Origin of the sequence: Chromobacterium sp. S0633 (genome assembly GCF_024158805.1) — a bacterium.
Classification (GTDB): Bacteria; Pseudomonadota; Gammaproteobacteria; order Burkholderiales; family Chromobacteriaceae; genus Chromobacterium.
This window is the reverse complement of record NZ_JAMZGH010000006.1, coordinates 1-195,349: the sequence shown is the minus strand read 5'-3', so window position 1 is coordinate 195,349 and position 195,349 is coordinate 1. Positions and strand designations below refer to the sequence as shown.

The 195,349-nt window shown below is 62.9% G+C and carries 220 protein-coding genes, 1 tRNA gene and 3 pseudogenes; 107 read left to right on the top strand and 117 right to left on the bottom strand.

What is annotated here, in order from left to right; all coding sequences use genetic code 11:
* The first annotated feature begins 92 nt into the window (after positions 1 to 92).
* Positions 93 to 2,519, top strand: coding sequence for an ATP-binding protein (locus NK214_RS06900; RefSeq protein WP_253314085.1), 2,427 nt, complete (start codon positions 93 to 95; stop codon positions 2,517 to 2,519).
* A gap of 5 nt (positions 2,520 to 2,524) precedes the next feature.
* Here the strand turns inward: NK214_RS06900 and NK214_RS06895 are convergent, their stop codons facing one another.
* From NK214_RS06895 to NK214_RS06875, 5 genes are all read right to left on the bottom strand, one after another.
* On the bottom strand, positions 2,525 to 3,529 hold the full coding sequence (locus tag NK214_RS06895) for a GlxA family transcriptional regulator (RefSeq protein WP_253314084.1): 1,005 nt from the start codon (positions 3,527 to 3,529) through the stop codon (positions 2,525 to 2,527).
* Positions 3,530 to 3,619: 90 nt separating this feature from the next.
* Entirely contained in the window at positions 3,620 to 4,408 is a 789-nt protein-coding gene (locus tag NK214_RS06890; protein ID WP_107798588.1) for an ABC transporter ATP-binding protein, read from the bottom strand.
* 27 nt (positions 4,409 to 4,435) lie between these two features.
* Positions 4,436 to 5,167, bottom strand: a complete 732-nt coding sequence (locus NK214_RS06885; RefSeq protein ID WP_107798589.1) for an ABC transporter permease — start codon at positions 5,165 to 5,167, stop codon at positions 4,436 to 4,438.
* Positions 5,164 to 5,853, bottom strand: a complete 690-nt coding sequence (locus NK214_RS06880; protein WP_107798590.1) for an ABC transporter permease — start codon at positions 5,851 to 5,853, stop codon at positions 5,164 to 5,166. Before NK214_RS06880 ends, NK214_RS06885 begins: the two co-directional genes overlap by 4 nt.
* A gap of 165 nt (positions 5,854 to 6,018) precedes the next feature.
* Entirely contained in the window at positions 6,019 to 6,783 is a 765-nt protein-coding gene (locus NK214_RS06875) for an ABC transporter substrate-binding protein (RefSeq protein WP_048407703.1), read from the bottom strand.
* Positions 6,784 to 7,298: 515 nt separating this feature from the next.
* Here NK214_RS06875 and NK214_RS06870 point away from each other — a divergent pair.
* Positions 7,299 to 12,110 carry an NAD-glutamate dehydrogenase gene (locus NK214_RS06870; RefSeq protein WP_253314083.1) on the top strand — a complete coding sequence of 1,604 codons (4,812 nt, stop codon included), beginning with the start codon at positions 7,299 to 7,301 and terminating at the stop codon, positions 12,108 to 12,110.
* Positions 12,111 to 12,324: 214 nt separating this feature from the next.
* Here the strand turns inward: NK214_RS06870 and NK214_RS06865 are convergent, their stop codons facing one another.
* The 3 genes from NK214_RS06865 to coaBC form a co-directional block, all read right to left on the bottom strand.
* A complete protein-coding gene (locus tag NK214_RS06865) occupies positions 12,325 to 13,338 on the bottom strand; it encodes a GGDEF domain-containing protein (RefSeq protein WP_227104347.1) in 1,014 nt (337 codons plus the stop codon).
* Positions 13,339 to 13,453: 115 nt separating this feature from the next.
* Positions 13,454 to 13,909 (bottom strand): dUTP diphosphatase, encoded by a 456-nt coding sequence (gene dut / locus NK214_RS06860; RefSeq protein ID WP_107798593.1) that lies wholly within the window; start codon positions 13,907 to 13,909, stop codon positions 13,454 to 13,456.
* A 47-nt stretch (positions 13,910 to 13,956) separates the two neighbouring features.
* The gene (gene coaBC, locus NK214_RS06855; protein WP_227104345.1) at positions 13,957 to 15,141 is read right to left on the bottom strand and encodes a bifunctional phosphopantothenoylcysteine decarboxylase/phosphopantothenate--cysteine ligase CoaBC; all 1,185 of its coding nucleotides are present in this window, start codon (positions 15,139 to 15,141) and stop codon (positions 13,957 to 13,959) included.
* Positions 15,142 to 15,298: 157 nt separating this feature from the next.
* Here coaBC and radC point away from each other — a divergent pair, with 157 nt between their 5' ends.
* The 6 genes from radC (at position 15,299) to NK214_RS06825 (ending at position 19,547) form a co-directional block, all read left to right on the top strand.
* The gene (gene radC / locus NK214_RS06850) at positions 15,299 to 15,973 is read left to right on the top strand and encodes a DNA repair protein RadC (RefSeq protein ID WP_107798595.1); all 675 of its coding nucleotides are present in this window, start codon (positions 15,299 to 15,301) and stop codon (positions 15,971 to 15,973) included.
* Positions 15,974 to 16,073: 100 nt separating this feature from the next.
* Positions 16,074 to 16,325 (top strand): hypothetical protein, encoded by a 252-nt coding sequence (locus NK214_RS06845; RefSeq protein ID WP_019101157.1) that lies wholly within the window; start codon positions 16,074 to 16,076, stop codon positions 16,323 to 16,325.
* A gap of 156 nt (positions 16,326 to 16,481) precedes the next feature.
* On the top strand, positions 16,482 to 16,859 hold the full coding sequence (locus NK214_RS06840; protein WP_019101158.1) for an oxidoreductase: 378 nt from the start codon (positions 16,482 to 16,484) through the stop codon (positions 16,857 to 16,859).
* Between the two features lie 226 nt (positions 16,860 to 17,085).
* Positions 17,086 to 17,550, top strand: coding sequence for a DUF2844 domain-containing protein (locus NK214_RS06835; RefSeq protein WP_253314082.1), 465 nt, complete (start codon positions 17,086 to 17,088; stop codon positions 17,548 to 17,550).
* Positions 17,551 to 17,566: 16 nt separating this feature from the next.
* The gene (locus NK214_RS06830) at positions 17,567 to 18,793 is read left to right on the top strand and encodes a DUF3443 domain-containing protein (RefSeq protein ID WP_253314081.1); all 1,227 of its coding nucleotides are present in this window, start codon (positions 17,567 to 17,569) and stop codon (positions 18,791 to 18,793) included.
* A 190-nt stretch (positions 18,794 to 18,983) separates the two neighbouring features.
* Positions 18,984 to 19,547: a flavin reductase family protein gene (locus tag NK214_RS06825; protein ID WP_253314080.1), complete on the top strand. Its 564-nt coding sequence runs from the start codon at positions 18,984 to 18,986 to the stop codon at positions 19,545 to 19,547.
* Between the two features lie 58 nt (positions 19,548 to 19,605).
* Here the strand turns inward: NK214_RS06825 and tyrS are convergent, their stop codons facing one another.
* Positions 19,606 to 20,880 carry a tyrosine--tRNA ligase gene (gene tyrS, locus NK214_RS06820; RefSeq protein ID WP_107798599.1) on the bottom strand — a complete coding sequence of 425 codons (1,275 nt, stop codon included), beginning with the start codon at positions 20,878 to 20,880 and terminating at the stop codon, positions 19,606 to 19,608.
* A 289-nt stretch (positions 20,881 to 21,169) separates the two neighbouring features.
* Between tyrS and NK214_RS06815 the strand changes: the two genes are divergently transcribed.
* Positions 21,170 to 21,829, top strand: coding sequence for a cytochrome b/b6 domain-containing protein (locus NK214_RS06815; protein ID WP_235087392.1), 660 nt, complete (start codon positions 21,170 to 21,172; stop codon positions 21,827 to 21,829).
* A 65-nt stretch (positions 21,830 to 21,894) separates the two neighbouring features.
* Here NK214_RS06815 and NK214_RS06810 read toward each other — a convergent pair whose 3' ends face one another.
* Together NK214_RS06810 and NK214_RS06805 are read right to left on the bottom strand one after the other, a co-directional pair.
* Positions 21,895 to 22,332, bottom strand: coding sequence for a cytochrome c (locus NK214_RS06810; protein ID WP_235087393.1), 438 nt, complete (start codon positions 22,330 to 22,332; stop codon positions 21,895 to 21,897).
* Positions 22,333 to 22,423: 91 nt separating this feature from the next.
* On the bottom strand, positions 22,424 to 22,852 hold the full coding sequence (locus NK214_RS06805; protein WP_107798602.1) for a cytochrome c: 429 nt from the start codon (positions 22,850 to 22,852) through the stop codon (positions 22,424 to 22,426).
* Positions 22,853 to 23,024: 172 nt separating this feature from the next.
* Between NK214_RS06805 and NK214_RS06800 the strand changes: the two genes are divergently transcribed.
* Genes NK214_RS06800 through NK214_RS06775 form a run of 6 tightly spaced genes read left to right on the top strand, consistent with a single transcriptional unit; the run spans position 23,025 to position 27,107 of the window.
* On the top strand, positions 23,025 to 23,459 hold the full coding sequence (locus NK214_RS06800; RefSeq protein ID WP_235087396.1) for a Fur family transcriptional regulator: 435 nt from the start codon (positions 23,025 to 23,027) through the stop codon (positions 23,457 to 23,459).
* Positions 23,460 to 23,479: 20 nt separating this feature from the next.
* Positions 23,480 to 24,397: a GTP-binding protein gene (locus NK214_RS06795; RefSeq protein WP_235087398.1), complete on the top strand. Its 918-nt coding sequence runs from the start codon at positions 23,480 to 23,482 to the stop codon at positions 24,395 to 24,397.
* A complete protein-coding gene (locus NK214_RS06790; protein ID WP_227104334.1) occupies positions 24,394 to 24,564 on the top strand; it encodes a hypothetical protein in 171 nt (56 codons plus the stop codon). Before NK214_RS06795 ends, NK214_RS06790 begins: the two co-directional genes overlap by 4 nt.
* On the top strand, positions 24,561 to 25,304 hold the full coding sequence (locus NK214_RS06785; protein WP_227104332.1) for a metal ABC transporter ATP-binding protein: 744 nt from the start codon (positions 24,561 to 24,563) through the stop codon (positions 25,302 to 25,304). Before NK214_RS06790 ends, NK214_RS06785 begins: the two co-directional genes overlap by 4 nt.
* A gap of 2 nt (positions 25,305 to 25,306) precedes the next feature.
* Positions 25,307 to 26,179: a metal ABC transporter permease gene (locus NK214_RS06780; protein ID WP_199225997.1), complete on the top strand. Its 873-nt coding sequence runs from the start codon at positions 25,307 to 25,309 to the stop codon at positions 26,177 to 26,179.
* A 22-nt stretch (positions 26,180 to 26,201) separates the two neighbouring features.
* Positions 26,202 to 27,107, top strand: a complete 906-nt coding sequence (locus tag NK214_RS06775) for a metal ABC transporter solute-binding protein, Zn/Mn family (protein WP_107798606.1) — start codon at positions 26,202 to 26,204, stop codon at positions 27,105 to 27,107.
* Here the strand turns inward: NK214_RS06775 and NK214_RS06770 are convergent.
* Positions 27,100 to 27,765, bottom strand: a complete 666-nt coding sequence (locus tag NK214_RS06770) for a sulfite exporter TauE/SafE family protein (RefSeq protein WP_107798607.1) — start codon at positions 27,763 to 27,765, stop codon at positions 27,100 to 27,102. The genes NK214_RS06775 and NK214_RS06770 overlap by 8 nt on opposite strands.
* Positions 27,766 to 28,073: 308 nt before the next feature.
* Between NK214_RS06770 and NK214_RS06765 the strand changes: the two genes are divergently transcribed.
* Positions 28,074 to 28,859: an enoyl-CoA hydratase gene (locus NK214_RS06765; protein WP_107798608.1), complete on the top strand. Its 786-nt coding sequence runs from the start codon at positions 28,074 to 28,076 to the stop codon at positions 28,857 to 28,859.
* Between the two features lie 86 nt (positions 28,860 to 28,945).
* Here the strand turns inward: NK214_RS06765 and NK214_RS06760 are convergent, their stop codons facing one another.
* The 4 genes from NK214_RS06760 to NK214_RS06745 form a co-directional block, all read right to left on the bottom strand.
* Entirely contained in the window at positions 28,946 to 31,021 is a 2,076-nt protein-coding gene (locus NK214_RS06760) for a prolyl oligopeptidase family protein (protein ID WP_227104328.1), read from the bottom strand.
* 327 nt (positions 31,022 to 31,348) lie between these two features.
* Positions 31,349 to 32,047 (bottom strand): DsbA family protein, encoded by a 699-nt coding sequence (locus NK214_RS06755; protein WP_253314079.1) that lies wholly within the window; start codon positions 32,045 to 32,047, stop codon positions 31,349 to 31,351.
* Positions 32,041 to 32,904, bottom strand: a complete 864-nt coding sequence (locus NK214_RS06750; protein WP_253314078.1) for an MBL fold metallo-hydrolase — start codon at positions 32,902 to 32,904, stop codon at positions 32,041 to 32,043. The genes NK214_RS06755 and NK214_RS06750 overlap by 7 nt, the downstream gene beginning before the upstream one ends.
* Positions 32,905 to 33,203: 299 nt before the next feature.
* Complete coding sequence (locus NK214_RS06745; protein ID WP_253314077.1) at positions 33,204 to 33,527, bottom strand: hypothetical protein; 324 nt, start codon at positions 33,525 to 33,527, stop codon at positions 33,204 to 33,206.
* A 222-nt stretch (positions 33,528 to 33,749) separates the two neighbouring features.
* Between NK214_RS06745 and NK214_RS06740 the strand changes: the two genes are divergently transcribed.
* Genes NK214_RS06740 through NK214_RS06725 form a run of 4 tightly spaced genes read left to right on the top strand, consistent with a single transcriptional unit; the run spans position 33,750 to position 37,273 of the window.
* Positions 33,750 to 34,673, top strand: coding sequence for a branched-chain amino acid ABC transporter permease (locus tag NK214_RS06740; protein ID WP_107798612.1), 924 nt, complete (start codon positions 33,750 to 33,752; stop codon positions 34,671 to 34,673).
* An 18-nt stretch (positions 34,674 to 34,691) separates the two neighbouring features.
* Entirely contained in the window at positions 34,692 to 35,792 is a 1,101-nt protein-coding gene (locus NK214_RS06735; protein ID WP_107798613.1) for an ABC transporter ATP-binding protein, read from the top strand.
* A 3-nt stretch (positions 35,793 to 35,795) separates the two neighbouring features.
* Complete coding sequence (locus tag NK214_RS06730; RefSeq protein ID WP_227104323.1) at positions 35,796 to 36,566, top strand: ABC transporter ATP-binding protein; 771 nt, start codon at positions 35,796 to 35,798, stop codon at positions 36,564 to 36,566.
* On the top strand, positions 36,563 to 37,273 hold the full coding sequence (locus NK214_RS06725; RefSeq protein ID WP_107798615.1) for an ABC transporter ATP-binding protein: 711 nt from the start codon (positions 36,563 to 36,565) through the stop codon (positions 37,271 to 37,273). The genes NK214_RS06730 and NK214_RS06725 overlap by 4 nt, the downstream gene beginning before the upstream one ends.
* A gap of 48 nt (positions 37,274 to 37,321) precedes the next feature.
* Here NK214_RS06725 and NK214_RS06720 read toward each other — a convergent pair whose 3' ends face one another.
* Positions 37,322 to 38,212, bottom strand: coding sequence for a LysR family transcriptional regulator (locus NK214_RS06720; RefSeq protein ID WP_107798616.1), 891 nt, complete (start codon positions 38,210 to 38,212; stop codon positions 37,322 to 37,324).
* A 127-nt stretch (positions 38,213 to 38,339) separates the two neighbouring features.
* On the opposite strand from NK214_RS06720, the gene htpX reads away from it, so the two are divergent.
* The 5 genes from htpX (at position 38,340) to NK214_RS06695 (ending at position 44,360) form a co-directional block, all read left to right on the top strand.
* Entirely contained in the window at positions 38,340 to 39,221 is an 882-nt protein-coding gene (gene htpX, locus NK214_RS06715; protein WP_227104316.1) for a protease HtpX, read from the top strand.
* A gap of 101 nt (positions 39,222 to 39,322) precedes the next feature.
* A complete protein-coding gene (locus NK214_RS06710) occupies positions 39,323 to 40,309 on the top strand; it encodes a TerC family protein (RefSeq protein WP_107732454.1) in 987 nt (328 codons plus the stop codon).
* Between the two features lie 301 nt (positions 40,310 to 40,610).
* On the top strand, positions 40,611 to 41,330 hold the full coding sequence (locus NK214_RS06705) for a response regulator (protein WP_107798618.1): 720 nt from the start codon (positions 40,611 to 40,613) through the stop codon (positions 41,328 to 41,330).
* Positions 41,327 to 42,778 (top strand): ATP-binding protein, encoded by a 1,452-nt coding sequence (locus NK214_RS06700; protein WP_107798619.1) that lies wholly within the window; start codon positions 41,327 to 41,329, stop codon positions 42,776 to 42,778. The genes NK214_RS06705 and NK214_RS06700 overlap by 4 nt, the downstream gene beginning before the upstream one ends.
* 490 nt (positions 42,779 to 43,268) lie before the next feature.
* The gene (locus tag NK214_RS06695) at positions 43,269 to 44,360 is read left to right on the top strand and encodes a porin (protein ID WP_235087415.1); all 1,092 of its coding nucleotides are present in this window, start codon (positions 43,269 to 43,271) and stop codon (positions 44,358 to 44,360) included.
* Positions 44,361 to 44,429: 69 nt separating this feature from the next.
* Here NK214_RS06695 and NK214_RS06690 read toward each other — a convergent pair whose 3' ends face one another.
* Complete coding sequence (locus tag NK214_RS06690) at positions 44,430 to 45,350, bottom strand: LysR family transcriptional regulator (protein ID WP_253314076.1); 921 nt, start codon at positions 45,348 to 45,350, stop codon at positions 44,430 to 44,432.
* Positions 45,351 to 45,498: 148 nt separating this feature from the next.
* Between NK214_RS06690 and speB the strand changes: the two genes are divergently transcribed.
* The gene (gene speB / locus NK214_RS06685; RefSeq protein WP_235087422.1) at positions 45,499 to 46,449 is read left to right on the top strand and encodes an agmatinase; all 951 of its coding nucleotides are present in this window, start codon (positions 45,499 to 45,501) and stop codon (positions 46,447 to 46,449) included.
* Between the two features lie 69 nt (positions 46,450 to 46,518).
* Positions 46,519 to 47,886: a sodium:solute symporter gene (locus tag NK214_RS06680; RefSeq protein WP_253314075.1), complete on the top strand. Its 1,368-nt coding sequence runs from the start codon at positions 46,519 to 46,521 to the stop codon at positions 47,884 to 47,886.
* Positions 47,887 to 47,904: 18 nt separating this feature from the next.
* On the opposite strand, the gene NK214_RS06675 is transcribed toward NK214_RS06680, so the two are convergent.
* From NK214_RS06675 to NK214_RS06650, 6 genes are all read right to left on the bottom strand, one after another.
* Entirely contained in the window at positions 47,905 to 48,210 is a 306-nt protein-coding gene (locus tag NK214_RS06675; protein ID WP_227104308.1) for a hypothetical protein, read from the bottom strand.
* 12 nt (positions 48,211 to 48,222) lie between these two features.
* Positions 48,223 to 49,089 carry a hypothetical protein gene (locus tag NK214_RS06670; RefSeq protein WP_253314074.1) on the bottom strand — a complete coding sequence of 289 codons (867 nt, stop codon included), beginning with the start codon at positions 49,087 to 49,089 and terminating at the stop codon, positions 48,223 to 48,225.
* A 186-nt stretch (positions 49,090 to 49,275) separates the two neighbouring features.
* Complete coding sequence (gene lipA / locus NK214_RS06665) at positions 49,276 to 50,223, bottom strand: lipoyl synthase (protein ID WP_253314073.1); 948 nt, start codon at positions 50,221 to 50,223, stop codon at positions 49,276 to 49,278.
* Positions 50,220 to 50,843 (bottom strand): lipoyl(octanoyl) transferase LipB, encoded by a 624-nt coding sequence (gene lipB / locus NK214_RS06660; RefSeq protein WP_107798627.1) that lies wholly within the window; start codon positions 50,841 to 50,843, stop codon positions 50,220 to 50,222. The genes lipA and lipB overlap by 4 nt, the downstream gene beginning before the upstream one ends.
* A gap of 16 nt (positions 50,844 to 50,859) precedes the next feature.
* Positions 50,860 to 51,105: a YbeD family protein gene (locus NK214_RS06655; protein WP_370445189.1), complete on the bottom strand. Its 246-nt coding sequence runs from the start codon at positions 51,103 to 51,105 to the stop codon at positions 50,860 to 50,862.
* Positions 51,106 to 51,454: 349 nt separating this feature from the next.
* Positions 51,455 to 52,600, bottom strand: a complete 1,146-nt coding sequence (locus NK214_RS06650) for a D-alanyl-D-alanine carboxypeptidase family protein (RefSeq protein ID WP_107798629.1) — start codon at positions 52,598 to 52,600, stop codon at positions 51,455 to 51,457.
* A 228-nt stretch (positions 52,601 to 52,828) separates the two neighbouring features.
* On the opposite strand from NK214_RS06650, the gene ilvA reads away from it, so the two are divergent.
* Together ilvA and NK214_RS06640 are read left to right on the top strand one after the other, a co-directional pair.
* A complete protein-coding gene (gene ilvA, locus NK214_RS06645) occupies positions 52,829 to 54,358 on the top strand; it encodes a threonine ammonia-lyase, biosynthetic (protein WP_227104302.1) in 1,530 nt (509 codons plus the stop codon).
* A gap of 63 nt (positions 54,359 to 54,421) precedes the next feature.
* Positions 54,422 to 55,069, top strand: coding sequence for an HAD family hydrolase (locus tag NK214_RS06640; protein ID WP_107798630.1), 648 nt, complete (start codon positions 54,422 to 54,424; stop codon positions 55,067 to 55,069).
* Between the two features lie 64 nt (positions 55,070 to 55,133).
* Here NK214_RS06640 and NK214_RS06635 read toward each other — a convergent pair whose 3' ends face one another.
* A complete protein-coding gene (locus NK214_RS06635) occupies positions 55,134 to 56,264 on the bottom strand; it encodes a M14-type cytosolic carboxypeptidase (RefSeq protein WP_107798631.1) in 1,131 nt (376 codons plus the stop codon).
* 139 nt (positions 56,265 to 56,403) lie between these two features.
* Positions 56,404 to 56,958 (bottom strand): phasin family protein, encoded by a 555-nt coding sequence (locus NK214_RS06630; protein WP_019101299.1) that lies wholly within the window; start codon positions 56,956 to 56,958, stop codon positions 56,404 to 56,406.
* A 200-nt stretch (positions 56,959 to 57,158) separates the two neighbouring features.
* On the opposite strand from NK214_RS06630, the gene phaR reads away from it, so the two are divergent.
* Positions 57,159 to 57,722 (top strand): polyhydroxyalkanoate synthesis repressor PhaR, encoded by a 564-nt coding sequence (gene phaR, locus NK214_RS06625; protein WP_107798632.1) that lies wholly within the window; start codon positions 57,159 to 57,161, stop codon positions 57,720 to 57,722.
* Between the two features lie 289 nt (positions 57,723 to 58,011).
* The gene (locus NK214_RS06620) at positions 58,012 to 59,313 is read left to right on the top strand and encodes a tetratricopeptide repeat protein (protein ID WP_253314072.1); all 1,302 of its coding nucleotides are present in this window, start codon (positions 58,012 to 58,014) and stop codon (positions 59,311 to 59,313) included.
* A gap of 24 nt (positions 59,314 to 59,337) precedes the next feature.
* On the opposite strand, the gene NK214_RS06615 is transcribed toward NK214_RS06620, so the two are convergent.
* From NK214_RS06615 to NK214_RS06515, 21 genes are all read right to left on the bottom strand, one after another.
* Positions 59,338 to 59,865 carry a TIGR00645 family protein gene (locus tag NK214_RS06615; protein WP_107798634.1) on the bottom strand — a complete coding sequence of 176 codons (528 nt, stop codon included), beginning with the start codon at positions 59,863 to 59,865 and terminating at the stop codon, positions 59,338 to 59,340.
* Positions 59,866 to 60,368: 503 nt separating this feature from the next.
* Positions 60,369 to 60,644, bottom strand: a complete 276-nt coding sequence (locus tag NK214_RS06610) for a hypothetical protein (RefSeq protein WP_253314071.1) — start codon at positions 60,642 to 60,644, stop codon at positions 60,369 to 60,371.
* A 21-nt stretch (positions 60,645 to 60,665) separates the two neighbouring features.
* Entirely contained in the window at positions 60,666 to 61,577 is a 912-nt protein-coding gene (locus NK214_RS06605; RefSeq protein WP_253314070.1) for a phage Gp37/Gp68 family protein, read from the bottom strand.
* On the bottom strand, positions 61,570 to 61,875 hold the full coding sequence (locus tag NK214_RS06600) for an H-NS histone family protein (protein WP_253314069.1): 306 nt from the start codon (positions 61,873 to 61,875) through the stop codon (positions 61,570 to 61,572). Before NK214_RS06600 ends, NK214_RS06605 begins: the two co-directional genes overlap by 8 nt.
* Entirely contained in the window at positions 61,872 to 62,090 is a 219-nt protein-coding gene (locus tag NK214_RS06595) for a hypothetical protein (protein ID WP_253314068.1), read from the bottom strand. The genes NK214_RS06600 and NK214_RS06595 overlap by 4 nt, the downstream gene beginning before the upstream one ends.
* Entirely contained in the window at positions 62,080 to 62,487 is a 408-nt protein-coding gene (locus tag NK214_RS06590) for a hypothetical protein (protein WP_253314067.1), read from the bottom strand. Before NK214_RS06590 ends, NK214_RS06595 begins: the two co-directional genes overlap by 11 nt.
* Before the next feature lie 44 nt (positions 62,488 to 62,531).
* On the bottom strand, positions 62,532 to 63,227 hold the full coding sequence (locus tag NK214_RS06585; RefSeq protein WP_253314066.1) for a DUF2786 domain-containing protein: 696 nt from the start codon (positions 63,225 to 63,227) through the stop codon (positions 62,532 to 62,534).
* A 48-nt stretch (positions 63,228 to 63,275) separates the two neighbouring features.
* The gene (locus NK214_RS06580) at positions 63,276 to 63,998 is read right to left on the bottom strand and encodes a hypothetical protein (protein ID WP_253314065.1); all 723 of its coding nucleotides are present in this window, start codon (positions 63,996 to 63,998) and stop codon (positions 63,276 to 63,278) included.
* A gap of 18 nt (positions 63,999 to 64,016) precedes the next feature.
* A complete protein-coding gene (locus tag NK214_RS06575) occupies positions 64,017 to 64,247 on the bottom strand; it encodes a phosphoribosylglycinamide formyltransferase (RefSeq protein WP_253314064.1) in 231 nt (76 codons plus the stop codon).
* Entirely contained in the window at positions 64,190 to 64,399 is a 210-nt protein-coding gene (locus tag NK214_RS06570; RefSeq protein ID WP_253314063.1) for a hypothetical protein, read from the bottom strand. The genes NK214_RS06575 and NK214_RS06570 overlap by 58 nt, the downstream gene beginning before the upstream one ends.
* Positions 64,399 to 64,890 carry a hypothetical protein gene (locus NK214_RS06565; RefSeq protein ID WP_253314062.1) on the bottom strand — a complete coding sequence of 164 codons (492 nt, stop codon included), beginning with the start codon at positions 64,888 to 64,890 and terminating at the stop codon, positions 64,399 to 64,401. Before NK214_RS06565 ends, NK214_RS06570 begins: the two co-directional genes overlap by 1 nt.
* Positions 64,887 to 65,231 carry a hypothetical protein gene (locus NK214_RS06560; RefSeq protein ID WP_253314061.1) on the bottom strand — a complete coding sequence of 115 codons (345 nt, stop codon included), beginning with the start codon at positions 65,229 to 65,231 and terminating at the stop codon, positions 64,887 to 64,889. Before NK214_RS06560 ends, NK214_RS06565 begins: the two co-directional genes overlap by 4 nt.
* Positions 65,228 to 65,821, bottom strand: a complete 594-nt coding sequence (locus NK214_RS06555) for a 3'-5' exonuclease (protein ID WP_253314060.1) — start codon at positions 65,819 to 65,821, stop codon at positions 65,228 to 65,230. Before NK214_RS06555 ends, NK214_RS06560 begins: the two co-directional genes overlap by 4 nt.
* On the bottom strand, positions 65,818 to 66,189 hold the full coding sequence (locus NK214_RS06550; protein ID WP_253314059.1) for a hypothetical protein: 372 nt from the start codon (positions 66,187 to 66,189) through the stop codon (positions 65,818 to 65,820). Before NK214_RS06550 ends, NK214_RS06555 begins: the two co-directional genes overlap by 4 nt.
* Positions 66,186 to 66,353, bottom strand: coding sequence for a hypothetical protein (locus NK214_RS06545; protein WP_253314058.1), 168 nt, complete (start codon positions 66,351 to 66,353; stop codon positions 66,186 to 66,188). Before NK214_RS06545 ends, NK214_RS06550 begins: the two co-directional genes overlap by 4 nt.
* On the bottom strand, positions 66,350 to 67,102 hold the full coding sequence (locus NK214_RS06540) for a conjugal transfer protein TraL (protein WP_253314057.1): 753 nt from the start codon (positions 67,100 to 67,102) through the stop codon (positions 66,350 to 66,352). Before NK214_RS06540 ends, NK214_RS06545 begins: the two co-directional genes overlap by 4 nt.
* Positions 67,103 to 67,115: 13 nt before the next feature.
* The gene (locus NK214_RS06535) at positions 67,116 to 67,472 is read right to left on the bottom strand and encodes a hypothetical protein (protein WP_253314056.1); all 357 of its coding nucleotides are present in this window, start codon (positions 67,470 to 67,472) and stop codon (positions 67,116 to 67,118) included.
* A gap of 1,095 nt (positions 67,473 to 68,567) precedes the next feature.
* Positions 68,568 to 69,113: a hypothetical protein gene (locus NK214_RS06530; RefSeq protein ID WP_253314055.1), complete on the bottom strand. Its 546-nt coding sequence runs from the start codon at positions 69,111 to 69,113 to the stop codon at positions 68,568 to 68,570.
* Positions 69,110 to 69,880 (bottom strand): hypothetical protein, encoded by a 771-nt coding sequence (locus NK214_RS06525; RefSeq protein WP_253314054.1) that lies wholly within the window; start codon positions 69,878 to 69,880, stop codon positions 69,110 to 69,112. The genes NK214_RS06530 and NK214_RS06525 overlap by 4 nt, the downstream gene beginning before the upstream one ends.
* A 2-nt stretch (positions 69,881 to 69,882) precedes the next feature.
* Positions 69,883 to 70,221 (bottom strand): hypothetical protein, encoded by a 339-nt coding sequence (locus tag NK214_RS06520; RefSeq protein WP_253314053.1) that lies wholly within the window; start codon positions 70,219 to 70,221, stop codon positions 69,883 to 69,885.
* A 113-nt stretch (positions 70,222 to 70,334) separates the two neighbouring features.
* Complete coding sequence (locus NK214_RS06515; protein WP_253314052.1) at positions 70,335 to 70,889, bottom strand: helix-turn-helix transcriptional regulator; 555 nt, start codon at positions 70,887 to 70,889, stop codon at positions 70,335 to 70,337.
* A gap of 1 nt (position 70,890) precedes the next feature.
* Between NK214_RS06515 and NK214_RS06510 the strand changes: the two genes are divergently transcribed.
* The 7 genes from NK214_RS06510 (at position 70,891) to NK214_RS06480 (ending at position 74,374) form a co-directional block, all read left to right on the top strand.
* Entirely contained in the window at positions 70,891 to 71,151 is a 261-nt protein-coding gene (locus tag NK214_RS06510; protein WP_253314051.1) for a helix-turn-helix transcriptional regulator, read from the top strand.
* 105 nt (positions 71,152 to 71,256) lie between these two features.
* Positions 71,257 to 71,718: a phage regulatory CII family protein gene (locus tag NK214_RS06505; protein WP_253314050.1), complete on the top strand. Its 462-nt coding sequence runs from the start codon at positions 71,257 to 71,259 to the stop codon at positions 71,716 to 71,718.
* A gap of 137 nt (positions 71,719 to 71,855) precedes the next feature.
* Positions 71,856 to 72,080: a hypothetical protein gene (locus NK214_RS06500; protein ID WP_253314049.1), complete on the top strand. Its 225-nt coding sequence runs from the start codon at positions 71,856 to 71,858 to the stop codon at positions 72,078 to 72,080.
* Positions 72,080 to 72,271 (top strand): hypothetical protein, encoded by a 192-nt coding sequence (locus NK214_RS06495; protein WP_253314048.1) that lies wholly within the window; start codon positions 72,080 to 72,082, stop codon positions 72,269 to 72,271. The genes NK214_RS06500 and NK214_RS06495 overlap by 1 nt, the downstream gene beginning before the upstream one ends.
* A complete protein-coding gene (locus NK214_RS06490; protein ID WP_253314047.1) occupies positions 72,258 to 73,172 on the top strand; it encodes a hypothetical protein in 915 nt (304 codons plus the stop codon). Before NK214_RS06495 ends, NK214_RS06490 begins: the two co-directional genes overlap by 14 nt.
* Positions 73,165 to 73,776 (top strand): hypothetical protein, encoded by a 612-nt coding sequence (locus tag NK214_RS06485; RefSeq protein WP_253314046.1) that lies wholly within the window; start codon positions 73,165 to 73,167, stop codon positions 73,774 to 73,776. Before NK214_RS06490 ends, NK214_RS06485 begins: the two co-directional genes overlap by 8 nt.
* A gap of 88 nt (positions 73,777 to 73,864) precedes the next feature.
* On the top strand, positions 73,865 to 74,374 hold the full coding sequence (locus NK214_RS06480; protein WP_253314045.1) for a hypothetical protein: 510 nt from the start codon (positions 73,865 to 73,867) through the stop codon (positions 74,372 to 74,374).
* Positions 74,375 to 74,441: 67 nt separating this feature from the next.
* On the opposite strand, the pseudogene NK214_RS25155 reads toward NK214_RS06480, so the two are convergent.
* Positions 74,442 to 74,696: pseudogene (locus NK214_RS25155) on the bottom strand (hypothetical protein); the annotation flags it as partial.
* Here NK214_RS25155 and NK214_RS06475 point away from each other — a divergent pair.
* From NK214_RS06475 to NK214_RS06460, 4 genes are all read left to right on the top strand, one after another.
* Positions 74,619 to 74,963 (top strand): HNH endonuclease, encoded by a 345-nt coding sequence (locus NK214_RS06475; RefSeq protein WP_371926189.1) that lies wholly within the window; start codon positions 74,619 to 74,621, stop codon positions 74,961 to 74,963. The pseudogene NK214_RS25155 and the gene NK214_RS06475 overlap by 78 nt on opposite strands.
* A 158-nt stretch (positions 74,964 to 75,121) precedes the next feature.
* Positions 75,122 to 75,637: a P27 family phage terminase small subunit gene (locus NK214_RS06470; protein ID WP_253314043.1), complete on the top strand. Its 516-nt coding sequence runs from the start codon at positions 75,122 to 75,124 to the stop codon at positions 75,635 to 75,637.
* 50 nt (positions 75,638 to 75,687) lie between these two features.
* Positions 75,688 to 77,355 carry a terminase TerL endonuclease subunit gene (locus NK214_RS06465; protein WP_253314042.1) on the top strand — a complete coding sequence of 556 codons (1,668 nt, stop codon included), beginning with the start codon at positions 75,688 to 75,690 and terminating at the stop codon, positions 77,353 to 77,355.
* A complete protein-coding gene (locus NK214_RS06460) occupies positions 77,355 to 78,596 on the top strand; it encodes a phage portal protein (RefSeq protein WP_253314041.1) in 1,242 nt (413 codons plus the stop codon). Before NK214_RS06465 ends, NK214_RS06460 begins: the two co-directional genes overlap by 1 nt.
* A gap of 5 nt (positions 78,597 to 78,601) precedes the next feature.
* On the opposite strand, the gene NK214_RS06455 is transcribed toward NK214_RS06460, so the two are convergent.
* Positions 78,602 to 78,910, bottom strand: coding sequence for a hypothetical protein (locus tag NK214_RS06455; protein ID WP_253314040.1), 309 nt, complete (start codon positions 78,908 to 78,910; stop codon positions 78,602 to 78,604).
* A 78-nt stretch (positions 78,911 to 78,988) separates the two neighbouring features.
* On the opposite strand from NK214_RS06455, the gene NK214_RS06450 reads away from it, so the two are divergent.
* The 25 genes from NK214_RS06450 (at position 78,989) to NK214_RS06330 (ending at position 96,774) form a co-directional block, all read left to right on the top strand.
* The gene (locus NK214_RS06450; RefSeq protein WP_253314039.1) at positions 78,989 to 79,528 is read left to right on the top strand and encodes an HK97 family phage prohead protease; all 540 of its coding nucleotides are present in this window, start codon (positions 78,989 to 78,991) and stop codon (positions 79,526 to 79,528) included.
* Complete coding sequence (locus NK214_RS06445) at positions 79,525 to 80,772, top strand: phage major capsid protein (RefSeq protein ID WP_253314038.1); 1,248 nt, start codon at positions 79,525 to 79,527, stop codon at positions 80,770 to 80,772. The genes NK214_RS06450 and NK214_RS06445 overlap by 4 nt, the downstream gene beginning before the upstream one ends.
* Positions 80,773 to 80,816: 44 nt before the next feature.
* Positions 80,817 to 81,059 (top strand): hypothetical protein, encoded by a 243-nt coding sequence (locus NK214_RS06440; protein ID WP_253314037.1) that lies wholly within the window; start codon positions 80,817 to 80,819, stop codon positions 81,057 to 81,059.
* Positions 81,060 to 81,110: 51 nt separating this feature from the next.
* Positions 81,111 to 81,662: a head-tail connector protein gene (locus NK214_RS06435; RefSeq protein ID WP_253314036.1), complete on the top strand. Its 552-nt coding sequence runs from the start codon at positions 81,111 to 81,113 to the stop codon at positions 81,660 to 81,662.
* Positions 81,659 to 81,994 carry a head-tail adaptor protein gene (locus NK214_RS06430; protein ID WP_253314035.1) on the top strand — a complete coding sequence of 112 codons (336 nt, stop codon included), beginning with the start codon at positions 81,659 to 81,661 and terminating at the stop codon, positions 81,992 to 81,994. The genes NK214_RS06435 and NK214_RS06430 overlap by 4 nt, the downstream gene beginning before the upstream one ends.
* Positions 81,987 to 82,502, top strand: a complete 516-nt coding sequence (locus tag NK214_RS06425) for a hypothetical protein (protein WP_253314034.1) — start codon at positions 81,987 to 81,989, stop codon at positions 82,500 to 82,502. The genes NK214_RS06430 and NK214_RS06425 overlap by 8 nt, the downstream gene beginning before the upstream one ends.
* Positions 82,503 to 82,569: 67 nt before the next feature.
* The gene (locus tag NK214_RS06420; protein ID WP_253314033.1) at positions 82,570 to 82,890 is read left to right on the top strand and encodes a DUF4429 domain-containing protein; all 321 of its coding nucleotides are present in this window, start codon (positions 82,570 to 82,572) and stop codon (positions 82,888 to 82,890) included.
* 63 nt (positions 82,891 to 82,953) lie between these two features.
* Positions 82,954 to 83,532 (top strand): hypothetical protein, encoded by a 579-nt coding sequence (locus NK214_RS06415; RefSeq protein WP_253314032.1) that lies wholly within the window; start codon positions 82,954 to 82,956, stop codon positions 83,530 to 83,532.
* A gap of 11 nt (positions 83,533 to 83,543) precedes the next feature.
* A complete protein-coding gene (locus NK214_RS06410; protein ID WP_253314031.1) occupies positions 83,544 to 83,711 on the top strand; it encodes a DUF2635 domain-containing protein in 168 nt (55 codons plus the stop codon).
* A complete protein-coding gene (locus NK214_RS25090) occupies positions 83,711 to 85,195 on the top strand; it encodes a phage tail sheath subtilisin-like domain-containing protein (RefSeq protein ID WP_305883543.1) in 1,485 nt (494 codons plus the stop codon). Before NK214_RS06410 ends, NK214_RS25090 begins: the two co-directional genes overlap by 1 nt.
* A 57-nt stretch (positions 85,196 to 85,252) precedes the next feature.
* The gene (locus NK214_RS06400; protein WP_253314030.1) at positions 85,253 to 85,612 is read left to right on the top strand and encodes a phage tail tube protein; all 360 of its coding nucleotides are present in this window, start codon (positions 85,253 to 85,255) and stop codon (positions 85,610 to 85,612) included.
* The gene (locus NK214_RS06395; RefSeq protein ID WP_253314029.1) at positions 85,609 to 85,908 is read left to right on the top strand and encodes a phage tail assembly protein; all 300 of its coding nucleotides are present in this window, start codon (positions 85,609 to 85,611) and stop codon (positions 85,906 to 85,908) included. The genes NK214_RS06400 and NK214_RS06395 overlap by 4 nt, the downstream gene beginning before the upstream one ends.
* Positions 85,851 to 86,048, top strand: coding sequence for a hypothetical protein (locus NK214_RS06390; RefSeq protein ID WP_253314088.1), 198 nt, complete (start codon positions 85,851 to 85,853; stop codon positions 86,046 to 86,048). Before NK214_RS06395 ends, NK214_RS06390 begins: the two co-directional genes overlap by 58 nt.
* On the top strand, positions 86,041 to 87,906 hold the full coding sequence (locus NK214_RS06385; protein ID WP_253314028.1) for a phage tail tape measure protein: 1,866 nt from the start codon (positions 86,041 to 86,043) through the stop codon (positions 87,904 to 87,906). The genes NK214_RS06390 and NK214_RS06385 overlap by 8 nt, the downstream gene beginning before the upstream one ends.
* 42 nt (positions 87,907 to 87,948) lie before the next feature.
* Positions 87,949 to 89,142 carry a DNA circularization protein gene (locus tag NK214_RS06380; protein ID WP_253314027.1) on the top strand — a complete coding sequence of 398 codons (1,194 nt, stop codon included), beginning with the start codon at positions 87,949 to 87,951 and terminating at the stop codon, positions 89,140 to 89,142.
* On the top strand, positions 89,135 to 90,268 hold the full coding sequence (locus NK214_RS06375) for a phage baseplate assembly protein (RefSeq protein WP_253314026.1): 1,134 nt from the start codon (positions 89,135 to 89,137) through the stop codon (positions 90,266 to 90,268). Before NK214_RS06380 ends, NK214_RS06375 begins: the two co-directional genes overlap by 8 nt.
* Positions 90,269 to 90,276: 8 nt before the next feature.
* Positions 90,277 to 90,819 carry a phage baseplate assembly protein V gene (locus NK214_RS06370; protein ID WP_253314025.1) on the top strand — a complete coding sequence of 181 codons (543 nt, stop codon included), beginning with the start codon at positions 90,277 to 90,279 and terminating at the stop codon, positions 90,817 to 90,819.
* A 2-nt stretch (positions 90,820 to 90,821) separates the two neighbouring features.
* Entirely contained in the window at positions 90,822 to 91,238 is a 417-nt protein-coding gene (locus NK214_RS06365; RefSeq protein WP_253314024.1) for a phage GP46 family protein, read from the top strand.
* Positions 91,228 to 92,325: a baseplate J/gp47 family protein gene (locus tag NK214_RS06360; RefSeq protein ID WP_253314023.1), complete on the top strand. Its 1,098-nt coding sequence runs from the start codon at positions 91,228 to 91,230 to the stop codon at positions 92,323 to 92,325. The genes NK214_RS06365 and NK214_RS06360 overlap by 11 nt, the downstream gene beginning before the upstream one ends.
* Complete coding sequence (locus tag NK214_RS06355) at positions 92,316 to 92,900, top strand: YmfQ family protein (protein WP_253314022.1); 585 nt, start codon at positions 92,316 to 92,318, stop codon at positions 92,898 to 92,900. The genes NK214_RS06360 and NK214_RS06355 overlap by 10 nt, the downstream gene beginning before the upstream one ends.
* Positions 92,855 to 94,222, top strand: coding sequence for a hypothetical protein (locus NK214_RS06350; protein ID WP_253314021.1), 1,368 nt, complete (start codon positions 92,855 to 92,857; stop codon positions 94,220 to 94,222). The genes NK214_RS06355 and NK214_RS06350 overlap by 46 nt, the downstream gene beginning before the upstream one ends.
* Position 94,223: 1 nt before the next feature.
* Positions 94,224 to 94,838, top strand: coding sequence for a hypothetical protein (locus tag NK214_RS06345; RefSeq protein ID WP_253314020.1), 615 nt, complete (start codon positions 94,224 to 94,226; stop codon positions 94,836 to 94,838).
* Positions 94,826 to 95,737 (top strand): hypothetical protein, encoded by a 912-nt coding sequence (locus NK214_RS06340; protein ID WP_253314019.1) that lies wholly within the window; start codon positions 94,826 to 94,828, stop codon positions 95,735 to 95,737. The genes NK214_RS06345 and NK214_RS06340 overlap by 13 nt, the downstream gene beginning before the upstream one ends.
* Before the next feature lie 81 nt (positions 95,738 to 95,818).
* Positions 95,819 to 96,271: a CHAP domain-containing protein gene (locus tag NK214_RS06335; RefSeq protein WP_253314018.1), complete on the top strand. Its 453-nt coding sequence runs from the start codon at positions 95,819 to 95,821 to the stop codon at positions 96,269 to 96,271.
* A gap of 2 nt (positions 96,272 to 96,273) precedes the next feature.
* Entirely contained in the window at positions 96,274 to 96,774 is a 501-nt protein-coding gene (locus tag NK214_RS06330; protein ID WP_253314017.1) for a lysis system i-spanin subunit Rz, read from the top strand.
* Positions 96,775 to 96,873: 99 nt separating this feature from the next.
* Here NK214_RS06330 and NK214_RS06325 read toward each other — a convergent pair whose 3' ends face one another.
* Positions 96,874 to 97,533, bottom strand: a complete 660-nt coding sequence (locus tag NK214_RS06325; protein ID WP_253314016.1) for a hypothetical protein — start codon at positions 97,531 to 97,533, stop codon at positions 96,874 to 96,876.
* Between the two features lie 76 nt (positions 97,534 to 97,609).
* Positions 97,610 to 99,262 (bottom strand): recombinase family protein, encoded by a 1,653-nt coding sequence (locus NK214_RS06320; protein ID WP_253314015.1) that lies wholly within the window; start codon positions 99,260 to 99,262, stop codon positions 97,610 to 97,612.
* 17 nt (positions 99,263 to 99,279) lie between these two features.
* Here NK214_RS06320 and rimO point away from each other — a divergent pair, with 17 nt between their 5' ends.
* The gene (rimO, locus tag NK214_RS06315) at positions 99,280 to 100,602 is read left to right on the top strand and encodes a 30S ribosomal protein S12 methylthiotransferase RimO (RefSeq protein WP_253314014.1); all 1,323 of its coding nucleotides are present in this window, start codon (positions 99,280 to 99,282) and stop codon (positions 100,600 to 100,602) included.
* A 60-nt stretch (positions 100,603 to 100,662) separates the two neighbouring features.
* On the opposite strand, the gene hypF is transcribed toward rimO, so the two are convergent.
* Positions 100,663 to 102,960 (bottom strand): carbamoyltransferase HypF, encoded by a 2,298-nt coding sequence (gene hypF / locus NK214_RS06310; RefSeq protein ID WP_253314013.1) that lies wholly within the window; start codon positions 102,958 to 102,960, stop codon positions 100,663 to 100,665.
* Positions 102,961 to 103,454: 494 nt separating this feature from the next.
* Here hypF and NK214_RS06305 point away from each other — a divergent pair, with 494 nt between their 5' ends.
* Positions 103,455 to 105,950 (top strand): EAL domain-containing protein, encoded by a 2,496-nt coding sequence (locus NK214_RS06305; RefSeq protein ID WP_253314012.1) that lies wholly within the window; start codon positions 103,455 to 103,457, stop codon positions 105,948 to 105,950.
* Positions 105,951 to 106,007: 57 nt separating this feature from the next.
* Here the strand turns inward: NK214_RS06305 and serS are convergent, their stop codons facing one another.
* Positions 106,008 to 107,294: a serine--tRNA ligase gene (serS, locus tag NK214_RS06300; RefSeq protein ID WP_107798636.1), complete on the bottom strand. Its 1,287-nt coding sequence runs from the start codon at positions 107,292 to 107,294 to the stop codon at positions 106,008 to 106,010.
* Positions 107,295 to 107,320: 26 nt separating this feature from the next.
* Positions 107,321 to 108,637, bottom strand: a complete 1,317-nt coding sequence (locus tag NK214_RS06295; RefSeq protein ID WP_253314011.1) for a replication-associated recombination protein A — start codon at positions 108,635 to 108,637, stop codon at positions 107,321 to 107,323.
* A 164-nt stretch (positions 108,638 to 108,801) separates the two neighbouring features.
* Here NK214_RS06295 and NK214_RS06290 point away from each other — a divergent pair, with 164 nt between their 5' ends.
* The gene (locus NK214_RS06290) at positions 108,802 to 109,311 is read left to right on the top strand and encodes a GNAT family N-acetyltransferase (protein WP_253314010.1); all 510 of its coding nucleotides are present in this window, start codon (positions 108,802 to 108,804) and stop codon (positions 109,309 to 109,311) included.
* Between the two features lie 111 nt (positions 109,312 to 109,422).
* On the opposite strand, the gene NK214_RS06285 is transcribed toward NK214_RS06290, so the two are convergent.
* From NK214_RS06285 to NK214_RS06225, 13 genes are all read right to left on the bottom strand, one after another.
* Positions 109,423 to 110,199 (bottom strand): DNA adenine methylase, encoded by a 777-nt coding sequence (locus NK214_RS06285; protein WP_253314086.1) that lies wholly within the window; start codon positions 110,197 to 110,199, stop codon positions 109,423 to 109,425.
* A 157-nt stretch (positions 110,200 to 110,356) separates the two neighbouring features.
* On the bottom strand, positions 110,357 to 110,617 hold the full coding sequence (locus tag NK214_RS06280) for a hypothetical protein (protein WP_253314009.1): 261 nt from the start codon (positions 110,615 to 110,617) through the stop codon (positions 110,357 to 110,359).
* Positions 110,618 to 110,626: 9 nt separating this feature from the next.
* The gene (locus NK214_RS06275) at positions 110,627 to 111,391 is read right to left on the bottom strand and encodes a hypothetical protein (RefSeq protein ID WP_253314008.1); all 765 of its coding nucleotides are present in this window, start codon (positions 111,389 to 111,391) and stop codon (positions 110,627 to 110,629) included.
* A complete protein-coding gene (locus NK214_RS06270; protein WP_253314007.1) occupies positions 111,388 to 112,104 on the bottom strand; it encodes a phage tail protein in 717 nt (238 codons plus the stop codon). Before NK214_RS06270 ends, NK214_RS06275 begins: the two co-directional genes overlap by 4 nt.
* 2 nt (positions 112,105 to 112,106) lie before the next feature.
* A complete protein-coding gene (locus tag NK214_RS06265) occupies positions 112,107 to 112,766 on the bottom strand; it encodes a phage tail protein I (protein ID WP_253314006.1) in 660 nt (219 codons plus the stop codon).
* The gene (locus NK214_RS06260) at positions 112,759 to 113,865 is read right to left on the bottom strand and encodes a baseplate J/gp47 family protein (RefSeq protein WP_253314005.1); all 1,107 of its coding nucleotides are present in this window, start codon (positions 113,863 to 113,865) and stop codon (positions 112,759 to 112,761) included. Before NK214_RS06260 ends, NK214_RS06265 begins: the two co-directional genes overlap by 8 nt.
* On the bottom strand, positions 113,862 to 114,209 hold the full coding sequence (locus NK214_RS06255) for a GPW/gp25 family protein (RefSeq protein ID WP_253314004.1): 348 nt from the start codon (positions 114,207 to 114,209) through the stop codon (positions 113,862 to 113,864). The genes NK214_RS06260 and NK214_RS06255 overlap by 4 nt, the downstream gene beginning before the upstream one ends.
* Positions 114,210 to 114,274: 65 nt before the next feature.
* Entirely contained in the window at positions 114,275 to 114,985 is a 711-nt protein-coding gene (locus NK214_RS06250; RefSeq protein ID WP_253314003.1) for a serine protease, read from the bottom strand.
* A 33-nt stretch (positions 114,986 to 115,018) separates the two neighbouring features.
* Positions 115,019 to 115,627 carry a phage baseplate assembly protein V gene (locus NK214_RS06245; protein WP_253314002.1) on the bottom strand — a complete coding sequence of 203 codons (609 nt, stop codon included), beginning with the start codon at positions 115,625 to 115,627 and terminating at the stop codon, positions 115,019 to 115,021.
* On the bottom strand, positions 115,624 to 116,829 hold the full coding sequence (locus NK214_RS06240; protein ID WP_253314001.1) for a phage late control D family protein: 1,206 nt from the start codon (positions 116,827 to 116,829) through the stop codon (positions 115,624 to 115,626). The genes NK214_RS06245 and NK214_RS06240 overlap by 4 nt, the downstream gene beginning before the upstream one ends.
* A complete protein-coding gene (locus tag NK214_RS06235; RefSeq protein ID WP_081575218.1) occupies positions 116,817 to 117,029 on the bottom strand; it encodes a tail protein X in 213 nt (70 codons plus the stop codon). Before NK214_RS06235 ends, NK214_RS06240 begins: the two co-directional genes overlap by 13 nt.
* A 3-nt stretch (positions 117,030 to 117,032) precedes the next feature.
* Positions 117,033 to 117,959: a phage tail protein gene (locus tag NK214_RS06230; RefSeq protein ID WP_253314000.1), complete on the bottom strand. Its 927-nt coding sequence runs from the start codon at positions 117,957 to 117,959 to the stop codon at positions 117,033 to 117,035.
* Entirely contained in the window at positions 117,959 to 120,499 is a 2,541-nt protein-coding gene (locus NK214_RS06225) for a phage tail tape measure protein (RefSeq protein WP_253313999.1), read from the bottom strand. The genes NK214_RS06230 and NK214_RS06225 overlap by 1 nt, the downstream gene beginning before the upstream one ends.
* Positions 120,500 to 120,528: 29 nt before the next feature.
* Here NK214_RS06225 and NK214_RS06220 point away from each other — a divergent pair, with 29 nt between their 5' ends.
* Positions 120,529 to 120,789 (top strand): hypothetical protein, encoded by a 261-nt coding sequence (locus NK214_RS06220; protein WP_081555575.1) that lies wholly within the window; start codon positions 120,529 to 120,531, stop codon positions 120,787 to 120,789.
* Between the two features lie 98 nt (positions 120,790 to 120,887).
* On the opposite strand, the gene NK214_RS06215 is transcribed toward NK214_RS06220, so the two are convergent.
* From NK214_RS06215 to NK214_RS06085, 27 genes are all read right to left on the bottom strand, one after another.
* Positions 120,888 to 121,154 carry a phage tail assembly protein gene (locus tag NK214_RS06215; protein WP_048410729.1) on the bottom strand — a complete coding sequence of 89 codons (267 nt, stop codon included), beginning with the start codon at positions 121,152 to 121,154 and terminating at the stop codon, positions 120,888 to 120,890.
* Between the two features lie 207 nt (positions 121,155 to 121,361).
* The gene (locus tag NK214_RS06210) at positions 121,362 to 121,823 is read right to left on the bottom strand and encodes a hypothetical protein (RefSeq protein ID WP_253313998.1); all 462 of its coding nucleotides are present in this window, start codon (positions 121,821 to 121,823) and stop codon (positions 121,362 to 121,364) included.
* A gap of 216 nt (positions 121,824 to 122,039) precedes the next feature.
* The gene (locus NK214_RS06205) at positions 122,040 to 122,564 is read right to left on the bottom strand and encodes a phage major tail tube protein (RefSeq protein ID WP_253313997.1); all 525 of its coding nucleotides are present in this window, start codon (positions 122,562 to 122,564) and stop codon (positions 122,040 to 122,042) included.
* Between the two features lie 2 nt (positions 122,565 to 122,566).
* Positions 122,567 to 123,997 carry a phage tail sheath subtilisin-like domain-containing protein gene (locus NK214_RS06200; RefSeq protein WP_253313996.1) on the bottom strand — a complete coding sequence of 477 codons (1,431 nt, stop codon included), beginning with the start codon at positions 123,995 to 123,997 and terminating at the stop codon, positions 122,567 to 122,569.
* A 3-nt stretch (positions 123,998 to 124,000) separates the two neighbouring features.
* Positions 124,001 to 124,303: a hypothetical protein gene (locus NK214_RS06195; RefSeq protein WP_253313995.1), complete on the bottom strand. Its 303-nt coding sequence runs from the start codon at positions 124,301 to 124,303 to the stop codon at positions 124,001 to 124,003.
* Positions 124,300 to 124,764 (bottom strand): Gp37 family protein, encoded by a 465-nt coding sequence (locus NK214_RS06190; protein ID WP_253313994.1) that lies wholly within the window; start codon positions 124,762 to 124,764, stop codon positions 124,300 to 124,302. The genes NK214_RS06195 and NK214_RS06190 overlap by 4 nt, the downstream gene beginning before the upstream one ends.
* Before the next feature lies 1 nt (position 124,765).
* Positions 124,766 to 125,203 carry a gp436 family protein gene (locus tag NK214_RS06185; protein ID WP_253313993.1) on the bottom strand — a complete coding sequence of 146 codons (438 nt, stop codon included), beginning with the start codon at positions 125,201 to 125,203 and terminating at the stop codon, positions 124,766 to 124,768.
* Position 125,204: 1 nt separating this feature from the next.
* Positions 125,205 to 125,537: a capsid cement protein gene (locus tag NK214_RS06180; RefSeq protein ID WP_081555580.1), complete on the bottom strand. Its 333-nt coding sequence runs from the start codon at positions 125,535 to 125,537 to the stop codon at positions 125,205 to 125,207.
* Positions 125,534 to 125,812 (bottom strand): hypothetical protein, encoded by a 279-nt coding sequence (locus tag NK214_RS06175; protein WP_253313992.1) that lies wholly within the window; start codon positions 125,810 to 125,812, stop codon positions 125,534 to 125,536. The genes NK214_RS06180 and NK214_RS06175 overlap by 4 nt, the downstream gene beginning before the upstream one ends.
* Positions 125,813 to 125,820: 8 nt before the next feature.
* Entirely contained in the window at positions 125,821 to 126,756 is a 936-nt protein-coding gene (locus tag NK214_RS06170) for a hypothetical protein (protein WP_253313991.1), read from the bottom strand.
* A 41-nt stretch (positions 126,757 to 126,797) separates the two neighbouring features.
* Positions 126,798 to 127,922, bottom strand: coding sequence for a phage protease (locus NK214_RS06165; protein ID WP_253313990.1), 1,125 nt, complete (start codon positions 127,920 to 127,922; stop codon positions 126,798 to 126,800).
* A 66-nt stretch (positions 127,923 to 127,988) separates the two neighbouring features.
* The gene (locus NK214_RS06160; protein WP_253313989.1) at positions 127,989 to 128,891 is read right to left on the bottom strand and encodes a hypothetical protein; all 903 of its coding nucleotides are present in this window, start codon (positions 128,889 to 128,891) and stop codon (positions 127,989 to 127,991) included.
* Between the two features lie 271 nt (positions 128,892 to 129,162).
* On the bottom strand, positions 129,163 to 129,687 hold the full coding sequence (locus NK214_RS06155; RefSeq protein WP_253313988.1) for a phage virion morphogenesis protein: 525 nt from the start codon (positions 129,685 to 129,687) through the stop codon (positions 129,163 to 129,165).
* Positions 129,684 to 130,517 (bottom strand): phage minor head protein, encoded by an 834-nt coding sequence (locus NK214_RS06150; protein ID WP_253313987.1) that lies wholly within the window; start codon positions 130,515 to 130,517, stop codon positions 129,684 to 129,686. Before NK214_RS06150 ends, NK214_RS06155 begins: the two co-directional genes overlap by 4 nt.
* Positions 130,510 to 131,976, bottom strand: coding sequence for a DUF935 domain-containing protein (locus tag NK214_RS06145; protein ID WP_253313986.1), 1,467 nt, complete (start codon positions 131,974 to 131,976; stop codon positions 130,510 to 130,512). The genes NK214_RS06150 and NK214_RS06145 overlap by 8 nt, the downstream gene beginning before the upstream one ends.
* Positions 131,973 to 133,574 (bottom strand): terminase large subunit domain-containing protein, encoded by a 1,602-nt coding sequence (locus NK214_RS06140; RefSeq protein WP_253313985.1) that lies wholly within the window; start codon positions 133,572 to 133,574, stop codon positions 131,973 to 131,975. The genes NK214_RS06145 and NK214_RS06140 overlap by 4 nt, the downstream gene beginning before the upstream one ends.
* Positions 133,574 to 134,143, bottom strand: a complete 570-nt coding sequence (locus tag NK214_RS06135; RefSeq protein ID WP_253313984.1) for a DUF3486 family protein — start codon at positions 134,141 to 134,143, stop codon at positions 133,574 to 133,576. Before NK214_RS06135 ends, NK214_RS06140 begins: the two co-directional genes overlap by 1 nt.
* On the bottom strand, positions 134,143 to 134,457 hold the full coding sequence (locus NK214_RS06130) for a hypothetical protein (RefSeq protein ID WP_048410743.1): 315 nt from the start codon (positions 134,455 to 134,457) through the stop codon (positions 134,143 to 134,145). Before NK214_RS06130 ends, NK214_RS06135 begins: the two co-directional genes overlap by 1 nt.
* The gene (locus NK214_RS06125; RefSeq protein WP_253313983.1) at positions 134,454 to 134,795 is read right to left on the bottom strand and encodes a hypothetical protein; all 342 of its coding nucleotides are present in this window, start codon (positions 134,793 to 134,795) and stop codon (positions 134,454 to 134,456) included. The genes NK214_RS06130 and NK214_RS06125 overlap by 4 nt, the downstream gene beginning before the upstream one ends.
* Positions 134,792 to 135,004 carry a TraR/DksA C4-type zinc finger protein gene (locus NK214_RS06120; RefSeq protein ID WP_253313982.1) on the bottom strand — a complete coding sequence of 71 codons (213 nt, stop codon included), beginning with the start codon at positions 135,002 to 135,004 and terminating at the stop codon, positions 134,792 to 134,794. The genes NK214_RS06125 and NK214_RS06120 overlap by 4 nt, the downstream gene beginning before the upstream one ends.
* A complete protein-coding gene (locus NK214_RS06115) occupies positions 135,004 to 135,576 on the bottom strand; it encodes a hypothetical protein (protein ID WP_253313981.1) in 573 nt (190 codons plus the stop codon). Before NK214_RS06115 ends, NK214_RS06120 begins: the two co-directional genes overlap by 1 nt.
* A 188-nt stretch (positions 135,577 to 135,764) precedes the next feature.
* Positions 135,765 to 135,995: a hypothetical protein gene (locus NK214_RS06110; RefSeq protein ID WP_253313980.1), complete on the bottom strand. Its 231-nt coding sequence runs from the start codon at positions 135,993 to 135,995 to the stop codon at positions 135,765 to 135,767.
* Positions 135,992 to 136,399 carry a M15 family metallopeptidase gene (locus tag NK214_RS06105; protein WP_107732289.1) on the bottom strand — a complete coding sequence of 136 codons (408 nt, stop codon included), beginning with the start codon at positions 136,397 to 136,399 and terminating at the stop codon, positions 135,992 to 135,994. Before NK214_RS06105 ends, NK214_RS06110 begins: the two co-directional genes overlap by 4 nt.
* Positions 136,400 to 136,471: 72 nt before the next feature.
* Positions 136,472 to 137,245, bottom strand: coding sequence for an RES family NAD+ phosphorylase (locus NK214_RS06100; RefSeq protein WP_253313979.1), 774 nt, complete (start codon positions 137,243 to 137,245; stop codon positions 136,472 to 136,474).
* An 11-nt stretch (positions 137,246 to 137,256) separates the two neighbouring features.
* Positions 137,257 to 137,793, bottom strand: coding sequence for a hypothetical protein (locus NK214_RS06095; protein ID WP_253313978.1), 537 nt, complete (start codon positions 137,791 to 137,793; stop codon positions 137,257 to 137,259).
* A gap of 22 nt (positions 137,794 to 137,815) precedes the next feature.
* A complete protein-coding gene (locus NK214_RS06090; protein WP_253313977.1) occupies positions 137,816 to 138,724 on the bottom strand; it encodes a hypothetical protein in 909 nt (302 codons plus the stop codon).
* 8 nt (positions 138,725 to 138,732) lie between these two features.
* Positions 138,733 to 139,185 carry a hypothetical protein gene (locus NK214_RS06085; RefSeq protein ID WP_253313976.1) on the bottom strand — a complete coding sequence of 151 codons (453 nt, stop codon included), beginning with the start codon at positions 139,183 to 139,185 and terminating at the stop codon, positions 138,733 to 138,735.
* A 121-nt stretch (positions 139,186 to 139,306) separates the two neighbouring features.
* Between NK214_RS06085 and NK214_RS06080 the strand changes: the two genes are divergently transcribed.
* Positions 139,307 to 139,498: a DNA-binding protein gene (locus tag NK214_RS06080; protein ID WP_253313975.1), complete on the top strand. Its 192-nt coding sequence runs from the start codon at positions 139,307 to 139,309 to the stop codon at positions 139,496 to 139,498.
* On the opposite strand, the gene NK214_RS06075 is transcribed toward NK214_RS06080, so the two are convergent.
* Complete coding sequence (locus NK214_RS06075) at positions 139,483 to 139,722, bottom strand: hypothetical protein (protein ID WP_253313974.1); 240 nt, start codon at positions 139,720 to 139,722, stop codon at positions 139,483 to 139,485. The two genes, NK214_RS06080 and NK214_RS06075, sit on opposite strands and share 16 nt — an antisense overlap.
* Before the next feature lie 111 nt (positions 139,723 to 139,833).
* Here NK214_RS06075 and NK214_RS06070 point away from each other — a divergent pair, with 111 nt between their 5' ends.
* The 14 genes from NK214_RS06070 (at position 139,834) to NK214_RS06005 (ending at position 151,051) form a co-directional block, all read left to right on the top strand.
* Positions 139,834 to 140,310, top strand: a complete 477-nt coding sequence (locus NK214_RS06070; RefSeq protein WP_253313973.1) for a hypothetical protein — start codon at positions 139,834 to 139,836, stop codon at positions 140,308 to 140,310.
* Positions 140,310 to 140,618, top strand: coding sequence for a helix-turn-helix domain-containing protein (locus NK214_RS06065; protein WP_081575243.1), 309 nt, complete (start codon positions 140,310 to 140,312; stop codon positions 140,616 to 140,618). Before NK214_RS06070 ends, NK214_RS06065 begins: the two co-directional genes overlap by 1 nt.
* A gap of 9 nt (positions 140,619 to 140,627) precedes the next feature.
* Positions 140,628 to 141,608, top strand: coding sequence for a hypothetical protein (locus tag NK214_RS06060; RefSeq protein WP_253313972.1), 981 nt, complete (start codon positions 140,628 to 140,630; stop codon positions 141,606 to 141,608).
* Between the two features lie 15 nt (positions 141,609 to 141,623).
* Positions 141,624 to 143,399: a DDE-type integrase/transposase/recombinase gene (locus tag NK214_RS06055; RefSeq protein ID WP_253313971.1), complete on the top strand. Its 1,776-nt coding sequence runs from the start codon at positions 141,624 to 141,626 to the stop codon at positions 143,397 to 143,399.
* Positions 143,400 to 143,409: 10 nt separating this feature from the next.
* A complete protein-coding gene (locus NK214_RS06050; RefSeq protein WP_253313970.1) occupies positions 143,410 to 144,603 on the top strand; it encodes an ExeA family protein in 1,194 nt (397 codons plus the stop codon).
* Position 144,604: 1 nt separating this feature from the next.
* Positions 144,605 to 144,910 (top strand): hypothetical protein, encoded by a 306-nt coding sequence (locus tag NK214_RS06045; RefSeq protein WP_253313969.1) that lies wholly within the window; start codon positions 144,605 to 144,607, stop codon positions 144,908 to 144,910.
* A gap of 10 nt (positions 144,911 to 144,920) precedes the next feature.
* Entirely contained in the window at positions 144,921 to 145,259 is a 339-nt protein-coding gene (locus tag NK214_RS06040) for a hypothetical protein (protein WP_253313968.1), read from the top strand.
* The gene (locus tag NK214_RS06035) at positions 145,256 to 145,603 is read left to right on the top strand and encodes a hypothetical protein (RefSeq protein WP_253313967.1); all 348 of its coding nucleotides are present in this window, start codon (positions 145,256 to 145,258) and stop codon (positions 145,601 to 145,603) included. The genes NK214_RS06040 and NK214_RS06035 overlap by 4 nt, the downstream gene beginning before the upstream one ends.
* Complete coding sequence (locus tag NK214_RS06030) at positions 145,600 to 146,220, top strand: DUF3164 family protein (RefSeq protein ID WP_253313966.1); 621 nt, start codon at positions 145,600 to 145,602, stop codon at positions 146,218 to 146,220. The genes NK214_RS06035 and NK214_RS06030 overlap by 4 nt, the downstream gene beginning before the upstream one ends.
* 1 nt (position 146,221) lies before the next feature.
* Complete coding sequence (locus NK214_RS06025) at positions 146,222 to 146,860, top strand: gp16 family protein (protein WP_253313965.1); 639 nt, start codon at positions 146,222 to 146,224, stop codon at positions 146,858 to 146,860.
* On the top strand, positions 146,857 to 147,210 hold the full coding sequence (locus NK214_RS06020; RefSeq protein ID WP_048410762.1) for a Mor transcription activator family protein: 354 nt from the start codon (positions 146,857 to 146,859) through the stop codon (positions 147,208 to 147,210). Before NK214_RS06025 ends, NK214_RS06020 begins: the two co-directional genes overlap by 4 nt.
* 377 nt (positions 147,211 to 147,587) lie before the next feature.
* Positions 147,588 to 148,220, top strand: coding sequence for a transcriptional regulator (locus NK214_RS06015; RefSeq protein ID WP_235087437.1), 633 nt, complete (start codon positions 147,588 to 147,590; stop codon positions 148,218 to 148,220).
* 125 nt (positions 148,221 to 148,345) lie between these two features.
* Positions 148,346 to 149,662, top strand: a complete 1,317-nt coding sequence (locus NK214_RS06010) for an amino acid permease (RefSeq protein WP_227104288.1) — start codon at positions 148,346 to 148,348, stop codon at positions 149,660 to 149,662.
* A gap of 72 nt (positions 149,663 to 149,734) precedes the next feature.
* Entirely contained in the window at positions 149,735 to 151,051 is a 1,317-nt protein-coding gene (locus NK214_RS06005; RefSeq protein WP_253313964.1) for a serine dehydratase subunit alpha family protein, read from the top strand.
* A gap of 251 nt (positions 151,052 to 151,302) precedes the next feature.
* Here the strand turns inward: NK214_RS06005 and NK214_RS06000 are convergent.
* Positions 151,303 to 151,387 (bottom strand) — tRNA-Leu (locus NK214_RS06000).
* Positions 151,388 to 151,553: 166 nt separating this feature from the next.
* Here NK214_RS06000 and NK214_RS05995 point away from each other — a divergent pair.
* The 3 genes from NK214_RS05995 (at position 151,554) to NK214_RS05985 (ending at position 155,097) form a co-directional block, all read left to right on the top strand.
* Positions 151,554 to 152,243 carry a Bax inhibitor-1/YccA family protein gene (locus tag NK214_RS05995; protein WP_039753556.1) on the top strand — a complete coding sequence of 230 codons (690 nt, stop codon included), beginning with the start codon at positions 151,554 to 151,556 and terminating at the stop codon, positions 152,241 to 152,243.
* Positions 152,244 to 152,833: 590 nt separating this feature from the next.
* On the top strand, positions 152,834 to 154,624 hold the full coding sequence (locus tag NK214_RS05990) for a S8 family serine peptidase (protein WP_227104284.1): 1,791 nt from the start codon (positions 152,834 to 152,836) through the stop codon (positions 154,622 to 154,624).
* Positions 154,625 to 154,626: 2 nt separating this feature from the next.
* A complete protein-coding gene (locus NK214_RS05985; protein WP_107800096.1) occupies positions 154,627 to 155,097 on the top strand; it encodes a hypothetical protein in 471 nt (156 codons plus the stop codon).
* Positions 155,098 to 155,145: 48 nt separating this feature from the next.
* On the opposite strand, the gene NK214_RS05980 is transcribed toward NK214_RS05985, so the two are convergent.
* On the bottom strand, positions 155,146 to 156,630 hold the full coding sequence (locus NK214_RS05980) for a methyl-accepting chemotaxis protein (protein ID WP_253313963.1): 1,485 nt from the start codon (positions 156,628 to 156,630) through the stop codon (positions 155,146 to 155,148).
* Between the two features lie 203 nt (positions 156,631 to 156,833).
* Complete coding sequence (pta, locus tag NK214_RS05975; protein ID WP_235087450.1) at positions 156,834 to 158,927, bottom strand: phosphate acetyltransferase; 2,094 nt, start codon at positions 158,925 to 158,927, stop codon at positions 156,834 to 156,836.
* A 673-nt stretch (positions 158,928 to 159,600) separates the two neighbouring features.
* On the opposite strand from pta, the gene NK214_RS05970 reads away from it, so the two are divergent.
* From NK214_RS05970 to NK214_RS05940, 7 genes are all read left to right on the top strand, one after another.
* Positions 159,601 to 160,710, top strand: a complete 1,110-nt coding sequence (locus NK214_RS05970; RefSeq protein WP_107800093.1) for an aromatic ring-hydroxylating dioxygenase subunit alpha — start codon at positions 159,601 to 159,603, stop codon at positions 160,708 to 160,710.
* Positions 160,711 to 160,785: 75 nt separating this feature from the next.
* Positions 160,786 to 161,313, top strand: coding sequence for a hypothetical protein (locus tag NK214_RS05965; protein ID WP_107801906.1), 528 nt, complete (start codon positions 160,786 to 160,788; stop codon positions 161,311 to 161,313).
* Complete coding sequence (locus NK214_RS05960; protein WP_233246720.1) at positions 161,310 to 162,200, top strand: DMT family transporter; 891 nt, start codon at positions 161,310 to 161,312, stop codon at positions 162,198 to 162,200. The genes NK214_RS05965 and NK214_RS05960 overlap by 4 nt, the downstream gene beginning before the upstream one ends.
* A gap of 81 nt (positions 162,201 to 162,281) precedes the next feature.
* Positions 162,282 to 163,094 (top strand): DMT family transporter, encoded by an 813-nt coding sequence (locus tag NK214_RS05955; protein WP_107800092.1) that lies wholly within the window; start codon positions 162,282 to 162,284, stop codon positions 163,092 to 163,094.
* Between the two features lie 51 nt (positions 163,095 to 163,145).
* The gene (locus NK214_RS05950) at positions 163,146 to 163,661 is read left to right on the top strand and encodes a ClbS/DfsB family four-helix bundle protein (RefSeq protein ID WP_253313962.1); all 516 of its coding nucleotides are present in this window, start codon (positions 163,146 to 163,148) and stop codon (positions 163,659 to 163,661) included.
* A 64-nt stretch (positions 163,662 to 163,725) separates the two neighbouring features.
* The gene (locus NK214_RS05945) at positions 163,726 to 164,088 is read left to right on the top strand and encodes an STAS/SEC14 domain-containing protein (protein ID WP_048415463.1); all 363 of its coding nucleotides are present in this window, start codon (positions 163,726 to 163,728) and stop codon (positions 164,086 to 164,088) included.
* A 109-nt stretch (positions 164,089 to 164,197) separates the two neighbouring features.
* Complete coding sequence (locus NK214_RS05940) at positions 164,198 to 166,510, top strand: Tex family protein (protein ID WP_253313961.1); 2,313 nt, start codon at positions 164,198 to 164,200, stop codon at positions 166,508 to 166,510.
* A 42-nt stretch (positions 166,511 to 166,552) separates the two neighbouring features.
* Here NK214_RS05940 and NK214_RS05935 read toward each other — a convergent pair whose 3' ends face one another.
* Positions 166,553 to 167,035 carry an Lrp/AsnC family transcriptional regulator gene (locus tag NK214_RS05935; RefSeq protein ID WP_227104270.1) on the bottom strand — a complete coding sequence of 161 codons (483 nt, stop codon included), beginning with the start codon at positions 167,033 to 167,035 and terminating at the stop codon, positions 166,553 to 166,555.
* A 131-nt stretch (positions 167,036 to 167,166) separates the two neighbouring features.
* Here NK214_RS05935 and phhA point away from each other — a divergent pair, with 131 nt between their 5' ends.
* The 4 genes from phhA to NK214_RS05915 all read left to right on the top strand — a co-directional run bounded on the left by phhA (position 167,167) and on the right by NK214_RS05915 (position 172,148).
* Entirely contained in the window at positions 167,167 to 168,060 is an 894-nt protein-coding gene (gene phhA, locus NK214_RS05930) for a phenylalanine 4-monooxygenase (RefSeq protein ID WP_107800089.1), read from the top strand.
* A 310-nt stretch (positions 168,061 to 168,370) separates the two neighbouring features.
* Positions 168,371 to 169,363, top strand: coding sequence for an extracellular solute-binding protein (locus tag NK214_RS05925; RefSeq protein ID WP_107800088.1), 993 nt, complete (start codon positions 168,371 to 168,373; stop codon positions 169,361 to 169,363).
* A gap of 108 nt (positions 169,364 to 169,471) precedes the next feature.
* The gene (locus NK214_RS05920; RefSeq protein ID WP_227104268.1) at positions 169,472 to 171,082 is read left to right on the top strand and encodes an iron ABC transporter permease; all 1,611 of its coding nucleotides are present in this window, start codon (positions 169,472 to 169,474) and stop codon (positions 171,080 to 171,082) included.
* A 10-nt stretch (positions 171,083 to 171,092) separates the two neighbouring features.
* Complete coding sequence (locus tag NK214_RS05915) at positions 171,093 to 172,148, top strand: ABC transporter ATP-binding protein (protein WP_253313960.1); 1,056 nt, start codon at positions 171,093 to 171,095, stop codon at positions 172,146 to 172,148.
* Positions 172,149 to 172,294: 146 nt separating this feature from the next.
* Here NK214_RS05915 and NK214_RS05910 read toward each other — a convergent pair whose 3' ends face one another.
* From NK214_RS05910 to queC, 11 genes and pseudogenes are all read right to left on the bottom strand, one after another.
* Positions 172,295 to 172,807 (bottom strand): hypothetical protein, encoded by a 513-nt coding sequence (locus tag NK214_RS05910; protein ID WP_227104264.1) that lies wholly within the window; start codon positions 172,805 to 172,807, stop codon positions 172,295 to 172,297.
* Between the two features lie 25 nt (positions 172,808 to 172,832).
* Positions 172,833 to 173,681: a phosphoserine phosphatase SerB gene (gene serB, locus NK214_RS05905; RefSeq protein ID WP_235087465.1), complete on the bottom strand. Its 849-nt coding sequence runs from the start codon at positions 173,679 to 173,681 to the stop codon at positions 172,833 to 172,835.
* A gap of 60 nt (positions 173,682 to 173,741) precedes the next feature.
* On the bottom strand, positions 173,742 to 174,212 hold the full coding sequence (locus tag NK214_RS05900; RefSeq protein ID WP_253313959.1) for a DoxX family membrane protein: 471 nt from the start codon (positions 174,210 to 174,212) through the stop codon (positions 173,742 to 173,744).
* A 121-nt stretch (positions 174,213 to 174,333) separates the two neighbouring features.
* Positions 174,334 to 175,083, bottom strand: a complete 750-nt coding sequence (locus NK214_RS05895) for a DNA-binding domain-containing protein (protein WP_253313958.1) — start codon at positions 175,081 to 175,083, stop codon at positions 174,334 to 174,336.
* Positions 175,070 to 175,897, bottom strand: coding sequence for a DUF692 domain-containing protein (locus NK214_RS05890; protein WP_233246718.1), 828 nt, complete (start codon positions 175,895 to 175,897; stop codon positions 175,070 to 175,072). Before NK214_RS05890 ends, NK214_RS05895 begins: the two co-directional genes overlap by 14 nt.
* 46 nt (positions 175,898 to 175,943) lie before the next feature.
* Positions 175,944 to 176,219, bottom strand: coding sequence for a DUF2282 domain-containing protein (locus tag NK214_RS05885; protein WP_107800083.1), 276 nt, complete (start codon positions 176,217 to 176,219; stop codon positions 175,944 to 175,946).
* Positions 176,220 to 176,382: 163 nt separating this feature from the next.
* The gene (locus tag NK214_RS05880; protein WP_107800082.1) at positions 176,383 to 176,643 is read right to left on the bottom strand and encodes a DUF2282 domain-containing protein; all 261 of its coding nucleotides are present in this window, start codon (positions 176,641 to 176,643) and stop codon (positions 176,383 to 176,385) included.
* Positions 176,644 to 176,937: 294 nt separating this feature from the next.
* The gene (gene queE / locus NK214_RS05875) at positions 176,938 to 177,573 is read right to left on the bottom strand and encodes a 7-carboxy-7-deazaguanine synthase (protein ID WP_227104257.1); all 636 of its coding nucleotides are present in this window, start codon (positions 177,571 to 177,573) and stop codon (positions 176,938 to 176,940) included.
* 185 nt (positions 177,574 to 177,758) lie between these two features.
* Positions 177,759 to 178,103 (bottom strand): annotated as a pseudogene (locus tag NK214_RS25085) (6-pyruvoyl tetrahydropterin synthase family protein); the annotation flags it as partial.
* A 24-nt stretch (positions 178,104 to 178,127) separates the two neighbouring features.
* A pseudogene (locus tag NK214_RS25080) lies at positions 178,128 to 178,445 on the bottom strand (6-pyruvoyl tetrahydropterin synthase family protein); the annotation flags it as partial.
* Between the two features lie 334 nt (positions 178,446 to 178,779).
* Complete coding sequence (queC, locus tag NK214_RS05865; protein WP_253313956.1) at positions 178,780 to 179,478, bottom strand: 7-cyano-7-deazaguanine synthase QueC; 699 nt, start codon at positions 179,476 to 179,478, stop codon at positions 178,780 to 178,782.
* Between the two features lie 362 nt (positions 179,479 to 179,840).
* Between queC and NK214_RS05860 the strand changes: the two genes are divergently transcribed.
* Entirely contained in the window at positions 179,841 to 180,953 is a 1,113-nt protein-coding gene (locus tag NK214_RS05860) for a M35 family metallo-endopeptidase (protein ID WP_253313955.1), read from the top strand.
* A gap of 276 nt (positions 180,954 to 181,229) precedes the next feature.
* Here NK214_RS05860 and dcuC read toward each other — a convergent pair whose 3' ends face one another.
* From dcuC to NK214_RS05825, 7 genes are all read right to left on the bottom strand, one after another.
* Positions 181,230 to 182,579 carry an anaerobic C4-dicarboxylate transporter DcuC gene (gene dcuC, locus NK214_RS05855; RefSeq protein ID WP_107800077.1) on the bottom strand — a complete coding sequence of 450 codons (1,350 nt, stop codon included), beginning with the start codon at positions 182,577 to 182,579 and terminating at the stop codon, positions 181,230 to 181,232.
* Positions 182,580 to 182,757: 178 nt separating this feature from the next.
* Positions 182,758 to 183,279, bottom strand: a complete 522-nt coding sequence (locus NK214_RS05850; RefSeq protein WP_107800076.1) for a DUF5610 domain-containing protein — start codon at positions 183,277 to 183,279, stop codon at positions 182,758 to 182,760.
* 153 nt (positions 183,280 to 183,432) lie between these two features.
* Positions 183,433 to 184,071, bottom strand: a complete 639-nt coding sequence (locus NK214_RS05845; protein ID WP_235087480.1) for a DUF5610 domain-containing protein — start codon at positions 184,069 to 184,071, stop codon at positions 183,433 to 183,435.
* A gap of 424 nt (positions 184,072 to 184,495) precedes the next feature.
* Positions 184,496 to 185,572 carry a glycerophosphodiester phosphodiesterase gene (gene glpQ / locus NK214_RS05840; RefSeq protein ID WP_107800074.1) on the bottom strand — a complete coding sequence of 359 codons (1,077 nt, stop codon included), beginning with the start codon at positions 185,570 to 185,572 and terminating at the stop codon, positions 184,496 to 184,498.
* 279 nt (positions 185,573 to 185,851) lie between these two features.
* Positions 185,852 to 186,868 carry a Gfo/Idh/MocA family oxidoreductase gene (locus NK214_RS05835; RefSeq protein ID WP_235087481.1) on the bottom strand — a complete coding sequence of 339 codons (1,017 nt, stop codon included), beginning with the start codon at positions 186,866 to 186,868 and terminating at the stop codon, positions 185,852 to 185,854.
* Positions 186,869 to 187,029: 161 nt separating this feature from the next.
* On the bottom strand, positions 187,030 to 188,028 hold the full coding sequence (gene iolG / locus NK214_RS05830; RefSeq protein WP_253313954.1) for an inositol 2-dehydrogenase: 999 nt from the start codon (positions 188,026 to 188,028) through the stop codon (positions 187,030 to 187,032).
* Positions 188,018 to 188,884, bottom strand: coding sequence for a MurR/RpiR family transcriptional regulator (locus tag NK214_RS05825; RefSeq protein ID WP_235087486.1), 867 nt, complete (start codon positions 188,882 to 188,884; stop codon positions 188,018 to 188,020). The genes iolG and NK214_RS05825 overlap by 11 nt, the downstream gene beginning before the upstream one ends.
* A 205-nt stretch (positions 188,885 to 189,089) precedes the next feature.
* Between NK214_RS05825 and NK214_RS05820 the strand changes: the two genes are divergently transcribed.
* The 6 genes from NK214_RS05820 to NK214_RS05795 all read left to right on the top strand — a co-directional run.
* The gene (locus NK214_RS05820; RefSeq protein WP_253313953.1) at positions 189,090 to 190,133 is read left to right on the top strand and encodes a sugar ABC transporter substrate-binding protein; all 1,044 of its coding nucleotides are present in this window, start codon (positions 189,090 to 189,092) and stop codon (positions 190,131 to 190,133) included.
* Between the two features lie 63 nt (positions 190,134 to 190,196).
* A complete protein-coding gene (locus NK214_RS05815) occupies positions 190,197 to 191,342 on the top strand; it encodes an ABC transporter permease (protein ID WP_082150805.1) in 1,146 nt (381 codons plus the stop codon).
* Positions 191,339 to 191,608, top strand: a complete 270-nt coding sequence (locus NK214_RS05810; RefSeq protein ID WP_253313952.1) for a hypothetical protein — start codon at positions 191,339 to 191,341, stop codon at positions 191,606 to 191,608. Before NK214_RS05815 ends, NK214_RS05810 begins: the two co-directional genes overlap by 4 nt.
* Positions 191,595 to 192,389 carry an ATP-binding cassette domain-containing protein gene (locus NK214_RS05805; RefSeq protein WP_253313951.1) on the top strand — a complete coding sequence of 265 codons (795 nt, stop codon included), beginning with the start codon at positions 191,595 to 191,597 and terminating at the stop codon, positions 192,387 to 192,389. The genes NK214_RS05810 and NK214_RS05805 overlap by 14 nt, the downstream gene beginning before the upstream one ends.
* A 329-nt stretch (positions 192,390 to 192,718) precedes the next feature.
* Positions 192,719 to 194,677: a 5-dehydro-2-deoxygluconokinase gene (gene iolC, locus NK214_RS05800; protein ID WP_253313950.1), complete on the top strand. Its 1,959-nt coding sequence runs from the start codon at positions 192,719 to 192,721 to the stop codon at positions 194,675 to 194,677.
* Positions 194,674 to 195,349, top strand: a 676-nt coding sequence (locus NK214_RS05795) for a thiamine pyrophosphate-binding protein (RefSeq protein WP_253313949.1), incomplete at its 3' end; no start/stop codon positions are given. The genes iolC and NK214_RS05795, both read left to right, overlap by 4 nt.

Genomic DNA, 195,349 nt, shown 5'->3' with positions numbered 1-195,349 from the left:
TTAGCGCCGATGATAGTGTGGCATTCGCCATGTGAAAGTAGGACACCGCCAGACGCCCCATTGCAAAGCCCAGCTCACACGAGCTGGGCTTTATGCATTGTGCTGACCGCCAGACGGCGCGATCGAACTCTCCTTCCTGTCTTCCCCATTCTTTAGCTTTCTCCTTGATTATTAAGCCATTGTTCTTTTTGTGGCTGTATTTTCACTTATTTTTACTGAAATTTCGGCTAATTACTCAGCAGAACCTATTGGTTATGAATAGAATTCCAGCATCAAGATCGGGAATCGAGGCGGGAATTTTGAGAAATTTCAGGCGGGATGGTGTGCATTTATTTGTATTGGCCTGGGCTCTCTGCGCCTTGTTGGTGACGGTGCTGTGGGGGATGGGGGAGCTGCAGCGTTTGAGGGACGAGTTCGAATCAGTGGCGCAGCGGGCGCATGCAATGGTGGCGCGCAAGCTGGACCAGAATGAGTCGGTGCTGTCTTCCGTGGATGCGCTGATGGCGGCAAGCCGGCCATTTGAGGCATCTGAGCTGTCCACCTTTGCGCGCGAGCTATTGCCCCATTATCCGCAGCTTCATTCCTTTATCTTTTTTCAAAGCGTGCCCTTGGCGGAGAGGCCGCTCTTCTTGCGCCAGATGAGCGGCAAGTTTGGCGCGACCTTTTACATTCGCGATTTCGACGTGGCGGGCAATCGGGCATGGCGGCCGGCCGCCGTGCGTCCGCAGTCATTGGTGATTTCCATGCTGGAGCCGGATCGGCCGGAAGCCGGTCCGATGTTTGGCTACGATATTTTGGGCGATGCTTATTTCCGGCCGGCCTTGAGCAGGGCCTTGGAGACTGGGCAGCGAGTGGCCAGCGGCGCGTTCGAGTTGCACGAGGGCGGTGGACGCGCTTATTTCTTGTTCCAGCCCTTGTTCGAAGATAGGGAGAAGGCGCCGGGCAAATTGGTTGGCGTGGTGGGCCTGGTGGTGTTTTGCGATCGCCTATTGCAGGCGCCGGCTCTGGAGCGCTTGTTGCCTGGATTGGACTTGACCCTGTACCTGGACGGCGTCCTTGCGCCGGGCGCGCCCTTGTTTCAGCGCCTGCATACTTCGTCCGAGCGTGATTGGTGGCCGGTGTTGCGTAGGCTGGAGGCTCGGCTTCCGCTGTCCAGCGTGGCCCAGCCTTTTGTGCTGGGCGTGGCTAGGGATGTCAGAGTGACGGACTTGGCGTTGTTGCCTTGGCTGTGGCAGCAGTCTTTGTTGCTGGCTTTCTTCGTGTTCGCCGGCCTGGTTCACTTGCAAAGAATGGCTTTGCGGCATGAACGTCAGCAATCGGACGAGGCGATCTTTCTGCAGAGCGAACGGGCGTCCGTCACGCTGAGCGCGATTCATGACGGGGTGATCATTCTGCGCCAGGACCATGCGATCGAGCTGGCAAACCCGATGGCCTTGGAGTTGATGGGCATGGCGGCGGAGGAGGTGGTTGGCCGCGTCTGCCACGAGGTGTTCCACTTGCAGGCCGAGTTGGCCGCGGAGCTGGCGGAGGATCCGATCCGAGAGTGTTTCCGGACCGCGCAGCCGGTGGTGTTGGCGGAGAGGATGCAGCTGACGTCGGCGCGAGGTCAGATTCGTTCGGTGGAGGGCGGGGTATCGCCGTTGTTCTCGCGGGAAGGGGGGCTGATCGGCGTGGTGTGCGCCTTGCGCGACCTGGGGCCTTTGCGGCAACGCACGGTGGCGGCGTTGGAGGCCAGCGAGAGCAAAGTCAAAGAGCACTTGGAGAAACTGTCCCATGTGGCCCGGCTGCATACGATGGGTGAAATGGCGTCCGGCATCGCGCATGAGCTGAATCAGCCTCTGACGGCGATCGCTAATTATTGCCAGGCCAGCATTCAGTTGCTGGAGGGGGTTGAGGAGGCGCCGGCTCAGGTGAACGCAGCGCTGCGTCTGGCGGTGGCGCAGGCAGAGAGAGCGGGGGAGATCATCAAGCGCTTGCGCGCCTTGGTCAGCAAGCGCGCGATCGAGACGCGGCTGATCGATTTGAACCAGGTGGTGGGCAATTGCATGTTCCTGGCCGAGTACGATCTGAAGGAGCGCGGCATCGAGGTGGTTCAGCTGTTGTCGGGTTATCCGGTGGCGGTGTTGGCCGACAGCATTCAGCTGGAGCAGGTGGTGCTGAATCTGCTGTCAAACGCGATGGACGCCTTGCGCGACGAGCCGATGATGAAGCGCCATGTGATCGTGCATACCCGGCGAGAAGGCAAGAAAGCGATTCTGGAGGTGCGGGACACCGGTCGCGGTATTACGCCGAGTTCATTGGAGGTGCTGTTCCATCCATTCTTTTCAACCAAGCCAAACGGAATGGGGCTGGGTTTGTCCATCTGCCAGACGATTGTGGAGCAGTACGGTGGCCTGATCTCGGCGGAAAACATCCCGGCCAGCGGCGCTTGCTTCCGGATCGAGTTGCCTTTGTCGCGCCAAGGCGAGCCGGAGCGTGCTCCGGTGCCCTCGCCTGACGGCTGCGGCGCCGGTGTTTGACGGTGCTAGCTCTTGGGGGCCGGAGCCGGCGTTGCGGTCTGCGTGCGATGCGAGCGTTCTTCGCGCGGGGTGATGCCGAAATGGTTGCGATAGGTGCTGGAGAAATGGGGGCCGCTGGAGAAGCCGCAGGCCAGACCGATCTGGACGATGGATTTGCTGGTTTGCTGCAATAGCTGGCGCGCTCGGCTCAGGCGCAACTCCAGATAGTATTTGGACGGCACCGTGCTCAGGTATTGTTTGAACAGCCGTTCCAGCTGGCGTCGGGAGACGCCGACATAGTAGGCGATGTCGTCGGTGCTCAGCGGCTCTTCGATATTGGCCTCCATCAGGCTGACCGCTTCCGTCAACTTGGGCTGGCTGCCGCCGATGCGGGTAGCCAGGGGGATGCGTTGGCGTTCATTGCCGGGACGGATGCGTTCCATGCTGAACAGTTCCGACAGCTGAGCGACAAATTCGTGGCCGTGCTGATTGCCAACCTGGGTCAGCATGAAATCGAAAGTGGCCGCTCCGCCTGCGCAGCTGAGGCGTTTGCCGTCGATTTCAAATAGATTGGACGAGGTGATGATGTCCGGAAACTCTTCGGTGAAACGGCTGATCTCGCGCCAGTGTATTGTTGCGCGCAGGCCGTTGAAGTGTCCGGTGCGGGCCAGCCAATAGCTGCCGCAGCCGATGCCGCCCAGTTGGATTTTATCCGGGCCGCAGGCGGTGAGCCCCTTGCTCAGGACGTCCAGGCTGAAGTCGGGATTGATGTCGTCGGCCAGGATCAGCAGGCAATCCAGCTTGGGGGCGCCGTCCAGCGGCAGATCCACCGCCAGCCGCGTGCCGTTGGAAAGCGGCACCGCTTGTCCGTCCAGGGAAAGCAGCAGGGTTTCGTAGAGTTTTTTCTCCGCCAGCCAATTGGCGTGCAGCAGAACCTCGGAGGCGATGGCGTAATCCGCCATCGAGGCATGGGGCAAGAGCAGGAAGCCGTAGCGCAGAGGCTTGGCGGGGTGGGACGGATGCTGACCCATTGGTTTTCGCGGCGAAGGGTGGAGATTACAAAAACACACCATGCCGGGCATGAGGCCGGCATGGTGTGCGACATTTTCCTATTGTACGATTTATTTCAGGCTGCCGGAGAGGAATTGTACCAATCGCTCGCTTTGCGGGCGGATCAGCACTTCCTTGGGGTGGCCTTGCTCCTCTATCCGGCCCTGGTGCAGGAAGATGACGTGGTTGGACACTTCGCGGGCGAAGCCCATTTCGTGGGTGACCACCACCATGGTGCGGCCTTCGCCGGCCAGGTCTTTCATCACGCGCAGCACTTCGCCGACCAGTTCCGGGTCCAGCGCCGAGGTGGGTTCGTCGAACAGCATCACTTCCGGTTCCATCGCCAGCGCGCGGGCGATGGCGACGCGCTGCTGCTGGCCGCCGGACATATGGGCCGGATACTTGTCTTCGACGCCGCGCAGGCCGACCTTGTCCAGGTATTTGCGGGCCCGGGCGCAGGCTTCGTCCCGGCTGAGCCCCAGCACGTGAATGGGCGCTTCGACGATGTTTTCCAGCACCGTCATGTGCGCCCATAGATTGAAGTGCTGGAACACCATGGCCAGTTTGGTGCGGATGCGCGCCAGCTGATTGGCGTCGGCGGCCTTGAGCGCGCCGGTCTTGCGATCGGATACCAGCTTGAGTTCTTCGCCGGCGGCGAGAATGCGGCCGCTATTGGGCTGCTCCAGCATGTTGATGCAGCGCAGAAAGGTGCTTTTGCCTGAGCCGGAGGAGCCGATAATGCTGATGACGTCGCCGGCGTGAGCGGTCAGCGACACGCCCTTCAGCACTTCGTGCGAGCCGTAGCTCTTATGCAGATCGCTGACTTGCAGCTTCAGATTCTTATCGGTGGGGGTGTGCATGATGGTGTTCCTGTATCGCTATCCGCATTAGTGCTTGCGTGGCGCCAAATAGGCCAGCCAGCGTTTTTCCGCCTGCTTCATCAACCAGACCAGCAGGAAGGTGAGCGCAAGGTAAATGGCGCCTGCGGTGAGGAAGGGCTCGAAAGCCATGTAACTGTCCGCGTAGATGCGGCGAGCCACGCCGGTAATGTCCGCCAGAGTGACCAGGCCGGCGATGGCGGTGCTTTGCAGCATCATGATGACTTCATTGCTGTAGGCGGGCAAAGCGCGGCGCAGCGCCGAGGGCAGCACAATGCGGCGCATCATCAGCCATTTGCTCATGCCCATGGCCTGGGCGGCTTCGATCTCGCCCCAGTGGGTGTTGCGGATCTGGCCGGCGATGATTTCGGTGGTGTAGGCCGCCGTGTTCAGGGTGAAGGCGAGGATGGCGCAGAAATAGGCTTCCTGCAGGTAGTGCCAGGCCCAGCTGTCGCGGATCCAGCCAAACTGGGCCAGACCGTAATAAATGATGAACAGCTGGACCAAGAGCGGCGTGCCGCGGAAGACATAGCCGTAAACGCGGACCGCGCCGGAGGCCAGCCGGTTTTTGGAGACTTGCATCAGCGCCATCGGAACGGCCATCGCCATGCCCAGAATAAGGGAGATGAACAGCAGTTCCAGCGTCATCACCAAGCCGTCGCGGCTGCTCATGACGGCGTTGCCGTCTCCGCCGCCGAAGAAGGCGGGCAGTTTGTCCAGAATCAGTTGGAAGTCGATCACAGTCCGCTCTCCTTGACGCCCAGCGAATAGCGTTTTTCCAGTTTGCCCAACAGCAGATTGGACACCCCGGTGATCGCCAGGAACAGCAGGCCCACGATCAGATAGACGGTGAAGGGTTCCTGGGTGGTGGATTTGGCCGCGTCGGCGCGATACATCACGTCGTTCAGGCCGATGACCGAAACCAGGGCGGTGGATTTGACCAGCACCAGCCAGTTATTGGAGAAACTGGGCAGGGCGAAGCGAATCATCTGCGGAACGGTGATGCGGAAGAACACGCGCAGCGGCGTCATGCCGTAGGCCATGCCGGCCTCCATCTGTCCTTTGGGCACAGCCATCATCGCGCCGCGGAAGGTTTCCGTCATATAAGCGCCGAAGATGAAGCCCAGGGTCAGCACGCCGGCGACGAAGGGATCGATATTGGGACTTTCCCAGCCCATGCGGCCGCAGAGGTCGTTGATCATCATCTGGACGCCGAAGAACAGCAGAAACATCCAGACCAAATCGGGCACGCCTCGGACCACGGTGGAATAGAGTTCCGCCAGCCAGACCAGCGGTTTGGAGTGAGCGGATTTGAACAGCGCGCCAATCAGGCCCAGCACGATGGATACGAGCAGTGCTGAGCCGGCCAGCTGCAATGTGAGCACTGCTCCTTGCAATATGCTGGGAAGGTAACCTTGCAAAAACATGGTGTTACTGCCTCATTCGTCAGCCTTGCGCGCAAGGCCGGTCCTTGCTCGGCCGCATGGGGGAACGGCCGAACAAAAAAGTCCCGGCGAGGCGCGCGGTGCGGGCGGCAGCAAGCCGCCCAGCGCCTAGGGCGCTTGGCCGGGACGGATGCGGTTACGAGGGGTTTAGCCGCCGTAGACGTCGAAGCTGAAGTACTTGTCTTGGACTTTCTTGTAGCTGCCGTCCTTGCGCACCTGATCAATCGCCTTGTTCAGGCGTTCGGCCAGCGCCTTATTGCCTTTCTTGACGGCGATGCCCGCGCCCAGGCCGAAGTATTTGACGTCGGCGTAGTTCGGGCCGACAAAGGCGTAGCCCTTGCCGTTGGCGGTTTTCAGGAACTCTTGATCGCCGACGGCGCCATCGACGAAGACGGCGTCAACACGGCCGGACTTCAGGTCCAGGAAGGACTCGGGCGACTTGGCGTACGGCACGATGGTGGCGCCGGATTTGCCCCAGTAGTCCTTGGCAAACTTTTCCTGAGTGGAGGCGCGCAGCACGCCGATCTTCTTGCCCTTGAAGCTGTTCTGGTCAACGGCGGTGCCGGATTTGGCGACGATGCGGCTGGCGATGTTGTAGTACTTGCGGCTGAAGTCGACGGCTTTCTTGCGTTCCTCGGTGATTTGCATCGAGGACAGAATGGCGTCGAATTTGTTGGCGTTGAGGGCGGGAATCAGGCCGTCCCAGTCTTGCGGAACGATTTGACAGCTGACTTTCATGGCGGCGCAAAGGGCATTGGCCATGTCGATGTCGAAGCCTTGCGGCTTGCCATCGGCGCCTTGTTTGGAGAACGGCGGGTAATTGAGGTCAACCCCAAAACGCAGAGTCTCTGCTTGGACGGAAAAACCGGACAGCAGAGCTGCCGCTGCGGAGGCGATCAGGACTTTTTTCATGGCGTGGATTTCTACTTCTCTATCGGGTGTTCGCGTCGTTGCGACGAACGCAAACCCAAGCTTGTAAACCCGGCGCTTGGAACGAGGCTGCTCACGGTGTCTCGCCCAAGCCGGAACCATTGTAGTTTTTTCTACTTTTGCCAGTAGTTGGCCGCAGCTTGCAACGGTTATCCGCCGTGCGCAAGATGGGGCCATTGTCTGGCAATCGGTGTGAGCAAGTGTTCGTATTTTAACCGATATTCTTGCTTCATGTGAAATGTATGAAAAATCAATGACTTATATTTCTTTTTTGGACTTGTGTACAATGTGGGGCTGGGAGAGAAACTTGTAAGCCGCCGTCGCATTGCTATAAGGCTAAAAGTGGCGTTCGCCACGATTTATCCCTGCGGCATTCGATGGGGGCGAACAGGCTTTTCCATGAAAATGTACGTCCACGTCGCATTAAGGAAATCCCGGCATGAAGGGGGTATCTACAATGCCTCGACACACTCCGTGCACACAACAAGAGAAGCAACATGTCGCTTACCAATAAGACCGAACTCGCGAGCCTGATCGCCGATATTCAGGCTGTAGCAGAGACCAAGCTTTCCGAAAAGGAGAAACACCAGCTCGAACCCTTCTTCCCGATCTACTTCGAGGAAGCCGAGCATGCCGACCTTAGACAGTTTTCGTCGCTGGATTTGTTCGGCGCCGCGTCGGCGCATTACGCGTTCGGCGCCAAGCGCGCGGCCGGTCAGCACAAGGCGCGCATTTACAACCCGGATTTCGAGCGCGACGGTTGGCAAAGCACCCATACCGTGATTGAAGTGGTCAACGACGATATGCCGTTCCTGATCGACTCCATCACCATGCTGCTGTCGCGCCATAGCCTGAACCTGCACCTGCTGGTGCACCCGGTGCTGTCGGTGGGCCGCGACAAGAACGGCGCGATCCAGGCGGTCAAGCGCACCGAGGACCGCAGCCTGCCGCTGGAGTCCTTCATCCACGTGCAGATTGACCGAGTCACCGATCCGGCGGTGCTGAAGCAGCTGGAAGCGGATTTGAACCGCGTGATTGTAGACATCCGCTTGGTGGTGAGCGACGAGCCCAAGATGCGCGAAGTGTTGGCCGACATCAGCAAGGACCTGTCCCTGGTCAAGGGCAAACGCGCGGCGGAAGCCAAGGAGGCGGTGGACTTCCTGGCCTGGATGTCCAAGCGCAACTTCCTGTTCATGGGGTATTGCGATTACGACCTGGTGCGCCGCAACGGCAAGGACAGCCTGAAGATCGTCAAAACCTCCGGTCTGGGCATCTTGAAGGACCAGGGCGACAAGGAATACTCCGCCAGCTTCGAACAGCTGCCGCAGGAGCTGCGTGAACTGGCTCACCTGCCGCAACTGATCATTCTGAACAAATCGCAGACCCGCTCCATCATTCACCGCCCGGCCTACATCGATTTTGTCGGCATCAAGCGTTTCAACGACAAGGGCGAAGTGATAGGCGAGCGCCGCTTCCTGGGCCTGTACACCGCCAGCGCCTACCAGGACTCCCCCAAGGACGTGCCCATCCTGCGCCAGAAAGTGGCGACCGTGGTCAGCAACTGCGACTACGTGGACGACAGCTATAAATCCAAGACCTTGAGCTTTGTGCTGGAGGCCTATCCGCGCGACGAACTGTTCGAAATCCCGGCCGAGGTGTTGGGACCGATCTCCGAGGGCATCGTCAGCCTGCAGGAACGCCCGCGCGTGCGCCTGTTCGTGCGCAAAGACCGCTACCACCGCTACGTCAGCTGCCTGGTCTACGTGCCGCGCGACAGCTTCAACACCGAAGTGCGCCTGAAGATAGAGAAGGTGTTGATGAACGCCTTCAACGGTACCAGCGCCGAGTTCAGCGTGCAGATCAGCGACGGCTCGCTGGCACGCGTGCATTACATCATCCGCACCAACGCCGCCAAATTGCCGGAATTCCACGAGGCCGACATCGAGGCCGAAATCGCCCGCCTGGTGCGCGGCTGGGTGGAAGAGCTGCATCAACTGCTGGTGGAAACCCACGGCGAAGAACTGGGCAACGCGCTGTTCAACCGTTACAAGGGCGCTTTCCCGGTGGCTTACCGCGAAGAGTTCGCGGTGCGCAACGCGGTGCTGGACATCCAGCATATCGAATCGGTCAACGCCGACTCCCCGCTGGCGATGAAGTTGTACCGGCCCTTCCATCGCGGCGCCTCGGCTTTCAATCTGAAGCTGTTCCGCGAAGGCGAGGCGTTGGGCCTGTCCGCCAGCCTGCCGATTTTGGAAAACATGGGCGTCAAGGTCCGCGACGAGCATCCGTACTGCGTGCAGCGCGCGGACGGCCGTCAGGTGTGGATCAGCGACTTCGGCCTGGATGTGGGCTCCGCGGAAGAGCAGATCGCCAGCGAAGAAGTGCAGCAGGACTTCCAGGAGCTGCTGACCCAGGTGTTCGCCAAACGTTGCGAGAACGACGGCTTCAACCGCCTGGCGCTGGTGGCCGGGTTGGACTGGCGTGAAATTTCGCTGGTGCGCGCCTTGGCCAAGTACCTGCGCCAGGGCGGCCTGACCTTCAGCCAGGCTTACATCGAGCAGTGCGTGGCCAATTACCCGGCCATCACCCGCTTGCTGGTTGAACTGTTCGCCGTGCGTCTGGACCCGGCGCATGCCGACGACGCGCGCGCCGACGCCTTGCTGGCCAAGCTGCGCGAGCAGCTGGACGGCGTGGCCAATCTGGACGAAGACCGCATTCTGAACGGTTTCCTGTCGGTGATCCTGGCCACCCGCCGCACCAACTTCTGGCAGAAGGGCGCCGACGGCGAGTTCAAGTCCTATATCTCGTTCAAGCTGGAATCCAATCTGCTTCCCTTCCTGCCGCAGCCGCGCCCGATGTTCGAAATCTGGGTGTACAGCCCGCGCGTGGAGGGCGTGCATCTGCGCGGCTCCAAAGTGGCGCGCGGCGGCTTGCGCTGGTCCGATCGCATGGAGGATTTCCGCACCGAAGTGCTGGGCCTGGTGAAGGCGCAGATGGTGAAGAACTCGGTGATCGTGCCCATGGGCTCCAAAGGCGGCTTCGTCGGCAAGCAACTGCCGGCGCCTAGCGACCGCGAGGCGTTCCTGGCGGAAGGCGTCGCCTGCTACAAGATCTTCATCTCCGCGCTGCTGGACGTCACCGACAATCTGGTGAACGGCCAGATCGTGCCGCCGGCGGATGTCCGCCGCCTGGATCCGGACGATCCGTACCTGGTGGTGGCGGCCGACAAGGGCACGGCCACTTTCTCCGACATCGCCAACGGCATTTCCGCCGATTACGGCTTCTGGCTGGGCGACGCCTTCGCCTCCGGCGGTTCCGCGGGTTACGACCACAAGGGCATGGGCATTACCGCCCGCGGCGCTTGGGAATCGGTCAAGCGCCATTTCCGCCACCTGGGCGTCAACACCCAGGAGCAGGATTTCAGCGTGATCGGCATCGGCGATATGGCCGGCGACGTGTTCGGCAACGGCATGCTGCTGTCCGAGCACATCTGCCTGAAAGCGGCGTTCAATCACCTGCACATCTTCCTGGATCCGACGCCGGACGCGGCCAAGAGCTACGCCGAGCGCGCGCGTCTGTTCAAACTGCCGCGTTCCAGCTGGACCGATTACAAGCGCGAGCTGATCTCCAAGGGCGGCGGCATCTTCGAACGCTCGGCCAAGTCCATCCCGCTGTCGCCGGAAGTGAAGGCCTGGTTGGAGACCGACAAGGACAGCATGGCGCCGAACGAGCTGATCCACGAGATCCTCAAGGCCAAGATCGACCTGCTGTACAACGGCGGCATCGGCACCTACGTCAAGGCGTCCAGCCAAAGCCACGCCGACGCGCGCGACCGCGCCAACGATCCGGTGCGCGTCGACGGCCGCGATTTGCAAGCCCGGGTGGTGGCCGAAGGCGGCAACCTGACGTGCACTCAACTGGGTCGCGTCGAGTTCGCGCTGAACGGCGGCCGCATCGCCACCGACGCCATCGACAACTCCGCCGGCGTGGACTGCTCCGACCACGAAGTCAACATCAAGATTCTGCTGGGCGGCGTAATGCAGGCTGGCGACATGACCTTGAAGCAGCGCAATCAACTGCTGGCGGAAATGACCGACGAGGTGGCGCAGCTGGTGTTGCGCAACAATATCCAGCAGACCCAGATCCTGGCGATCAAACGCCAGGAGGCCGCCGCGATGCTGACCACCCATGCGCGCATGATCGCGCACATGGAGAAAACCGGCGAACTGAACCGCGAAATCGAGTACCTGCCGTCCGAAACCCAGATCAATGAGCGCCGCCTGGCGCGTCAGGGTCTGACCGTGCCGGAAATCGCGGTGCTGCTGTCCTACAGCAAGATTTCGCTGGATCAGGCGATTCTGGCGACTGATGTGCCGGACGACGCGGACTTCCTGTCCATCCTGACCCATTACTTCCCGAAACCGCTGCAGCAGCGCTTCGGCGCGCAGATGCAGCAGCATCAGCTGAAGCGGGAGATCATCGCCAACCAGTTGGCCAACCAGATCATCAACCGCATGGGCACCACCTTCGTGTTCCGCATGCAGGAAGAGTCTCCGTTCTCCGCCGGCGACATCGCCCGCGCCTGGTGGATTGCCAGCCGCGTGTTCGACGCCGAGCGCCTGTGGAGCGAGATCGAAGCGTTGGACAACAAGGTGTCGGCGGATCATCAGGTGGAAATGATGGTGCTGGTGCGCACGCTGGTGGAGCGTGTGACGCGTTGGGTGCTGCGCAACAAGCGTCCGTTCGCCTCGGTGAACGCCGTGATCGAGCAGTACGCCACCAAGGTGAAAGCGCTGTTGACGCAACTGCCTCAGCTGATCGCTTCCGGCAGCTACCCGGCAGTGGAGGCGCTGGAAGCGCGCCTGAGCCAGCCGGGCATGCCGCAGCCGCTGGCGCAGGTGCTGGCGCGTCTGGAGTTCGCCGTGCCGTTGATGGACATCATCGAAATCAGCGAAGGCAGCGCATTGCCGCTGGAGCAGCTGGCTAAGAACTACTACCAGTTGGGCCACGCGATGCAGCTGGATTGGCTGCGCGACGCGATCACCAGCCTGCCGCGCGACAACCGCTGGCAGTCGCTGGCGCGCTCCGCGCTGCGCGACGACTTGTACCGCGTGCATCGCAATCTGGCGGGGCAGGCCTTGCAGGACGCCGCCGGCGCGGAAGCGTTTGCGCAGCAGTGGATGGAGAAGCGCCATCACGAAGTGGAGGTGTGCGCGCAGATGTTCGCCGAGCTGCAGTCGTTCAGCGTGTTGGATCTGGCCATGCTGTCGGCCGGCATGCGCGAACTGAGCAACCACCTGCTGGCCTGATCGCCCGCTAGGGATCGCGTCAATTGAAAACCGGCTCTTAGGAGCCGGTTTTTTTTGCGTCCGGAGGGCCTGCTTGGGACGCGGGGCAGGGAAAATTTGGAATCTGTTTACGATGGGCCGCGTGTCGGCAGGATGGAGGACGAAGGGCGCTGAAACCGTCTTCGAAAGGCTTGGATGGTTTGAGTGGGTTCCGCTTGCCTGTTTTAACGGGCGCTTAGAACAGATCGATCTCGCCAAAGCGTTGCGCATTGTCCAGTTGGCCGCCGGCGACCAGCTCTTCGTAACCGCATACCAGGTTGCGGCCATGCGTTTTGGCGTAATACAGCGCTCGGTCCGCCTGTTCCACCAGCTGGCCCGGCAAGAGCTGCGGCAGGATGCGGGTGAAGCCCAGGCTGACGGTCAGGCGGCCCACCTGGGGAAACGAGTATTGCTCGACGCGCTGGCGGAAGCGCTCCAGCGCCACCGCGGCTTCGTTTGGAGGCAAGCCCTGGAAGATGATGGCGAACTCCTCGCCGCCGTAGCGGAACAAGCTGTCGTCTTCGCGAAACGACTGTTGCATCAGTTGCGCCAGCAAGAGCAGCACCTCGTCGCCCACCATGTGGCCGAACTGGTCGTTGACCTGCTTGAAATGGTCGACGTCCAGCAGCGCCAAGGTGCAGGCGTGGTTTTCGCCGGGGGATTGCAATTGCGCCGCCATCAGGTTGAACAGGCGCAAATCGAATTTACGGCGATTGTTCAGCGCGGTGAGCATGTCCCGGTCCGCCTCGAACAGCAGGCGCAGGAAGTTTTCGTGAATCCTGGCCATGGCTTTCAGCATGGCCTTGTTGACCTTTTGCTCCGCCGTCACGTGGATGACCAGCAGGGACACGATGCTGCCCATGCAGCGCAAGGGCAGGCATAGGCCGTGGGGAATGCGGAAAATGCCCTCGTCTCTGTCCAGCGAGTTGAGCAGGTCGTAAAGGAAGATGGGCGGCGGCAGCCAACTGTCGTTGGCGGTTTCCGTAATCTGGGTCTTGCCGTCCACGGAGGAGGCGCTCAGGCGCCGGCGGGTGTAGGGCACGCCGTTGACCCAGCGACAGGCGAACAACTCCACCTTGTCCACCCGCATCACCTCGACCAAGGTGGAGGCCAGGCTGCTTTCCAGCATGTCCTGTTCGCGCTGGGAGGTGAGTTCGACCAGATTGTCGAGAATCCGCTTGCTGTCGTCCTCTTGAGGGGCTTGCGTCATGCCTGGACATCCTTTGCCGGCGATTGAGGGCGGTGGTCGCGTGCGCGGCGCAAGCCGGCCGTGCGAGGCCGGCTGCGCTACGGTGTGAGTATAGGCAATCGCGCGGCGGCCGGCCTCAGTTGCGTCCGGTGCTGCCGAAGCCGCCGTCGCCGCGTTCCGAGCTGTCGAAGTCGTCGACGATATTGAAGCCCACCTGGACGATGGGCACGATGATCATCTGCGCGATGCGTTCCAGCGGCGTCAGCCGGAACGGCTCGTGTCCGCGGTTCCAGACCGATACGAACAACTGCCCCTGGTAGTCGGAGTCGATCAGGCCCACCAGATTGCCCAGCACGATGCCGTGCTTGTGACCCAGGCCGGAGCGCGGCAGCAGCATGGCGGCCAGGTTGGGGTTGGCGATATGGATGGCCATGCCGGTGGGGATCAACTGGGTTTCGCCCGGAGCGATGGTGATGTCCTGCTCGATGGCGGCGCGCAGGTCGAGTCCGGCGGAGCCCGGCGTCGCGTAGTTGGGCAGATTCTGCTTCAGACGCGGATCCAAGATCTTGACGTCGATGACGGGTTTTTTCATGAGAGTCCTTTCTGTCGGCTGCGCGGGGCAGCCGCGGTGTTGATGGCTTATTGCTTGTGCGGCAACAGCTGGGCCAGATGTTCGACAATGGCCTTGGCCACGTCCGGCTTGGGCATGCCGGGCAAGGGGTGGGGGCCGTTCTGGTCCAGCAGCACCACCTGATTGTCGTCGGCGCCCATGGCTTGCTGCGCCAGGTTGGCCACCAGCAGCGGCAGCTTTTTGCGCAGGCGTTTGGCTTCGGCGAACTCCAGCAGGTTCTGACTTTCCGCCGCGAAGCCGACGCAGAACGGAGCGGCGGGCAAGGAGGCGACGGCGGCGAGAATGTCCGGGTTTTCCTCCAGTTCCAGGCTGGGCGGCGCCGCGCCTTTCTTGATCTTGTGGACGGACGGGTTCTTGACCCGGTAATCGGCCACCGCCGCGACGGAAATGAAAATATCGCTGCGTCCCACCTCGGTCATCACCGCGTCGTGCATTTGCCGGGCGCTGGCCGCGTCGATGCGGCGCATGCCCAGCGGGGCCTCCATGCCGGTGGGGCCGGAGATCAGCGTGACTTCGGCGCCGGCGTCGCGGCAGGCGCGCGCCAGCGCGTAGCCCATCTTGCCCGAGCTGATATTGGTGATGCCGCGCACGGCGTCTATGGCCTCGTAACTGGGGCCGGCGGTGAGCAGCACCTTCTTGCCGGCCAGCACCTTGGCCCGGAAAAACCCTTCCAGCAGCTCTGCGATCTCCTCCGGCTCCAGCATGCGGCCCTCGCCGGTTTCGCCGCAGGCCTGGGCGCCGTTGGCCGGTCCGAAGACGGCGACGCCGTCGGCGCGCAGCTGCGCGACATTGCGCTGGTTGGGCGGATTGTCCCACATCTGCCGGTTCATCGCCGGCGCCACGATCAGCGGACAGGCGCGGGCGGCGGCCAGCGTGGACAGCAGATCGTCGCAGGCGCCGTGGGCCAGCTTGAACAGCGTGTTGGCGGTGGCCGGCGCGATCAGGAAAACATCGGCGCGGCGCGACAGGTCGATATGGGCCATTGCGTTGCTGGGGCGCTCGTCCCACAGATCGGTGTACACCGCATGGCCGGACAAGGCCTGGAAGGTGGCGGGAGTCACGAAGCGCGTGGCCGCTTCCGTCATCACCACTTCCACGCTGTGGCCGGCTTTGACGAGAAGGCGGGTCAACTCCGCCGCCTTGTAGGCGGCGACGCCGCCGGTAATGCCTAGCAGAATTTTCTTGCTTGTCATGGACTTGTCGCAACAGGCGGTAAATGTCCAATTTTAGCGGATTTCCACGGACTGGGCGCGCTGGCGGGCATATTGCTTCGATGATATGGTGAGCCATGCCTCATCGCGTTTGGTCTGACCTTGAAAACAGTGCTATAGCCAGAGGAGGAGCGTGCAGATGTCTATCGCCCATTGGCCGGAGGCCGAGCGTCCCCGTGAAAAGCTGTTGGCCCAGGGAGCGGCGGCGTTGTCGGACTCCGAATTGCTCGCCATCTTTCTGCGCACCGGCATGCAAGGCTTGAGCGCGGTGGAGATGGCCAGGCAGTTGATGCTGGACTTCGGTTCGCTGTCCGGCTTGCTCAACGCCAGTTTTGAAGAGTTCCGGGCGCGCAGGGGCCTGGGCGCCGCCAAATACGCGCAGCTGATGGCCTGCAAGGAGTTGGCGCAGCGGGCCTTGGCGGAGAATATGAGTCTGACGGACGCCTTGCGCGATCCGGGGCAGGTGCGCGATTTTCTGAGACTGGCGATTGCGGGCAAGGATGTGGAAGTGTTCGTCGCCGTGTTTTTGACCGTGCAGAATCGAGTGATAGCGGTAGAAGAGTTGTTTCGAGGCACCCTGACCGAAACCCGGGTCTATCCGCGCGAACTGGTGCGGCGGGCCCTGGCCAACAACGCGGCGGGGGTGATCATTGCCCATAACCATCCATCCGGCGTGTGCGAACCATCCGCCGCCGATCATTCTCTAACCAATACATTAAAAGCTGCGCTGCAGTTGGTCGATATAAGGTTGCTGGATCACTTCGTCGTGACCGGCGCGCGGGCGGAATCCTTTGCCGAGCGAGGCTGGTTGTAGGCGTTGAGCCGTTGCGGGGAGCGCTCGCGACGCTTGGAACCGGCGCCGCCTTTGCTGTCTTGTTGGACCTTGTCTCTCACCGCATCATTAGGAGGTCGCCATGAACATCCTGCGTCTGCTGAATGAGTCCGACTATATTCAGGTTAACAATCAGTTCGTGAAGCCGGATTTCCATACGGCTTCCGAAGAGTTTTCCGATGACGACGATGTGGTGCTGGAGGCCAATCTGGATGGTCAGGAGTTGGTGTTGACCGTGGCGGATCTGGAGGAGGCGACGCCGTTGGCCGATGGCGGTTTCTGGTTGGAGGGCGTTGGCTATCTACGCTTTTTGTCGCAGCAAAATCTGCATTGAACCCCTTCTAGGCTTTACGCTCGCAGGCCCGGCGATGTCCGGGCCTGCTGCATTGTGGGGCCTTCCCGCAGCTCCGCTTGATTTGGCTCAAATAGCGACCCGGGCTAAAGCTGTTACAGTGCGGTGTTTATTTGATAGTCATATTCAGGTGGCCGCATGGAACAGATCAAAGTAGGCATGATAGGCGCGGGTGAAACCGGAACGCCGCTGTTGCGGCAGCTGTTGGACGCGCCCTTCGTCGGGATGGTGGGGGTGGCGGACTTGAATCTGGATTCGCCGGGCATTTTGCTGGCCCAGCAGCGCGGCATTTCCGTCACCGATAATTTCATCGAGCTGGCCGAGCAGGGCAGCAGCATCGACATCATCATCGATGTGACCGGCTCGCGCAAAGTGCGCGAGGACTTGCGGCGTTACATGCAGTTTTCCGGCAATACCCATACCGTGATCGTCCATGAACGCGTCGCCCTGCTGATGCTGTCCTTGGGCGCGGGCAAGCTGGTGACGACCCGGCATGACGATTCGCTGGCGTATTGATGGAGAAATCCAGGATTTGACTGGCGGGCAGCTGGTCGAATTTTGAGGACGCTGGGGGGCTTTCGCCCCCCTTTTTTATGGTCTACGTTTCTTCCCTTCCGTTCGATCGGGCAGCCGTTTCATGCTGAGGTGCTATATTTTGATGGCGGCGTCGACGCCGCGCATATTCAGAAGTCCCGGGCAAAGCATCCGGGGCGGCGGTCGTTTCCATTCGATAGGGGTATTCATGCAGACGTCTTTTCAGACGAGGCGCGCCTTGCTGCTCTGCCTCAGCTTCAGCCTGTTCTCCAGTCCTGCCTTGGCCACCTTGGGGCAGCCCTTGCCGGCGGGCCGCGCGGCCGCTGCTCCGCAAGCGCTGGCTTTGAAGGCCGCGCCGCCCGCGGTCTATTCCGTGGCGCAGAGCCGGGATGAGGCCGGCCGCCTCATCCGCGAGTTCGTCCGGCAGACGGACGGCGTTGTGTTCGCGGTGGCGTGGCAGGGCGCGTCGCTGCCGGATATGAGGCAGCTGCTTGGTGATTACTTTCCCAGTTATGTTTCCTCGCAGCAGTCCAATCGGGCCGGTCTGAATCGCTTGGAAGGCCGAGGGCCTGGGCTGACGGTGATCTCCGCCGGGCGCGCGCGCGCTTTCTTCGGCCTGGCCTATGTGCCCGCGCTGGTGCCGGCGGGCCTCGACATCGATCAACTCAAATAATCAGGGCGGGGACGAGATGAAACAGGCTATCTTTGGGCTGGTGTTGAGCTGTGCCTTGTTGTTGACGGCGTGCGGAGGAGGGGGCGGCGGGGTCGGCAGCGTCGCGCCGCCGGACAATGGAGGATCGACGGCCAATTCGGTGACGCTGACGGTAGACAGCGGGCCGGTGGCCAATGTTTATCAGATCAATATGCCCTATGTGTCGGTGACGGTGTGCGCGCCGGGCGGCAGCCAATGCCAGACGATCAGCCGGGTGCTGGTGGATACCGGCTCCAGCGGTTTGCGCCTGTTGGCCAGCGCAGTGAGCGGATCGACGCTGGGCAGCCTGCCCGGCGTGACGTCGAATAGCCGGCAACTGGCGGAGTGCATGCAGTTCGCCAGCGGCTTCACCTGGGGCAGCGTCCGCTACGCCGATGTCAAAATGGCGGGCAAGACGGCGTCCTCCCTGCCCATCCAGATCATCAGCGATCCGGCCTACGGCTTCATCCCGGGCGCGTGCAGCGGGACGGGGAGTAATTTGGGCAGCGTGTCGGTCCTGGGGGCAAACGGCATTCTGGGCGTCGGCCTGCGGCAGCAGGATTGCGGCAGCAACTGCGTCAACTTTAGCAATAACGGCTTTTACTACACCTGCCCCACCGCCTTGACCTGCCAGCAGGCGCCGGCGGCCGCGGCCTTGCAAGTGTCCAATCCCGTGGCGGGTTTCGCCGGCGACAATAACGGGGTGATGCTGCAATTGCCGGCGGTGGCGATCGGCGGCGCGCCCAGCGCCGCCGGAACGCTGTACTTCGGTGTGGGCACGCAGAGCAACAACGCTTTGGGTTCGGCCAAGGCTTTTCCCACTACGCTGGACGGCAATGGCGTGGACGCGATCACGACCAGCTATAAATCGCTCAACTACAGCAGCTTTCTGGATAGCGGTTCCAATGGGCTTTTTTTCGCCGATGCCACGATCGCCACCTGCGTGGTGGGCAGCAGCACCTGGTTCTGCCCCGGCGGCACCGTGAATCTCAACGCCACCTTGAGCGGCGGCGGCAACAGCAGCGCGGTGGGCTTCAATCTGGGCAATGCTGGAACACTGTTGTCGCAAGGTTACTCCGCTCTGCCTGCGGTGGGCGGGCCGGCCAGCGGCTTTCTTAGCAGCTACTTTGACTGGGGCTTGCCCTTTTTTTACGGCCGCAAGGTGTATATCGGCCTGGAAGGGAAGGGCAATCCGTTAGGCAGCGGGCCGATGTTCCTGTTTTGAGAAGGCTTTGCGGGTTTCTTGCAACGCAATATAAAGCGTCCTATATCTGGATAGTCATCTCGATGACTTCTCCTTTGTTGAAATTAGCAATCTGTATGCCCGGCGAGCGCCGGGCTTTTTTTTATTCGCGCCGGCGGGGCCTCCGAGTCTCCGGCTAGAATAGCCGCTTCATGCTTTCTCGAGTTTGCTTATGTCCCGTTTGCTCGCAGTCGATCTGGCGAAATCCTATCGTTTATTGAATCATGGCCCCACGGTGCTGGTGTCCAGCGCGGCCGGGGAGCGCAGCAATGTGATGGCGGCGGCCTGGGCGATGCCGCTGGATTTCGATCCGCCCAAGGTGGCGGTGGTCATCGACAAGGCGACCCATACCCGGGAGTTGATCGAGGCTTCGGGCGAGTTTGTGCTCAATCTGCCTTGCCGCGCCCAGGCCGCCGCGGTGTTGCGGGCCGGCGGCGCCGACGGCAGGCAGGTGGACAAGTTCGCGCATAGCGGCCTGAGCCGGATCCAGGCACAAGAGGTGGCCGCGCCGCGCGTGGACGGCTGCATCGCCTATCTGGAGTGCAAGGTGATCAGCGAGCCGCTGAACCAGCAGCGCTATGATCTTTTCATCGGGGAAGTGGTGGCGGCGGAGGCCGACGCGGAGGTGTTTGCCGACGGTCATTGGCGTTTCGACGACGAGGCCAAGCGCAGCTTGCACTATATCGCCGGCGGCGCTTTTTTCGCGATCGGGGAGGCTTTTGAAGTGGGAAAGTGAGGCGAGGGCGATAAAAAAGCGGCCGTGACGGCCGCTTGGTCTTATGCGCGCGTTGCGCTCAGCGCCATTCCACCAGCGCGTAATTCTTCTTGCCGCGCTTGAGCAGGGTGTAGCGGCCAAACAGGCGTTCGGCGTCGCCGAAGCGCTGCTCCAGGCTGTCGGCCTTGTCGCCGTTGACGCTGACCGCGCCGCTCTGGATGAAGGTGCGCGCCTCGCTCTTGGATTTGGCCAGGCCGCCGGCGGCCAGCGCGTCGATCAGGCTGTCGGCGTCGCGTTCCAGCTGGATGCTGGGCAGGCCGTCTTGCGCCAGTTGGGCGAAGTCGTCGGCGGTGAGGCTGCTCAGATCGTTGTTGAACAGGCTTTGGGTGATGCGCTGCGCCGCCTCCAGGGCGGCCGCGCCGTGCACCATGGTTGTCATCTGCTCGCCCAGGATGCGCTGGGCTTCCGGCTTGCCGTCGCGCGCCTGGTCGGCGGCCTCGAGCGCGGCGATTTCTTCCAGCGACAGGAAGGTGAAGTAGCGCAGGAATTTGTACACGTCGGCGTCGGCGGTGCCCAGCCAGAACTGATAGAAGGCGTAAGGCGAGGTCTTCTTGGCGTCCAGCCAGATGGCGCCGGATTCGGTCTTGCCGAACTTGGTGCCGTCGGACTTGGTCACCAGGGGAACGGTCAGGCCGAAGACCTGTTGCTGTTGCAGGCGGCGGGTGAGGTCGATGCCGGCGGTGATGTTGCCCCACTGGTCGGAGCCGCCGATCTGCAGCTTGCAGCCGAAGCGACGGTTCAGTTCGGAGAAGTCATAGCCTTGCAACAGGCTGTAGGAGAACTCGGTGAAGGAAATGCCCTGGTCTTCGCGGTTGAGGCGCTGCTGCACCGATTCCTTCTTGATCATCGCGTTGACCGAGAAATGCTTGCCGATGTCGCGCAGGAAATCCAGCGTGTTCATTTGGCCGAACCAGTCGTAGTTATTGGCCATCAGCGCGGCGTTGTCGCCTTCGAAGCTGAGGAAGGGTTCGACTTGGCCGCGGATCTTCTCCACCCAGCTCTGGATCACGTCCGGGGTGTTCAGCTTGCGCTCGGCGGCCTTGAAGCTGGGATCGCCTATCATGCCGGTGGCGCCGCCCACCAGCGCCACCGGGCGATGGCCGGCCTGCTGGAAGCGACGCAGCATCAGCACCGGCACCAGGTGGCCCAGGTGCAGGCTGTCGGCGGTGGGATCGAAGCCGCAATAAAGGGTTACCTGCTCCTTGCTCAGAAGTTCTTCCAGCGCAACGGCGTCCGTGGTTTGCGCAATCAGGCCGCGGGCCTGCAGATCCTGAATCAGGGGGGCATGGTTCATTTATCGGGTCTCCAACAACAGGGTGATGCGCGGCAATGGCGGAATGAACGCGCCGCCGCAAAAAGTTAGGCCGCCCGTTGGCGGGCGGCGTAGCCGGACTCGCCAGGCGAGCCCAATCAAGGATATTAACCGAAAACCGGTGGTTTTTGCCCCCTTTTTGTCGGTAGAATCCGGACAAAACCCCATTTGGCTTAGGGTTTGTCCCGCCGGCACGGTATCATCATGTTGCAATGCATTAATTCGGGTGCGCCTGAGCGGGCGAGTTTTGGATTCAAGGAGTGAAAACGCAATGACGCAAATGGTAAAAGTGTGGGATGTTCCCACTCGCTTGTTTCACTGGACGCTGGTGATTCTGTTCGGCTGCATGTGGTACAGCGGCGAGCAGGGCGGCGATTGGCTGCAATACCATATCTGGTTCGGCTCCTGTCTTGCCAGCCTGTTGCTGTTTCGTTTGATCTGGGGCGTGATCGGCAGCCAGACCGCGCGTTTCAGCAACTTCATCAAGGGGCCGCGCAACATTGTCCGCTATCTGCGCGGCGAGCTGAGCGAGAACGAGCAGCCGGGTCACAATCCGCTGGGCGGCTTGATGGTGCTGGCGATGCTGCTGGCCTTGCTGGCCCAGGTGAGCACCGGCCTGTTCGCCGCCGACGTCGACAGCTATCTGTACGACGGCCCGCTGGCCAAGCTGCTGAGCGGCGACATGGCCGAAGCCGCGACCTCGTTTCACAAGAGCTTTTTCAATGTGATTCTGGGCCTGGTCGGTCTGCACTTGCTGGCCATCATCGCTTACCGGGTGTTCAAGAAGAACAATCTGGTCAAGGCGATGATCACCGGCAACAAGGCCATCGCCGGCGATGTGCCGCGTTTGGCGTTCGCGCCTGCCATCATCGCGCTGGTGGCCCTGCTGGTGTCCAGCGGCGGCGTCTATGTGCTGTTGACGCGTTTGTAAGCGGCGGACCGTGGCGTCAGCGGGGCGAAAAGGGCGGGCATCCGCCCTTTTTTCATGGGTGTCGCTTATTTCTCCGGACCGCGGAAAGCGTCGTGACAGGCTTTGCAGCTTTGCGCCACCGCGCCGTAGCTTTTCTTGATGGCGGCGAGCTCGCCGCCGCGGGCGCTCTGTCCCAGATCGGCGACCGATTTCAGGAAAACGTCCTTGTCGGCCTGAAACTTGGCGGGCTGGCTCCAGATTTCCGGTTTGGCGCGGCTCTTGCCGCTGATGCTGTTGGCGGGGAAGTGATTGAAGGGCTCGGCGGCGATCTGTTGCAAGGCGTCGGCCTGACGGATGAAGGCGTCCTTCCGGTACGGATCCCGGCCGCGCACCACCGCGCCCATGGGCTCGAAGGCCAGCAATATTTTCTTGAAGGACTTGGTGCGGGTTTCGGCCGGCGTGTCGGCCAGCGCCAGCGGCGCCGCGACGGCGCCCAACAGCAATACGGTCAGCAGTTTTTTCATTCCGGGGTCTTCGGGGGTGGGGTCTGGCTGGGGGTGGGCAAGCAAACAGCCCGCTGGCGGGCGGGCTGCTGGGGTCGCGACGCGACGGGGCTCAGTCCTTGCGGAAGGCGTCGTGACAGGCCTTACAGGTTTTCTGGGTGGCGCCAAACTGCACCTTGATCGCGCCCAGATCGCCGGCGGCGGCCACTTGCTTCAGTTTGGCGGTGGCGGCCTTGTGGTTGTCGATGGCTTTTTGCCATTCGGCGGGCTTGCTCCAGATTTCCGGCTTGGCGTCGGTCTTGCCGGCGGTGCTGCCGGCCGGGAAGTGCTGCCACGGTTTTTGGGACAGGGCTTCCAGTTCGCCGGCGAGTTTGGCGAACTCGTCTTTGTTGTAAGGGGTTTCACCCTTCACCATCTTGCCCATGCCGCCTACAACCGGCTTGTATTGCTTGAAAACATCCTGGCGCTGCGCGATGGGATCGGCGGCGAAAGCCTGCCCGGCGAATACGGCGGCCACCACGGCCATCATCAGTGTTTTCATGTTATTTCCTTATATGAGCGATGAGGGATAAGCCATAAGCCTATCATGGACATTCTGGAGCACAAAGCTACCACGACCGACGGCCATGATAAACCGATGAATGATTAATCCTTGTGAATTCGATATGTTATACAGTAACATTGCGTCCTGATTAAACAAGCGGGTGTCCTGCATGGACCATCAAGCCTATCTGGCCGCGGCGGAGCGGCATTGCGAACGGCGCGGCAGCAAACTGACCGCATTGCGCCGTCAGGTGCTGGAGCTGGTGCTGCGTTACAGCGGGGTGGTCAAGGCTTACCAGGTTCTGGCGGATTTGCAGCAAGAGCGCGGCGCCGCCGCGCCGCCCACCGTCTACCGCGCGCTGGATTTCCTGGTGGAGCACGGTCTGCTGCACAAGGTGGACGCCTTGAACGGCTTCATCGTCTGCGATCATTTCGAATGCCAGCACGAAGGGCTGATCCTGGTCTGCGGCGATTGCGGCCAGGTGCAGGAGATCGACGCCGCGCCGGCCTTGAGCGCGCTGCGCCAGGCCGCGCAAGCGGTGGCTTTTTCCCTGTGTCCGCAAAACCTGGTGCTGACCGGCCGTTGCCAGTCTTGCCGCGCCTGAATCCAAGAATTCCCTGATCCATGAAAAAAACCATAGTCAATTTGTTCACCGGCTTTCTCGGGGTGGGCAAGACCACGGCGTTGCGCCATTTGATCGATCGTCGTCCCGCGCATGAAAAGTGGGCGATCATCGTCAACGAGTTCGGCGAGGTCGGCATCGACGGCGCGGCGCTGAGCCAGGACGAGCTGGCGGTGGCGGAAATCGCCGGCGGCTGCCTGTGCTGCGTGGCCGGACCGCAGATGACCGCCACGGTGGCGACCTTGCTGCGCCGCGAACGCCCGGACCGTCTGCTGATCGAGGCCAGCGGCCTGGCGCACGCGGCCGGCGTCATCGACGAGCTGCGCGCCAAGCCCTTGGGCGAGGCGCTGGAGGTGGGCGCGGTGCTCACCCTGGTGGACCCGCGCCAGTTCATTCAGCCGGACTATCATCGCCAGCCGCTGTACCGCGACCAGATTTCCATCGCCGACGTGCTGGTGGCCAACAAGATAGACACCGCCGACGTGCCGACGATGGAGGCTTTCCGTCGGCAGGCGGCGGCCTTGTTCCCGCCCAAGTCCTTGGTGGGCGAGGTGCGCAACGGCGAGCTGGATCCGGCCTGGCTGGACGCCGCCGCCGCGCCCAAGCCGCGTTACCGGCCGGCGGTGCCGGACGACGCCGCCGCGCAATGGCGTTCCATGGGCTGGACTTTCGAGCCGGAGCAGGCTTTCGACGGCGAGCGGCTGACCCGTTTCTTCGATGAGCTGCCCGCCTTGGTGCCGGGCCTGGTGCGCGCCAAGGGCGTGTTCAAAGTGCTGGACAGCTGGGTGTGGCTGAACTGGGCGGCCGGACAGTGGGGCGCGGCTCAGGTGTCCTGGAGACGCGATAGCCGCTTCGAACTGATCGCGGAGGATTTCGACGCCGCCGCGATCGAGAACACCTTGCGGAGGTGCTTCGAATGACGCCCAAACATCAACACACACACGCGCACCGGCACCTGACGCCGGACAATTTCAAGGCGCCGTTCAGCCTGCTGGCGCTGTCGGCCTGGCAGCGGCTGGGCCTGGCCGGCGCCGCGCTGGCGGTGCTCTGGTTCTTGGTGATCTGGGCTTTGCGGGAGGCGGCATGAGCGTCAGCCTGCAGAACCTGACGGTTTCCTATCAGCGCCATCCGGCGGTGCACCATGTCAGCGGTTGTTTCGCCGCCGGCGACGCCACCGCCATCTTCGGCCCCAACGGCGCCGGCAAGAGCACCTTGCTCAAGGCCATGATAGGCGCGTTGAAGCCGGACTCCGGCTCGGTGCAATTGGGCGGCTTCCGGCGGCGGGATATCGCCTATCTGCCGCAGCAATCGGAGATCGACCGCTCCTTGCCGGTCAGCGTGCTGGACCTGGTGTGCACCGGGCTGTGGCACGACACCGGCGTGTTCGGCGGCGTCAGCCGCCGCGGCCGCGACCAGGCCTTGCTGGCCTTGGAGCAGGTGGGGCTGGCCGACTTCGCGCTGAGGCCGATCTCGGCGCTGTCCAGCGGCCAGTTCCAGCGCGTGCTGTTCGCCCGCATCCTGGTGCAGGACGCGCGGCTGATCCTGTTGGACGAACCGTTCAACGCGGTGGACGCCAAGACCACTTACGATCTGTTGGAGCTGGTGCGCCATTGGCGCGAGGAAGGCCGCACCGTGGTGGCGGTATTGCATGATTATGAGCAGGTGCGCGCGTATTTCCCGCATACCTTGTTATTGGCGCGCGAAGTGGTGGCCTGGGGCGATACCGCCGAGGTGCTGTGCGACGCCAATCTGAAACGCGCGGTGGACACCGCCGCGCATTGGCAATCCCAGGCCGCGGTCTGCGAAGTGGATGGAGCGCAAGCCTGATGCTGCACTTATACGATTTACTGGTGGCGCCGTTCGCCGAATTCGCCTTCATGCGCCGGGCGCTGGTGGGCTGCCTGGCCCTGGCCTTGGGCAGCGGCCCCATCGGCCTGTTCCTGGTGATGCGGCGCATGAGCCTGATGGGCGACGCAATGAGCCACGCGGTGCTGCCCGGCGCCGCGGTGGGTTTCATGATGGCCGGTCTCAGTCTGCCGGCGATGAGCTTGGGCGGTTTCTTCGCCGGCGTGCTGGTGGCCTTGCTCGCCGGCCTGGCCACGCGTTTCACCAGTATCAAGGAGGACGCCAGCTTCGCCGCCTTCTACCTGCTGTCTTTGTCCATCGGCGTCTTGCTGGTGTCGCGCGGCGGCAGCAATGTGGACTTGATGCACATCCTGTTCGGCTCGGTGCTGGCGGTGGACGACGCGGCGCTGTACCTGGTGGCCGGCGTCGCTTCCTTCACCCTGTTGGCGCTGGCTTTGATCTACCGCCCCTTGCTGCTGGAAAGCCTGGACCCGGTCTATCTGCGCGCCGTGGGCGCGCGCGGCGGCCTGTGGCACATGCTGTTCCTGATGCTGGTGGTGCTGAACCTGGTGGCCGGTTTCCAGGCGCTGGGCACCCTGATGGCGGTGGGCCTGATGATGTTGCCGGCGATCACCGCCCGCTTGTGGACCGAGCGCATCGAGGCCCTGCTCGGGCTGTCGGTGGCCATTGCCTTCCTGGCCGGCCTGGGCGGCCTCTTGCTGTCCTATCACTTCGAACTGCCTTCCGGGCCGGCCATCATTCTGCTGGCGGGCCTGGTCTATCTGCTGTCGCTGCTGTTGGCGCCGGTGGGCGGGGCTTTGCCGCGCTACATCCGCGCCCGGCATCTGGAATCCTGAACCCTTGATAAGGAAGTCGCCGATGAAGAAATCAATCATGGCCCTGTTGTTGCTGGGCCTGCCCTTGTCCGCCTGGGCCAAGCTGCCGGTGGTCGCCAGCTTCAGCATCGTCGCCGATATGACGCGCGAGATCGGAGGCGATCGCGTCGAAGTCTCCTCGCTGGTGGGACCGGATCAGGACGCCCACGTGTTCCAGCCGTCGCCGGCCGACGTCAAGAAAGTGGCCGCCGCCAAGCTGCTGGTCACCAATGGCCTGGGCATGGAAGGCTGGATGGTGCGGCTGAGCAAGGCCGCTCATTTCAAGGGCGTGCAAGTGGAGGCGGGCAAGGGCATCAAGACCCGCGAAGCGGAAGACGAGGATCACCACGGGCACGACCACGGCCATGCCGGGCATGACCACGGGGCCGTCGATCCGCACGCCTGGCACGACCCCAAGCGCGTGCTGACCTATATCCGCAACATCGAGGCCGGCCTGAGCCAGGCGGACCCGGCCGGCAAGCCGGAGTACGCCCGCCGCGCCGCCGACTACGCGGCCAAGGTGAAGGAGATGGACGCCTGGGCGGCCAAGGCCTTCGCCGCCGTGCCCGCGGCCAAGCGCAAGATGCTGACCTCGCACGACGCCTTCGCTTATCTGGGCGAGCGTTACCAGCTGCAAGTGCTGGCTATCCAGGGCGTCAGCACCGAGTCCGAGGCGTCGGCCAAGGCGGTGGCGCGGCTGGTGCGCCAAGTGCGGCAGGAAAAAGTGGCGGCGGTATTCATGGAGAACATGACCGACAAGCGTCTGTTGGAGCAGCTGGCGCGCGAGGCCAAGGTGGCGATAGGCGGCAAGTTGTACGCCGACGCGCTGTCCGGCCCGTCCGGTCCGGCGCCCAGCTATTTGGCGATGTTCCGTTACAATGTGGACACCATTTTGAAATCGTTCAAATAAGCGTCCGCAGCAACTGCCAGGCGCCGATGCCCGCAACGACCAGTCCCGCCGTCAGGCGGACTGGTCGTTGTTGCATCCAGCGGCGCAGGCTGTCGGCGAAAGCGCCCATCAGCAGGAGATTGGGCAAGGTGCCGAGCCCGAAGGCGAGCATGGCCAGCGCGCCGCCGGACGCGCTGCCGGTGGCCAGCGCCGACAGCGAGGCGCTGTAAACCAGGCCACAGGGCAGCCAGCCCCAGACCATGCCGGCCAGCAGCGCGGCTTGCGGCGAGCGGACCGGCAGCAGGGGGCCCAGCAGCGGTTGCAAGCGCCGCCAGATCGGCGCGCCCAGCCGTTCGATCAGATTGACCGCGCCGGACAGGCCGGCCAGGTACAGGCCCATGGCCACCAGCATCAGGTTGGCCAACAGCGCCAGCGCCAGTTGCAGGCCGCGGATGTCCAGCAGAGCGAGGCCGGTGGCGGCCAGGCCGCCCAGCAGCGCGCCTATCAGCGCGTAGCTGCCGACGCGTCCCAGATTGTAGGCCAGCATGATGCGCCAGCGGCTGGTCTCGGGGGGCAGATTCAGCGTCAGCGCGGCGACGATGCCGCCGCACATGCCCATGCAGTGGCCGCCGCCCAGCAAGCCCGCCAGAAACAATATCCACCCGCTCGTTTCAATCATGCCGCAACCTGTCTCAGAAAGCTCTATGGTAACAGAGTGGCGGCTCGCGCTTGCGCGCGCGGCGGTCATATTTGCTTTTGGCATTTATTGCCTTTATCAAAATTTTACTTGGCATCTCCTTAAAGAAAGTTATAAAAAAAATGATGGTCTAGCTGGCCGACTACTGGTCAAAAGGTCAGTTTGCAATGAGAATGCTGCTTTGGCTTCGGACCTATGCGCAATGGGTCCCCCGCTGAGGATCCAGGCGCTCGACCTGGTCAAAACATATGCATTAGCGATGTAATCCATGGGGATAGAGTGAGGAAAATATGGCCAAGTATCTGACACTTGAGCGGCTGGGCCAGTCAGCGATCGTGACTCTCAAAAACGCGCCGGCGAATTTGCTGACCACGGAGAGCCTGAATGAGCTGGCTACGACGATGCGGTCGCTGGATGCGGATCCGGCTGTGCGTTCGGTGGTGTTGACCGGGGCGGGCGACGCGTTTTTTTCCGCCGGCGCCGATTTGAAGCAATTCGCGTCCGGCGACGCGGCCGAGGCGGACAAGGTGTTCGACGCCTTCGCCGGCGCTTTGCGCAGTTTGCAGCAGTACCGCGGCGTCACGGTGGCCGCGATCAACGGCTACGCCCTGGGCGGCGGTCTGGAATTGGCGTTGGGCTGTGATTACATGGTGGCCGAGCGCGGCGCCAAGCTCGGGCTGCCGGAAGCCAAGGTGGGCATCATCCCGGCGGCGGGCGGCACCAAGACGCTGGCGGACAAGGTGGGCGTTTCCTGGGCCAAGCGCATTATTCTGGGCGGCGAAGTGGTGACGGCGGAGAAGGCCCTGACCATCGGGCTGATCGAGGAAGTGGTGGACCAGGGCTTCGCCAAGATCGTGGCGATCAGCCTGGCCAACAAAGTGGCGAACCAGGCGCCGGGCGCGGTGGCCGCCGCGCGTCGGCTGATCGAGGAGAGCGGCAATCTGACGCTGGCTCAGCATCTGGAGCGCGAGCGCGCCGCGGTGCGCCAGCTGATGGGCAGCGCGGAGCAGATCGAGGGCGTCAGCGCCTTCATCGCCAAGCGCAGCCCCAGCTGGGTCGAGTCCGGCGATGATTGAACGGTCCGCGCCCCATGCAAAACCGCCTGCCGCCGTTTCGGCCGCAGGCGGTTTGTTTTGATGCCCGCATCTGTTCCGCCGGCCGGTCAGCGCAGTTGGCGCAACAGGAAGGCGTATTCCATGGCCGCGATATCGGCTTCCTGCTGATGGTTGGCGGCGGCGCCGTGCCCGCCCTCGGTGCGCTCGAAATACTGCACCGGGGCGCCCATCGCCTGCATGGCCGCGAACATTTTGCGGGCGTGGCCGGGATGAACCCTGTCGTCCAGCGTCGAGGTCATGAACAGGGTGGCCGGGTAACGCGCGTCCGCTTTCAGGTTCTGATAGGGCGAGTACCGGCGGATATAAGCCCAGTCTTCCGGTAAATCGGGGTTGCCGTACTCGTCCATCCAGCTGGCGCCGGCCAATAAGCGGTTGAAGCGGCGCATATCCAGCAGCGGCACCTGGCAGACCACGGCGTTGAACAGCTCCGGACGCTGGGTCAGCATCACCCCCATCAACAGGCCGCCGTTGCTGCCGCCCTTGATGCCCAGATGACGGGCGTCGGCCACGCCGCGTTTGGCCAGATCTTCCGCGATGGCGGCGAAGTCGTCGTAGGCGTTCTGGCGCAGCTGTTTGCGCGCCGCCTCATGCCAGGCCGGACCGTACTCGCCGCCGCCGCGGATATTGGCCAGCGCGTAGACGCCGCCGCGTTCCAGCCAGGCCTTGCCCAGCGCGCCGTTGTAGCGCGGGGTCAGCGACACTTCGAAGCCGCCGTAACCGTACAAGAGCGTGGGGTTGGAGCCGTCCAGCTTGATGTCTTTGCGGCTGACCAGGAAATAGGGCACGCGGGTGCCGTCGCGAGAGGCGGCGAACCACTGTTGGATGCGGTAGGGGCCGGCGTCGAAAAAGCCGGGCTGCTGTTTCAGCGTCCGGCGCTCATCGCTGCCGGTCTCGGCCAGGGCCAGCGTCGGCGGCGTCAGAAAATCGGTGAAGCTGTAGAAGTAGCGGTTGTCGCGGTCGGGATCGACCGCGCGCACGCTGATGCTGCCGAAGCTGGGCGTGGCCACCGGGCGCGACCGCCATTGGCCGTCCACGACCTTCCATTCCATTAAGCGACTGCCGACATTGTCCAGCATGGTCAGCAGCAAGCTGTCGCGAGTGGACGTCTGCTCCGCCAGCGAGACGGCGGCGCTGGGCTCGAACAGAGGGCTGAAGCCGCGTTCGCCGGCCAGGTAGGCGTCGGCCTTGATGGCTAGCAAGGAGCCGCCGCGCCAGGTCTTGCCGCCAGCGGTCCAGTCTTGCTTGGGCGTCAACAGCAGCCAGTCGCCGAAGAAATCGACGCCGACATGGTCGGGCTTGTCCAGCTTGCGCCATTTTCCATCCACCAGCAGCCGCGCCTCGGTGCTGAAGAAAGTGGGCGCGCGCGTGATCAGGTCGTAGCGGCGGCCTTGGGCGTCTATCCTGGCCGCGTGCACGGCGACGTCGGCCTGCTGGCCTTCGAACACGGTTTGCGCTTCGGCCAGCGGCTGGCCGCGGCGCCAGGTCTTGACGATGCGGGGATAGCCGGAGTCGGTCAGCGACCCGGGGCCGAAGTCGCTCATCACATAAAGGGTGTCGCGGTCCTGCCAGCTGACTTCGCTCTTGGCTTCGGGCAGTTGGAAGCCGTCCTTGACGAAGGCCTTGGCGGCCGGGTCGAATTCACGCACCACCGCGGCGTCGCCGCCGCCGCGGCTTAAGCGCAGCAGACAGCGTTCCTGATCGGGGCGCAGGCAGTCGGCCCCTTGCCACACCCAGTTTTCCCCCTCGTCCTTGGCCAAGCGGTCCAGGTCCAGCACGGTTTCCCATTGCGGCGCGGCCTTGCGGTATTCGTCCAGCGTGGCGCGTCGCCACAGCCCGCGCGGGTGGTCTTTGTCGCGCCAGAAGTTGTAGTAGAGCCCGCCTATCTTCTCCACGGAGGGGATGCGGTCGTTGGAGTCCAGGATGGTCAGCAGTTCGCGGCGCAGCGCCGGGTAGTCGGTTTGCCGGCCGAGGTCCTGGCGCGTGTTTTCGTTTTGCCGGCCGACCCAGGCCAGCGCTTCCTTGCCTTGAATCTCCTCCAGCCATAGATACGGGTCTTGCGCGGCGTTCGCCGCGGCGCAGAGCGCGAGCAGGGCGAAGGACAGTGGGGTGCCTAAGGTTTTCATCCGGACGGGTTTCCCTTAATTCAGCCAATGGCTGTAGACAGTGGATTTGTTTTAATGTGTCCGAATACTGTAACGTCCGAGAATTTGTTTGTCATCAAGCGCCGCGCGAGCGGAGAAGACGAACGGCGGCCATGTCCAGACGTGGCCGCCGTTGGCGGGGAGGGCGAGGGGCGGGGCCTTGGCAGCCGTTCACGGTAGGCTGCGCGGCCTAGGGCGCGACTCGGTGCGTGCCGCATTCGGAATGCTCATGCGTCCCATGAGCAAGGCCGCTTTTTCAGCGCTTGCTTTCAGCAGGTCGCGCCCCTGCGCGCGGCTTTGAACAGGCGCTTAGCAGCCGTCCAGCCCGCACATCGGCGGCAGCTCGGCCGAGCCTGAGAGGGTGGCGGCGCCGAGTTGCGCCAGGTGCTGGCTGAACATGTCCGGCTTGCCCAGATAGGAGCCCAGATCCAGGGCTTGGAAGCGGCCGTCCACTTCCAGCGCCGCGGACGGGAAGCCGCGCAAGCCCAGGCGGGTCATCAGCCGGCGGCTGTGGTCTATATGCTCGACGCTGCGCGCCAGACCGCCGGCGTAGGCGTCGGCGAAGCGGTCGGCGGGCACGCCCAATTCGGCCGCTAGCCGGGCGAGCACCGCGACGTCGGCGATCTCAAGCCCGTGCAGGTAATGAGCGGCTTGCACGCGGGCCAGCATGGTCTGCGGCGCAATGCCCAGTTCCGGCGCGGCCAGGACGGCGGCGATGGGCGGCGTCGAGTCCAAACGCGCCTCGCTGCGCAGCAAGCCGTCGAAGTAGGCGTCGCCGAAGGGCTGGCCGCTGAGGGCGGCGATGCGGTGATCGTGCGGCATCACGTAGCCGCGCCACTCCAGGTTCACGCGGCGGTTGTGCGGCGCGCTGAGCATGCCGCCGCCGTGCAGCGCCAGTTCGACTTCCGGCCGCGCCGCGGCCGCCAGCAGCAGCGGCGAAGCGCCGTAGCACCAGCCGCACAGCGGATCGTAAAAGTAGTGCAGCCGGATCGTGGAGGCGCTTACCATTTCATCTCGCCCTTATTGACCTTGGCGCCGATCTCCAGCGACATGTCTTCGCCCGCTTGCGGGAAGGCTTGCTTCATCGCCTGGATCAACTGGGCGCTATTGGCCGATTTGGCCAGATTCAGTTCGAACTGCTGCAAGTACCGGCGGGTGAAGCGCACGGCGCTCAGATCGGTTTTGTCGCCTGCCTGCATGTGGCCGGGGACTACGATTTCCGGTTGCAGCGCTTCCATTTCGTCCAGCTGCTTGATCCAGGCCAGGCGTTCGGCCGGGCTCTGGGTGTCCGCGGTCCAGACGTGCATGCTGGGCGCGGTGACGCCGACATTGCCGACAATCGCGCGCAGGGACGGAATCCACACATAGCCGCGATGCGCCAGCACGCCGCGCGCGCCCTTGATTTCCAGCGCCTTGCCTTCCAGTTCCAGACGTTCGCCTTTCAGCGCTTCGGGCAGCAGCGGCGCGCTGGGCGCGTTGACGCCCATTTGCGGGCCCCAGTAAGCGAGCTTGCCCTGGATATTGGCCTTGATCTTGGCCAGGGTCGGGCCGTTGCTGAGCACTTGGGCCTGCGGGAAGATCTTCTTCAGTTCGGCGGCGCCGAAGTAGTAGTCGGGATCGGCCTGGCTGATATAGATGGTTTTCAGTTGCTTGCCGCTGTCCAGCACCTTGGCGGCGATGCGGTGGGCGTCGGCGCGGGTGAAGCCGGTGTCGATCAGGATGGCGTCTTTCTCGCCGCTGACCAGGACCGAGCTGACATTGAAGCTATTGCCGTCGGCGTTGTAGATGGACAGTTTCAGCGGTGCGGCGACGGCGGCCGTTGCCGCCAGGGTCAGGGCGCCGGCGATCAGGGTTTGGCGGAACATCGATTCATTCTCCATATGGCCCGGCTTCTATCGCCGGCGGTGAGTAGGCTGGATTTCGACGCTCACTATAAAACGCGCGCTTAATGGGAATAAACCATCTAAATCGCAATAAATTGTTGCTTGTTTCGATCTAATTGGTCGGAGCCTCAGGGGCTTTCCATCGTCTACTCAGGCGCTGGGCCACGACGGGGGAGGGGACGGACGCTTGCTCAGACCGGCTCCAGGGGTCGCGAGCAAGGGCGAGAGCTTGGGCGGCGTCTTAGACAGTTGCAGCCAAGACGGACTGAATGGGCTATGTTTCAGCCATAAAAGCGCGGAGGCTGGAATGTCGGATGGGCGCTGTAGGCGATGGCCCTGTTCTTGCTTGATGTTTGATGCGCCGCGGCATGCAATTTTTGTCGACTTGGGGCCTTATTTTGGGAGATTGTATCCATTCGAATCGCGAAAGCGAGCGAATGTTGTAATGCGAATTCTTTGATGGGCGTCTTTTCGAAAGCGAACATATTTTGCGCCAAAGCATGATCAAAATCTGAAAAACGACCTGCTGGCCCAGGGTTTTCCTTTATCCGGAGAAATTCAAAATTTCTTTGGCCGGTTTCGTCTTGTTTTTTGAAAAAATTCATGAAAAACAATGTGTTATATTGTTTTTAAATGGGCTTGATTTGGTGCCGTTTTAACCAATCTTTAAGATTGACAGTCGCTGGAATCCGCCTACATAATCCGTTCGCCTGTCTGACAGAATCCAAATAATCAAGGCTCGTCCGGGCACTCAAGAACAGGCAGCAGCCAATAAGAGGGGAAACCCCGCAAGCTGCCGGTCGTCAATACAAAGGAGATCTCCCAACGTGGACATTTTTCTGCAACAAATCCTGAACGGTCTCGTTCTGGGTAGCATTTATGCGTTGATCGCATTGGGCTACACCATGGTGTACGGGATCATGGGGCTCATCAACTTCGCCCACGGCGAAGTGGTGATGTTCGGCGCCATGGTCACCATCTCCGTCGTCAACGCCTTGTCCGGTTCCGGCCTGCCCGGTCCCGCCCTGGTGCTGATCGGATTGCTGGTGGCGATTGCGGCCTGCATGCTGCTGGGCTTCACCGTAGAGCGCATCGCTTACCGTCCGCTGCGCGGCAAGCAAAGACTGGCGCCGCTGATCACCGCGATCGGCCTGTCCATCGTGCTGCAGCAGGTGGCCATCCTGATCTGGGGCCGCAACTACATTCCCTTCCCGCAAATCCTGGACCACGACGTGGTGTCCTTCTTCGGCGCCAGCATCACCAAGCTGCAGATCACCATCATCGTGCTGTGTCTGGTGATCATGGCAGGCCTGCTGCTGATGGTGGAGCGCACCAAGCTGGGCCGCGCGATGCGCGCCACCAGTCAGAACCCGGCGGTGGCCGGCCTGATGGGCGTCAACGTCAACACCATTATTTCCGCCACCTTCGTCATCGGCTCCAGCCTGGGCGCGGTGGCCGGGGTGATGGTGGCCACCAACTACGAGCAAGCTCATTACTATATGGGCTTCATGATTGGTCTGAAGGCCTTCACCGCCGCGGTGCTGGGCGGCATCGGCAATCTGGGCGGCGCGGTGGCCGGCGGCTTGCTGCTGGGCATCATCGAAAGCCTGGGCGCCGGCTATATCGGCACGCTGACCGGCGGCTTCCTCGGCTCCAACTATCAGGACATCATCGCCTTCATGGTGTTGATCATGGTGCTGATTTTCCGTCCGTCCGGCCTGCTGGGCGAAAAGATGGCCGACCGTGCCTGATCCTGGAGACGACATATCATGACCATGGCACTCAATATCAACAAGATGGACACCGGCAAGAAAGTCGGCCTGTTCGTGCTGTCCGCGGTGGCGATGGCGGTACTGCCTTTCCTGGTGGGCGGCCTGCTGGGCAACTCCTGGGTCCGCATCGTCGACTTCGCCTTGCTCTACGTGATGCTGGCGTTGGGCCTCAACATCGTGGTGGGCTTCGCCGGCTTGCTGGACCTGGGCTTCATCGCCTTCTACGCAGTGGGCGCCTACACCTTCGCCTTGCTGGGCTCGCCGCATTTCGGCCTGCATCTGCCGTTTTACATCACCATCCCCTTGGGCGCGGTGCTGGCGGCTTTCTGCGGCATCTTGCTGGGCACGCCGGTATTGCGGCTCAAGGGCGACTATCTGGCCATCGTGACGCTGGGCTTCGGGGAGATCGTGCGCATCTTCATGAACAACCTGAACACCCCGGTCAACATCACCAACGGCCCGCAGGGCATCAACCTGATCGACCCGATCAAGGTGGGCGGCGTATCGCTGGGCGAGACGATGGAGCTGTTCGGCCTGAGCTTCCACAGCGTTTATCTCTACTACTATCTGTTCCTGGCGCTGACCGTGGGCGTGGTGATCATGGCCTGGCGCCTGCAGCATTCGCGCATCGGCCGCGCCTGGGTGGCCCTGCGCGAAGACGACATCGCCGCCGCGGCGATGGGCATCAACATCCGCAACATCAAGTTGCTGGCCTTCGCCTTGGGCGCCTTGTCCGGCGGCGTGGCCGGCGGCCTGTTCGCGTCCTTCCAGGGCTTCGTGTCGCCGGAATCGTTCAGCTTGCTGGAATCCATCATGATTCTGGCGATGATCGTGCTGGGCGGCATGGGTCACATCCCGGGCGTGATTCTCGGCGCCGTGGTGCTGACCATCGCGCCGGAGATCCTGCGCGAAGTGATAGGCCCGCTGCAGATGAAAACCTTCGGCAAAATGCTGATCGATCCGGAAAACGCCCGCATGCTGTTGTTCGGCTTGGCGATGGTGGTGATGATGCTGGTGAGGCCGGAGGGCATGTGGCCGTCCAAGCGCCGTAAAGCCGAGTTCCGTGACGATAGAGAAGCCGCAGGGCAGAAAGGTTGAGCCATGGCTGAAGTTTTGCTGAAGATAGAAGGCATCCATAAACGCTTTGGCGGCCTGCATGCGCTCAACAACGTGGCGCTGACCATCAACAAGGGCGAGATTTACGGCCTGATCGGCCCCAACGGCGCGGGCAAGACCACGCTGTTCAACGTGTTGACCGGTTTGTACGTGCCGGACGAAGGCGCGTTCGAGTTCGACGGCCACAATCTGTTCCAACAGAAGCCGCACGTGGTGGTGGCCGCCGGCATCGCCCGCACCTTTCAGAACATCCGTCTGTTCGCCGAAATGACGGCCTTGGAAAACGTGATGGTGGGGCGTCACATTCGCTCCAAGGCCGGCGCCTTGGGCGCTGTGCTGCGCGACAGACGCACCATGGCAGAAGAAAGGGCGATCACCGACAAGGCCTGGGAACTGCTGGAATACGTGGGCATCGCCGATGTGGCGCATGAGCGCGCCCGCAACCTGTCCTACGGCCATCAGCGCCGGCTGGAAATTGCGCGCGCGCTGGCCACCGAGCCCAAGCTGCTGGCGCTGGACGAGCCGGCCGCCGGCATGAACCCGCGCGAGACCGAGGAACTGAAGACCCTGATGTCCAAAATCCGCGCCGGAGGCGTGACGGTGCTGCTGATCGAGCACGACGTCAAACTGATGATGGGCTTGTGCGACCGTATTGCGGTGCTGGACTACGGCAAGAAGATTGCCGAAGGCGTTCCCGAAGAGGTGCGCAAGAACCCGAAAGTGATTGAGGCCTACCTGGGAGCGGCACACGCATGAGCATTTTGGAAGTCAAAGACCTGCAAGTGGCCTATGGCGGCATTCAGGCGGTCAAGGGCGTCGATTTTCACATCGAGCAGGGCGAGTTGGTGACCCTGATCGGCGCCAACGGCGCCGGCAAGACCACCACGCTGAAAACCCTGGTGGGCATGGTGAAAAAATCCGGCGGCAGCATTCGTTACGACGGCAAGGACATCTCCACCATCGCGCCGCACAACTTCGTGCGCCACGGCCTGGCCATGGTGCCGGAGGGCCGCGGGGTGTTCGCCAAGCTGACGGTGGAAGAGAACCTGCTGATGGGCGCTTATTATCGCGACGATAAGGCCGCGATCCTGAGCGAAGCCGAGCGGGTGTACGAGTTGTTCCCGCGCCTGAAGGAGCGGCAGAAGCAACTGGCCGGCACCTTGTCCGGCGGCGAACAGCAGATGGTGGCCATGGGCCGCGCCATGCTGTCCAAGCCCAAGCTGCTGTTGCTGGACGAACCGTCCATGGGCCTGGCGCCCATCATCGTGGAGAAGATCTTCGAGATCATCCAGATGGTGGCCAAGGAAGGCGTGACCATGCTGCTGGTGGAGCAGAACGCCAAGCTGGCGCTGGAAGTGTCGCAGCGCGGCTATGTGATGGAAAGCGGCCGCATCACCATGAGCGGCCAGGCCAAGGATCTGCTCAACGACGAGCGCGTGCGCAACGCCTATCTGGGCGAGTGAGTTCGCCGCGCGTCGCCAAACCCCGGACTTGTCCGGGGTTTTTTGTTTTCAGAGCGCGGCGTCGATGGCGGCTTGCAACATGGCCTGCACGCCCGGATGCTGCAGCCGGCGGCGGTTGGCGATGGCGTAATAATGCTCCCAGACCCCGTCGACCTCGCCCAGCGCCTGCGGCGCGTTCGCGTCGCCGGCGCTGGGCGCCGTGCTGGGAAACAGGCCGAAGCCTTGGCGGCCGAAGGCGTCCAGCAAAGCGCCGTCGTCGAACTCCGCGACGATGTCCGGCTTGATCCGGCGCTCCTCGAACCACTGGTCCAACTGGCTGCGCAGCACATGGTGGCGGCTGGGCAAGAGCATGGGCGCCTGGTTCAGGCTGGCGGGGAAGCCTTCGGCGTAGCGCCGCCACAGTTCGGCCGCGCCGGCTATCATCACCGGGCAGCGCATCAGCAGCCAGGATTGAAAAGGCTGCGATCCGCCGGCCGCCATCGGCCGGTCCGCCAGCACCACGTCCAGCCGGTGGCGGGTCAGGTCGGCCAGCAACTCGTCGAAATCGCCTTCGCCGCATTGCAGCCTGACCTTGGCGTCCAGCCGCAGCGCCGGTTCCAGCAGCTTGAGCGCGATGGCCTTGGGCAGCACGTCCGAGATGCCCGCCGCCAGACGGATGGTCTTGTCCAGCTGCGCGTCTTCCAGCGTTTCCTGCAATTCCTCGCCCAGCATGAAGATCTGATCGGCGTAGCGCAGCGTCACATGGCCGGCCTCGGTCAGAACCAGCTGGCGTCCCTGTTGTCGGAACAAGGTTCGCTCCAGGCTCTGTTCCAGCCGCGAAATCTGGCCGCTGACGGTTTGAGCGCTGACGCCCAATTGTTCCGCCGCGCGGGTGACGCCGCCGGCGTGGGCGACCGCCCAGAAGTAATGCAGATGCTTGAAGTTGATCCGTTCGGACATAATGGTTCGAAAAAACTTGATGTATTTTCTGATTATATTTGATTTTTTCCGAGGGACGCAGCGTCTAGAATGCACTGTGTCGGGCGTTCCTCGGAATGCCGTCGAATTCAACGCAAGGGCCAACACCATGAAACGAGTCATCCTATTAATCGCCACCAACATCGCCGTGATGGTGGTGCTGAGCATTGTGGCCAGCTTGTTGGGGCTGAACCGCTTCATGACGGGCAACAGCCTGAACCTGGGCACGCTGCTGGGCTTCGCCGCGGTGATGGGTTTCGGCGGCGCCTTCATCTCGCTGATGCTGTCCAAGACCATGGCCAAGTGGAGCACCGGCGCGCGCGTGATCGAAACCCCGAGCAACGACACCGAACGCTGGCTGGTGCACACCGTGCAGAAGCTGGCCAGCCGCGCCAACCTGCCGATGCCGGAAGTGGCGGTGTACGAGGGCGAGCCCAACGCCTTCGCCACCGGCCCGAGCAAATCCAACTCGCTGGTGGCGGTGTCCACCGGTCTGCTGGCCTCGATGACGGAAGAAGAAGTGGAAGCGGTGCTGGCGCACGAAGTCGCCCACATCCAGAACGGCGACATGGTGACGCTGACGCTGATCCAGGGCGTGGTCAACACCTTCGTGTTCTTCCTGGCGCGCGTGGTCGGCTATCTGGTGGACAACTTTTTGCGCCGCAACGACGAAGAATCCAGCGGCCCGGGCATTGGCTATATGGTCACTGTGATCGTCTGTGAGATCGTGTTCGGCATCCTGGCCTCCGCCATCGTGATGTATTTCTCGCGTCAGCGCGAATTCCGCGCCGACGCCGGCGCGGCCACCCTGCTGGGCGGCGCGCGTCCCATGGTCAACGCCTTGCGCCGTCTCGGCGGCGTCGCCGCCGGCGACCTGCCGCAGAATATGGCGGCCTCCGGCATCTCCGGTGGGCGCGGCGGCCTGATGGCGCTGTTCTCCAGCCATCCCAGCATCGAGGAGCGCATCGGCGCGCTGGAACACGGTCGTTAAGCTTTGATCCGCCTCCGCGGCAGCGGAGGCGGCTGATGTGAATTCAGGCCCCGGGGCGGCTCGCTCGGCCCGGGGCCTTTCTATTGCCTAAAGGAATGCTTATGGAATGGTTGAGCGCCGGCTTCGCCGGCTACCCCTTGTGGGTGTGGTTGATGTTCATGGCGATTGTGCTGGCTCTGCTGGCTTTCGATCTGGGCGTGCTGCACAAAGAGGAAAAGGAGATCGGGGTCAAGGAAAGCCTGATGCTGTCGGCTTTCTACATCGGCGTCGGCCTGGCCTTCGGCGGCTGGATCTGGTGGTATCAGGGCGCGGACGCCGGCATGCAGTACCTGACCGGCTATGTGGTGGAGAAGTCGCTGTCCATGGACAATGTCTTCGTGATGTCGCTGATCTTCTCCAGCCTGGCGGTGCCGCGCTTGTACCAGCACCGGGTGCTGTTCTGGGGCATTCTCGGCGTGATCGTGATGCGGGCCTTGATGATAGGACTGGGCGCGGCGCTGGTGGCGCAGTTCCAGTGGGTGCTGGTTTTGTTCGGCCTGTTCCTGATCGCCACCGGGATCAAGATGCTGTTTTCCGACGACGAGCACGCGCCCATCCAGGAAAACCGCATGTACCAATGGCTGCGCGGCCACCTGCGGCTGACGCCGGACTTGCACGGCAAACAGTTTCTGGTGCGCGGCGAGGCGCATGGCTTGGCTCGCGGCTGGTGGGCGACGCCGCTGCTGTTGGCGCTGATCATGGTGGAGAGCGCCGACCTGGTGTTCGCGGTGGACAGCATCCCGGCCATCTTCGCCATCACCCAGGACCCGTTCCTGGTCTACACCTCCAATATCTTCGCGATCCTGGGCCTGCGCGCGCTGTACTTCGCGCTGGCGGCGATGGTGCATCGCTTCCATTATCTGAAGTACGCCTTGTCGCTGGTATTGGTGATGATAGGCGTCAAAGTGGGGCTGGTGTTCTTCAACGACGTGGGCTGGGTGACGTTCAAGATCCCCACCGCCTGGTCCTTGGCGGCGACGCTGGGCCTGCTGCTGGCGGGCGTGCTGTATTCGCTGCACAAGACGCGCGATCAGAACCCCAACGATTGAGGCGGACGCATAAGTTCGCGCCGGAGCAGGGCTCCTGCGGGCAAGGGAAACCGGCCATGCGCGATGCGCGTGGCCGGTTTTTTGTAAACCTTCTGTAAACCTCTCTCATTTGGCCACGATTTCTCCCTCAGCCCAGCGGGCGGGCGCGGTATCCTTAGAGCCGCTAACCAAACCTCGCAGAGAAGCTGAGCCTAGGCGCGCCGACGCAGGCAGTACAAGTCGTACGGCCAGGAGGCGCAAGGCAGGATCAGGGCTTGGGTTAGCGGGTCTTATAATAAAGCCGCAATGGAGGTGAGCTGTTATGACTGTCGAAGTGCCAAGATTGCTGGTGGTGGATGACGACCCCGACCTGCGCGACCTGCTGCGCGACTACCTGGGCAAGCAGGGTTTCGCCGTCGACGCCGTCGGCGACGGCCAGGCCATGCATCAGGCGATTGCCGCGCAGAACTACAATATGTTGATTCTGGACCTGATGTTGCCGGGCGAGGATGGCCTGACCCTGTGCCGCAATCTGCGCGAGCGCTCCTGCATGCCCATCCTGATGCTGACCGCGCGCGGCGACGAGCTGGACCGCATCATCGGCCTGGAAATGGGGGCAGACGATTATCTGACCAAGCCGTTCAGCCCGCGCGAGCTGCTGGCGCGGATCAAGAGCATTCTGCGCCGGGTGTCGGATCAGCCGGCGAATGCGGCCAGCGTGCGCCGGCTGCGTTTCGCCGGCTGGACGCTGGACCTGAACGCCCAGCATCTGCTGGACGAGGCCGGGGTGGTCACTCCGCTGTCCGGCGGCGAATTCAAACTGCTGCAGGCCTTGGCGGAAAACGCCAACGCGGTGATGTCGCGCGATCAACTGATGGAGGCGATGAACGGCAAGGAGGCCGGACCGTTCGACCGCACCGTCGACGTGATGATAGGGCGGGTGCGCCGCCGGCTGGGCGAGGACGCGCGCGAACCCGTGCTGCTCAAGACCATACGCAGCGGCGGCTATATGCTGGCCTGCGAGGTGGAAGCCTTGCGATGAGGTGGTTGCCGCGCACATTGTATGGCCAGATTTCGCTGACGCTGGTGGGGGGCTTGCTGCTGGCCAACGCCTTGGGCATTTATTTCATTCTCAGCGACCGCGACCGCTTGAGCAATTCCTTGCGCGTGCAATACACCGCGCAGCACATCGCCGACATCGTCAATCTATTGGACGAGTGTCCAAGCAAATATCGGGAACAGGTGATTTCCGCCCTGAACCAGCCCACGCTGCTGGTGCGCATGGACCGGTTCTGGGAGCAGCCAGAAAATACGCTGAGCCGGCATGGCCGCTCGTTTCAGCAATTGATCAAGCGCGACCTGATCAAGCCTTATCAGCTGCAGGTGTTGTCCAAGCAGCAGGATTCGTCGGCGGGCGGCCGCGCGGCCTTGATCGATAGGGTGGGCGGGTTGGGGATGAAAAATTTCACGCCCACGCGGGACGCCGGCCTTGCCGGCTCCATCGTCGGCGAAGAACTGACCGCTCTGGGGCCGCTGGCCGAATTCAAGACCCATCTGGCCACGGTGCAGGCCAGGCTGAGCGACGGCACGGTATTGACCTTCAACGCCTCGCGGCCCATTTCGCTGGCCGATCAGCCCATCCGCATCCTGGCCTGGCTGCTGCTGGTGGCCTTGACCGCCGCTATTCTGGGCGCCTGGGCGGTGCGGCAGCTGATCCGGCCGCTGGGCCTGTTCGCGCAGGCGGCCCGAGGCCTGGCCAGCAATCTTAATCAGGCGCCCTTGCCGGAAACCGGCTCCGAAGAAGTGGCGGAAGCCGCCCGAACCTTCAACCGGATGCAGACCGAGCTGCAGCGCCTGCTGAAAACCCGCAATCAGATGCTGGCCGGCGTGTCGCACGATCTGCGTTTGCCCATCACCCGCATCCGTCTGCGCCTGGAAGGGCTGGCCGAATCGTCGGAAAAGCAGGCGATAGAGCGCGACCTGCTGGAAATGGACCAATTGATCAACGACTCGCTGACCTATCTGCGCGGCGGCTGCGGCAGCGAGCAGGTGGTGAAGCTGAATCTCAACGCTTTGCTGGAAAGCGTGGTGGAGGATATGGAGGCTTTCGGCGCCGACATCCAACTGCACAGCGAAGCGGTGGCGCCGGTCGCCGGCAAGGTCGGCGCCTTGCGCCGTTGCCTGGGCAATCTGCTGGAGAACGCGCGCCGTTACGGCGGCGCGGGGATCGAGGTCAGCCTGCGGCAGCGGGGAGACTGGGTGGAAGTGCGGATTCAGGACCAGGGGCCGGGCATCGCCGAGGCGGAGCTGGAACGGGTGATGGAGCCTTATGTCCGCTTGGAGGACTCCAGGGCGCGCCATACCGGGGGCAGCGGCCTGGGCCTGGCCATCGCGCGGGCGATTGCGCGCGACCATGGCGGCGATCTCAAACTGAACAACCGGCCTCAGGGCGGTTTGTGCGTGAAACTGAGTTTGCCGGCCGGACATTGAACGCATTGATCTTGTGGCGAGCCGCGCTAGCGCGGCTTTTTTCTTGTCTTATCGCCGGGGTGCGATGAGAGAGGGGGCGGGTGAGCGGTTTTGTATCTGCCGAATTCTCAAAATTTACGATGTGTTCACACTCTATTTACATTAAAGCCGTATTGTAAATGGACATTTACAAAGTGATTGATTACAATCAGTGTCAGAATTCACTGATACAGATTCTTTTTCGCTTCTTTGAATTCGAGTCAAGTCTATCCAATCTTCAGCCCGCCGCGTGCGGGCATTTTTTTGCTCAAATGCTTGTAGTTAATGAATTTTAACAAGTTGAGAGTGAAACTTCGCCTGAGTGTTCCAGTCTGATTTCCTGAAGTCTGATGTTGTTTTTTTGACACTACTGTTGTTTAATGACCACAAGTTTGCATGGCTAGTTGCAAATGTGAAACACAGCAACTAGTATTCGCTCACTTCCTAAGTAAACAAGAAGGATAGCCACATCATGAAAAAAAGTCTGATCGCTCTGATGGTTGCCACTCTGCCGGCAGCCGCTTTCGCCGACGTAACCGTGTTCGGTACCATCAAAGGCGGCGTTGAATACGTCGACAGCAGCAAGGGCACCAAGCAAACCAATATCGACGACCTGGGTTCCCGTATCGGTTTCAAAGGCAATGAAGATCTGGGCAATGGCCTGAAAGCCATCTGGCAAGTTGAAACCGGCTTCGGCATCGACGGCCAGAGCCGCACCGGCGAAAGCAGCGGCACCTTCGCCAGCCGCGAATCCTTCGTAGGTCTGTCCTCCAACTTCGGTACTTTCCGTCTGGGTCACCTGGCCAACTACGGCGAGTCCGACATGGCTCAAGTTAACCCGTGGGAAAGCAGCAGCAACGCGCTGCAACTGAACGCCTTCACCCGCGGCGACGGCTATGTTAAGAACGCCGTGCGTTTCGACACCCCGGAATTCGCCGGCTTCCAAGCCGCCTTCCTGTACGGCACCAAGGAAGACAAGCGTGGTTTCATCGTTGATCCCACCAACCCGAACGTTGCTCAAAACGCCGATCGCGAAACCTACAACCTGGGCCTGTCCTACGAGAACAGCGGCTTCTTCGGCAAGTACCAGTACATCCACGAAAGCCCGATCGTTGCCGGCCTGAACCTGAGCAGCAAGGCCAACAACAAGCACCGCATCGAAGCTGGCTATAACGCCAACAACATCTTCGTGGCGCTGGGCTATCGCAATGACAAGGGCGACGCCACCGTGACCCCGCAGTACTTCCTGGCTGATGCTGCCCTGGGCACTGATGGCCGCAAGTACGAATCGCAAGAATACGCGCTGACCGCCGGCTACCAGATCGGCGCCTTCATGCCCAAGTTCACCTATGCTCAAGCCAAGGACCTGAAGATTGACGGCGTGAAGAAAGATGACAGCGGCTACAAGCAGTTCCTGCTGGGCGTTGACTACAGCCTGTCCAAGCGCACCACCGTGGGCGCTCAGTACGGCGAAATCAAGGCTGACAGCGCTTACCTGAAGAGCAATGGTCAGTCCACCGACAAGATCAAGGCCTTCGGTCTGAACGTCGTACACAAGTTCTAAGCGTTACGGGCTAGACGTAAAGCTGCGAACAGTTTGGAATGCCGCCCCTGGCAACAGGGGCGGCATTTTTCATGTCCGGCGCTCGGCAAGCGGCTCGCCGTGGGCGGCGACGAGGTCGGCGACGAAGGCCTGCAGCGTCGGATTGGGATGGCCGCGTTTGCGGGTGACCAGTTGGAATTCGGCCAGATAGCGCCAGCGCGCCGGGTCCAGCGCTCGCAGCAAGTCCCGCTCCGCCAGCGGCGTGGCATAGTGTTCCGGCAAAAAGCCCAGATGGCGGCCGGACAGAATCAGGGCGGCGATCGCCTCCATATTGTCGGCGCGGGCGCTGATGCGCCAATCCGCCACCGGCAGCCCGGTATCCGGCAGCGGATAGCTGCGCCAGGCCCAGTCGTGGGCGGCCAGCTCGGCGGGGCCAAGCGCGCCGGCCTGCGGGAACAGCGGATGGTCGCGGCCGCAGTAGGCCAGCTGCCGTTCGACGAATAGCGGCCGGTACTCCAGTTGGGGCGCGCGATGCCAGCAATAGCCGATGCCCAGGTGAATCCCGCCCGACAGCAGCGCTTCCTCCAGGCCGCCCGGCGGCAACATGGACAGAATCAACTCCACCGCTTGCGGCCGCGCGCGAAAGCGCCGGATCGCCGCCGACAGCCGCGCATTGGCGCCCAGGGCGGTATGGCCGATCACGCCGATGCGCAATTGCCCGACCAACTGCCGGTCCAGCTGGCGGGCTTCCCGACAGAACAACTCCATCGATTCGGACAACTGCCGGCTGGCGGCCAGCAGGCGCTTGCCCTTGGCGGTCAGCGCGAAGCCGCCGCGGCCGCGCTCGCACAGCCTATAGCCCAGCCGGGTTTCCAGCGCCGCCAGCTGATTGCTGATGGTGGACTGGCTGATGTTCAGCGTGCCCTGCGCGGCGGAGACGCCGCCAGCCTCGACCACTGCCTGAAACACGCGGATCAGCCGCAAATCCATATTGCTTAAGGTATTGAGCATGGGCCTCCGCGCCGGCGGCGCAATGAGTGGGCACCCGCTGATTAATACATTCATTTTCATCCATGTAAACCGTGGCGTTTGGTGATGTTAGCCGGAGAGGCGGCCGCATAGACTGCGTGATCCCATCCATCAAGACGCAGGAGGTCTTATGTCCGCCCCTTTGCTCAACCAGCCGCTGAGCGGCAATGCGATGCCGCGTTTCGGCGGCGTCGCCAGCATGATGCGCCTGCCTCTGCGCGACAGCGCCGCCGGCCTGGACGCCGCCTTCATCGGCCTGCCGCTGGATATCGGCACCTCAAACCGCAGCGGCACCCGCTTTGGCCCGCGTGAAATCCGCAGCCAGTCGGCGCTGCTGCGCCCCTACAACCTGGGCAGCGGCGCCGCGCCGTTCGAACGGCTGCAAGTGGCGGACCTCGGCGATGTCGCCACCAATCCCTATAACCTGGAGGACAGCGTGGCGCGGATCGAGGCCGCCTACGATCTGGCGCTGCGGCACCCGGTACGTTTGCTGGGCATGGGCGGAGACCACACCGTCACCTTGCCGGCGCTGCGCGCGCTGGCGCGCAAGCATGGCCCGCTGGGCTTGGTGCACGTGGACGCTCACGCCGACGTCAACGACGAGATGTTCGGCGAGAAGATCGCGCACGGCACCACCTTCCGCCGCGCCTGGGAGGAGGGGCTGCTGGCCGAGGGGCGGGTGGTCCAGATTGGTCTGCGCGGCAGCGGCTACGGGGCGGCGGATTTCGACTGGTCACGCCAGCGCGGTTTTCGGGTGGAGACGGCGGAGCAATGCTGGCATCGCTCGCTGGCACCGTTGATGGCCGAGGTGCGCGCGCAGCTGGGAGCGGCGCCGGCGTATCTGAGTTTCGACATCGACGGTATCGACCCGGCGTTCGCGCCCGGCACCGGCACGCCGGAAGTGGGCGGCCTGAGTTCGGCGCAGGCCTTGGAAATCGTGCGCGGCTGCCGGGGCCTGGATCTGGTGGGCGGCGATCTGGTCGAGGTGTCGCCGCCGTATGACGCCAGCGGCAACACCGCTTTGCTGGGCGCCAATCTGCTGTTCGAAATGCTATGCGTTTTGCCCGCGCCAGCGCGCTAAGCCGCGCTGATTCCATGCCCGCGAGCGCCGGAGAATGCGCCGCGGTCCTGAGAACAAGAGGAGAACGAGATGAGTCTGGATCTATTGACGGTGGCCGCCTATATCGGCGCCATGCTGTGGCTGGGTTGGCTGGGCATGCGGCGGGCCAGCGACCGGGAGCAGTACCTGGTGGCGGGGCGCAATCTGGGGCCGATGATGTATATGGGCACCATGGCGGCGACAGTGCTGGGCGGCGCCTCCACTGTGGGCACGGTCCGGCTGGGCTATGTTTACGGCATTTCCGGCTTTTGGTTGTGCGCGGCGCTGGGCAGCGGCATCGTGGTGCTCAATCTGTTTCTGGCCAAGCCGTTGCTGCGTTTGGGGGTTTTCACGGTCACCCAGGTGCTGGAGCGCCGCTATCATCCGCTGGCGCGCAAGGCCAGCGCGCTGGTGATGTTGTCGTACGCGCTGATGATCTGCGTGACTTCGGTGTTGGCGATAGGCACGGTGATGCAGGTGCTGTTCGAGCTGCCGTTCTGGCTGGCCGTCGTCATCGGCGGCGGCGTGGTGGTGATTTACTCGGCGATAGGCGGCATGTGGTCGCTGACCTTGACCGACATCGTGCAATTCGTCATCAAGACGGTTGGCCTGATGCTGGTGCTGCTGCCCATCTGTCTGTGGCGGGCGGGCGGTTGGGAGCAGCTGGCCGTCCGGCTGCCGGCGTCCGCGTTCAGCTTCGAGGGCCTGGGTTGGGGCACGGTGCTGACGTATTTCCTGATCTATTTCTTCGGCATCCTCATCGGTCAGGATGTATGGCAGCGGGTGTTCACCGCGCGCGACGACAAGGTGGCGCGCTATGCCGGCAGCGCCGCCGGCCTGTATTGCCTGTTGTACGGTTTGGTCTGCGCGCTGATCGGCATGGCGGCGCGGGTATTGCTGCCGGAGCTGGAGAACCCTAACAACGCTTTCGCCGCCGTCGTCAAAGGGGTGTTGCCGGACGGCGTGCGCGGCTTGGTGATCGCGGCGGCGCTGGCGGCGATGATGTCCACCGCCAGCGCCGCCTTGCTGGCCGCGTCGACCACCTTGACGGAGGACTTGTTGCCGGGAGGGCGCGCCGGTTTACGCCGCAACCGGGCGGCCACCTTGCTGGCCGGGGTCTTGGTCCTGCTGCTGGCGATGCGGGTGAATGACGTGATCCAGGCGCTGACCCTGGCCTACAACCTGCTGGTGGGCAGCATGCTGGTGCCGTTGTTGGCGGCGATCTGCTGGCCGCGGGCGACGACCGCCGGCGCGGTGAGCGCCATGCTGGGCGGTTTGGGCGCGGCGGTGTTCTTCATGCTGCGGGACGGTCTGGACGCCAATACGCCGATTTATTTCAGCTTGCTGACCAGCGCCGGCCTGATGCTGGCGTTCAGCCTGGCGGACGGACGCGCGCGGCCGCGCCCGGCGCGGGAGTAGCCGTCCGTCGTCGGCCGTTCAGGCCAGCAGTTTGGCCACCGCGCCGATGGCTTTGGCGGTCAGCTTGATGGCGTCGCCCACGCGTTGCAGCTGCCGCCCGGCGTGATCGGCCGCCTCGGTCGCCGCTTGCAGCGCGGCGATCGCGTTGCGGAAGTCGTCGGTGTCGGCGTTCAGATCCCGCGCGATCAGCGCCAGGGTCTGGTTGGCCAATTCATCCTGTTGCGCCAGCAAGGCGCGGCTGTCCGCGCCCAGGCTGGCGACGGCCAGATTGTTGATGCGGGATGCCAGGCCGCTGACAAGCTCGGTGACTCGGTGGCTGTCCATATGCTGCCTCCTTTATTTGGCGGGCAGGTCGCGATAAAAATTGCGCAGCCGCCTGGCTTCGGCGGCGAAGTCGCGCAGCGCTTGCAGCTTGGACTGGGGCGCGTCCAGGCTTTGCAGCAACTGGCGGTTGGTGTCGGGAAACCCCTGGATCGCCTTGTCGCTGGCTTGCAGCGCGGCCTCGATCTGCTCGAATTCGCGTAGCCGGTCGGAGATGGCGAGGTCGAACTGGTAGCGCTCCCAGCTGCCGTAGGGCGGTCGGCTGAAATTGGCGTGACGCAGCAGGCTGTCCCTGAGCACGCTCAGATAGCCGGGCAGCGCGCTCAAGACGCGGTGGCTGCTGACGGCCAGCCGGTCCAGTCCGGGCTGGGCGGTGGCCATGGTGTCGCGCAGCGCGTTCTTGCGTTGCGCGGTGGTGAGCTGGCGGCCCAGCGCATCGGCCGCGGTGGCCAGAATCTTGGCGGCGGCCTCGTCGCCGCCGCGCAGTTTGAGATCCTGAACGCTGTCGGCCAAGTCCTGGGCGGCGGCGTCGACCCGGGCCTCGGCCTCCCGGTCTCCAGCCAGGCTGCGCAGAGTTCGGGCGTATTTTTCCAGCGCGTCCAGCGTCGCCTGCAACTGCGCCAGCGCGGGGGCAAGATCGTAGCTGGCGCCGGTGCCGGCTTGCGGGCGGAAGGTGTCCGCGCGCAGCGGCGCGTTGGGCGCGGTGAGCACCGCGTTGAGCCGCGCATTCTGCTGGATGCGCGCAAAGGTGCCGGCGGAGCTTTGCGTGACGCTGCGGGCGGCGTTGTCGAAATCGGCGAATGGCGTGTCCGGGGCGTTGGCGCAGGCGGCCAGCAGCAGCGGCAGCAAAGGCAGCAGGCGGAAGAAAGGGCTGGCGGACATGGCGCGGCTCCATCGGCAGGCGGGCGCTGGCGCGACCGCGCGGTTTGCGGGATGAAACGTGCGCGGACGCTATGGCGGGCGCATGTCCTTGTATAGACGATCCGCTGCCGCCGCATGCCTGTACCAAAGGCATGGGCAATGAAAAAGGGAGCCCTTGGGCTCCCTTCGGTCTGGCATGTGAATGGCTTACACGCCGGCCTCGTGCGCCTGCACGTCGGCGTGGTAGCTGGAGCGCACCATCGCGCCCACGGCGGCGTGAACGAAGCCCATTTCATAGGCTTTGGTCTCGAACATCTTGAACACATCCGGATGCACGTAGCGCAGCACCGGCAGATGGCCGTCGGACGGCTGCAGATACTGGCCTATGGTCAGCATGTCCACATTGTGGGCGCGCAGATCGCGCATCACTTCCAGGATCTCTTCGTCAGTCTCGCCCAGGCCCACCATCAGGCCGGACTTGGTGCGGACATTGGGGTTCTTGGCCTTGTAGTCCTTCAGCAATTGCAGCGAGTGCGCGTAATCCGAACCCGGACGCGCCTGCTTGTACAGCCGCGGCACGGTTTCCAGATTGTGGTTCATCACGTCCGGCGGGGTCTGGCTCAGGATGTCGACGGCCACGTCCAGGCGGCCGCGGAAGTCCGGCACCAGGGTTTCGATCTGGGTGTTGGGCGACATTTCACGCACCGAGTTGATGCAGTCGGCGAAGTGCTGGGCGCCGCCGTCGCGCAGATCGTCGCGGTCCACCGAGGTCACCACCACGTACTTCAGCTTCATCGCGGCCACGCTCTCCGCCAGGTGGCGCGGTTCGTCCGGATCCAGCGGATTGGGGCGGCCGTGGCCCACGTCGCAGAACGGGCAGCGGCGGGTGCAGATATCGCCCATGATCATGAAGGTGGCGGTGCCTTTGCTGAAACATTCGCCGATGTTCGGGCAGGTGGCTTCCTCGCACACCGTGTGCAGCTTTTGTTCGCGCAGAATCTGCTTGATCTCGTGGAAGCGCTGGCCGTTGGGCAGCTTGGCGCGGATCCATTCCGGTTTTTTCAGTTTTTCGTCCAGCGGGACGATCTTGATGGGGATGCGGGCGGTTTTGGCCGCGCCCTTGTGTTTGACCCCAGCCTGGTTTTCCGGCTTCATGTCAGTTCCTTGGTGCTGTTCAGGAGGCGCTCCAGATGCGGCAGCAGCGTATCGGCGGCGGCGGCAAGGCTCAGCTCCACTCCCAGTTGTTTCAGGTCGGTCACCTTGAGGTTGGCGTAACCGCAAGGATTGATGGAATCGAAAGGCGCCAGGTCCATGTCCACATTGAAGCTGAGGCCATGGTAGACCGCGTGGTTCTTGATGCGCAGGCCCAGCGAGGCGATCTTGGCGCCGGCCACGTAAACGCCGGGCGCGTCCACATCGCCGTTGCCGTGTATGCCCAGTTCCGCCAGCGTGTCTATCACCGCCTGTTCTATGCGGCGCACTAGCTCGCGCACGCCTATGCCCATGCGCTTGAAATCCACCAGCAGATAAACCACCAACTGGCCCGGCCCGTGATAGGTGATCTGGCCGCCGCGGTCGGTTTTCACCACCGGAATGGCGGTGGCGTGCAGCAGGTGCTCCGGCTTGCCGGCCAGGCCCTGGGTGTAGACGGGCGGATGTTCGACCACCCACAGTTCATCGGGGGTGTCGGCGTTGCGGGCGTCGGTGAACGCCTGCATGGCGCGCCAGGTTGGTTCGTAATCCACCCGGCCCAGATGTTTGACGATGCGCGACACGGCAATCTCCAGGCGCTTAAAGCACCATTTTCACCATCGGATGGCCGGTCAGCGACAGATAGATGTTGTCCAGCTGTTGACGCGAGGTGGCGGTGACGGTGACGGTCAGCGCGTAAAAGCGGCCGTTGGCGCTTTCGCGCAGCGTCACGTCGTGATCGGCCAGGTCGGGCGCGTTGACGCGGACGACCTCGGTGATGGTGAGGACGAAATCCTCGTGACGCTCGCCCATCACCTTGATGGGGAAGCGACAGGGGAATTCCATGAGTTCCTGTTTTTCAGACATATGCAATCAAATCCGCTAAGAACGTGTTTACGATTGCGCGAGCAAGAGCGAGACAAGGCGAAAACAGTTGAGAAAGCGGAGTGTACACACGGTACATGAGCATTTCGAAGCGGTTTTCAACGCGGTATCGCCGAAGCGCAGCAGATCGTAAACAGGTTCTAAAGACGCCGAACCCGAAACGGGCAAAGGCGCAGCAGCCAGTTGTACTGCAAACCGGGCCGCCCGCGCCAATACATTTTACGGTCGTCTTTATTACTAAAACGTCACATCATAATACAGCCGCGGCGTCCGGGCGATGCCCGGCGCAGCGATTAACGGCAAACGCCGTTTATTTCCAGCCCAGCATCAGCTTGATGCTGTCCCACAGCCGGCTGAAGAAGCCGCCTTCTTCCACCGCCTTCAAGGCCACCACCGGGCGCTCGAACAGCGGCTTGCCGTCCAGCGACACCACCAGCTTGCCCACCACCTGGCCGGCTTTGACCGGGGCGATCAAGGGCTGCATGGTGGTCAGATCGGCCTTGAGCTTGGCGGCCTGGCCCTTGGCCACGGTGGCGTAGACGTCGCTGGCGAAGCCGACGGACACGGTTTTGGCCGCGCCCTTGTAGATGGGCAGCTCGGACACCGGCTTGGCGCCGCTATACAGTTTGGGCGTATCGTAAAACTGCAAGCCGTAGTTGAGCAGCTTGGAGCTTTCCACCGCGCGCGCCTCAGGGCTGGCGGTGCCCACCACCACCGAAATCACGCGACGGCCGTCGCGGTGGCTGGTGGTGATCATATTGTAGCCGGCGCTGTCGGTGTAGCCGGTCTTCATGCCGTCGACGTTGGGGTCGCGGTAGAGCAGCAGGTTGCGGTTGGGCTGCTTGATGTTGTTGTAGGTGAAGGACTTGATCGAGTAGATCGGGTAGAACTCCGGGAAGTCGCGGATCAGCGCGCCGGCCAGGATGCCCAGATCGTGCACGGTGGTGTAATGCTCGGGATTGGGCAGGCCGGTGGCGTTGCGGAACTGGGTGTTCTTCATGCCCAGTTTCTGCGCCTGCTGGGTCATCACCTGGGCGAAGACTTCCTCGCTGCCGGCGATGGCTTCAGCCAGCGTCACGCAGGCGTCGTTGCCGGATTGCACGATCATGCCCTTGATCAGGTCGTCGACCTTGGCCGGCACCTTGGGATCCAGGAACATGCGCGAGCCTTCGGTTTTCCAGCCTTTTTGCGACACCGTCAGCGTCTGTTCCAGAGTCAGCCGTTTTTCCTTCAGCGCCTTGAAGGTGAGGTAGGCGGTCATCAGCTTGGTCAGCGAGGCCGGCTCCACGCGGGAGTCCGGGTCGCGCTCGGCCAGCACTTGCCCGCTGTTGAAGTCGGTCAGGTAATAAGCCTTGCCGGCGATTTCGGGCGCAGGCGGCAGAAAGGCGGCGGAGGCGAAAGAGACGGACGGCAGCGCGATCGCCGCTGCCGTGAGAATGCTGGTGAATGTTTTCATTGTTCCTATGGGCAACGCTGGGGGTTGAGGTCCAAATAGTAGCCGTTGATTATACACGCGGATTGCCGTCCGGTTGCCGCGAAGTGGGGATTTTCTGCGGGCGGGGCGGGCGGAGCCGTTGCGATACCGCAATGCAACAATCCAATATTATCAAGGCTTCCCGTCTGCTTGGAGTTCCTGCTACTCTGGCAGTTCAAGCAAAATAATGATCGGGACAAAGGCTTTGCCATGCAAGAGAAGCAAGACTATCTGGAACGCATCCTGACGTCGCGGGTTTACGACGTCGCCATCGAAACGCCGCTGGAGCTGGCGCCCAATCTGTCGCGCCGCTATCGCAACACGATTCTGCTCAAGCGCGAGGATCTGCAGCCGGTGTTCTCCTTCAAGCTGCGCGGCGCTTACAACAAGATGGCCAAGCTCAGCGCGGAACAGCGCGCGCGCGGCGTGATCACCGCCAGCGCCGGCAACCACGCGCAGGGCGTGGCCTTGTCCGCCAGCCGGCTGGGCTGCGCGGCCACCATCGTGATGCCGGTGACCACGCCACAGATCAAGATAGACGCGGTCAAGCAATACGGCGGCCAGGTGGTGCTGCATGGCGATTCCTTCAACGAAGCCTTCCACCACGCAACTGAATTGGCCGCGCAAAACGGCATGACTTATATTCCGCCGTTCGACGACCCGGACGTGATCGCCGGCCAGGGCACCATAGGCATGGAGATTCTGCGCCAGCACCCGGACGGCTTGAACGCCGTCTTCGTCGCCATCGGCGGCGGCGGCCTGGCCGCCGGCATCTCCAGCTTCATCAAGCGGCTGAAGCCGGAGATCAAGGTGATAGGCGTGCAGCCGGTGGATTCCGACGCCATGCGCCAATCCATCGCCAAGGGCGAGCGCGTGGAGTTGAAGGACGTGGGCCTGTTCGCCGACGGGGTGGCGGTCAAGCTGGTGGGGGAGGAGACTTTCCGCATTTGCCGCGAGCTGCTGGACGAGATCATCCTGGTGGACACCGACGCCATCTGCGCGGCGATCAAGGACATCTTCGAAGACACCCGCTCCATCGTGGAGCCGGCGGGCGCCTTGGCGGTGGCCGGCGCCAAGGCTTACGTGGAGCGCGAAGGCTGCGTGGACCAGACCCTGGTGGCGATTTCCTGCGGCGCCAATATGAATTTCGACCGCCTGCGCCATGTGTCCGAGCGTTCCGAACTGGGCGAGCGGCGCGAGGCCGTCATCGCGGTGACCATTCCGGAAAAGCCGGGCAGCTTCAAGCGCTTCTGTACCGTGATAGGCGGCCGCAACATCACCGAGTTCAATTACCGCTTCGCCGATCCCGGCACCGCCCATGTCTTCGTCGGCGTGCAGATCAGCGGCAAACAGGACCTGGAGAACATACTCTCCAGCCTGAACGCGCATGAGCTGGACAGCATCGATCTGACCGACAACGAATTGGCCAAGCTGCACATCCGTCATCTGGTGGGCGGTCACGCGCCGCAGCTCAAGGACGAGCGAGTGCTGCGCTTCGAGTTTCCGGACCGTCCGGGCGCGCTGATGCGTTTCCTGGAGGCGATGAGCGTGGACTGGAACATCAGCCTGTTCCATTATCGCAATCACGGCGCCGATTACGGCCGCGTGCTGGTGGGCATACAGGTGCCGGCCAGCGACGACGCGGAGTTCCAGCGCTTCCTCGACAATCTGGGCTATCCCTATGTCGAGGAAACCCAGAACCCGGCTTACAAGCTGTTCCTGGGCAAGACCATACGTTGAACCGGGCCGGCGGGCTGCTCGTGGTCGGCAGCCTGACGCCGCGCTCCTTCTTTGAAGCGAATCATGATCAAGGCAGTTCTATTCGATCTGGACGGCACCTTGGCCGACACCGCGCGCGATCTGGGCGCCGCGCTCAACCGTTTGCTGGCCGAGGAGGGGCTGCCGCCGCAGCCGTACGCGGCGGTGCGTCCCATCGCCAGCCACGGCGCGCGCGGGCTGGTCAGCCTGGGCTTCGGCATCGACCGCGAGCACCCGCGTTTCGAGGAATATCGCTTGCGCTTTCTGGATCACTACGAGCACAGCTTCGCCGACGAGACCGTCCTGTTCGACGGCGTCAACGGCCTGATCCAGGGCTTGATGGACAAGGGCTTGCTGTGGGGCATCATCACCAATAAGCCGATGCGCTTCACCGACCGTCTGGTGCCTTCGCTGCCTTTCATCGCGGCGCCGGCGGTGACGGTCAGCGGCGACACCGTGGGCGTGCCCAAACCGGATCCGCGGCCGATGCGCTTCGCCGCCGAGCGGATCGGCATCGCGCCCGAGCATTGCCTGTACGTGGGCGACGCCGAGCGCGACATCGCCGCCGGCCGCAGCGTGGGCATGAAGACGGTGTTGGCCAACTGGGGTTACATCGCCGACAGCGACCGGCCGGCGGAGTGGGGCGCCGACATCGCCATCGATCATCCGCTGCAATTGCTGGATCACGTTTAAGCGGCAATGGAAATGAAAAAAGCCACGGTTCTCCGTGGCTTTTTTGGTTTCGGCCTGGTGGTTCTCAGGCGCGCAGGTTCTGCGCTATCGCATAGATGGGCGACAAGGCCGCCTCACCCAGGCGCAGGCTGCGCTGGCCGCTCCAGCCGAAGTCGTCGTCCGGCAGATTGGCGTTGTCCTTGAACGGCATCTCCAGCGTGAAGGCGAGACAGCCGAAGTGTTCGCACACCCAGTTGGTGGCGATGGTCATATTGGCCTTGCCTGGCGCGTTGCGCGGGTAGCCGTGTTCGGTCTGGTAGTCCGGGCTGGCCAGCAGCAGGTGGTGGCGGAACTGATCGGCCAGGGTTTCCAGGCGCTCGTTCCACGACGGCACGCCTTCGGTGCCGGCCAGGAACACATAGGGAATGTTCTCGTCGCCGTGGATGTCCAGGAACAGGTCCACGCCGGTTTCCTGCATCTTGTTGCGCACCGCCAGCACTTCCGGGCTGCTCTCCGCGCTGGGGGCCGCCCATTCGCGGTTCAGGTTGGCGCCGGCGGCGTTGGTGCGCAGATTGCCCAGCACCGAGCCGTCCGGGTTCATATTGGGCACCACGTAGAAAGTGGCGCGGTCCAGCAGCGCGCGGCTGGTGGGATCCTGCGGGTCCAGCAGGCGGTTGAGCAGGCCTTCGATGAACCATTCGGCCATGGTTTCGCCCGGATGCTGACGGGCGATGATCCAGATCTTGAGATCCGATTCCACCTCGTGGCCTATGGTCAGCAGATTGATGTCGCGCTGCTGCACGGTAAAGCCCAGGTCGCTGACCTGGCACAGGCCGGAGCCCTGCGCCTGACCGATCAGGTTCAGATGCTGGTCGTAGGAATAGGGTTCGAAATAGGCGTAGTAGATGCTGCCGGACAGCGGCACGTGATCTATCGTCATCACGCCGTTTTCGTAGTGGGTGGGCACGCGGAACCAGTTGATGCGGTCGTAGGAGGCCACTGCCTGGTAGTCGACCCAGCCGTCCGGATAGGCGCTTTCTCCGGCGTTCAGGAAATTGAAGGTGCAGTGCTGATAAGCGGCGCCTTGCACGCGGAAGTAGAACCACTGGGCGAAATCGGCCGCATTGTCGCGGCGGATGCGCAGTTGGATGTCTTCGTAGTTGTCGGCGGAGACGATCTCGATGCTGCCGGCGTCAAAATTGCTGCTGATTTTCATGCGCTGAACCTATTGGTTTCCTGAAACGTGCTTAAGGCGGAGATTGTAAACCTGTCGCCGCTCACATGCCATCCTCAGGCGCAAGGCAAAGAAAAACCCCGTCGGCTGGACGGGGTTGCGCTTTAGCCTGAAACTGGACTTAAGCGGTGGGCGCGCGCTTGCTGGCGGTCTTCACCGCGTCGGCGGTGGCGCTGGTGGCGGCCTTGACGCTGCTGTCGGTGAACTCCACCACTTGCTGGGCGGCTTTGCTGAAGGTGTTGACCGCGGCGGCGGCGGCGGCTACCGAGCTTTTCACCGCGTTCAGCGCGGCGTCGGAGCCGGCCGGAGCGTTTTTGGCTGCGGATTCGATCGCGCCGATCAGCGACTTGTTGAAGCTGCCCAGGTTTTCTTCGGCCAGCTTGGTCAGTTCGCTTTGAGCGGAGGAAACGATGTCGTACAGATTGCGGGAATTGGCCAGAGCGGTGTCGATGTTCTGGGTGGCCAGCTTGTTCAGGTGGCTAACCGCTTCTTGCGGATCGGTCACGCCGCTCAGCTGCTTGGCGATTTTGACGTTTTCTTCCAGCGACTGCTTGGAGATCTCCAGGTTCAGCTTGACCAGGCGCTCGGCGCTATCCAGAGTGATTTGCGAAAAGCGGAAAATGGTTTCCAGACCGTTCAGGGACAGCTTGTTCAGTTGCTCATTGCTGATGGACATAATGTATTCCTCCGCTGTGGGGTGAGACCTTAAAAGGAGATAGTCTGAATCAAAAATTTTGCACTGCACAATGACGAGTAAATGTATCATGCATTGCAGCAAAATTGGGAGCACTGACTGAAGATTTACTCTAGCGTGTTGTATTTATGATAAATTGCCGGCACACGGCACACCGTACCAAAATAAACCGGGAGCGTTACATGAGTGTTGAAAAGCGGGTCATCAAAAAGTACCCGAACCGCCGGCTGTACGATACCGCCACCAGTTCCTACATCACCTTGGGGGATGTGAAGCAATTGGTGCTTGATAATGTGGATATTCAAGTCGTCGACGCCAAGAGCCAAGAGGACATCACCCGCAGTGTGCTGTTGCAGATCATCCTGGAGGAGGAGAACGGCGGCATGCCGATGTTCAGCTACGAGGTGCTGACCCAGTTCATCCGCTCCTACGGCCAGGCCATGCAGGGCATGATGGGGCCCTTCCTGGAGAACAATCTGCAACTGTTCGCCCAGCTGCAGCAGAAAATGCAGGAACAAACCCGTGCGATTTACGGCGACAACACCATGTTGAACGCCAATCTGTGGGGCGAGTTCATGAAATTTCAGGGGCCGGCGGTGCAGAACATGATGGCCAACTACATGGAACAGAGCACCAGCATGTTTCTGGACATGCAGAACCGGATGCAGGAACAGACCAAGCAACTGTTCGGCGGTTTCGCCTTCCCGGCTTACAAGCAGGGCGAGGACGACAAGGACCCGTCCTAAAGCATGTACGATCTCTCGAGCCAGCGAGACAAGGCGTTTTCAACGCCGTATCGCGCGCAGCGCAGCAGATCGTAAACAGACTCTAAGGCGTAGGCGGCCGGCTGGAACGGCCGCCTGTCCGTTTCCATCCGCCGCTTGCCCCCGGAGGGCTTGCCATGCCGATTCCCGCATGTTGGATGCCGGGCGCCGTTAGCGGCGCCCGCTACTCTTGCACGGCGTCCGCCGTGTTTCGATTTTCCCCGTTTCCCATTGACGACTCTAGCCGGCCAGGCCGGCAAGGCGCCGCGCCATGTCCGCCGAAGCGCTGAGCGCCCGCCTGTGCGCGGCGCAGCGCAGCCATCTGGACGGCGACTGGGCCGAGGCGGAGCGGGCTTATCGCGGCTGCCTGCGCGATTGGCCCGCGTGCGCCGCGGCCAAATCCTTTCTGGCTTTCCTCTTGCTGCAGACGCAGCGCCCGGCCGAGGCCGAAGCCTGGCTGAGCGAGGCGATCGCCGCGGAGGCGGGCCATGCGGACTGGTATTTCAGCCTGGGCATGGCGCAGGCGCGCCAGGGCCGTTCGGGCGACGCGCGGCGGGCTTTCGCCGCGGCCGCGGCGCTGGACGGCGGCCAGCCCATGTATTGGACCAATCTGGCCGCCGCCTGCGAGCAGGACGGCGATTTCGCCGCCGCGGAACAGGCGTGCCGGCAAGCGCTGAGCGCGGACGCCGGCTGCGCCGACGCGCACTTCCTGCTGGCCGGCCTGTGTTTGCGACAGGAGCGCCATGCCGAGGCGCGGCGCCACAATGCGTTGGGCATCGTGGCCCAGCCGGCCGCGCATGGGCCGATCGCGCGCATCGAGGCGCATTGCGAGCTGGATCAGCGCGACGCGGCCCTGGCCTTGTTGCATGACTGGCTGGCGCAAGCGCCGGACGATCCGGTGGCCTTGCATCTGTTGGCCGCCTGCGGCGGCGCGGAGCCGCCGCCGCAGTGCAGCCCGGAATTCATCCGGCGGACTTTCGACGCCAACGCCGAGGCGTTTGACGCCACCCTGACCAGCCTGCATTACCAGGGGCCGCAGTGGCTGGCGCAATGCCTGGAACGATTGGCGCCGCCGCCGGCCGCTCTGGACGCGCTGGATCTGGGCTGCGGCACCGGCCTGGCCGGCGGGGTCTTGCGGCCGTACGCGCGCCGCTTGCAGGGGGTGGATCTCAGCGGCGAAATGCTGGCGCGCGCCGCGGACAAGGACGTGTACGACGTCTTGACCCAGGGCGACATCATCGAATTCCTGGCGACGGCTCCATTGCCGGTCGATCTGATCTGCTGCCTGGACACGCTCAGCTATTTTGGCGATCTGGAGCCGGCCTTGAGCTGGATGGCGCGTGCGCTCAAACCGGGCGGCTTGCTGCTGTTCAGCATAGAGCGCGCGCCGCGGGCTTTGCCGGGCGGCCACCGGCTGCAGCCCTGCGGGCGCTATCTGCACGATCCGGACTGGGTGGAGGGGCTGCTGGCGGCGTGCGGGTTGGCGTTGCGGGAGCGCCGGGACATGATGTTGCGGGAGGAGGCGGGGTGTCCGGTGCCCGGCGCTTTCTATTGCGCCGAGCGCATGCCTTAGCCAGGCCTCTGCGGGCGCCGGCGCTCAGTGCTTGCTTTGCATCAGCTTGTCGGTCCAGGCCATCACCAGCGCGGACAGCAGGAAGGTGCAATGGATCACCACCTGCCACATCACGCCCTGCTCGGTGAGCGGATTACCGGGGCTGCCCAGATTGGACGCGCTGATGAAGGTTTTCAGCAGATGGATGGAGGAGATGCTGATCAGCGCCAGCGACAGCTTGGTCTTCAGCACGCCGGCGTTGACATGGGACAGCCATTCCGGCCGGTCCTCGTGGCTGTTCAGACTGTCGATCTTGGAGACGAAGGTTTCGTAGCCGCCCACCACCACCATGATCAGCAGATTGGCGATCATCACCACGTCGATCAGGCCCAGCACGATCAGCATGATCTGGGTTTCCGTCATGCTGGAGGCGTCGGCGACCAGATGGATCAGTTCGAGCAGAAACTTATAGACGTACACCCCCTGAGCGACGATGAGGCCAAGGTAGAGCGGAGCCTGCAGCCAGCGGCTGGCGAAAATCAGGGACTCCATGCGTGAAACGAGAGTTTTCATATCGGTATCGTGTGAGGGGTTGACGGCTCAGAAGCTGTTCAAAGTCTGCGGCGCGGCGGCGGGATTTTAGACCAGGGCGTTGAAACCGGCTTCGAAATGCTCATGCATCACTGCCACATTCCGCTTTACAGCCGTTGTCGCCTTGTCTTGCCCCAGCTCGCGAGACTTTGAACCGGCTCTCAGGCCTATATGGAGGCGTCGGATTTTACTATCAAGTGAGGTCTGAAAGGAGAGCGTCGCTCGGCGGCGTCCGCATCCGGCCCTGCGCCGGCGGGGTGAAAACGAATCGGGGAGCCCGCGGCGCAAACCCCTCCGAACGCTGCGCATCGCCTGTCAAATCGTTGTATACTCTCGCGTTTTTCTTCAGCAAGGCCATCATCATGGCAGACAAGATTCCAAGCATCGGCTTCGTGTCGCTGGGCTGCGCGAGCAATAGCGTTTATATACTATATTAACAGGCAAAAAAATACCCCAGCTTGTGCCGGGGTAGTGTGGTGTTTTCCTCATGCTGCCTTCTGGTTCTGGAACTTCAGTCCTGGCGGGGAGGTGTGTACCCTCATGTGGCCTTCTCCGATCAGAAAGTTTTTATAGCTGGCGATGGCCACGTTCCATACTTCTTCGGCCACTGCAGTGCCGTCCTCGATGATGTTGCCAGCGTCGTCCACAATGGCGATTCGCGCCGGCCGGCCGTCTGCGGTTTTGGCAGTGAGCCCTTCAAAAATAACGGCGCTGAGCTGGGCGTGCTCCAGGCTGCCGATCTTGATTTCTCCGATACACATGATGTTTTTCTCCGGATCTGACTAGATCGTTGTTCGGTTGTTGTGTGGCGTGCAGCCTTTCGTTGCTGGGTAGCCGTCGTACTGCACGCCGTCGAGCAGGCGGCCGGCGAGCTTTTTCCCGATGCGCTGCATTGGGTGATCTAACGAAAAGGGCGTGGTCAGCACGGTGCCCTCTGTGCGACTCCTATCGTAGGGAGCCCATTCGCCCCACTGTTTGAACAGGAACGGCGCGCCAGCGGCGGCGCACTGATCGCGCAGGGCGCGTGCCCACTCCGGAAGCATCGGCCGGGCGTTCGGGCCGGATTCGCCCCCGACCACTACCCAGTCGATGCCGCGCAGGCCGCGCGCGGCCGCGTCGATGATCTGTCCGTTCATGTCAGACCACAATGCGCCCGCTTGTGCGAGATCCACCTGCCCAAGTAGTGGCTCCATGGACAGCCAGCGCAACGCGGCCGGCGTGTTCAGCAGCTTGGGGGTGTCGCGGTCGGCCTCTTCCTGGTTCACCACGCTGATGCCCAGCCACACGTTCGGGTAGCCGTCGCCCCAGTCGGCCGGCAGCATCTTTGTGGCGTTGCCGATGCGCTTGGTTAGCAGTAACCAATCCAGATGCGGCGTGGCCTTGATCAGCTCGAACAGGCGCTCGCGCGCGCCGTCCGGGGCATTCTTGTCGAACACGTCGGCCATGCTGGCGCTGAACACGCGGTGGCGCACGCCCTCGGCCTGGGCTTTGCGGTTCCAGGCCAGCGGCGCATTCCAGTGTTTGTCACCGAACTCGCGGCGGCTCGCAAGTGCGCCCCACAGCTCCGAATTGGGCGTGAAGCGGTTTGCATCACGTTCGGCGTAGCAGTTATCGCAGGCCGGCGAGACTTTCGCGCAGCCCCACCATGGGTTGAACGTGTGGTGCGTCCACTCGATCTTGCTGTTTTCAGCCATGATTGGCTCCTTTTGTGTTGGCGATTGTGGTGCTCGCCTGCGTTGTCGCGGCCTGCTGTTTCAATCTTGCTGCTAGCTGCTCCAGCGTGCCGCCCTTGGCCAGCCAATCCCGCACCCAGCCAGGCTGCTGACCACGGCCTGCCCACACCATTACGTCGCCGGCGTTACTGCCCATCACGTAGAAAACCTGCCGGCCGCGCAGGTGGTTGGCTGCAAGCCGGCGGAGCACATCGGGCGGTAGCAGCGTCGCCGCCTGCTGTCCGGTTGCGACAAGGCAAAGCTCGATCTGGCTGCTCATGCGGTGGTTTCTTCCGGCTTATCCGGGCCGATCATGAATTCGTAATCCCGGCTCTGTTGTTCATCCATCGGCTGCAGGTAACCGGCTCGACAAGCCTCGGTGCCGGCGTAGCCGCACGGAAACAGGTTATCCAGCTTGCAGGCGCACTCGTCGCCGGAGAGTCCGTCATAACCGTGCTGGCGCAGGAACTCCAAGGTGATTGTTTTAACGTCCATCAGGCGCCCCTCTTGCCTTACAGCCGGCGTTGCATTCCCAGTGGCGGACGGGTCCGCAGGTGCATTGCGTTTGCTCCGGCTCCGCACGTTTCGCAAAGGTGGCCACCATGTCGTTGTCGGTGTCGTAGATGCCCAGCAGAAACCAGCCGTCACCGGCTGGCGGTGCCGGGTGCCAGTCGCTGACGTCCGAGGAGCCCGTGTCTTGGTAGCGGCGCACGGCAGGGTGGTCGTCGTTCTCTTCCTCAAGGCAGGCGTGGTGCAGTGTCAGGCGTTGCTCTTTCAGCCAGGCGGTGTAGGCGCCGGTGTCCTCGTTAAAGTTGGGAATGCCCGGGTGAATCCAGTGGCCCAACTCGTCGCGTCGGGGCTTTACTGGCTGAATCAGTTTGATGGTGGTCATGGGGAGTCCTGAAGAAGTAAGGCCACCGTGGTGGTGGCCAGTTGTCACGTCAGCGCCAATTGCTTGTCGCCACCATTGCCGCCGATGCCGTGGTGAAGCTTGGCCTTTTCGCCTTCGCGCTGGCCTTGGCGGTAGGCGTTGGTGTCGGCCTGGTTGAATTTGCGATCTTGGTTGCGGTTGTTTGTTTTCAGGTCGCCGATTTGTTCGTACTTGTTCTGCAGGTAGCTTTCGATGATTTCTGCGTCGGGATTGGTGTCGCCAGCGAACTGTTGCACCTGGCTGTAAACCTGGCGGACCCATCCCTCGCAAAACAGATCCGCTCGACGCGTTTTGCTCCGCGAGGCCAGCCGCTGGCATTGCGTTTCGATGAACTCCTGCCGGGCTTTGCGCGCTTGCCTTGCGAGTTGGCTGAATGCGTAACCGGCAATCTCGGGGGCGGCCTCACGACCGATAAATTGCCACTCGCCGCGTCTCCACATTGACTGATGGAGCGACCTGCAATTGAAGGCTTTTGCCACGGTGGAGGCGAGCCAGGCTTCCCATTGTGCGGGCCTGTTTTTTGCACCGGCTCGGATTGAGTGTTCCTTGATGTCGCTGGCCTGCACGTCATTCATGCGTAGACCGTGCTTCTTCATCAGGGCGTGGGCCTGCCGGAGCGCGGTGGAGGCTTCATGTTCATTGCTGCTACCGGCCAGGCGCAGACATTTTTTGATCTTGCGGAGGATGTTTTCGTCTTGCATGTCAGGCTCCAGAATTGACCAGGCCACCGCTTGGGTGGCCCGGTGGGTCTAGTCGTCGTAGCCGTCCGGGTCGCGGTATTGGAATTCACCGTCAAAGTCGGTGCGGTCGAAGGTCACCTTCACCTGCTGGCTGTACAGCTGCAGCAGCATGCGGGAAATGCCAAACATGCGGCCTGCAATCAGACCCTCGGTGATCTTCACATCGTCAACGTGAATGGTGGTGACGTATCCGTTGTTATCAAAAGCCAGCCGGTACTTGCAGGAATGGCGCGACTTGTTTTCCTCTGGGTCAATGCTCACGCTCATATAGCCGCGCAACGCGCTGCTATCCGGATAGCTCTGGTTGATGATGAAGGTGGGGTAGTCGTTGTCCTCGGCATAACTTTCTGTCTGGTCATTGAAGTCGTCGAACAGCATCTTTAGCAGGTCACCAATCTTCATTGTCGACGGCAGCGGCTTGGTGATTTCCTCTAGCATGGGGTTGATCACCTTCGAGGCCTGCTCGGCCATCATGGCGTTCAGCTTGGCCACAACAGCCTTGGACACGAAATCGCCGAAATAGCCCATGTCGGCGTAAGTCTTTGGCATGTGATCGGTAATGTGCTGTTCCAGTCCCTTGCGGAAGTCGCTGTTGTAGCGGAACTGGCCTTCGATGGCCGACTGCACGGCCTCGCCCACGTTCTTTTCGATGATGGGCTGCAGCACCTCCGGCGCCAGCTTGGCGGTGATGGCGTCGGCCACCATCTTTTCGATGTCGATCTTGAGTTCCATTGTTCTCTCCTGAATGAATCAGGCCACCGCGTGGGTGGCCTGTAGTCGTTTGAGCTGGGCGCGCAGGTTGTGCAGCGCGCGCCAGTCGGATGGTGATTTCGGTATGCCGGTACGCCGGCCGCCGGGCAGGATCAGTACGTCGTGCTTCTTGCCTGGCCTCAGTGTGGCGCCGGCGGCGATGTAGGGCGCGATCAGTTGGGCGATGTCGTTGCGCATGCCGCTACCGCTTTCTTCACGTCTTCCGGCCATGCCTCGACGTTTATTTCCTTGCCGGTGTCGAGCTGGATGCATGTCCCGTGGCGGCCGTTGTAGTCAATCAGCCGCCAGTGGGTGATGCGCTCGGACATGATATGCACCTCGCGGGCGCCGGCGCCGTAGCCTGGGAATGTCAGTACGGCCATCACGCGGCGCCTTTCTGCTCGGCGGCCAGGGTGGCGCGGTCGATACGCTCGATCTCGGCCACGATCAGGGCGCCGGCTTTGACAAGTTCGCGGCGGCGATCGCCGAACTTGGGCTGCCATCCATGGGGCAGTATTGCCTCGCCGAAGGTGTCGCCATATCCGGTGGATTCGGCCGGCCAATCACGCACAGCCGCCGGCATTGCGTACAGGGAAGCCATGGCGGGGAGTTCGTCGTTGACGTGATCATCGTCATGCGTCGGAATCCAGCCTTCGGATTCGACCTGTCGGCAGCGCTCGGCTGCAATATCAGTCAGCGCCGAGCCAGTCTTGGGCGAAGCAGGGAGCGCGGCCAGCCGTGCCTCAAGTTCATCAATCTCATTGCTCATGCAGATGATGCAGACCGGTTCGCTGGTCGTTACATCGCGGTGCGCTTCGCAAGCGCTGTCGGGGTAATGAGTCATGCTGTCTGCCTCTGTCGTGATGGTGCTCATGTGAGTGCCATTGTGTATGTGCTGCTATGGCCGCGCGGTGTGTGGCTGGCAGTGAAGCTGTGGCCGCAGGCGTGGCGTTCCGAGAAGTGCCGGCCGGCTGGGATTGCCGCCGGCAGGCGGTAGCCCAGCAGCGCTTGCAGTGTGTGACCGTCGGAAGCATTGGCCCGGTACTGGCGTGGGTGGTGGCGGATGATGGTGATGCCGAGTTCGCGGGCGTGCAGTGCCAGCAACTGGCCGACCCTATCAGGGTTGGTGTTCAGTTGGCGGCCAATCGCGGTGCTGCCAAACGGCTGGCCGTGCTGGGCGGCGATCGCGTCGCGGAGTTTTTCCAGTTGGCTCATGCGGCGCGCTCCTCGATGGCGTGCAGCAGCGCGGCCAGTACGTCCGCTTCGTGTTCCGCGTCGTGCAGCGCGTGGTGCTTGATCTTGTCGGCCGGGAACTCGGGTAGCGCGGTGTTCGGGTGTAGGTCGCGCACAAGTCCGCGCACGCTGCGCAGACAGCGGTTACGCCAGTACGGCCAGCGCAGGCCGTGCTGATTGAACGCGTGCTGTAGCTGGGTGTTGTCGAAGTCGCTGCCGTTGCCCCAAATTGGATGCGGGTTGAGCTGCAGCCAGGCGTGCAGGGAGTGCATGGCGAGCCACAGCGGGATGCGGTCCGACTGGTTGCGCGGCAGGGTATGCAGCATCGCCTCCTTGTATGCGGGGCTGCCGTCCATTTCTGGCCGTAACCACCAGCTGAGCGTGGAGTCGCTGTAAGTTCTGCCGGGTTGGTCGATGGAAGGCTGGTAGGCATGGATGCGGCGATACCAGCGCGCTAGCACGGTAGCCCTGCCGTTTTCAACCTCCACTGCCACGGCGCCAATGGTTAGCAGCACAGCGCTGGGCGTGGTGTCCATGGTTTCATTGTCGATGACGATTTGGCGAGTTTTCATGCTGCGGTGTCCTGCGCGCTGTGATTGACGCCGTAGATGTGGACGTTGATTTCGTACATCGTGCTAAGTACGGTTGTGTCAGGTTCGAACCAGTCGCCGCCGTGCTTTTCGCAGATCGGTTTAACGATGCTGGCCGAGGCGTGGTTGGTGACCTTTAAAATTACGCTTCCATATGCGCGGCGCGTTGCAAAGCTGGTGACGTGGCAGTTGTCTTCATAAATCTCCAGCTCGACGCCGGCGGCGCGCAGATCGGTGATGACGCCATCAATCTTTTCCATGCGCTGCTGGATTTCGGCCATGCTGGATTGAAGGTTGGCCGCAATATCGGCGCCGATTTGTTTCAGTGTGGCGGTGGTCTTCTGGCTCATGCTCTAGCCTCCTTCTCGATGCGCCTGTTCTCGATCTCTCGTCGAGCGGCGGCTTTGCGGATGTCTTGGGCGCTGGATCGCGGCAGGGGTTTGCCGGCCAGTTCGTTCGCGCGCAGCTCGGCGCGCTGGGCGATGTAGTCGCGGTTGGGGTAAAAGCGCGTCATGCCGTCGCCGTCGCTTTCTGCCCAATGTCCAGACCATCCAGCGTGTTGCAGTAGTACGCCCACACGCGCTTGAGGCGGTGGCGGGCGACGGCGGTGTAGTCGGGGTGCTGGATGGCCTGTTGGTAGGTCAGGCCATCGCGGCGCATTTCGCTGATGTCCATGCCGAAGGTGGCCGGGTCGGTTTTCATCATGTCGACGATGCCGGCAAAGCGCTCACGGTTGTCCTTATAGAGCGCGCTGTCCTCGATGCCGCGCCCTTGGTATTCCACCGGGCCGAAGAACGGGTTGCACCAGGCGACCACGTCGGCGTCGGGCAGATCGTCGAGGATGGCGGCGAGACCGTTGGCGGTTTCCACGAAATCCAGCCCGCCGATCAGCGGCACATGGATCACGGTGCGGATGTCTTCGGCGGTGAGCAGGCCGAGCGCATCGCTTTCGACCAGGTAGGCTTTGAGTGGCACGAACACGGCGGCGCCGGTGTCGATGACGGTATCGCCATCGTGGTCGAGGATGTGGCCGATCATGGTGTCGAACTGGCGGCTGTCGATCTGCTGGTGATCGTTGAGCAGCTCCAGCCCCTGCACGCCCAGCGCGGTGATGCGCGAGAAGGTGCGGTTGACCGGGTCGGTGTCGATGCATTGCACCGGGCGCGGGGCGTTGGCCGCAAGGTGCTGGGCGATCAGCGCGGTGATGCCGGATTTGAAACATCCGCCCTTGCCCTGCAAGGTGATGTGTGCGGTTCGTTGCATGGTGTTCTCCTGGTTACCAGTTGAGTGGTTTGTCTCGCTGCTGACGGAAGTCGCCGCGCGGTTGTTGGGGCTTGGCTGCCGGCGCGGTGGCCGGTGGCGTTTCGGGGGTTTGGCTTGTTTCACGGGCGGGGCCTTTCTGGCGCTTGCGCTCTCGGCACAGCGCGTTGCGGAACTCGCTCTCGGTCATCGCCAGCCCGGCGCCGGCCAGTGCGGCGATGATGTCGGCGTGGCGCACGCCATCGGCGATGCGTTGCTCGATGTCCGGCAGCAGGCTGCGGAACTGTTCGATCTTGGTGGGTGGCCTGGTTGGGGCGGCCAGCGCCTGCAGCGCGGTTCTGGCCTGCTGCTGCGCCGCGTTGCTGTGGGTCATGCGCTGCTAATCCCGTAGTTATGTGTTGCTAATGCCGTGCTAACAGGCAGCTAACAGGCTGCTAATTAGCAAGCGGTATCAAGAAAAGCGGCACGGTTGCCGTGCCGCTTGGGTTGCCGGTAACGCCATCCGGCTGCCTGCTGGGGGCTTTCGCCCGGCTCGAAACATGACGCCGTGACCAACGTCTTGCAGCGTCCTGGTGCAGGGCGCTGCGGGCCGGTGGCCGGTGCCTGTTGGTCTGCCAGGCTCAGTTCTAGTCGTGGTTGCCGTCTCCTGACTTATCCGCAAAGCGGAAGGGTGCGGGTATTTCCCCGTCGTCATCAGGCGTCTTGAACCCCGCTGCCGTATATCGCTCGGCTTCTATGCGCCGCTATCTGGTGCGCGACCAGGTGGCGGGGTTGGGTGTGGCGGTGTCGCTATTTCATGGCTTTCTCCCTGAGTGTTTCCTGCAAGCGCAGGTGCTGTTGATTCTGTTTCACCTGCCAGCGTCCTGATGGCAGGGCGCTGGAGGGTGCGTTCTGTATGTCCCCAGAACGTGGGTTGGCTGATGCGTGGCGGCGCGATGGTGCATGCGCGGCCGGGGCGTCGTGATCTGCGCTCGGGTCCGAATGACATCGTTGCGGCCTGCCTCTCTCAGGTGTGGCCGCAACGCGCATGGGCGCTACATCAGTTGGGTGTGTCCCGTCGGTGCGGACGGGCTACGCATTCGCAATTTGTTAAGGATCAGAACCGTATTCGGTTCGTTGTGATCGAATAATAACCGAATACGGATCGATGTCAAGCGAGTTGAACCATATGCGGTTTGCAGTCGTTGCGAAAATGGTTTGCTGGATGGGGTGGGGTGTGCCGTATGGTGGTTGGGATTGGAGGGTGGTGACCGGCGGGTGGTGCGCCGGCTGTGCGATGGGCGGAGCCTGAGGGATGTTTGCGGCTCTTGCTTATGTGGTTATGTGTAGATGGTGGGACTGAGGGGGTGGGGCGTGGATGGTTTTATCGTCTGCGCCTGTAGCGCATTACGGCGTATAATGCCATACGTATTTATACCGATGGCAAATGTTGTATTTATAATATATGTTATGCGGATGAGAAAGTGCGTTACTGTTTTTGATCTTTTGCGCCGCGCGTTGCCGGCGCAGCCCGTTGATCGTTCTCGGCGTGGTTGTTCTCCGCCGGTTCGGAGGGTGCCGCCGCGGGGGTGCTCCCGTCGTTAAACCGCTCAGCAAGTTGGCTGGGCGGTTTTTTTTTGAGCAGGATGCTTTGTGCCGGGCCGTGGCGCCATAGGCGTTCAAGGATTTGCCCGGGGTTGTCTCCATGGCAGAACGGAATGGGCTCGCTGCTAATGCCTTCTGGTAGGGGGTGGTCGACGTGCAGTGCCATGGCGGTGGCGTCGAGCAACTTGCCCAGTTGCCATGCGACGGTGTCGCCCCACAGTGCGGTGACCGTGGGCTGAAGGTCGGCCAGGTCAGGCAATTGGCGATAGTTGATCTGGTTGATGGTGATCGCGACGCCGATCAGGATGCTTTCGCCGCCGGGGGTGCGCCAGTATAGCCATTGGCCGGTGCCCGAGTAGGCATGTTGACGTGAGCGGCTACCAGGGTTGGCCGCGCGCAAGCTGCGGATGGTTTTGGCCGTCGATTTCATAGGCGGGTGGTGATCCAGTCGGGTGCAGCACGTGCGTGCAAGAACTCGAACGCGGCGCGGCATTGTTTTTCTGTTTTTAACATGGCGGCCCACCATCGGGCTATCTCCGGCCAGGCCGTACGCAGAATATCGGCATGTCCGGCCGCAGCCTGTTGTATTGCATGTCTCTGGCTGGTGGTGGCGACCCCGCCCCAGGCGATATGTAGGCGTTTGTTATAGAACGGGGTGTGTACGTTCTTGCGCAACAGTTTGGGGGTCCAGTATTCGCCGCCGAACGAGTCGGCGAAGTCGATGGCAATGAACTCGCCGCGCCCGGTGCTGATCAGGTTGCCGGCATTGCCGTCAATCTCCCATATCCATTCCGCCATGGCGATGCAGGCGGCGGTGGAGTGCCATATTGCCAGTTCGTCTGCCCAGATGTCCGCCGAGCGGGCGGCGATGGGCTGGCCGGTCACATGCTGCACGGCCAGGCATGGCCATTCGTTGTTCTTGCCCCAGCCTGCGCTTGGAAATAGCGCATTCAGTTCTTCGCTGGTCAGGATGATCACCCATATTTTGGGGGCGGTCTCAATGCCGGCGCCCCGGTGCAGCATCCAGCCTGCCAGCTCGTTTGCCAGGCCGTGGCTGTCGCGCGGGAATGCCTTGATGTGCGCGCATACCTCGTTGTCGTATTCGTCCAGAATTAAACATGCTCGATGATGGGAGGCTGTGGCGGTCTGCTGTGAGAGTGGGGCGATGATGCTTCCGGTGTCCAGCAGGGTAATCACGTTTAGCGGGGCGGTGTAAGGGCTTCGAGCAGCTGCGCGAGTATATCCGCGATGGCCGGGTCTGGCGAGGTGTTCAGGTACTGACATGCGGCGTTGATGAGTGGATGCTCCGGCAGCTTATCGGCGTGCAGGGTGGATAGCCAGCCCATGGTTAGTCCTAATGCGTGTTCAATGTGTGTGGCCATTTTGGTGCTTATGGCGCGGCTGTTTGGTGTGGGCCAGGCAAGCCAGCGGCTGACCTGTGACTGGTCGCGCTCGATGCGGTGCGCGAGCGCCGCCACGCCGCCGAGCTGGTCGGTGAGGCGGCGGAGGTTGTCGCGTCGTATCTCGTGCGGGCTCATGCCGTGATTGTCTCCATCCTTGCAGGGCGCAGGAATGACCGATACGGTCATCTGCGGTCATCAGATGGTCACGGCGTTTGATTTGATGCGGCTGGCGTGTGCCAGTCGCATTTTTACGTCGATTTAGGTTTGCCGGCGAGCTGTCGGAGCGAATTGGCGGCGCTGGGGGTGTCGTCGGTTATCGCGTCGCCCGTTGGCGGGCCTGGCAAAGAGTGCAGCAGGCCAATGAGGTTCTTGACGGCATTTGGCGGCAGGCTGCCTCTCAGGTTGGCGTCCTTGGCGGCTTCAATCAAGGGCAATAGCCATTCCGGCAGGGGTTCGGAAGCCAGGCTAAACGCGCTTGCCCTGTCCGTATCCGATTTCGGATTGAACAGGTTTTCGTCAATTAGCTGGCTGGCTGATAAGCCGAACTTCCCCGCGATGGTGTCAATGGTCTCGATGCTCGCTGCCGATTCCTGATTGCGGATGCGGTTGATTGTGCCGAGACCAAGGCCAGTCGCCGCCGCCAACTTGTTGTTGGTGGTGTATTTGTGCGAACTCGCCATGAGTAGCGCGAGGTTGTTGGCGAGTACGCCTTTAATCTTGCTATCCATATCTGGATTGTCATCGAATTTGCAAACCGTTTGAGGTTCGGTTAATCTAACCATATTCGGTTCAGTGAGATTCACGATGGCATATCCTCTCTATCAAATGGTGCTGCAATACCTCGATTCTTCCCGTGGGAGATGGCCGGAAGTCGCCGATGGTAGCGGGGTGCCTGTGTCCACGATTCGTAAGATTGCGCAGCGCAAGAGTCTTGACCCCGGTGTTCGAACCGTCGAGGCGCTGGCTGCGTATTTCAAGATTTCCTACCTGGGGCCGCTTGATGCGGCCTCGTCGTGTGTTTCTGTTGAATCTGATTTGGTTCTCTCGGCGGCGGAATCCCCCTGATTCGCCGTTTTTCGCCCATGTGACGATGGGCTTTTTTTATTTGCTGCTGTGCATCGTAGTTCGGGGTTTGTCCAGCGGCCACGTTTGATTTGAATGAGGTGAAACATGGATATCAACGCTGCAGCGTATCGGTTGGTGCATGACTATCCGGGCGGCGCTCATGCGCTGGCGGCCCGCGTGGGTAAACGTGGCCAGGTGCTGATCAATGAGGTTAACCCTCACAACACGTCGCACAAGTTTGGTTTGGCCGATGCGGTGGATTACAGCGAGGTGGCAGACAACCCGGTGGTGCTGTTTGCCTTTGCCGAGCGGATGGGCTTTGTCTGCATGCCGTCGAAGTTTGCTGGGCCGCAAGACCGCTCGCCGATTCTGGCATTGTCCGGGTTGATCTCTGCCCATGGTGATGTGGGCGAGGCGGTATCGCAGGCGCTGGAGGATGGCCGCATCGATGGTGCCGAGCTGGCAGATATCGAGGAGGCTGTCCTGGGCAATATCGAGCATCTGCATTCGGTGCTGCGCGCAGTGCGCGCCGCTCACAGGAAGGGTGTGCGCAATGAGGCCGGTTGACCCGGGTGACCCGGTGATGCAGGTGCTGATGCGCCTGTCGTTTCGCGTGCGCAAGGCGCACCCCCGGGACAAGCGCGAACTGGGTAGCAAGCTGCTGAAGCAGCTGATCCGTCAACTTGATAGCCGGGTGGCACGCCATGGAGTGGCTACAGATAAGCGGCCAGGTGAGTAGGGATGCCGACTACCTGATGTTGCTTGCCAAGCGTGGTTGGCTGCGATGGCAGGAGATGGAGGAGCGCAGGTTACTGGCGCTGTACGGTCAGGGGTATCTGCAGGAGATTCATTTGCGCATGAAAGACATGGGTTATCGGCCCTTGGCGCCGTTGCATGATCGGCGGTATGCGTTTAGGAAAGGTGACTGATGCGGTTTGATAGTGTGGCTGATCTGGCGGGTTGGGCGCTGCAGCACGTCCGCAAGCCGGATGGCGGGCTGTTTACGCGCGATGAGATGCGGCGGGAGATGTTGCGCATGGAGAGCAAGGGCGCGCTGGTGCTGCGGCGCTATCCGTCGGGCGCGGTGTCGATTGCGGAGGTGCGGCGTGGTTGTCTCTGATGCTGAACTGGAGGCGCTGCAGGGGTTGCCGCTGGGTGCGCAGGTACTTTACCTGCGCGAGTTGCGCCCGCGTATGGATTACGCCACCGGTACGGTTGGCCGTACGCATCGCGTGAGCTGGGACGGTATGCGCCAGACACTGGAAGTGGAGTCGCGCCCCGGTATTGCTCGTGATATGCCGAGCCGTGAGCAGGTGAGACGGCTGGCTCAGCATCTGGTGCGTGTCGGTCTGGTGGATCTGATTTCGGACATGACTGGCAAGCAGCTGATCATGCGCTTGCCGATGGCGATATCGGATTTTTGCGCCTCGAAAAAAGCCGACCGTAACCCGACCGTAACCCGACCGAGCGAAGCCGACCGTAACCCGACACAGGGCGAAGCCAGTAGCGGCGCGGGTTTTACTGATTCTGGCAATGATGTACCCGACCGTAACCCGACCGTAACCGAGACCCCAATAGCCGACACACATCCGTTATCCGTAGATAGATATGAGATGGATACGCGCGCGGGCGATGTTGCCGGTGATGGTGACGTGCCGACTGACGTTGGCGATTCGGACGTGCCCGGTTCTGTGGAAGGGGTTGGCATGGCGTTCCGGCGGCTGCTGGGTGGGGATGGTGCGCCGAGTGCGGCAGTCATGAAGGCGTGTGTCCGGGTGGTCGCTGTGAGCCAGCAGCGCGAGGTGACGGCGTTGGAGATGCAGGCGGCCATTGCCGAGACGCGCCGCCGAGGCATTGGCAATGTGGCTGGCTATGCGGCCTCTATCATCGAATCGGGGTCGCTGGTAGCTGCGCCGGCGGATGCCAAGGTGGTGCCGATGCGGCAGCGAGCGGCGCCGAAGCCGGCTGGCGGGTTGGACGGGGTGTTTGCTGCGGCCGGGGAGGCAATGGGCTATGAATGAGCGCGCGCTGGCGGTGGGTGGTGCCGAGGGTGCGGCGCCGCAGTCCGATCCGTTCCGGCAGCTGGCCGGTTACGTGCTGATGCGGCTGACGGCGTGGTGGCCTGGCAAGGTTGGGCGCGAGCTGGCGGACGAGCGCGCCAGCAAGCTGTTTGTGCGGGCGCTGGCTGAGGCGCTGGCTGGGCGGCAGGTGTCGCGGGAGCTGGTGGAGATCGGCTTGCAGCGTATCCAGGCAGAGGGCAGCGAGTGGCCGCCGCTGGAAGTGCCACGGCTGATGCGCTATTTCTCGCCGGTGCCGGATTACGAGGCGGCGTTTGCCGAGGCCCAGCGGCATGCCGGAGCGCGGCAGTATGGTGAGGGCTTTTTGCCGGAGGCGTGGAGTCATCCTGCTGTGTACTGGGCTGCCGATCGGCTGGGGTGGTTCGATGTGCGCAATTCAACCTGGGAGTCGATGAAGCGGCGCTGGCCGAGAGTGTTGGAGGAGGTGCTGGCGTGGGGTAGTTGGCCTGTTCCGCGAAGGGCGCTGCCGGAGGAGTCCAAGTTGCAGACGCGGGCTGTGCAGCAGGCGGAGCTGGCGAAAATTCGGGCCATGTTGGCGGGCAGGTAACCATGCTGTTGTGGTAAAATCGCGCGATAGATAGACCTGCAAAAGCAGGCGTTTATGAGTCCTGGTCAGGGGGTGATTAGGATGAGGTTTGAAGAACATTGATGTAGTGCGCGCAGTTCGTCTGGCTTTCGAGCGGTTTTCTTCTCAAGGGGTCAAGGCTGCTGCGTCGTTTGGTGAAGTGCGTGGCGGCGAATCGTCCAGAGGGCGCGAGCTGGCGATCATGGAAGCCCGTCAGATCGTGACAGCGGTGATCAGCCTTGAGGCCCGATTCCACCTGGCGCTGATGGCGCGGGTGAACGATGGCAGCATGGCCTTCCTGCAGGGTCTGTTTGACGATCTGGTTTCGTTCGTTGCGCATTATGAGCCGGATGCATTGGCTTATGGTAAGGCGGGTCTGCAGTATTGGGTTCGTCACTGGCTGACTGGCTTCGGATCGTTCCGTGAGTTCGGCCGCGAAAACGGCATCCACCATGAGACGGCAGGCAATTTCTACCGTCAGCATGTGGAGGTTGTGCTGCATAGTTGGCTGGTTGCGGCGTGCGGCGAGCTGGAGCCGCTGCTGCAAAAAATTTACAGCATGGAATTGGAGGCAGCTTGACAGAGTGAAAATCCGCCAATAACATGCCGTCAACACCGCCACAGTTGCGTCCAGATAAAGCCCAAGGTTAACGCCTTGGGCTTTTTGCATTGGTGGTTCGTGTTCGTTGTGTTCTTCGTGTTGTCTCCTCCCATTGTCCTGTCGTGTGGAATTGGCGCCCTGGTCGGTCGATCGGGGCGCTTTCTTTTTCGAGGTCGGTATGCCGAAAGCTGCTCCAAGTCCGTGCCGCCATCGCGGTTGTCGTGTGTTGGTGCGTGATGGGTCCGGCCTGTGCGATCAGCATCGCAAGCAGGTGCAGAAGGAGGCGGATGAAAAACGCGGCAGTGCAACCAGTCGTGGTTACGACAGCAAGTGGCGGCGGTCGCGTGAGAGTTATCTGCGCGAGCATCCCCTGTGCGTCGACTGCCGGAAGCGTGGCTTCATCGAAGCCGCCACGGTGGTGGATCACATCATCCCGCACAAGGGCGATCAGAAGTTGTTCTGGTCCCGGTCGAACTGGCAGCCGCTATGCAAGCCGTGCCATGACCGCAAGACCGCGACCGAGGATGGCGGCTTCGGCAACCCCCGTCGTGGGGGAGGGGGTGGGTGAAAGTCTACGGACAAACCTCCGCGACCAAGCGCCTAGCTTCGAAAATTTATGGAGCCCCTTTTTGAACTGGGGGGGGGGGGTTAAGAATAGACGGCCTCTGTGGCGTTAATTGACGCGTCGGGGGCTTTTTTAATGGCCGAAAGGCCTTGGGGCGCACCATGAACGATTCTAAGCCGCCATTTGCCGTCATTCATGGCGGGGCAGGGACGACGCCAAAAAGCGGGGGTGATAAGCAAAATCCTGCCGGCGCTAAATCGCCGTCCACGCCTCCCGGGGCTCAGCTGTCTCCGCGAGAGCGCAAGGTCTGGGATTACATCTGCGAATGCCTGCGCGAAGCCGGGCTCGAGCACATCACCTGTGGGCTGACCATCAGCATCATCTGCCGCACCTACATCCGCTGGATCGACGCTGAGATAAAGCTCAGCGAGGTTGAGGAAAAACAGGGCGGCACCTACTTCGTCAAATCGCCCAACGGCTACGAGCAGCCGCACCAGGCATTCCACGTCGCCCGTAACCTGAAAGGGGAGTTGCTCAAATGGCTGCCGGAATCGTGCTTGACTCTGCCGTCGGTGGCGACGGTCAAGGCCAAGCTGCCGGATCTGGCTCCGCAGGACGATCTGTTCGACAGCGCCGTCGGTCACGCAAGAAACCACCCGTCAGCCGCCTCCGGCTGATACCGCCGGAAGACCAGTGGCAGGAGTGGGATGTCCGGTATGGCATCCCGGTGCTCAAGGGGGAAATCGTCGTCGGCCAGTTGACCATGCTGTCTGTCGAGCGTCACTACCGGGATCTGCAAACCGCGCACAAGCGCGGTTTTTATTTTTCGCCGGCGCACGCCTGGCACTGCATCGACTTTGTGCAGGGCTGGTTCGTGCATACCACCGGCCCGCTCGGCGGCAAGCCCATCGTGCTGGATGGCTGGCAACTGTTCTGGACGGCCGTGCTGATTGGCTGGCGCGAGATCGACACCAACTTGCGTCGGTTTCGTACTGGCTATGAGGAGGTGGCGCGCAAGAACGGCAAGTCCACCTGGATGGCGCCGATCGGCACCTACCTCTGGATGATGGACGGCGAAGAGGGGGCGCAGGTTTACACCATTGCGACCACTCGCGCCCAGGCCATGCCGGTGTTCAAACCGGCCTTTGCCAACGTCAAGCGCTGGGTGAGGAAGTCGCCGCGGCTCGCCAAGTCCATCAAGATTTTTGAAGGTGCCAACCAGGAAAAGATGGTGCTGTTCGGCGAGTACGGCGAGTCGGTTTACGAGCCACTGGCCGCCAACGCCGAGAGCCTGGACGGCAAAAACCCGTACGTCGTGCTGGTGGATGAGCTGCACGCCCACAAAACCCGCGAGGTGTGGGATGTCATGAAATCCGCGCTTGGTGCGCGACTTCACCCGCTCATCAACGCCATCACCACGGCGGGCTTCATTCTCGACGGCATCTGCGTTGAGATCCGTACGTACCTGGTCAAGGTGTTGCGCGGCGAAGTCGTCGACGACCGCATGTTCGGTGTCATTTACACCATTGACGAAGGTGACGACCCGTACAGCCCCGACGTGTGGCTCAAGGCAAACCCCTCGCTGGGGAGTGCCAAAACCTACACCTACATGCAGGAGCAGGCCAGCCAGGCCAAGGTGCTGCCGTCCGCTCGCGCGGGCTTCCTCACCAAAGACCTAAACGTCTTTGTCGGCGACGCGCTCAGTTGGTTCGACATGACCGTGTGGGACAAGGGTGGCAAGAAATTCGATCGCGAAATGCTCAAGGGGCGGCGCTGCTTCGGCGGGCTTGACCTGGCCAGCACCCGCGACATCACCGCTTTCGTGCTGCTGTTTCCGCCGGCGGATGGCGATGAAGACGGGGATTGGTATGTGCTGGTCTGGTGCTGGGTGCCCGAGGCCAAGCTGCAGGGTGATCAGGATGCTGGCTCCGACTACAAGACGTGGTCGAAGAAGGGCTGGCTCACGGTCACCGAAGGCGATGTGACCGATTACGACCCGGTGAAGGCCGTGATCGAGCAGGCCGTGCAGGACTACGACGTGCAGGAAATCGCCTTCGATACCTGGAACAGCACGCACTTGGCCAACCAGCTGCTGGAGAACGACGTGCCGATGGTGAAGCTGCCGCAGAACTTCGGCGGCCTGTCGCCGGGTGCCAAGCACATCGAGCGGCTGGTCTACAGCAAGCGGCTGCGCCATGCGGCCAACCCCTTGCTGCGCTGGTGCGCCGGCAACGTCACGTTGCTGATCGATAGCAACGAAAACATCAAGCCGGACAAAAAGCGCAGCCAGGGGCGGATCGACCCGGTTGTCGCCATGTGCATGGCCGCAACGCGCGCCATGGTGCATCTGGACGAAACGTCCATCTACGAAGAAACCGGACTCAGGACACTCTAATGCGACTTTCACTCAAGACCCTCTGGCCGTGGTCGCGCAAAAGCGCCGACGCGCTGGCGAACGACGCATTACTGGCGCGCCTGCTGGATGATTACCGCTCGAAAACGGGCATGGCCGTCACGCCGGCGACGGTGATGCGGCTCACGGCTTGCTTTGCCTGTGTGCGCAACCTCAGCGAGGACATGGCTAAGCTGCCGCTGCACCTGTACAGGCGGCGCGAGCGCGGCAAGGATCGCGCTGTCGATCACCCGTTATATGGGTTGCTGAACGGTGCACCGAACGACTGGCAAACCTCGTTCGAATTTGTGCAGCTGATGCAGGCTCACATGCTGCTGCGGGGCAACGCCTACGCCCGCATCGTTCGGTCCGGCAAGCGGGTGCTGGAGCTGCTGCCGCTGGACCCGCGCCGCATGTCGGTCAAGCAGCTGGATGACTTCAGTCTGCAGTACCGCTACCAGGCGGCGAAGGGCGGCAGTATCGATCTTGATCCGCGCGACGTGCTGCACCTTCGCGGCTTGACGCTGGACGGCGTGCGTGGAGTGACGCCGATCGAGTACGCCCGCGAAGCCTTTGCGCTGGGCTTGGCTGCTGAAGAGCATGGAGCGCGGATGTTCGGCGGGCGAGTGACCGGTCCGGGTGTGCTGAAGCATCCGGGCAAGATGTCCGATCCAGCGTATGCGCGGCTCAAGGACAGCTGGAAGGAAAACGGCGGGCTGGAGAACGCCGACGCGCCGGTGATCCTGGAGGAGGGCATGACCTGGGAATCGCTGGGGCTCAAGCTCGCCGACCTACAGTTTCTGGAGACCCGAAAATTTCAGGTCGAGGAAATCGCCCGTCTGTACCGCATGCCGTTGCACAAGATCAACAGCATGGACAAGGCCACATTCAGCAACATCGAGCACCAGTCGCAGGAGTATGTCACCGACACGCTGCTGCCGTGGGCGCGCCGCTGGGAACAGGCAATTGCCCGTGATCTGCTTCAGCCCGCCGATCGCAGCCAGTATTACGCGGCGTTCCTGTTCAACAGCCTGTTGCGGGGTGATGTCACGAGTCGCGGCGAGTTCTACGGCAAGTTGTTCAACAACGGTGCTCTGTCGCCGAATCAGATCCTCGAAATGGAGGATATGGATGGCTACGACGGCGGCGATATTCGAATGGTGCCGCTCAACATGGTGCCGGTGGATATGGTACGCGAGGTGGTGGGGCAGCAAAGGGCGGGGGGTGGCAGCCCGCCCCGCTGATCGTATTAGTGGTTTGACCAGTTGTTAACGATCCAGGTTACGTAGGTTGAGCGTTTGTGATCCGCAACCTTTCCTTTGGCAAGGTGAATCATCTTCTCAATTTTATGGGCGGTGGGTAAGCGAGTTTGTACTGACACAGGGGGGTTGATGTTGTTCTTCAAAAAGCCATTGATGAAGTCAATTACTTCGTAACCCTCGGTGGTGCTTAACAAATTGCTGTCAGGCGTGCCGGTGATTTTGGGGTTGTCGCCGGGTACTGCCTGCCAACTGTACTGATAGTTTCCGGAAAGTTCGTTTGCGGAGATTGAGGACATAGGTCGCTCCAGTATGTAAATGGCACATGCCATTTACCTAATTTGTGCCTTGGCACATGTCTTTCAAGGCGAGTTGACATGCTTGATCAAAAAGATTTTTCGTTTCACATAAAGGCCGTCAATGAAGACGGCCTTTTTTCTGGCTACGCCAGCGTGTTCAACCTGGTGGATGGCGATCAAGACATCGTCGTCAAAGGTGCTTTCAATGCCTCGCTGGCGGATTGGTCGGCTAAGGGGCGGCTGCCGGCGCTGCTCTGGCAGCACCGAATGGGCGAGCCAATCGGCGTTTACACCAAGATGCACGAGGACGACGTCGGTCTCTACGTCGAGGGCAAGCTGGCTCTCAAAACCGCGCGCGGTGCGGAAGCTTACGAGCTGATGAAGATGAATGCCGTCAGCGGCTTGTCGATCGGCTTCGTCTCCCGGGACGACAGCTACGACCGTGTCACCGGTGTTCGCACCATCAAGCAAGTCGACCTGTGGGAAGTTTCGGTCGTCACCTTTCCTGCCAATGACGCTTCGCGCGTCAACGGCGTAAAAGCCGCAGAGGCCCGGCAGGCCAATGAGGCAAAAGCACTGCAAAACCTGATCAACATCATTCGTGGAGCCTCGCAATGAACGGCACTCAGTCCCGCTTTGAAACCAAAAACGCCAACCCCGGCGACCTGACCCGCATTGTCGAAGACCTCGGCCGTGCCTTTAACGAGTTCAAGTCGAGCAACGACGAACGCATCAGGAAAGTCGAAAAGGGCGCTGCTACTGGCGATCTGGACGTCAAGCTCGCCAACATCGACAAGGCCATGACTGAACTGGATGACGTCAAGGCGTCCATTGATGATCTGGTCAAGAAGTCCGCCCGCGGCGGTCTGGGTGGTAACGGCCAATCTGCCGAGCAGGCCGAGCACAAGCAGGCCTTCGGCCGCTTCATGCGTAAGGGTGTCGATGACGGCTTGGCCGAGCTGGAGGCCAAGGCGCTCAACCTGGGCTCCGATCCGGACGGCGGTTTCGCGGTTCCGGAAGAACTGGACCGCAACATCATCCAGTTCGAGCGCGACAGCACACCGATGCGCGACCTATGCAATGTGATCACCGTTGGCAACGAGGAGTATCAACGCCTGATCAATACCGGTAAGGCGTCCAGCGGCTGGGTCGGCGAAACCGATGCCCGCGCGGCGACCGGCACGCCGCAGCTGGCGCGGGTGGCTCCGTTCTTCGGCGAGGTCTACGCCAACCCCGAGGCGACCCAGAAGATGCTCGACGACGTGTTCTTCGATGCCGAGGCTTGGTTGGCTAGCGAGGTGGCGATCGAGTTCGGCGAGCAGGAAAACGATGCCTTTACGGTCGGTGATGGCGTCAAGAAGCCGAAGGGTTTTCTCGCCTACGCCATCGCGGCCACCGGTGACGCTACGCGCCCCATCGGCACGCTCCAATACGTGCTGTCTGGCGCGGCGGCAACTATCACCCCGGATGCGCTGCTCGATCTGATCTACAGCCTGAAGACCGGCTATCGCAAGAATGCGTCCTTCGTCATGAACAGCCTGACCTTGCCGGTGATCCGCAAGCTCAAGGACGGCGAGGGCAATTACCTGTGGAAGCCGGGCCTCGATGCGGGTGAGCCGTCGACGCTGCTGCAAAAGCCGGTCGTCGAGAACGACGACATGCCGGTGGTGGCGGCCGGATCGCTGCCGATCGGCTTCGGCGACTTCAAGCGCGGTTACACCATCGCCGACGTGCGTGGCGTGCGCGTGCTGCGCGACCCATACAGCAACAAGCCGTTCATCGGCTTCTACACCACCAAGCGTGTCGGTGGCGGTGTGATGGATTCCAAGGCCATCAAGCTGATGAAGATTGCTGCTGCCTGATAACCCGTAACGCCGCCCCCTGAGCGGGTGGCATGGAGACTGACATGATTGCAGTGAAGGTGATCAAGCCGTTCAAGTACTCGCCGGACGGTATCAAGGTGGTTGAGGTGGAGAAGGGCAAGGCGGATCTGCCGGAAGACTTCATCGAAACTGCCGTGGCTGAGGGCTGGATCGAGCCGCCGAAGAAGTCGGGGGCCGGCAAGGGCTCTGGTGGGGCGGATGATAAGTCCGGCGCTGGCGGTGACCAGTCTGAAAACGACCCGCCGAAAGACCCTCCCGCGGATTAACTTCCAACCCGACAAGCCCGCCCCGTGCGGGCTTTTTTCATGGAGTGTGCCATGCAGGAAAAGCTGATCACACCGCAGGCTGCAGCTGACATTGTCCCGCTGGTGCAGATCAAACAGCAGTGCCGCGCCGATGCCGACATTGTCGACGACGATGCACTGCTCACCAGCTACACGCTGGCAGCGGTAGAGGCAGCCCAGCACAAGCTGGGCCGGCCGATCCTGCTGCAGGTATGGGAGCGCGAGTTCGACGACCCGTCCCTGCAGCTGTGTCTGCGTCAGGATGTCACGGCGGTGGCCAGGGTCACGGCTATTACCAAAAGCGCCGAGATCGATCTGGCGCCGGAAGACTGGCGCCTGGCCAAGGGTTACAGGCTCTGTGCCTTGCATGGGTGGCCACATGGAACTGTCAGTGTGCGCGTGCGTTTTACCTGCGGGGCCTGGGCCGATGCCGGTAGTGTGCCCGAGCCGATCAAGCTCTGGATCATGCAGCGCGTGGCCACGGCGTACGCCAGTCGCGAGGCGCTGGCCGATAGCGGCCGGCTGGCGGAGCTGCCGCGCGACTTTGTGGACGGTTTGCTGGACCCGTACCGGAGCTGGCGATGAAGTGGCGGCTGGCGGCGGGCGACTTGAAATCGCCTGTTCGGCTGCGCCTCTGCCGGCAGCTGCCGGGGGTGGACATGTCCACCATGCCGGAGCTGGTCACCGAGATGCCGACCCGGGCGCGGATTGATGCGGTTGGCGGCTCGGTTTACCTGGGTTCGGTGCAGGTGGGCGAGGCTGTCACGCATTACATCTATATCCGCGCCCGGAAGAACCTCGGTGCCGAGTGGGAGGTGGTGCACGGTTCGGCGGTTTACCGGGTGCGCCGTGTGGCGCCGCTGAACGATCAGCCGGCATTCATGCGGCTGGATTGCGAGGAGCTGCGCAATGGCTGACTCGGTCTCGATGCACATCGAGGGCTTTGACGAATTCGACAGGATCGACTTTGACAAGACCAAGGTGCGCTATGGCTTTCGCCAGGCGGGCAAGATCGTGACCGGGCGGGCTCAGATGCTGCTGGCGCTGGGCAAGGGGCAGGAGGGTTACCCGACCAATCGCACAGGCGCCTTGCTGCATGCCATCAACTTCAAGGTGAGCCGCTCCGGCTTCATGGTGCGGGTGATGCCGAACATGCCGGCAGGTGCCAAAGAGTACTACCCGGCCTATCTGCATTACGGCGTGCGTCAGGGGGCGCGCGTCACCAAGTTGGCGCCGGGGCAGGGGCTGGGCCGCAGTAACCGGCGGGCGGCTGGTGCGCGTGGCGAGGCCATCGCCGCGCGCAAGCTTACTGGTTGGCGTATCGCGCCGCGTGACAACTACATCGTGGATGCGTTGCAGGACTCTGCCCAAGAGGTGGAGGGCGTGCTGGCCGCTGCTCTTGGCCGCGCCTTGCGGCCAAAATAGCCTGTGGGTGGACGCTGCCGTTTGATTGAAATAGCATCCGGGTCACCATGTCTAGTCGGAGAAATGTATGAAGGCGAGTGGCATCAATGGTCAGCTGGAGCTGTCCGGCGATTTGCTGCTGATCAAGCGCGAGGGAATCCTCGCCAAGGCGGCGTTTTTCGGTAAGGGTGAGAAGGCGGTCAAGGTCGATGCGCTCTCCAGTGTCGAATTCAAGCAGGCAGGCTGGCTGAGTCGTGGATTCATCCACTTTGTTTTCCCGGGCAGCAAGACGCTGGGTGGCAATGTCGATGCGGCCAGCAAAAACGAGAATGCCGTCATCTTTAGCAAAAAGCAGCAGGCCGACTTCGAGGCGCTGCATGGTGAGTTACTGCAGCGGATGAGCCGCTAGCAGCGCCTTGCCTGTGTGATCAACCCAACCCCGCCTCGGCGGGGTTTTTTAATGCCTGTTGCTATGAAAATCACCCCGATCATTGCCCAGCTGCGCAGCTACTGCCCGTCCTTTGCCGGGCGGGTGGCGGGGGCGCTGGAGCTGGCGGCGCTGCTGGATGACGGCGCGCCGATGATGAATCTGCCGGCGGCTTACGTGGTTCCGACGCGGGAAGACCCGCAGACGCCGACCACGACGGCACCCTACATGCAGGATCTGGAAGAAAAGTTCGATGTAGTGGTGGCGCTGGCGCCTGTCGATGAGCGCGGCCAGGCCGTGGCCGACCGCCTGCACGATCTACGGGCCGAGCTTTGGCGGGCGCTGATCGGCTGGTCGCCACCTGGGTGTGATCCGGTGGAGTACGACGGCGGTGCGTTGCTGATGCTCAACCGGGGGCGAGTGATTTACCGCTTCGGCTTTACCTCAATGTCCGTGATCGGTGGCATCCGTGGCGCTGGCGAGCTGCCGGCCACCTGGCATGACGTGGAGCGGGACGGCCTGGCCGATCTGTTGCGCGTGCACGTCGATGTCGACTACGGCCCGGCGCCGGATGGCCAGATCGAGCACCAGCTGCAGATCACCCTGCCTGCCGCTTCAACCTGAAGGATTGACCCATGTACGTGAAACCGAATGACGGGCGGTCCGTGCCGGACCCCGTCCTGGGCGACGTGTTGCCCGCTTCCGGGCGTGAAGTGCCCGAAACCCAGTATTGGCTGCGCCGCCTTGCGGATGGCGACGTGCAGAAGGCCAAGCCGCCAACCATCAAGAAAGGTGACCAGTAATGCCCGTTCCCTTCAATGCCATTCCCAGCGACATGCGCGTGCCGCTGTTCTACGCGGAAATGGACAACAGCGCGGCCAACACCGCGACGGCCGACAAGCGGACGCTGCTGCTCGGCCAGAAACTAGCCGCCGGCAATGCGCTGGCCGGCGTGCCGCAGCTGCTGAACAACATCGCGACCGTGTGGACGCTGTTCGGCCGCGGCTCGATGCTGGCCAACATGTACGAGCGCTATATCAAGTCCGATCCGCTGGCCACCATCTGGGGCATGGCGGTGGCTGATCCGGCCGGCGCCGCTGCCGCCGGCACCATCACCCTGGGCGGTGCGGTCACCGCGGCCGGCACGCTGACTGTGTATATCGATGGTCAGCGTGTGCAGGTGGCCGTGGGGGCGGCGGATGCTGTGGCGGCTGTGGCGACGGCGCTGGCGGCTGCCATCACGGCCAATGCCGATCTGCCGGTAACGGCGGCGGCGGTGGCCGGCGTGGTCACCCTAACGGCGCGCTGGACCGGACTGACGGGTAACGGCATTCCGGTGGTGGCCAACTACTACGGCCTGGCAGGCGGCGAGGCGCTGCCGGCTGGCCTGACCTGCGCCATCGTCGACATGGCCGGCGGCGCGGGTGCCCCTGATCTGGCGCCGGCCATCACCGGTATGGGCGACGAGGAATACGACTTCATCGCCAGTCCGTACACCGACACGGCGGCGCTGAATGCGCTGAAGCTGGAAATGGGCGACAGCGCCGGCCGCTGGAGCTACCTGCGTCAGATTTACGGCCATGTCTACAGTGCGGCGCGCGGCAGCATGGCCACGCTGGTGACGCTGGGTGCGGCCCGTAACGATCAGCACTGCACTATCGCCGGCTATGAGCTGGACGTGCAGGCGGCACCGTGGGGCTACGCGGCGGCCTACGCTGCCCGCAACGCGGTGTATCTGAAGGCTGACCCGTCCCGGCCGACGCAGAGCGGGGCGCTGGAAGGCATCCTGCCGGCGCGTGCCGGTAAGCGTTTCGCCATTTCCGAGCGCAAGACGCTGCTGAGCAACGGCATTGCCACCAGCTACACCGCCGCCGACACCGTGCACGTCGAGCGTGCCATTACCACCTACCAGAAGAATGCCTGGGGCAGCCCGGACAACAGCTATCTGGACAGCGAAACGCTGCACCTGTCGGCGGCCGTGCTGCGCCGCCTCAAGGGCGTGGTGACCAGCAAGTACGGCCGCCACAAGCTGGCCAACGACGGCACGCGCTTCGGCGCGGGGGCGCCGATCGTGACGCCGGCCATCTTCCGTGGCGAGCTGGTGAGCGAGTACGCCAAGATGGAGAAAATCGGCTGGGTGGAAAACGCCGATCAGTTTGCGGCCAATCTGATCGTGGAGCGTAACGCCGACGATCCGAACCGCCTGGACGTGCTCTACCCGCCGGACTACATCAACGGCCTGCGCGTGGTGGCTCTGCTCAACCAGTTCCGCCTGCAGTACAGCTAAGCGATAACCCCATGACAGCCCGCCCCGTGCGGGCTGTTGCCATTTCAGGAGTGGCCAATGAGCAACAAGAAAGTAGCCGGCACCTGCTACATCAAGGTCGACGGCGATCAGCTGGCTGTCACCGGTGGCGTCGAGGCGCCGCTGACCGATGTCGAGCGCGAGGCGTTCAAGACCAGCGCTGGCGTCCACTACAGCGAGACGGATGTCATCCCGTACGTGAAGGTGGAATGCGTGGTGCCGAAGGACTTCCCGCGCGAAGCCATCACCAAGAACGACGACCTGACCGTCACTGCGGAGTTTGCTAACGGCAATGTCTACGTGCTGTCGGGTGGCTTCCTGGTGAACCCGGCGGCGCTGAAGGGTGACGACGGCAAGGTGGAACTGGAATTCAACGGTGAGAAAGGTATCTGGCAATGAGCGAAATTCGTATCCCGCTGAGCGCGCCGATCACGGCGCATGGCGAAGAAATCACCGAGCTGGTGCTGCGTAAGCCGACCACCGCCGAGTCGCGTGCGGTTGGAGTGCTGCCGTATCGCATTGGCGCTGCAAACATGCCGGAGATCAACGTCCCGGCTTCCTGCCAGTACATCAGCAAGTGTGCCGGCATTCCGCCGTCGTCGGTGGATCTGCTGGATGTCGCCGACCTCAATGCCGCGTGCTGGGCGGTGGCCGGTTTTTTCTTGAATCCGGGTTCGCCGACCTCGGACAGCTGAACGAGCTGCTGTTCGACGTGGCGGCCTGGTGGCAGGTCGACCCGTTCGCCCTGGCCGAGCGCGGCCTTGATCGGCTGATCGAGGCGCGCGACCACGCGCAGCGAATCAACAAGCTCAGGCAGGAGGCCAACGATGGCTGACAAGTTTCAGCTCAAGGCGCTGATTACCGGCGTCGACAAGCTGTCGCCGACGCTGGATGGTATCCGCAAGAACGTTGCCAAGCTGCGCAAGAACCTGCGTCAGTCCGGCATGGCCGAGATCGACTTCGGCAAGGTGGCGGCCGTAACGGCGCCGCTGGTCGGGGCGGCCAAGGCGGCGATTGATTTCGAGTCGGCCATGGCCGATGTGCGCAAGGTGGTGGATTTCGACACGCCGCAGCAGTTCGCGGAGATGAACAACGAAATCCGCCAGATGGCGCTGCAGCTGCCCATGGCGGCCAAGGAAATCGCGGCCATCTATGCGCAGGGTGGTTCTTCCGGCGTGGCTCGCGGCGAGCTGAAGGCCTTCGCCCAGGATGCCGTCAAAATGGGGGTGGCCTTCGGATTCACGGCGGAGCAATCCGGCGAGCAGATGGCGGCTTGGCGCGCGGCGATGGGGCTGACGCAGGACGGTGTACGGGCTCTGGCAGACCAGATCAACTACCTTGACGCCAAGGGCAACAGCTCGGCCAAGAACGTGGCCCAGGTGGTGACCCGGGTCGGGTCGATCGGCAAGGTGGCGGGCCTGTCGTCCAGCACCATCGCCGCGCTGTCCGCGACCATGGATGCCGTGAAGGTGCCCACCGACGTGGCGGCTACCGGTATCAAGAACTTTGTGCTCGCGCTGACGCAGGGCACGGCGGCGTCCAAGTCGCAGAAAGAAACGCTCAAGGCGTTGCGGCTGGATGCTGGCAAGGTCGCCAAGGCGATGCAGATGGATTCCAAGGGCACGGTGCTGGATGTGCTCAACCGCATCAAGTCGGTGGATGCATCTAAGCAGGCTGCGGTGCTGTCCGAGCTGTTCGGCAAGGAAAGTATCGAGGCGATCGCGCCGTTCATCTCCAATCTGGACTTGCTGAAGACCAACCTCAAGTTGGTGGGGGATGCCACGGGCTACGCCGGTTCCATGTCCAAGGAATTCGACGTGCGTGCGGCTACCACGGCCAACAGCCTGCAGCTGTTTTGGAACCGCGTCACCGATGTCGGCATTGCCGTCGGCAACGTGCTGCTGCCGCCGCTCAACGAGTTCATGGCGATGGCGGGGCCGATGGTCACTAGCCTGTCGAACATGGCGGCGGCCAACCCCTGGTTGATCAAGGGGCTGTTGGGGGCGGGTGCGGCCATGCTGGGGATGCGCCTTGCGTTGATGGCGACGGTTGGGGCGCTGAACCTGTTCAATGCGGTGGCCAGTCTGTCGCCGGTGGGTATTGCTATTCGTGTCATGGCGCTGGCTGCCGGCTTCCTGCTGTCGAACTGGGGGCAGGTGGGGCCGTTCTTCTCGCGGTTGTGGGATGGCATCAAGCGTGTCGTGTCCACCGGTGTGGAGTTCATCAAGACTTATCTGGGCTGGACCCCGCTGGGCGTGGTGCTCAACAACTGGCAGCCGCTGAGTGAGTTTTTCGGGGCATTGTGGGACGGCTTGAAGGTGGTGTTCGACGCTGGGTGGCAGTTCATCAAGTGGGGCTTTGAAAACTTCACCCCGCTGGGCCTGATCATCAAGAACTGGGAGCCCATCGTGGCCTTCTTCAAGAGCATGTGGGAGCGGGTCAAGCCCTACATCGAGCCGATGATCAGCGCGGCGAAGTGGGCGGGCAATGCTGTATCGGGGGTGGTTGGTCAGAGCCTGAACGCTGGCACCAGCATCATCAAGGGGGCGACCCAGCAGGCCAAGGCCGAGCTGACGGTCAACCTCAATGGTGCGCCGGCGGGCACGCGCGTCGAGCAGCCCGCCACCACCAACACCAAGCTGACGGTGAACCAGAACAACGGCCGCCGATCGCTGGCACCGACCAGCCAATAACCCAACCCGCTTCGGCGGGTTTTTTTACGACCGGAGGGTGCCATGAGTTGGAAGGATCAGCTGCGGGACGCCTCGTTCAAGGGCGTGCCGATCAAGTGGATTTCGCTGGAAGGCGAAAACGGCCGCCGCGTGGCCGAGCATGAATTCCCGCAGCGCGACAAGCCCTGGGTGGAAGACATGGGGCGCGCCACGCGGCCGTACCGCTTCATGGCGGTGTGCTGTGGCGAGGACTGGCTGCAGCAGCTCAACACGCTGCTGACCGTGCTTGAGGAGCCGGGGGCCGGCGAGCTGGTGCACCCGCTGTTCGGGCGGATCAAGGTGTACGCCAAGCCGGCGCGCTGGTCGCTGAATCTGGACGCCGGCGGGCGGGTGGATATCCCGCTGGAGTTCATCGAAAACGGCGATCTGCTGTTTCCGGTGCCGCTGGCCAGCACGGCGGCGCCGCTGCAAAGCGCCAGCGACGACATGCTGACGGCCGCGCAGTCCATGGCCGAGCAGGCGCTGGCGGCGCTGGATCTGGCGCGCGCGGTGGTCGGCGATGTGGTTTCGGCTGTGATGTCGGCGATCAAGGGCGTGAGCAACGCGGTGGAGGCGGTGCTGGACTACTTCGACAGCTGGCAGTCGCTGGTGAATGCCGTGCTCACGCTGCCGGCGACGGCCGTGGGCAAGATCCTCAGCATTCTGGAGTCGGTGGATCGGGCGTTCGACCGCTACGGCGACCTGACCCGCTGGGGCGTCAACCAAAGCCGCGCCATGCGTGTGCTGCGGGCGCGCAGCAAGGCGCTGAGCAAACGCAGCAACGGGACGGTGTCCACCAAGGTGGCCGGGGTGCTGGTCGGTCTGATGGCCGCCGGCGTGGCGGCCAATACCCTGCAGGCGGTTGCCGCGCTGCCGACCAGCCGCCCCGCCGATGGTGGCAACCTGCCGGTGGCGGCCGATGTGTCCAGCCTGCGGCAGGACTTGTCGGGCTCGCTGTGGGCCATGGCGGACGGCGCTGAGTATGAGCAGGCGGCGTATCTGCTGGTGGTGCAGCGTGCGGCCGTGGCGCACCTCAACCAGGTGGAGGCCATCGGCTTGCAGCTGCAGACCTTCACGCCGCCGGCTGTCATGCCAGCGCTGGTGCTGGCCTACCGGGCGCAGGGTGACGCCGCGCTGGCGGATGAGCTGCTGAGCCGTAACAACATCGTGCATCCGCTGTTTGTGCCGGTGCAGGAATTGCAGGTGACCTATGACTGATGCCGGAACGGCGGCGCTTGATCCGGCGACCCGGGTCAGCCTGACGGTGGGGGGGTATGTGTGGGAAGGCTGGACCAGTGCGGATATCACCGCCAGCCTGGATGAGCAGTGCCGGTCTTTCCAGATCGGCATCACCCGGCTGGGGCCGGGCGGTATCGATCAGGTGCCCATCCAGCACGGTGACCGCTGCCAGGTGCGCATCGGGCAGGATCTGGTGTTGACCGGCTATGTGTTCGCCACGCCCAAGGCGCACGACCCGCAGAGCACGGCCTTCGGCATTGCCGGTCGCAGCCTGACGGCCGACCTGGTGGACTGTGCTGCCGTCAACAAGCCGCCGCAGTTCAAGCAGCGTTCCATGCGGGCGATTGCCACCGCGCTGGCGGCGCCCTACGGCATCACGGTGGTGAGCCAGGTGGGCGACGGCGAGGTGGTAGCCGATCACACCATCCAGCCGGGCGAGACGGTTTTCGAGAGTGTCGACCGGCTGCTGAAGATTGGCCGCCTGCTGTCTACCGACGATGCTGAGGGCCGGCTGGTGCTGGCTTCGCCGGGGAGTGCCGGTCGGGCGACCGATCCGATCGAGGTGGGCCGCAACGCCAAGGCGGGTGACTGCAGCTTTGACTTCAGCGAGTGCTTCAGCGAATACCGCGTGATCGGCCAGCACGCCACCGGCAACCACCGCCACGGCGCGGCGGCCAACGAGGTGGCCGGCACTGCAACGGACAGCCGCATTGCCCGCAAGCGGGTCAAGGTCATCACCGAGAGCGGCAACCTCACGCCGGCCATGGCCACGACCCGCGCGCAGTGGGAGCGCGATCACCGTATCGGCAAGGCGCTGACCACCAACTACGAGGTGGCCGGCTGGCGCCAGAGCGATGGCCGGCTGTGGCAGCTTAACCAGATCGTGCGTGTGATTGACCCGATTCTGGGTTTTGACCGCGACATGCTGATCGTGTCCTGCAACTACCGGTTGGACGATCACGGGTCGGTGGTGCGCATGGTGGTGGCGCCGCCGGAGGGCTATCAGCCCGAGCCGCCGGACCCGGCGAAGCGCAAGAAAAACCGCAAGAAAAAAGGTGACAAGTTCGAGTACCTGTTGCCGTCTGACTGGGAGCCCAACACATGAGAGAGGCCATGCAGCGCCTGTTCGGCCTCATTGGCCGCGGGCGCGTGACGCGCGCCAACCCGGTGCCGGCCATGCAGCAGGTGCAGCTGATGCTGACGGCGGACGAGCTGAAGGACGGCATGGAGCACGCCGAGCCGTTCGGCTTTACCGCCTGCCCTGAGCCCGGGGCGGAGGCACTGGCGCTGTTCCTGGGCGGCGACCGCAGCAACGGGGTGGTGATCAGCGTCAGCGATCGCCGCTACCGCGTGCGCGGGCTCCAGCCCGGGGAGGCGGCGGTCTACAACTCGGCCGGCCATACCATCGTGCTGTACCAGGATCGCATCGAGATCACCGCGCCGCGCATCGTTCTGAAGGCGGCTGACGAAGTGGTGGCCAACACACCGCTGTTTCGCAGTACCGGCCGCATCGAGGCCGCGCAAGACATTATCGACAACACGGCGGGCGGCGGTAGTTCGCTGGCTGCGGTGCGCGATGCCCATAACGGCCACACCCACATCGAGCACAACGGCACGGCCAACGGCCCGACCGATCCGCCCAATCTGCAGGTTTGACTATGGAAATTCTCGTTCAACTGGATGGCAAGCCACTGGCTGCCAGCCACGCCTACGCGCGCGCCTTGGCCATCAGCCTGTTCACCTGGCACCGCGCCGAGCAGGGCGACCCGGTCGACGGCGATTGGCAGGGCTGGTGGGCGGAAGGACTGGATGCGGCCTTGCCGGCCGGCGTCGGTTCACGGCTGTGGCTGCTGTCGCGCCGGCGGCTGGATGCCGATGCCCAGCGTGACGCCCACGACTACACCCGCGAAGCGCTGCAGTGGTGGCTGGACAGCCGGCAAGCCAGCGCCGTGGACGTGACGGTGTCGCGTCTTGGTGATGATGGCTTGGCCATCCGTGTGCTGATCACCCTGCGCAGTGGCAAGACCCTGACGGCAGACCTTTCTGATATTTGGAGCCTGACGCATGGCGTATGAAATCCCAACCCTGAGCCAGCTGACGCGCGATATCCGGGCCGACCTCGGCGCAGAAAACCCGGATGCCCTGTTGCGCTCCGACGCCGACGTGTTCGGGCGGGCGCTCGCGGCGGCGGTGCATGGCATGTATGGCTACCTGCAGTATCAGTCCAAGCAGCTGCTGCCCAGTTCGGCGGCAGAGGCCACGCTGCTGGCCTGGCAGGGGCCGTTCTATCTGCGGGGCGACAAGCCCAACGCGGCGGTGCAAAGCAGTGGGCTGGTTCGGTTCACCGGCAATGTCGGTGCGCCGGTCGATGCCGATGTCGAGCTGCAGCGCGACGATGGCCGACTATTTGTTGTGGTGGCCGGTGGCGTGGTCGGTGCCGGTGGCTATGTGGATCTGGCCATCAAGGCGGCGGTGGGTGGTTTTGATGGCGACACCGATGCCGGCGTGTGGCTCCAGCTGACGACGGGTGTGCCCGGGGTGGATGCCGCCGCCCAGGTGCAGGCGGGGGGGCTGGCTGGCGGCACGGACGCCGAGGATATCGAAAGCTACCGTCAGCGCATTTTGGGGGTTACTGAGGCGGGTGCCCAAACCGGCCGCAGCGTGGACTGGGAAAACTGGGCGCGGGAAGTTGCCGGAGTCACCCGTGCCTGGGCGGCGCCCAGGTTTCTGGGGCTGGGTAGCATGGGGCTGTACTTCATGCGTGATGACGACGTTGACCCCTTTCCAGTGCCGGCTGAGTGCGAGGCGGTGCGCGTGCACCTGGAGACTACCGGCGCGCCGTGGGGGGAAATCTTCGCCATGGCGCCGGTGGCCAAGCCGGTGAACATCACCCTTCATATCGTGCCGGACACACCGGCGATGCGAGCGGCGGTCACGGTTGCCTTGCGCGAAAAGATTGCCGCTGAGGCCTCGCCGGTAAAGCGTGACAACAACGGGCGCACGGTGCTTCCGGTGGAGGGTGTGACCATCCCGCGCAGCCACCTGGCCGAGGCGGTCAGCGCCGTGCCCGGTGAAGCCGACCATGTGATGTCAGTGCCTGCCGGCGACGTGGTGTGCGCGGTGGGTGAGTTGGCCGAGCTAGGGGTGATCACATGGACGTAAGTGATTATGAAGACGTGCTATGGCGGCTGCTGCCGCCTGGGCCGGCCTGGGCGCGTGACAACGCCGAACTGGCCGCGTTCGTGAAAGTGGCCGCCCGGCGATTGGCCGCGGTGGATGCCGCGGTGGGCCAGTTGCTGGATGAGGGCAATCCTTACAAAGCGCTGGCGATGCTGCCGGACTGGGAGGCAGATTTCGGTCTGCCGGATAGCTGCAGTGCCGCCACGCCCACGCTGGCCGAGCGGCGCGCATCGCTGGTGGCGCGGCTGACCGATGCCGGTGGGGTGCGCATTCCCCGCTTTGTGCAGATCGCTCAAGCGCTGGGCTATGAGGGTGTGACGACAAGGCGCCACCGAGCGCACACCTGTGAGTTCACCTGCGAGGAGCCGATCAACAGCGAGGATTGGCGTTTTGTCTGGACGCTGCTGGTACCGGATGGCGTGCAGGTGGCGGAAGCCACCTGTGAGTCCGGTGCTGAAGATCCGCTGCGTAGTTGGGGCGGCACCGAACTGGCTTGTGTGATGGAGCGCGAGTGCCCGCAGCCATCCACTGTTTTGATTTCCTATGGAGCAAGCTGATGCAACGAGTAGGCAATAACCGCAACCCGGCCGTCGATATGTTCGGCCCCGGCAAGAACGGCTTCACTGCCGGTAATCCGCAGTCTGGCGTGGCGGCGACTACGCCGGGCGCTGAATTTTTCAATGCGGTTCAGGAGGAGTTGGCGAATGTCGTTGAGGCCACGGGGTTAGTACTTGATGTGGCTAGGCGAGACCAGTTGCTTGCAGCCATCAAGAGGATCGCCTGGGGTGGGGTGGGCGAGGTTCGACCAAGCTCCTTGGCCGGATACGGCATCGCCGACGCCATCCCTAATACCAAGTCGGTCAACATTTCCGGTACTGACCTCAACGCCTTCTTCAAAACCGGTTTTTACGATGGCCAGAACCTCGGCCATACGCCAGTCTCGATCGGTTCCTCCTGGTGTTACCTGCTGGCACAGGCGCATTCTGATCCCTCTGGGGTCGGCAACGGTTGGATGCTGCAGCAGCTGATTCCCTTGGGCGATGCCGGCTTACCGCCCAAACGGTGGGTTCGGCAAGGAAAGAACGACGGCGGTGCTGTGGTTTGGGGAGCATGGGTTGAAACGCTGACATCGGATGCCCAAGGCAACTTTGGCATTGGTGTTATCCCCAGGCAGTGGGGCGCCATGTTCCCCGTCATCCAGATGAACGAGAAGACGGCCATCGCTGCCGACATCAACAGCACCTACTACGGCACTAACTGGTACCAAACATCGGGCGGTTACAAGCGTCTCGCCGCTGGCTTCGCCCTGCAGTATCACCAGGACTCCTCGGCCGGGAAGCACGTCTGGAAAGTGGGTGCAAACGGGGCTGCAGACTCTGCGGTCAATTGGACATCCGCCATGACACTTGACGCCAATACGGGGGTGTTGACCGTGCCATCAGGTGTTCAAGGTGGCAGCTCCACGACCGAGGCGACGGCCGGGCTGGCCCGGGTCGCAACCCAGGCGGAAGTCAATGCGGGTGCCGATGACGTGACCCTCGTGACACCGAAAAAACTGCGCGGCGGCTTTAGTATCAGCTTGACGTCAAACGGATACATCGCCTTTCCGTGGTGGCTGGGTGGTTTGATCCTGCAGTGGGCCTCCGGAGCGCAAACTACCGTCGGCGACCAGGACCAGACTATCGCGTTCCCCGTGACGTTTCCGAACGGATGTCTCCATCTCATGGTTTCGACCCGTGCCACTACCAATAACTTGTCCGACGCATGGTTTCAGGAACGGTCGTTCACTTCCAGTAACTGCGTCGTCGTTTCGCAATGGAACGGTAACGGTACCTTGTCTGGCGGTATGACGCCCCGAATTTTTGCCATAGGATATTAAGATGGCCGACTACTACTTTGCTGCATCGACCGGCGGGTTTTATAACTCCGACTTTAATTCGGACATCCCTAATGATGCCATCGCGCTGGACCGCGACCTGTATCAAGCCCTGGCGTTAACGCCGCGCCCCGAGGGGGCGGTGATTGTGATTAATGTGGATACCGGCTTGCCCGTGCTGTCGGTGCCGCCGTCGTCTTATCACCGTTGGGGCGGTGCTGGATGGATTCTGGATGAAGGAGCTGCGGCGCAGCATCTGCTCGCTCTGCGCGCTCGCCAATTGGCCGTCATCAATGCCACCGCTGCCCAACTGTTGAACGCCCTGTCTTCCAGTTACCCGGATGGCGAGGTGCAGAGCTGGGCACAGCAAACCCGCGAGGCTGAGGCGCTGTCCTTTGATCCGAGTGCTGCTGCGCCTCTGCTGACCGTCATCGCGGCTGCCCGTGCATTGACCATAGCCGATCTGGCCGCACGGGTGCGCGCCAAGGAGGCGGCCTACGCTGCGGCCTCCGGGGCTACTATCGGCCAGCGGCAGGCGCTGGAAGACCGGCTGATGGCGGTCGACCTGCAGGCACCGGACGCGGCCGAGCAACTGGAGGCGATCCAATGGCCGGCTTGATGTTGCTCAAGTGGACGTGGGGCGTGTTGGCTCCACGGCTGAAGTTGCTGCTCATCCTGTTGGCCGGCGTTGTTGCCGGCCTTTTTTCTGTTGGCTGGGGGCTGCTGGCCGCCTTGGCTTGTAGTCAGCGGGCAGTGCGGGTGGCGGTGGCGCTGGATCAGGCGGCCAATGCCGCCATAGGTGGCAGCGAGGATGAAACCGTCAGTAGCCGCGCGGCCAAGGGGGCGCGGGCAGGGCGCTGGCACTGGTGCATCCTGTGCCGCCTGCTGGACTGGATCGACCCAGGCCACTGCGAAAAATCAATCGAGCCCGATGAGGGCGAACCAACCCCGGCCGAACGCCGGGGTTTTTCATTTGGGGGTGGTATGGCAGTAACCGTTAAACGCAAGGCATGGCTGTTCCTGGGGGCGCTGCTGGCCAGTGCTCTGGCATTTTTTGCCTTCCGTAATCTGGCCGGGGTAGCTGTCGCTGCAGTGCTGTCCGGGCTGAGCGCCAGCGCCCTGGCATCCTCAGCGGGGGCGGCTGGTGGCAAGGCGGCGGGGGTGCATTTCCCTGCCTTCATCGGTGCGTTTGCCGGCAGCCTGCTGCTGTGGGTGCAGCTGCGTGGCAGGCCGCTGGTGGACAAGGTTGTCCTGGTGCTCGGGGCGTTCCTTGCAGCCTTCTATGGTGGCCAGCTGGCGGTGGAGGTGTGGCCGAAACTCGGCGCGGGCGGTGTGGGGGTGGCCGGCACGGTGTGCGCTTGCGTGATCGTGCCGCTGCTGGAGGCGGTGCTGGCGCTGCTGAAGGATGTGGCCTGGATTAAGCGCCTGATTTCCATTCGGCTGGGTGCCAAGGATGCGGCTCCGTCGCCATCCGCAGGAACGGTGGATAACCCTGTGAATGACAGTGCTGCCGGCTAGTTGGACGCTGGTGCTGTATGTGCTGATGAAAAAATAACCAGCCCCGCCGAGTGCGGGGCTGTGCCATTTCTGGGGGTCAACATGATTGGCAATGAAGCATTGAAAGTGGCTGTTACTCAGCTGGGTGTCGAAGAGCAGCCGCGCGGCAGCAATGACGGCCCGCGCGTTCGCGAATACCTCAAGGCGGTGAAGCTCGGTCCGGGTTACGCCTGGTGCATGGCCTTTGTGTATTGGTGTGCGGCGAAGGTCTGCGCGGATCTGCACCAGGCTAACCCGCTGCTGCAGACGGCCGGCGTGTTGCGCCAGTGGAATGAGCGCTCGGCATTGCGTGTGACCAGGCCGGCGCCGGGAGACGTGTTCGTCATGGATTTCGGCAAGGGGCAGGGGCATACCGGCTTTGTCGAAGCCGTGCTGCCGGATGGCCGCATACAAACCGTCGAGGGCAACACCAATGCCGATGGCAGCCGCGAGGGCTACGCCGTGGCGCGCCGTGTCCGTGATCCGAAAACCATCCGCGGCTATCTGAGGATCTGACCATGTGGAGAAAAGCCATTCCGTGGCTGGTACTGCTCGGGCTGCTGGTGGGTTCGCACTGGTGGGCCTACCACCAAGGCAAGGATGTGGTGACTGCGGCCTGGAGGCTGGCCGACGCCACCCGCGAGCGGAACGATAGCGCCACCTTCAACGACCTGCAGCAGCGGTTGCGCCGGCAAGAGGCCAAGGCGGCCAGCCAGCTGCTGGCCGCAGAAACAAACTACCAGGAGTCATTGCGTCATGTTGAAGCCGAGAAAAACCGCCTGCTTGCTGATGCTGTTGCTGGCCGTCGCCGGCTGTCAGTCCCCGTCAAGGCTGCCAGCTGCTCACCTGCAGGATCTGCAACCTATGGCGCCGGAGGCTCCGCAGATCCAGCGCCACGCGCCGAACTTTCTGTCGAGGCTGCAGGATTTCTTGTCGGGCTCGCAGCTGAAGCCGATGCAGTAGCTGTAGAACTCAATCGCTGTGTGGATCGGGTTGGGGGTTTGGGGAAACGGCTATAGCCCTCTGGGTGGGTGGAGTAGTAAGTGGTGGTTGTCGCCATTGGTTTGCATTGATGTATGTTCAAGGCCCATGGTTTTGGCTGTGGGTTTGGGGAGAGTTTATCGGGGCGTCCTTGGCGCGATGTTGTCAAGGTTGAACTTGTTGTTTAATTCGGGGATTAAGTCGGCGTCGCCATTTTTGGCTATAAACAAGTTTCTTCGATCTTCTATTATCGCGACGAAATGTTCTTTGTATTCATCCGTGTCTCCATTTTTGATCTTAAGTTCTTTTGTCTTGATTTTGGTTGCCGCATTGCAGGCAGCTAGGCCATAAAATGCCAGTCTTTCCTCCTCAAATTTATATGTTTCTTCGACATCCGCCCAAGTGTTCCATTGTTCAATGATCCACTTTTCAGATGAGTGGTATTTTTCTGGAAGTGATTTTATCTCTGCGACAAACGAGACAGGTAGGTCCTTCCATTCCGGGGTTGATGGGAAGTTGAACTCAATATTCTTTATGGAGTCTAGCTTGCGCTCATCGTGAAACTCTTGGCGCTCTTTGAGTCCAATGAAGATCATATGTAACTGTTCGTCGCACGATTTTGCAAATAACTCTAGGTCGTTTGCGATGTTTAGATAAGTGTGCGATCTTGTGTGTTTTTCTTTTTTGCTTTCTTTTTTATGGTCAAGGAATTTCGCGGTGGCGCTCCATGCTATATTTACGCATGCGCTAACCAGTGCGCTCGATAAAACTAATGTTGTCCAGTTGTGTGATTCCATTATCTATTCTGCAATTAGGTTGGCTTGGCGCAAATTCAAAAATTGCAAGGTAAAAACTTGTGTCCTGTCAGTTGACTCATTCCGCTGTGGTGGCATCCTCGCCGGCAAGCCATTGTCCTGTCGTGCGGTTGATGCGCAGCGTGCGCGGCGCGCCGCCCTTCGGTATCAGCACGATGTCGATGGGCGGTGCCTTGTTCGACTTGGCGCGGCCGTTGCCCGGGCGGATGCCGTTGGTATAGACAATGATACGCTCAAACGTGTCGGCCACCAGCTTCTTGGCGGTCAGCCGCGCCGTGTTGTCTAGCGCCTTCACGCCATCCACCAGTGCTGCCCATTGCTCGGCCGCGGCGGGCTGCATCTGACGCTGGGTGGCTTGCGTCAGTTCGTATTCCAGCGTTGCGCACTGCTGGCGGTTTTTGTCCAGGCTTGCTTCCAACTCGCTGGCTTTTTTCAGGAACGTGCGCGGCGCCGCGCTGCTGCCCGCTTCCAACAGTGCGTTGGTGATCGTCTCCAGCTGCGCTTCCAGGGCTTCGGTTTCGGCGCGCGCGCTGGCCAGTTTTTGGCGCAGAGGGGTGGTCTGGTCGCTATTGTCCAGCAGGGCCGACAGGTTGAGCTGGTCGCTGCAGAATTCCATGATCGCGTTTTCCACCGGCACCACCGAGCAGCTGCCCTGTACCGGGCAGGCGCGGGTGCCAAGGCGGCCGTGCGCGCAGCAATGCAAGCGACGGTGGCCGTTGTGTGGCATGCCGTCGTCCCGCTTTTTGCGGGTGCTCAGGTTCTGGCCTACTAGGGCGCTGCCGCAATAACCGCAGCGCGTGATTGCCATGCCGGTGATAATGCTTTGATAGACGGGGGGCGCGCCGACCTTGACCCTATCTCCGACAATGGCTTGTATCTCGTCGTACTCGGCCTTGGTGATTAGGGGCGGGTAATAGCCGTCCAGCAGGTAGGTCTGCCCGTCTAGTTCCATCTGCCTGGCGCCGTATAGTGCGGGGCTGCGGATGATGCGGTAGAAGTTGGACGTGTGCGGCAGTCCGCCATCGACCAGTTTCAGCCCGAGCGCCGCCAGGTGCTCTAGCGTGGGCTTGGAGCCGTGCCCTTTCTTATACATGTCCAGTGCGATGCGATACGCCGCTGCTCGCTCTTCGATGACTTCCCATCCGTCACCTATCCAGCGGAGCCACTGCGGGTCTTTACCGTTCACGATGCGCCCGCGAAAAGTGCCGTTCTGCCATCCCTTTATCTGCCGCAGGATCGCGGCCTTTACGCGTTTGGACTTGGTGTCGCTCTCCTCGTGTGCCCGGATCATGACCAGCAAGCTGTATACCAGGTCCATCGGATTGGACTTAAGCTGTGCCCGGTTGTATTCCTTGCCGTCGCTGGCCGTTACCACGGTGATGCCGGCGTTGATGATTTGCGCCAGCTGCGCCTGTGCTTGGATCGGCTCTGCGCGGCTCAGGCGGTCCAGTCCCTCTACGATCAGAACGGAGCCCGGTGCAATCTGGCCGCCGTCGACGGCTGCTAGAAACGCCCCGAGAGCACCTTGTTTGACGTGCCGCTGGTGATACGCGCTCAGCCCCTCATCGCGCAGGCTCAGGCGTTCGTCCAGGTGTAGGTTGTGTTCCGCCGCCCAGCGCGAGGCGTACTGAATCTGCCGGTCTGCACTCGATCCGTCTGATTGTCGCGGGTCGCTAAAGCGTAAATAGCTGTATACTCTCGGGTTTTCCATAGTTCCGTGATTTTACTATGAGCAAGATTCCGCGTATAGGAATGGTGTCGCTAGGGTGTCCCAAAGCCTCCAGCGACTCCGAGCAGATCCTGACCCGCCTTCGCGCCGAAGGCTACGATATTTCCGGCAGTTACGCCGGCGCCGACCTGGTGGTGGTCAACACCTGCGGCTTCATCGATTCCGCCGTGGCCGAGTCCCTGGACGCGATCGGCGAAGCCCTGAACGAGAACGGCAAGGTCATCGTCACCGGCTGTCTGGGGGCCAAGGGCGATGTGGTGCGCGACGCGCATCCGTCGGTCTTGGCCGTGACCGGCCCGCACGCCACCGACGAGGTGATGAGCGCGGTGCACGCGCACCTGCCCAAGCCTCACGATCCCTTCGTCGATCTGGTGCCGGACATCGGCGTGCGGCTGACGCCCAAGCATTACGCCTATCTGAAGATTTCCGAAGGCTGCAACCATCGCTGCACCTTCTGCATCATCCCGTCCATGCGCGGGGATCTGGAAAGCCGGCCGATTCACGATGTGCTGCGCGAAGCGGAGAACCTGGCCAAGGCCGGGGTCAAGGAAATCCTGGTGATCTCGCAGGACACCTCGGCTTACGGCGTGGACACCAAGTACAAGCTGGGCTTCCACAACGGCCGTCCGGTGAAGACCCGGATGACCGAGCTGTGCGAGGAACTGGGCCGCCACGGCATTTGGGTGCGTCTGCATTACGTCTACCCGTATCCGCATGTGGACGAGGTGGTTCCGCTGATGCGCGACGGAAAGATCCTGCCCTATCTGGATATCCCGTTCCAGCACGCCAGCCAGAAGGTGCTGAAGCTGATGAAGCGTCCGGCCAATAGCGACAATGTGCTGGCGCGCATCAAGAAATGGCGCGAGATCTGTCCGGAACTGGTGATCCGCTCCACCTTCATCGTCGGTTTCCCCGGCGAGACCGAGGAAGACTTCGAAGAATTGCTGAGCTTTATCCGCGAGGCGGAACTGGACCGCGTAGGCTGTTTCACCTATTCGCCGGTGGAAGGCGCCACGGCCAACGATTTGCCGAACCCGGTGCCGGAAGCGGTGAAGGAGGCGCGCAAAGAGCGTTTCATGGCGGTGCAGGAAGAGATCAGCGCCCGTCGCCTGGAGCGCCGCGTCGGCCAGACCATGCAGGTGCTGGTGGACGAGATCGACGACGAAGGCACGGCGATTTGCCGCAGCTACGCGGACGCGCCGGAGATCGATGGCCTGGTGTTCGTCGAGGACGCCGCCGGCATGCGCGCGGGCGAGTTCTATTCGGTGAAGATCGTCGATTGCAGCGAGCATGATCTGTGGGGCGAGCGCCTGTCGTCCTGATCCGCCGACAAGAGCCGATCCACGCGGCGCGTCGCTTTCTGGCGACGCGCCGTTTTCATTTCAGCTCCGGCGCAGCAGGCGCTGGCGCGCCACCCAGGCCTGGCCCAGGCTCAGACCGCCGTCGTTGGGCGGCAGCTGCTCCGCGGTCAGCGGACGCAGGCCGGCCTGCTCCAGCAGCGGCAGCAGTTGCGCCATCAACTGGCGATTGCCGCAGCAGCCGCCGGCCAGCGCCACGATGCGGGTGCCGGTGGTGCGCGCCGCCTTGATCGCCCAGTCCGCCAGCGCGGCGGCCAGCGTGGCGTGCCACAGGCTGGCGATGGCCTGGTCGTCGTCCAGCCCGCAAAGATGGCGCGCCAGCGGCGTCAGGTCCAGCAGATTGGCGCGGGTGCGCCAGCCGCCGGCCAGCGGCTCGGCCGGTCCGGCCTGAGCCTCCAGTCTTTGCGCGGCTTCGCTTTCGAAGGTTTCCACCCCGCATTGGCGGGTCAGGCCGGCGATGGCGCCGAACCAGCGGCCCAGGCTGGTGCTGTCCTGGCAGTCGCGGCGGATGGCGAGCTGCTTCTCCAATTGCTGGGCGCCGGGCTGGGCCGCCAGCCGCGGCGGCAGCGGTCCCAGTTCCAGGGTTTGCCACAAGGCCACGGCCAGCTTCCACGGCGGCAGCCGGCTGCGGCCCACGCCGGGCAGCGGCAGCGGCAGCGGCGAGATGTGGCCGATGCGCTCGCAGCTGTCGCCGTCCACCAGCATCATTTCACCGCCCCAGGCGCCGTTGTTGTGGCCCAGGCCGTAGCCGTCCAGCGCCAGGCCCAGCGCCGGCTCGGTCACGCCGTGTTCGGCCAGCACCGCGCCCAGGTGGGCGTGATGGTGCTGAACCCGGATCAGCGGCACCTCCCATTGCTTGGACAGGTGTTCGGCCAACAGGCTGGAGTAGGTGCCGGTTTCCAGATCGCAGGCCACCGCCTGCGGGGTGACGCCGGTGAGGTCGAGCAGATGGTCGGCCGCCTGCTGCAGCGCCTCGCAGGTCAGCGGATGGTTGAGCGCGCCGATGTATTGCGACACGAAGGCGTCCTTGCCGCGCAGCACGGTGGCGGTGGCCTTCATATAGGCGCCCAGCGCCAGCACCGGCGGGCCGTCCAGCGCCAGCGGCACCGGGTCCGGCACGAAGCCGCGCGCGCGGCGGAACAGCAGCGGCCGGCGCCGTTCCAGCGACACCACGCTGTCGTCGCAACGGGTGACGATGGCGCGGTTGTGCAGCAGGAAGACGTCGGCGACCTGGTTCAGCCGTTCGCGCGCTTCCTGGTTGCCGGTGACGATGGGCTCGCCGGACAGATTGGCGCTGCTCATCACCCACAGCCGCGAGCAGGGCTGGCGCAGCCAGCTGGCGCCGCCCGGGCGGCCCAGCGCTTCGTGGAACAGCAGCCATTGCAGCGGGGTGTAGGGCAGCATCACGCCCAGCGCTGACAGGCCGGGGGCGATGTCCGGCAGCAGCTGGTCGGCTTCGGGCTTCTTGTTCAACAGCACGATGGGGCGTTCCGGGCGCTGCAGCCAGGCGGCTTCTTCCTCGCTGACGTGGCAGAGCGCGCGGATGGATTCCACGTTCAAGGCCATGATGGCCAGCGGCTTGCCGGGGCGATGCTTGAGTTGGCGCAGCCGCGACACCGCCGCCGGGCTGGCCGCGTCGCAGACCAGATGGAAGCCGCCCAGGCCTTTCATCGCGATGCTGCGGCCCATATTGAGGATTTGCACCGCGCCGACGATGGGGTCGCCGTTCAGGCTTTGGCCGAAGCGGTCGGTCAGTTGCAGCTTGGGGCCGCACACCGGGCAGGCGGTGGGCTCGGCGTGAAAGCGGCGGCTGTTCGGGTCCAGGTATTCCTGGCGGCAGACCGGGCACAGCGGAAAGGCCAGCATGCTGGTGTTGGCGCGGTCGTAAGGCAGCCGGTGGGTGACGGTGTAGCGCGGCCCGCAATCGGTGCAGTTGATGAAGGGAAAGCGGTAGCGGCGGTCGCCGGGGGTGAACAACTCCTCCACGCAGCGCGGACAGGTGGCCACGTCGGCCGGCAGCCGGGCGTGAGTGACCGCGCCGCTGCTTTCTTCTATTTGAAAGCGTTGTTCGGCGTCGCGCAGCGGGATGTCGCGTTCTTGCAGCGCGTCGATGTGCGCCAGCGGCGGCAGCCGGGTTCGCAGCGCTTGCCGGAAGGCGCTCAGCGCCTGCGGTTCGCCCTGCAGTTCCAGCGTCACGCCTTCGCCGCTGTTGCGGACAAAGCCGGTGAGGCCGCATTCGCTGGCCGTGCGCCAGATGAAGGGACGGAAGCCGACGCCTTGAACCCGGCCCTGAACCGATAGGTGGATGCGTTGTTGGCTCATGGTGCTTGTGTCGCTGTGTGGGTGGTAGGGCAGGTCATGCGCAATGCCGCCAGTCCGAGAGGCCGTTCACGATCCGCTGCGCGGTGAGTGCTGCGTTGGGGATGCCGATGTGCTAAGCATGCATTCCGCTGTCTCCGCCGCAACGCCTGGTCCCGCTCCGGCTTGAGGGATCGTCAACAGGCTCTTAGAGGTTTTGCTGCACTGCGCAATACCTTTGTCATTTCTTTGGCGAATTTAAATTCGCCGATTCTGTTGCCAGCCTAGCAGCGCTCCCCGGTCTCGCGCTTTGTCCTAGATCATGTATATGAGTATTTGACGATTTACTGAATGCAAAGGGAATGCGCTGCGGCAGAGCGGGGCGGGAGCGGAGCGGAGATCTCGGGTCTCGACGCCGCTGCGGGGCGGGGCTGTTGCAATCCGACTACATGACGGCGGTTTGCATCGTTATAATGCCATTTGGAATTTTTACGTGAACAGCCCGGCTTGGATTGTTAATGTATTACTTAAAACAGTGTATAAAAGAAATCTCTAGCCCTGACATCCTGGCGTGCGCGGCGGATACGCCGCTGGCGGAAGCGGCGCGGCGCATGTTGCTGGCGGGCTGCGGCTCCATCGTGGTGCAGGATGAGGCGGGACGGCCGCTGGGGATTTGGACCGAGGCCGACGCGCTGGCGCTGGACCGGCTGGACGGCGCGGCCGGCATGCGGCCGGTGGGCGGCGCGATGAGCGCGCCCTTGGTGGTGCTGCCGCATGACCTGCCGGTGAGCGAGGCGGTGGCGCTATTCCGCGAGCGCGGCATCCGGCATGCGCTGGTGGAACAGGCCGGCAAGCCGTGCGGCGTGGTGTCGCTGACCGATATCGTATTGAGTCAGGGCAGCGAATCCTTTCTGGGCGTGCGGCGGGTGGTGGCGGACCGCGCGGCGCCCTTGTGCCAGCTGGGGGCGGCGGACTCGCCGGAGCAAGCGCTGGCCCTGATGCGGCTGCAGGGCGCCACCGCCTTGGCGGTGCGCTTCGATAACGGCGACTACGGCATCCTGACCCTGCGCGACCTATTGCGGCTGCTGGCCGAGGGGCGCGCGCCGGCGACCTTGGCCGAAGCCTGCTCCTGGCCGCTGTTGGGCGTGCGCGACGGCAGCAGCCTGCTGCAGGCCAGGCAGTTGATCCTGCAGCACAAGATCCGTCATCTGGCGGTGTACGACGCCGACGGCGTTCTGCTGCAGCTGCTGGGTTTTCGCGACATCATCCAGATGGTGGAGCAGGAGTTTCTGCAGGAATTGCACTCCGCCTTGCGCGAGCGAGACGACGCGCTGCTGCATTCGCGGCGCAGCTTGTTGCTGGCGGACAAGGTGTTCGAATCGACGCTGGAAGGCATTCTGATCACCGACGGCAACGGGGTGATCCAGATGGTGAACCCGGCGTTCAGCCGCATCACCGGCTACAGCAGCCAGGAGGCGCTGGGCCGCACGCCCGCCTTGCTCAAGTCCGGCCGACAGCCGGCGGATTTCTACCAGAAGCTGTGGCAAAGCCTGAAAGAGAGCGGAGTCTGGCAAGGCGAGGTGGTCAACCGCCGCAAGGGCGGCTTGCTGTACACCGAGCATCTGAGCATTACCGCCATCCGCGACGCGGACGGCGAATGCCTGCATTACGTGGCGGTGTTCTCCGACATCACCCAGCGCAAGCAGTCCGAGGAGCGGCTGCATTTTCTGGCCAATCACGACGCGCTGACCGGCTTGCCGAACCGGACGCTGTTTCTGGAGCGCTTGCAGGAGGCGATAGAGCGGGCGCCGCCGACCCAGCTCCAGTTCGCCTTGTTGTTCGTCGATCTGGACCGTTTCAAGCTGGTCAACGACACCCTGGGCCATCACGCCGGCGACGAATTGCTGGTGCGCATCGCCTCGGTGCTGTTGCAGCACGCGCCGCCGCACTCCACTGTGGCCAGGCTGTCCGGCGACGAGTTCATCCTCTTGCTGCCGACGGTGGAACGGGTCACCCAGGTGGCGGCGCTGGCGCAGCAACTGCTGGACGGCGTCACCGAGCAGTCCGGCCTGACCGGCCACGAACTGTTCATCTCGGCCAGCATAGGCATCAGCATGTATCCGGAGGACGGGGTCAGCGCGGACGCCCTGTTGGTGAACGCGGACTCGGCGATGTACCAGGCCAAGGAGCGCGGCAAGAACAATTTCCAGTTCTACACCTCGGACATGAACGCGCGGGCGATGGAAAGGCTGAAGCTGGAGTACAGCCTGCACCGCGCCTTGGCCCAAGAGGAACTGGAGGTGTGGTATCAGCCCAAGGTGGAGTTGGCCACGCGGCGGGTGGTGGGGGCCGAGGCCTTGCTGCGTTGGCGTCATCCTGAGCTGGGCCTGATGGCGCCGGCCAAGTTCATCCCCATCGCCGAGGACGGCTCGCTGATGGTGCCGATGGGCGAATGGGTGCTGGACACCGCTTGCCGGGACTGGGCGCTGTGGCGGAGACAGGGCCTGACCCCGGGGCGGATCGCGGTCAATGTGTCCGGCCGCCAGCTCAAGTACGGCAGCTTCGCCGACACGGTGGCGCACACGCTGCGCCGGCATGGCCTGGATAGCGGCGAACTGGAGCTGGAAATCACCGAGAGCGTGGCGATGGACGAGGACTGCGGCATGGTGGAAGCCTTGCAGCGGCTGCGCGAGCTGGGCGTCTATCTGTCCATCGACGATTTCGGCACCGGCTATTCCTCGCTGTCCTATTTGAAGCGGCTGCCGGTCAAGGGCTTGAAGATAGACCGCTCCTTCATCATGGATTTGCACCATGACGGCGACGACGCCGCCATCACCCGCGCCATCATTTCCATCGGCCGCAGCCTGGGCCTGGAGCTGGTGGCCGAGGGGGTGGAGCTGGAATCGCAGCGGGACTTTCTGTTGCAGCAGGGCTGCCGTTTGGGCCAGGGTTATCTGTTCAGCAAGCCGCTGCCGCGAGCCGAGTTCGAGGCGTTGTTGGCGGCGCGGGCATGAAAAACGGCGCCCATGGCGGGCGCCGTTGTCTTCCTGCGGCGGAGGGTCAACCGGGGCTTAGCCGCCGATCTTGTCGCGGCCGCCGAAGTAAGGCCGCAGCACGGCCGGAATGGTCACGCTGCCGTCGGCGTTCTGGTAGTTTTCCAGCACCGCCACCAGGGTGCGGCCCACCGCCAGGCCGGAGCCGTTCAGCGTGTGCACCAGCTGGTTCTTGCCGTTTTCGTCCTTGTAGCGCGCCATCATGCGGCGGGACTGGAAGGCCTCGCAGTTGGAGCAGCTGGAGATTTCGCGATAGGTGTTCTGCGCCGGCAGCCAGACTTCCAGATCGTAAGTCTTGGCGGCGCCGAAGCCCATGTCGCCGGTGCACAGCGTGATCACGCGGTAGGGCAGTTCCAGCGCCTTGAGGATGTTCTCGGCGTGGCCGACCATGTCTTCCAGCGCGGCGTAGGAGTCTTCCGGCTTCTCGATGCGCACCATCTCCACCTTGTCGAATTGGTGCTGGCGGATCATGCCGCGGGTGTCGCGGCCGTAGCTGCCGGCTTCCGAACGGAAGCAGGGCGAGTGCGCGGTCAGTTTCAGCGGCAGCTCCTCGGCCTTGAGGATGCTGTTGCTGACGGTGTTGGTCAGGGTGATTTCCGAGGTGGAGATCAGGTACTGGTCCACATTGCCTTCTTCGCCGCCCTTGGTCACCTTGAACATGTCTTCGGCGAACTTGGGCAGCTGGCCGGTGCCCAACAGCGCGCTGTCGTTGACGATGTAGGGGGTGTAGTGCTCGACGTAGCCGTGATCGCCGGTATGGGTGTTCAGCATGAACTGGGCGATGGCGCGGTGCAGCCGGGCGATGTCGCCCTTGAGCACGGTGAAGCGCGCGCCGGACAGCTTGGCGCCGGTGTCGAAATCCAGGCCCAGCGGCGCGCCCACGTCGACATGGTCTTTCACTTCGAAGTCGAACTGGCGCGGCGCGCCCACGCGGCGCACTTCCACATTGTCGTTTTCGTCCTTGCCCGCCGGCACCGATTCGTGCGGCAGGTTGGGGATGGACATTAGCCAGGCGTCCAGCTGTTTTTGCACCGCGTCGAAACCTTGTTCGGCGGCTTTCAATTCGTCGCCCAGCGTCGCCACTTCGGCCAGGATGGCTGACACGTCTTCGCCCTTGCCCTTGGCCACGCCGATCTGCTTGGAGGAGGCGTTGCGCTTGGCTTGCAGTTCCTGCATGCGGGTTTGCAGGGATTTGCGTTCGGACTCCAGCTGGTTGAAGGCTGCGGTGTCCAGGGTATAGCCGCGGCCGGCCAGACGGGCGGCGACGGCTTCGATGTCGTTGCGAAGCAGATTGATGTCGAGCATGGTTAGGTTGGTCCTGTTTCTTTCACTTATTCGGAGTCTTGCCGGGCGTCGTCGTCGAGCTGACGCAGGAAATCCAGCTTGTCCCTTATTTTGCTTTCCAGTCCGCGCGGAGTCGGCTGATACCAGCGCATGTCTTCCAATCCTTCCGGCAGATAGGTCTCGCCGGCGGCGTAGGCATGGGGTTCGTCATGGGCGTAACGGTATTCGTGGCCGTAGCCCAACTCCTTCATCAGCCGAGTGGGCGCATTGCGCAAGTGTACCGGCACCGGCCGGGATTTGTCCTGCTTGATGAAGGCGCGGGCCTCATTATACGCCTTGTAGCCGGCGTTGCTCTTGGCGGCCACGGCCAAATACAGCGCGGCTTGAGCCAGCGCAAGTTCGCCTTCCGGGCTGCCCAGGCGCTCGTAGGTGGCGGCGGCGTCGTTGGCGATCTGCATCGCGCGCGGATCGGCCAGACCGATGTCCTCCCAGGCCATGCGCACCAGCCGGCGCGCCAGATAGCGCGCGTCGGCGCCGCCGTCCAGCATCCGCGTCAGCCAGTACAGCGCCGCGTCTGGATTGGAGCCACGCACCGATTTGTGCAGCGCGGAGATCTGGTCGTAGAAGTCGTCGCCGCCCTTGTCGAAGCGGCGCGCGTTGACGGTCAGCACCTCGGACAGGAAGTCGCGGTCTATCTGGCCGCTCTTGCGCGCGTAGGCGGCGGTGCGGGTCTGTTCCAGCAGGTTGAGGAAGCGGCGGGCGTCGCCGTCGGCGTAGCCGGTCAGGGTGTCGATGGCGGCGTCGTCGAAGCTCAGCCCCTCCAGCGCGCCGTTGGCGGCGGCGCGTTCGAACAACTGGCGCAGCTCTTCTTCGTCCAGGCTGTTGAGCACATAGACCTGGGCGCGGGACAAGAGCGCGGAATTGACCTCGAAAGAGGGGTTTTCCGTCGTGGCGCCGATGAAGGTCAGCAGGCCGGATTCGACGAAGGGCAGGAAGGCGTCCTGCTGGCTCTTGTTGAAGCGGTGCACCTCGTCGACGAACAAGATGGTGTGGCGGCCGGAGCGCTGCAGCGCGGCGTGCGCGCGCTCCACCGCCTCGCGGATGTCCTTGACGCCGGAGAACACCGCCGACAGCGGGATGAATTCAGCGTCGAAGCTGGCGGCGAGTATGCGCGCCAGCGTGGTTTTGCCTACGCCGGGTGGGCCCCACAGAATCATCGAGTGCGGGGTGCTCGCTTCCACCGCCAGCCGCAGCGGCTTGCCGGGGCCGATCAGGTGCCGCTGGCCGATCACCTCGTCGAGGCGGCCGGGACGCAGCGCTTCAGCCAGCGGTTTTTTCGGTTCATTGGCAAACAGATCGTTCATGGCGGGGTTCTGCGGCGGGGAAAATCAAAGCGACAGTATATCAGTTGATCCGCCGGGCGCGGCTGCCGCGCGGATTTGTTGCGGCGCAAAAAACCTGGCGAGGACGGGGGATTGCTGGCAAATTGTTTCCATCGTCATGAGACGGGGAACAAAGGGGATAAACAATGCAAGCCATGGATACCGGCCGCCTGATTCTGCGGCCCTTCGACGAAAACGACCTGGACGCTTTTTACCGGCTCGGCACTGTGGCCGAGGCCATCCGCTATGTGGGCAATACGCCCTTCGGCTCGCGCGAACAGGCTTTGCAAGCGATGCGCGACGGCCCGCTGGCGGACTACGAAAAACACGGTTTCGGCCGAGTGGCCTGCGTGTGGAAGGACAGCGGCGAGGTGATCGGCTTCAGCGGCCTGAAATACATGGCGGCGGTGGACGCGGTGGAGCTGGGCTATCGCTTTCTGCCCGAGTACTGGGGCCTGGGCCTCGCCACCGAGTCTGGCCGCGCCTGTCTGCGTCTGGCGCGGGACGTCTACGCGCTGGATAGGCTGGTGGGCCTGGTGCACCCCGACAACGCCGGGTCCGCGCGCGTGCTGGGCAAACTGGGTTTCGCGGTGGAGGGGAGGGTGAGTTTGGACTTCATTCCGGACACGCCGGTTGAAGCGCGGCGCGAAAACTGAGCACCATTTTGCGCGATAAGCCGGGTGGAGCTCATTTTCCAGCATTCGCAAAAGAATTTCACTTTTGACAGCAAAGGGGCCACAAGGCCCCTCATCACTTTCTACTACTGATCACCAGTTACGGATGATCAACTCCCCCTTCTTGTCCTTGCTGCGACCGGCTCCGCCAACGGAGTAGCTGATGTCCACCCGTTCGATGGTCAGCCCGTCAAAGGTCTGACGCATTTCTGGGATGTCGTTGACCGAGATAATCATGCGGCCCTTGATGGCTCTGGCCAACTCGGCCATTCGCTGGTACTGGTACAGGCCGAAGTCCACGCCATAGCCTTCTGTGCCCCAATACGGCGGATCGCAGTAGACCAGCGTGTGCTCACGATCATACTTCTTGATGCAATCCGCCCAGTCCAGGTTTTCGATGTAGGTACGACTGAGGCGAAGATGAGCAGCCGACAGGTCTTCTTCCAGCCGCAGCAGATTGAGCTTGGGCGGACTGGTGGTGGCGGTGCCAAAACTCTGGCCATCAACCTTGCCGCCGAAAGCCATTTTCTGCAGGTAGAAGAACCTGGCCGCACGCTGGATGTCGGTCAGCGTTTCTTCCGGCGTGATTTGCAGCCACTTGAAGATTTGACGCGAGGTCAAAGACCACTTGAATTGCCGAACGAACTCTTCCATATGGTGGCGCACTACACGGTACAGGTTGACCAGTTCTCCGTTGACGTCGTTGATCACTTCGACCTTGGCTGGCTCTTTCAGGAAGTAAAGCGCGGCCGCGCCGCAAAACGGCTCAACGTAGCAGGTATGCTCCGGGAACAGAGGGATAATGTGCTTTGCGAGACGGCGCTTGCCGCCGATCCAGGGAATGATGGGATTAGCTGTGATTTGTAACATCTGCAAGGTTCTTTCCACGGATGCAATTCCCGTTTAGGCTTGTTTCACCGTAGGCCTACGGTAGGCAGCCTTGGGATGACTTGCAGGCTATGACTGCGGGTCAGCTGGCCGGGCAGGTGCTCCAACACTTGCCCGGCCGCTGTCTTCTCCTTCTTTACTACGGCTTGATCTTTTCCAGCTCGGCCAGATCGGGTAACTCCCCGTTGCTCCAAGCGCGGCAGGCGTCGATGAACTGCCCCATTCGGGCTTGTTCCTCTTTCGTTCCCGCACGCAGAATGTTGAGCTGTTGCCAGGTTGGATAGGCCTGCTGAATTCGCTGTTCGCACTGGTTTCGGGCGATCACGAGCCGTAGCGGTTCTAATCCTTTTTCGGTTGCAACCAGGGTGTGCTGTTCATCAACGGCATTCTGCATGTTCATGTTTGTCTCCTAGACGCTAGGCAAAGCGGAGGGCACGGCATTGAGAATCATGTCGTAGATGTTGAACAACGGCGGGATGCGCAGCTCCGGGTTCCACTTGCCAACTACAACTTGCGGCAGAGCTAAATACAGTTTGTCGCCTACGCTCGCATTCGTAACACCCACATCGACATGGAAATATCCACCCGCATCGCCGGGCGTGAATTGATGCTGAGTCACTTGATGCCACGCCCCTTTAAAGCGGTTATCCATCCAGCCCCAGTCTGCGGTGCCAACAAGCTTGTGATACATGACGCAGCTATGAAAAGCGCCAGTCTTGATATGCCGATACGGGATATAAAAAACATAGTCGCCAAATCCCTTAGCGATGGATTTCACCGTCAGCTCAACGATATTGAACTCAGCCGTGAAATTATGGCGGTCGCATCCCATGTATTGCAAAAGCTCACGCACTACCGGGGGACGAGTGGCTGGATCAACCCCACCAACAACTGGAATGATTTTCAAATCAAACTTGCTAAAAAAATCGCCACCCGCATTCAACCCCATCGCTATTGGCACTTGTTGCGGAGCCTCCCCCGAAACGCGAGTCATACGCGCGTTGTAGTTGACGGCAATAAACCCATGTTCACTGAGATGGCCGTTTTTCCACACCTCCATCTCGCTGATTTTCGCAGCGACCTTGCCGTCGATCTCCACCGTCTTTCCACGAACGGTGGCGGTCAGGTCGGTGGTGGCGCGGACCAGGTCGGCAATGCTCGATTCCAGGCTCATGTTGTTGCTCCTTTCAAGTAATGGTTCTGCAGGTCCACAATGGCCGCCGCGTTTGCGGCTTGAATCTCCAGTAGGCTTTCGTGTTCGGCCGTGTGTAGACCGGCCAGTTGGTCGAAACGCTGCGTTGTTTGTCGGTCAGACTCGGTGAGGGCAGCCAACTGACCAGCAAGATCGCTGTGTAGCGTGGACAGCACTCGGCCATGCTCCGTTAGCAGCGCATCCTGCTGCAGGTCGACCAACTGACTGGCGATCTGGGCGCCAGCCAGGCTGGCCAGCTCCTCGGCCAGATGCAGGTTTAGGCCCGCACCGGTCGACTGCACGATGACGCTGTCAGGCGGTACGCCAGCAAGGGTCAGGTCGTAAGCCAGCAACAGCTCCAAGCCAGACTGCTTGTAGGCCAGCGCGCGGTTTGGATCACTCCACACCGCCAGGCACACACCGCTCTCCAGGATGAAGCCGACTTCGCGTACCCAAAACTCTGCACTGTCGTCCGCTAGGGCCGTCAGGTGGAGTTGGCGAGGGCCAACGATGCGACCATCCGCGACGGGATAGCGGACAACCTCATGACGCAAGCCGCTCTGCCCGGCATTGGGTACATAACCGGCATCGCCCAGGGCGACGTGGGTTATCCGCAACTGGATGCCATCGCCGCTGGCCAGCTGGATGGCGGACAAGCCCGCATCCAACAGTTGCGGGATGAGCGTAGTAGTCATCTCTAGCCCTCCATTGAAAGGCGCAGCACTGCCCTGGCGCATCCTGCGCTGGCAAGCTGTGCGGGTTGAAAAATCGGCTTTGCAGGGACCGGCAGGCAGTGGCCACCTGTGCGACGTATCGCACGCGCCTGGCCCGCCGAGGCGAGATAAACTCCTTGATCGAAGCGTGCGCCGACATGCAGCGCATACGAGCAGCGAACCGGCTTCGCTTCATCCACCATGCACTTCAGCCGGTGATATAGCTCAGCGCTCAATAAGGGGTTCTTGTCTTGCCAGTTGTCGTTGGCCCACAGCTTCAAACTGAAGGTGTAGGGGATACCCTCCGGCTGCTGCTGCCACCACTCCAGCAATTCGGCATCGATACCCAGCACGCGGAACACTTCCTGAACCGCCCACAAGGTGCCTTTGTATCGATGCAATTCGATCGCTCTTTTGATCAAGGCGCGCTGCTGGCGCTCATCGCTGGCCAGCAACCAGCCTTCATCGCCCATCACATGGAATTGCTCGGCAAGAACCGGCAACAACTCGGTGTCGACTTGATCCACCAGGTAAACCAGCAGCGGCGACAAGTCTTGCTGGCTGATACGGCCAGTCAGTTGGCCCAACGCGCGGAAGCGCGGGTCACTGGCCAGCACCGGAGGCAAAAGCAAGGTCTCAGCCATTTGCCACTCCGGCCAGAGTGATAGAAATCTGGGTGCAGTGCGCCCATTCGCTGTCACTCAATACACGCAAGGCTGGGCTGTTCAGCGTGACCTGGTACACGCCAGGCACCTGCAGCGCGGCAATCACCTGGCTTGGCACGATGTCGCGTCCCAAGCCGCCTGCCCGGCCATCGACATAGGCTTTGGCCTGTGCCATCGCCTGGGCCTGAACCGAGTGCGAATCCGCCTGGGTATACAGCACCAGTTGAGCCTCAATCGCATAGTCAACGCGGCTGGGTGCCAATGCTCGCACCCGGTCAGTCAACGGCCGCACCTTCTCGGCGGAACAAGTGGCCTCAACCAAGGCCAGCAAATTGGAGTCCGGCAGCCCCGTTGCCGTCAGGGGGTAAAGGTGAACGACGCCAGGGGATGGCGACAGCACCGCAACATCGACGATGCTCTGATGCGCCTTGAGGGCATGGAAACGGTAGGCCAAGCGGCTGCCGGCGTTGGTGAACGACTCCGGCGCCAGCTTGATGCGCTCACGCAGACGCTCGTCGTCCTCTTCGTCATAGCCGGTGCTGGTCACCGAGGTGTTGGCGGCCGCCACCTCCATATTACCCAACTCGTCGACCAGGCTATTGATCTGGCCAGGCTGCCAGCCATTGCCGGCAGTGCCTGGCTCTTCGCCAGTAGCGGCCACATCGACCGACAGTTGGCCAGTTGGCAAGGTGACATCCACATCGGAGGCAAAGACCACCACGCCATCGCCACCCTCGACACGGGTGCCGGCCGGGATCAACAGCCCGGTGGCCAACGCGGCCTCCAGGGTAAAACGCAACGTGGTCTTGGCCGGCTGCGCCGGCAAGCGCGTCACGCCGACCAGTTCGCCCAGGTAGTCCAGCATCGGCGCGCGGGCATAGGCCACCAAGTTCTGCTTGGCCGCCTCCTGGATGCCGATGCGCACCAGGTTTTCGCGGTAGGCGATCACGTCGATCAGCAGCCGCTCCACCTGGGCCGGGTACAAGGTCTTGCCCGATAACTGCTCGTACTGGGCGACGATCTCGGCGGTGATGGCGTCCGGGTTGCGGTCGATGAAGCTCGGCTCGGGCAGGCTCATAGCTGCACCTCGGTCTCGCGCAGCACGCCGTCCGCCAGCTTCCAGCGCACGCGCAGGGTGACTTGTGAGCCCAGCACCGCCGGCGTGACCTTCACCAGGACGCAACGCGGCTCCCACTTGCGAATGGCCTCTACCGCCTCGCGAACCAGGTGCGGAATCGCCTGGTTGATGGGCTTGTCGAGGTGAAGGTGCAGGCTGGAGGCAAAATCCGGGCGATGCGGATCACAACCCTTGGGCGAGCGCAGAATGATGTGGATGGACTGGTCGATGTCCGCCACGGTCTCGACGATGCCGAGGCCGCCGAAGGCGGGTTGCCAGTGAAGGGAGTCAGATGGGCGGGTCATACGACAATAATGTCGTGATGCCCCGCAAAAGAATGATAAAGAACTTTAGTGATGATAGGGACAGGCTAGGCCGAGGGCTCCTCGGTGTTTTGTGACTCTTCTAACACCGTTTTTCCGAGCATCTGAGGTGACCATTGACGGAAGCTTTCTTCGCGAACAGCATAGGAAACCGAGGTCGCCCGATCATTGAGCTTTTCACCGACATAAATGCCTATTACATCCCATGGGCCACTAGAGTTTATCTTAAGAACAGGAGCCCCAGAAACACCAGTGCCTGCTACTTCACTCAACTCAAAGAAAGATGTTCCCTGAAAGGAAGGCAGCTTCCCATTGTAGCGTCTACGAATATAACCCTCGTTGTAAACAAGGTCTGGACGAATCGCAACTCGACCACCTTGCACCATCTCTTGCGTTGTGTCGTCAGGGTAGCCAAAAAGTCGATATTTACAAGAAGCATGCTCTTCTGTATTGCTCAGGCGAAAGAATGAGCGCCACGATGAGCCTGCAAGCTTGATTAGTGCAACATCCTCTGTCGGGTGGGACTCTCTAACGATAACGTCAAATCCTACCCAACCATTATCATCTCCCACCAGCATCCCACAAATTCTTTGAGACTCACAACCAGTGATTACATGTTTTGCAGTTAGTGCAAAGCCTTGGTTCCCTATAAAAAATGCGGTTCCAAGAACTTGTTTAACGCTAAGGTCATTACCGGACTTCTCGACAGTAGCTAGAGGGAAAACATAGTCCCGAATACGGCCAGACTGCTTGAACATAGATTGCCTTATCCTTGAATAGACTCTAAGGAGTCAGTGACTGTGATGGTTCGAGTTCCCGCCAGCATCCATCACGGACCCGCTGGCGTGGATGTCCCCGTCGACCTCTACCTTACCACTGATCACCGCCGACACGCCGCCCCCGCCCGAGCCCATCATGCCGCCCAGGAAGGTCAATTTCTTCTTCACGGTCAGGTTGCCGGTGAACTCCGCCTCCGGCGTGTCCACCGTCACCTTGGCGCTGGCCTGCAGCAGAATCTCGGCATCGGCCTGGACCACCACTTTCTGCACCCCGGTCACCGTCAGCACATGGGTGCCCCGGTCATACTCCAATAGCGCGCCATCCTTGAAGCGAACGGCGAACTTGTTCGAGTCGGTCACCGGCGGCTTGTCCACATCGGAATACACCGCCCCCAGGATCACGCCGTCCTCGCCGCGCGCATCTAGCAGCACCGCGACATGTTCGCCGTGATCGTAGGTCCAGCAGCATTGATCCTGCAGGGTCTTCGGGTTGGCGATCGGCAGCCACATGGTGCGCATATTGTCGAGGTCCGGCAGGCGCACGCGGGCGAAGCCGGGTTTGCTGGCGCTGACCGTGCCGAACTTGAGGCTGGCGCCGAACTCGTCGAAGGTATCGTTCATTTCTTCTTGCTCACTGTTGTTGTGCCGACCACATCCACCTTGCCGTCCTTCATGCCGTAGACCTTCAAGGACTTGCCGGACTTCTTCTTCGCCGCGCCGCCGCCCTTGCCCTTGGCGACCGAAATCGCCGCGCGCTTGACCTCCAGCTCGGTGGTGTAGCCGCCGCTGCGGTCGACGCGGTGGCGCGCCGACTCCACCAGGTAGCGGCCGTCGAGCTTGCCGCACCCGGCCAGGTCGAAGGTCACACCGGCGACAAGCTTCGGATTGCCAGGCAAGGTCAGGTTGCCGGCGGTTTGTTCCTGGTTGCTCTTGTCCAGCGCCGCCTTCGCCTTGGCCTGCGCCGCCGCCTTGGAGCCGGAGCGTGTGGACAGCTTCAGGGTGTCGCCGCTGGCGGCCTGGCCGGCGCCGCGCTTCTTGGCGGACACGGTGGTTTGGCCCACGGCGCCCATCTGGCCGTCCGCCTTCATCCCGTACACCACCAGCTTCTTGGTCTTCGGGTTGTGGTACTTCACCTTGGCTTGCTGGTAGATGTCCTTGATCTTGTCGCGTAGCCGCAGCGAGATCAGATCGCCGGCCTGCAGCGTGGTCACCGCCTTGCCGCCACGCAGATCGGCCAGCTCGGTGAAGACCAGCTTGCTGCCGACGATCTTGAAAGCGTAGCCGTACTCGCGTGCCAGGCGGGTCAGGAAGGCCACATCGCGTTCCTGGTACTGGGTGACGCGGTCGATACGGATGTCGCGGATTTTGCCGGTCAGCGTCAGCTGATTGCGCTTGGCGATACGCCGGGCGATCGCCGCCAGCGTGGTGTTCTCGTAGGCGCGGCCGGAGCGGGTGCGCACCGACTTCTTGATGCCGGTCGACAGTGCCCGGATCGTCACCGTTGAAGGCGGCATCGCAATCTCGATCTCGTCGATCTCGAACGAGCCGCACGGCAACAGCGGCGCCGCGTCGTAGCCGATCTTGAGCGACAGCGCGTCGCCCTTGCCGGGGTACCAGGCGCGCAGCCAGCGGCCGTCGGCATCCTCCAGTTGCACCTCCAGCTCGTCGGATTGGCCGGATAGGTAGTCGGTATAGGTCACCGACAACACATACGGGGACACGTCGTTGGTGATGTTCTTGTGCCCGTAGGACAGCATGAACACCGGGTGGGGCACGGCGGCCACCGCCGTCGGCTCTGATATGGCCTGTGTCAACGCAGCCATGGCGGCAGCTCCTCGTCCTCGGATAGATCATCCTGCTCAATGATGGGGATGGACAGCACCAGGCCGCTCGGCAAGGCGGTGGCCAGCGGCACATGCGGGTTGGCCGCCACGATGCGCTCGTAAGCCAGCGCGTCGCCGTAATAGCGGGCGGCCAACTGATCCCAGCGCTCGCCCTCGGTGGTGACATGGGTCAGGAACATGATCTAGATCGCCCTAGTGATGACCTTGCCGGCCAGCTTGCTGATATTGGGCGCCACTGACTCCAACGCACTGCTGGCGGCCGCAAGCTGACCGGCCATGGAGTCGATGCGGCCCACGACATTACCGGCGGTGACGGCGGACAACGCGCCCTGGGCATTGCGCACCGCATCGAGCGCAGTGTTGCCGGCGCGCAGGATGCCGCCCGCGTCGGGTAGTTGGCTGCTGAGAATGTTCAGTACCGGCGATAGACGCTCCAGCGGACCCGCCACCTGCTTCAGCGCCCCCTGCAGGCCCGGCACCTGGCCCAGCGCCGCCAGCGGGTTGTCGCTCAGCTTCTGCGCCACCCGTGTGGCATCCACCGCCGCACGCATCGCCGACTGGGCCTGGTTCGCATAAGTCACCACCTGACGCACGCTGTCGCGTACCGATCCGATGGCGCTGCCCACGCCAGCCTGGAGGTCGGCGACCTTGGTGGCCACGCTGGCTGACAGCGCGGTGGCGGCCGCCGGCGGCAACCTGGCCTGCACCGCCGGCGGCGCCAGCGGGTTTTTCTTGTCGCCGACGAACTCGCGCAAGGTGAGGCTGGCCTCCAGCGCGATCAGCGTGCCGGCCTGGTCGGTCTGCCTGCTGGTCGCCTGCAGCTCGGTCAACACGAACCAGCCCTTGTAATCGCCATTGCCCAGCACCAGCGCCATAGCCTGGTGCGCACGCAAGGCCGTCTGCAACTTGATCAGCTCCTGCTCCGGGTCGCAGAACTGGCTATGGAACGACAGCTGGATGCGGATTTCGTCCAGCTTGTCGCCGACCCGCTGCAAGCGCGGCTTGCCGTCGATCAGCGCGTGCTCGGCATAGTCGACGCCAAATTGAGACTCGAAGCCGTCGAAGTAGGTGATCAGGTCGAACTGGACTTCGCCCAGGAGCGCAAACATCAGTAGGCCCTCCGCGCTTGCTGCGCGGTGACGCGCTTGATCAGCTGCTCCAACTGATGCAGCGACAGCTTCATCGCCTCGTTGATCTGGCCTTTAACGCCTTCGGCCGCGCCGCCCTGGACCTGGATGGTTGGACTGAAGTGGATGGTGACGCCGCTCATGCCGCCCGCACCGCCGGCGGCCTCACCGCCGCCCCTGGCGGCCTGAGCCGCGCCCAGGCGCTTTACCGCCGCAGCCGCGGCGGTTTGTGAGGCCATGCCAGCGGCGGCCTTGGAGGCCAGGCCAGACGAGCGTCCAATGCCGATCGCGGCGCCCTGGGCGATGTTGTCGCCAAAGCCCATGAACACGCGCGAAGGCGACTTGATGCCCAGGGTATTGGCGAACCAGCCCTTCACATTCTGACCAAAACCGACGATGGCATCCTTGGCCGCGCCGATCTTGGCCTTGATGCCATTGAGAAGGCCGCCGATCAACATGCCGCCAAAGTCGGTGAAGTTCTTGGGCAGGCTGACGCCAAACCACTTCATCACCCCGGCAAACGCCTTGTAGAACAGCCCCAGCGGCGACCAGTTCAGGATCAGCTTGATCACGCCGCCGATGCCGCCGGCGAAGGCGGCTTTGACGCCAGCCCACAGCCCTTGAAACCATGGCTTGACCTTGTCCCAATGGCGGTAGATCAGGTAGGCGCCGATGGCGATGCCGGTAATCAGCAGGCCGATCGGGTTCATCAGCAAAGCTCGGCCCAGCCACAGCACCGCCTGGCCGGCCAAGCGTAGGCCGCTGAATAGCTGACCGCCCAGCGCGCTGGCCAAGCGGATGGCCAACCGACCTACTGAGCCGATGCCTCGGCCCATGGAAGCAACTGCGGCCGCCAGCCGAACCGCATTGCTACGGCCGGCACCAAACAATCGGAACAGCAGGGTCAGCCGGGAAGAGCCACCCAGTAGCATGGCGCGCATCAACGTCCATTTACTGGACAGGGTCAAGATTGATGTGCCCAAGGCATTGAACGGAGACATCGCCAGATTGAGGCCGTACTTGAGTCCGATGAAGGCCATCTTGCCGGCCAATAGACCACCGACCAGGCCGATAATGCCTTTGATCAAACCGGGGTTTTCCTTGGCCCATTCGCCGAATGCCTTCACTGCCGGCATGACCTCAACAATGATCTCGGAAATCGATGGCAACAGCGCATCGCCAATGGTGAGCCCTAACTCAGCGGTTCCGATCTTGAATTTGTCGAGCTGAGACTTGGCGGTATCCATCCGCTTTAGCCAGTCCTGATCCAGCAAGCCCTTGTCGGCGGCGTCCATGCTGCCTTGCTGGATATCCTTCATTTCCCCCTGGTTAGCAATTGCAGGTCGAATAAACGACATGGCCTGCATGTCCTGAAACAACTCACCCAGTTTGTAGGCTTCCGACAGCCGCTGCAGCGCCGCCTGGCGTTCCTTGTCATCCTTGATCGCCATCGCCTGTTTAAACTGGCCTGCCGCAGCAGGGCCTTTGGACTGCATGTATTGGGTAATGATGGCCAACATGGATTGCACAGGCGTCAGTCCCTGCGCGCGCAAATTCATCATGCTGCCCTTCAAGTCGATACCTGCGTTTGCAAAATCCTTTAGGGTGTCCGGAGCGGTGATCTTTTGCAGGAAATTCTTGAAATTGTTAGCGGCCTCATCGTTAGAACCCGCGCCTTTGCGAGCAATCTGCAGCGCGGCGCCGATCTCGGCGACGGCCTCCTTGCCGGTGACACCGAGCGCCTGGAAGGAAGGCGATAGAGCCGGCAGCCACTTGGCCATGTCGCGGATTTCGAACTGGCCGCGCTTGCCGGCATAGGCCAGCATATTGAGCGCGCTTTCGAAGCCATCCTCTCCCACCTTGAGGTTGTCCTTGAGCGCGATCGCCACGCTGCCCAGACCGTCCATGCTAGCGCGGGTCGCGGTCGCCGCCTTGGCCATCACCGGAGCGTACTTCTCCAAGGCCTTGGCGTCCTGAATGCCGCCTGCGACCAACACCGAGGTGCCGCGTGCGATTTCATCCTGGAACTGGTTCCACTTGAGCGCGGCATTACGGATAGTCGAGCCGAGCTTGGCCTCCTCAACCTTGGAAAACTCGCCCGTAATGGCGATGTCTCGCATCTGGTCCTGAAAGTTGACCGCTGCGCCCACCGATTTAACAACCGGCGCGCCCAGGGCGAGCGCCGTTCCTGCGGTCTCCATCGCCTGGCCGCGCAGATCGGCGCGGCCCGCCTTCAAGGTCTCGCCGCGCGCGATGCTGGAGGCCAGTTTTTCCTGTTTGATGCGCAACTGGTCCAGGGTCTGGCCCAGCCGCTCGTATTGGCGGCGCAGTTCGCCCACATTGCGGGTTGGATGCGCCATTGCCCGCGCCATCGCGTCGCCCAGCCGGTTGTGTTTGACGCGGAGTTCATCCGCCACCTGACCGAGCTTTTGAGTGGTGCCTCGCGCCGAGGCGAACGCGGCTTGAAACGAGCCCGCCAACGCCGCGCCAATCTTCACTCCAACCAGCAGTTCATTGGCCATACCGTGCCGCCTTTTGCTATCCTGAAACCATGTTTGAAAAAACCGCCCTCATCGCCGCCAAAGTCCTATACGGACTCATCGTGTGTTGCGGCATCGCCTTCCTGGCCTGGCTGTGCTTTGCGCACCTGCCGTTCTGGGGGGCTGTGTTTGCCTTGCCCATCGCCCTGGTGTTGACGGCGTTGGCCGGCGCGCCATTGGCGGCCGGCGCTTCGCTGTTGGGCGGCTTGCTGATCGCGGTGCTGGTCGTCATCGGCCGTAAAGCGACTGCATCGTCTCGTTCCGCCGCTTGACCTCGCATTCGGCCTCCTCGATCCAGCCCCAGTAATCCTCCATCTCCAGCCCGTCGATCTCCGACGGCTGCATCCGCAACACCGTCAGCAGGTAGCCGTCAAGCCTCCGCAGCTCCGTCTCCGCCGCCCACCATGGCGCGAAAGCAATCGGCCAGCACCCGGCTGTCGGCAATGTCGAGTTGATCAATGTCTTCCAGCAGCAGGCCGGTCATGCGCGCGAACAGGAAATCCTCCTGGTCGGCGTCGTCTTTGCTGTGCTGGTGGGCGGCCTTCAGATCGCCGCGCTTCAGACGCGTGATCGTTAGGGATTCGATGCGCTCGCCGGCGGCGTTGGTAAACGGGAATTGCAGCTTGAGTGCTTTCATGAGGACTCCTCCATGCGGGTGAATGTTGAACAATGTCAGTAGGTGCAGGGAGGATTGTCGGCGGATGCCAGGTGGGAGTCCGTTAAACGGCTTTAGCAAAGATAAAGGACAATCTCATGAGATTGTCCTCAGGCATTGAAGTTTATTGGGTATAAAACAGGCTAGGCTGTATCAGTAAAGCTTGCTGGTTCAACTAGGGGTTCCTCTTCACATCGCTCGACATCGAATGCATTTATTAGAGGTTGAACAGTACAGTACAACAAATAGGTAGCCACTTTTTATCATCCTCTCAGCGTCTTCATCCTGGTTCACCGCGGCACTCCAACGGGCACCCGCTTCAAGAACGTGTGGTATCTGTTGCCCTAACGGGTTAGGGATTACAAAAGAGCCGTCTCGCCATTTACGGCACAGATAAGCTTTCCACCATTGCTTATAGTACAGGAGGCCTAAATTTGTAATCGTGGTAGCTCGGCTGCCTCGGTTATCAGCGGATATACTGATGTATGTTTTTTCGTCAGGAACAACACCACCAACCATCTTCATCCCTGTTGAAGTAGTAATGTGAATATCGGGTCCTTCTTGTCGCCACTTGTAGACATCCCAGACAAATACAATGGTTGAAATTATGGCCGCATACAAGGCAATAAACAGAGTCATTGCTTCATTCATCGATAATTCGAACAAGTCCCCTCCCAGATCATGAAGTAAAAATCGATACACGTTATATCTCAAATGCATTTCTGTGCAACACACTTTCTCAACTTTTTCGCAAAGTGGCTATGGCACTAGTGGTCTTTATGCGGACTCTGCTTCCAGTCGCCCATACATAATCGGTAAAAAAAAGGGCCACCGGAGTGGCCCCAACGAGGGAACAAGCGATTAGATTCAGCCGCCGATATGGCTGCGGTAAGTGCCCAGCATGTCCTCGCTGCCCACGCGGAAGATGTTGGCCAGGTAGTCCAGCTCCAGCACCTCCTCGCCGTCGATCACCTGCTTGATGTAGGTGGCGGTGAAGGAAGACCCAAACTCGGCGTTGTCATGCTGCTTATAGGTACCCAGCGGGTTTTTCTTGAACATCACAGTCAGGAAGGTGACCAGGCTGACCTCCTGCAGGCGGCCCTGGGCGCCGTAGGTCTCGATGCTGGAACGGCACTGCAGCTGCGCCGCCTTGAACGGGTTGGCCACGGTCTTGGCCACGTCCCGATACAGCGAATTCCACTTGATCTCGCCCTCCAGCTTGTCGAAGCCGGCCGGCAGCTCGATCTTGCCGATCATGCCCAGCGCCTTGTGCTCCTGCATGATGGCGGACACGTCCGGCAGCTTGACCTCGTCGGCCCGGCCCAGCAGCGAGTTGCCGTTCACATAGATGTTGGCGTTGGTGATGCGATTGATTTCGATTTTGCCGGCCATGATCAATTCCCTCCCTTCAGGGTCAGCAGGTATTCCGAGGTAATCTCGGTCTCAAAAGTCAGCCGTTCCAGCGGCGGCGGCACCGTGTACTTGTAGCTGATCAGCAGGTGACCATTGGCCAACTCGGTTTCCGGGTTGCGCGCCACGTCGAACCAGGCTTTGAAGCCCAGCAGCGCGCCATCGCCAATCAGCTTGCGGCCGTAGCCGTTCACCGATTCCACCAGCGCGTCGATAGTGGCCTGGTTCAGCGGCATGTCGATGAACTGCTGGCTGAAGTAGCGGATCGACTCATTGATCACGTCGCCGGTGCGACGCACGTTCTCGAAGTTACGCATATGGCTGACGGTGGGCCAGGCGGCGGTGCGGTTGCCCCACAGACGGAAGCCGGAACCAAAGCTGGAGAACACCGTGGTGATGCCTTGCTCGTTCAACAGGTTCACCTCGGACTGCGGGTCGTCGATCATCGCCGACAACTGGCGTTCGACACCGGTCACCCCGGCAATCTCCTGGTTGGAGCTGGACCACCAGAAACCCTTGTCCAGGTCGACCTTGGCGCGCAGGCCGGCCGCGCGGGCGGACAGCGGCTCCAGGCGCTCGGTGTTCAGCACCGGGTCGTAGACCTTCACATGCGGGTAGCACAGGCGCACGCGGTCGCTGGAGGTGTTGAAGTTGATGCTGCCGGTCGGGCCGCGACCCGCCAACGCCTGGGCGTAGGTGGTGCCGATCGGCGCGTCGATGTACGTCACCGCGTCCAACTGGTCGGCCATCGCGATCAATTCGACCGCCACCGAGTTCTGGGTGCAGAACGCCGGCGCGATCAGAATCTTGGCGAAGAAACCGAACTGGTTATAGGTATCCTTCAGCGCCTTCAGGCCAGTGCGCGCGCCGGCGGCGTTGACGGCGCCGATGATGTCGGCGGCGGTGACTTTGGTCGGATCGGCATAGTCATAGCTTGCCTTGACGCTGGCGCCGGCGCTGATGGCGCCGCCCTTGATGCGCACCAGTTCCCCTGTGACCAGGTTGGCGCTGTAGTCGGTGCCGGCCACGTAGGTGATCGCGCTATCGCCGCTCTTCAGCACCAGGCCGGCCACGGCGCCGTGGGCCAGCTTGACTCGGTCGGTCGCGGCGTCGAAGGCCACGGCTTCGCTGGCCACCGCCGTCTTGTGGATGGCCGGGTCCAATACATTGATCACAATGACCGTGCCGGCGCCGTGATCGTAGATCGCGTCCAGCGCCTGCGGAATGGTGAAGCCGGGCAACTGGGAGCCAAACACGGCGGCGTCCTTTTCGGACAAGGTCAGGGTGACGGCATTGACCGCGCCGACCGGCGCGGTGCCGATCAGGCCGATCACCGCCGACTTGACAGTACGCACCGGGCGCGGGCCGCGCTCGACCTCAATGGTTTCCACGCCATGCAAGTAGTTTGCAGCCATCGCTTACGCTCCTTTGGTTTGCGGCGTTTCATCGGTGCCGGCGCTGCTGCGCGCCGGCGGCTTGGCCTGCTTGCCTTTTTCGTCGACCGGGGTCAGGTACTGCAGGGCCAGCAAGGTCTTGGTGTATTCGTGCTCGTCCGGCAATTCGACCTCGGCGCCGGCGTGCAGCATCACCTCGCGGACGACTTCACCCTCCTGCAGCGTCACGCCGCTGGTCGGGCCGCTATAGCGGTATTTAGCTAACGCAGAAACTTCGCTGTCGCTTGTTTTAGCTAACGCAGAAACTTCGCTGACGCTCGTTTTCATGGGGCTTCCTCATAAGTGACTTGAGTCAGGGGAGACTCGGTATCGACGTCGGCGTCCTCGACCAACATGCATTGCGACGTCAGCTCGACGGTGTACTGCCAGATGCCGGCCGTCTCGCCGAGGAAGGTCTCGGCCTTGGCCTGGACCTTGCGGCAATCCGGCGGCCGCCAACCGACGAGCGCGCGGCGCACGTCGTCCACCACGTCGACCGCGCCCCCCTTGCCGTTGAGCTGGCGCAGCAGCACGGCCACCGACAAGCGCACCACGCGCGGCTGAGCGACATAGCTGATATCCACGGTGCCGTCGAACTGGCTGCCGGGATAGCTGACCAGCAGCGCCCCCTTGGGGTGATTGAGCCGGTACTCGCTTGGCCGGTCGGGAAAGTACTCGACCGCCAGCTGCGGCAGCTTCGCCTTCAACCGCGCCACCACCGCGTCGATGATCTGCAAGGTGGTGGCCATGTCAGCGGTACCGATCCAGCAACGCGGTGTCGAAGCGGCGCGACCGCGAGCGCACCTTCATCTCGCCCGGTTCCGGCGCGGCCTCGCCACTGGGCACGCCGATGGTCAGCTTGGCGTCGCGGATCGCCTCCAGCATCTGCAGCGCGGACTTGTAGGTGCGGGTGACCGCGTCGGGCAGTTCGCGGCCCTCCGGCCGCCTGGCGTATAGCCAGTGCCGCGTCAGATTGACCGTCATGTCCTTGACGACGGACGGTACCGGGTCGAGCGGCAGGTTGTAGCGCCCGCGCAGGTGGGCATCGACCAGCTCCTCGGCCTGGCGCACGCCTTCCTCGACCACCGCCGCGTTGATGGCGCTGGCCGACTCGTCGTCGTTGGACAGCCAGATCAGCGTCTGCAGCGGAACCGCCAGCTGCAGATCGGCCAGCGAGCAGTAACGCATCTCAGATGCCCCGCACGATGCGGATCAGCTCGCCCGCCGCGCTGGCCGCATCCCAGGCGATGCCGTTGGCCACGCCCGCCGCCTTGGTGATCGCCTTGCCGCTGGCGTCGGACTGCACCTCGGCGCCGGCCGCGATGGCAGCGCCGGCCTCGACCAGGATCACGCCCAATAGATTGGCCGGCGCCGGGCTATCGGCCGCCGTGTCGGTCTCCACCACGCCCAAGGCCTTGGCGCCGGCGGCGCAGACGCCGCCATCGAAGCCGACAAAGCGGCGCGCGGTCAGATCGGAGATGGCCAGCACCGAGGCGACCAGGACTACGTTTTGTGTCTTCATTGCTTGGCTCCTTCACCTTCATTGGTCGACTGGCCCTTGTCCTTGGCCGCGCCGGTGTCGCCTTCGGCCAACTTCTTCTCGTCCGCCTTGGCGGCTTTATCGGACTTCGACGAGTCAGCCATCTCCGGGGCGGGCTTGGCAACGGCAACCCGCTCCAGCCAGCGACGTTTCTCCGCCGCGTCTTGATCGCCCAGCTCGATGGTGTCGCCGTCGTGGTAACGTTTGCCATCGTGGTCCAGGTCGATGCCGCGCACGCGGTAGGTTTGCTTGCTCATTGCGGGCCTCACGGATTGGCGTTGGTATCGGTGATCAGGTAGCCGGCGTCGGCGCCCACCACCACGATCTTGTAGGTGTCGGTGTGCCGCACGTACTCCACCTTGTTGCCCTCGGCGTCGTACTTGTCGGTTTCCGGCATGCCCTTCTTGCGCAGGGTGTAGCCGAACGACGGCACATCGTGGTCATGCGACTGGCCTTCGCCCGGCTTGGCCACGTAGGCCAGCACCAGGTTGTCGCCCCAGATGTCGCCCAGCGCGCCCTGGCCGTTCGCCGCCAGCGCCTCGCCAACGTAGATGTTGTCGAGGTTCCAGATGGCTTTCAGGTGCTCCAGGGTGATCAGCTTGCGCTCTTGGGTACCCAGAGCGGCGGCCACCTTCGGATGGAACTTCAAGGAGGCGTAGGTGGACGCGCCGATGACCGCCGTATTCGGCCGCATGCCGATACGCTGACGCACCACCTCCTTGCCGTCTTCCACCACCTTGATCGGGTCGCCGCCGCCGCCGCTCCATTGACTGGAGCCGGACAGTACAACCTTGGCGCCGGACAGATAGGTGCTCGGGTTTTGCGCCAGGTAGGCGGCGCGCACTTCGCGGCCCAGGTCGATCGCATCCTTGACCCGGCGCGCGGCCTTGGCTTCTTCGTTGAACATCGATTCGGCTTTTTCGCGGTAATCCACCGGATAGGCCAGGTCGTGTTCGCGCAACACCACGTCCATGGTGTCGGCATCGTCCGCCGTCATCACATTGGACTTGGCGCGGATCGCGCGCTCGGTCTCCCACAGGCGGAAGGCCTCCTTGCCGAACAAGGGGATGATGCCGGCCTCCTTGTCCATGTCGGCCACCGGGAACAGCCCCTCGCCGATGTATTGCGCATTGCGGTAGCCACGCGCCAGGTTGGTCAGTACCGGGTCGACGACCCGGAGTCTTTTCAAACGGTCAGCCATGAAAGTCTCCTAAGTGATGGCGGCACCTGCCGCCCAAGGGGTTACAGCAGTTGGCGCACCGCCTGCTCGTAGGGGATGTTTTTCTCGGCCGCCAGCGCGGTGGCCTGCACATGCAAGCTGAGGCGGGTGGGGTCGGTTGCTTTCTCGGTGAACTCGGCCACTTCGACGGAGCCCAACTCGCCGGCCTTGCCCTTGGTGGCTGTCTCGCCGAACTCGACCACCTTCGGCATATCGCCCAGGAAGGCCTTGAAGGCGGTGGCCAGCGGCTGCTTATCGTCGCCTTCACCGAACTCGACCGAGCTCTCGCCATCGGCAAAATCCAGGAAGGCCACCACCGCGCCCTTGTGTTTCGGCGCCAGCGTGCCGCCGCTGATCAGCTCCTCGGCGTAAGTCAGGTGCTCGCCGTGGCGTTTAGCCGCCGCCGTCTTCTTCTTCTCGGCCTCGGCCGCAGCCAGTTGTTGTTTCAGCTGGGCGTTCTCGGCCTCCAGCGCGGCCTTTTGTTCAGGGGTCACTGCATGGTTCTCCTTAGGGTTGGTTGCTGTTGCTTGGGAAACGGAAGGGTCGGCAAAGGCGGCGCGGGCATCATCGTCGTCACGCGCGGCCTCGCGGATGGCTTCGACCTGCCTGTCGGGCACTACCTGGTCGGCAACTTCCTGGCCGAACTGGGTCAGCAGCCAGTCATGAACGCGGCGCCACAGCGAAGCATTGGTGTCCATGCTGAGGGCCTCGGCGAACTCGACAACACCATCCTCGGCATCGGCGAACTCGGCTTGCTTGAGGCCTTTGACGGCTGGCGGCATCGCGCCCAGGAATCCGACATGGCGCAGGTAGTACACGCCAGGCACTGGGTTGTTGGAGGCGTCGGGCAGGTAGAAGCTGGCGGAGATTTTCTTGAAGCGACCGGTAGCCACCAGTTCGGCGAAGGCCGCGTCGACCTGGTGCGGCTCGGCGTTCAAACCATCGCCGCCTGCAGCCAGCGACTTCACCCAGCCATAGGCTGGGGCGTCGAGTTTGGGATGGCCGACCACGATGGGCGCCTCATGCAGCGCCGGATCGTAAGCGCGGGCACTGGCCGCGAGATCGGACTCGGAGAAATCAAGCACCGCGCCAGACAGTGCGGTCTGGCGGCCGGGCTTGAAGATGTGCAGGGGTTTGGTCGCGTTCATGCCGTCATGGTCGACGACATACAAACCAGGGAATTTTAATGAAGGTTAAAACTTAGACAGAGGGATTTACGATGGGTGGATAATGGAGCCATCGAGCCTGCGAGCAACCCATTCTTGATTCTCTGCCGTGAAGGTCATCTGCTCTCCAGGTCCCAGGGTCCACTGAGGAGTTCTACCTGTCCAGAAGATTTCCCCATGATTGAACTCAGCACTGAAGTCTGTGCTTTGGACTGTCCAAGAACCTTCATCCCTCCCTAGCACTTCCATTTCGAGTACATCTTGAAGGCGCAGACAACTCTGGACGACTGTGGGCTGGATCGCGATGTTATCGGAGCGTCCTGTATGGGCAACAGAAGGGTAGACAACCCCCCCAAGCACCCATTCCTTATGATCTGGGTTTGTACTAGATATAGACCCCGAACTAAGCTTTTCCGCAATGGCTGCCGTCAGCTTGTATTGTGTAGAAAACGTCTGATGGACTGGTTGGATAAATCGTGTCTCGAAAAGAGTTTCAACTTTGGAAAAGGCAGGATCGTTTTGCCACTCTTCAGATGCATTTGGAGGAATTCTAAAGTAGAAGAACTCTTTCTCTACAATCCATTTCGACAAGTAGACTTTGCTTCCAGGCTCTGGATTAATCTCGGAAAATATAGCGATTTTGTCCACACTGGCATAAAGCATCGGCTTACCTGGCGCATTGCAACGCTGATACCCAGTAACCTTTTCAGCGGGGGGGTGGCCTAGAAGAGAAGTCTGATGAGGTTTCTCTTGGTGGCACACTCCTCGGAATAATAGTGTGCCCTGGGGTACCGTGTGGGCCTCCATAGGAATACCACAAATCAACTTACCTACCTGCTCCAACAGGTAGGTGTAATCTGCTTTTTCATAATCAATCCGATTGAGCTGGGTAACGATCTGCCTTACTTCGGCAAGACTGGTTCTTTGAGGGACGGCGACTTCACGATTCATCTTGCGCTCAAACCTTCTTGTTCGTTGTTGGGTGGCTACGTCTACGTATTCTCGGCATTTTATTTCAATGACCTTGCGCGCTTCCATGTCAACCTAGACATTTTGCAAAAAAATCCCTTTAGCCGTTCTTTGAACCCAACCCCGAAGCCTGTTCCAAGCCATAGATGAAATAAATTTACCACCGTAAAGCCTTTATAAAGCTTTACGGTGTGGCGATCTGGTCAGTGGACTACCGTTGCGCATCCCAAGCGCCGCCAAATCGCCTGGCAGGCTAAACGCCCGCTGCGGATTTCAGATGACGCAGCACTGTTTCGAGCACTTCCTCGCGGGCCTCCGGCTGCAACTCGCCGTCCGCCGTCATCGGGAAGTAAGGGCGCGCCGGCAGCTCGACCGAGCCACCGCGCCCGGCCTCGCCGCCAAAGTGTTGGATCGCGGCATAGACCTTGTTGCTGCCAAGCACGGCTTGGGTACTGTCGTAGTCGGGCGTCACCGAGCTGGCCAACTGACCGGAGTGCTGCAGGATGCGGAAGTTGGACAGCTGACGCTGGGCCGAGGCCTTGAGCTCGCCGTTTTTCTTGAAGGCCTTCTTGCCGCCCAGACGCGCCAACTTAGTGGACTCGGCCAGCTGCGCCCATTTTGGCCGGCCCTCGGCCTCCAGGTTGTCCTCTGTGATCTTGAGCAAGGTCTGGCTGATCTTGCGCATCGCCGGCGTCAGGTCGCCGCCGGCACGCTCCAGATTGCGCAGCGTCGTCTGCAGCTGGCGGTCGTCGATGGTGATGCTGACAAAGTCGCTCATAACAACTCCTGCCTGGCCAAGCCGGCCAACTCGCCGGTGTAGCGCTTGAGGTCAGGCTGCCAGGCGGCCGCGCCGGGGTTGTAGCTCCAGCCCACATCCGGCGATACCGTGATCTCGCGGCGGGTGACCGGGTCAATCGCTCGGAAGGTGGCCACTGGCCGCAGCTCGCCGGTTTTCTCGGAGACCAGCTTCTTGGCGCTGCCCAGCTTGCCTGTCGAGGTCTCGGCCTGGATGCCGCTCTTGGCGAGGTCGTCTCCCGCCAAGGCCACCACACGGCAGCGGCAGCCCCAACCGTTGGGCGGGTAGTAGAACTGCCAGAACGGGTCGTCGTAACGGAACACCTTGCCGTTCATCGCGCGATGGCTCGGCCGCGTCTTGCCGTCCAGGATGGCCACGTATTGCCAGTACGGCCGGTCGTCGACGTTGGCCAACTGCTCGGTGTAGCGGCCGGCCATGTAGGCGGTCTGCAGGTTGGTCCGGTAGATCGTCTGCAGGCGCCAGGGACTGCCCAGCTGCACCTGGCTGACTTCCTCGGTGTTCGGATCGACCAGTTCCTGCTTGCCCCACCAGCCCTTGGCCTTGAGCACCGGTGTCAGTTCCTTCTTGAACCAGGCCAGCGTCTTGCCTTCCTTGATCGCGGTCTCCACCGCGTCGCGGATGTCCTGCAGGATATCCAGCCGCGTCGCCTTGGCCACGGTGAACGCCTGGGCTTGGGCATCCTGCCACAACTCCTCCCAGTCCCAGGTGACGGCGTAGCCCTTGCTGACCAGGTATTTGATCGCCTTCTTCGGCGGCAGCTTCATGCAGTAGGCGAGATCCACGTTAGGCATGGAGACGCCCCCACAGGTCGGCCACAAAGAGCGCGCGGGCCAGCCGCTCCTGCAGCCCACTGGCGTCCATCTCCGGGTAGAGCTCGGCCAAGGTGCCCAGCAACTCGTCAGGACGCGCGCCGTTCTCCACGCGCTTGAGCAGCGGCGCCAGCAGCGCCTGGGCGTCGGCGTTGAGCGCATCGGCCGACAGCGCGTCCAGGGCGGCGTCCAGGGCTTCCTGGTCGGCGGCATCGGTTGCTTCGGCGAACTCTGCAGCCTGGTCCGCTGGGGCCGCCGTTTCGACCAGGTCGCCATCCTGCAGGCTGTACGCCCGCTTGAAATAAGCCGGGGTGAAGGTCGCGCCGGCCCGCGTCAGTTTCTCGTCGCGCTCGGCCATTGCCTGGTCCACCTCCTGCTGCTCCCACAACGAGAACACCGGCCGCGCGCCGTCGTTGAAATTCAGCTCGCACACCCAGCGAATCAGCGTGTTGAACGCTTCCTCGACAATGGCCTTGTCGCCGTCGCGGATGTCGCGGGTGACCTCCAGCCCGGCCTGGGCCGAGGCGCGGTTGGCGGTGGCCTCGGTAGTCTGGTTCTGACCCAGCAGCGCGATCGATACCTCGGAGCGGCAGAAATGCAGCAGCCTCTCGTACACCTCGGCGCTGCCGGTCTTGCCGGCGGCTTCCTTGATCTCGATGCTGGAGTCGTCCGGGATCACCGCCACCGCGTCCTGCACCATGCTTTCCAGCCGGTCCAGCAGCAAGTCGGTCTCCGCATCCGACGCGCTGCGCGGGTGCTTGCCTATCACCCAGGGCGCGCCGTATTTCTCGGTGAACTGCACCCAGAACTTGAGCCCGCCCTTCTTGAAAGTGGTCGGCCAGAAGCACATGGACAAGTCGGCGAAGCCATAGGGATTTTGATAGCTGGGGTCTTGGCGCGGCACCAGGAACTTGCGCTGCGACAGTTCTTCGCCCTGGATCATGGCCTGGCGCGAGCGGAAGCGCAGCTCGTTGTCCGGGGAGTAGATGAACCAGTCCGCCGGCTTGCCGATCACATCGACCGGCACCAGGTAGCCGCCGACCTTGCCCCACATGACTTCCATCGGCTGATAGCCGTAGAGCACCGCGTCCAGCATCTCGGTGATGATCCTGGACAGGTCGAGATCGGCGAAGATGTCCTCTATCGACTTGGCGACACGGCTCTTGGCCTTGTCACGATCCAGCCCCCATTCCAGCGCCTTCACCGCCGCCTTGCGGCGACGAATGCAGCCGCCGACGTGCGGATCGGCGCGCAGCTCGCGATACACCTTGATGTCCTTGCCCAGCGCCTTCAGCACGGTGTCCGGGTTGGGCAGATACATGCCCAGCCCGGCAAAGTCGATGCTGCGGCCGCGCGTGGCGATCTGGTCGGACAGGGACTGGCTCGGCTCGCCGAACTGGACGAAATCGGTGGGCGTGACCCATAGGCCTTTGGTTTTCATTGGTACCCCTGCGTAATGCGGGCGGCGGCTCGGCGGCGGCGCGATTTCACCGTGACCAAGCCTTTGTTGAGTTCACGGCTGGCGTAATACGCCAGGGCCACCGCGACGGCGACGTCGCCGTGGCGCTTGCCCTTGTCTTCGCCCGTGGTGCGGGTGTCCGGGATGCGCGGCACGCCCTTGACCACCTGGACAGCGCGCAGGTCGGCCAGCACGTCGGCGTCCTTGGGCAGGTCCACCAGTTCGCCGTCCTCGAGGGCGGCTTTTACCGGCGGCATATGCTCGCGGTACCAGCCTTCGGACAGCATCACCTGCTGGATGCGGCTGGCGCCATAGCGTTGCATGGCCACCTCGGCCAGGAATTGACCGTTGCCACGCGCATCGAAGGCGCCGCCCATGAAGCGCGGCAAGCGGTCCATCAGGTAGAAGGCGATCTGCTCTTGCTGGCGGAACGGCACATTGCGCAGCTCCAGGATGAACGGCACCCGCCGCACCAGGTTCTGTTGCTGGATCAGCGGCACGTGCACGGACAAATCGCCCGTGCGGCCGAAGTCCTCGCCGTTGAAGGAGATGGCGTCCGCCGGCAACGCGGCCAGCAGCGGCGCCAGGTTCGCCTCCAGCCAGTCGCGGCACTCGGCGGCGCGGATGTGATCGGGCAACAACTCAAAGCCCGGCTTGCACTCCCAGCGCAGCACCGGCGTGTCGGCTGACATGCGGGATTCGATCAAGGCTCGGGACAGCCAGGCGCCGCCGCTGTTCTTCGGAATGCAGCCATACTCTTCATCGGCGGACTCGGCATTGGGCGCGTTGCGGTACAGGTCGTCGCGCCATTTCTTTTCCGCCTCCGGCGACCAGGTTTGGCCGGTGACGTAGCAGATGCGCTTGTACAGGCCGTCGGCGATGGCGTCGTCCAGGGTGATGCGGTGGATGCTGTAGTCCTTGCGGCCGGCGCGGGCGTCCTCGATGTACTGATTGAACAGGTTTTCGACGCCGTTGTGGGTGCTGATCAATCGCACCTTATTGCCCCACATGGTCAGCGCCAACGCCGCCTTGAGCAGTTCTTCCAGGTTGTCGTGGAAGGCCGCCTCGTCGATCACCACATCGCCCTGCAGGCCGCGCAGATTGGACGGCCGGCTGGACAGCGCCTGGATTTTGAAACCGCTCTTGGGGAAGCGGATCATGTACGCAAGGATTTCTTCCTGCTTGCCTTCATCCCAGAAGGTTTGCTCGTAGACATCGGCCTGGGCCAGCTCGTTGAAGGCCTTGGCGAACAAGGCGCAGGCGGCGATGTACTCCAGCGCCATTTCCTTCTTGCTGCCGACGTAGAAGGTGTTGCAGCCCAGTCGCCGACGCGGCCGGGCGGCCTTCACCACGTTGCGGCCGGCTTCCGCCCAGGTGATGCCGGTGCGGCGCGATTTCTCCCCGAACATGATCGGGGACTCGTCCTCGAACCAGCGCTGCTGGTAGGGCAGGAATACCGGCTCCTCCGCCGGGATGGCATCCGCCACGTCCAGCGGCACCACCACGCCGGCCAGCTCCATCTCCTCAGCCAGGTTGATCTTGCGCGGCGTGCCCAGCGGCTTGAGCGGTGGCTGCGCCATTATTCTTTACCCAACAGAATGCGGCGGATGCGGGCTTCCATCTGCTCGCTGATGCCATCAGAGCCGCGCAGCTCTTCCAGCTTCTCCTCCTGCTCGGCCCGCAGTGCCTCGCGCGCGGCCCGCTCAATGCGCGCCTGTTCGTCTAGGCGGAACCGTTTCTGGTTGACGCTGGCGCGGGCCAGGGTGGCGATGTTCTTCGCGGCCTTGGAGAGCAGCGCGATGCGCTCCTCCGGCTTGGTGTCTTCCTCGTTGGCTTCCTGCAGGCTGACGATGGACTCGAACAACTCGGTCTGCACCAGGGCGATCACCGCCTCGGAGCGCGCGTCCTGGTCGTCGGCAGCGCCTTCGGTCAGCATGCGGGCGGCCTCGGTCGAAGCCTTGATCGCGGCGAAGCGGCGCTCAATCTTTTGGCCATAACGGTGAATCGCCGACTTGCTGATCGCAAAACCCTTGTCGCGCAGCGCTTCCTCCAGCAGTTGGTAACCGCTGAAATTGCCCTCGACCAGGGACTTGTCCAGCCACTCGCGCACCGACTGGGGCAACTGCCCGACACTATTGCGACGCGCCATCACTTGCCCCAGTACTTATTGGGGCGGGCAATGCCCGGCTCGCAGTCGATGGTGTACTCGACGATGTCCACACCGCAGCGGGTCAGATCGCCCCACCAGCGCCCGGAGGGCTCCTTGCGTAGGCTGACCAGCACGCGGTCCGCCAGGTAGTCCAGCTCCTTGCGGGCTTCCAATGCCGTCACGTCAGGGTAGATCGACTGCATCGTCATCAACACCACGTCTTCGCAAACTTCCTCCGGCCGCGCGTTGTACAACGCCAGCAGCAGATACCAGCGCAGCAATTCACGACGCAATTTCGCTTGATCCAGATTCATCGTTGAGCCCCTTTCAATTGGATGTTTTCGATCTTGAGCGCCACCGCGTCGAGCTTGGCCTCGATCACCGTCTGATTGCGCACATAGTCCTCGCGGCGCACATAAGCCAGCGGCAGGTCGGCTTGAAATTTCAGGAAGTCACGTTCGAGCCGGTGCACGCTCTCGGCCTGCTTGCCAATCTGGTCCAGCAGCGCCTTGATCTGCTCTTCTTGCTTGGCGTCGCGCTCGCTCTGCCGTCGGTCGATTTGGGCCAGCAGCACCTTGCCAGCCCCGATAAGCAGCCCCAAGAAGGCAGCCAGCCAAGACACCAACATGCCGAATTCCAGCTGCAGGGTCATGCATACCCCCGCAGCCGTTGTTCGTGACGCTCCTGGCAATGAATGCAGCGCGTGCAACCCGGCGCCGCCAGGCGCCTGGCATGTGGGATATCGCCGCCGCAGTCGTCGCACTCGGCCAGGGACTCCGCGCCGCCACGGTTCAGCGCCGCCGCGATGGCCATCTCGCGTTGGAAGGCCTCCAGTTCCTGGGCACGGTCAAAGTCATCCATCAGTGGCCCCCCTGCAGTGCGGCATGGGCATCGAACTTGGCTTCCAGTTCCTGGCACCAGCGACCGTAGTCGACCGCGTGGGCGATCAGGTCGGCCGGTGGTATCCCGGCGCCGGGGGCGGCGGCTTGACCGGCTTTTGCAGCATCTCCGGCGTCGGCTGCGGGCAAACCCGGATCACGCTCGGGGTAGCCAAGCGCGGCGCGGTAGACGCGCAGGCTGTCAGGGCCAAGACCAGTCCAAGCCTGGCCATCATTGCGAGTTGCATCTGCGATCCTTTCGCGGAGTTGGGCCTGGCTCTGCGCCAGTTGGCCCTGGGTTTGCAGCAGCTTCCAGCCCAGCTTGTTGGCCTGCTCGGCGAGTTGCCGCTGGTTGGCCAGCGCGGTGGCCAGTTCGTCCGCCTTGGTCGTGGCGATGCGGGAGCGCTCCTGCTCATGTGCGAGCTGGACGCTTTGCAGTCGGACAGCGGCGGCGGTAGCGGCCACATGCTGGCCGGAGTAGAAGCCGCCGCCCCAGACCAGGGCAACAACGGCAGCGATGGCCAGCGGCTTGATGTAGGGGCGGATATCAAACATGGCGCGCCCTCCGACGATTGCGGGCTTTGATGGCGGCGCGTCGGATGGCCGCGACGCCGGTTTTACCCAGGCGCGGCAGCGGCCAGCTGAGGCATGCGGGTATAACCAGGGGAATGGCGAGGGACGGGAGTGCGGCAGGTGCGGGCGCCAGCAAGCGTCGCCCCCAGCTCACCAGCCGCTGAATGAGCTTAAGCATCGACGCCTCCCTTGGCATCGCGGCGGGTAGCGATCCAGCTGCGCGCCGCAGAGTAGCCGCCCACGACACCGAGGTAGATCAGCCAGACGTCCGGCGTCAACGAACCGGAAACACCTTGGTAGATGAACATGCTGGTTGCGGCCGCGCAGGCGACATTCGCCCACAATTTGCTGTGGCTCAGCCGGTTGGTTGCGGGGTTCTTAAACAGGTCGCCGAGGCTCATTGGTAACCCCGCGCCAGTTCGAAGTGGGGGAACTCGCGGAACGGCGCATTGGGACGGCCGTACCAGTTCAGCCCAAGCTCCATGCCGATCCGGCCCATCGTCTGCCAGGCCGGGTGCTTGGCATCCCACATTGCCTTGCCATTCACCAGGGGCACGACATCGAACGCACGCGCGGCCGGCTTGCCCTGGATCATCGCGTTGTGGGCCGATTGGCCGGCGCGAGCATTGGTGACTTTGGAACCCGGCTTGGTACGTCCCTGGGCGTAGAGCTCGTCTTGCTCCGCGCCGGAGCGCCAGGTGGTGGTGATCAGAGCGGTGACCCCGGCCGCTTCACAGCGGCGCACGAACTCGCGGCAGATAGGCTGCAAGTCGGGGTGCAGGTCTTCAATACGACGGCTGGCCATGTTTTCCTCCTGTCAAAATGAAACATGCCACCCATTCTCGGGTGGCATGTTCAGAGGAACTTTTAAAGGAGTTTAAGACCCCTTGTCGTACAGCCTGATCGGTCCTATGTCTTTATAAGCAACGGTGACTTCCTCTACCTGGTAAGGGGTACAGCTTAGTGCCTTTGCATCTTCAGAGTTGAATAGAACTACATTCGCCCCCCCAAACTGGCTTCGAAAAACGACCCCATCAAAGCCCTCATTTTTTAACATCTCAGTAATAATTTGGGTAGGCACATAATCAATGGCATTGTCTGACCGATTGACAGGCATAGAAAAAGCGTCAGAAACCGAGCGTAGTGTCATCTTGTTCTTAACGTCCTCGCTAGGTGAATTGCCATTTAAGTCAACCCAGAGATTGCCGTGGGTTTCGGGGCCTTGAATGCGCAAATCTATCAGTCGTAAATCTCTTACAATCTCAAAAACAGCAACTGAAATGTCTGCGCCACGCCATGGGCGCAGTTCGGAAATCGCCGTGTCAACACGCTCAGCCAAATACAAAACGGGTATGCCCCGGGAGTTAGCACGCCCATCTCCTACGTACTCAGCGTTAGGTATCATTCTGTCCTTGTCGAAAGGCCGTGGTGGATGCTCACCATCCAGAGGCTCAATCCCAATCTGGGCACGAAAAAGATGAAAGCCCTTTTGTAGGACCTTCTCTTTTTCTATTAGTACCGCCTTGACCTTATCCAAAAATTCGCGAGTTTTCTGATCCCATACATATCGTTGCTTCACTTTTACATGATGGGCAAAATTTCCATACTCGGTCATCCAAACACACGTCTTTGTAGTATCAACAATTCTCATGACTAATGCCCTTACCCACGATTTGTTTTTCCTCCTAGCTTTGGGCAGGTATAGGCTACCGTACCCACGCTGCCATCGGCTCTAACCCCCAGCACTTTCAGGCAACCCTTACGGGGAGGAGTCTCACTGGTGGAGGCAATCTGCTCTGTCGATAAGGCTGTATCCCCAGCCTTGCTAACTTTTAAGCACTCCCCACTTTGTGCCAGGTACTCCTTCCATGCACCGGCTACCACGCCAGGGCTGGACTCTTTGCCTGCTTGGGTAACATAGAGCTTAGCCAGCCACCAACTTTGAGCATGAACCCCTGCGGCAAAGCAACGACCAAACGGACGGTCAAAAACTGAGGTGCCGAACTTTTTCCCATCCTCTTTGAGCCTACTCATGCGCTTGCTCTGATCATGAATAGCCTTCTGATCTCCGGACTTCAAGATGGGCTCTGCAGCCTTGGTCGCCACATCAAGATCACGAATGTAGGTGCTTGCATCCAGCGGACTGGCTGCAAATATTTGACCTGCAAAGAACAGTGCAGTTAAACCCAAAAATCGCATCTCAGCTTCCTTTTAAAGGCTACTAGAACAGCCTCTCCATACCATCGGCTGGGGAGGTTTGCTCTAAATTCATCTCGGGAATCGGTTCAGGCTCTACTCGTTGTTGGCGCTTGGGCTTGGCTTGTTTTTTTGGCAAAGCTTTACTTTTGGTCTGTGGGCTCTTGGGAGAAATAGCCTGCCACTGCGGGGCGAAACCATCTTTGCCTGATACACACCGAAGGTTGGTCGCATTCTTATTGTCGATGATGCTGCCAACCGTGAAAAGGCTGCCACCATACTCACAGCGCACCAGTTGCTGCTGGGCGAACTGCAACTGCCCAGCCAAAGAGTAACGCTGATATCCAAAGAAGACCGACACAGCAATTGCAACCACAGTGATTGCGATCAGAACAGCAAGGTTCTTCCTCGTCTGTCCAAGTATGTCCGTTGCCGATGCACACTGCGAGCAGTGAGATGGCGTGCGCTGGCTTCTCAGGTAGGCAACAGTGTTCTGTGCCTCGCTTAGCGCTCTCTCTTGTTGAAGAAGCCGCTGCTCAAGCTTGTGCTTGGCTTGCTGTGCAAATTTAAGCTGGTCTGAGTAGGAGGTATGCTTTTCCGTCAGCTGATGCAGCGCACTCGTTGTTTGTTTTAGCTGGTACGCCAACTCCGCGCGTTCTAGCAGCAGATCAACGATGGCATGCGCGGCATCTCGATGCCCCAAGCACATTGCATCAACGTTTTCGACCCCAATCGTCTTGTGCAGAAACGTCCAAGTCCGCCCGCCATGCTCACCATACTTCTCATGCAGAATCTTGACTTTATTGTTTATCTCTACTCGCTCTTTGCCTGTGAGCGGTCGTCCTTGGTCGTGGTGGATATGGTTATTGATGTTGCCATTTGCCAGCTGCCCGTTGAAGTCGCCGTATATGATTTGTTTTTTGCTCGTCTCCATACAACCTCTTAGCTCTTCTTATGTCGATGCTTCCCACCAAAATTCATTGTGCCTGTATTGATTGCATCTCCTTCCACCATCTGACCGTTGAAGTCTCCAGCGACCTGCACCGAAGCGCTGCTTTCAGTTGATGGAGCAGACTTCGTCACAAGTTTGACGACAGCCTTAGCCAACTGAACTGCATCCACTTTCTTTTCCAGCGACAACAAGTCGACCGCATCCAGCACTGCCTGGTGAACAGCAGACTCTCCAATGCCATGGCCTTGCCGTTGGTTGGTGAGGACATATGCAACATCAACCCCTGTTCCCGCTAGTGCGGCAAGCAGTTCCGCAGAAAGCCGTTTTCTTCCACCGAGCACGTCCCGTAGCCCTTGGGAATCTGGCTCTCCAATAGCCTTCGCTGCAGCAACTGGCTTCAAACCAAGGCGCTCAAGCTCTTCCTTTAGACGAATGTGTAACAAATACACGCTCCACGTTTGACATTGTGGAAATATTCCACAATAATCACTTCAACAAAACCCAAACATCATTTGCACACCTAACCCTGCAAGGAGACTGTGCAAATCCCACAGGAGCCAAAGCATGACCCCTGCACAAGTCAAAGCCAAGTTCCGCCGTGAAGGCCGGACCTTTACCCAATTCGCCCAAGAACACGGCTATACCCGCAATGCGGTGTACCGCGTCCTCAACGGTTTCGATAAGGGCAACTACGGCAAAGCGCACGAAATCGCGGTCAAGCTGGGCTTGAAGTCTAGCGATCAGTTGCCCGCGTAAAGGTCAAACACCATGTCCGCCCACGCATCCACTTCACCGGCCAACGCCGCCACCGCTCCGGGTTCTAGGCCGGCAGCCTTCGGCGCCGCCACATATTGCTCCAGCCTGTCGACCAATTGCTGGGCATCCACCACGCCGGCCTTGATGGTGGCGTCCAGCAACATCTCGATCACCAGGTTCTGCGCGGTGATCTGGGCCTGCAGTCGTTGTTCCAGTGCGGACATCATTGGCTTCCTTGTGCGAATTATCTGCTTTTCATGCTACTTGGCGCAAACGTCTTGCGACAGATGCAAAACCGCACTTTGTTTGGAAGCCGCTTTACCGGAGGTATTCCAATGACCAAGCGCAATTGGAAACGTACTCAGCCAAGCTCGCTGCGCAATGCACTGGAGCTGTGCAAGGACTACGCCAAAGAGCGGCATAACCTGTCGGTTGAGCGCATTGCCGACCGCATGGGGCTGAGCGACCACTGGACGGTTTACAAGTGGATTCAGACCGGACGCATTCCCGCCAACATGATCCGCGCCTACGAAACCGTGTGCGGCATCAACTATGCCACCCGGTGGCTGGCCGCCAGCGGCGGCAGCCTGCTGATCGATATTCCGTCTGGCCGCAACGCCTCCGCCGAAGACATGCAGACCTTGCAGAGCGTGCTGAACGACGCCGCCGGCCGGTTGCTGCAGTTCTACGCAGGCAAGGCTCAAGCCGCCGATACCCTGGCGGCCATCCAGCAGGCGATGGAAGGCCTGGCCTGGCATCGCGGCAATGTCGAGAAACACATGCAACCCGAACTGGAACTGGGAGGCTATTGATGAGCGCGCCAAGCCAAACCACCAAGAGCGCCGAGAAGGTGCTGGAAGTCCTGACCGTGCTGCTGGGGCACTTCGCCCACGGCCTGACGCCGGGCGAACTGGCCAAGGCCACCGACCTGTCGCCGTCGAACATCACCCGCTACGTGGCGACGTTGGAGGAAAAGGGCTTTGTCGAGCGCATCCCCGAAACCGGCCGTATCCGCCCCTCGGTGAAGCTGGCCCAGCACGCGGTGAGCATTTTGCGCGGGCTGGAAGCCTCCCGGCAGCGCCTGGATGAACTGACTTCCCGCATAACGATTGAACGATAAGGACACGATATGGCACGCACCCCGAACACCACTATCCCCGAAGCCTCCCCAGCCATTGAGCTGCGGCCAGATGCCGCCGAGGCGGCTAACGTTCTGGCCGCAGTCACTGCCGAGTATGGCGAAGGACGTGACCTTATGAATCAGCTGCTGGGTCAGGCGCAGATGGCAGAGGCATTTTCTAAGTTTTCCAAGACGGTCTTGGTTTCTAAATTGGCCTTCGTCAAGGAAAACAAGCTGTATCAGCAACTTAGTGGCAAACGCACCCAAGACGATCTTGAGTATTCGGGGACTTGGGCAGAGTTTTGCAATCTACTGGGCTGGACACCTGAGCATGCGAATGAGGCGATCGCCAATCTACGTAATTTCGGCGAAGAAGCTCTGGAAAGCATGTCTCGCATGGGCATCGGTTACCGCGAACTGCGTCAATTCCGCAAGCTGCCAGACGACCAGAAGTCCGCCCTGATCGAAGTGGCCAAAACCGGCGACAAGGAGTCCTTTGTCGAACTGGCCGAGGAGATCATCGCCAAGCACGCCAAGGAGAAGGAGGCATTGGCTCAGCGAGTCGAAGACGCCGAGGCCGACCTGGAGGCACGGTCGCGGGTGTTGCAGGACAAGAGTAGCAAGATCGACCAACTGACTGAGGACGTTGCCAAGTTGGAGAAACGAATCTCGGTAATGCCTCCAATTGAGATAGGTGAACAGATCAGGGCCGAGGCAACCAGCATGGCCTCGAAAGCCGAGGTCAGCATTCTTGCCGTGCGTCATGCGTTGACTGCTTTACGCGAGCACACCGAGCAATACGGCGTTTCACATGAGGATGTGATGGCGGGCCTCCTAAGTCAGATGGAGTTAGGTATTCGTCAGTTGCGCAGCGAGTTCGGCGTCAAGGAGCGCCCGGACGGACAGGAGGTTCCAGATTGGCTGCGCGATCCTGAGCCGGTGCTGCCGGCCAATGATGGTCAGCTCGACCTGCTGCGGGCGGAAGGGTAAGCCATGAGCGCCGTCATGAACGAACGTGTTGTGGCTGCGGCCCTGGCCGCCCGCACAGCCGGGCATGGCGACAAGGGTGCCATTTACGATGCGGCTTGCCGCGAGTTGGGCATCTCTCGCGCCACGCTGATGAAGAAGATCAAGGAACTGACGCTGACATCGCCGCGCAAGCGCCGCTCGGACGCGGGCCAGAGTGCGCTGGAGCGCGACGAGGCGCTGCTGATCTCCGCGCTACTGATGGAGTCCACCCGGAAGAACGGCAAACGGCTGTACTCGGTGGCGGACGCCATCGAGACCCTGCGTGCCAACGGCATGATCCGGGCCGAGTTCCTGGACACCGCAACCGGCGAACTGCGGCCGCTGTCGGAAAGCACGATCTCCCGCGCCTTGCGTACTTACGGCCTGCACCCGGATCAACTGCTGGCCCCGGCCCCTGTCACCGAGTTGGCCAGCCTACACCCGAACCATGTATGGCAGATCGACGCCAGCTTGTGCGTGCTCTATTACCTGAAGCCCTCGGCCGATACCCGCGCCAACGGCTTGCGGGTGATGGACCACGCCGAGTTCTACAAGAACAAGCCGAAGAACGTGGCGCGCATTGCCAGTGACCGGGTGTGGAGCTACGAAATTACCGACCACGCCAGCGACTGGATTTATGTCGAGTATGTGATGGGCGCGGAGTCCGGCGAGAACCTGTGCTCGGTGTTGATCAGTGCGATGCAGGAACGCGGCGGCGCCGATCTGCTGCACGGCGTGCCTCGCAAGTTGATGCTGGACGCCGGCTCGGCCAACACCGCCGCGATGTCCCGCAATCTATGCCGCGCGCTGGGCATCGAGTTGCTTGTCCATAAGGTGGGCAATGCCCGCGCCACCGGCCAGGTGGAGAACGCGCGCAACATCATTGAACGCAAGCTGGAGCCGGGCCTGAAGTTTCAGCCGGTCAATAGCCTGGACGAGCTCAACGCGCTGGCCAAGCGGTGGCGCATGCATTTCAACGCCACCGCCATCCATAGCCGTCATGGCAAAACCCGCAGCCAGGCCTGGATGGCCATCCAGGCCAGCCAGTTGATCAAGGCGCCCGCTGTGGAAGTATGCCGCGAGCTGGCGGTGGCTCAGCCGGAAAGCCGCAAGGTATCGCCGAAGCTGCGGGTGTCCTTCCAAGGACGGGAGTACGACGTGTCGACGGTGCCGGATGTGATGGTGGGCGAGAAGCTGATGGTCACCCGCAACCCGTGGCGCCAGGACGCCGCCCAAGTCGTCCTGGTGGGCGAAGACGGACGCGAGGTGTTCCATGTCGTGAACGAGGTGCTGAAAAACGAGTTCGGGTTCGCCACGACGGCCGCCACCTTGGGCGAGTCGTACAAACAGCACGCCGAGACGCCGGCCCAGGTCGCGCTCAAGCAGATCGAACAGATCGTCACCGGCACCGACAGCCCGGCGGCGGCCGAGGCCGCGCGCAAGGCCAAAGAGATTCCCTTTGGCGGCCGTCTGGACCCTTACAAGCATATCGAAGAGGCGGAACTGCCAGCCTACTTGCCGCGCCGTGGCACTGAACACGGGCTGGCCGCGCCCCAGGTTGAGTTCCCGCCGTTGACTCTGATCGAAGCCGCCAAGCAGCTGAAACAGCGCGTCATCGCCGCTGGCGGCGAATGGACGGCTGATCGTTTCCAGTGGCTGGCTCAACGCAACCCGGCCGGTGTTCCCGAAGACCAGCTCGACGCGATTGTGGCCGAGCTATGCAGCCCCACTGCGGGCATGAAGTCGCCGCTTCGCGTGGTGAAGACGGCATAAGGAGAGTGTCATGTTGAAGCTGAAAAGCGTACTGCAGGCCGTGGGCCGCAAGCAGTCCGATCTGGCCGAACACCTCGGCCTATCCCAAGCCTCGGTGGCCCAGATCGTCAATCACGGCGAATGGCCGAAGAGCCTGGATGAAACCGATCTGCAGGAAAGCATCATCCGCTTTCTGCAGACGCACGGCGCGGCCGATGGCGACATCGACAGCGTCTTTGAAGAGGTGAGCGAGCCGCGCACCAACGCGGCCCGCTCGGTCTCCCCGTCGAAAACCGCTACAGAGTCCAACCAGGAGGAATCCATGTTACTGCGTAAACAAGCGCTGTTTCCAGCGACCCGCAAGCATTTCAACTTATTCCGCGACCCATTTGGCGATGACGCCATCCAGTCGCACGAGGATATGTACGTCAGCCCGGACATCCGCTATGTCCGCGAAGCGATGCTGCAGACCGCCAAACACGGCGGCCTGCTGGCGGTGGTGGCCGAATCCGGCGCCGGCAAAACCACGCTGATGCGCGACCTGGAGGACCGCATCCTGCGCGAGACCCCGCCGATCCTGCTGATCAAGCCCTATGTGCTGGGCATGGAGGATAACGACCAGAAGGGCAAGACTTTGAAAGCCACGCACATCGCCGAAGCGATCATGGCCACCGTGGCGCCGCTAGAGAAGCCGAAGAGCAGCCCCGAGGCGCGCTTCGCCCAGTTGCACAAGGCGCTCAAGGAAAGCCACGCCGCCGGCTTCCGCCATTGCCTGGTGATCGATGAAGCCCATGCGCTACCTATCCCCACCATCAAGCACCTGAAGCGTTTCTTTGAATTGGAGCTGGGCTTCAAAAAGCTGCTGTCGATCATCCTGATCGGTCAGCCCGAGTTGAAAACCAAGTTGAGCGAGCGCGACGCGGCCGTGCGCGAGGTGGTGCAGCGCTGCGAGATGGTGGAGCTGGCCCCATTGGAGGGCGGCCGCCTGGACGAATACCTGAAGTTCAAATTCGAGCGCATGAGCAAGCCGGTCGGCGAAGTGATCGACGCCAGCGGCATCGACGCCTTGCGCGCCAAGCTGACGGTGGCCACGCGCCGGGATCGCCCGGAGACGGTGTCGCTGCTGTATCCGCTGGCGGTGGGCAATCTGCTGACGGCGTGCATGAACCTGGCCGCCGACCTGGGTGTGCCGTTGGTCAACGCCGATGTGGTCAAGGGGGTGTGACATGGCACCGCAAGCGGTTATCTCAAAAACACCCAACAGCAACCAGGTAGTGCTGTCGGCCATCCGTGGCGTGGTCGATTCGGTGGAAGCGTTGGCTGAAAACGGTTTTGTGGTGGTGGCGGTGGAACTGTCGTCCGTGCTGCGTCCTACGATCCGCATCCAAAGCTGCGGCAAGTGCCAGCGCATGATCAACCAGGGCGAGGCGGTCTATTACAGCTACGGCCGGCGTGATCACTGCGGCCCGTACCGGGAAGGCCAGTTCATGCTGGGCCGCTGCCGTGTGGTGTGGACCGAGTTTGGAAACTGAGGAGATCAACATGCACAAACTGAATCAGGAAGTAGCGGCGCTGGTTCGCATCGCGGCGTACCAGTCTCCCAGGATCATGCGCGAGGCCTATGCCGGCCAGCAGCACTTCGACATTCGCCGCTTCGGCAATCACACCTTGGAACTGGTGGCGGACATGTACTCGCTGCAGTTTGAGGACGAGGAGCGCATCGACCCGGCGATGCAGTTCAGCTGCACGGACTGGGACCAGGAAAAGATGGTGTTGCCATCGACCTGCAGCCGTGAGGCCTTCTACCTGCTCTACCGCACCGGCCGGCAACTGGTGCGGAGCAAGCGCCGGCTGTTGCAACTGGTGCCCAGGGCGGCATGAACACGGCGCAACCGGAACTGGACGCTGCCACCCGGCAGCGTCTGGCCGAAGAGGTGGAGCGGCTGGTGGCGCAGGGGACCGACCGCCGCGAGGCCCGGCAAATCGTCTGGCTGGACTACCTCGACGAGCTGAAGCCGTTCCAGGTTGCGCCGGCGAACTCGGCGCCGGCCCCGGAGGAGGAAAAGGCCGAGCTTCCTGTTGAGCCCAAAGCTGAAGTACCGAATACCCGCCCTCGCCAGTTCTGGAGCGCATCGGCCGAACCTCAATTTACCGATGAGTGGCTGCGAAAGAACCGGAAGGAACTGGCGAAAGTGAAGCAAATGATGATGAGGATCAGCAAATGACTACCGAACAAAACGTACCGGCCGGCTACTGGCAAGACGCCAAGGGCTGCCTGGTTCCCGAAAGCATGATCAAGCCGATAGACAAGGAGCGCGACCGGCTGGTGAAGGAACTGGTCGACAAGGCCCGTGGCGTCACCAAGGTATTGGCCGACTTCAAGGCTCAAGCGTTTGGCGACATCTCCGCCTTCATCGATATGTCGGTGGAGCAATACGATGCCAAGCTGGGTGGCAAGAAAGGCAATTTGACCCTCTACAGCTTCGACGGCAAGTACCGCATCCAGCGGGCGATTCAGGACCGCATCGCTTTCGACGAACGGCTGCAAGCCGCCCGCGTGTTGATCGACGAATGCCTGGCGGACTGGACGGAAGGTGCGCGGCCGGAGCTGCAGGCCATCGTCAACCAGGCCTTCGACAGCGACAAAGAGGGGCAGATCAACACCGCCCGCGTGTTGGCCCTGCGCCGCTACGCCATCCAGGACGAGCGCTGGCAGCGCGCAATGGTGGCGATCGGCGAAGCCGTCCAGGTGGTGGGCAGCAAGTCCTACATTCGTGTTTACGAACGCATCGGCGAGACGGATCAGTACCAGCCGATCGCTCTTGATATTGCGGGGGTGTGAGATGGCCAAGGGCGCTAATGGAAAGCTTCCTGTGACGCATGTCGATAACCGTCAGCGCCTGATCCGCTTGATCCACGTAGCCAAGCGCGATCTCGCACTGGATGACGACAGCTATCGCGCCATCCTGCTGCGGATTGGAAAACAAGCATCATCGTCAAAGCTGACAATTCCACAGCTCAGCCAGGCTTTGGAATACATGAAGCAGGCAGGCTTCAAGGTGCGTTCCAAAGCCGGCGGGCGGCCCCTGGCGAAAGACTGCCAGTCAAAGATGATTCGCGGCATATGGCTGGAACTCGCCGGCATGGAAGTGGTGCGTAACGCATCCGAGGAAGCCCTGGCGACATTCGTGAAGCGCATGGCCAAGGTCGATACTTTGCAGTGGCTGTCGACAGAGCAAGCCAGCCTGGTGATTGAGCATCTAAAGGAATGGCGCCAGCGCGTGGTCAAGACCCGCCGGGCGCAGCTACACAAGGCCATGGGGTTGTCGGTGCCGACAGGTATTGAGGCGCAGGCGGCGCAGGAAGAGCAAATGCGGGAGGCCGCCGGCGCGGTGCTTGGGCGCAAGGCCCGCGTCACAGAGATGACCGAGACGGATTTCCAGGCGGTGCTGGGCCACTTCACCAAGGAGACCATGCAATGAGAGACCAATTTCGAAGCAAAGGCCCTGAGCTGCTCCTCGACCTGGCCGATCATGTGGCGGTGGCCCTGGTGGAGCTGGCCAGCATGGAGCAAGAGCGCGCCATCCAGTTGGGCAGAGAGATCGCCAACCGCATGGCCATCCACTGGGGCGGCCAGAACGTGTATTTCCCGATGGGGCTGTCAATCCGGCTATCAGAAAGAGACCGCCGTATCTTTGACGATTTCGATGGCGCCAACCATAGCGAACTCGCACGCAAGTATGGCGTGTCGATACAATGGGTCTACAAGATCGTGAAGGCAGTCCGCCAAGAAGAAATGGCCCGTCGGCAAGGCGATATGTTTGGCCATTGATTGACCCAAGCAGCCAGCGATAACTGTTTCACTGGCTGCAACACATTTCCAAGTCCCATCCCACGAAGTCCACCATCATCCCGAGTCATCCCGGATTTATCTCGGTAAACTCCTACCAGTTATCTCACTTCCCCTCAGCCGGTGGAGGTGTTCGCCAGGCGCTTGCTGGCCGACGAGGCCTTGTGAAGCGAGCGCCCGAAGATCTGATCCGAATTCTGCAACCCGCCGCGCCGGCGGGTTTTTTCATTGGGCGCCGCCAGGGTGGAATCTGGCGGTTTTGCCGAATTTGACGCGCGTCAAATGCGCTCGTGGTTGCGCATGACATGGGTGAAATCTGATGCATAGAATCTCGCCGTGATAATTTTTTTGTCATCGCCATGAAACTGCATCTAGACGCCGAAGTGCTCGCCGACTTCGTATCCGCCCTGTTGGGGCCGGACAGCGAGGTGGCGGTGCACGATCTGTCCAATCCCAGCGCTTCGCTCAAAATCATCCGCAACGGGCATGTGTCCGGCCGCAGCGTCGGCGCGCCGGCCACCGATCTCGCCTTGAGCATGGCGCGGGAGTGTTCCGGCAAGGGCGGCGAGGATTACCGGCTGAACTACCGCAGCAAGACCAGGAGCGGCGTATCGCTGCGCTCGTCCACCCTGGTGATCAAGGACGACGCCGGCCGCGCGCAGGCCATGCTTTGCGTCAACTCCGACGACAGCCGCTACAAGCGCGCGCTGGAGGCGGTGCAGGCGCTGCTGCCGGCGGAACTGTCTCACGATCCGCACCAGGAAACGCTGTCGCAGGGTATCGACGATGTGGGCGTGGGCATCATGCAAAGCGTGTTGGAGCAATACGCGATCGATCCGGCGCGCTTGTCCGGCGATGAAAAATTGGAGGCGATCCGGGAATTGAATCAGCGCGGCTTGTTTTCCGTCCGCGGATTCGTCGGCAAGGCCGCGCAGGCGCTGGAGATTTCCGAGCCCACGCTTTACCGCTATCTGAAGCAGTGTCGTGACTGAGGGCTTCTGATTCGCGTCCGTCGTCCCTTCCCGCGCTGTTGGCGCAGCGCGGCGGGGACATCCAAGCATCCGGTTGGCGCCGGAGCGCTTGGGACAGCAATGAAACCACTAAAGGATCAACGAGTATGGACATCACCCAGGTGGGCGTCAAGCCCAGGGCAAGCGCTGCCGAGCGCGCGGGAATGAGCGAGGCGGAGTGGCGGGAGGCGGTGCGTTTCGACGGCATCGACCGCGGTTGGGTCGTGATGAGCATAGGCATGGCGATAGGCGCCGGCATTGTGTTCCTGCCGGTGCAGGTGGGGCTGATGGGCTTGTGGGTTTTCCTGCTGTCGTCCGTCATCGGCTATCCGGCGATGTATCTGTTTCAGCGTCTGTTCATCAACACCCTGGCGGAGTCCCCCGAGTGCAAGGACTACCCCAGCGTGATCAGCGGCTACCTGGGCAAGAACTGGGGCATTTTGCTGGGCGCGCTGTACTTCATCATGTTGGTGATCTGGGTCTTTGTGTATTCGACCGCCATCACCAACGACAGCGCCTCCTTTCTGCACAGCTTCGGCGTCACCGAGACCTTGTTGTCCGCCAACCCCTTCTACGGCCTGGGCCTGATCTGTCTATTGGTGGCGCTGGCCTCCCGCGGCGAGCAACTGCTGTTCAAGATTTCCACCGGCATGGTGTTGACCAAGCTGGGCGTGGTGGCGGTGCTGGGCCTGGCCATGGTGTCGGAATGGAAGCTGGTCAATGTGGGCGCTTTCCCGTCCGTGGGCAGCCTGATCAAGGACGCCATCATCATGCTGCCGTTCACGCTGACCTCCATTCTGTTCATCCAGAGCCTGAGCCCGATGGTGATTTCCTACCGCGCGCGGGAAAAGTCGCGCAAGGTGGCGCAATACAAGGCGATGCGGGCGATGAACATCGCCTTTGGCATCCTCTTCGTCACTGTCTTTTTCTATGCGGTGTCCTTCACTCTGGCGATGGGGCATGAGCAGGCGGTCAAGGCCTCGCATGAAAACATCTCGGCCCTGGCCATGGTGGCCAGCAGCATGCCGGGCGATATGGTCAAGCTGTTCAGCCTGATCCTGAATATTTTCGCGGTGATGACCGCGTACTTCGGCGTTTATCTGGGCTTCCGCGAGGCCTGCCAGGGCCTGGCGATGAATCTGCTGCGCCGGGTGATGCCGGAGGAGCGCATCCGTCCGGATTGGGTGGCCAAGGGCATCATGGTGTTCACCGTTTTGCTGTCCTGGGGCGCCATCGTGCTGAACGCGCCGGTGCTGAGTTTCACCTCGATCTGCAGCCCGGTCTTCGGCCTGGTGGGCTGTTTGATCCCGGCCTATCTGGTCTACCAAGTGCCCTTCCTGCACAAATACAAGGGCGGCGCGCTCAAGATCATCATCGCCACCGGCCTGCTGTTGTGCGTGTCGCCCTTCCTGGCCTTCTCCTGAATTTCCGCCGCCGTTCCATTTTGCGGGCGGCGGCAAGATTTTGATTTAATTTGATTGGAAAGCGTAATCACCATGTGTACATCGACTCTCAACACTGATTTGTGGCCGAAGTTCGTCAAGGCGGCACGCGCGGAAGTGGCGCCGGCGCTGGGTTGCACCGAGCCGATTTCATTGGCCCTGGCCTGTGCCATCGCTGCCAAGACGCTGGGCCGCGCGCCTGAGCGCATCGAGGCGCGGGTATCGCCCAATCTGATGAAGAACGGCATGGGCGTGACCGTGCCGGGCACCGGTGCCGTGGGCCTGCAGATCGCCGCCGCGGTGGGCGCGCTGGGCGGCGATCCGGACGGCAAGCTGGAAGTGCTCAAGGGTTTGAGCGGTGAAACGGTGGACGCGGCCAAGCGCATGCTCGCCGAGCATCGCGTGACGCTGAGCATCGCGGACGTGCCCAACATCCTCTATTCGGAAGCCCGGGTTTTCGCCGGCGAGGAGACGGCCCGCGTCTGCATCGCCGATTCGCACACCCATGTGGTGCTGATCGAACGCAATGGCACGGCGTTGTTCCGCGCTGAACTCGAGACCTCCGGCCAGGCCGGCGCCGCGTACGATTTTTCCGACGCGACGGCGCGGGATGTCTACGACTTCGCCACCCAGGCGCCGCTGGACATGATGGACTTCATCCACGAGGCGGCCACCTTGAACGAGGCGCTGTCGCGGGCGGGCATGGGAGGGCAGTTCGGCCTGCATATCGGCGCGACCTTGCACAAGCAGGTGAGCGCCGGCTTGCTGTCGGATAATCTGCTGACCCGCATTCTCACCCGCACCACGGCGGCGTCCGACGCCCGCATGGGCGGCGCCACCCTGCCGGCGATGAGCAATTCCGGTTCCGGCAACCAGGGTATCGCCGCCACCATGCCGGTGGTGGTGGTGGCCGAGCATGTCGGCGCCGACCGGGAAACCCTGACGCGGGCGCTGATGCTGTCTCACTTGATGGCGATTTACATCCACGCCCGCTTGCCCAAGCTGTCCGCGCTGTGCGCGGTCACCACCGCGTCCATGGGCGCGGCGGCGGGCATGGCCCATCTGTTGGGCGGCGGCTACGCGGTGGCCGGCATGGCCATTTCGAGCATGATAGGCGACCTGGCCGGCATGATCTGCGACGGCGCGTCCAATAGCTGCGCGATGAAGGTGTCCACCTCGGCCGGCTCGGCCTACAAGGCGGTGTTGATGGCCTTGGACGGCGTGTGCGTGGCCGGCAGCGACGGCATCGTCGAGTGCGAACTGGACGCCTCCATCGCCAACCTGGGCAAGCTGGCCAGCCAGGGCATGGTGCAGACCGATGTGCAGATTCTGAAAATCATGATGGACAAGCAGGCGGCCGCCGCGAGCTGATGCGGCGGCGGGTTTGCGCGCAGCCGGCGTCCGGCTTGACGCCCTCGAAGCGTAACGGTTTCGGGGGCGTTCCTCATGGCGTGGCGTGTTTGCGTTTGCAGCGTCCAGCACGAGAATCGGGCAGGCGATGGCGCAAAACGACAGTGTCTTGCGGCGCGCGCGTGATGATTCCGGACGCGGAAAATCGCCGCTGTGCGGGTTTTTAAGGGGAGGGCCGCGGCGCTGCGCCGCTAGGAGCTAAAACCAGGAGATGGTGCGAAAGGAGAGACTCGAACTCTCACGCCTTGCGGCGCTGGAACCTAAATCCAGTGCGTCTACCAATTCCGCCACTTTCGCTTTGATGCCGCTTGCAAATCCGGCCAGAAGCCCTAATTTGCAAGGGAGTGCAAGAATACCCGAAGCGCTTTCCCGGCGCAAGCCGGCCCGCCTGGAAACTTATTGCCACGGCGGCGGTCACTGTCGGTACAATTTGATAAAAATCCCTTTGGAGAAAGGCTTAATTATGCACCCGAACCTTGAGACGGCCTATCAGACGACCGGTATGGCCGAGGTACGCCATAAGGTTCTTCGCAATACTTATGGTTTGCTGGGCTTGTCGATGATCCCCACAGTGATGGGGGCCATCGTCGGCACCAATATGAATTTCGGCTTCCTGGCCGGCAGCCCCATCATCGGCATGCTGGCGATCCTGGCCGTGTTTTACGGCCTGGTGTTCGCCATCGAGAAAAACCGCTACAGCTCGGCCGGCGTGTTCCTGATGCTGGGCTTCACCTTCCTGATGGGCTTGCTGTTGGGGCCCTTGCTGCAACTGGCGTTCAAGTTTTCCAACGGCGGCCAGCTGATCATGACCGCGGGCGCGGCCACCGCGCTGGTGTTTTTCGTGATGGCGGGCATCGCCACCACCACCAAGCGCGATCTGAGCGGCCTGGGCAACTTCCTGACCGTGGGCGCCATCGTGCTGATGGTGGCGGTGGTGGCCAACATCTTCCTGCGCATGCCGGCCTTCCATCTGATGATCTCGGCGGCCTTCGCGCTGTTCAGCTCGCTGATGATTCTGTGGCAGGTCAAGGTGGTGGTGGACGGCGGCGAGGACAGCTATATTTCCGCCGCGCTGTCCATCTACATCAGCATCTACAATCTGTTCACCAGCTTGCTGCAACTGCTGCTGGCCTTCGCCGGCGAGCGCGACTAAAACCCGCGCCGGCATCGCCTTCCAATCAAAACGCCCCGTCCGGGGCGTTTTTTTGTTCCTTTTTTTTCCCTTCCCTAGCGCTTCTGTCTGACAAATCCTGACGCCCGCCCACTGATCCGGCGGCGCTTTCGGCTGGCTGCTCGCGGCGTGGCTGGCGGTGGCTTGTCTAGTCATTTCCCTGCTAAGCGGTTGATTTTGACAAGATTTTTCTGGCTTTGTTGCTTCGTGTTGTCATATTTGCGAATGGGAATTATTGCATTTTGTATTATGAAGTTTTTATATACGATAAAAATAAATAGGACTTTGGCATTTTTGGTTTTGATGATTCACTGCTTAGGCAGGCGCCGCTTGGGCCGGCTGAACGCGGCGACGGACGCCGCCTCGGCGGCCCGGCGCGAGCGCCGACGCAGGTTCGCCGCATGGCGCCCGGAGCAGGGCGGCTAGTGTTCCGGGTTTGGGCGCCGGCGAAGAACCGAGGATTTCACCGCCGCTGGCAGGCGGCGGCGAATGGCCGGGAGCGATGGGGTGGCAGCCCCGGACTCGCGGCGGTTGTTCCCTATCGACAGCAGTTTCGACACTTAGGAGATGCAATGCGTATCCATATCACGGTGGGCGCGGTTTCGCTGGCCCTGGCGTCCCTGGCCGGTCAGGCCGCAACGCCCTTGCAAGCGGGAGATCCGCTGGTGTCCCAGCAATGGTTCCTGCAAAACACGGGGCAGAACGCGTTCTCGCAGCGCGGCGGCGTGGCCGGCATCGATCTGAACCTGGCGCTTAGCCATTCGCGCAGCATCCAGGGCCGCGGCGTGACGGTGACCGTCATCGACGACGGCTTGGAAATCCGCCATCCGGACCTGGCGGGCAATGTGGTGCCCGGTTCCAAGAACCTGGCCAACAATAGCGACGACCCGACCCCCAGCTCGGCCACCGACAGCCACGGCACGGCCGTGGCCGGCATCGCCGCCGCGGTGGGTTTCAACAATCTGGGCGGCCGCGGCGTGGCGCCAGCGGCCAGCCTGAACGGCTTCAACTGGCTGAAGGCGCAAACCACCGCCGGTTGGATGTTGTCTCACGGCAAGTCGCCGAGCGACAGCGCCGGCCAGTCGTCCACCCTCTCCCGCGTGTTCAACCAGAGCTACGGCAGCTCGGCGATCCGCTCGATCCCGGGCAATCCGGACACCGATATGACGCTGCGGGTGCGCGACGAAGCGCACGAGGACGTCAGCCTGCGCAGCAACGGCGGCAAGGGCGCGGTCTTCGTCAAGTCGGCGGGCAACGCCTACGTCAGCTTCCAGTCCGGCTCTGACGACGACGGCAAGCCCACTTATGTCTTGGCCAAGGCCGGCAACGACGGCCTGCCGATCCAGGACTCCAACCTGACCACCGACAACAGCAATTACTGGAACGTGGTGGTGTCGGCCTTGAACGCCGACGGCGTGCGCTCGTCCTACTCCTCGGTGGGCGCCAACGTGCTCTTGACCTCGCCGGGCGGCGAGTACGGCACCGCCAGCCCGGCGATGGTGACCACCGATCTGGTGGGTTGCGACCGCGGCTCCAACTCCACGCTGCGTCCGTCCACCAATCAGTTGCACGGCGGCACTGCGCTGGACCCGAATTGCGATTACCGCGGCACCATGAACGGCACTTCCGCCGCGGCGCCGGCCGCCTCCGGTTCGTTTGCGGTGTTGATGTCGGCGTATCCCAATCTGAGCGCGCGCGATGTGCGCGATCTGCTGATCAAATCGGCGCGCAAAGTGGACGCCAATCATGCCGGCGTGACTCTGGCGTTCAAGGACGCCAAGGGCGGCGCGCACAGCTACCAGGCTTTGCCGGGATGGCAGAACAACGCCGCCGGCCTCGCTTTCCACCCGTTCTACGGCTTCGGCCTGATCGATGTGGACAAGGCGGTGGAACTGGGTCGCAATCACAAGCCGCTGACGGCGCTGGAGAAGACGCGCTGGCAGACGGTGTCGGTGATGAAGGCGATTCCGGACGCCAGCGAAGCCGGCCTGGACAGCGCGTACACCCATGCCGAGGATTTGACGGTGGAAGCGGTGCAGGTGCTGGTGGACGCGAAACACGGCCGCGCCAACGACCTGGCGGTGGAGCTGATCTCGCCGGCCGGCACCCGCTCGGTATTGCTGTCGCCGCGCACCGGCCTGGTGAATGAGAGCTACGGCCTGAACCAGCAGCGCCTGTTGTCCAACCACTTCTACGGCGAATCGGCGCGCGGCCAATGGCGGCTGCGCGTGATCGACACCAACGGCGCCGAGTACTATTACGACTACCGCGACGCTCAGGGTCAGCGCACGCTGAGCCTGCCCAACGCCGCCGGCACCCTGCGGTCTTGGTCCATCCGCTTCATCGGCCACAAAGGAGCATAACGATGAAACATTCCCTGATTCTGGCCGGCCTGCTGGCCCTGGCCGCCGGCGCCCAAGCCGCCGACGTTCCGTCCTTCAAGCAGAAGCCGGGCGGTCAGCCGCTGGTGATCAACGGCAAGACTTATTACAAACAAGCGGCGCCGGCCGGCAAGCTGCCGCTGGGCGTCAGCGCCCGCTCGGCGGCGAGCGAAGGCGGCGCGACGCTGAAGCGCGGCGACGTGCTGCGTTCCGAAGGCGAACTGGCGCCGTCCAAGGTCAGCGGCGTGGTGATGGTGAAGCTGGCTTCGCCGCGCGACGAGGCCGCGCTGGCGCGCGATCACAGCCTGAGCGTGCGCTACCGCACCCAGAGCGTGGTGGTGTTCGACGCGCCGGCCCAGGCCGAGCTGCTGTCCTTGCAGCAGCGTCTGGCCGCGGACAAGCGGGTCAAGCAGGTGCAGTTGGAGGTGTTCAGCAATAGCGAGTTGCCGCAGTAAGGGCGTTCGCCAGTCCAAAGGACGACGCCGGCCCAGGGCCGGCGTTTTTCATGCCTCGGCGGTGTGCGGCTGCAGGTGGCGGGTGTTTTGGCCCAGTTCCACCAGCAAGCGATCCAGCCGCGCGATGGCGTCGGCGATGGCCTGGGTTTCGCCGGACAGGCTGCGCGTGGATTCGCCCACCGCGGTGATGTCGTGGGCGAACTGGGCGAAACCCTGGTTCTGATTGGCTTCCGCTTGAGACATCTGGCTGAGCAGGCTGGCCAGCTCGCCGGTTTCGCGGATGATGCCGGAGAGTTTTTGCTGGGCGTCCACCGAGTGGTCGCGGCCGGTCCGCATCTGCTGATTGCCGTCCCGCATCGCCACCAGCGCCTGATTGGTGCCGTCGACGATCAGCCGGATCTTCTGCTCAATGTCCAAGGTGGCGTTCTGGGTGCGCTCGGCCAGCTTGCGCACCTCGTCGGCCACCACGGCGAAGCCGCGGCCCAGCTCGCCGGCGCGCGCCGCCTCGATGGCGGCGTTGAGCGCCAGCAGATTGGTCTGGTCGGCGATGTCGCGGATCAGCTGCACGATGCCGCTGACCTCGGCGCTGCGTTCGCCCAATTGTTCCAGCCGGCCGGAGGCCAGCGCAATCACCTCGCCGGCCTTGCTCAACTGGCGCACCGCCTGGTCCATCGCCTCGCCGCCGCCCAAGGCCGCCTGGCCCGCGGTGTGCGCCAGCTGGGTGGCGGTCACCGATTGCTCGGCGTTCTGGCTGGTGACCACCGCCATCTGCTGGGCGATCACCACCATGTCCTCGGAGCGTTCGCGCTGGCTGGCCATGGTGTCGGCCATATTGCCGGTGCTGCCGGCGATGTCCCGGCTGGCGCTGGAGGCGGCCTGGATGGACTGGGTCAGCTGGGCCATCAGCTGCCGCATCGCCTGTTGCGCCTGTTCGGCCTCGCGCCGCGCGCTTTCCAGTTTCTCGAAGCTTTTGACCTTGGCCTTGTCGAAAGCCAGCGCCAGGGCCAGCACCACCAGGGACAGGCCGGCCAGAGACTTGGCTTGCAGCTTGGGGATTTCCGCGCGGGGAATCGGGTTGGCCGGCAGCAGGCCGCGGGCGCTCAGCCACAGGAAGAGGCCGATGGCGGCCGCGGTCAACGCCAGCCAGACCATGCCGGAGACGCGGGTGGCGACGAAGACGGCGGTGAAGGGAATGGCGGCGAACCAGACAATGCTGGTGGATTGGATGCCGCCGTTGACGTAGACCATCCAGCACACCATCGCGTACATGCAGCTGGTGATGAATTCCGCGCTGAAGCGCACCGCGCCGCTGAGCTTGAGCAGCAGCGGCCCCAGCAGCAGGCCCAGGCCGCCTAACGCGATGCCGGCGGCCATCGCGCGGTGGCCCAGTTGCAGGTATTCGACGGCGAACAGCGGCGCCACCAGGCCGGCCAGCAGGCCGACGCCGACGACGGTGCGGCCGCGGATCGCCTGTTCCGGGGATAGGCGGACGCGGTCCGGAATGAACCATTCGGTGATGGTTTGAATCGACATGGAGTGCCCCTCTGATGCGTTGTAGACGCGGCTGCGGACGCAGCTTGTTGTTGTGCGGCTCTTATGGCGCTCCAATGTAAAACAATTGTTTGAATTAACGCAATGGCATGACCGGACAGGGCGGCGAAGGGGAGGGGCGCTGTTGCGCGGAACGGCGAAACCGCCTGCCGGGCGGCAGGCGGTTGGGGGAGGGCGGCTTCAGTTCAAGCGGACTCGCCTTGCTCCGCCTGCAGCGCGGTCAGCGCGATGGTGTAGACGATGTCGTCCACCAGCGCGCCGCGCGACAGATCGTTGACCGGCTTGCGCAGGCCTTGCAGCATCGGGCCCACCGACACCACGTTGGCCGAGCGCTGCACCGCCTTATAGGTGGTGTTGCCGGTGTTGAGGTCCGGGAACACGAAGACGGTGGCGCGGCCGGCCACCGCGCTGTCCGGCGCCTTCTGGCGGCCCACCGATTCCACGCTGGCGGCGTCGTACTGCATCGGGCCGTCTATCAGCAGGTCCGGCCGCTTTTCCTTGGCGATGCGGGTGGCTTCGCGCACTTTTTCCACGTCCGAGCCGCTGCCGGAGGAACCGGTGGAGTAGGAGATCATCGCCACTCGCGGCGGAATGCCGAAGGCGGCGGCGGAGTCCGCCGACTGAATGGCGATGTCGGCCAATTGCTCGGCATCCGGGTCCGGGTTCACCGCGCAGTCGCCGTAAACCAGCACCTGCTCCGGCATCAGCATGAAGAACACGCTGGAGACGATGCGGGCCCCCGGCGCGGTCTTGATCAGCTGCAGGGCCGGACGGATGGTGTTGGCGGTGGTGTGCACCGCGCCGGACACCAGGCCGTCCACTTCGTCCAGCGCCAGCATCATGGTGCCCATCACCACATTGTCTTCCAGTTGCTGCTCGGCCATCGGCGCGTTCAGGCCCTTGCTCTTGCGCAGCTCCACCATCGGCGGCACGTAACGGCCGCGCACCTCGTTGGGGTCGATGATTTCCACCGATTCCGGCAGCGTCACGCCCTGGGCTTCCGCCACTTGCAGGATTTCGGCGCGCTGGCCGATCAGCACGCAGCGGGCGATGCCCTTCTCGTGGCAGATGGCGGCGGCCTGGATGGTGCGCGGTTCGTTGCCTTCCGGCAGCACAATGCGCTTATTGGCCTTGCGCGCTTTTTCCATCAGCTGATAGCGGAAGGCCGGCGGCGGCAGGCGCAGTTCCTGCGGCGCGCCGATGTATTGCTTCAGCGGCGCCACGTTCAGGTGTTCGGCGACGAATTCGATCACGCGCTCCATGCGCTCGCGGTCGTCGGACGGCACTTGCAAGCTCATATTGTTGAGCGCGCTGCTGGTGTCGAAGGTATTGGATTCGCTGGCCATCACCGGCATGCCGCCGGTGAAGGCTTGCTGGCACAGCAGCATGATGCGCGGGTCCGGCATCGAGTCGCAGGTCAGCAGCAGGCCGGCCAGCGGCACCCCGTTCATCGCCGCCATCGCGGTGGCCAGCACGATGTCCTCGCGGTCGCCCGGGGTGATGATCAGCGCGCCGGGCTTGAGCAGGTGCACGATATTGGGCACGGTGCGGGCGGTCACCACCATGGTGCGCACGCGCCGGCTGGTCAGTTGGCCGGCGTGCAGCAGCCGCGCCTTCAGATGATTGGCCACGTCCAGCGTGCGCGGCGCCAGCAGCTCGGGTTCGTGCGGGATGGCGCCCAGCAGCGGCAGTCTGACCTTCTTCATCAGGCTGCCGCTTTCCAGCACCTCGGTGGCGATGTCCTGGGCGTTCTGATCCTTGGGCACCCGGTTGAGGATGTAGCCTGCGACTTGTCCGCCCTGACCGCCGCCAAAGGCCTGGATGCTCATTTCCAGTTGCTCGGCGATCTCATGGCTGGCCAGGTTGTCGGCGGCGCTGACCAGGATGGTCTGCGCCTGCAGATTGCGGGCGATCTTGGTGTTGAGGAAGGTGGAGAACACCTGCTTCTGGTCCGGCACCAGGCCTTCCACCAGCACCACGTCCACCTGATGGGCCGCCTGCTGATACAGGCTGACCACTTCCTCCATCAACTGATCCACCTGGCCCTTGGACAGCAGGTGTTCCACCCGCTCCATCGGAATCGGCTCCGGCGGATTGAGCCGGCAGATGGCGCGCGCGAAGTGGGTGGAGCGCTCCGGCTCCTTGGGGTCCGCGCCTTGGGCGATGGGCTTGACGAAGCCGACGCGCAGGCCGGCCTGTTCCAGGCTGTGGATGGCGCCCAGCGCCACCGAGGTCAGGCCGGCGTTGAAGCCGATGGGTGCGAGGAAAAAGGTTTGCATGGTTTCAGAGACTTTCCTGTGACGCGCGGCGGGAATGGGCGCGAATGGCGGTCCGGCACCGACCGAACGGTGTCGCAGGCTGCAGGCGCTTGGCGCGATGAGTCGTTAAATTCAGCATTTCGGCAAAAATCAGCGGTTTTGTCGCCATTGAACCCGAGCTCGCGGCCGCGGCGGCGGGCATGGATTCCCGCTGCGTCGGACGCGGCTTTCAATCGGTATAGCATTGCCGGAAGCCGGCGTCAGCGCCGCGGGGTCTCCGGCGAAAAGCATGGCTGCGCCTGCTTTTACGCGGCAGGCATTGTAACTGGCGGCATATCGGCTACAGTCCAGATGGGGTCAGGCTCCAGGGCCGGACGGCGGCGATGACGGCGATTATAACATCATGAATTAAGCGACTCTAATATTGCATTGCAGCGTGAATGCTAAAGCTTTGATTCCTATCAAAAATATTATTCTAAGTATGATTTGGGTATGGCAAGCTGATGTTTTTACGCCAAGAACCCGCTTCCAGCAGAGAGGAAAGGCTTGCCCCGGTGGGGGGGCGGGGGCATAATCCGCCCCTCGGCCGCAAGGTTCGGCCTTGTTTTTGTTGATTGTTTTTGATAGTCCCGCAAACTCGTTTTAAGCGAGATTCGGCTGGTCTTATATCTTCTACCACGGAGGTGTGGGAATAATGTCTGATCTGGCTTCCGCTCAGTTGCTTCAAGCTTCTGCTGCCCAGCTACCCGTCTATACCTATTTCGATCCTGCCTATTACGCTCAGGAACAGCGGCTGCTGTTTGGAGACGCGCCCCTCTACTATGGCCATGAGCTGATGACGCCGAACGCCGGCGATTATCAGACTCTGGAATGGATGGGCCACGGCAAGATGCTCAAGAACGTGGATGGACGGGTCAAGCTGATCTCCAATGTCTGCCGCCATCGCCAGGCGGTCATCTATAAAGGCCGCGGCAACGGCAATCATATCGTCTGCAATCTGCATGGCTGGACTTACGACGCCGAAGGCGCTTTGCTGGGCGCGCCGCATTTTCCGGAAACGCCGTGCCTGAAGTTGAACCAGACCGAGCTGACGCGTTGGAACGGCCTCTTGTTCGACGCGCGCCGCAATGTGGCGCGCGATCTGGAAAACCTGGGCGTGGCCAAGCACATGAGTTTTGACGGCTACGCCTACCATTCCAGCCATCTGAGCGAGTACGGCTTCAACTGGAAGACCTTCATCGAAGTGTATTCCGAGGATTACCACGTCGATCCCTTCCACCCCGGCCTGGGCAATTTCGTCGATTGCGGCGACCTGAAATGGGAGTGGGGCGCGCAATACCATGTGCAGACCGTGGGCGTGAAGAACCAGCTGGCCACTTCCGGTTCCCGCGCCTACGGCAAATGGCATGAGGAAGTCCGCCGGCGCTACGCCGATCAGCAGCCGGAGTTCGGCGCCATCTGGCTGACTTACTACCCCAACATCATGGTGGAGTGGTATCCGCACGTGCTGGTGGTCAGCGTGGTGATGCCGCGCGGGCCGGAGCAGTGCACGGTGTTGACCGAGTTCTACTACCCGGAGGACGTGGTGTGGTTCGAGCCGGAGTTCATCGAGGCGGAGCAGGCGGCCTACTTCGAAACCGCCAAGGAAGACGACGAGATTTGCTACCGCATGCACGAAGGCCGACGCGCCTTGTGGCTGCGCGGCGAGAACGAGGTGGGGCCTTATCAATCTCCCACCGAGGAGGGCATGTTGCACTTCCACGAGTTCTACCGGCGCAAAATGGGCGCGGCGCTGGCTGGTTAAGCGGCGGCTTGCAGTGTCATAATGGAAAGGCGCGGACCCAGTCCGCGCCTTTCTTATTCTGGTTTGCCCGATTCCATGCTCAAAACGCTTTTCCGCTGTTTGCCCTTGTCGCTGGCCTTGCTGGCTCCGCTGGCCCAGGCCGCCGTCTATACCGACGCCGCCAGCCGGGTGCGTTTCAATGTGCCGCCGGGCTGGAAGGTCCGCCCCAGCGTGGTGGACGGTCAGCGCGTGCTGCGCGTGGTGCCGCCCAAGGCGGACCAGCGCGAGCGCGCCGCCATCGATGTGCAGGTGTTCGCGCGCAAGCCGGGGCGCGGCGACACCCTGGCCCGGCTGGCGCAGAAATACCGCCGCGAGGGCGATAACCGCGAAGCCGCCAATTTCGCCCGCGGCAACAGCCGCAGCGGCCGGCTGGTCACCGAATACCGCGACGGCCGTTTCGTCTCCAACCGCTTGTGGATCGTCCGGCATAATCTGCACGTGTTCCAGCTGGGGGACAAAAAGCGCATGGCGGAGGCGCGCTGCGCCGCCAACGCGTCGGAGTTCAAGACCTACCGCCGGCAGATGGAGGCCATCTGTCTGTCGCTGGAATTGTTGAAGCGATGACGCCGGCGCTGAGCGAGGGCGCGAGAACCCTGGGGCTGCGCTTGCGCCAGGGACGTTTGGGCTCCGGCTGGATGGTGGTGGCGGCCCTGTGCTTCGCCTTGATGAGCATGTTCGTCAAGCTGGGCGCCGACGCCTTCGGCTCCACCGAGCTGCTGTTCTGGCGCACCGCCATCGGCGCGCTGACCTTGGGCGCGGCGATGGCCTGGAAGCGCCAGTCGCCGCGGACGCCGCATTGGCGCGGCCACATCAAGCGCAGCTTCGTCGGCTATATGTCCATGGTGGCGCTGTTCTACGCGCTGACCCGGCTGCCCTTGTCCACCGCGGTGACGCTGAACTACACCTCCTCGCTGTTCTTCGCCTTATTGTGCGTGGTCAAACTGAAGGAGCGCCTGACGCCGCGCACCGGCCTGGCCTTGTTGCTGGGCTTCGTCGGCATCGTCATCCTGCTGCGGCCCACTTTCAGTTCGGCGCAGTGGCTGGCCGGCCTGATCGGACTCTTGTCCGGCGTCAGCGCCGGCTACGCGGTGTTTCAGGTGAGGGAGCTGGGCCGGATGGGCGAACCGTCCTGGAAGGTGGTGTTCTGGTTCTTCTCCGTTTCCAGCCTGTTTGGCGGCGTCTGGCTGATCCTGGGGCCGGGCTTCAGCGCGGTGACGGCGGACAATGTTTTGCCGCTGCTTGGCGTCGGCGTTTGCGGCATGCTGGGCCAGCTGGCGATGACTCGCGCCTACAAGGACGGGCGCAAATACCTGGTGGCCAGCTTTGCTTATCTGACGGTGCTGTTTTCCGTGCTGCTGGGCGTGGTGTTGTGGGGCGACCCGCTGAGCGGATGGTCGCTGGCGGCGATGGCCTTGATTGTGGGGTCCGGCCTGATGGCGGCCCTGCGTTGAAACAGAACTTGGATATTCAACAACAATGCATAAGGATAACGTGGTTTGACTAGTGGAAAGTGGCGCCTGGGTTCGGGCTGGATGGTGGTGGCGGCGGTGTTTTTCGGCCTGATGGGGGTGTTCGTCAAGCTGGGCGCCGAGTATTTCTCCTCCACCGAGCTGGTGTTCTGGCGCACGCTGATGGGCGTGGTCACCCTGGGCGCGGCGGCCTTGTGGCGGCGCGATCGCTTCGCCACCCCCTTGCTGCGCTATCACGTGCAGCGCGGCCTGATCGGCTACGTCTCGATGCTATTGTATTTCTACGCCATCGCCCATTTGCCGCTGTCCACGGCGGTCACGCTCAACTACACCTCGCCGATGTTCCTGGCGCTGCTGTCGGTGGTCCTGCTGCGCGAGCGCCTGCCCAAGCAGGCGCTGGCCGGCCTGGCGCTGGGCTTTGTCGGCGTGGTGCTGTTGCTGCGGCCCACTTTGTCCAGCGAGGCCTGGGTGGCCGGCCTGCTCGGCGTCGGCTCCGGCCTGCTGGCCGGCTGGTCTTATCTGCACGTGCGGGAACTGGGCCGCCAGGGCGAGCCGGAATGGAAGGTGGTGTTCTATTTCGCGCTGATCTCCACGCTGGGCGGCCTGCTGCTGATGTTGTTCGAAACCTGGCACCCGGTGACGCTGGAAAACGTCTGGCTGCTGCTGGGCCTGGGCGCCACCGCCACCATCGCCCAATTGGCGATGACCCGCGCGTATAAAGTGGGGCGCAAGCTCTTGGCCGCCAATCTGTCCTATCTGACCGTGGTGTTTTCCACCCTGTTGGGCGTGGGGCTGTGGGGCGACCCGCTCAGCGCCGCCGGCTTGGCGGCGATGGGTTTGATCATCGTCAGCGGCATGTTGGCCAGCCGGCGTTAAGCTGGAAGCGAAATCCGGCGCTGCGCCGGACCCGGCCTGGAGGGTGGGAGGATGGCGGTACCGGCGGACAAGGCGGCTTTGCTGGCGGCGATGAGGGACGAATACCAGCGCTTGCGCGCGGTGTTGGCGCGGGTGCCGCCGGAGCGCGCCTTCGACCAGGAACTGGACGGCCACGCCAAGAACAGCCGGATGAGCGCGGCGGATCTGCTGGCCTATCTGCTGGGCTGGCAGGCGCTGGTGCTGAAGTGGCACCGGCTGGAGCGGGAAGGCCTGCCGATAGACTTTCCCGACGCCGGCTACCGCTGGAACCAACTGGGCCTGCTGGCGCAGAAGTTCTACCGCGATTACCAGGGGATAGGCGATTGGACGCGGCTATGCGCGATGCTGGACGACAGCCAGCGCCAGGTGGAGGCGCTGGTGGAAGGTTACTCCGACGAGGCGCTGTACGGCCGCGCCTGGTACGACAAATGGACGCGCGGGCGGATGATACAGTTCAACACCGCCTCGCCCTGCCGCAACGCCCGCGGGCGTTTGGCCGCCTGGCTCAAGACGCTGCCGGCCGCCTGAAAAAGCTTGCCGCGCCAATGCGGCCAGGCCTTAAAATGAAAGCGACACCGCAAAGGAGAAGCACATGATCTCGATACGCGAACAACACTACGGCCTGGACGTGGCGCTGTACAACGAATTCACGCTGGCGGACTTCAAGCTGCTGGAAGAGGCCTTGCTCAAGCGCCAGTCCGAGTGCGCCAAGCCCGACCTGCTGCTGGACCTGACCGAGTTGAAGGACTTCACGCTGGACATGGCGGTGGAAGAGGTCAAATTCATGCGCGCCCATGAAAACCACGTCGGCCGCGTGGCGCTGGTGGTCAGCGATGTCTGGATCAAGCTGGCCGCCCACATCGCCGGCCTGCTGTCCAATACCCGCACTCAGTATTTCGATACCGCGGAAGAGGCCCAGGCCTGGTTGGAAAGCCCGGTGGCGGCGGGCACCTGATTTGTCCGGTTGCGCTGATTTCGGGACGCCCTATGCGGCGTCCCGGTTGATTTTGTCGGCAATGGCGGTAGAGTAGCGGTTTTTGTTCAACTCGAAAGAATAAAAACCGATGTTGAAAAGCATTTCCCATCGTCTGGCGGCGGAACTCTCCGTCCGCGAGGCGCAAGTGGCCGCCACCATCGAACTGATAGACGGCGGCGCCACCGTTCCCTTCATCGCCCGTTACCGCAAGGAAGTCACCGGCGGTCTGGACGACACCCAGCTTCGCACCCTGGCCGAGCGCCTGGTGTATCTGCGCGAACTGGACGAGCGCCGCGTCAGCATCCTCGGCAGCATTTCCGAGCAAGGCAAGCTGAGCCCCGAACTGGAGGCCGCGCTCTACGCCGCCGACAACAAGACCACGCTGGAAGACCTTTACCTCCCCTACAAACCCAAGCGCCGCACAAAGGCGCAGATCGCGCGCGAAGCCGGGCTGGAGCCCTTGGCCGACGGCCTGCTGTCCGATCCTAGCCAGGACCCCAACGCCGCCGCGGCCGCCTATGTCAACGCCGAAGCCGGCGTGGCGGACGCCAAGGCGGCGCTGGACGGCGCGCGCGCCATCCTGATCGAGCGCTTCGCCGAGGACGCCGAACTCTTGGGGCGGTTGCGCGAAAAACTGTGGAGCGAGGGCGAGCTGGCCGGCCAGGTGGTAGCCGGCAAGGAACACGAGGGCGCCAAGTTCTCCGATTATTTCCAGCACCGCGAAGCCATCCGCGCCACGCCCTCGCACCGCGCGCTGGCGCTATTGCGCGGCCGCAACGAGGGCGTGCTCAGTCTGACGCTGAAGTATCAGCCGGACGAGACGCCGATCACCGAGCGCTCCGCCTACGAGCAGTTGATCGCCGCGCGCTTCGGCGTGAGCGACGCCGGCCGCCCGGCCGACAAATGGCTGCTGGACGGCGTGCGCCTGTGCTGGCGCGCCAAGATCTTCCTGTCGCTGGAACTGGAGCTGGTGTCGCGGCTCAAGGACGCCGCCGACGCCGAGGCGATCAAGGTGTTCGCCGACAATCTGCACGACCTCTTGCTGGCGGCGCCGGCCGGCCGGCGCGCCACCCTGGGCCTGGACCCGGGCCTGCGCACCGGCTGCAAGGTAGCGGTGGTGGACGACACCGGCAAGCTCTTGGACACCGCCACCATCTATCCGCACGAGCCGCGCCGCGACTGGGACCGCTCGCTGGCGGTGCTGGGCGCCTTGTGCGCGCGTCACCGCGTGGATCTGATCGCCATCGGCAACGGCACCGCCAGCCGCGAAACCGACAAGCTGGCGCAGGAGCTGATCCGCGCCTATCCGCAGCTGGGCATGACCAAGATCGTGGTGTCCGAAGCCGGCGCCTCGGTGTACTCGGCCTCGGAACTGGCGGCGCGGGAATTCCCGGATCTGGACGTGTCGCTGCGCGGCGCGGTGTCCATCGCCCGCCGTTTGCAGGACCCGCTGGCCGAGCTGGTGAAGATCGATCCCAAGTCCATCGGCGTCGGCCAGTATCAGCACGACGTCAACCAGAGCCAGCTGGCGCGCGCGCTGGACGCGGTGGTGGAGGATTGCGTCAACGCCGTCGGCGTCGACGTCAACACCGCCTCGGCGCCGCTGCTGACCCGCATCTCCGGCCTCAACGCCACGCTGGCGGCCAATATCGTGTCCTACCGCGATCAGAACGGCGCCTTCCGCAACCGCAGGCAATTGCTGAAAGTGCCGCGGCTGGGCGACAAGACCTTCGAACAGGCGGCCGGCTTCCTGCGCATCCGCGACGGCGACAACCCGCTGGACGGCTCCGCCGTGCACCCGGAGGCCTATCCGGTGGTGGAGCGGATCGTGCTCAAGACCGGCCGCGAGATGAAATCGCTGCTCGGCGATTCCGGCTTCCTGAAAACGGTGAAGGCGGTGGATTACACCGACGAACGCTTCGGCCTGCCCACGGTGATGGATATTCTGCGCGAGCTGGACAAGCCGGGCCGCGACCCGCGTCCGGAGTTCAAGACCGCCACCTTCCAGGACGGCGTCGAAGACATCAAGGACTTGCAGCCGGGCATGGTCTTGGAGGGGGTGGTCACCAATGTCGCCAACTTCGGTGCCTTCGTCGACATCGGCGTGCACCAGGACGGCCTGGTTCACATCTCGGCCTTGTCCAACAAGTTCGTCGACGACCCGCGCAAAGTGGTCAAGGCCGGCGACGTGGTCAAGGTCAAGGTGATGGAAGTGGACGCGGCGCGCAAGCGCATCGCGCTGACCATGCGGCTGGACGACGCGCCGGGCGCCGGCAACAGCCGCGGCCCGCGCAACGACGGCCCGCGCGCTCAGGACCGGCGCGGCGGCGACCGCCAGCGCGGCCAGCAGCCGGCCGGCGACACCGCGATGGCGGCGGCGTTCGCCAAGCTCAAGCGCTGAGGGGGCTGAAGTCAAAAACGGCGGGGATATTCCCGCCGTTTTTCATTCCGGCACTGACGAGAGCGGCAGCTTCATCGTCTGTTTGATCGCGTTCAAGGCGATGGTGGATTTGACGCTGCGCACCAGCGATAGCCGCATCAGCCGGTTCATCACGAAGGTGGACAGCGAGGGCAGGTCCGGCACCACGATGCGCAGCAGATAGTCCGCCTCGCCGGCGGCGGCGTAGCATTCCAGCACTTCCGGCAGCTCGTTGATGGCCTGGGCGAATTCCTGCAAGGCGCTTTCGCTGTGGCGCTCCAGGCTGACGTGGGCGAAAGCCATCACCGACAAGCCCACCTGTTCCGGCTTCAGCGCCACCTGATAGCCCTGGATCACGCCGCTTTCCTCCATGCGCTGGATGCGGCGGCCGATCTGGGACGCGGACAAAGCCACTTGCTGCGCCAGTTTCTGATGGGTGACGCGGGCGTCGTGCTGCAACGCGTCCAGGATCTGGTAATCGAAGCGGTCTAATTCAATTTTGCGCATAGTGAGCATTTCATGGCGGTTATATGCGGCAAGTGTGCAAAAAAAATCGCATACAGGCAAATTTTGCGGTCTTCCCGCATCGCTCCGGGCCTAAACTAGAGTTATCCACCTAAATATCCGGACCCACCGCCATGAACGACCGAGCCGATTTCGTCGTGCCCGACATCACCACGCGCAAGAACGTCGGACTCAGCCACGACAGCGCGGACTTCACCCTGCCGCAACCGCTGGAGCGCTACACCGCCGCCGACCACGCCACCTGGGCCACGCTGTACCGCCGCCAGAGCGAGATGCTGCCGGGCCGCGCCTGCGACGAATTCCTGGAAGGCCTGGAGCGCCTGGGCGTGGACGCGGACCGGGTGCCGGACTTCGCCAAGCTGAATGAACAACTGATGGCCGCCACCGGCTGGCGGATCGTCGCGGTGCCGGGCCTGATTCCGGACGACGTGTTCTTCGAGCATCTGGCCAACCGCCGTTTCCCGGTCACCTGGTGGCTGCGCGAGCCGCATCAGCTGGATTATCTGCAAGAACCCGATGTGTTCCATGATTTGTTCGGCCATGTGCCGCTGTTGATCAATCCGGTGTTCGCCGACTACCTGGAGGCTTACGGCAAGGGCGGCATGAAGGCCAAGGCCTTGGGCGTCTTGCCGATGCTGGCGCGCTTGTACTGGTACACGGTGGAGTTCGGCCTGATCAACACGCCCAAGGGCATGCGCATCTACGGCGCGGGCATCGTGTCCAGCAAGGGCGAATCGGTGTACTGCCTGGACAGCGCCAGCCCCAACCGCGTCGGCTTCGATCTGGAACGCATCATGCGCACCCGCTACCGCATCGACACTTTCCAGAAAACCTATTTCGTCATCGACAGCTTCCAGCAGTTGTTTGACGCCACCGCGCCGGACTTCGCGCCCATCTACGCGCGGCTGGCGGCGGAACCGACGCTGGGCGCCGGCGACGTGGCCCCGGCAGACAAGGTGTTCAATATTGGCGATCGCAGCGGCTGGGGCGATTCCGAGGATGTGTGAAGCCTGGCCGTGATGGCTGGCAAGCTTGGGATAGACCCGCCGCGGCGGGTCTTTTTATTTGTTTCGATTAAAACGAAAGCAGGGGTGTTTACTAGATTGATAAGCATTCTCATTTTTGTTAGAGTCCGTTTACGATCTTGCGAGCTAGAGCGAGACAAGGCGAAAACGGCTGAGAAAGCGGAATGTACACACGGTACATGAGCATTTCGAAGCCGTTTTCAACGCCGTATCGCCGCAGCGCAGCAGATCGTAAACAGGCTCTTAGATTGAGGCTCTGATTCCTATCGCTCAACCCAACAGGGGACACACCTTGAAAACGCACCTGATGCTTGCCGCCGTCCTGGCGGGTTTCGCCGGCCACGCCATGGCGGAAGACGTAGTGGTTTACAGCGCTCGCGCCGAGCAACTGCTCAAGCCCATCATCGAGGTTTACAAGAAGGAAACCGGCGTCAACATCAAGCTGGTGTCGGACAAGGAAGGTCCGCTGATGGAGCGCCTGCGCGCCGAGGGCAGCAACAGCCCGGCCGATCTGCTGCTGACCGTGGACGCCGGCAATCTGTGGCAGGCCGCCAAGATGGGTCTGTTCAAGCCGGTGAAGTCGCCCTTGCTGGACGCCAACATTCCGTCCTATCTGCGCGATCCGGGCCATGAGTGGTACGGCCTGTCCATCCGCGCGCGCACCATTTTCTACAACACCCAGAAAGTGAAGCCGGGCCAGCTGTCCAGCTACGCCGACCTGGCCGACCCCAAGTGGAAGGGCAAGCTGTGCCTGCGCACGTCCAAGAAGGTCTACAACCAGTCGCTGGTGGCGATGATGTTGTCCGATCTGGGCCCGGTGAAGACCGAGAAAGTGGTCAAGGGCTGGGTGGATAATCTGGCCACCCGCGAATTCCCGGACGACACCAAGATGCTGGAGGCCATCGCCGCCGGCCAGTGCGAAGTGGGCATCGCCAACACCTATTACTACGGCCGCCTGATGGAAAAATCGCCCAATCTGCCGGTAGGCATCTTCTGGGCCGACCAGGCGGGCAAAGGCACCCATGTGAACGTTTCGGGCGCCGGCGTAGTCAAGTACGCCAAGAACGAAAAGGGCGCGCTGAAGTTCCTGGAATGGCTGTCCAGCGCCAAGGCGCAGAATATGTTCGCCGACGTGAACATGGAGTTCCCGGTCAACCCCAAGGTCAAGCCTGACGCGCGCGTGGCCGCCTGGGGCGACTTCAAGCACAGCTACATCAATGTCGCCAACGCCGGTTCGCGCCAGGCGGAAGCGGTGAAGCTGATGGACCGCGTCGGCTACAAATAAGCCGCGGCGGGCAGCCTGTCCGCATTTATTTACAGCCTGTCGGGCACCAAAGCCCCGGCAGGCTGTCTTTGCTTGTTTCCCTGCGTTTTTGACATGGTTTCTCCGCCGATGATCCGTTCTCTGTCGCCTTGGCGCGGCCTGGCCTTTGGCGTCAGCCTGCTGACCGTCGCGCCCTTGCTGGTGATTTTATGGTCGCTGCTGGCGCCGGATTGGGAGGTGTGGCGGCATTTGTACGATTACACGCTGCCGGAGCTGCTGCTCAACACCGTGTATCTGATAGGCGGCGTCGGCGCCGGCGTGCTGCTGCTGGGCGTGCCGCTGGCCTGGCTGACCGCGGTGCACGATTTCCCCGGCCGCCGTTTCTTCCACTGGGCGCTGATGCTGCCGCTGGCGATGCCGGCCTATGTGCTGGCGTTTTCGCAATTGGGCCTGTTCGATTTCACCGGGCCTTTGCAGACCTGGCTGCGCGAGCGTTTCGGCGATTCGTCCTGGGTGCCCAATATCCGTTCCACGCCGGGCGTGATCCTGGTGATGTCGCTGGCCTTCTACCCCTATGTCTATCTGTTGGCGCGCAACGCCTTCGCCACCATGGGCCGGCGCGCGCTGGAGGTGGGGCAGTCGCTGGGCCTGTCGCGCTGGCAGGGCTTCCGCCGCGTGGCGCTGCCGATGGCGCGGCCGTGGATCGCCGGCGGCCTGATGCTGGCGCTGATGGAAACGCTGGCGGACTTCGGCACCGTGGCCATTTTCAATTTCGACGCCTTCACCTCGGCCATCTACAAGGCCTGGTTCAGCCTGTTCTCCTTGCCGGCGGCCAAGCAACTGGCGTCCTTGCTGGTGTTGATGGTGCTGTTGCTGCTGTGGCTGGAGCAGCGTTCGCGCGGCCGCCGCGCCTATACCCAGGCCGGCAAGGCGGCGCCGCAGCCGCGCTTGCGGCTGGAAGGCGCGGCCGGCTGGCTGGCCGCCGCCGCCTGCTCGCTGGTGCTGGCGCTGGCCTTCGTCTTGCCCTTCGGCCAGCTGCTGGTCTGGGCCGGCGCCCACCTGGCCGAGGACCTGGACGCGGATTTCCTCGGCCACGTGGCCAACTCGCTGCTGCTGGCCTCGCTGGCCGCGGTTCTGGTGGCCATGATCGCCTTATTGCTCAGTTACGCGGCGCGGCGCGATCCGACGCGCTGGACCCGTTTGTGGAGCCGGCTGGCGACCCTGGGCTACGCGGTGCCGGGCACGGTGCTGGCGGTGGGGGTGTTCGTGCCGGTGGCCTGGTTCGACAATCTGTTGCTGGACTGGCTGCGCCCCTGGCTGGCGGCGGACGCCAGCGCGGTGATTAAGGGCACGTTGCTGGTGCTGATGCTGGCCTATGTGGCGCGCTTCCTGGCCGTGGGGCATTCCGCGGTGGACGCGGCCATGCACCGCATCAGCCGCAGCCAGGAGGAGGCGGCGCGCAATATGGGCTACAGCGGCTTGCGCCTGCTGGCGCGCCTGCATCTGCCGCTGCTGCGCGGCGGCCTGTTCACCGCGGCGCTGATGGTGTTCGTCGACGTGATGAAGGAGATGCCGATCACGCTGATGACCCGGCCTTACGGCTGGGACACGCTGGCGGTGAGAATTTTCAATTTGACCACCGAGGGCGAATGGGAGCGCGCGGCCTTGCCGGCGGTGGCCATCGTGCTGGCCGGCCTGTTGCCGGTATGGGTGCTGTCGCGGCAGAAGGATGCGGCCTGAGATGAAGCGTATGGATATGCAAGCTTTGCTGGAGTTCGACCTGGTCAGCCAGAAGTACGGCGAGACCCGCGTGGTCGACAATATGAGTTTCGAATTGCGGGCGGGCGAAATCGCCTGCCTGTTGGGCAGTTCCGGCTGCGGCAAAACCACGGTGCTGCGCTGCATTGCCGGTTTCGAGGGCCTGCTGGGCGGCGAGATCCGCCTCAACGGCCAGGTGATCAGCTCCATCCGCGAGCAGGTGCCGGCGCATCAACGCCGCATCGGCATGGTGTTTCAGGACTACGCCTTGTTCCCGCATCTGACCGTGGCCGGCAACGTCGGCTTCGGCCTGGACGCCTTGCCCAAGGCCCAGCGCGCGGCGCGGGTGCTGGAGGTGCTGGAGGTGGTGGGCCTGGCGGAGTGGGCGCGGCGTTACCCGCACGAGCTGTCCGGCGGCCAGCAGCAGCGGGTGGCGCTGGCGCGGGCTCTGGCGCCGAGGCCCAGCCTGCTGCTGCTGGATGAGCCCTTTTCCAATCTGGACGTGGACCTGCGTGAGCGCTTGTCGCGCGAGGTGCGCGACATCCTGAAAAGCCAGGGCGCCACCGCCATCATGGTGACCCATGATCAGCACGAGGCCTTCGCCATCGCCGACCGCGTCGGGGTGATGCAGCAGGGCCGGCTATTGCAGTGGGACTCGCCGTACCGGCTGTACCACGAGCCGGCCACCCGCTACGTCGCCGACTTCATCGGCCAGGGCGTGTTCCTGGCCGGCAAGGTGACCGGGCCGCGTTGCGTGGCGTTGGAGATAGGCGAGTTCTGCGGCATCGTGCCCTTGCAGTTCGAGACCGGGGACGAGGTGGACGTGCTGGTGCGGCCCGACGATGTGCAGCACGACGACGCCAGTCCGACGCGGGCCCTGGTCTGCGCCAAGGTGTTCCGCGGCGCGGAGTTCCATTACACGCTGGCGCTGCCTTCCGGCCAGCGGGTGCTGGCCCAGGTGCCCAGCCATCACGACCACGCGGTGGGGGAGGCGATAGGCATCCGGCTGGAACTGGATCATTTGATCGCCTTTCCGCGCGAGGGCTAAGAACCTGTTTACGATCTGCTACGCGTCGGTAGAGACATTGTGCGATGAGTGCCCGCTTCGAAATGCTCATGTACTGTGTGTACATTCCGCTTTCTTCGCTGTTTTCGCCTTGTCCCGCCTTAGCTCGCGAGATCGTGAACACGCTCTTAGCGTTCCAGTATCGCCTTGCGATGGCGGCGGAACACCCATTTCTCCCACAGCAGGCGAGTGGTTTCGTCGAAGGCGCCGGCGATGTCGGCGCGAATCAGATAGTTGCCGTTTTCGCCCGGCGTCACCGTGTTGATGCGGGCGGCGAGGAAGAGCAGCAGCGCGGAATCGGGATTGGGGCATAGCGCCACCAGCACCGGCTCGCTGCCGTGGTTGGCGTGGTCGGAGATCCAGGCGATGCTGTCCAGGCCCAGCCGGCACGGCGTCAGCGGCGGGCGCTCCGGATGGCGGGACAGCAGCGACACTTCCAGCGCCAGGTCCAGCTTGGCCTCCAGCCTGACCAGCATCGGATCGGCCTCGGGCAGGGTTTCGGTGGGCGCGGCCAGCACCCGCAGCGCCAGCCGGGTTTCGCGTTCCTGGCGCGCCGGGCAGATCCCGCCCGGCAAGGGCTGGACCGAGAACGGCAGTTCGGCGTCGAAACTGGCGCTGCCCAGTTCGGGAAATAAGCTCATCGGTCGGCTCCCGCGGCGTGGCCGTTCAGTGATACAGGTTCAGGATGCGGTCCAGGCCGCCGTGGTTGACGGCGATGTCGGCCTGGGCGCGCACCACCGGCTTGGCGTGCACGGCGATGCCGACGCCGGCTTCGGCCAGCATCTGCAAGTCGTTGGCGCCGTCGCCCATCGCCAGCACCTGCTCCGGCTTCAGGCCCAGCGCCTCGCGCTGCTGGATCAGCAAGCGCTTCTTGGCGGCGGCGTCGACGATGGGGCCGCGCACCCGGCCGGTCAAGGCGCCGTTTTCCACTTCCAACTGATTGGCGAAGGCGAAGTCCAGGCCCAGCTCCGCTTTCAGTCTGTCGGTGAAGAAGGTGAAGCCGCCGGACACCAACATGAATTTGACGCCGTGGCGTTTGCAGGCGGCCAGCAAGGCCTCGGCGCCCGGCATCAGCCTGACTCTTTCACGATAGACCTGTTCCAGCGCGCTTTCCGGCAGCCCGCGCAGCAGCGCCACCCGCTCCGTCAGCGAGGCGGCGAAGTCCAGTTCGCCATGCATCGAGCGCTCGGTGATGGCCGCCACCTGAGGCTTGAGGCCGTTCATGTCGGCGATTTCGTCTATGCACTCGATGGTGATCAGCGTGGAGTCCATATCCGACACCAGCAGGCCGAAATCGGCGAAGCTGCGGCCGGCTTCGACATAGGCGCCGTCGTAGCCCCATTGCTCGCACAAGGCCAGCGCCGCGGTCCGTTGCGCCGGCGCCGCGCCGCGCAGGCGCGCCACGTTTGGACTGGGATGGTCCATATGGGTGGCCTCGGCGAGGTGGGCCAGTTCATGCAGATGATGCGGGTCCAGCGCGTCGGCTTGGATCACCAGGGTGTAGGCGAGGCTCATGGCGTGGCGGGTCAATGCGTGTCGGAACGGGCATTATGCCACGCCGCGCCGGCCGCCGGTTCAGTCCCGCGCCGCATGGCACCGGCTCCAGCGCCGCAGCGGCGCGTCCAGGGACAGCAGGCCGGGGCCGAAGGCGAACACGGCGGCGATCAGCATGCCCCAGTAGTAATGGAATTCGCGGGTGGCCTCGGTCAGCCCCGGATAACTGATCACCGCCACCGCGTTGAGGATGAACAGGCCGGCGGCGGCGAAGCGCGCGCCCAGGCCCAGCGCCAGCAGCGCGGACAGGCCCAGTTCGCCGGCCGTGGCCAAGGCCGCGGCGACGGCAGGCGGCAGCAGCGGCACGTGGTATTCCTCGGTGAACAGCAGGAGGGTGGTGTCCCAGTCGTCTATCTTGGTCAGGCCGGATTTGAAGAACACATTGGCGATCCACAGCCGGAACAGCAGCAAGAGCAGCGGTTGCAGCAGATCGCCGCCGCGGATCAGCCAGCGGTAGGGCGCGTTGAGGCGGGAGCAGGTCAAGGGGTTCATGGCGGGTGTCTCCTGTGTGTTGAGTATGGTTCAGCGGCGGCGGATGGCAAACCGCGGGCGTGCGTATCCCCTCCATGCCCGCAAGCTTGGATGAGATTCCGCACTCAGGGTTTAAGCGTGTTTACAGCGTGACGTCTTGAATCAGGCGCTGCTGGAACAGCCGCAGCAGGCCGGCTTGCAGGTCGAAGTCCGCTTCGGCGGCCAGCGCCTGTTCCACCGCGGCTTCCAGCGTCGCGCCGTCGCGGAAGGCTTGCAGCAGCGCGGCCAGGCCGGGGCCGACGATGTCGACCTGAACCCGGCCCTGGAGGCGGTAGACCAGCGTCGCCTCCGGCTGCCGGTGCAGATCCACGTCCAGCTCCACCGGCTGGCGTTGGTGGGCCAGCCAGATCGACGCGGCCGGCCAGGGGCTGAGCAGGGCGGCGACGTCGGGCAGCGGCCGCAGCCTGAGTTCGCCCCAGCGTTGCTGCGGGAAGGCGGCCAGCGCGGCGCTGTCGGCCGGCGCGGCGTCGGCGGCGTAGTAGGCGCGGTGGACCCGCCATTCCAGCCGCGCGACGTCCGCCAGATAGGGAAGCGCGCGGGCGTGTTCGAAGCCGGCGACGAAGTCGCCGAAACCGGCGCCGTACAGATGCAGATTGCCGCTATGCGAGGGGTGGCCGCCGATGAAGACGCGGGCCAGGCCGGTGAAGAAGTCCTCGCCCACCAGCTGGCGGCAGACCGGGTAGATGAAGGCCAGGGTGTCGATCAGCCCCACCCGGTAATTGTTGCGGTAGACCGCGAGGCCGGCCGGGTTCAGCGCCAGCGCCGCTTCCGCCGCGCGGGCCGGATCGGCGATCTGTTCCAGCAGTTCCGCCTGCCAATCAAACCCGTTCATACGCGGCCTCCAGGATGGCCTGGGCCTTGGCGGCCTCGCCGCGCAAGGTGGCCAGCGGCGGAATCTCCAGATCCCATTCGATCAAGGTGGGCCGCGGGCCCAGCCGGGCGATGGCTTCGCGGTACAGCTGCCAGACGCCGTCGTGCACCGGCTGGCTGTGGGTGTCCACCAGCATGCCCTCGCGTTCGCTGTAGCCGGCCAGGTGGATCTCGCCTATCGCCTCCGGCGGCAGCGCGTCCAGCACCGCGTCGGTGTCCACGCCCAGATTGACGCGGTTGACGTAGAGATTATTGATGTCCAGCAGGATGCCGCAGCCGGTGCGGCGCACCAGTTCGGCCAGGAACTCGCCCTCGTGCATCTCGTTGCCGGGGAACTCCAGATAGCTGGACAGGTTTTCCAGCAGGATGACTCGGCCCAGCGCGTCCTGGGTTTCCGCGACGTGGCCGGCGATCACCGCCAGCGATTCGCGGGTATAGGGAATGGGCAGCAGATCGTTGACGAAACGGCGTTCGGAATGGTTGAAGGACAGGTGTTCCGACACCGCGGCCGGCTGTACGGCGTCCACCAGCCGCTTGAGCGAGGCCAGATGGGCCGGGTCCGGGCGCGCGGCCGAGCCCAGGCCCAGGCCGACGCCGTGCAGCGACAGCGGCCAACAGGCGGCCACTTCGCGCAGCATGCTCCAGGGCATGCCGCCGTCGAAGAAGTTCTCGCTGTGCACTTCCACCCAGCCCAGGTCCGGGCGGCTGTCCAGCGCTTCGCGGTAATGCGGGGCGCGCAGGCCGACGCCGCACACCGCGGGAAGCTTGGTTTCCATCATCATTCACCTCGGGTCGCCCGTCCGGGCGGGCCCGGCGGCGCGATTAGGATTGCTTCGGCGGCGGCGTGGTGCGGCCGCCCAGGCCCTCGCATGTGCCCTTGGGCACGTTGTGCCACTCGTTGGGATCGTTGTCCACCTTGGCTTCGCCGGCGCAGTAGTGGGCGCCGTCGGCGGACGCGCAGTCGTTCTTGCCGGCCGGGGTGACGCCGTAGCATTTTTCCTTGGGCTGAGGCGGATCTTCGGCCTGAGCCGAGGCGGCGACGCCCAGCGCGATGACGGCGCCGACGGCGGAAGCGAGCAGTTTGCGAGCGGTGTTCATGTCAGTCTCCTGTGAGGTGGGTGCGGGCCGGTTTGTGAGCGGACTCCAAGACCGGCGTTTGGCAAACCTCGCTGAGACTACATGGATTTGAAATTCGTTCTTTCAGATTTCGTTCAGATTCCGGCCGGCGCGCGACAAGGGCCGCGCTCCGGCCGGGTCCGGCTTACTTCTTGGGAGCGGTGCTGCCGCCCATTTTCTCGCAGCTGCCCTTGGCCACGTATTTCCAGTCGCCCGGGTCCTTGTCCGTCTTGGCCTGGCCGGCGCAGGAGTGGGCGCCGGTGGCGGACGCGCAGTCGTTCTTGCCTGCCTGGGCGATGCCGTAGCACTTTTCCTTGTCGGCGGCGGCCGCCGGAGCGGATGCCAGCGCGCCGATGGCGACGACGGCGCCGAGAGCGGATGCGATCAGGGTTTTGCTGGTACTCATGGTGGTTCTCCTGTTTAACGGCCTGTGGCCGAAACTTGATGGTGCGGATTATAAACGAGCCCGCGTTTCCCGCCCTTGCTTTCACCGGGTCGGACATGGATTGAGTCGGGGGCCTTGCCGGCTTCTTACACTGTAGATGCGATTTTTTGATTCACCGCGCCGCCTGGCCGCCCTTCTTGCCGGTAAGTCGGCGTCAAGGCGGTTCCATTACGGCGGAACGCGGTTTTTTTTTGCGGGGGGAGCGAGGGGGCGAGGGAGGCGGATAAGGATTGGGCCCCGAAGGGCCCGGCAAGTTCAGCGGATATTGGTAACTTTATGTGTCTGCACCGACAGCCGCCAGCGCGGATGGGCCATGCAGTAGGCGATGGCGGCGCGGGTGTTGGCGGCGAGGTTCGGGCCGTCCATCGGTTGCAGATAGAAGGTGTCGAAGTCCAGCTGTTCGACGCTTTCCGGCGTCTGCGTCGCCTGCGGATAGACCAGCTTCAGTTCGTCGCCGCTTTGCAGCAGCAGTTCCGCGCCGGCCTTGGGGCTGACGCAGATCCAGTCCAGCCCCGGCGGCGCGGCCACGGTGCCGTTGGTTTCCACCGCCACCTCGAAGCCGAGCCGGTGCAGTTCGGCGATCAGCTCGGCGTCCAGTTGCAGCAAGGGCTCGCCGCCGGTGCACACCACATAGGGCGCGCCGCCGGCGCCGGCCGGCCATTCCGCGGCGATGCGCGCGGCCAGCGCCGCCGCGCTCTTGAATTTGCCGCCGTCCGGGCCGACGCCGACGAAGTCGGTGTCGCAGAATTGGCAGACCGCCTTGGCGCGGTCCTCCTCGCGGCCGGACCATAGATTGCAGCCGGAGAAGCGGCAGAACACCGCGGCGCGGCCGGCCTGCCGGCCTTCGCCTTGCAGCGTGTAGAAGATTTCCTTGACCGTGTAAGTCGTCACAGCGCGTTCTCTAAATGTAATGAAGGGACAGGCTTAGAACGTGTTTACGATCTTGCGAGCTAAGGCGAGACAAGGCGAAAACGAGCGAAAAAGCGGAATGTACACGTGGTACATGAGCACTGAGTTCGGTTTCAACGCCCATTTCTATCCATCCCGCCGACGCGCGGCAGATCGTAAACAGGTTCTTACAGCAGCGGCCAGCGCATATCGTCGCGGAACATCAGCGACACGCCGCGCAGCTCCTGCTCCATCAGGTCGATGCGCGCCAGTTCCGGCACCAGCGGCGACAGATGGGCGTGCACCCACTCCGCCACCGAGGCGCTGTCGCCGCCGCGCACGCCGCTGAGCCGGTCCAGCGGATTGTGGTCCAGCTGGCGGTAGATGGGCTTGAAGCGGTCCTTGACGTCGCCGAAGTCCAACAGCCAGCCCATGGCCTGGTCCAGCTCGCCGCTGAGCATCAGCCGGACCAGATAGCTGTGGCCGGTGTAGGCGCCCTGATCGTTGAAGGGCCGGGCGCTTTCAAAGCGCTGTTCCTTCCAGATGCGGAAGCGCCGGCCGTCGTACTGGCTGCCGGCGCTATGGGTTTCGCGCACCTCTACCCAGGCCAGGCCCGGCAGCGTATCGGCCAGCCGCTGATGCAGCCATTGCGCCAGCACTTCGCTGGTGGGGTTGTCCAGGCCGGCGATGTCGTTGAGGTAGCGGTGATTGAGTTCCAGGAACAAGGGCCGCCAGGCGGCCTCCAGCCGCGGATGGCCGCTGAGCCTGGCGTCGGCGGCGAGACGCACGCCGAAACCGTGGCCGTGCAGACGGCCGCATTTATGGCCAGCCGGCACATGGGGCAGTTGATGGGCGGCCTCGAACTGAACCTGTATCCAGTTGAGGGCGAGGTCGCCGTCCAGCGTCACGCCGCGCTGCGGCGAGCTTTGCAGGCTCAGCGCCGCCGGGCAGGGCAGGGCGGCGGCGAGGTGGGCGGCCAGCGCCAGATCGTCGCATTGGCTCAGTTGGCGGTTCAGATCGGCGTAGTCCAGCGGCGCGACGGCGGCGTCCAGCGCTGCCTGCAGCCGCTCGTGGGCCGGGTATTGGGCGTCGGCGCGGGCGATGACGCGAAAGCTGTGGCCATGCGGGCGCGCGGTGAGGTCGGACGCGCCGCTCACCTGCCGGGCGGCTTCGAAGCGGGCGCCGGCGATCAGGCTGGAGGTGTGCATCTCAGTCCTCCTGGCGGGTTTGGCAGCGGACGATCAGCGGGTCGGGCACGCCGGCTTCGGCGAAACCCTTGGCGCGCAACTCGCAAGACGCGCAATGGCCGCAGGGCGGCACCTGTCCGTTATAACAGGTGTGGCTCCAGGATAATGCGTCCATCGCGCCGACTTGTTGCGCCAAAGCCACGGTTTCCGCCTTGGACAGATACATCAGCGGCGCGTGCAGCTCCACTCGGCTGTCCATGCCCAGCCGCAGCGCCACTTCCAGCGCCTTGAGGGTGTTTTCGCGGCAATCGGGATAGCCGGAATAGTCGGTCTGGGCGACGCCGGCGACCAGGTGGCGCGCGCCGCGGGTATAGGCCAGCGCGGCGGCGAAGGTCAGGAAGATCAGGTTGCGGCCGGGCACGAAGGTGTTGGGCAGCGCGTCGTCATCGCGGGCGCCGTCTTCCGGCGCGATGTCGGCGTCGGTCAGCGCGTTGCCGCCGATGGCGGCGAAGGTGTCGATGGGCAGCACGGTCTGGCGCACGCCGGCGAGCGCGGCGATCTTGCGCGCGCAGTTCAGCTCCACGCGGTGGCGCTGGCCGTAGTCGAAGGTGACGGCTTCGACATTGTCGCGGCCGAAGGTCTGCAAGGCCCAATACAGGCAGGTGGTGGAGTCCTGGCCGCCGGAAAGGACGACCAGAGCCTTTTCAGGAGTCTGATTCATTGTGTTCGCCATTCGATAAACAGTCGAAGGTTGAGATGCGGAGCCGGGCGCGGCGCGGGCCTGCCGGCATGTCGCCTGCCTGGATCGGTCTCACCAAGCAGGGCAACCCGCTACTTTAACCTAGAACAGGCTGTTTTATGAAGCGTGCCAAAAATCAGACAGCCGCCGATTTCGTGTCGGCAAGGCCGCTTTTCTTGATTGAAATCATGTCTTCGTCATGTAATTAATGACTTTCGCATTCGAAATATGTTTGCGATCCATTTTAATAAACACGTGATGACAAAGGGGTTGGAAGGGCTGGCAACGCGCTGTCGGGCCACAAGCGCGGCAGAGGGGCCGGTGTTTCCGCCAGGAGAAGATCAATGAAAAAAGTGTTGCCGATTGCCTTGTTCGTGATGGCTTTGGGGGGCGGCTTCGCCCAGGCGCATGATCTGCAAGTGAGCGTGGCCAAGCAGCAGGCCGCGGTGGCGGCGGATCAGGACGTCGAGGTGGTGTTGAATTACCGCAATACCGGCAAGGAAACCTTGCATATCTACAAGTGGTACGTGCCGGGGCAGGATTTGCAGGAACAGATTTTCGAGGTCAGCCGCGACGGCAAGCCGGTCAGCTATCTGGGGCCGCGCTACAAGCGGGCGGTGCCCACCATCAAGGATACCGTGGCGCTGGCGCCGGGCGCTTCGCTGAGCGTCAAGGTCAAGGTGTCCGACTACTACGATATGTCGAAAAGCGGCCGTTTCGACGTGCGCTTCCAGGCGGCCAGCTCCCGCGTGCTGAACCGCGCCGCGCCGCAGCTGAACGCCAAGATCGCCTCCGGCGCGGACGCCGCCGTCGCCGCCGACGAGGTGCTGAGCTCCAATACCGCCAGCGTGTCGGTGGCCGGCCGCAGCAGCAAGCTGTTGAAACAGTCGCTGGACGCGCAACGCGAATGGTCCATCCTCAGCCGTAAGGCGGCCGCTTCCAGCGTCACTTACGCGGCCAATTGCTCGGTGACCCAGCAAAGCCAGACCAATGGCGGCGTCAGCGCGGCCATCAATATGGCCAACGATTCGGTCAGCTATCTGTCCGGTTCTCCGTCCGGCACCCCGCGCTACACCACGTGGTTCGGCAAGTACGCGCTGGCCAACTGGAACACCGCCAAGTCCCATTACGTCAGCATCAAGGACGCGCTGGACACCAAGCCGATCAGCATCGATTGCGGTTGCACCCAGGCCGGCACTTACGCCTACGTTTATCCTGCGCAGCCGTACAAGATCTATCTGTGCGGCGCCTTCTGGAACGCGCCGACCAGCGGCACCGACTCCAAGGGCGGCACCCTGGTGCATGAGTTGTCCCACTTCACCGTGGTGGCGGGCACCGACGACCACGTTTATGGCCAGGCGGGCGCCAAGAACCTGGCGAAGACCAATCCGACCCAGGCCTTGAACAACGCCGACAACCACGAATACTTCGCCGAGAACACCCCGGCCCAGCAATAAGCTTTCCCTTGCGCAATGAGAAGCGGCCGCCTGAGGGCGGCCGTTTTCTCTTCGGCGGGAATCGGGTTTGGCGGCGCTTCAAATACCTTATTGCTGAAGCGCAGCAGATCGGAACCGGGTTCTCAGAGCCTGTTCAAAGTCTCGCGAGCTAGGGCGAGACAAGGCGTTGCGGCTAAGGAGGCGGAATGTACATACGGTACATGAGCATTTCGGAGCTGTTTTCAACGCGCTTCTTACATCCATCCTGCCGACGCGCAGCAGACATTGAACGGGTTCTCAGGCCGGCACCAGCGCCAGCGTGCCCAACACCACAATCACCAGGCCGACGATCACCGGCACCGAGGTGCGCTTGACGATCTCGAACGGCGACACCTGGCCCATGCCGGCGCAGGCCACCACCACGCCGGACACCGGCGACACGGTGCGGCCCAGATTGGACGCCTGCAGCATGGGGATGGCGAGGAAGGCCGGGTTGATGCCGGCTTCGGCCGCCAGTTTGGGGATCAGTTCCACGAAGGCGTAGAAGGGCGCGTTGCCGGAGCCGGTGGTCAGCGCCGCCAGCGTGGTGATCGCCACCAGCACCAGCATCAAGACCATGGCGCCGGAGCCGAAGGACTGCGCCAGGCCGATCAACTGATTGATGAAGCCCAGCGCGGACAGGCCGTGGGCGAACACGCCGGCGGCCACGATCAGCATCACCACGCTGCTGAAGGCGTCGCCCATGCCCTTGTAAGCCACTTCCAGGCCGGCGAACACCGGCGCGGCGCGGCGATGGCGCAGGAATTCCACCAGCGCGGCCAGCGCGATGCACAGGATCAGCACAGTGACGATGTGCAGTTCCGGCGCCAGCTTGCCGTTGAACACCAGCACGCCGGCGATGGGCGTGAACGGCAGCAGGCAGTACAGCGCCGGCGCGTCGGTGACGATCTCGTGCACGTCCTGGCGCGTCAGCGGCAGGTTTTCCTTGCGGTCCAGATAGCGTTGCCAGAAGAAGTGGGCGCAGCCTATGCCGGCGATGGCCAGCAGCGAGATGGGCAGCGTGGTCTTGAAGGCGAAATCGATCAAGGGCATGCCCGAGGCCTGGGCGGCGATCACCACGTCGCCGGAGGTGGGCGACAGGATCAGCGCCGCCGGCGACGCGCAGATGGCCGCCGCCGCGCCGCGGCTGATGCCCATGTTCACCATCAGCGGGAACAAGGTGGCCATCAGCAGCACGCCCAGGCCGGTGGCGGACGACACCGCCAGCGACAGCAGGCAGGCGACGAAGTAGGCCGCCACCATCAGCACGTACGGCGACTTGATGCGGCTGAGCGGCTTGGAGGCCAGCTTGACCACCATGTCGTTGGCGCCGATATGGGTCATGTAGCCGGCGAAGCCGCACAGCGCCATCACCATCAGGCCCAGGTCCGCGGCGCGGCTGCTGAGCAGGGATTTGACGAACTCGGCGATGTCCGTGGCGGCGTGGCCGGTGGCGGCCACGTTTTTGGGCAGCACCGGCATGCCTTGCAAGGCGGTGGCGATCAACAACGCCAGGCCGCCCAGCATCAGCACGCCGGTGGCGGAGTAGCCTTTGAAGATAGCCCGGCCCACCAGCAGCGTGACTATCGTGCCTATCAGTAATTCCATATCCAGCTCAATGTAAATAACAAAATTATAATTTACTAAAAAATACGAATGAGCATATTTCTAGATGAATCAAAATTGATATGGGGCAAGAACGCGGCGCTCGGCCGCGCTTAGGGGAGGGCAGGGAGAGAGGGACAGGCGCCTGAGGCGCGTTCCGCGCTAGAGCCGGAATCGTTGCCTAGACCGGCGGCTGGCCGAAGTTGATCAGCGCCACCGTCACTTGCTCCTTGGCCGAGACCAGATCGTGGTAGGCGAGGTGCAGCATATTCATGTTTTCCAGCACCTGGTGGGTTTCATTGAAGCCGCAGTCCAGGCTCTGCCGCGCGACGGCCAGGAAGATGAACAGCTGCTGCATCGGCGATTGCTTGGGGTGTTGCTGCCGGTAGAGGGCGTACAGCTGGTAGAAGTCGCGGACGATCCGTTCCGCCGCGTAGCCGGGATTGTGTTCCAGGCCCAGGCCGCTCAACAGATCCTTGCCCATCAGCGGCAGATCCAGCGCGCAGCTGAGCGGGTCCATCACCGCGTGGTGAAATAAATCCAGGAATTGCTTGTCGGCGGAAAAGCGGCTGTCGGCGCCGGGCTTGGCCGCGGCGGCGGCGGGCTCGCGCTGGCGGCCGTGTTTGCCGCCATGCTCCTGTTGCGAGAGCTGGTGTCCGGCGGCGCGGCCGGCATGGGTCAGGGTAATGGGCAGGATGGGCATGACGGTCTCCTTACGAGCATGCCGCCGGTCTGGCTGGCGGCGTTCGGTCGGAAACGCGGTGCGGATCTGTTTCGCTTCCCCGGCCATGACCTATTTTCGGCATGGTCGGGGAAAACTTTATTTTTAATTTAACGCTGCATTCAGTTTTAACCGTTAGCTTGTTGCCGCGGCGGCGTCGCTCTGGGTCTTGGGCTTCATGCTGGCGACGAAGTCGTCAAAGCCCTTGTTGACCAGATCGCGGGTTTTCTTGATCTCGTCGGCGATATTGCCGTTGAACACCTTGAGGCCGTTGAGGACGTCCACGGCCTCGGCATAGCCTTTCTCGAAGCCGCCGCGCACGATGTCGACAAAGTTCTTGGCCTGCTCTTCCTGGCTCAGTTCCGGATGTTGCTTGGCGTAGGTGCTGAAGAAGCTGAGCGCGCCGGACAGGATGCGCTGGGACGTGCCTTCCGGCGAATTGTCCTCGCTCATCTTCTGTTGCAGGATGTTGGGCGTTTGCTGCGCGCCCTGGGCGCTCTGGCCGTCGGACGCGGCCTGGGCGTCGCCGCCGCCGTTCAGCTGATCGGCCAGGATCTGGTTGATGCTGTCGATGGCGGTGCGGTAGAGCAGGGACAGCGATTTGCCGTCGGCGTTGGTGGAAACGTCCAGATTGGCCACCAGCCGCGCGTTCAATTGATTGCGCGCGGTGACGGTGCTGCTGACGTTCTGGCCGTTGCTGCTGGTCTGGCTCTGCTGGACGCTGGCGCTGAGCTGACTGCCGACGGACGGGTTGTTCACGGAATTGACGGACATAGTGCGCTCCTAAGCGGAAAGGGCGGTTGCGATCGACGGCCGGAAGCGGCGCGACGCCTTCATGCCCAAGGCGCTGTTGGTGTTGGTCGACCTGGTCTGAATCTGCTGTGTTGTTGGGGGCTTGCGCAGCGGGCGCAAGGACACCGAGGGCTGCCTTACCTCAGTATGGCCATATTTTCGGCCGGGCCTGCGGAAACTTGAGGCTTATTTCTGTGAGCGCGTGCATGCGGCAGGCAGAGCCCAGGCTGGCTTTGGGCCGGCCCGGCTCAGGCGTTGACAGCCGGCGGCCGCCGGCTTCGGAACGCGCGCTTAGGGCCGCTAACAAAAGCTCGCAGAGAACCTGAGCCAAGGCGCGCCGACGCAGGCAGTACAAGTCGTACGACAAGGAGGCGCAACGCAGGATCAGGGGTTTTGTTAGCGGCTCTTAGCGGTGCTGTTTCTGGCGGCGCAGGAAGTCGACCGCCAGGTCCGGGAAGTCGCTGAAGGCGCCGTCCACCTGGGCGCGGTTGTACACCGCGTCCAGCAGCTGGTCCATATTCTTGGCGTAGGCCGGCAGCGCGTCCTTGCGCAGGGTGTAGGGATGGATCACCAGGCCGTTGGCGTGCGCGGCGCGGCCCATGCCGGTGAGCTTGATCTTGCCCGGGGCGGAGGCCTTGTCTATCAGCATCGGGTATTGCGGGCCGATGCCGTCGGCGTACTTGGCGATTTCCTTCATGCCTTCCGGACGGAACATCCAGTCGTAGTTGTAGTTCACCCACTGGCCGGCGGCGTTCTGTTCGAAGGTTTCCTGCCAGTCGGTGTAAGCGATCAGCTGCACCAGCTTGAGGTCCATGCCGGCCTTGGGCATCAGCTCGGTCTTGATGCGCTTCAGTTCGTTGAAGTCGAAGCACTGCAGGTAGACCTTGTCGTTCTTGCCGGTGTAGCCGTAGCGCTTGAGCACTTCCAGCGCCTTCACCGTGATGTCCTTGCCTTCCTGGCGATGGAACCACGGCGCCTTGATCTCCGGATAGATGCCGATATTGCGGCCGGTGGAGTGGTTCAGGCCCTGGATGAACTCGATTTCCTCTTCAAAAGTGTGGATGCGGAAATCGGACTTGCCCATGGGGAAGCGGCCGGGATAGCTCTGACGCTTGACGCCCTTGTCGATGTCGAAGCCTTCGGTGAAGCGCAGCGATTTGATTTCGGCCAGGGTGAAGTCGATCGCGTAATAGCGTCCGTCCTTGCGCGCGCGCTCGGGAAAGCGTTCGGCCACGTCGGTGACGCGGTCCAGGTAATGGTCATGCAGCACGACCAGCCTGTCGTCCTTGGTCATCACCAGGTCCTGCTCCAGATAGTCCGCGCCCTGGGCGTAGGCCAGCGCCTTGGACGGCAGCGTGTGTTCCGGCAGGTAGCCGCTGGCGCCGCGGTGGGCGATGACGATTTTGTCCGCGGCCTGGGCGGACGCGGCCAGACCGATGGCCAGCGCGACGGCGGCGAGCAGGGGTTTGCAAGCGAATGACATGACTTCTCCTTATATAGGGTGGTTCGCAATGGGCGTTGGCGCGACGCCATGATCGGATGCGCGGATGTCGGCGTGATGAAACCCGGCCAGTCCATCGGCATCGTCATGGTTTTGTTTTGGTGAAAAGGAGTAGGACGATAGGGTATCGCCGCGCCGGCGGCAAGCCCCCCGGCGCGGTAGTTTTGAAGGTGCTCACGCCTGTGCGGCGACCGCGAGGCAAGCGGTTTTCATGTCTTTCTTCCTTGCTCCCGCCGGCGCGCGGCAGAGCGTAAACAGGTTCTACAACTCCACCGCCTGCCGGGTCCTCAAGGCCTCCGCGATGGCCAGGCCGATGCGGGTGGCTTCGCGGGCGTCGGCCAGGCTCAAGGCCAGCGGCAGGTCCAGGCGCGCGGCGTCGACGAAGTGCTGCAGTTCCAGCGTGAAGGCTTCGGCGAAGCGCTGATAGAAATCCGTCACGCATTCATTGCGCACGCCGTGGCGGTCGCTGATCTCCACGCGGTTGGCGCGCGGGTTGGCGCCCACGCTCAGCCGGCCCTGGGTGGCGAAGATCTCGGTCAGCGTTTCATGGCCGTGGGCCTGAGTGCGCGAGGCGTAGAAGCAGGCCAGCTTGCCGTCCTCGAACTCGCACATCGCCACGCCGTTGTCCACGTCGCCGTATTGCGCCAGCGCGCCGTGCACCGCGTTGACGCCGCTGGCCCATACCCGCAACGGACGCGGCGCGCCCAGCAGCCAGCGCGCCAGGTCGATGTCGTGGATGCTGCAATCCATGAAGATGCCGCCGCTGGCGGGGGCGAATTGCACGAAGAAGCCGCTGTCGTCGTTGAGATCGCAGGTTTGCGAGCGCACCAGATAGGGCCGGCCCACCAGGCCCTGCGCCAGCTTGGCGGCGGCGTCCTGGTAGCTGGGGTCGAAGCGGCGCACGAAACCCACCATGGCCTTGAGTTCCGGGCGGCGGGCGGCGGCGCGCTCCACTCGCAGGCAGTCCTCCAGATTCAGCGCCAGCGGCTTTTCGCAGAACACGTGTTTGCCCGCGTCCAGGCAGGCGATGATCTGCTCGGCGTGCAGCGCGGTGGGGGTGGCCAGCAAGACCGCGTCCAGCCCCGGTTCGGCCAGCAGGCCCTCCAGCGCCGCGTGGCCGGCGGCGTCGGGCAGTTCCCGGCGCGCCCAGTCCAGTTCTTCCGGCAGCGGCGAGCAGACGGCGATCACGCGCGCGCCGACGATGCGCTCGCGCAGATTGAGCGCGTGGCGGCGGCCCAGCCGGCCCAGGCCGGCGACGCCGAGGTTTAATGTAGACATGACAAGCCTCCCTGTTGAGTTGGAACCTGTTCACGATCTGCTGCGCTGCGGCGATACCGCGTTGAAAACCGCTTCGAAATGCTGATGTACCATTTGTACATTCCGCTTTCTCAGCCGCAACGCCTTGTCTCGCTTTTGCTCGCGAGATTGTGAACAGGCTCTTAGACCGGATCCAATTCGACGACCTGACCCGAGCGCCAGGAGCGGGTGGCGGCGTCGGCCAGTTCCAGCGCGCGCACGCCGTCCTCCACCGTGGTGCGCGGCGCGGCGCCGTCGCGGATCACCTCCAGGAAGTGCGCCATCTCGGCGGCGTAGGCCTGGCGGTAGCGTTCCAGAAAGAAGGGCTCCGGCAGGTCGGCGGCCACGGCGCGCTCGCCGTAGGCGATCACCTCGGTGGGCCGGTGGTTGCCGGCTTGCAGCATGCCGCGGCTGCCCAGCACTTCGAAGCGCTGGTCGTAGCCGTAGGCGGCGCGGCGGCTGGTGTTGATCTGGCACAGCCGGCCCTGGCGGGTGCGCAGCGTCACCGCCGCGCTGTCGGCGTCGCCGGCGGCGGCGATGGCCGGGTCGCTCAGCGCGCTGGCGCTGGCGTGCACGCTGAGGACTTCGTCGTCCAGGATCCAGCGGCAGATGTCGAAGTCGTGGATCAGCATGTCCTTGAAGATGCCGCCGGAGCGGCGGATATAGTCCAGCGGCGGCGCGCCGGGGTCTCGGCTGGTGACGATCAGCATTTCCGGCGCGCCGATCTCGCCGGCGGCCAGCCTGGCCTTGAGCGCGGCGAAGGTGGGGTCGTAGCGGCGCTGGAAGCCGATCAGGCAGGGCACGCCGGCCGCGGCCACCGCCTGGGCGCACTGGCGCGCGCGCTCCAGCTCCAGGTCCACCGGTTTTTCGCAGAAGATGGCCTTGCCGCGCGCGGCGGCGGCCAGGATCAGCTCGGCGTGGGTGTCGGTGCTGGCGGCGATGATGACGGCGCGCACCGCGGGATCGTCCAGCGCTTGTTCCGCGGCGCAGGCCTCGGCGCCGTGGGCGGCGGCCAGCTCCCGCGCCGCCGGCGCGTGGCTGTCCACCACGTATTTGAGCCGCATGCCCGGCAGGCGGGCTAGGTTGGCGGCGTGGATCTTGCCGATGCGGCCGGCTCCGAACAGCGCTGCGTCAATCATCATATCCTCCAGTCTCCTTGGTTTCTTCTATGTTCAGCTCCAGCCGGCAGGCCAGCGCGATGAACAGCGCCTGGCACAGGCAGATGGTGCTGGTCAGCGAACGGAAGGAGAAGGCCGAGCCTTCCCTGACCGTCAATACCGCGTCGGCCCCGCGCGCCAGCGGGCTGAGCTGGCTGTCGGTGATCACCAATTGCCGGGCCTTGTGCTGCGCCGCCACCCGCGCGCAATAGCGGCTTTCCTTGCCGTAGGGCTGGAAGCTGATGGCGATCAGCACGTCTTGTTCGCCAATGCTGCGGATTTGCTGCGGAAACATGCCACCCAGGCCGGACAGCAGATGCACTTTCTTGGCGGTGTGCTGCAAGGCGTAGGCGATGTAGGAGGCGATGGGAAACATGCGCCGCACCCCGGTCACGTAGATGTTGTCGGCGTTCAGCAGCAGTTCCACCGCCGCCTCCAGCTGCGCCTCGTCCAGCGCGGCGTCCAGTTCCTGCAGACCTTGCTGGCAGGCGGCGATGAAGTCCCGGGTCATGCCGGCGGCGGAGCGCTGCTCGTCGCGGCTGGCGATCAGGCTCTGGATGCGCTGGCGGTAATTGGGCTGCGGCGCGCCCTGTGGCGTAAATGCGTCACGGAACACGGCCTGCATATCGGAAAAGCCGGCAAAGCCGAAGCGCTGGGCGAAGCGGACGATGGCCGAAGGCTGCACCTCGCAAGCCTGGGCGATGTCGGTAATGCGTTGCAGCATCAGCGTGCCCCGGTGCTGCTCCACGTAGCCGGCAATCACTTTCAGCTGCTTGCTCAGCGTGTCGTATTCGGCGGCGATGCGCTGCATCAATTCCTCGGCGGGGACGGTGTTGGCCATGGGCGGGTTTTCCTAAGGTTTTGACCAGTATACGTTTTGTCCTTGTGTTCGAAAATAATTTTCTATTGAAAAACATATTTGGAAAATTATTTGCAGAATAGAGCGAAAGCTCTTAAGGTGATTTCACGCCCGACGCCAGACAGCGGCCGCGGCCGACACCATAGCGGGCCCCACGATGGGCCGGCGGAGAAGAAGGAGGAGAGAGATGCAGCAGCGATCCTGGAAGTGTAAGTGGAGGCGGGCACTGCCCGCGGCGGCGCTGGCGCTCTGCGCGCTGGCTCAGCCGGCCTTGGCGGCCGACGCCCGTTTCGTGCTGGTCAGCCACGCGCCGGATTCCGACGCCTGGTGGAACACCATCAAGAACGCGATCAAGCAGGCCGGCGAGGATTTCAACGTGCAGGTGGATTACCGCAATCCGCCCAATGGCGACCTGGCCGATATGGCGCGCTTGATCGAACAGGCGGCGGCGCGCAATTACGACGGCGTGATCGCCAGCATCGCCGATTACGATGTGCTGAAGCGGCCGCTGGGCCAGGTGGTGGCCAAGAAGATTCCGCTGGTCACCATCAATTCCGGCACCGTCAAGCAAAGCGAAAGCCTGGGCGCCTTGCTGCACGTCGGCCAGCCGGAGTACGACGCCGGCTTCGATTCCGGCAAGCAGGCCAAGGCCGCCGGGATCAAGAGCTTCCTCTGCGTCAACCACTACGCCACCAATCCGGCCTCCTTTGAGCGCTGCAAGGGTTTCGCCGACGCCATCGGCGCCGATGTGCGCAAATCCACGCTGGACGCCGGCGACGACCCCACCGGCATCGAAAGCAAGGTCAGCGCCTATCTGCGCAACAATCCCGGCACCCAGGCGCTGCTGACGCTGGGGCCGACCTCGGCCAGTCCGGCGATCAAGGCGGTGAAGAAGATGGGCCTGGCCGGCAAGCTCTACTTCGCCACCTTCGATCTGTCCGAGGACATTTCCAAGGCGATCAAGGACGGCACCATCAAGTTTGCCATCGACCAGCAACCCTATCTGCAGGGCTATATCCCGGTGGCGGCGCTGGCCATCATGAAACGCGACAAGACCGCGGACCCGGTCAAGGTGGAAGCGGCGCTCAAGGCCAATCCCAAATTCCAGGCCCGGCTGAGGGAGTACGGGCTGGCCCCCCTCTACAAGGGCCGCCACATCAACTCCGGCCCCGGCTTCGTCACCAAGGACAATATCGCCAAGGTGGAGAAGTACGCCGGGCAGTTCCGCTGACCACCGTTTCCCGATGGACCTGACGCCCGGCGCCGCGACGGCTGCGGGGCGAGGAGCATAGCTATGAGCATGAGCAAGGCCAGCCCGGGCAAGGCCGCGGGCATCCGCATGGCGCCGCCCGGCGATGATGAAAGAGTGCGGCGGCTGTCGCTGTTCGACCGGCTGATGGGCCGGCCGGAATTCGCCGCCGTCGCCGGCGCGGCGCTGGTGTTCGCGGTGTTCGGCGTCGGCGCCGGCGGTTCCGGCATGTTCGCGGTGGACGGCATCGTCAACTGGTCGCAGGTGGCGGCCTATCTCGGCATCATCGCCATCGGCGCCTGCCTGCTGATGATAGCCGGCGAGTTCGATCTGAGCCTGGGCTCGATGATAGGCTTCGCCGGCATGATGGTGGCGATCCCGCCGCTGTACTTCGGCTGGCCGTTCTGGCTGGCCGTCCTGTTCGCCTTCGCCGGCTCGCTGGCGGTGGGCTGGCTCAACGGCTATCTGGTGCTCAAGACCCGGCTGCCGTCCTTCATCGTCACCCTGGCTTTTCTGTTCATCCTGCGCGGCCTGACGCTGGCGCTGTCCATTCTGTTCGCCAACCGCACCATCGTCAGCGGCGTCGGCGATCTGGCGGCGGCGGACCCGCTGGCGCAATGGCTGTTCGTCGGCCATGTCGGCGCCGGCCTGTTCCACTGGCTGGCCGGCATCGGCGCCATCGCCTCCTTGCCGGACGGCGGCGCGGCGGCGGCCGGCGTGCCCAAGGTGCTGCTGTGGTGGCTGGCGCTGGCGGCGATCGCGGCCTTCGTGCTGGCGCGCACCCGGATCGGCAACTGGATCTTCGCCGCCGGCGGCGACGCCAACGCCGCCAAGAACGTGGGGGTGCCGGTCAAGCAGGTGAAGATAGGCCTGTTCATGTTTACCGCCTTCTGCGCCTGCCTGTTCGCGGTGCTGCAAGTGTGCGACGTGGGTTCCGCCGCCGCCGACCGCGGCCTGCAAAAGGAGTTCGAGGCCATCATCGCCGCGGTGATAGGCGGCTGTCTGCTCACCGGCGGCTACGGCTCGGTGGTGGGCGCCTGCTTCGGCGCGCTGATCTTCGGCGTGGTGCAGATCGGCATCACCTACACCAATATCAATTCCGACTGGTTCCGCGTTTTCCTCGGCCTGATGCTGCTGATGGCGGTGTTGTTCAATCACTATGTCAGACGCCGCGTGACGGAGGCCAAATGATGGTCACGACCGGCAAAATCCCTGCGGCCGCGTTGCGCCTCCTTGCCGTACTCAATGTACTGTCCGCGTCGGCGCGCCTTGCCGCAGCCGCTGTGCTGGATTTTTCCGGCCGTGACGGGCAGAGGTCGAGCCGGCAAAACGATGTGGCGGCCTTGCGCTTCCTTGCCGTACTCAATGCACTGCCCGCGTCGGCGCGCCTTGCCGCAGCCGCTGCGCTGAACAATCCTGGCCGCGGGCCGCAAGGAGTCGAAGATGAAACCGTGTGACGACTACATCCTGGAGCTGGATCAGGTCAGCAAGACCTTCGGTTCGGTGATCGCCTTGCAGAAGGTGGATCTGCAACTGCGCCGCGGCGAGGTGCATTGTCTGCTGGGCGACAACGGCGCCGGCAAGTCCACGCTGATCAAGACCCTGGCCGGGGTGCACCGGCCCAGCGGCGGCGAATACCGGGTGGACGGACAGCCGGTGCGCTTCAACTCGCCGCGTCAGGCGCTGGACCAGGGCATCGCCACCGTTTACCAGGATCTGGCCCTGGTGCCGCTGATGTCGGTGGCGCGCAATTTCTTCCTGGGCCGCGAGCCGATGAAGAAATGGCTGGGTCTGCTGCCGGTGCTGGATCTGGAACTGGCCGGCGAGGTGGCGCGCGACAAGCTGGCGGAAATGGGCATCCATATCCGCGACCCGCATCAGGCGATAGGCACCCTGTCCGGCGGCGAGAAGCAATGCCTGGCCATCGCCCGCGCCATTTACTTCGGCGCGCGGGTGCTGATCCTGGACGAGCCCACCGCCGCGCTGGGCGTCAAGCAGAGCGTCAATGTGCTCAAGCTGATTTCCAAGGCGCGAGACAAGGGCATCTCGGTGATCTTCATCACCCACAACGTCAACCACGCTTACCCGATAGGCGACCGCTTCACCCTGCTCAACCGCGGCCGCTCGCTCGGCACTTACGCCAAGGACGCGGTCAGCAAGGAGGAGGTGCTGGACATGATGGCCGGCGGCGCGGAAATGCAGAAACTGATGGCCGAGCTGGACGGCGTCCATATCTAACAACGGTATCGCCACGAAATCCACGAAACCATTTTTAGCCACGGAAACACACGGAAGGACACGGAAAAAGACAGCGTGGATACAAACGTGGCTTGCGTGCTGTCTCGTGGGTTTCGTGGTTGGCGTTTTGGATTTTGAGCCACGGAAATACACGGAAGCACACGGAAAAAAGCGGAAAACGAATAGCGCCAACTAGGACCTCCAAGTTAAAGAACCCCCAAGGTTTTGTTGGGTTTGTCAGTGTATTTCCGTGTGTTTCCGTGGCTAAAAATGCCTGCTGATGTCTCTTTATGTATTCCGTGGCCAATCAAGCTTTCGAAGGAGGATGAATGCAAAACACCACCCGTTTCGCCAGCGGCCGCGACCGCGACCTGGTCTGCCTGGGCCGGCTGGCGGTGGACCTGTACGCGCAGCAGCTGGGCGCGCCGCTGGAAGACGCGGCCAGCTTCGCCAAATACCTGGGCGGCTCCTCCGCCAACATCGCCTTCGGCGCGGCCCGGCTGGGTTTGAAATCGGCGATGCTGTCCCGCGTCGGCGACGAGCAGATGGGACGCTTCCTGCTCAAGACCCTGAGCGCCGAAGGCTGCGACGTCAGCCAGGTGAGGGTGGACCCGGAGCGGCTGACCGCCCTGACCCTGCTGGGCATCAAGGACCGCGACACCTTCCCTCTGCTGTTCTACCGCGAAAACTGCGCCGACATGGCGCTAGACATCGAGGACATCGACGAGGATTTCATCGCCGGCAGCCAGGCCTTGCTGATCACCGGCACCCATCTGTCCCGGCCTGGGGTGGAGGCGGCCAGCCGCCGCGCGCTGCAATACGCGCGCCGCCACGACGCGCGCACGGTGCTGGACATCGACTACCGGCCGGTGCTGTGGGGCCTGGCCGGCCGCGGCGACGGCGAAACCCGCTACATCGCCAGCGAGGAGGTCAGCGCTCATTTGCAGAAGCTGCTCTCCGAGTTCGACCTCATCGTCGGCACCGAGGAGGAGTTCCTGATCGCCGGCGGCGCGGCCGAGCTGATGCCGGCCTTGGCCCGGGTGCGCGCGCTGAGCCGGGCGGTGCTGGTGGTCAAGCTGGGGCCCTTGGGCTGCGCGGTGATTCCCGACGCGGTGCCGGCGCGCATCGAGGACGCCTTCAGCGTGGCCGGCGCGCCAGTGGAGGTGATGAATGTGCTGGGCGCCGGCGACGCCTTCCTGGCCGGCTTCCTGTCCGCCTGGCTGCGCGGCGGCGACTACGCCGAATGCTGCCGCCGCGCCAACGCCTGCGGCGCGCTGGTGGTGTCGCGCCACGGCTGCGCGCCGGCGATGCCGACCCCGGCCGAACTGGAGCGCTTTCTCGCCGCGCCGACGCGGCGGCCGGGCGAGGACGCGGCCTTGAGCCGGCTGCATCGGGTCAGCGCGGCGCGGCCGCGTTGGGACGAGTTGTGCGTGTTCGCCTTCGACCACCGCAGCCAGTTTTTCGAACTGGCGCGCGCGGCGGGCGCGGACGAGGCGCGGCTGCCGCGTTTGAAGCAACTGCTGGTGCAAGCGGTGGCCGACGTCGAGCAGCGGCTGAGTCTGCACGGGCGGGTGGGGGTGTTGATCGACGAGCGCTACGGCGCCGACGCGCTGTCCGCCGCCACCGGCCGCGGCTGGTGGGTGGGCCGGCCGGTGGAGCTGCCCGGCTCCAATCCGCTGGTGTTCGAGCAAGGCCGCGCGATGGCTGGCGTTTTGAACGCCTGGCCGCGCGAGCAGGTGATCAAATGCCTGGTCCAGTACCACCCGGACGATGAGCTGGACAACCGGCTGGAGCAGGAGGCGCAGGTCCGCGCGCTCTACGACGCCGCCCAGGCCAGCGGCCACGAATTGCTGCTGGAAATCATCCCATCCAAGGATTTGCCGCGCGCCGACGACACCGTCTACCGCGCGCTCAAGCGCCTGTACAACCTGGGCGTTTATCCAGACTGGTGGAAGCTGGAGCCGCCCGCCGCCGCGCAATGGCCGGCGCTGGACGCGCTGATCGCCGAGCGCGATCCCTATTGCCGCGGCGTGGTGCTGCTGGGGCTGAACGCGCCCTTGGACGCGCTGCGCCAGGGCTTCGCCGCCGCGCGCGCCAGCCGCAGTTGCCGCGGCTTCATGGTGGGGCGCAGCCTGTTCCAGCAGCCGGCCGAACGCTGGCTGGCCGGCGAGATCGACGACGCCGGCCTGGTGGCCGAGGCCGGCGCGCGATTCGCCGAACTGGTGGCGGTGTGGCGCGAGGAACGCGACGCAGCCGGCCGCGCGCTCAGCGAGGAGGGCGCGCGATGAGCACGATTCGTTTGACCATGGCCCAGGCGCTGGTGCGCTATCTGGCCGCGCAGCGGGTGGAACTGGACGGCGAGGAGGTGCCGCTGTTCGCCGGGGTGTGGGCCATCTTCGGCCACGGCAATGTTGCCGGTCTGGGCGAGGCGCTGCAGCAGGCCGGCGACAGCCTGCCCACCTGGCGCGCCCACAATGAGCAGGGCATGGCCCACGCCGCCATCGCCTACGCCAAAGCCCATTTCCGCCGCCGGATGATGGCGGTGAGCAGCTCCATCGGCCCCGGCGCCACCAATCTGGTCACCGCCGCGGCGCTGGCCCACGTCAACCGGCTGCCCTTGCTGCTCTTGCCCGGCGACGTGTTCGTGTCGCGCGCGCCGGACCCGGTGCTGCAGCAATTGGAAGCGCCGCAGGACGGCACGCTGTCGATCAACGACTGCCTGCGGCCGGTGTCGCGCTATTTCGACCGCATCGTCCACCCGGCGCAGCTGCTCACGGCGCTGCCGCGCGCGCTGGCGGTGCTGACCGATCCGGCGCAATGCGGGCCGGCCACGCTGGCGCTGCCGCAGGACGTGCAGACCATGGCCTGGGACTATCCGGCCGACTGGTTCCGGCCGCGGCTGTGGCGCATCGCCGCGCCGCCGCCGGAACCGGACGCGCTGGAGCGGGCGGCGCGGGCGC

Bases quoted from the DNA above. Each gene is read 5' to 3' on its own strand.
- NK214_RS06900 (WP_253314085.1), top strand. From the start codon at position 93: ATGCATTGTGCTGACCGCCAGACGGCGCGATCGAACTCTCCTTCCTGT.
- NK214_RS06895 (WP_253314084.1), bottom strand. From the start codon at position 3,529: ATGGGTCAGCATCCGTCCCACCCCGCCAAGCCTCTGCGCTACGGCTTC.
- NK214_RS06890 (WP_107798588.1), bottom strand. From the start codon at position 4,408: ATGCACACCCCCACCGATAAGAATCTGAAGCTGCAAGTCAGCGATCTG.
- NK214_RS06880 (WP_107798590.1), bottom strand. From the start codon at position 5,853: ATGTTTTTGCAAGGTTACCTTCCCAGCATATTGCAAGGAGCAGTGCTC.
- NK214_RS06875 (WP_048407703.1), bottom strand. From the start codon at position 6,783: ATGAAAAAAGTCCTGATCGCCTCCGCAGCGGCAGCTCTGCTGTCCGGT.
- NK214_RS06870 (WP_253314083.1), top strand. From the start codon at position 7,299: ATGTCGCTTACCAATAAGACCGAACTCGCGAGCCTGATCGCCGATATT.
- NK214_RS06865 (WP_227104347.1), bottom strand. From the start codon at position 13,338: ATGACGCAAGCCCCTCAAGAGGACGACAGCAAGCGGATTCTCGACAAT.
- dut (WP_107798593.1), bottom strand. From the start codon at position 13,909: ATGAAAAAACCCGTCATCGACGTCAAGATCTTGGATCCGCGTCTGAAG.
- coaBC (WP_227104345.1), bottom strand. From the start codon at position 15,141: ATGACAAGCAAGAAAATTCTGCTAGGCATTACCGGCGGCGTCGCCGCC.
- radC (WP_107798595.1), top strand. From the start codon at position 15,299: ATGTCTATCGCCCATTGGCCGGAGGCCGAGCGTCCCCGTGAAAAGCTG.
- NK214_RS06845 (WP_019101157.1), top strand. From the start codon at position 16,074: ATGAACATCCTGCGTCTGCTGAATGAGTCCGACTATATTCAGGTTAAC.
- NK214_RS06840 (WP_019101158.1), top strand. From the start codon at position 16,482: ATGGAACAGATCAAAGTAGGCATGATAGGCGCGGGTGAAACCGGAACG.
- NK214_RS06835 (WP_253314082.1), top strand. From the start codon at position 17,086: ATGCAGACGTCTTTTCAGACGAGGCGCGCCTTGCTGCTCTGCCTCAGC.
- NK214_RS06830 (WP_253314081.1), top strand. From the start codon at position 17,567: ATGAAACAGGCTATCTTTGGGCTGGTGTTGAGCTGTGCCTTGTTGTTG.
- NK214_RS06825 (WP_253314080.1), top strand. From the start codon at position 18,984: ATGTCCCGTTTGCTCGCAGTCGATCTGGCGAAATCCTATCGTTTATTG.
- tyrS (WP_107798599.1), bottom strand. From the start codon at position 20,880: ATGAACCATGCCCCCCTGATTCAGGATCTGCAGGCCCGCGGCCTGATT.
- NK214_RS06815 (WP_235087392.1), top strand. From the start codon at position 21,170: ATGACGCAAATGGTAAAAGTGTGGGATGTTCCCACTCGCTTGTTTCAC.
- NK214_RS06810 (WP_235087393.1), bottom strand. From the start codon at position 22,332: ATGAAAAAACTGCTGACCGTATTGCTGTTGGGCGCCGTCGCGGCGCCG.
- NK214_RS06805 (WP_107798602.1), bottom strand. From the start codon at position 22,852: ATGAAAACACTGATGATGGCCGTGGTGGCCGCCGTATTCGCCGGGCAG.
- NK214_RS06800 (WP_235087396.1), top strand. From the start codon at position 23,025: ATGGACCATCAAGCCTATCTGGCCGCGGCGGAGCGGCATTGCGAACGG.
- NK214_RS06795 (WP_235087398.1), top strand. From the start codon at position 23,480: ATGAAAAAAACCATAGTCAATTTGTTCACCGGCTTTCTCGGGGTGGGC.
- NK214_RS06790 (WP_227104334.1), top strand. From the start codon at position 24,394: ATGACGCCCAAACATCAACACACACACGCGCACCGGCACCTGACGCCG.
- NK214_RS06785 (WP_227104332.1), top strand. From the start codon at position 24,561: ATGAGCGTCAGCCTGCAGAACCTGACGGTTTCCTATCAGCGCCATCCG.
- NK214_RS06775 (WP_107798606.1), top strand. From the start codon at position 26,202: ATGAAGAAATCAATCATGGCCCTGTTGTTGCTGGGCCTGCCCTTGTCC.
- NK214_RS06770 (WP_107798607.1), bottom strand. From the start codon at position 27,765: ATGATTGAAACGAGCGGGTGGATATTGTTTCTGGCGGGCTTGCTGGGC.
- NK214_RS06765 (WP_107798608.1), top strand. From the start codon at position 28,074: ATGGCCAAGTATCTGACACTTGAGCGGCTGGGCCAGTCAGCGATCGTG.
- NK214_RS06760 (WP_227104328.1), bottom strand. From the start codon at position 31,021: ATGAAAACCTTAGGCACCCCACTGTCCTTCGCCCTGCTCGCGCTCTGC.
- NK214_RS06755 (WP_253314079.1), bottom strand. From the start codon at position 32,047: ATGGTAAGCGCCTCCACGATCCGGCTGCACTACTTTTACGATCCGCTG.
- NK214_RS06750 (WP_253314078.1), bottom strand. From the start codon at position 32,904: ATGTTCCGCCAAACCCTGATCGCCGGCGCCCTGACCCTGGCGGCAACG.
- NK214_RS06745 (WP_253314077.1), bottom strand. From the start codon at position 33,527: ATGAATTTTTTCAAAAAACAAGACGAAACCGGCCAAAGAAATTTTGAA.
- NK214_RS06735 (WP_107798613.1), top strand. From the start codon at position 34,692: ATGACCATGGCACTCAATATCAACAAGATGGACACCGGCAAGAAAGTC.
- NK214_RS06730 (WP_227104323.1), top strand. From the start codon at position 35,796: ATGGCTGAAGTTTTGCTGAAGATAGAAGGCATCCATAAACGCTTTGGC.
- NK214_RS06725 (WP_107798615.1), top strand. From the start codon at position 36,563: ATGAGCATTTTGGAAGTCAAAGACCTGCAAGTGGCCTATGGCGGCATT.
- NK214_RS06720 (WP_107798616.1), bottom strand. From the start codon at position 38,212: ATGTCCGAACGGATCAACTTCAAGCATCTGCATTACTTCTGGGCGGTC.
- htpX (WP_227104316.1), top strand. From the start codon at position 38,340: ATGAAACGAGTCATCCTATTAATCGCCACCAACATCGCCGTGATGGTG.
- NK214_RS06710 (WP_107732454.1), top strand. From the start codon at position 39,323: ATGGAATGGTTGAGCGCCGGCTTCGCCGGCTACCCCTTGTGGGTGTGG.
- NK214_RS06705 (WP_107798618.1), top strand. From the start codon at position 40,611: ATGACTGTCGAAGTGCCAAGATTGCTGGTGGTGGATGACGACCCCGAC.
- NK214_RS06700 (WP_107798619.1), top strand. From the start codon at position 41,327: ATGAGGTGGTTGCCGCGCACATTGTATGGCCAGATTTCGCTGACGCTG.
- NK214_RS06695 (WP_235087415.1), top strand. From the start codon at position 43,269: ATGAAAAAAAGTCTGATCGCTCTGATGGTTGCCACTCTGCCGGCAGCC.
- NK214_RS06690 (WP_253314076.1), bottom strand. From the start codon at position 45,350: ATGCTCAATACCTTAAGCAATATGGATTTGCGGCTGATCCGCGTGTTT.
- speB (WP_235087422.1), top strand. From the start codon at position 45,499: ATGTCCGCCCCTTTGCTCAACCAGCCGCTGAGCGGCAATGCGATGCCG.
- NK214_RS06680 (WP_253314075.1), top strand. From the start codon at position 46,519: ATGAGTCTGGATCTATTGACGGTGGCCGCCTATATCGGCGCCATGCTG.
- NK214_RS06675 (WP_227104308.1), bottom strand. From the start codon at position 48,210: ATGGACAGCCACCGAGTCACCGAGCTTGTCAGCGGCCTGGCATCCCGC.
- NK214_RS06670 (WP_253314074.1), bottom strand. From the start codon at position 49,089: ATGTCCGCCAGCCCTTTCTTCCGCCTGCTGCCTTTGCTGCCGCTGCTG.
- lipA (WP_253314073.1), bottom strand. From the start codon at position 50,223: ATGAAGCCGGAAAACCAGGCTGGGGTCAAACACAAGGGCGCGGCCAAA.
- NK214_RS06655 (WP_370445189.1), bottom strand. From the start codon at position 51,105: ATGGAATTCCCCTGTCGCTTCCCCATCAAGGTGATGGGCGAGCGTCAC.
- NK214_RS06650 (WP_107798629.1), bottom strand. From the start codon at position 52,600: ATGAAAACATTCACCAGCATTCTCACGGCAGCGGCGATCGCGCTGCCG.
- ilvA (WP_227104302.1), top strand. From the start codon at position 52,829: ATGCAAGAGAAGCAAGACTATCTGGAACGCATCCTGACGTCGCGGGTT.
- NK214_RS06640 (WP_107798630.1), top strand. From the start codon at position 54,422: ATGATCAAGGCAGTTCTATTCGATCTGGACGGCACCTTGGCCGACACC.
- NK214_RS06635 (WP_107798631.1), bottom strand. From the start codon at position 56,264: ATGAAAATCAGCAGCAATTTTGACGCCGGCAGCATCGAGATCGTCTCC.
- NK214_RS06630 (WP_019101299.1), bottom strand. From the start codon at position 56,958: ATGTCCATCAGCAATGAGCAACTGAACAAGCTGTCCCTGAACGGTCTG.
- phaR (WP_107798632.1), top strand. From the start codon at position 57,159: ATGAGTGTTGAAAAGCGGGTCATCAAAAAGTACCCGAACCGCCGGCTG.
- NK214_RS06620 (WP_253314072.1), top strand. From the start codon at position 58,012: ATGTCCGCCGAAGCGCTGAGCGCCCGCCTGTGCGCGGCGCAGCGCAGC.
- NK214_RS06615 (WP_107798634.1), bottom strand. From the start codon at position 59,865: ATGAAAACTCTCGTTTCACGCATGGAGTCCCTGATTTTCGCCAGCCGC.
- NK214_RS06610 (WP_253314071.1), bottom strand. From the start codon at position 60,644: ATGTGTATCGGAGAAATCAAGATCGGCAGCCTGGAGCACGCCCAGCTC.
- NK214_RS06605 (WP_253314070.1), bottom strand. From the start codon at position 61,577: ATGGCTGAAAACAGCAAGATCGAGTGGACGCACCACACGTTCAACCCA.
- NK214_RS06600 (WP_253314069.1), bottom strand. From the start codon at position 61,875: ATGAGCAGCCAGATCGAGCTTTGCCTTGTCGCAACCGGACAGCAGGCG.
- NK214_RS06595 (WP_253314068.1), bottom strand. From the start codon at position 62,090: ATGGACGTTAAAACAATCACCTTGGAGTTCCTGCGCCAGCACGGTTAT.
- NK214_RS06590 (WP_253314067.1), bottom strand. From the start codon at position 62,487: ATGACCACCATCAAACTGATTCAGCCAGTAAAGCCCCGACGCGACGAG.
- NK214_RS06585 (WP_253314066.1), bottom strand. From the start codon at position 63,227: ATGCAAGACGAAAACATCCTCCGCAAGATCAAAAAATGTCTGCGCCTG.
- NK214_RS06580 (WP_253314065.1), bottom strand. From the start codon at position 63,998: ATGGAACTCAAGATCGACATCGAAAAGATGGTGGCCGACGCCATCACC.
- NK214_RS06575 (WP_253314064.1), bottom strand. From the start codon at position 64,247: ATGGCCGGAAGACGTGAAGAAAGCGGTAGCGGCATGCGCAACGACATC.
- NK214_RS06570 (WP_253314063.1), bottom strand. From the start codon at position 64,399: ATGGCCGTACTGACATTCCCAGGCTACGGCGCCGGCGCCCGCGAGGTG.
- NK214_RS06565 (WP_253314062.1), bottom strand. From the start codon at position 64,890: ATGAGCACCATCACGACAGAGGCAGACAGCATGACTCATTACCCCGAC.
- NK214_RS06560 (WP_253314061.1), bottom strand. From the start codon at position 65,231: ATGAGCCAACTGGAAAAACTCCGCGACGCGATCGCCGCCCAGCACGGC.
- NK214_RS06555 (WP_253314060.1), bottom strand. From the start codon at position 65,821: ATGAAAACTCGCCAAATCGTCATCGACAATGAAACCATGGACACCACG.
- NK214_RS06550 (WP_253314059.1), bottom strand. From the start codon at position 66,189: ATGAGCCAGAAGACCACCGCCACACTGAAACAAATCGGCGCCGATATT.
- NK214_RS06545 (WP_253314058.1), bottom strand. From the start codon at position 66,353: ATGACGCGCTTTTACCCCAACCGCGACTACATCGCCCAGCGCGCCGAG.
- NK214_RS06540 (WP_253314057.1), bottom strand. From the start codon at position 67,102: ATGCAACGAACCGCACACATCACCTTGCAGGGCAAGGGCGGATGTTTC.
- NK214_RS06535 (WP_253314056.1), bottom strand. From the start codon at position 67,472: ATGACCCACAGCAACGCGGCGCAGCAGCAGGCCAGAACCGCGCTGCAG.
- NK214_RS06530 (WP_253314055.1), bottom strand. From the start codon at position 69,113: ATGAAATCGACGGCCAAAACCATCCGCAGCTTGCGCGCGGCCAACCCT.
- NK214_RS06520 (WP_253314053.1), bottom strand. From the start codon at position 70,221: ATGAGCCCGCACGAGATACGACGCGACAACCTCCGCCGCCTCACCGAC.
- NK214_RS06510 (WP_253314051.1), top strand. From the start codon at position 70,891: ATGGCATATCCTCTCTATCAAATGGTGCTGCAATACCTCGATTCTTCC.
- NK214_RS06505 (WP_253314050.1), top strand. From the start codon at position 71,257: ATGGATATCAACGCTGCAGCGTATCGGTTGGTGCATGACTATCCGGGC.
- NK214_RS06500 (WP_253314049.1), top strand. From the start codon at position 71,856: ATGGAGTGGCTACAGATAAGCGGCCAGGTGAGTAGGGATGCCGACTAC.
- NK214_RS06495 (WP_253314048.1), top strand. From the start codon at position 72,080: ATGCGGTTTGATAGTGTGGCTGATCTGGCGGGTTGGGCGCTGCAGCAC.
- NK214_RS06485 (WP_253314046.1), top strand. From the start codon at position 73,165: ATGAATGAGCGCGCGCTGGCGGTGGGTGGTGCCGAGGGTGCGGCGCCG.
- NK214_RS06470 (WP_253314043.1), top strand. From the start codon at position 75,122: ATGAACGATTCTAAGCCGCCATTTGCCGTCATTCATGGCGGGGCAGGG.
- NK214_RS06460 (WP_253314041.1), top strand. From the start codon at position 77,355: ATGCGACTTTCACTCAAGACCCTCTGGCCGTGGTCGCGCAAAAGCGCC.
- NK214_RS06455 (WP_253314040.1), bottom strand. From the start codon at position 78,910: ATGTCCTCAATCTCCGCAAACGAACTTTCCGGAAACTATCAGTACAGT.
- NK214_RS06450 (WP_253314039.1), top strand. From the start codon at position 78,989: ATGCTTGATCAAAAAGATTTTTCGTTTCACATAAAGGCCGTCAATGAA.
- NK214_RS06445 (WP_253314038.1), top strand. From the start codon at position 79,525: ATGAACGGCACTCAGTCCCGCTTTGAAACCAAAAACGCCAACCCCGGC.
- NK214_RS06440 (WP_253314037.1), top strand. From the start codon at position 80,817: ATGATTGCAGTGAAGGTGATCAAGCCGTTCAAGTACTCGCCGGACGGT.
- NK214_RS06435 (WP_253314036.1), top strand. From the start codon at position 81,111: ATGCAGGAAAAGCTGATCACACCGCAGGCTGCAGCTGACATTGTCCCG.
- NK214_RS06430 (WP_253314035.1), top strand. From the start codon at position 81,659: ATGAAGTGGCGGCTGGCGGCGGGCGACTTGAAATCGCCTGTTCGGCTG.
- NK214_RS06425 (WP_253314034.1), top strand. From the start codon at position 81,987: ATGGCTGACTCGGTCTCGATGCACATCGAGGGCTTTGACGAATTCGAC.
- NK214_RS06420 (WP_253314033.1), top strand. From the start codon at position 82,570: ATGAAGGCGAGTGGCATCAATGGTCAGCTGGAGCTGTCCGGCGATTTG.
- NK214_RS06415 (WP_253314032.1), top strand. From the start codon at position 82,954: ATGAAAATCACCCCGATCATTGCCCAGCTGCGCAGCTACTGCCCGTCC.
- NK214_RS06410 (WP_253314031.1), top strand. From the start codon at position 83,544: ATGTACGTGAAACCGAATGACGGGCGGTCCGTGCCGGACCCCGTCCTG.
- NK214_RS25090 (WP_305883543.1), top strand. From the start codon at position 83,711: ATGCCCGTTCCCTTCAATGCCATTCCCAGCGACATGCGCGTGCCGCTG.
- NK214_RS06400 (WP_253314030.1), top strand. From the start codon at position 85,253: ATGAGCAACAAGAAAGTAGCCGGCACCTGCTACATCAAGGTCGACGGC.
- NK214_RS06395 (WP_253314029.1), top strand. From the start codon at position 85,609: ATGAGCGAAATTCGTATCCCGCTGAGCGCGCCGATCACGGCGCATGGC.
- NK214_RS06385 (WP_253314028.1), top strand. From the start codon at position 86,041: ATGGCTGACAAGTTTCAGCTCAAGGCGCTGATTACCGGCGTCGACAAG.
- NK214_RS06380 (WP_253314027.1), top strand. From the start codon at position 87,949: ATGAGTTGGAAGGATCAGCTGCGGGACGCCTCGTTCAAGGGCGTGCCG.
- NK214_RS06375 (WP_253314026.1), top strand. From the start codon at position 89,135: ATGACTGATGCCGGAACGGCGGCGCTTGATCCGGCGACCCGGGTCAGC.
- NK214_RS06370 (WP_253314025.1), top strand. From the start codon at position 90,277: ATGCAGCGCCTGTTCGGCCTCATTGGCCGCGGGCGCGTGACGCGCGCC.
- NK214_RS06365 (WP_253314024.1), top strand. From the start codon at position 90,822: ATGGAAATTCTCGTTCAACTGGATGGCAAGCCACTGGCTGCCAGCCAC.
- NK214_RS06360 (WP_253314023.1), top strand. From the start codon at position 91,228: ATGGCGTATGAAATCCCAACCCTGAGCCAGCTGACGCGCGATATCCGG.
- NK214_RS06355 (WP_253314022.1), top strand. From the start codon at position 92,316: ATGGACGTAAGTGATTATGAAGACGTGCTATGGCGGCTGCTGCCGCCT.
- NK214_RS06345 (WP_253314020.1), top strand. From the start codon at position 94,224: ATGGCCGACTACTACTTTGCTGCATCGACCGGCGGGTTTTATAACTCC.
- NK214_RS06340 (WP_253314019.1), top strand. From the start codon at position 94,826: ATGGCCGGCTTGATGTTGCTCAAGTGGACGTGGGGCGTGTTGGCTCCA.
- NK214_RS06335 (WP_253314018.1), top strand. From the start codon at position 95,819: ATGATTGGCAATGAAGCATTGAAAGTGGCTGTTACTCAGCTGGGTGTC.
- NK214_RS06330 (WP_253314017.1), top strand. From the start codon at position 96,274: ATGTGGAGAAAAGCCATTCCGTGGCTGGTACTGCTCGGGCTGCTGGTG.
- NK214_RS06325 (WP_253314016.1), bottom strand. From the start codon at position 97,533: ATGGAATCACACAACTGGACAACATTAGTTTTATCGAGCGCACTGGTT.
- NK214_RS06320 (WP_253314015.1), bottom strand. From the start codon at position 99,262: ATGGAAAACCCGAGAGTATACAGCTATTTACGCTTTAGCGACCCGCGA.
- rimO (WP_253314014.1), top strand. From the start codon at position 99,280: ATGAGCAAGATTCCGCGTATAGGAATGGTGTCGCTAGGGTGTCCCAAA.
- hypF (WP_253314013.1), bottom strand. From the start codon at position 102,960: ATGAGCCAACAACGCATCCACCTATCGGTTCAGGGCCGGGTTCAAGGC.
- NK214_RS06305 (WP_253314012.1), top strand. From the start codon at position 103,455: ATGTATTACTTAAAACAGTGTATAAAAGAAATCTCTAGCCCTGACATC.
- serS (WP_107798636.1), bottom strand. From the start codon at position 107,294: ATGCTCGACATCAATCTGCTTCGCAACGACATCGAAGCCGTCGCCGCC.
- NK214_RS06295 (WP_253314011.1), bottom strand. From the start codon at position 108,637: ATGAACGATCTGTTTGCCAATGAACCGAAAAAACCGCTGGCTGAAGCG.
- NK214_RS06290 (WP_253314010.1), top strand. From the start codon at position 108,802: ATGCAAGCCATGGATACCGGCCGCCTGATTCTGCGGCCCTTCGACGAA.
- NK214_RS06285 (WP_253314086.1), bottom strand. From the start codon at position 110,199: ATGTTACAAATCACAGCTAATCCCATCATTCCCTGGATCGGCGGCAAG.
- NK214_RS06280 (WP_253314009.1), bottom strand. From the start codon at position 110,617: ATGAACATGCAGAATGCCGTTGATGAACAGCACACCCTGGTTGCAACC.
- NK214_RS06275 (WP_253314008.1), bottom strand. From the start codon at position 111,391: ATGAGCCTGGAATCGAGCATTGCCGACCTGGTCCGCGCCACCACCGAC.
- NK214_RS06270 (WP_253314007.1), bottom strand. From the start codon at position 112,104: ATGACTACTACGCTCATCCCGCAACTGTTGGATGCGGGCTTGTCCGCC.
- NK214_RS06265 (WP_253314006.1), bottom strand. From the start codon at position 112,766: ATGGCTGAGACCTTGCTTTTGCCTCCGGTGCTGGCCAGTGACCCGCGC.
- NK214_RS06260 (WP_253314005.1), bottom strand. From the start codon at position 113,865: ATGAGCCTGCCCGAGCCGAGCTTCATCGACCGCAACCCGGACGCCATC.
- NK214_RS06255 (WP_253314004.1), bottom strand. From the start codon at position 114,209: ATGACCCGCCCATCTGACTCCCTTCACTGGCAACCCGCCTTCGGCGGC.
- NK214_RS06250 (WP_253314003.1), bottom strand. From the start codon at position 114,985: ATGTTCAAGCAGTCTGGCCGTATTCGGGACTATGTTTTCCCTCTAGCT.
- NK214_RS06245 (WP_253314002.1), bottom strand. From the start codon at position 115,627: ATGAACGATACCTTCGACGAGTTCGGCGCCAGCCTCAAGTTCGGCACG.
- NK214_RS06240 (WP_253314001.1), bottom strand. From the start codon at position 116,829: ATGGCTGCGTTGACACAGGCCATATCAGAGCCGACGGCGGTGGCCGCC.
- NK214_RS06235 (WP_081575218.1), bottom strand. From the start codon at position 117,029: ATGTTCCTGACCCATGTCACCACCGAGGGCGAGCGCTGGGATCAGTTG.
- NK214_RS06230 (WP_253314000.1), bottom strand. From the start codon at position 117,959: ATGTTTGCGCTCCTGGGCGAAGTCCAGTTCGACCTGATCACCTACTTC.
- NK214_RS06225 (WP_253313999.1), bottom strand. From the start codon at position 120,499: ATGGCCAATGAACTGCTGGTTGGAGTGAAGATTGGCGCGGCGTTGGCG.
- NK214_RS06220 (WP_081555575.1), top strand. From the start codon at position 120,529: ATGTTTGAAAAAACCGCCCTCATCGCCGCCAAAGTCCTATACGGACTC.
- NK214_RS06215 (WP_048410729.1), bottom strand. From the start codon at position 121,154: ATGAAAGCACTCAAGCTGCAATTCCCGTTTACCAACGCCGCCGGCGAG.
- NK214_RS06210 (WP_253313998.1), bottom strand. From the start codon at position 121,823: ATGAATGAAGCAATGACTCTGTTTATTGCCTTGTATGCGGCCATAATT.
- NK214_RS06205 (WP_253313997.1), bottom strand. From the start codon at position 122,564: ATGGCCGGCAAAATCGAAATCAATCGCATCACCAACGCCAACATCTAT.
- NK214_RS06200 (WP_253313996.1), bottom strand. From the start codon at position 123,997: ATGGCTGCAAACTACTTGCATGGCGTGGAAACCATTGAGGTCGAGCGC.
- NK214_RS06195 (WP_253313995.1), bottom strand. From the start codon at position 124,303: ATGAAAACGAGCGTCAGCGAAGTTTCTGCGTTAGCTAAAACAAGCGAC.
- NK214_RS06190 (WP_253313994.1), bottom strand. From the start codon at position 124,764: ATGGCCACCACCTTGCAGATCATCGACGCGGTGGTGGCGCGGTTGAAG.
- NK214_RS06185 (WP_253313993.1), bottom strand. From the start codon at position 125,203: ATGCGTTACTGCTCGCTGGCCGATCTGCAGCTGGCGGTTCCGCTGCAG.
- NK214_RS06180 (WP_081555580.1), bottom strand. From the start codon at position 125,537: ATGAAGACACAAAACGTAGTCCTGGTCGCCTCGGTGCTGGCCATCTCC.
- NK214_RS06175 (WP_253313992.1), bottom strand. From the start codon at position 125,812: ATGAGCAAGCAAACCTACCGCGTGCGCGGCATCGACCTGGACCACGAT.
- NK214_RS06170 (WP_253313991.1), bottom strand. From the start codon at position 126,756: ATGGCTGACCGTTTGAAAAGACTCCGGGTCGTCGACCCGGTACTGACC.
- NK214_RS06165 (WP_253313990.1), bottom strand. From the start codon at position 127,922: ATGAACGCGACCAAACCCCTGCACATCTTCAAGCCCGGCCGCCAGACC.
- NK214_RS06160 (WP_253313989.1), bottom strand. From the start codon at position 128,891: ATGAATCGTGAAGTCGCCGTCCCTCAAAGAACCAGTCTTGCCGAAGTA.
- NK214_RS06155 (WP_253313988.1), bottom strand. From the start codon at position 129,687: ATGAGCGACTTTGTCAGCATCACCATCGACGACCGCCAGCTGCAGACG.
- NK214_RS06150 (WP_253313987.1), bottom strand. From the start codon at position 130,517: ATGCCTAACGTGGATCTCGCCTACTGCATGAAGCTGCCGCCGAAGAAG.
- NK214_RS06145 (WP_253313986.1), bottom strand. From the start codon at position 131,976: ATGAAAACCAAAGGCCTATGGGTCACGCCCACCGATTTCGTCCAGTTC.
- NK214_RS06140 (WP_253313985.1), bottom strand. From the start codon at position 133,574: ATGGCGCAGCCACCGCTCAAGCCGCTGGGCACGCCGCGCAAGATCAAC.
- NK214_RS06135 (WP_253313984.1), bottom strand. From the start codon at position 134,143: ATGGCGCGTCGCAATAGTGTCGGGCAGTTGCCCCAGTCGGTGCGCGAG.
- NK214_RS06130 (WP_048410743.1), bottom strand. From the start codon at position 134,457: ATGAATCTGGATCAAGCGAAATTGCGTCGTGAATTGCTGCGCTGGTAT.
- NK214_RS06125 (WP_253313983.1), bottom strand. From the start codon at position 134,795: ATGACCCTGCAGCTGGAATTCGGCATGTTGGTGTCTTGGCTGGCTGCC.
- NK214_RS06120 (WP_253313982.1), bottom strand. From the start codon at position 135,004: ATGGATGACTTTGACCGTGCCCAGGAACTGGAGGCCTTCCAACGCGAG.
- NK214_RS06115 (WP_253313981.1), bottom strand. From the start codon at position 135,576: ATGTTTGATATCCGCCCCTACATCAAGCCGCTGGCCATCGCTGCCGTT.
- NK214_RS06110 (WP_253313980.1), bottom strand. From the start codon at position 135,995: ATGAGCCTCGGCGACCTGTTTAAGAACCCCGCAACCAACCGGCTGAGC.
- NK214_RS06105 (WP_107732289.1), bottom strand. From the start codon at position 136,399: ATGGCCAGCCGTCGTATTGAAGACCTGCACCCCGACTTGCAGCCTATC.
- NK214_RS06100 (WP_253313979.1), bottom strand. From the start codon at position 137,245: ATGAGAATTGTTGATACTACAAAGACGTGTGTTTGGATGACCGAGTAT.
- NK214_RS06095 (WP_253313978.1), bottom strand. From the start codon at position 137,793: ATGCGATTTTTGGGTTTAACTGCACTGTTCTTTGCAGGTCAAATATTT.
- NK214_RS06090 (WP_253313977.1), bottom strand. From the start codon at position 138,724: ATGGAGACGAGCAAAAAACAAATCATATACGGCGACTTCAACGGGCAG.
- NK214_RS06080 (WP_253313975.1), top strand. From the start codon at position 139,307: ATGACCCCTGCACAAGTCAAAGCCAAGTTCCGCCGTGAAGGCCGGACC.
- NK214_RS06075 (WP_253313974.1), bottom strand. From the start codon at position 139,722: ATGTCCGCACTGGAACAACGACTGCAGGCCCAGATCACCGCGCAGAAC.
- NK214_RS06070 (WP_253313973.1), top strand. From the start codon at position 139,834: ATGACCAAGCGCAATTGGAAACGTACTCAGCCAAGCTCGCTGCGCAAT.
- NK214_RS06065 (WP_081575243.1), top strand. From the start codon at position 140,310: ATGAGCGCGCCAAGCCAAACCACCAAGAGCGCCGAGAAGGTGCTGGAA.
- NK214_RS06060 (WP_253313972.1), top strand. From the start codon at position 140,628: ATGGCACGCACCCCGAACACCACTATCCCCGAAGCCTCCCCAGCCATT.
- NK214_RS06055 (WP_253313971.1), top strand. From the start codon at position 141,624: ATGAACGAACGTGTTGTGGCTGCGGCCCTGGCCGCCCGCACAGCCGGG.
- NK214_RS06050 (WP_253313970.1), top strand. From the start codon at position 143,410: ATGTTGAAGCTGAAAAGCGTACTGCAGGCCGTGGGCCGCAAGCAGTCC.
- NK214_RS06045 (WP_253313969.1), top strand. From the start codon at position 144,605: ATGGCACCGCAAGCGGTTATCTCAAAAACACCCAACAGCAACCAGGTA.
- NK214_RS06040 (WP_253313968.1), top strand. From the start codon at position 144,921: ATGCACAAACTGAATCAGGAAGTAGCGGCGCTGGTTCGCATCGCGGCG.
- NK214_RS06035 (WP_253313967.1), top strand. From the start codon at position 145,256: ATGAACACGGCGCAACCGGAACTGGACGCTGCCACCCGGCAGCGTCTG.
- NK214_RS06030 (WP_253313966.1), top strand. From the start codon at position 145,600: ATGACTACCGAACAAAACGTACCGGCCGGCTACTGGCAAGACGCCAAG.
- NK214_RS06025 (WP_253313965.1), top strand. From the start codon at position 146,222: ATGGCCAAGGGCGCTAATGGAAAGCTTCCTGTGACGCATGTCGATAAC.
- NK214_RS06020 (WP_048410762.1), top strand. From the start codon at position 146,857: ATGAGAGACCAATTTCGAAGCAAAGGCCCTGAGCTGCTCCTCGACCTG.
- NK214_RS06015 (WP_235087437.1), top strand. From the start codon at position 147,588: ATGAAACTGCATCTAGACGCCGAAGTGCTCGCCGACTTCGTATCCGCC.
- NK214_RS06010 (WP_227104288.1), top strand. From the start codon at position 148,346: ATGGACATCACCCAGGTGGGCGTCAAGCCCAGGGCAAGCGCTGCCGAG.
- NK214_RS06005 (WP_253313964.1), top strand. From the start codon at position 149,735: ATGTGTACATCGACTCTCAACACTGATTTGTGGCCGAAGTTCGTCAAG.
- NK214_RS05995 (WP_039753556.1), top strand. From the start codon at position 151,554: ATGCACCCGAACCTTGAGACGGCCTATCAGACGACCGGTATGGCCGAG.
- NK214_RS05990 (WP_227104284.1), top strand. From the start codon at position 152,834: ATGCGTATCCATATCACGGTGGGCGCGGTTTCGCTGGCCCTGGCGTCC.
- NK214_RS05985 (WP_107800096.1), top strand. From the start codon at position 154,627: ATGAAACATTCCCTGATTCTGGCCGGCCTGCTGGCCCTGGCCGCCGGC.
- NK214_RS05980 (WP_253313963.1), bottom strand. From the start codon at position 156,630: ATGTCGATTCAAACCATCACCGAATGGTTCATTCCGGACCGCGTCCGC.
- pta (WP_235087450.1), bottom strand. From the start codon at position 158,927: ATGCAAACCTTTTTCCTCGCACCCATCGGCTTCAACGCCGGCCTGACC.
- NK214_RS05970 (WP_107800093.1), top strand. From the start codon at position 159,601: ATGTCTGATCTGGCTTCCGCTCAGTTGCTTCAAGCTTCTGCTGCCCAG.
- NK214_RS05965 (WP_107801906.1), top strand. From the start codon at position 160,786: ATGCTCAAAACGCTTTTCCGCTGTTTGCCCTTGTCGCTGGCCTTGCTG.
- NK214_RS05960 (WP_233246720.1), top strand. From the start codon at position 161,310: ATGACGCCGGCGCTGAGCGAGGGCGCGAGAACCCTGGGGCTGCGCTTG.
- NK214_RS05955 (WP_107800092.1), top strand. From the start codon at position 162,282: ATGGTGGTGGCGGCGGTGTTTTTCGGCCTGATGGGGGTGTTCGTCAAG.
- NK214_RS05950 (WP_253313962.1), top strand. From the start codon at position 163,146: ATGGCGGTACCGGCGGACAAGGCGGCTTTGCTGGCGGCGATGAGGGAC.
- NK214_RS05945 (WP_048415463.1), top strand. From the start codon at position 163,726: ATGATCTCGATACGCGAACAACACTACGGCCTGGACGTGGCGCTGTAC.
- NK214_RS05940 (WP_253313961.1), top strand. From the start codon at position 164,198: ATGTTGAAAAGCATTTCCCATCGTCTGGCGGCGGAACTCTCCGTCCGC.
- NK214_RS05935 (WP_227104270.1), bottom strand. From the start codon at position 167,035: ATGCGCAAAATTGAATTAGACCGCTTCGATTACCAGATCCTGGACGCG.
- phhA (WP_107800089.1), top strand. From the start codon at position 167,167: ATGAACGACCGAGCCGATTTCGTCGTGCCCGACATCACCACGCGCAAG.
- NK214_RS05920 (WP_227104268.1), top strand. From the start codon at position 169,472: ATGATCCGTTCTCTGTCGCCTTGGCGCGGCCTGGCCTTTGGCGTCAGC.
- NK214_RS05915 (WP_253313960.1), top strand. From the start codon at position 171,093: ATGGATATGCAAGCTTTGCTGGAGTTCGACCTGGTCAGCCAGAAGTAC.
- NK214_RS05910 (WP_227104264.1), bottom strand. From the start codon at position 172,807: ATGAGCTTATTTCCCGAACTGGGCAGCGCCAGTTTCGACGCCGAACTG.
- serB (WP_235087465.1), bottom strand. From the start codon at position 173,681: ATGAGCCTCGCCTACACCCTGGTGATCCAAGCCGACGCGCTGGACCCG.
- NK214_RS05900 (WP_253313959.1), bottom strand. From the start codon at position 174,212: ATGAACCCCTTGACCTGCTCCCGCCTCAACGCGCCCTACCGCTGGCTG.
- NK214_RS05895 (WP_253313958.1), bottom strand. From the start codon at position 175,083: ATGAACGGGTTTGATTGGCAGGCGGAACTGCTGGAACAGATCGCCGAT.
- NK214_RS05890 (WP_233246718.1), bottom strand. From the start codon at position 175,897: ATGGAAACCAAGCTTCCCGCGGTGTGCGGCGTCGGCCTGCGCGCCCCG.
- NK214_RS05885 (WP_107800083.1), bottom strand. From the start codon at position 176,219: ATGAACACCGCTCGCAAACTGCTCGCTTCCGCCGTCGGCGCCGTCATC.
- NK214_RS05880 (WP_107800082.1), bottom strand. From the start codon at position 176,643: ATGAGTACCAGCAAAACCCTGATCGCATCCGCTCTCGGCGCCGTCGTC.
- queC (WP_253313956.1), bottom strand. From the start codon at position 179,478: ATGAATCAGACTCCTGAAAAGGCTCTGGTCGTCCTTTCCGGCGGCCAG.
- NK214_RS05860 (WP_253313955.1), top strand. From the start codon at position 179,841: ATGAAAAAAGTGTTGCCGATTGCCTTGTTCGTGATGGCTTTGGGGGGC.
- dcuC (WP_107800077.1), bottom strand. From the start codon at position 182,579: ATGGAATTACTGATAGGCACGATAGTCACGCTGCTGGTGGGCCGGGCT.
- NK214_RS05850 (WP_107800076.1), bottom strand. From the start codon at position 183,279: ATGCCCATCCTGCCCATTACCCTGACCCATGCCGGCCGCGCCGCCGGA.
- NK214_RS05845 (WP_235087480.1), bottom strand. From the start codon at position 184,071: ATGTCCGTCAATTCCGTGAACAACCCGTCCGTCGGCAGTCAGCTCAGC.
- glpQ (WP_107800074.1), bottom strand. From the start codon at position 185,572: ATGTCATTCGCTTGCAAACCCCTGCTCGCCGCCGTCGCGCTGGCCATC.
- NK214_RS05835 (WP_235087481.1), bottom strand. From the start codon at position 186,868: ATGTCTACATTAAACCTCGGCGTCGCCGGCCTGGGCCGGCTGGGCCGC.
- iolG (WP_253313954.1), bottom strand. From the start codon at position 188,028: ATGATGATTGACGCAGCGCTGTTCGGAGCCGGCCGCATCGGCAAGATC.
- NK214_RS05825 (WP_235087486.1), bottom strand. From the start codon at position 188,884: ATGGCCAACACCGTCCCCGCCGAGGAATTGATGCAGCGCATCGCCGCC.
- NK214_RS05820 (WP_253313953.1), top strand. From the start codon at position 189,090: ATGCAGCAGCGATCCTGGAAGTGTAAGTGGAGGCGGGCACTGCCCGCG.
- NK214_RS05815 (WP_082150805.1), top strand. From the start codon at position 190,197: ATGAGCATGAGCAAGGCCAGCCCGGGCAAGGCCGCGGGCATCCGCATG.
- NK214_RS05810 (WP_253313952.1), top strand. From the start codon at position 191,339: ATGATGGTCACGACCGGCAAAATCCCTGCGGCCGCGTTGCGCCTCCTT.
- NK214_RS05805 (WP_253313951.1), top strand. From the start codon at position 191,595: ATGAAACCGTGTGACGACTACATCCTGGAGCTGGATCAGGTCAGCAAG.
- iolC (WP_253313950.1), top strand. From the start codon at position 192,719: ATGCAAAACACCACCCGTTTCGCCAGCGGCCGCGACCGCGACCTGGTC.